Here is a 230,686-nt window from a genome sequence, read left to right on the forward strand (position 1 = left end):
TTGTCCATTTCCAAAGAAATATAGTCTCCATGGAAATTTCCTCCGTGATAAACGTGTTGGTCTTCAACGTTAATAATTGGATTGTCATTGGCTGAGTTGATCTCATCTTCAAGAACTTTCTCTGTAAATTCCAATGTATCCAACACAGGTCCTAAGATCTGCGGAACACATCGGATTGAGTAATATTCCTGAACTTTATCTTTAAAAACTTTATCCTGTTCTTCAAAATGAGTATAAAGATGTTCTTCTCTTTTTCTCACCAATTTGCTGTCCGATAAATGATTTCTCATTTTTTCAGCAATTTTTTGCTGACCCGCATGTCTTTTTGTTCCGTTTAGCGCCGCCGACAAGTGATCATCATAAGCAAGAACAATTTCATTAATAGCGCAGGAAAGTTTGATAGAAATATCAGTCAATTGATTTGCTTTGTAAGCATTTACAGCCCCAATTCCAGACATTACTGAAGTTCCGTTCATTAAGGCCAATCCCTCACGAATCTCCACATGAATAGGCTCTAACCCTTCAAGAGCAAAAACGTCTTTGGTTGATCTTCTGTCTCCTTTATAAAAAACTTCACCTTCACCAATCAGAACCAAAGCCAAATGAGCCAACTGCACTAAATCTCCACTCGCTCCGACTCCTCCATGCTCGAAAATAAGCGGCGTAATATTTCTATTAATAAGCTCTTTAAGTAAATTAACAACAGAAATATGCACTCCCGAATTCCCCAGTGATAATGTATTTAATCTTGCCAACATGGCAGCTTTCACCTCATCTTCCGGCAACGGATTTCCAATCCCTGAAGAATGGCTTCTGATCAGATTATATTGCAACTGATGCGTATCATCATCATTAATTTTGAATTGAGCCATCGGTCCGAAACCGGTATTCACTCCATATATTACTTTATTCTTAGAAAAATCTTTCAGAAACCGAAAACTTTCTTCAACTCTCTGCAAAACAGTATCATTAAGCTCTATGGCTTCTTTTTCGATAATAATCTTCTGAAAATCCCTCAGTTCTAAAAAGTTATTTATTTTCATCAATTAAAAGTAATAATATATAATTTTGTAATATCTAATTAATTGTCACTAATTTTGCGGCAAAGATAGAAGTAATTATCAAAATAAAAAATCAAAGATGAACAAAGAATTTGTTGACGTTCTCGTAATCGGAGCTGGACCTTCCGGATGCGTATCTTCTTCATACTTAAAGAAGAACAATGTCAGCGTGAAAGTTGTTGAAAAAACAAAATTTCCAAGACTGGTTGTAGGCGAAAGTTTAATTCCGAGAGTAATGGATCATTTTGATGAAGCCGGACTTTTCCTTGCTTTGGATAAAATGGGTTTTGAAAAAAAGCTTGGAGCAAGATTCTTAAGAGGAGACGAAGTTTGTATTTTTGATTTTAGTGATAAATTCGGTGAAGGTTGGGATTGGACATGGCAGGTTCCGAGAGCCGATTTTGATAACACATTGGCTCAGGAAGTTATCAACAAAGGAATTGATCTTGAATTTGAAGCAGAAGTTATTGATATTCAGTTTAACGGAACAGATTCTGTAACGACTGTAAAAAATAAAGATGGCGAGACAAAAGAAATCCACGCAAAATTCGTGATTGATTCCAGTGGCTACGGAAGAGTTCTCCCTAGATTGTTAGATTTGGAAAAACCTTCCAAATTATCTCCCCACTCCGCCATTTTTGCTCATGTAGAAGATCTTAACAGGGAAGAAGGGGTAGAAGGAACATTGATCTCTTTTGATATTATTGAAACTGAAGTCTGGCTTTGGGTCATTCCTTTTTCAAATGGAAATACCAGTTTAGGAATCGTAGGACCTACAGAATACATTGACAAACTCATAGAAAACGGAGACACGACAGAAGCCCTGAGAAAAGCGATTTCTCTTTCCGATTATTATGTAAAGCGTTTTGGAAATGTAGATTTTCTTTTTGAACCAAGACATCTGAAAGATTATTCCTGCTCGGTAAAAAGCTTATTCGGAGACGGATTTGCCTTAACAGGAAATGCTTCAGAATTTTTAGATCCTGTGTTCTCCTCAGGAATGGCTTTTGCAACTGAAGGAGGAATGACGGCAGCAAAATTAGCTTTAAGACAATTAAACGGTGAAAAAGTTGACTGGCAAACAGAATTTGCAGATTATATTTTATATGGCGTAGATGTTTTCACTACCTACGTGAAAGAATGGTACACCGGAAATCTTCAGGAATTATTTTTCCACCAACCCGAAAATCCGGAAGTAAAGAAAAAAATATGCGCTGTTTTAGCAGGTTATGTATGGAACAAAGACAATCCTTTTGTGAAAAAACATGATACTGTTATCAAAAATTTAGCAAATCTTATAAAGCTGGAAAAGCTTGAGCAGCAAAATCAACAATAAAAAAAGCGGTCTGAATTTCAGACCGCTTTTTTTATTTTAATGAAAGATTATTTAACATCTCTTTCAATTCTCTGAGCTAAAGTTTTTCCTGTTTTTGCGAATCCTTCCCCTACTCTTGTTTCATTATTAAAATTACTTCCCCACTGATCTCCAGGAGCATCTGTACTTTCTATATCACATAATACTTTTTTAGAATCCGTTTCGATGAAAGTAAGCTGGGTGGTTACTTTAGCCGGTTGTTTCATGATGCCTGCATCCCATCCCGGATAAATCCATTTTACTTTAACGACCAAAGTGTAAGGACTTTGGGTATTTTCCCTCAATTTTGTATTAATATTTTCTTTTGAAAGAACTTTATTAAACAGCATAATAAATTTCGGATTCCAAAGTTCTTCCTTGCTTCTCTCCCATTGCTTTTTCCACAGATCCCCTGCGCCTTCTGTTTTCTTATTAAGTTCTTCTACTCTTTTAGGAATATATTCTCCTTCAGTGTAGTTTTCTTTCATAAGTTTCATTTCTGAATAATCAAAAACGACATTTACGACATCAGTTCCTTTTAGGAATTTGGCATCTCCACTTTGGATTTTAAACTTTTGAGCAAAAACGGTTGTTGCAATCGCCACAAAGAACAATAAAAATACTTTTTTCATGATTTATTTAAAATTTGCGCAAATATAACATTCCCCTATCAATAAGGAGTAATTCAACAATAATATTTCCTCCTTAATTGAATAATTAATTTATCTCAAATCAACAAAAGTAATAGGCTTTCGGCTATTGGGATGGAAAACGGTTTTAGATAAAATATCAAAATTGATTACTTCAATTTTTGGACTCACTCTGAGTTTTGCTCGAAAATGATCCCGCACTTCATGTACAAAATTCTCATCATTATTTTCCGTACTCAGTTTGATAATAATCTCATCAAGCCCAATTTCATTAGTTTGAATAACAATCTGATAGCATAAAATTCCATTAAAATCATTCAGAATATCATTCATGGCAGGAGGATACAAAGTCGTCCCTTTATATTTGATCATCTGCTGTTTTCTTCCGATCACAGGGCCTAAACGCATTGTATTTCTTCCACACTGACAAGGTTCATAATGTGCTTTAACAATATCCCCTGTTTTAAATCTCAGCAAAGGAATCGCTTCAACTCCTAACGTGGTAATCGTTAATTCTCCACTCTCTCCTTCCTGAACAGGTTTTCCTTCATCATCAAGAATCTCGGTAATGATCAGTTCCGGGTGATGATGTCCTCCATGCTGAAACTCACACTCTGTAAAAGCGGTACTCATTTCCGTGGAAGCATACGTTGAGAATAATTTAACATCCCACTTTTCTTTAATTTTCTGTGAAAGAATATTATCTGTAAAATCTTGATTTTTGATACTTTCTCCAATACAAACCGCTCCATACACACTGGAGTTCTTATAATCTATCCCATGTTTTTCGGCGTAATCAATCATTTTCAACAGAAATGACGGAACCGTAATCAAATATTTCGGTTTATATCTGAAAATAGAATCCCATTGTAATTCAGGAATTCCGGGCCCCATTCTAACAACACTTGCTCCCATTTTTCTTAATCCTAAAAAATAAGCAAGTCCTGCCATAAATCTCTTGTCAATAGTGGTAATCATCTGTACAACATCTCCTTTCTGAATCCCTGCACAGGCAAAGGAAACGGCTTCATTATAGGCCAATCTTTCAAGATCATGATCTGACAAACCAAATGTTACAGGATCTCCCAATGTTCCGGAAGTTGTACTGTAATCAACAATTTTATCAGGAGTGATACAGAAAAAATCATCATTATTCTGCTGAATATCATTCTTAACCGTTGTTGGAATTTTTTGCAAATCTTCCAGGGTTTGAATATCTGCAATATTGATAGTATGCTCTTTGAAAAGTTTCTGATAAAAAGGAGAATGAGTTTCAAGATAAATGAGCAGCTCCTGAAGCTTTTTCTCCTGAAACATCTTAATTTCTTTACTCGTTGCTCTTTCGATGGGTGGATAAAATTCCAATTGTTTGCTTTTTTAAACAACAAATGTATTTAATTAAATTAAAAGAGTAAAGCATTAAAAAATGCAAAATTGAACCGACCAAAAACCTTCAAAAAATTCACAATTTAAAATTCACAATTCACTGAAAATTAATCTTTGTATTTATATTTCTGAAACAGAACTTTTTAATTGGAAATATCAAAATAAAACATATATTATAAACCGACAAATTTTAGTAAATTTGCCAACTTAATTAATCAACGATATTGAGATATTACAATGAGCCAATTTAAAGAATACAAAAACCTCAACCTTATTGACGTAGCAGAGAATGTAGCGGAATTCTGGAAACAGAATAAAACTTTCAATAAAAGTGTTGAGATTCGTGAGGGGCAACCTGAGTTTGTTTTTTATGAAGGTCCGCCTTCAGCAAACGGTATGCCTGGAATTCACCACGTAATGGCCAGAGCGTTGAAGGATATTTTCTGTCGTTATCAAACCCAGAACGGGAAACAGGTTTTCCGTAAAGCGGGTTGGGATACCCACGGACTTCCGGTAGAGCTTGGTGTGGAAAAGGAATTAGGAATCACTAAAGAAGATATTGGCAAAAAAATTTCTATTGAAGATTACAACAAAGCGTGTCGTGAAGCAGTAATGCGTTATACAGACGTTTGGAACAACCTTACTGAGAAAATCGGGTATTGGGTTGATCTTGATGATCCATACATCACATACAAATCAAAATATATGGAGACGGTTTGGTGGTTGTTGAAACAATTGTATGATAAAGGATTATTGTACAAAGGTTACACCATTCAGCCTTACTCTCCAAAAGCAGGAACCGGACTTTCTTCACACGAAGTCAATCAGCCGGGAGCTTACCGTGATGTTTCTGACACAACGGTGGTTGCTCAGTTCAAAACATTACCGGAAACACTACCTTCATTTTTACAAGGTTTTGGAGATGTACATTTCTTAGCATGGACGACAACTCCTTGGACGTTGCCTTCTAACACCGCTTTAACAGTAGGTCCGAAAATCGATTATGTTTTAGTTAAAACTTTCAATCAATATACTTTTGAGCCTATCAATATTGTTTTAGCTAAAACTTTAGTCGGAAAACAATTTGCTAAAAAATATGCTGAAGGAACAGATGAAGATTTTACGAACTACACTTCTGAAACAAAAGTTATCCCTTACCAAATTCTAGCAGAATTCAAAGGTGCTGATTTGGTTGGAATCAAATATGAACAGCTATTGCAATATGCTCTTCCTTATCAAAATCCTGAAAATGCATTCAGAGTAATTTCGGGAGACTTCGTGACGACAGAAGACGGAACAGGTATCGTTCATACAGCGCCTACTTTTGGTGCTGATGATGCGAAAGTGGCCAAAGAAGCTCAACCTGAAGTTCCGCCGATGTTGGTTCTGGATGAAAACGAAAACCCAATTCCATTAGTAGATTTACAGGGAAGATTTTTATCTGTCGTAAGCGATGATATCTATGGTTTTGCGAATGAATACGTAAAAGGAGAATATCTTAGCGAAGACGAAAAAAATACTGAATTAAACATTCAGAAAGAGAATTTAAAGTCAATCATTGCAGATTTGAAGACTTATCTTTCTGTGGATGAAAGAATTGCTTTAAAATTAAGAAAAGAAAATAAGGCTTTCAAAGTAGAAAAATACGTTCACTCCTATCCACACAGCTGGAGAACAGATGAGCCGTTATTATATTATCCGTTGGATTCCTGGTTTGTAAAAATGACTTCGCTTAGAAGCCGTTTGGTAGAACTGAATGAAACAATTAACTGGAAGCCAAAAGCAACAGGAGAAGGGCGTTTCGCGAACTGGTTGGAAAACGTAAACGACTGGAATCTTTCCCGTTCAAGATATTGGGGAATTCCTTTGCCAATCTGGAGAACAGACGATTTGAAGGAAGAAAAAATCATCGGTTCTGTTGAGGAATTATACAACGAGATCGAAAAATCTATTGCAGCAGGATTCATGAAAGAAAATCCGTTCAAAGGTTTTATCATCGGAAATATGTCTGAGCAAAATTATGCTTTGGTTGATTTACATAAAAACATCGTTGACCAAATCATCATTGTTTCAGATTCAGGAAGACCCATGAAGCGTGAAAGCGACCTGATCGACGTTTGGTTCGATTCAGGTTCGATGCCTTATGCACAGTTGCACTATCCTTTTGAAAATAAAGAATTGATCGACAATAACAAAGCATTCCCTGCAGATTTTATCGCGGAAGGAGTTGACCAGACTCGTGGCTGGTTCTATACGCTTCACGCGATCGGAACAGCGGTTTTCGATTCAGTTGTCTATAAAAGTGTAATGAGCAACGGACTTGTTTTGGATAAAAACGGTGTGAAAATGTCGAAATCCAAAGGAAATGGAATTGATCCTTTTGAAACATTAGCAGTCTATGGACCTGATGCTACGCGTTGGTACATGGTTTCAAATGCAAATCCTTGGGAAAACTTAAAATTCGATATCGAAGGAATTGATGAAACCAGAAGAAAATTCTTCGGTACATTATACAATACGTATTCGTTCTTTGCATTGTATGCGAATGTTGACGGGTTCAATTATTCTGAAAAAGATGTTGAAAACAGACCGGAAATCGACAGATGGATTTTATCTGAATTAAATTTATTAATTAAAGAAGTTAAAGCATTCTACGAAGATTATGAACCTACCAGAGTGGCAAGAGCAATCAACACGTTTGTGAATGACAATTTATCAAACTGGTACGTAAGATTATGCAGAAGACGCTTCTGGAAAGGGGATTATACAGATGATAAAATCTCAGCTTACCAGACTTTATATACTTGTTTGGAAACTGTTGCCAAATTATCTGCGCCAATTGCTCCGTTCTTTATGGATCAGTTGTATCAGGATTTAAATAAAGTAACAGGAAAAGAAAGTGCAGAATCCATTCACCTGACAGACTTCCCGGTTGCTGATGAAAGTTTAATCGATCAGGATCTGGTTGAAAAAACCCATTTGGCACAGAACATTACAAGTATGGTTTTCTCTCTGAGAAAGAAAGAAAACGTAAAAGTTCGTCAGCCTTTACAAAAAGTATTAATTCCTGTTTTAGACTCGAAAACCGAAGAGCAGATTTCTGCAGTTTCAGAGCTAATTAAGCAGGAAGTAAACGTAAAAGAAATTCAATTAATCAATGCTGAAGAAGCGGCACATTTAATTGTAAAGCAGATCAAACCCAATTTCAAGGCGCTTGGTCCTAAATTAGGAAAAGACATGAAATTGGTGGGAGGAGAAATTGCAAATCTTGATGCAGAACACATTTCAAAATTAGAAAAAGAAGGAAAATTAGACATTCAGGGATACGAAATCACGCTTGATGATGTGGAGATTTCAACAAAAGATATTCCGGGATGGACGGTAACTTCTGATGGAAAAACAACTGTGGCATTAGATTTGACGTTAACAGACGAGTTAAAATCTGAAGGGATCGCAAGGGAATTCATTAACAGAGTTCAGAACTTGAGAAAAGATAAAGACTTTGAGCTTACTGACAGAATTACTATTTCATTGGAAGAAAATTCACCATTCCTGGAGGATATTAAGAAAAATGAAGAATATATTTCTGCAGAAGTCTTGTCAAATAAAATAGAAATTGTATCTTCACTTTCAAATTTTAACGAAATCGAAATAGATGAAGTTAATTTTAAGGTAAATGTTGAAAAAAATTAACATATAGTTATTGTTTTTCAAATTCCATTTCATAATTTTATTAAAAAAGAGAAACGAATATGTCAGACGAAAGAGTAAGATACAGTGATGCTGATTTACAAGAATTTAAGGCGGTCATTAAAGAAAAAATAGAAAAAGCAGAAAACGATTTAAAACTAATTAGAGAAAGCTTCATCAACGACCAGAATAATGGGACTGATGATACTTCCCCCACTTTCAAAGCCTTTGAAGAAGGAGCTGAAACACTGAGCAAAGAACAGAATTCTATTTTAGCAGGAAGACAGGAAAAATTCGTGCGCGATCTTAAAAATGCTTTAATAAGAATTGAAAATAAGACGTATGGTATCTGCAGAGTAACGGGTAAATTAATTCCTAAAGAAAGACTTTTGGCTGTTCCTCATGCTACATTGAGCATTGAAGCGAAAAATATGCAGAAATAACCATATCGGTTTGTAAAATAAATTTGGGTTTATATCGTATTCATCGGATACTTTATAAACCTAATTTTTAATATGTCCTCATGAGCCAAGTATTAATTTTAGGAATCATCATCATTGCCATTCTTGCCTTTTTCAATAAGGAGTGGATTAAAAACAAATTCTTTCCTGATGAAAAACGGAATTATACCATTGATGACCAATTCAATTCCGATAAACGTGACAGGGAGAAAGAAATCGACAGGCTTTTGAGTAAAATGGGTAAAAATGGAATCAACGATTTATCTGAAAAAGACAGAAAACGGCTTGATGAATTATCCAAAAAATAAAATTTTAAATTAATACAAAGTGGAATCAATTATTGTACACACCAAAAATGCAATGGAACTGAGTGCGCTGAAAAGTGTCTTAAAAGAAATGAATATCAAATTCGAAAAATTCCATACCAAAAATACGCATCACAATAACAAGACGATCAAGAACATCGTTGAAAAGAAAAACGAAAAAATAGGAAAACCTTATAAACCAAAAGGATTGTAATGAAAAAGATATTATTGGTAACCTTTCTTATTTTATTGATTGATCAGGCTTCAAAAATCTATATTAAAACTCATTTCAATCTGGATGACAGCATTTCTGTTCTTCCGGGATTCAAATTCACGTTCGTTGAAAACCCTGGGATGGCTTACGGGCTTCATTTTGGTGGAGTAATCGGTAAGTACTTTCTGGTTATTGTAAGGATTTGTCTGATCGGAGGAATGATTTATCTATTTAAAAAATGGTTACAAAAAGGGGAATCAAATTATCTCCTAATCCCAATGGCAATGATCTTTGCAGGCGCCATCGGAAATTTAATTGACGGAATGTTTTATGGTCTGATTTTCGACAGCGGAACTGTATATGATCCAAGTATTGACCGATGGATTGGTTATGGAGGGATTTCAAAAATAACATCTTTTGGCCATGGCTATTCAACTTTTATGCGAGGATGCGTAGTGGATATGCTCCACTTCCCATTAGTAGACTGGAATGTTCCTGAAAGCTGGCCATTAATTGGCGGAAAGCATATTGAATTTTTTAAATATATTTTTAATGTAGCAGATTCAGCAATCACAGTAGGAGCAATTTTGTTATTAGTTTTCAGAAAAAAAGCATTCCCGAATGGTTTAGAGTTTTAGGACGATACACACAATGAAAAAAAGTATTAAAACAATATTTAAATTCTTCCTGCTTCTTTTCGTTGCAGGAATTATTTTTATCACCTGGGCGAATTACAGCATTAAGAAAGACAGTAGTACTTTCGTTTCCTACTCTATGGCAGATGTCCCTCAGACGAAAACAGCCCTTCTTTTAGGAACAGGAAAAAATTTAAGCAACGGAATGTCAAATGCCTATTTCTACAACAGAATTAAAGCCACTGTTGACCTATATAAAAGCGGGAAAATACAATATATCATTGTAAGTGGTGACAACAGCAGAAAAGACTACAACGAGCCGGAAGATATGCAAATGGAGCTCGTTAAAAACGGGATTCCACAAGATAAAATATTTCTGGATCATGCCGGTTTCAGAACCCTAGATTCTGTGGTGAGAGCTAAAGACATCTTTGGGCAAACTAAGTTAGTGATCATTTCCCAAAAGTTCCATAACGAAAGAGCCGTATTCTTAGCCAGACAAAACGGAATGGAAGCTTTCGGATATAACGCGGCAGATGTTAATAAATACGCAGGTTTAAAGACCAATGTAAGAGAATATTTCGCTAAAGCCAAAGCGTATTGGGATCTAATCTTTGGAGTTGAGCCTAAATTCGGAGGAAAAAAGATTTTGATTCCTTAATTTTTTGTTCTCGCAGATTTGTGAAATTTTTTTGACGCAAAGTTTTATTTCAAATTATAAACAGTTTTAAGTGAGCCAATTTAATCAACAAGTTGATTTTATGAAGCTATGTTTTCAGGCTTCACGAAGTAAATTGAATTGTCTTTGCTTTCTAAAAAATAATAAGCTGGGAAATAAAATCTTTGCGTTTAAATTAATCTTTAATAAAGGATAAAGTACAATCAAATGTGAAAGTCTGTGGAATCTGCTGAAGAAATCCTTAAATTTGCAGTTCATTAATTTTTAAAATAAATTTTAAACAATGTCAAGAATTCTTACCGGCATTCAAGCCACCGGAACACCGCACCTTGGTAATTTATTAGGTGCAATTATTCCTGCAATTGAACTCTCAAAACAGGAAGGAAACGAATCATTTTTATTTATCGCCAATCTGCATTCATTAACACAGATAAAAGACGCGAAAGAACTTAAACAAAACACCTACGAGATTGCTGCGGCTTGGCTTGCTTGTGGATTAGATACCGAAAAAACATTTTTTTACAGACAGAGTGATATCCCTGAAACCTGTGAACTTTCTTGGCATTTATCATGTTTTTTTCCTTATCAGAGATTAACTTTAGCACATTCATTCAAAGATAAAGCAGACCGATTACAGGATGTAAATGCAGGTTTATTTACCTATCCTATCCTAATGGCTGCAGATATTTTGCTATATGACGCGGAAATTGTACCTGTAGGAAAAGATCAGCTTCAACACTTAGAAATCGCCCGTGATGTTGCTTCAAGATTTAACAATCAAATGGGTGAAGTTTTTGTTTTGCCACAATCTGAACTTCAGGAAGACACCAAATATGTTCCGGGAACAGACGGACGTAAAATGTCTAAATCGATGGGAAATATCATCAATATTTTCTTACCTGAAAAAGAATTAAAAAAACAGGTAATGAGCATCGAATCGGATTCTAAGACCTTAGAAGAGCCTAAAGATCCTGAAACTGATAAAACATTTGCCATCTATCAACTGATTGCAACTCCTGAACAGACTGAAGAATTAAGAGCTAAATATTTAGCAGGAAACTTCGGTTATGGACACGCGAAAAAAGAGCTTCTGGATCTAATTCTTACTAGATTTGAAAAGGAAAGAGAACTTTTCTCTTATTATATGAACAACCTTGATGAGCTAGAAGCAAAGCTTCAAGAAGGAGCAGAAAAAACAAGAGTGATTGCAACGAATACAATTAAAAGAGTAAGAGAAAGTTTAGGACTTTAATCCTTACTATTTGATAAAAAAAGTTTCGGCGGCACCTTTGGTGCCGCCGAAACTTTTATAAATCCAAATCTTGAAACGTTTGGGGCTTATCAATTATGCTCGATTTCTTCGATTTTATGATCACTGTTTAATTTAAGAAGATCTTTTTTAGAATAAGCCACCGTATCTCCATAGAAGCGATCAATATAACCAATCTCTTTTAACTTAGTGGAAGGTTGCCCACTTTCATGAAAAATAACATCATCATCTCTCAAAAATAGAACTTCCATTTTGTTATAATACAAATCTCCGGTTTCGATAGTATAAATGTCACCAATTTTTACTTTCTCAATTTTCGAAATATTTTTAGAAGCTTTTCTTACGGATGACATCCACCCGAAAAACACCAAAATAACAGTGAGTATTGGTAGAAGATACATCCATATGGTTGGCTTTGTTTTGCTTTTGATGTATTGTACTCCTCGATACATTTCATTGGTTATTGAACTTGGTGGAAAAAATTTCTTACAAGCAGAGCAGGTAACATGTACCGTTTTAGAAGTTGGAAAAGCAGGTAATCCGAAAACCAAGAATTCCTGATAGCCCTCCATTAGAAGACTACCATTTTCATGGCAATTAGGGCATTTTATATTATTAATATGTTCTGCAACTCTTTTATTTTTTCCCGTTCCTATTATCATAGATTGAATCTTTTTTTATTTCTACAGTTTCTATATTGTTCTGTGGTTTATCGTAAAACGGAAGTAAAAGTGTTTCATCTGCAAACTTTCCTTTTGTATCTGAGCCGTTTGGTGTGGAAACAAGTACCATATTCCATCTGCCATCAACACCTATATAAAGATCCTTATCCTCATACCCATCGTGCAATTCAAGGCATTTTTTTACAAAGCTGATTATATAATGTCTTTCGGAAGATTTGATCCTCTTCATATCATCTATATGAAGGATGACTAATACTTTATTCCCGTTTTGTTTTGAGAAGTATCCTATCCCATTTTTATCAAGTTCATCCTGAAGAATATTATCCAGACATTCTTTAATATAAAAGGAAGTACTGTCGGTCTCCATTGAAGGATGTAAAGTTGTTTTATGAACATCTGCACTTAAATATTCTTTTCTTTTATCTGCCGGTTTCTCAGGTTCATCCTTTGATTTGAACCAGCCAATAATTAGCATGACAATGAAAAAGAAAATAGCCATTAAAATGAGAAAACACCCGCAGCCATGCCATATCGGTCTGGAATTCGGATTTACACCATACTGCGAATCGAAGCTTTGCTTCATTTCATCCGTAAACGTATGATAAGGGAAATTAGCATTACAATGACCACAGATTGCAATATTATTTTTTGAAGTTGGAAAAATTGGGATAAAAAAGAAATGAAAATACCTGGCAATAGTACCTGCATACATTGTATTTATTTGCTTACAATTTGGACAAGCGCAGTTTGTTAAAGGGTATTGATTTTTTAAAGTAGATTTTCCTGTACCGAATAAAAAGAACATTTGTATTTATTTTTCTCAAAAATAAATTTATTTCTTAATATTTTACAAATAATTTTTAATTTCCAATAAATATCTAATGGTTTTTAAATTTTCGCCCTTATTTTCATTAAAAACATCAAAGAAAATAACATCCATTCCGAAATTCTGGGCACCTACAACATCCGCAATCCAATCATCACCGATCAGAATACTATTTTCTTTAGTGGCATCAGAAAGACTTAAAGAATATTCGAAAATTTCAGGTCGGGGTTTTCTTACTCCAACGGTATCCGCGCTGGTAATTGTTTGAAAATAGGCATCAATTCCCGATAAAATACACTTTCTCTCCGTTACTTCTTTAAATCCATTGGAAATTATATGAAGCGTATAATTTTTAGCTTTAAGATAGTCTAAAATATATTGAGCTCCTTCTACCAGTTCATTATGATTTAAGATTTTATCCAAGAAATGTTCTTCAAAATACATCGCCAGCTTTTCATCATCTACCTTGAAATGATTAAAAGTATCATAAAAACGATGTTTTCTCAGGTATTCCTTATCGATAATTCCGTCGCGGATATCTTCCCAAAGTTTTTCATTGATTTCATGATAAACAGAATGGAATTCTTCAAAATCGATATTATATTTCAAATCAATTTCTTCTTTTGCGAAAAGATCTTTGATTGTAAGATAGGCGTTCTTGCGATGATCCCAAAGTGTATTATCAAGATCAAAAAAAATGTGCTGAATTTTCATACAGCACAAAATTAATAATTTTAATTTTTGGAAATCGGATAATTCTTAGCCTTTGTCTTAACAATTTCAAGACTTTTCGAATAGCTAAGCAAAAACTCAATCGTTTCTTTTTTTGGTTTCAAAGCTTTCACTTTTAAAGAATCATTTTTTTTCATAGGCGAAAAATGTTTTCTTTAAAACGTGAAATAATTAAATTTATTATCTCGTAAGACTAATATTATTTTCTTCCATTATTTTTCTGAGGTTAATCAAAGCATATCTTACTCTTCCCAGCGTTGTATTAATGCTCATATCGGTGTGATCTGCAATCTCTTTGAAGCTTAATCCGTCAAAAAATCTTAACTTGATCACTTCCTGCTGGTTTTGCGGAAGAAACTGAAGCATTTTTAAAAGATCTTCCTGAATCTGATTGGTTACCAATTGATCTTCAATGTTTTCCGAAGGCTCTCTTAATAAATCAAAAATGGAATATTCATCGGTTTCAAAAGTGGTTTCTGAAACCTTAATATTTTTGGATTTTGCCCTGAAATGATCAATAATAAGATTGTGGGCAATTCTTTTTGCCCAAAGAATGAATTTTCCTTCTTCGTTATAGCGTCCTTCTTTCAGCATAACAATAATTTTCATGAACGTATCCTGAAACACATCATTTGCCAAATCTTCATCATTAATTTTGTAAAAAATGAATGTAAAAAGCTCTCTCTGATGACGATGAATAAGCGTAGATAACGCAGTCTCGTCTCCTTTCTGATAAAGGGAAATAAGTAAACTATCCGATTTTGATTTCATAACTTCTTCTCAATAATAAAAAATTTGTAGACAAGCATATATCCAGATATTTAATCTGGCTTTAACTATAAATACAAAACAGTTTTTTAGAGTAAAGTCGAATCAATAGGCAGTACAATTTTTATATGTTGTAAATATAATAATTTTTTAATAACTATTAACCTATTATTAATTTTTTATCAAAAAAATTTAAAAATAATCACTTAAACATATCATGAATGAATACAGTTGGGATATTTAGTGTAAAATTAATATTCAGTCCTTCCATTTTTTTACCGTTTAATCCAGCATTTCCCATAGCAAAAGCATATCCGCCCGTAAGATCTAAAATTCCAAAAAGAGAAACTCCAATTTTTGGAGCCACGTATTTATTGGTTCCTTCTACTCCTGCCAGGAAATAATAAGAGTGATAGAAATCCACATTTTTTTCAAAATTTAACAAAACATCTGCCTGCAGTTTCGGCATTATTACAAACTTGGAATTGGTAGATCCCATCAATGCAGAGCCTCCCAACCGGTAAATCACATCATCATTTTTCAGAAACAGCAATCTCCCTCCTATTTCTCCAAAACTTTGATTTTGGTAAGCATATCCTACATTAATCATTTTATGCATGGTATATTGTGCTTTTGCAGATATTCCCAGAAAAAATACCGAAAGAATGGTAATCGCAGTTCTCACATTCATCATCTTAAAATCTTTTATCGTGTAAAATTAAAAAAAACTGCCTTACCCGAAGATAAAGCAGCCTGTATATTATTTAAAAACAAAATTAAATACCGAAAGAAGCTTTAATTTCGTCTACTTTGTCTAATTTCTCCCAGGTAAAGAATTCTAAATCTTTAAGAGTCAATTCATTTTTCTGCCCTTTATTGAAAGTTTTATCTGCTACATAGCTTTCTCTTCCCATGTGCCCATAAGATGCAGTATCCTGATAAATAGGATTTCTTAGTTTTAAGTTCTGTTCAATAGCATAAGGTCTCAAATCAAAGATTGTAGACACTTTTTTCGCGATATCACCATCATGAAGATCAACTTTTGCCGTTCCATAAGTATTGATATATAAACCACAAGGTTCAGCAACACCAATCGCATAAGAAACCTGTACCAAAACCTCATCTGCAACACCTGCAGCAACCAGGTTTTTAGCAATGTGTCTTGTCGCATAAGCCGCACTTCTGTCTACTTTGGACGGATCTTTTCCTGAGAAAGCCCCACCTCCGTGAGCTCCTTTCCCCCCATAAGTATCAACGATAATCTTTCTTCCTGTAAGACCTGTATCTCCATGAGGACCACCGATTACAAACTTACCTGTCGGATTGATATGATATTTGATCTGATCATTAAATAATACTTTAATTTCCTCAGGTTGCTGAGCAATCACTCTCGGAATCAAAATATTTTTGATGTCTTCACGAATTTTGTTCAACATTTCTTCTTCAGAACCAAAATCATCATGCTGAGTAGAAACTACGATAGAATCAATTCTGATTGGTTTATGATCATCAGAATATTCAATAGTAACCTGACTCTTTGCATCCGGACGAAGATATTTAATTTCAGCATCTTCTCTTCTTATCGCGGAAAGCTCTTTAAGAATAGTATGTGCTAAATCTAATGCTAAAGGCATATAGTTTGCCGTTTCATTCGTAGCATATCCAAACATCATTCCCTGGTCTCCTGCTCCCTGAGCATTTGCTTTAGCTTCAAAAGACTCATCTCCCACAGCTCTGTCAACTCCCTGGTTGATATCCGGAGACTGTTCGTGAATTGCAGAAATAACTCCACAAGAATCTCCATTGAACATATATTCTCCTTTTGTATATCCAATTCCGTTAATAACTTCTCTGGCAATAGTCTGAACATCAAGGTAAGCATCTGATTTTACTTCTCCTGCAAGCACCACCTGTCCTGTTGTAACAAGAGTTTCACAAGCTACTTTCGAGTTTTTATCGTATGCTAAGAAATGATCGATTAATGCATCGGAAATCTGATCGGCAATTTTATCCGGATGTCCTTCTGAAACGGATTCAGATGTAAATAAATAAGACATATTCTTCTATATTGTATTTAGATTAAAAAAATCGAAGAAAAATATATTGCCCGGAAAGCCTAAAAAAGAATACTGTTTTAGCATTTTTTTATAGAGGTTGCAATCAGGTCAAATTTCTCCTCGTGTATAAACGTTGGCAAATTTAAGCACTATTTTTTTAATACTCAAACCTTTTGTTTACTAATTATAATTTTCTTGAAATTAATGATTTATATCACCAGACTACTGTGGCTTTATACTTACAAATTCTTTAGGACTTTCGTTGTAATTAAGCTTTTTATCTAAAGATGTTTTGATAGAATGTGATAATTCATCAATAATTTTCTGCTTGAATGTCGGCTTATAATAAATAATACTTATCTCTCTGTAAGGAAAAGGTTTTTTGAACCTGAAAACATTCTTTTTCTGTTCTTCGGATAACTGACTCAAGGCCAATTCAGGTAAAATACTTATTCCTCCCACCTTATCTACCATATGAACCAAGGTCTGAATATTGGAAGCTAAGAAATCTAAATTCTTCGGCTTCAGTGTATTTTCCTTAAGATGACAGATATTTTCAAATTGATTTCTCAGGCAGTTTCCTTCCTCAAGAAGCCAAACCTTTTCAACATTCAGTTCTTCAGGAACCACATAAGAATTCTTCTTATTAGCTTCCGTATTGGAGCTATAAATCATCAATTCTTCATTGAAAAGAAAATCCTGATAAAACTCATCTGCAGAGTCATAAGGAGTTGAAATAATTCCCGCATCGAGCTCTCCCGCCTTCAAAGCTTTAATAATATTATCCGTGGTCATTTCCTTCACATTCATCTGGATTTTTGGATTCTCTTCCAAAAATGCGAAAATTTCCGTCGGCAAAATAAAAGAAGAAACAGTAGGAATGATCCCTAAGTTAATAGTCCCCCCTAAAATATTATTTAAAAGATTCGCTTTGTTCTTTAATTCATTGACAGACTCTATAATTACCTTCGCCTGATCAATGATCTGAAGCCCAACATCCGTAGTACGAATAGGATGGGTAGTTCTGTCAAACACCTTAACATCCAGTTCATCCTCAAATTTTTGTATCATTGCACTTAAGGTAGGCTGTGTAATGAAGCATGCCTGAGCTGCTTTACCAAAATGTTTATACTTATCTACAGCGATAAGATACTCCAATTGCTGAATGTTCATTGTGATTAATATTATCTATTACAAAGATATGATGTTTTTGCTATTAGCAATAAAAATTGAAGTAATTTTGATATTTACTACCTTTACATTTCTAAAATACAACAAAAAATTTCTCACCCTAAAGATAGATTTATGGATTCTAAAAAGATAACATTAAGCAACGGTTCCCCATATTTTGAACATCAGGATTCACAAACAGTAGGACCGAGAGGCCCCGTATTACTGCAGGATTTCATTCTTCAGGAAAACCTTGCTCACTTTGTAAGAGAGAGAATTCCCGAAAGAATCGTTCACGCCAAAGGAAGCGGTGCCTACGGAAAATTCACCGTTACTCATGATATTAGCCAGTATACCAAAGCAAAACTATTTTCTGCAGTTGGAAATTCATGCAGAATGTTTGCTCGATTTTCTACAGTAGGAGGTGAAAAAGGAAGCGCAGATACTGCAAGAGATCCAAGAGGTTTCGCCTTAAAGTTCTATACAGAAGATGGAAACTGGGATTTAGTAGGTAACAACACTCCGGTTTTCTTTATTAAAGATGCCAAGAAATTCCCGGATTTCATTCATACCCAGAAAAGAGTTCCTAAAACCAATTTAAAAAGCGCCACTATGATGTGGGATTTTTGGAGTTTAAATCCTGAATCTCTTCACCAGGTTCTTATTTTGATGTCCGACAGAGGAACACCTTACGGATACAGACATATGCATGGCTTCGGTTCCCACACCTTTTCAATGATCAATGATAAAAATGAAAGAGTTTGGGTAAAATTCCATTTAAAAACCAAACAGGGAATCAAAAATTTCTCAAATGATGATGCCTTAAATATGGCAGGTAAAAATCCTGACTTTGCCCAAGAAGATCTTTGTAATGCTATTGAAAACGGTGATTTTCCTAAATGGACAATGTATATACAGGTAATGACCGAAGAACAAGCAAGAGATTTCAGATGGAATCCATTTGATATCACTAAGGTATGGTTCCAAAAAGATTTTCCTTTAATTGAAGTTGGAGAAATGGAACTGAATGAAATTCCTGTCAATTACTTCGCTCACGTGGAGCAATCTACTTTTTCTCCAAGCAATTTAATTAACGGGATCAGCTTTTCTCCGGATAAAATGCTTCAGGGCAGACTTTTTTCCTATCCGGACGCTCACCGATACAGAGTGGGAGTAAATGCCCATCAACTGGAAGTAAACCGATGTCCTTTTGCTGTTAATAATTATCAACGTGACGGATTTATGGCAGATTCCAGCCACTATCAGGATAAACCGAATTATTTCCCAAATAGTTTTGATGACATTAAGCCTGATTCATCTTATAAAAGTTTTGAATATGAGCTTGACAGTGCTCATGTAGCAAGCTACAACAGAAATGAAAACGATGATGACCATTATACACAACCCGGATTATTATATTCAAAAGCAATGTCTGCACAAGACAGAGAAAATTTGGTTAACAACATAGTAACCAGCATGAAAGAAATAAACGGACCCAAGAAAGATGAAATCATCAACCGACAATTATGTCATTTTTTCAGAGCCAATATAGAACTGGGTATGAAAGTTGCTTCTCAATTAAGTGTAAACATTGATGCAAACATGATGAATCATTCCAAATAAACAATAAATAAGAGCTTTACATTAACAATTAATCAACATAAAAGGAAAAAAAGTTAATATTTTTTCCTTTTATGTGTAAAAAAATTATAATTTGCGGAAGATAATATTACAAGGCTAAAAATGAACTACGAAAACATATTATTACAAAGAGAAGAAAGAATATCAATCATCACTATAAATAGGCCTGAAAGCTTAAATGCCTTAAATGCAAAGACTATTCAGGAAATCAGTACAGCATTAGATCAATTAAATTCTGAAGCAACTTGCAGAGCAGTTATTATTACCGGAAGCGGAGAAAAATCATTTGTTGCAGGTGCTGATATTAAAGAGTTTAGTGATTTTGGACAGGAAAAAGCAGAAGAGCTGGCAAGAAACGGACAAAATTCATTGTTTAATAAAATTGAAAACTTATCTAAACCGGTAATTGCAGCTGTAAATGGTTTTGCTTTAGGTGGTGGTTTAGAACTCGCAATGGCTTGTCATATCAGATATGCTTCCGAAAATGCAAAATTAGGGCTTCCTGAGGTTACCTTAGGTTTAATTCCCGGATATGGAGGAACTCAGAGACTTCCCAAATTAGTAGGAAAAGGTTTGGCAAATGAGATTATTTTCTCTGCTAAAATGATTCCGGCACAAAGAGCTAAAGAAATAGGATTAGTGAATGAAGTTTTTCCTATTGAACAACTTTTAACAAAAACTAAAGAGCTGGCGAACACGATTGCTAACAATTCTCCAATGGCGATATCAAAAGCAATACAAGCTGTAAATTTATCTGATACAGACAAAGGTTTTGAAACCGAAATCAAGTCCTTCGGAGAGCTTTTTGAAATGGAAGACAAAAAAGAAGGGGTTTCTGCCTTTATTGAAAAAAGGAAACCTAGTTTTTAATAGTATTTAAAATTATTTCGAAAATATATAATGCTGCTGTATGAATAAGTTTGACAAAGCTTATCTAAAAATGGCTCAGGAATGGGCAAAGCTTTCTTACTGTAAGAGAAAACAGGTAGGAGCTCTGATTGTAAAAGACAGAATGATCATTTCTGACGGATACAATGGCACTCCTTCCGGGTTTGAGAATTGCTGTGAAAATGAGGAAGGCAAAACGCATTGGTATGTACTGCATGCCGAAGCTAATGCTATATTGAAACTTGCAGCCTCAACACAATCAGCCAAGGGAGCAACATTATATTTAACACTTTCACCATGCAAAGAATGCAGTAAACTGATTTTGCAGGCGGGAATTACGAAATTAGTATATGTTAATGAATATTCTGACGATGACGGAATATCATTTTTAAAAAATCATAATATAGAGATAGAGCAGATATCCGATGTTGAACTAAAAAAATAAAACACAAATGACTTGGCAGGAAAAAATTAAAGATTTTGAAATTTTTCTTCGGTTCGAGAGGAATTTTTCAGAAAATACCCTCGACGCCTATATACGGGACATCAAAAAATTAAAAGAATATAGTGAAGAAAGTCTTGACAATATTGGCCCGGATGTTATAAGCTATGAAGATATTCAGCAATACATATTCTTACTTTCAAAACAAAAATTTAGCGAAAGATCTCAGGCCAGATGGATTTCTTCCATAAAGGCTTTTTTCAAATATTTAGTAGAGGACGAAATAAGAGAAGACAATCCGGCAACATTACTTGAAGGCCCTAAATTGGGACTATACCTTCCGGATACATTAAGCCTTCCTGATATTAATAAAATCATTAACGCTATAGAAGTTTCAACCGATCTGGGTAAAAGAAACCAATGTATCATTGAGGTTCTTTATGGATGCGGACTTCGTGTTTCTGAGCTTATTGAATTAAAGATTTCTAATATCAACTTTACTGAAAAATTCATTAAAGTAACAGGAAAAGGAGATAAAACTAGACTTGTTCCTTTGGCAGACTACACTGCCGAGTTATTAAAAAACTACATTCAGGATGTCCGTTCCAAAAACAAGATCAATAAAAAGCATGAAGATTGCCTTTTCTTAAACAGCAGAGGAACCTCCATGTCAAGGGTAATTGTATTTTTGATCATCAAAGAATTAACGGATAAAGCAGGGGTTAACAAAAAGATTTCGCCTCATACATTCCGACATTCTTTTGCTACCCACCTCTTACAAAACGGAGCTGATTTGCGTTACATTCAGGAAATGCTTGGTCATTCAAGCATTACCACGACTGAAATTTATACCCATTTGAAAACGGAGGAACTTCGGGATGTCATATTAAATTATCACCCGAGAAACATCAACATTACGCAATGAAGCTATTGAAATACTGCCCTAGCTGCGGCAAAGAATCCTTACAGTGGAATAATGAAAAGAAATGGAGCTGCCCTGAATGTGGTTTTACATTATATAATAACGTAGCCGGAGCAGTAGCAGTTGTGATAAGATGTGGTGACGAAATCTATTTAACAAGACGAAACAGAGAACCTAAAAAGGGGAAATTAGATTTAGCAGGAGGATTTGTAGACCCAAAAGAAAGTGCAGAAGAAACGTGTAAAAGAGAACTTTTTGAGGAGCTCCAGATAAGTATTGATTCCTCAAATTTAAAATACCTTACAAGCCTTCCTAATATTTATCAATACAAAGAAATTGATTATAATACGATCGATCTTTTTTACGAATATCATGTTTCGGAAAAGTTTGAAGTAAATCTAGAACTCTCCGAAATTTCTGAAGCCCTCTGGGTACCTTTGAAGGAACTTGATCTTCAAGAAATCGCCTTCGATTCTCAGAAAATCTTTTTTGAAAAATATTCACAATCTATATAAAAGAATCGCAGAAATATCTGCGATTTTTTGTTTCTTAATAAGAATTAGTTTTAATCATTTCTTCAAAATATTTCACCAGTAGCGCTCTTTCTGCATCTGATAAATTAGCCTCTTTATGATAAACCATATATCCCGGTAAAGGCATGGCTTTGCTTTGAATGGTTTGAATAGATTTATCAAGCATACTTTTTTTCAAATCTTTGTTATAAGTCTCCCAGACCGAAAAATTAAGATGTTCCCGTCCTTCATTAATATGACTTTTAATTGACCATGAAATAGGTGCAAAATAAGCATATTTAGGATACACTGTTTCATTCGAATGACAGTCATAGCATGCTGACTTAATTAGAGTCCTGATTTTAGCTGGTGTTTTTTTAACATCCACAAAGTTGACTGAACTTTTAACAGCAACATTCGTTTTATCAATCGGTATAAACTGAATGAGAACAAACCCGACAAGCACCCAAAACAATATTTTCTTTACAGTTGCCATGATTATTTATTTTACAGGAGTTAAAATCCCTCTATCAGACTTAATAGGTTTAGTTGTAGTTGGTACCGTTGTGCTATTAGTTCCGTTAAGTTCCGTAGCTTTAGCCTCGGTCGGGGCTGTAGTTTTATTCGTAGAAGATTTAGGACTGTCCAATGTTCTTGTATCTTTTAAATCCCAGTCTTCATTGGAATCCCATAATGGTCTTACGATTGCCTGTTTATAATATACATAAGCATCTTCCGCAAAAATTTCTTTTTCCAAATCTGCTTCGTCCCAAAACTTATTTCCGTTATTATCAACAAGAATCCTTACGATATATTCGCCCGGCTTTAAAATATCAAACTTTACATAATCTCCTTTTGTATATTTCTGATACAATACTTTATCGGAAGAATCCAGCAACTGAATCCAATAATCAGCAGTAGGAGCATTGGTAAGCCTGAATGCCAAGCTTCCGTAGTTTTCAACTTTATCCGCTTCAAAATCAAGACGGTAAGGATCTCCTATCTTATCATAGAATGAAGAAATCGTTTTACTTGGGATCGTAAACTGATATTTTTTCCCAGCTTCAAAATTAGAAGTCACCAACACATGATAAGGATTAGTCTCAGAAATCCTGGCTTTAAATTCCTGGGTTACCGTACTATCTTTTTTCAATATCCATTTTTCAGGCTCAATTGAATTGATTATAAAATTTGAAACAATAGTAAGGTCTGATTTCGGTGGTAAAAGGGCATTTCCGTTAGAAATGGTCATTTTATTCTTCGGATTATACTTATAGAATAATGAAGTGGTTAAAGCACTGTCTTTTATCCCAGCATCATACTTAAATTTTAAATTCTCAGTTACATTCTGTCCAACATCACTTTTCACAGCATCAAACCATATTTTTACAGAATCTGATTTCGGAGTATGCGTAATTTTTATATCTTTAAGTTTCTCACTCAAAGGATTTACTTTCACATTTTCAGGATGCCCTTCAAAAGTCATGGTAACCCCTCCCGGCATTTCTTTCGTTTCAATATACTTAAGCGGTTTTTTAGAAGGATAAATTTTAAGATTCAGACCTGATATTGATTTTGAAAAATCGATAGCCTCTTTCTGAAAACCTATTTTTTCTTTACCCGGATCATATACTGAGTTTCCATTCTCATCCTCAAAAGCTACAATTTTATATTTACCCGGTGACAAATAATTAAGTTCATAATATCCGTCATCATCTACTTTAGTAATATAATAAGGTTTCTGTCTGTAATTCATGGTATCTTTTACCTGAAAAAGACCGACAACCATTTTGTTTTCCCCCGAGCTTTTTTTAGTGGAAAGAGCATCTTTTATTTCTCCACTGATATATAAATCATCTATTTTTTCTCCGGTAGAAAAGGCAAAATTGAAATATTTTAAAATATTTCCTTCGTTATTATCTGCTATTGCATTTCCGAAATTAAAATTATAGGTGGTATTTGCCTGTAAAGTATCCGTCCACTGAATCAAAAGAAATTTATTCGCAATATTGGAAGGAAGAATTTTCTTAATATTTCTAATAGGTGGCGAAATACTCAGGTTCTTATTAATGTCCTTTAAGGTAATATATTCGTCAAAATCGATTCTCAGCTCCTTAATATCTCTGGGAACGTTAATTCTTGTGGTATCAATATTGGAACTTAGAAACTTCGGTGCTAAAGAATCTTTTGGCCCTCCGATAGGAGAACCCAATCTTGCACATGAATGCAAAAGAAAAGCAGCAACGAATAATAAAAAAAATCTTTTCATGAATACGTTTGAACAAAAGTAAACATTATTCTCCAAAAACTTCATTTCCTCCGTTCAAAGAATCTTTATTATCGTTCATCACCGTATGTAATTTCGCTTTTTGCTGTGGAAAATTTTCAAATAAGCCAGATAAAGCCAATGCTGTATAAACTCTTCCCGAATATTTATTACCAATAGCAACAATCGTGACTTTAGATTTCAGCAAATGAGCAAAAACCGAATTAGAACCATGCCACCATCCGTTGTGATACGTCAGCTTTTCTCCGTTATCAAAAATCTTCATTCTAAAACCTAAGCCATAATTATTCATCCCGAATTTTTCATTGCTGTAGGGCTCGAAAACCATCTTCATTAATTCAGGCTTTAAGAAATCCTTTGAAAACATTGCTTTTGAAAAGTTGAAAAGATCTCTTGGTGTAGTGTATACATTCTTATCTCCATAGATAAGATCTAACCGATCTAAAGGATATAATTTATTCCCTCCAAAATAAAACGACTGAGAAGCTGTCGGAATATCCTTTTCCTGAAAAATATAGGTATTCTTCATTTTCAGTGGCGCAAAGACCATTTCTTTCATAGCCTGCGGAAAAGGTGTTTTTGTTACTTTTTCAATCACTAATGCCAGTAAAGCAAAATTGGTGTTGCAGTACATAAACCCGGTATCAGTATCTCTTGCCAAATCAGGTTTATATTTAATGATCATGTTCAATACATCCTGATTGGTTATAAATGGCTTGGATAATTCAGCAGGTTCCGGTTTTATTTTTGTGATAAAATATTCGTATTTCGGCAGTCCGCTTCTCTGATCCAGTAAAGTCTGAACCGTCACATTGGGATAAGGAAATCCTGGAAAAAAATCAGTCAGGTGATCAGACAGTTTTATTTTTCCGGCTTCTATTAATTTCATCATCGCCATTGCCGTCATGGTCTTTGAAACCGAAGCGACATGCAAAGGTGTATTTTTGTCAATAGGCATTTGATTCCCTTCCCTTCCGAAACCTCTGTAGTTTTCGTACAGTATTTCATCTCCTTTTGCAACCAAAATTCCACCGCTCAGATTTCCTTTTTCCCAAACCTTCTGATAGTACTGATCAATATACTGAGTGATGGTATTCTTATCTGAAAGAACTTTATCTTCATCAGTAAAAACATGGTCTAAATCTACCTTCCCATAATTAGGCAGATTGGAAGTATAAACAGGTTCAGACTGCTTTTCTTCTTTCTTTTGACAGGATATAACACCAAAAAACAGGGCGGAAATAAGTACAAAACTAAGCTTCTTCATGAATTTCTAAAATGAGTGGCAATTTAATAAAACCCTAAGAAAATATTAAATATCAGTGATATATTAAGACTTATTTAACATAAATCAAACTTCCTATAAAAACGAAGCTACGATTTTATCTACAATCACCTGCGCCAGTTTTTCTTTGCTCTGGTGTGTCCATCCGGCGATATGTGGTGTTACAATTGCTTTTTCAGAATTCAGCAAATACTGAAGGGTATCATTTTCAGATTCTATATTCTCAAAAGAAGATTTCTCATATTCCAGCACATCCAGACAGGCTCCTTTTACCTTCCCTGATTCAATTGCGTCAACTAAACTTTTAGTTTGCACATTTTTTCCTCTCGCAGTATTCACAAAATAAAATTCATTTTTCATTTCTGCAATAAATGTTGAATCTATTAGATAATGCGTTTCAGAAGTTAATGGGATATGTAAACTTAAAACCTCAGCTTTTTCTTTTAATTCATCCAAAGAAACCTGGGTTGCATATTTATCGGAAAGATTGGGAAGAATATCATGGAAAATAACTTTACATCCAAACCCGGAAAGTCTTTTTGCCGTTGCTTTTCCCATATTTCCATACCCGATTAAACCCACCGTTTTACCAAGAAGTTCATCTCCTCTGTTTTCTTCACGAAGCCAGATTCCATTTTTTACTTCCTGGGAAGCGATAAAAAGACGGTTCATTAAAATCAACAGCATTCCGACCACATGTTCTGCCACAGAATCCCTATTTCCTTCAGGAGAATTAATCAGCTGTATTCCTAATATTTCAGCAACAGGAATATCAATATTTTCCATTCCCGCTCCTACTCTTGCGATGAATTTCAGGTTTTTTGCCTTTTCTAAAAAGTTCTTATCCAAAGGAATTCTGCTTCTTATAATCACTCCGTCATAATTCTCAATTTTACTGCAAACCTCATCATAAGAAGACGTAAAATCTTCTTCCAGGGTACAGTTTTTAGCCAAAAGCTGTTCAGTAATAAGCGGATGATTTTTATCGAGGAGTAAAATTCTCATAGAAGACATAATTCTTTATATTTGTTGTTGCAAAGGTAAGTTTCAGAGATCGAGAAACCACTTTTGCAGGATAGAATTTTTCAATTTTCTCATCTTATGAAGTTACATAAGTTTATTTTCGGGCTTTCCATATTGTTATTGACTGGCTACAGTGTTTTTTTAGCTGTTAAGTTTCCCTCTATTAAGGAAATTATTCCCATTCACTATTCTTCCGGAGAGCCAGATGGTTTTGGAAGTAAAATGTTTTTGTGGCTGGAAGTCGGTCTTAATGCAATTCTATTATTTTTCATAGGATTAATTATCACATATCCGCAAAAGGCATTTGGAATGGAAAGCGATTTTTTGGAAACCTCCAGAAAAAAAGCAATAAAAAACCGACAAATATTTTTGTCGGTCCTATCTGTAATCATTACATTAATTTTATGTGGTCTTTCTTTAAAAGAGACTATTTAAGCTTCTTGGAATAGCTTCTTTAATTCTACGGATTCCGAAGGTTTCATTCTTCCTGAAAGAATCAATGACAATTCTTTTCTTCTTAATGCAGCCGCAAAACGATCCTTTTCAAGTTCAGTTTCAGGTTCCATTGCCGGAATTGGAATGGGTCTGTTGAATTCATCCACTGCCACGAAAGTATAAATCCCTGAATTGGTATGGATCTTTTTCTGATTAATCGGATCATCTAACCAAACATCTACATAGATTTCCATTGACGTGGAAAAAGCTCTTGAAACTTTAGATTCCATCACAACAATCCCTCCTTCAGGAATAGGATAATCAAAAGACACGTGATTTACAGACGCCGTTACCACTCTTCTTTCACAATGTCTGGTTGCAGAGATAGAAGCACACCGGTCCATTCTTGCCAGTAATTCTCCACCAAAAAGGTTTCTCAGCTGATTGGTATCATTGGGAAGTACAATATTCGTCATCACCGTCAAAGACTCCGACGCTTTTTTTATTTTTGCCATTTTGATTTAGGTTTTGAAGCTGTTTTAATTTTCCCAACAGCTGGTTTTATGATAGAATCTTTTCTTAAAGAGTCTTTTTTCAAACTATCTGAAATTTTCGTGGTTGCAGAATCTACTTTTACAGGAACTGTTTTCTCTATTCTCTTTGTTTTAGTCTGCACAGAAACACTGTCAAAAGACTTTTTCCCGAAAATAAGTTCTTGCTGGGAATATCCCAGATAAGCAATTCCTACTACGGGAACTACCACAAGAAATGTCCAAAGAATAGATTTATTGAATGTATAATCTTTTTTAGGTTCTACCGATTTTTCCTTTTTTTCAGAGTTTTTAATATCTGAAATTCTGATTTCTTCCAATCCGTAAAAATCAGGGCGGTCATTTTCAAGACGATTTCCGCTGAAACTAATCTGATCATCATGTAGGGAAAGCTTTCCTAAATTCTGGATTTCCAACACCTGATCTGCCTGAAGTTTCTTCTTCCAAAAATCGGTCTGAATCTTCAAATCACTCTTAGAAGCTCCCAATGACATTTGCTTTTGAGCAGCAATAAAAGCAGCTAATTCTTCAGACTGAATTTCGTAATCCAGATTGAAAGCGATCTGACTTGCAGGAGGCAGAATACTTCCGTTATCTGAATTGATAATTGCCTTTGAATTTTCTAAAGAAAACACACCAAAGCCCGGAACCACAACGCTTCCAAACTGTTTTAAGTACTCTAAAATGTATGCTGAAATATTCATTTGGTGGCAAATTTATAACTTTTCCCTGACTTCTTGAAGCATTTTTCATTATAAAAAAAGATTCTCAAAAAGCTTATTTTTCTGAATTTATTAATCAATTCTCATCATTATGCTTATTATATTTAGATTTCAATTGAAAAAAGACCATTTAAACACATCAAAAACAGGATCTCTTTGAATTTTATATTTTATATTTTTCATAATTTTTAAGCCTAAAATTGATTAAAAACAAAAAAGACTGCCGAAGCAGTCTCAAAAAATCTAACTTTTACTTTTTACTATATAATTACGTTAAATATAGCCAATTTATTAATGGATTTTCCAGCTTACACCAAACATAAAATTGGTTCCCGCCTGTGAAAAATAATAAGGATTACCATCCCAAACTGCTCCATTATTTACATATTTCTTATTGAAAATATTATTTACCAAAAGTTTCAAAGCAACTTCATTATGAGCAATGGTAAATTGATACTGAGCATTAAAATCAGTTAAAAGGTAATCTTTCAGTTGCAAATTCTTATCTTCGGAATTATCAAGATATTGTTTCCCCACATACTGATTCATCAAAGCAAACTGGAAATTTTTATTTGGACTGAATTTCAGCCCCAAGTTTGTGATAATATCCGGCGAAAAGGAAATTTGTGTATTTCCAAGATTTTTCACCTCCGTATCATTTTCTATCCTAAAATCTAAATTCCTGTTGTTACTGAAACTCACATTTCCCGTAATCTCCAATTGTTTTGAAAGTTTTGCCAATGCTCCTAATTCAATTCCGCTTCTGTAGCTTTTTCCTGAATTGGTTCTGATAAAAGCTCCTACGTTATTCAATTCGCCATTCAAGACCAATTGATTCACATAATACATATAGTAGAGGTTAGCCGTAAACGATACAATTCCGAACTGTCTTTCAAAACCAGCTTCAAAATCATGAAGTTTTTCTGCCTTCACATCATTGTTGGCCAACAAATCATCTCTGTTTGGTTCACGGTGTGCATGCGCGTAGGAAACAAAAACTTTCCCGTTTTCTATTTTATAATTAGCTCCGACTTTTGGATTAAAAAATAACCAGTTTTTATTAAGATTGGCTCCCTCATCATCTCCAGCAGTGATTATTTTGGTATCATAGTCTACATTTCTAAGCTGCAGATCTCCAAAAAATTCAAAGTCATTAACTCTTACCAGAGCTTTTGCAAAACCTGAAACTTCATTTTTCACAGAACGGCCTCTGTAATATTCGTGCTCATCAATCTGAGGAAGAAAAACTCCGGTTACGTTTCCATAATGTCTCCCATAATATTGATTGGCTACAGCTCCGAAGTTTACATCAACATTCCCCAACTTTCCGTATAGCGTAGAAACCATACCGTAAAAATCGTTATTCAGCCATTTTTTTCTAATGAAATCGGAGTATTGTTCACCATTTACATCAGGCAAGTTATATCTCGCAAAAGGATCGCCCTGTTTGTAATTTTCGTAATACCCCTTTCCTTTTGTATAGTGTAATGTCGTTTCTAAATTCCACTTCTCATTGAACTTCTGCTCCCAAAGCAACTGGTAATGGTTTTGCCTGTAATTATCGGTTTCATTATCATAAAACCCAATGATGTTTCCCCACCCTGAGTCATAAATAGCTCCGGACGGGTTAAATTTCGGATTCGTCTCCCAGGTTTCACGGTCAATTCCATTCCAAGCCTGATACGTTTTCTCCTTCCCACCAAAAGCCATTAAGCGGATTCTTGTTTTTCCTTCTTCATATAAAGCCGTAAAGTTGTAAGAATCCAGCTTAGAAAAAGCTCTGTCGATATAGCCATCAGAATTGATATGCGTATAACGCCCCATCACCGAAAGATGGTTTCCCCAGAATTTCCCGGAACCTATTTCTGCAGAATACTTATACGTATTGAATGAACCGTAACTGTCATCTGTTTTAAAATAAAACTTTTCTTCAGGATCTCTTGAAATCACATTAATACTTGCGCCAAACGCCGCAGACCCGTTATTCGATGTTCCTACTCCTCTCTGAATTAAAATCTGAGATGCAGAACTTGTTAAATCTGGAACATTTACAAAAAATGTACCCTGACTTTCGGAATCGTTGTACGGAACTCCATTCATCATTACGTTGATTGCCGTTCCCGAAACTCCACGAATTCTAAATCCTGTGTAACCGACACCGTTTCCAGCATCTGAGGTAGAAATGATAGAGGTTTGATTTTTGAGTAAAATAGGTAAATCCTGACCAAGATTTTTGCTGTCTAAATCTTTCTGAACATTAATAATCTCTTTGGCGACCGGAAGTCTCTTGGTAAAATTGACAGCTTCAATTTCCTTTATTTTCAAGGAATCGGAATTTTGTGCCTGTAAAAAAGCAAAAGAGCCTACGCTAAGCCCTAAAAAAAATAATCCTTTCATTCTATAAATTTTTAAAATTTAATGAATAAAAGGGGATTGATAAGATATTATACAGTTTCAGCCCTGAAGCTGAATTCCCTAAACAGCATTACCCGTTCTAGGTTCGTTGGGTATAATCTCAGCCTGCTACAGCACCCCTTTATTTCAACTGCAAAAGTATGGTTTTTTCTGCTTATGGATAGATTATTTCAATATTTTTTGTTTCTCACGTCTACATAGTAATACGTTTTACCATCTTTAGTAACATCAAACATCCCTCCAAGCTTCCAGCTGTAGTTCAGTTTAATATCTTCATATTCAAAAGGAATAATGATTTTATTATCTTTATTGATCACACCAAATTTATTATTAGCAACAGCCACGATCATAGGATTTTCCAGATCATTGCCTTCCAAAACATACAGCATTTCGTATTGAGGAGGAATCTGGAATTTAAAAGTAACTTTAGAGTTTTTGTAAAGATTATTATCTCCAAGTCCGAAAAGATATTTATCCTTATAAACTCCGTATTTTTGCTTTACATAAGTATTTTTACACTTTCCTAAATCCGAATCTTTATACCGGTACACTTTTTTTCCATAAGTATCAATCCTATAAGAAACCTGATCTTTCTCTACCGTCGCATACTCCTTACTCCCATATTTTCTAACACTTTCATTCGGAGAATTAAGCAGATTACAATCTTCTGCAAAAAACATAGCGATGTAAAATTCTGCAGGAATCACCATCTGTCCTTTCTGATTAACATAACCTACTTTACCATTTTCTCTTTTGGGAATGAGCAAGGGAATATCTCCGTATAACGATACCAAATCAGTACGATTAGAATTTGATCTAGCAAACTGTGTTGTTCCGGGAAATTTCGCTTCGCTTTGTGAAGTAACGCGACTGGATTGCGAAAGAACAGCACTAAACAGAAATACTGCAAAGAGTTGATAAATATTTTTCATGGTAAGTTTTTGTGATACTAAAATACGCATATTTTTAACATTTTAAAAAGATTACCAAACTCAAATACTTTGAAGATCAAAATATAATAGATTATTTAAAAAACATATTTATAAAGAATCTAAATAAATTAATTCTCATAAAATTTTAAAAATTCGTAATTTTGGGAACATTTTTAAGTGTTTGACAATATAAAAACATTATTAAGAATAATTTCTGACATAAGGTTATAAAAACAATATTCTTTGAGTATGTTTTTCATCAAATATTATACCCAAACTCCTTAAAAAATTAACACAGATTATATTCAGTTCATCTCTAAAATTGCTAAAATCAAGATCTGACTCTGTTATAATCTGCCTATAAGATTGAAAAGACTTGTATTATTATGAATATGTATCAGGATTACATCCAAGAAATTGCAGAAAGAAAAAACCAGGGGCTGCATCCAAAACCAATTGACAGTTCAGAATTATTAAGCGAAATCATCGCACAAATTAAAGATACAGCTAATGAATACAGGGCTGATTCTCTTAATTTTTTCATTTATAACACGCTACCGGGAACGACAAGTGCTGCAGGTGTAAAAGCTCAGTTTTTGAAAGAGATTATTCTTGGCGAATCTGTAGTAGAAGAAATTTCTCCCGCTTTCGCCTTCGAATTATTATCCCATATGAAAGGAGGTAAATCAATCGAAGTATTGTTGGATTTAGCTTTAGGTAATGATGCTGCTATCGCTCAGGAAGCTGCAAAAGTTCTTAAAACTCAGGTTTTCCTTTATGATGCGGATACCCACCGTTTGAAAGAAGCCTATGAAAGCGGTAATGAAATTGCAAAAGAAATTCTTGAAAGCTATGCACAAGCTGAGTTCTTTACTAAACTTCCTGAAGTTGCTGAGGAAATTAAAGTAGTAACTTTCATCGCGGGTGAAGGTGACATTTCTACGGATTTACTTTCTCCGGGTAATCAGGCTCACTCAAGATCAGACCGTGAACTGCACGGAAAATGTATGATTACTCCTCAAGCTCAGGAAGAAATCAAAGCTTTACAGGCAAAACATCCTGATGCAAGCGTAATGCTGATCGCTGAAAAAGGAACAATGGGGGTTGGTTCTTCCCGTATGTCCGGAGTAAACAACGTTGCTCTTTGGACAGGGAAACAGGCAAGTCCTTACGTGCCTTTCGTCAATATTGCTCCAATCGTAGGAGGAACAAATGGTATTTCTCCAATTTTCCTGACAACAGTTGATGTAACCGGAGGTATCGGAATCGATCTTCAGAACTGGGTTAAAAAATACGATGCTAACGGAGAATTAGTAAGAAACGAAAAAGGAGAACCAGTATTGGAAGAAGCTTATTCTGTAGCTACAGGAACTGTTCTTACCATTAATACAAAAACTAAAAAATTATATAACGGAGATAAAGAACTGAAAGACATTTCAAAATCATTTACTCCTCAAAAATTAGAATTTATCAAGGCAGGAGGCTCTTATGCCATCGTATTTGGTAAAAAAATCCAGACGTTTGCTGCAAAAACTTTAGGAATTATTCCTCCGACAGTTTTCGCTCCTTCTAAAGAGATTTCTATTGAAGGACAAGGACTTACTGCCGTTGAAAAAATCTTCAACAGAAATGCGGTAGGAGTTACACCAGGAAAAGTTCTTCACGCAGGTTCAGACGTTCGTGTGGAAGTAAATATCGTTGGTTCTCAGGACACGACAGGTTTGATGACTGCTCAGGAACTGGAATCAATGGCTGCAACGGTGATTTCTCCAATCGTAGACGGAGCTTACCAATCAGGATGCCACACCGCTTCAGTTTGGGATAAAAAAGCACAAACGAATATTCCTAAATTAATGAAATTCATGAACGATTTCGGAGTAATCACGGCTCGTGACCCGAAAGGTGAATATCATTCTATGACAGACGTTATTCACAAAGTTCTTAACGATATTACGGTTGACGAATGGGCAATCATCATCGGAGGTGACTCTCACACAAGAATGTCTAAAGGAGTTGCGTTCGGAGCCGACTCTGGAACAGTTGCTTTAGCTTTGGCAACTGGTGAAGCTTCAATGCCGATTCCTGAATCTGTGAAGGTGACTTTCAAAGGAGAAATGAAAGAGCATATGGATTTCCGTGATGTAGTTCACGCAACTCAGGCTCAGATGTTGAAACAATTTGATGGTGAAAACGTATTCCAGGGAAGAATTATCGAAGTTCATATCGGAACACTTCCGGCTGACCAGGCATTTACATTCACAGACTGGACTGCAGAGATGAAAGCTAAAGCTTCTATCTGTATTTCTGAAGACGATACTTTAATTCAATCTTTGGAAATTGCGAAAAGCAGAATCCAGATCATGATTGACAAAGGAATGGATAACCACAATCAGGTTCTTAAAGGATTAATTGAAAAAGCAGATAAGAGAATTGCAGAAATCAGAAGTGGTGAAAAACCAGCTTTAACTCCTGATGCCAATGCTAAATATTATGCAGAAGTAGTAGTTGATCTTGATGCCATCGTAGAACCGATGATTGCTGACCCGGATGTCAACAACGAAGATGTTTCTAAAAGATATACGCACGATACCATCAGAGACCTTACCTACTACGGAGGGGAGAAAAAAGTTGACCTTGGTTTTGTAGGTTCTTGTATGGTTCACAAAGGAGATTTAAAAATCGTTTCTCAGATGTTGAGAAATCTTGAAAAGCAAAATGGTAAAGTAGAATTCCAGGCTCCATTGGTGGTAGCAGCTCCTACGTATAACATTATTGATGAATTAAAAGCTGAAGGTGACTGGGAATTACTGGAAAAATATTCAGGTTTTGAATTCAACGATGCGGCCCCAAAAGGAGAAGCCCGTACTCAATATGAAAATATGATGTACCTAGAACGTCCAGGATGTAACCTTTGTATGGGTAACCAGGAAAAAGCTGAAAAAGGAGATACCGTTTTAGCAACTTCTACCCGTCTCTTCCAGGGAAGAGTAGTGGAAGATTCTGAACGTAAAAAAGGAGAATCTTTATTGGCTTCAACTCCGGTAGTTGTTTTATCAGCTGTTATGGGAAGAATTCCAAGCATTGATGAATACAAAACAGCCGTTGAAGGAATCGATTTGACGACTTTCGTACCTCCTATTAAGGAATTGGTTGCAGTTGGTCATTAATAGAAACACATAAATAGCCGAAAGACTATTTTTACAATTATTAAATGGGAGATTTCTTTTTGAAGTCTCCCATTTTGTTTAGAACCATTCTATTTAAGACAAATAAGAATTATTTTAACCTACATCAATGTCAAAAAAATCATTTTTTCCTTAACTTCATAGTCATAAAATATTTTAATCATTTATCTTATGTATCCTTTACACAGAGCGTAGGAATAGATTTTGATGTAATGCATTAGATAAATTTTCCGTTTACCTACACGGAGAAACCTATTAAAATTAAACTAAATTAAATTAGATATGACTTTTGATATTGATATGATCAAAAAAGTGTACGAGCGTTACCCTGAGAGAATTGCTGCTGCAAGACAGATTGTGGGAAAACCTCTTACCCTTTCAGAAAAAATCCTTTACACTCACCTTTGGGAAGGAAATGCAACACAAGAATATGAAAGAGGAAACTCTTATGTAGACTTCGCACCGGACAGGGTTGCTATGCAGGATGCCACTGCACAAATGGCACTTTTACAATTCATGCAGGCCGGAAAAACTAAAGTTGCTGTTCCTTCAACCGCTCACGCCGATCACCTGATTCAGGCGAAGGTAGGAGCTGATAAAGATCTACAGGAAGGAATCAACAAAAACTCAGAGGTTTTCAACTTCTTAAGTTCTGTTTGTGATAAATACGGAATCGGTTTCTGGAAACCAGGAGCTGGGATTATCCACCAGGTTGTTCTAGAAAATTATGCATTCCCAGGAGGTATGATGATCGGTACAGACTCTCACACAGTAAATGCAGGTGGTTTAGGAATGGTAGCTATTGGTGTTGGTGGAGCTGATGCCGTGGATGTAATGGCTGGAATGGCTTGGGAGCTTAAAATGCCAAAATTGATCGGTGTAAAATTAACCGGTAAAATGAACGGATGGACTTCTGCAAAAGACGTTATCCTAAAAGTAGCAGGAATTCTTACTGTAAAAGGAGGAACAGGATGCATCGTAGAATACTTCGGAGAGGGGGCTCAATCTCTTTCAGCAACGGGTAAAGGAACTATCTGTAACATGGGTGCTGAAATCGGGGCTACAACTTCTACTTTTGGGTATGATGATTCCATGAGAAGATATTTAGCGGCAACCGGAAGACAAGATGTAGTAGACGCGGCAGATAAAATCGCTGAACACTTAACAGGTGATGCAGAAGTATATGCAAATCCTGAACAATATTTTGATCAATTAATTGAAATCAACCTTTCTGAGCTGACTCCTCACCTTAACGGACCTTTCACCCCAGATTTGGCAACTCCAGTTTCTGAATTCAGAGCTAAAGCCGAAGCCAACGGATGGCCATTGGAAGTAGAATGGGCATTGATCGGTTCTTGTACCAACTCTTCTTATGAAGATTTATCAAGAGCAGCTTCTATTGTTGAAGATGCGGTAGCTAAAGGGGTGAAGCCAAAAGCTATCTTAGGGATCAATCCAGGTTCTGAGCAGGTAAAATTCACAGCAGAAAGAGACGGATTCCTGAATTCTTTCAGAAAATTTGAAAATGCAAGAATCTTTACCAACGCTTGTGGGCCTTGTATCGGACAATGGGACAGAGAAGGTGCTGAAAAAGGAGAGAAAAACTCTATTATTCACTCATTCAACAGAAACTTTGCGAAAAGAGCAGACGGTAATCCTAATACGCATGCTTTCGTAGCTTCACCGGAAATGGTAGCTGCTGTTGCGATTTCAGGAAGATTAGACTTCAACCCGATTACAGATACTTTAACCAACGAAGCTGGAGAGCAGATCAAATTAGATGAGCCTAAAGGTTTCGAATTACCGGAAAAAGGATTTGCTGTGGATGACAACGGTTATCAGGCTCCATCTGAAGACGGATCAAGCGTTGTGGTAAATGTAAGTCCAACTTCAGACAGATTGCAATTGCTAGAAGAATTCCCGGCTTGGGATGGCAAAAATATTACCGGAGCTAAAGTTTTGATCAAAGCTTTCGGAAAATGTACAACTGACCATATTTCTATGGCTGGACCTTGGTTGAAATACAGAGGTCACCTTGATAACATTTCAAACAACATGTTGATCGGAGCTGTCAATGCTTACAACATGGAAACCAATAAAGTTAAAAATGAATTAACCGGAGAGTACGGAGAAGTTCCTGCTGTACAGAGAGCTTACAAAGCTGCAGGAGTTCCAACAATCGTTGTTGGAGACCAAAACTATGGGGAAGGTTCTTCAAGAGAGCACGCTGCCATGGAACCAAGACACCTTGGTGTAAAAGCAGTATTGGTAAAATCATTTGCGAGAATCCATGAAACGAACCTTAAAAAACAGGGAATGTTGGGAATTACTTTCGCTAATGAAGCTGATTACGATAAAATCCTGGAAGATGACACGGTAAACTTCTTAGATCTTGATCAGTTCGCTCCTGGGAAACAACTGACTTTGGAATTTGTTCATAAAGACGGATCGAAAGACATCATCATGGCAAACCATACGTACAATGATCAGCAGATCGACTGGTTTAAAGCTGGATCAGCTTTGAATCTGATCAAACAACAAGAGAAAAATTAATTGTTAGATTTTAATTAATCATAGAAAAAAGCAACTTCATTTTGAAGTTGCTTTTTTATTTTATCTTGGTCAACAGATTCATTCTGAAACTTTCTCCTATCGGAATTTCCTGTTCAGAAATCAGAGTTACTTTTTTGCTTCCTAAATTTTTAATCTGATTTAAATTAATAATAAAAGATTTATGAATTCTCACAAAAGAATTTTCGGGGAGCTGCTGTTCCATCGACTTTAAAGTATCTAAGACAATATATTCCTGTTCCGAAGTTCTGATATTGACATAATCCTTGATGCTTTCCACATACAGTATATTCTCAAAACTGATTCTGTGCTGCTGCCCGGATGATTTTACAAAGAAATGGGCATCTTCCTTATTTTCATTGATCACAAAACGTTCCTGGGCTTTTAAAGCACTTTTATAAAACCGTTCAAAAGAAATCGGTTTTAAAAGATAGTCTACAATATTATGTTCATAACCTTCCAAAGCATATTCGGAATAGGCAGTGGTCAAAACATACTTCAGTTTATCACCTAAAATTTTCATGAAATTGATCCCTGTAAGTTCCGGCATCTGAATATCCAAAAAAACCAGATCAGATTCATTATTCTGAATAAATTCTAATGCTTCGATCGGATTTTCGGTGGAGAATACCAATTCAAGAAAAGGAACTTCCCGGATATAACTTTCCAACAGCGAAATCGCCAACGGTTCGTCATCTACCACAATACATCTAATTTTATTCATTTCGTAAATCAATCTTTAAATCTACAACAAATTCTGTTTCCGAATCTTTTATGCTCAGCTCATGTTTTTTAGGATAAAGAATTTCCAGCCTCTTTTTTACATTCTCAATTCCAATTCCTGAAACGGAATCTTTCATTCTTTCTTTTTTAGAATTTAAAAGATAAAAATGCAACATTTGATTGTCGTCTGAAACTTTCATATCAAAACCTCTATTCCTGAAATCGCCATGTTTAAAAGCATTTTCAACAAACGGAACCAAAATCATTGGTGAGATATTCAATTTAGGATGATTGATATTTTTTTCAAATACTAATAATTCAGGATTTTTAATTCTTAGTTTTTCCAAAGCCGTTAAACTATCAATATAGCCGATTTCTTTATCTAAACTAATGAAATCTTCTTCAAGATCTTTTGTACTGTATCTTAACAATTGGCTTAATTCTTCAAGTGCAGGCAAAGCCTTATCCGATTTTTGATACACCAGAGAATAGATATTATTTAAAGAATTAAAGATAAAATGCGGATTGATCTGTGTTTTTAAAGCCTGTAATTCTGCATTTTTTTTAGCTTCCATCAATTGTGTCTTTTCTTCTTCCGCAAGAATTGAATATTTGAAAAACCAAAAAGTAGTACTGATAAAAATAGTGGTGCTGCTGTAAAAAATATTATCAAAGAAATAAAAGGTAAAACTTATATTTTCTGCATAATTCCTGATCCCGAAAAATTGAGGTAAAAACCATTCTTCCACAAAATATCTTACGACAACAAAAGAGGCTACACTGAGGAAAAATGCAAAAAAAGATTTATAAATTTTATCTGCATCAAAAAATCTAGGAACTACAATACAATAATTGACATAAAAACAGATAATACTTGTAATAAAAAAAGTAATATTAAAAATCGTACTATTGGAATGAAAGACAAAATACGGAATGAGGACCGCTCCGGATACATAAATGGTCCAAAAGAAAATATGCAGATAAAGTAATTTATTAATTTTCATACAACAAAAATAGATTTTATAATAAGTTCAAAACTTATTTTTCGACAAACGATTCATTTTATCCGATAAAAATTGTTTTATCCTGATTCATTCTGTGTTGGTCGAAACAATATTTCAGATCACTCACAGAGCTTATAAATTTGTCAAAAAATCAATCTCATGAAAACATTATTATATACCGTTTTAGTTTGTTTATCAGCATTCATTTCAGCACAGAAAAAACCATCAGAATATTTCCCAAATCCCAAAACGAAAGTTCTAGTAGTGGGATCATTTCATTTTGACTATCCAAATCTTGATGCTCATAAAACAGAAAAAGGAAATCAGGTAGATGTTCTGTCACCCAAAACATCAAAAGAAGTAACGGAACTTATCAATTATATTAAAAAATTCAAGCCTACAAAAATTGCAATAGAAGCATGGCCAAACTGGAATGCGAATCAAAAATTAAAAGAATACAAAGAAGATAAACACACAAATCAAAGAGATGAACGCTACCAGCTTGCCATGCGAATTGCAAAAGAGCTTAATTTAAATGAACTGTACAGTATTGATGCGAGTTCTGTTTTGGATGATTTACAGGAAAAATTCGGAAAGACAGATTCATTATATTTTAAAAATCTGAGTGCAGATTACGATTTTTTGAGTAATGACGCCATTTCAAAACAATATAATGATTTCTTCAAAAATTCGGAACCTAAAAACTTCAAATCATTGTTGGAGCTTTTTAAATATATGAACAGTAAGGAATATCACAAGTATGAATATGGTGCTTATCTGACAGGAGATTTTAAGTTGAGAGAGCATGACGGCGCAGATATGCTGGCTTTGTACTGGTACAACAGAAACCTGAGAATGTTTAGAAATATTCAGAATATCCCGCATAACTCTGAAGACAGAATCTTGGTAATTGCCGGAAATGGTCATGCTTCTGTATTAAGACAATTATTTACCTCGTCACCTGAATTTGATTACACCGAATTTGATTCACTAAAATAATCTAAAATTACCATGAAAAACCTGATCACAACTATTACAATTTTCGCTTTTTCCATTTTGTTAAATGCACAGAAATTTGAATTTAAAGATAAATTCGACGATGCTGTTCCAGTCTTAAATGTAGCCACTTTTCATATGGGAGAAACTTCTGATGCAAACAGTACAGAATTTGATGAACATAATCTTAAAAATCAGAATGAGGTAAGGAAAATTGCTCAAATGCTGGCTAAATTTAAGCCTACCATTATCATCATAGAAGATCTTCCGAAGAACGACAGCATAAGAAACATTGATTATCTTAATTATATAAAAAATCCGGAGACAAAATTTAAAAACCCGGATGAAAGAGAGCTTTTGGCTTATGAAGTCGGAAGATTAAGCGGTGCAAAAAAGATTTATGGAATAGATTATAAAGAAAACTATAATTATGGAATTGGAAATTCGGTTTCGCAAAAAGTAGATAAAAAAACAACCGGAGATTACTGGAAATTAATTGATGAAAATGAGAAAATAAATCCAGAAACAGGAGTCCCTTTTCAACAATTATTTACACTGAATAATCAGCCCAAATATCTGGAAAGCTTAATCAATATTAATGCAGATATTCTTACGTATATTTCATCAAAAGGGAAATCTGAAGGAGCTGATGAAGCCGCAAAGTTTTATCATAGAAATCTGGTCATGTTTTCTAATTTAAATCAGATTCAGGTGGATAAAAACGACAGAATATTTATTTTGATGGGCGGAACCCATACTGCATTTTTTATGGATTTTCTTAAAAGAAGCCCAAAATATAAACTTGATGATATTTTTCATTATTTAAAATAGCTTCCTGAATTTTTTATTCTACAGTTTGTAACAAAAAATATTTTTCTACGTCTAACCTTATAGTAGAAAAACATTATGAAAAAAACAATTATTGCTTTATCTTTTTTGGGAGCCGTGTTCACATATGCCCAGGAAAAAACTAATAGCCAGGTAAAAGAAAAGCAAATTGAAGCGGTAACGATTACCAAAACTAAAAAAGCCGTTGAACAGAAAGCAGACCGTACGATTTTTGATTTCTCGGAGCAGCCTCAGCTTAATAACGGAAACGTTTTAGAAGGCATTAAAAAACTTCCGGGACTGGTTTCTACAGACATCGCCGGAATGATGTATCAGGGGAAAATCCTGGATGTCTATTTAAACGGAAGACCTTTAAATATTACCTCAAACGAACTGAATTCTTTTCTTGAAGGAATGCCTGCAAACTCAGTTGATAGAATTGAGGTAATCACACAACCCGGTGCGGAATTCCCAGCAACTTCCGGAGGAGCCATCATGAATATTATTACGAATAAAAATGCTAATAAATATTTAACAGCAACGTATTCAGGAAATTATTCTTTTACGAATTATGATAAATTCAGAAGCAGAACGAGCAATTCTATGAATTTGAATGCCCGAAATAAATTATTTGGATGGCAATTGAATTTTGGCCAGAATTACCGTGAAAGTATGCTGAATACGAATCAGGATAATTTATTGTTGAGCAATACAGACAGAGTCGGTCGTGGATATTTTGCAAAATCAGGCTTAACTTTTGATCTTGGACAGGACAGATTATTATTGAACTACGATATTTATCACAATAATAATGATAATTATACTTTGAGTAGTGGAGAAGGAATTGAAACCATTAAAATCCCTAATACAAATCCACAACAATATCAATATAGAGATTTCATATTTGATGCGTCTGATGCTGCTCATACTAATAATATAAGACAGGAAGCAGTGGCTACTTATCAAAAACGTTTTGCAGACAAAGCTCAAAAATTAGATTTTCAGTTTGGATATACAAAATCTGATAGTAAATTTGATCAGGATAATATTTCCAGAACAGGAAAATATACAGATAACAATCAAGCGATTTCAATTGTCGGAGGGAATGTTCTAAATAACAAATCTGACATGAGAATTGCTAATTTCAAAGTCGACTATTCTCAACCTATCAAAATTTTAGATGGCGGAAAAGTAAGTTTGGGAGGTTTGTATGAAAATCAGGATTTTGATACGGAAAGTAAGGGTTTAACCAATTTGGAATACAAAAGACAAACAACTTCAACCTATCTTGAATTTCAGGCTAAGCTTAAAAAGTTTGATTTCATCGTAGGAACACGGGCTGAAAATTATGATATTTCGGGTGTCACAAGAGTTCTTGACAGTACAAATGCGGTTGTTCAGAAAGATTTAATTCCTTTTAATAAATTTAAATTATTCCCGAATGCGAGTGTTCAGTACAATTTGATGAATCAGGTTTATATTGCCGCGAATTATAATAAGAAGATCAGTTTACCGAGTATTTCTGCTCTGAACCCGAATAACACAACATTCCAGGGCCCAAACACCCAGATTACAGGTAATCCGAATCTACAGCCTACAATTTTTGATAATTATGAATTGAAAATTTCAGCATTTGATTATGCTTTCATTGGATACAGTGTAAGTTCCGCGAAAAATCAGGTCGCACAGATTATAAGAAAAGATGGAAAAAATCTTTACAATGAGCAGGTGAATATTTCGGATATGAAAATTCATAATTTTAATGTAGGACTACCAATTCCTTTTATGATTTTCAGCAAGCCGTTGAGCGAGATTATGAAGTTTAATTTTAATCCTGATAAAATTAATTTCATGTATTTGTACGCAGGCTATCAAAAACATGATATTGATAATTTAAACAACAAAGGATTTTGGATTTTCAATGCGATGGCTCAGGTAATTTTACCGAAAGATATTAAGTTAACAGCGAATTGGAGTTACTTGACCCCAAAAGCAGGATATTTCTACTTTACTGCAGAAAAACCGTTCAATAATAATGTTGATATTACTTTAACAAAAAAATTTATGGATAATCGTCTGACGGTTTCTGTTTTTGCAAATGATATTTTCAACGGACAGGTGATGCAGGTACGCTCGAATCCTCCTGGAGGAGGTGAAAGTGTTATTTTGAGAAATAAATACGATACCAGAAACTTTGGATTGTCAATCAATTATAAAATTCCTACAAAAAATAAACTGGCAAAAGAAGATAGCAATATTTTAAATCAAACCAAAAAAGAAGAAAATGGTGGAGTGATGCAGCAGGGACAATAATCAAAACATAATAAACAACGAGTCAGCCAATATTTGCTGACTCGTTTCTTTTAAAACAATATAATTATTAAAAATTAACCGTCTGAAATCTCCATTCCAGCGTATCGATTAGTGTGAACTGATTTAATTGTAAAGGTAAATCTGTTATGAGTTTCAAGGTCAGATTAGCCATCATACTTCCTACAATTCCCGGTAATGCACCGAGAACTCCCAAGCTATCGCAATCTGGAAGATCTTCATTAAAAGGCGGCTCCGGAAAAATATCTCTTAAATTTTTGCTTCCGTTACAATTGAAAATCGCAACCTGTCCTGAAAAACCAAGAATACTTCCATAAATTAAGGGCTTATTAAGTTTCACACAGACATCATTAACTAAATATCTCGTTTTGAAATTATCAGAACCATCTACGATTATATCAAATTGGGAAATCATTTCTTCTGCATTCGATTCATCTATTTTCTGTTCAATAGAAATGAATTGTACCTGTTGATTAAGTTTTTTTACAAATTCTTCTGCGCTTTTAACTTTAGAAATGCCGACAGAGTTTTCATTATGAATGATCTGTCTGTTCAAATTATGAAGTTCGACCTCATCAAAATCCACAACGCCTAATGTTCCAACTCCGGCTGCTGCCAAATACTGAATGACGGGACTTCCCAAACCTCCGGCTCCAATCACCAGCACTTTAGCATTCATGATTTTTCGCTGCCCCTCCAAACCGATTTCTTCTATAAAAATCTGTCGGCTGTATCTTTCCAGCCTATCTTCATTTTTCATAAGTAATCTTTATAATACTCCCGAATAAACCGCGTCCCAATCTTTCATAATCGGGTCATAACCCGCTTTTTTAATAATATTTTTGATTTCCTCCATGCTTCTTTCGTCGCTGGTTTCAAACTGTTCCAAGGATTCTTTATCTACCGCATATCCTCCCGGATTGGTTTTAGAAGCCGCACTCATCGCTGTTGCTCCTAATGATATAATATGATCCCTGAATTTTTCATTTTCTCTTGTAGAAATGGAGATTTCCAAATCTTCATTCCAGATTCTGTAAGCGCAGATGAGTTGCAACAAATCTCTGTCTGACATGATAAAATTAGGCTCAATAATTCCTTCGGCCGGTCGAAGCCTTGGAAACGAAACCGAATATCTGCTCTTCCAGTATTGTTTTTGAAGATAGTCGATATGAAGCGCGTTGAAAAAACTATCCACTCTCCAGTCTTCCAGACCTAATAAAACGCCTAATCCCATTTTATGAATTCCGGCTTTGCCAATTCTGTCGGGAGTTTCCAGACGGAAATTGAAATTTGATTTTTTGCCTTTCGGATGGTATTCTTTATACACTTCCTGATGGTAGGTTTCCTGATAGACTAAAACGGCATTCACACCCGCATCATGCAACTGTTTATATTCTTGCTCCGATAAAGGCTGAACTTCAATTGAAATGTTGGCAAAATGAGGTTTTAATAATTTCACGGCATTCAAGAAATAGTCAATTCCAACTGTTTTATTTGCTTCTCCGCTTACCAACAAGACATGATTCACCCCCATTGATTTTAAAACTGTTGCTTCGATCATTAATTCTATATCAGTAAGTGTTTTTCTCTTAATGGAATTATCTAGGCTGAAGCCACAATAGGTACAGATATTCTGACATTCATTACTCAGATACAACGGAGCATAGAGCTGAATGGTTTTTCCGAATCGCTTTTGGGTAAGTTGCTGTGTTATTTTCGCCATCAATTCCAGCTTCTGAGCGGCGACAGGAGAAATTAGATTCAGAAAATCTTCGATTGTTTTACTACTTTTTTGAAGGCTTCTTTCCACATCGGCTAAAGTCACTTTTTCAAGTTTTGCTTTTACCTCATCCCATTGATAATGCTCAAAAAAATCTTTAAAACTTTTCATAAAAATTAATTTTAATCCAACAAAAAAGAAGTCAGAGGACTTGATGCTTCCGCATGTTGTGCAATTGCTCCCAAACCTGCTTCAAAAGCTCTTCTTCCGGCAATAACTCCTTCTTTAAAAGCTAATCCCATATTGACAGGATTTCCGACAACAGCTATTGCTGTATTTACCAACACTGCATCTGCTCCCATTTCCATTGCTTTCGCCGCATCAGAAGGAGCTCCGATTCCCGCATCTACCACAACAGGAACATTACTCTGACTGATGATAATTTCTAAAAAGTCTAAGGTTTTCAGCCCTTTATTGGTTCCAATTGGCGCTCCTAAAGGCATTACCACCGCGGTTCCAGCATCTTCAAGACGCTTACACAAAACCGGATCAGCATGAATATATGGCATTACGATAAATCCTAATTTCGCCAATTCTTCTGTAGCATATAAAGTTTCTATCGGATCGGGCAATAAATATTTCGGATCGGGATGAATTTCCAGTTTCACCCAGTTGGTTTCCAGAGCTTCTCTTGCCAGTTGTGCTGCCAAAACCGCTTCTTTAGCTGTTCTTGCTCCTGATGTATTAGGCAAAAGATGAGCTTTTGTTGGCTTTAACGCATTCAGTAAATCATCTTCCGAAGACTGAGAGTCGATCCGTTTTAAAGCCATGGTTACCATCTCACTTCCTGAAGCAATAATGGAATCGGTCATTTCAGAAAGGTTTCCAAATTTTCCGGTTCCTAAAAACAATCTTGATTCAAAAGTTCTGTCTGCTATAATTAAAGGTTGATTTTTCATTCCAATGCTGTTTTAAATTGATTAATAATAGAAGGTTGGCTGGTTATTTGTCCTGAAACTGCAACTCCGTAAATTCCGATTTTCTGCAATAATTCGATATCATTTAAAATCACTCCGCCAATCGCAAATATTTTCGGGATCACTAAAGATCTTTCTTTTAAGTTCTCAATAATCTTTTGATAACCTTCAAATCCTAAAATAGGACTTAGCTGTTCTTTAGTGGAAGTAAATCGTAAAGGTCCTAGACCGATGTAATCACACGGTTCATACATTCGCAGGAGAACATCCGAAATTGTATTGGCTGTACCTCCAATAATTTTATTTTCGCCTAAAATATTTCGGGCGGTTTCAATTGAGGTGTCTTTTAATCCTAAATGAACACCATCGGCATCAACATTTTTTGCAATCTGAACGTGGTCATTTATAATACAAACCGTCTGATTGTCTGAACATATTTTTTTTGAAATTTCACAAAGTTTAATGAATTCATTCTCTAGAGCATTTTTCCAGCGAACCTGGATCCATTTTATTCCATGGTCAAGAGCCTTTCTAATATTAAGCTCCTGATCTTCTATGGTGAACCCTTGAGAGATGTATTGTAATTTTTCCATTTTTTAATTTGAATGAAATCCTAATAAAGTCGGATTGCTTGTTAAAAATTTTTCAATGTATTGTTTTCCCTTTCTACAGGCCGTTTCTAAGCCTTCTCCTTTTGCTAAATAACTTGCAATTGCTGAAGAAAGCACGCAACCTGAACCATGTTTTGGGTAAAAAACAGAAGTTGTATCATTCGGTTCAATGGATATTTCTTTTTCTTTTTGAATTAAAATATCTGTTCCCAATTTATCTTTTCTGTGCCCTCCTTTAATTAAAACTGAACGTCGGTTTTCGAGATTTTCAAAAAGATGATTTTCCTCTAAAACTTTGTATTCATTATAATTGGGAGTAATTAAATCAATTCTGTTTAAAACATTTTTTAAATCTAAAATTGTGTTTAAATCAAAAAAAGAAAACTCAGAAGTGCTTTTCAAGACAGGATCCCAAACAATCTTTGCAGCAGCATTAACAGATTTGATCTTTTCTACAATCTGAGTTATACATTCGGCATCCTTAACCACTCCAATTTTCACAGCTTTAACATCATATTTTTTCATTAGGATATCAATGGTGGATAAAATTTTATCTAAAGGCTGCCATTCCAAACTTAAACACTGAGATTCCGTTTGAACTGTCATAGCTGTACAAACTCCAAATCCCTGCACTTGTATTTGTTCAAAGGTTTTTATATCTGCCAATAAACCGGCTCCGCCACTTGGATCGTAGCCGGCTATACTCATTACGAAAGGACGTTCTGTCTGCATTTTCTGAAAATCCGTATAGGTTCTTTATTTTCCCATATTACTCCTAATAAAGCAACGCCATTAGTATTCTCCCCGAAAACTTCATGAATATTGCTTTCATTAATTCCTCCCAAAGCAACCAGTTTCACTTTTGAATTCTTCCGTCTTTTAATATCATTTAAAATCGTTGAATTTTCTCCATATCCTTTTTTAGAAATACTCGGAAAAACAGGACTGACAAATGAATATTCCCATTCATTACCCAGTTCATTAAAAGTTTCCATATCATGAACAGATGTTGAAATGATTTTATCTTCAAAAGGCTGAGACAATCTATTTTGTCTGTCAATTTCTCTGAAATGAAATCTTGAAATCTTAAAATCTTTCGCTAAGTCATAATGACTGTGCAAAACCAGTTGAGCATGAAATTCAGGATTTATCTCTTCTATAAAACCCTTCATTTCTTCTTCATCGATAAAAGGCTTTCTGATATGAAGCAAATCCAATCCTTCCTGAAACAATTCATTGATAATTTCAGTTTCGTTCTGAACATGTTCTTCGGGGGTGATTACAACGATCATATATAAATTTCCTTCCCTTTTTCAATGAATTCCTGTGATTTATCAAGCATTCCTTTTTCTGCAGATTCACGGATTTCCTGAGTGATTTTCATGGAACAGAATTTAGGTCCGCACATTGAGCAGAAGTGTGCAATTTTTGCTCCGTCTGCAGGAAGTGTTTCATCATGATAAGATCTTGCCGTATCCGGATCCAGTGAAAGGTTGAACTGGTCTTCCCAGCGGAATTCAAATCTGGCTTTGCTCAAAGCATTATCTCTGTATTGTGCTCCCGGATGACCTTTCGCCAAATCTGCAGCATGAGCAGCAAGTTTATAGGTAATCACTCCAACTTTCACATCTTCTTTATTTGGGAGTCCTAAATGTTCTTTCGGCGTTACATAGCACAACATCGCACAGCCAAACCAGCCAATCATTGCCGCTCCAATTCCCGAAGTGATATGATCATAACCCGGTGCAATATCAGTAGTTAATGGACCTAAAGTGTAAAATGGTGCTTCATGACATTCTTCCAGCTGTTTGTCCATATTTTCTTTGATCATATGCATCGGAACGTGACCGGGACCTTCGATCATTACCTGAACGTTATGTTTCCATGCAATTTTTGTAAGCTCACCTAACGTTTCCAGTTCTGCAAACTGTGCCTCATCATTGGCATCAGCAATTGATCCCGGACGAAGACCGTCTCCTAAAGAGAAAGCAACATCATATTTTTTCATGATTTCACAGATTTCTTCGAAGTGGGTGTACAAAAAGTTTTCTTTATGATGATACAGGCACCATTTTGCCATGATAGATCCTCCCCTGGAAACAATTCCTGTCACACGTTTTGCCGTAAGATGAATATATCTCAGTAAAACCCCTGCATGAATCGTGAAATAAGAAACTCCCTGCTCGGCCTGTTCAATTAAAGTATCTTTAAAAATTTCCCAGGTTAAATCTTCCGCAACTCCTTTTACTTTTTCCAATGCCTGGTAAATAGGAACTGTACCAATCGGAACCGGGCTGTTTCTGATGATCCATTCTCTGGTTTCATGAATATTTTTTCCGGTTGATAAATCCATAATGGTATCTGCTCCCCATCGACAAGCCCAAACTGCTTTTTCAACTTCTTCCTCGATACTTGATGAAACGGCGCTGTTCCCGATATTGGCATTTATTTTAACTAAGAAATTTCTTCCAATAATCATCGGTTCACTTTCCGGGTGATTGATATTGTTTGGAATAATTGCTCTTCCAGCCGCAATTTCGTCTCTTACAAATTCAGGAGTAATTTTATTTTTGGGAGTTTTTGCTCCAAAACTATTTCCCGGATGCTGAAAGGCCATTTCTTTTGAAACAGAGTCCAGCTGTTCGATTCTTTGGTTTTCTCTGATGGCAATATATTCCATTTCGGGAGTGATTATTCCCTGCTTTGCGTAATATAATTGGGTAACTTCCTGACCTTCTTTCGCTACTTTCGGTTTATGGTTGTAAGAAAAACGCAATCCATCCAATTTTGAATCGGCAAGACGGGCTTTCCCATATTCTGACGTAATTCCATCCAGAATTTCTACATCATTTCTGTCCAAAATCCATTTTTCTCTTATTCTTGGGAGGCCTTTTTCAATATCAATTTCAGAATTTTCGTCTGTATAAGCTCCCGATGTATCGTAAACTGTAACGGATGGATTGTGTTCTAAAGTTCCGTTGGACAATTTTGTCGGGCTTAGTTCTATTTCACGCATTGCTACATTAATCGGGTGAATTTTCCCTTCAACATAGATTTTTTTTGAGTTCGGAAACGGCGAACGTGTAATGTTATGAGCCATATAATGATTGTTTTTATAAAGATTAACCGCCTTGAGTAGCAGTGATAATTAAAATTGAATCTTTGTTGCTGAGAAATGTTTCCGCCCAGAATGACTGCGGAATAATGCGATTGTTGAGTGCTACAGCGATCCCTTTTCGTTTTTGGGGTATCTCCATAGCAAGTAATGCTTCCAATGTTTCGGGAAGTACATCAAAAGTTCTGAGTGTGTGATTGATTGTGAGCTCCATTCCTAAATTTTTTAAATATACTTTAGGAATGCCCGCCATTGTACAATAGAATGTACAGCAAAGTCATCTCACTTTTCCCTACGCTAGTATGATCTAGAAATCAGGTTCAAAGGGTAAAATCTCAGCCTGTTTTGTCAACAGACACCCCTAAAGTTGAGACGAAGGTAGACATTTTTTTGAAATGTGCAAAATTTTGTTTTTTGAAAATAAAAAGAGCGATGTTATCCACCGCTCTTTAATTCAAATATATTTTTCTGTTTTCTTAATAATCCTTATAGAGTGTTCAATTCCATCTTTCATTGCCAACACTACTAATCCTTATTCTATTTCACAAGCTCTCCAAATGGCATCATTTTGTGGAACAGGACCAATAATTTCTATTTTTTCTTTAGTAACAGGATGGATAAATTCCAGTTTTCTGGCATGAAGATTAATTCCTCCGTCCGGATTTGAACGAGGTGAACCGTATTTTAAATCCCCTTTAATTGGCACTCCAATCTTGGACAACTGAGCACGGATCTGATGATGTCTTCCTGTCTCAAGGTCAATTTCAAGCAAAAGATAATTATCTAAAGTTTTAATAACGTTATACGTAAGAATCGCTTCTTTAGCTCCATCAGTAGCCTTTGGAAAAACAATAGCCTTATTATTTTTTTCGTTCTTTTTTAAATAGTGAATCAGTCTTTGAGATTGTGGAATCATTTCTTTTGCAACAACTGCCCAATAGGTCTTCTTTACTTCACGATTTTTGACCATTTGAGTCAGCCGGGATAAAGCTTTGGAAGTTTTAGCATAAATCACTAAACCAGAGGTAGGCCTATCAATACGATGCACTAAACCGAGGAAGACATTCCCCGGTTTGTTATCTCTTTTTTTTATAAAGTCTTTGATTAATTCTAATAATGATTGATCGCCGGTTTTATCACCCTGAACAAGCTGTCCTACTTTTTTGTTAATAATCAGAAGATGGTTGTCTTCATATACAATCTGCTCTTCCATACTTTACTGACGATAGTTGGATCTGTTGGAAAAGGAAATAATAACTCCTATCAAAAGGCCAATGGTTTTCATTCCTGTAAAATTTGAATCATAGGGTAAAAAAGCCCCGACAATACAAAGTCCGGCAGCAGCATACATAGGATAAACAAATTTCTTATTGATCAGTAATGGCACCTGTAAAATAAAACTTACACCAACAACAATATAGAATATTCTTTTGGAAAGGAGTGCATTTACTTCAGGAGAAAATAAATTAAACCATCCTACAGCCAGACAAACGACTGCTAAAATAGAAATGGCCCCTTGAATAGTTTGAAGATTTTGATTCATGAATTAATAACTTTCATTTTCATTAGGGAAATCCTGGCCTTTAACATCTTTCACATATTGAGCAACGGCTCCGGTGATTTCTGTATACAGATCCAGATATCTTCTTAAAAATTTAGGACTGAAACCTTTGTTCATTCCAACCATATCGTGATACACTAAAACCTGTCCGTCACAGTGAGGACCTGCTCCGATTCCGATGGTCGGGATAGAAATTGCTTCTGTAACTTTTTTAGCAAGGTCTGCCGGAATTTTTTCTAACACAACAGAGAAACATCCAAGCTCTTCCAAAAGCTGAGCGTCTGCAATCAACTTTTCAGCTTCTGCTTCCTCTTTAGCTCTTACTTTATAGGTTCCAAATTTATAGATAGACTGTGGTGTTAATCCCAAATGCCCCATCACAGGAATTCCTGCATTGATAATTTTCTTAATTGATTTTGAGATTTCCTTACCTCCTTCAATTTTCACAGCATGGGCTCCTCCTTCTTTCATCATCCTAACTGCAGATTCCAATGCTTTTTCAGGATTGCTCTGATAAGTTCCGAAAGGTAAATCTGCAACAACCAAAGCTCTGTCGGTTCCTCTTACTACACTTTGAGAGTGATAAATCATCTGGTCTAAAGTAATAGGCAGCGTTGTTTCAAAACCTGCCATCACATTCGCTGCAGAATCTCCTATCAAAACAGCATCTATTCCTCCTGCATCCACCATTTTCGCAGTAGTAAAATCGTACGCCGTCAGCATTGTTATTTTTTCCTTGTCGAATTTCATTTTACGCAAGGTTTCAGTGGTAACTTTTTTAATCTCAGAATGAACAGACATAATGTATCTATTTTTTAAAAGTTAAAAAGTCGGCCTTGAGCCGACTTAAAGTTTTGTATGATTTTTATAAAACTACGTGACCTAGTTTCATTAATTTGTCGTGGTTAAGAATCTTGATGTTTCGCCCGTCTACTTCGATAAGACTATCTTGTTTAAACTCGGAAATCAAGCGGATAGCACTTTCTGTTGCTGTTCCTATAATATTTGCAATTTCTTCTCTTGTTAAAGAAATTTTGATGAATCCTTCCGGATCTACGCCTAATTTTTGCTCAAGAAGCAATAAAATTTCAGCTAATCTTTCTCGTACTGTTTTTTGGGCCAAGAAAGTAATGGTATTGGAAGACTCTCCTAATTCGTAAGAAATTTTCTGAAGCATCACAAATGAAAGCTGAGGATCTACTTCTAGAAGGTGCATGAAAACATCTGAAGGAAGAAAAGTACATTCAACATCTGTCATAGCTTCGGCTTTTGCCTGAAAATTCTCACCACAAAGCAAAGCACGATACCCGATGATATCGCCTTCTTTTATAAATCTTAAAATCTGATCTTTTCCAAAAGCTCCTGACTTAGATAGTTTAGCAGCACCTTTTTCCAAAACATAAACTCCTTTTGGGATTTCTCCGTCTTCGAAAATGATGTCGTGCTTTTGAAAACTCATTTTTTTCTTTGCGCTAATGTATTTCTCAAAATCTGCATTAGAAAGTCTTTCTTTGAATGATTTATCATTAAAAACTCTGGCAAATCTTTCTTCAATAGCGAGCTGTTGTTCCTGCGGCATCTTAATATGACATTTATCACAAAAATAGAACTTTTTAACTCGATAAACAAAAAAAATTGTTATAATTTTGTGCTTCAATAATTTATGAAGGTGAGCGAGAACTGTTTTCATTGTGGTCAAGGGATAGAAAAGGAACAAATTCTGTTTGACGAAAAAGTCTTTTGTTGCAACGGCTGTAAATCTGTTTATGAAATTCTGAATATCAATAATTTAAGTAATTTCTATGAACTGAATAAGAGAGCCGGAATTCGTCCAAGTGATGAAAACTCAACCCAGTTTGATTATCTAGATACTCCTGAAATCTTTGACAAGATCACTGATTTCTCAGAAGGAGGAACGAGTCTGGTTACGTTCAAAATCCCTGTAATCCACTGTTCATCTTGCATTTGGCTGCTGGAAAGCCTTCATACTTTAAATAAAAATATCAAGTATTCACAAGTTAATTTCACAAGAAAGACCTTACAGATCTCTTTCAACCATAATGATTTAAAATTAAGCGAACTAGCTAATTTTTTAACGAATCTGGGATACAAACCAGTTATCAGTCTTGAAACTGCTGACAAAAACGTTGACCACCTTGACAAATCTCTTCTGGTAAAGTTTGCGATTGCTGCTTTTGCTTTCGGTAACGGAATGTTTTTGGCTTTTCCTGAATATGTAGGAGGGGAAGATTATTGGATGGATCATTACAAAGGTCTTTTTAGAACGCTGATGTGTCTCTTAGCAATCCCTGTTGTATTCTATTCAGCTTCTGATTATTACAAATCCGCATGGTACGGTTTAAAAAATAAAATCGTCAATATTGATGTTCCTATCGTTTTGGGAATTATTGTTCTTTTCGGAAGAAGTGTTTATGAGATCGTAACCGATTACGGTCCCGGATATTTTGACACCTTGTGCGGACTTTTATTCTTCATGCTTTTAGGGAAAATCTTCCAGAAAAGAACTTACAATGCTCTTTCCTACGACAGAGATTACAAATCGTTTTATCCGATCGCTGTAACCAAGGTTAATTTTGAAGGAAAACAAGACAATATTTTACTTTCAGAGATAAAAATCGGTGACAGAATTTTGGTTAGAAACCAGGAAATCATACCGGTTGATGCTATTCTCATCAATGGCGAAGGAAATATCGACAACAGCTTTATCACAGGAGAAAGTGCTACGATCAGCAAGCAACCCGGAGATAAAATTTTTGCCGGAGGAAAACAAATCGGTTCTTCTCTGGAATTAGAAGTCATAAAAGATGTAGACCAAAGTTACCTGACTCAGCTCTGGAATAAGGAAGCTTTCAAAAAACACGAAACAGGGCTTGACACACTGACGAACAATATCAGTAAATATTTCACATTCATCATTTTAGGCATTGCACTTATTTCAGGAATTTACTGGGCGACTGTGGATTTAGAAAAGATGTTCCAGGTCATTTCCGCCATTCTGATTATCGCCTGTCCATGTGCGCTTGCGTTATCTGCCCCTTTTACTTTTGGTCACATTATGAGGATTTTAGGCCGAAATAAATTTTATGTAAAAGACACTTTAACGATAGAAAAGATTGCCAAGCTGAACACTATCGTTTTTGATAAAACAGGAACCATTACGCACAGAAAAAAATCAAATATCAAATACGAAGGTTCTGAGATTAAAGATTTTGATTTACAAAACATTAAAACCTTATTAAAAAACTCCAACCACCCGCTCTCAAAGTCTCTCTATGAGTTCATTGAAATTAATGACGGCTATTTCCCTGTTGAAAATTTTATGGAAATTTCCGGGAAAGGATATGAGGCAAGCGTAAGAGAAAACCTTTACAAAATAGGTTCAGCCAGATATAACAATCAGGAATCTAAAAACCTAGAAACCGCTGTTTATATCAGCAAAAATAATGAATTCTTAGGTAAATTTATCTTTAAAAACGAATACCGACCAGGACTCAGCAATCTGTTTAAAAAACTTACCGATTATAAAATTTTCATTTTGAGTGGTGATAATTCTTCTGAAGAGAACCAGCTTAAAGAACTGATTCCCAATTACCAAGGAATGGCATTCAACCAAAACCCTGAAGACAAACTGAATTACATCAAAACCTTACAGGATAAAAACTTAAAGGTAGCGATGTTGGGAGATGGACTGAATGATGCCGGAGCTTTAAAACAAAGCAATGTAGGAATTGCCATTTCAGATGACACCAACAGCTTTACTCCATCTTCCGACGTAATCATGAATGGTGAAAAAGTGGTAACCTTGGACAAATACCTGAGCGTATGCAAAGGCTCGATCACCATTGTGAAAATGACATTTATAATCAGTTTTCTTTACAATGTCATTGGTTTAAGTTACGCAGTTACAGGACATATGCACCCGCTTTTCGCCGCATTGATTATGCCTGCAAGTTCTATCACCGTGGTCTCGTTCACCACACTTTCAACTTGGATTCTTGGAAGAAAATACTTCAAAAAACAGCCGTAAAAGAGGCTTATTTAGACTGATTTTAAATTAACCAAAACCTGTATTTCGTGATGAATGTCATTATTTTTCACTAAATTTGAACCCCGAAAATAGGTTAATTTTGTTGTCAAATGGATATTCTATATTTAATGATCCTATGCAGTGTTTCTTTAGCTGCGATTTTCTTGGTCGTATTTATAGTGTATGCCAAAAAAGGACAGTTTGAAGATGACGAATCTCCTGCTGTCAGAATTCTTTTTGATGATGAAGTCAAAGAGGAGGAAATTGGCAACGAAGAAACAGACAAAAAAGAAATAGGAAAATAATAAAATTGAAGAAAAAAGTGAATAGTTGATATGGAGACACAAAAGTTTAGTTATGACAATAGCATTGTCCGTGCATTCCTCTACGCTACCCTAGTTTTTGGGCTTATTGGATTCACGTTCGGGCTTACGGCAGCATTAATGCTTTTCTACCCTGAACTTCCCGAATTTTTATTCGGAACTGATGATACAACGATTAAAAGTTTGGCATCAGGAAATATTCAAGGGTTAATAAACACTCATGGTGCGTTCGGATTTGGTAGAATCAGAATGTTGCACACCAATACAGTAATCTGGGCATTCGTATGTAATATCGTTTATACAGGTATTTATTACTCGTTACAAAGATTATTAAAAACAAGAATGTACAGCGATACATTATCTTGGTTACATTTCTGGACTTGGCAGTTGATGATTGTTGCTACGTTCATTACTTTCTTTATGGGGATCAATACCTCTAAAGAGTATGCGGAACACGAATGGCCAATCGATATATTAATTGCGTTCTCTTGGATTATTTTCGGAGCAAACATGTTCTTAACTATTGCAAAAAGAAGAGTAAGACACTTGTATGTAGCGATTTGGTTCTACATCGGAACTTGGATTGCAGTAGCGATGCTTCACATCTTCAATAACCTAGAAGTTCCTTTATCTTTCGCAGGATGGAAATCATATTCAGCATATGCAGGGGTAAAAGATGCTATCGTACAATGGTGGTATGGTCACAATGCAGTAGCATTCGTATTAACAACTCCGGTTTTAGGTTTGATGTATTATTTCTTACCAAAAGCTGCAGATAGACCTGTTTTCTCTTATAAATTGTCTATTATTCACTTCTGGTCATTAATTTTCGTATATATCTGGGCTGGTCCTCACCACCTTCAGTATACTGCACTTCCTGCTTGGGCTCAGGCAGTGGGAACAGGTTTCTCAATTATGCTAATTGCCCCATCTTGGGGAGGAATGCTGAATGGTCTTCTTACCTTAAGAGGAGCTTGGGATAAAGTAAGAGAAAATCCTATCCTTAAGTTCTTTGTTGTAGCTGTTACTTGTTATGGTATGGCAACATTCGAAGGTCCGCTTTTGGCAACTAAAAATATTAATAAAATTGGTCACTTCACAGACTGGGTAATTGGTCACGTACATTTGGGAGCTCTTGGATGGAATGGTTTCATGGCATTCGGGGTTATCTACTACTTGGTACCAATCATGTGGAGAACAAAAATTTGGTCTGTAAAATTAGCTAACTGGCATTTCTGGTTAGGGACTTTAGGAATTATTTTCTATGCAGTACCAATGTATATTTCAGGATTTACACAAGGGTTAATGTGGAAACAATTCAACCCGGACGGAACTTTATTGTGGAAAAACTGGTTGGATACCGTAACTGCAATTATTCCTTATTTTAAAATGAGATTCATAGGAGGAGCATTCTATATTTCAGGAGCTATCCTAATGATTGTAAACGTTATTGCTACCGTTAGAAAAGGATCATTCCAGAAAGAAGTTCCTGCAGAAGCACCAGCTTTAGCAAACATCAGCAAAAACAGAAAAGAAGGGGAAGGAACTCACCTTTGGTTAGAAAGAACACCGGTATTATTAGGTATTTTATCTTTCATCACTATTTCAATCGGTAGTTCGGTAGAAATTATTCCTACGCTGTCTCTTAAGAAAAGTGTACCTACAATTTCAGCAGTGAAACCGTATTCTCCGCTAGAATTGGAAGGTAGAGATATATATATCAGAGAAGGTTGTAATGCTTGTCACTCTCAGATGGTAAGACCATTCAGAGATGAGATCGTAAGATTTAACGGTAAAAACGGACAGTACTCAAAAGCCGGAGAGTTTGTATATGACAGACCTTTCCTTTGGGGATCAAAAAGAACAGGACCGGATTTACATAGAGAAGGAGGTAAAAACCCAAGTTCTTGGCACTACAAGCACATGTACAACCCAAGATCTACCTCTGCAGGTTCTATCATGCCTCGTTACCCTTGGTTAATTGCTACAGATTTGGACAGATCTAAAATGGTAGCTAAAATGCAGCTTATGAAAGGAACATTTGATGTACCATATACTAAAGCGCAAATTGATTCTGCTAATTCATGGGCAGATAACCAAGCTAAGAAAATTGTAAAAGATATCTTCTCTGAAGCGAATGACCTGAAACAGGAATATGCGAAGAGACCTGATGTAAAACTGGAGAAAAAAGAGGTTGTAGCTCTTATTTCTTATCTGCAAAGATTAGGTACAGATATTAAGACAACTGAAATTAAAACAGCAAGTAATAACTAAAACGTTAAAAAGTCTATGATTCCTCAGAACTTTAAAGATATATTATCCAATACAGAAAATGCTGGCTTATACCAGACACTGGCTCTGATTTTCTTTATACTGTTCTTCGTAGCTTTGATAATATATGTTTTTAGCAGACCTAAAAAATATTACAAAGAAGAAGAAGAAGCTCCCCTGCAGGATGATGAAGATGATTTTAATTTAAAAAATTAAACTATTTATTATGAAACAAAGAACACCGGTTGTTGTAAACATTTTAATAATAATTGGACTTCTAATAGTTTTTTATTATTTGTTTGTACAGAGCTACTCGTTTTTAACTTCTCCTTATTTCTGGGGAACTGTAGTCATAAGTGCAATCTTGGCTTACATTCACAGTGCAATTGGAGATTTAATTGAAAATAATAAATTCAAAAAACTATCTGCAGAAGAAAAAGCAGCATACTTAGCAGAAAAGAAAATTCCTTTCTTGAGAAGAATGTATGATGCAGCTTTCAAAAAGCAATCTGATACAGAAGAAAAAGATATCCTTATCGACCACGGTTTCGATGGAATTATGGAGTTGGATAACCAATTACCAAAATGGTGGGTAGGTTTATTCTATTTTGGGACCGCTTTTTGTATTGTATATGTTGCAGCATTCTCTTTCACAGATTTCGCTCACCCGTTAAGCGAATATGAAAAAGAATATAAAGAGCAAATGGCAGCTATTGAAATTTATAATGCAAGCCAGCCTCCTGTAACAATTGAAACAGCTAAATATTCAGCGGATAATATTGCAGAAGGTAAAGAATTATTCAAAACCAACTGTGCATCTTGTCACAAAGAAGACGGTAGCGGTGGTATCGGTCCGAACCTTACAGATAAATTCTGGATCAACCAGCCAGAGAAAACATTATTCAAAAACGTTTTCCATATGGACTGGAACGGTTCTCCTAATAACCCAACGATGAGAGCTTTCGGGAAAAACGGAGAAGTTTCTGGTGCTGAGATTGAGAAAATTGCAGCGTATGTATATCACATTAATCAGGAAATGCCTCCAGTGACTCCTGCTCAGGGCGGAGCTGCTCCTCAAGGAACAGAAGCACACTGGGAAAAAGAATAATTTTAAAAAAATTAAATTATATGAAAAAAACATAATTGGTTATTAGAATAAAATAGTAACAAATTATGTTTTTTCTTTTTTTAAACATATTACAAAATGTCAGAAATAGAAGAAATAGAAGCAAGAGGAGGACAAGGACAGGTGCTCGATCCCGAAACTTATAGAGACTCTATTGGCACTATGGAACAATCGGGAAAAAGAAAATGGGTATTCCCGAGAAAGCCTAAAGGAAAATATACCAACTATAGAAATATCGTAAGCTATATTTTGCTTATTATCTATTTTACGGTCCCATTTATCAAGATTAACGGAAACCCTTTAATCTTATTTAATGTCATTGACAGAGAGTTTTTCATTTTTGGACAGCCTTTCTATCCTCAGGACTTCTTTATTCTTACTTTAGGAGCTATTGCTTCCCTTATTTTCATTATTGTATTTACGATTGCATTCGGAAGAATTTTCTGCGGGTGGATATGCCCTCAGACAATTTTTATGGAATCTATATTTCGTAAAATAGATTATCTGATTGAAGGTGACCGAAATAAGCAGATGAAGCTGGACCGACAGGAGTGGAATGCAGAAAAAATCTGGAAAAGAAGTTTAAAGTGGACGGTATTTATTATTATCTCTTTAATTATTACCCACTTTATGTTCATGTACATTGTAGGGTACAAACAAGTATTTAATATTGTATCACAGGGTCCGTTTGCCAATCCTACCAACTTTATGGTAATGATTCTGTTTACGGCTGCATTTTACTTTGTTTTTGCATGGTTCAGAGAACAGGTTTGTACGTTGGTTTGTCCATACGGAAGACTTCAGGGAGTACTGATTGATAAAGATACCATTAATGTATTTTACGATTTCAAGCGTGGAGAAAACAGGTCTAAATGGAGAAAAGGTGAAGACAGAAAAGCAACAGGAAAAGGAGATTGTATAGACTGTCATCAATGTGTTGTAGTTTGTCCTACAGGAATTGACATCAGAGACGGACAACAGCTGGAGTGTGTAAATTGTACTGCTTGTATTGATGCCTGTGATGAAGTGATGGAAAAAGTAGGCTTGCCAAAAGGACTGATCAGATACGCTTCCGAAAACGAAATCGAAAATCAAACTCCATTCAAGTTTACCGGAAGAATGAAAGGTTTTGCCATTTTACTTTTAGTACTTGTCGGTTTCTTAGGATACCTGTTATCAAGCCGTGGAGAAATGGAAGCTAAATTCATTAAACCGGCAGGAAGTACATTCTTTGTAACAGATGGAAAAATTACCAACACTTATAATTATACCTTCTTAAACAAAACAAATGATAAAAAGGTGGTAACGATAAAAGTAATTGAGCCACAACACGGAGAAATTATTTACAGCGCTTCCAGCAAGATTATAGTGGAAAGAGATAAGATCACAAAAGGGACCATCAATATCAGCTTCCCGGAAAATGAAATGAAATTATCTAAACAAAATATTACAATAGGCGTTTATGATATGAAAGGTAAACTTGTTGATTCTTACCAAACATATTTTGAAGGACCTTTTAAATTACAATTTTAATTATTAGTATGAAAAACTTTAGTTGGGGACACGGTATTGTAATTGCATTAGCTGCATTCATCATTTTTATTTTATCGATGATGTTTCTTTTTACAAACGGGCAGAAGAATTCTGAAATGGTAACCGATAATTATTATGAAGAAGAGCTAAAATACCAAGATGTAATTGATGCTAAAAAAAGAGCCGATGATTTACAGGAAAAACCTGTATACAAACAAGATAAATCTGGAATTACAATTTCTTTTCCTAAAGATTACGACAATTCCAATACTACGGTAAAATTTGTTTTAAACAGAACCGACGATCAGAATTTAGATATACACAGAGCTGTACAACTTGATGCCAATAAATCTTTTACAATTCCTAATCAGGTTTTAAAAGTAGGGAATTATACGTTGAGATTGACCTGGACCAAAGACAAGACAGACTACAGAATGGATTATGATGTTATATGGAAATAGCACTTATTGTATCGGCAATCGGCTTAGGCTTCGCATCCGGCTTTCACTGTATCGGAATGTGCGGCCCTATTGCTTTGTCGATGGGATTAACTAAAAAACAGGCCACCAATTATTACCTTCAAAATCTGACGTACCAATTCGGCAGAATATGTACTTACTCTCTTTTGGGTGCCATCTTAGGAATTATCGGTGAAGGATTTGAAATGGCCGGTTTCCAAAAATACTTGACCATTTTAGTGGGAGTTCTGTTGATTATCATGGCTTTATTTTCATTTGGAGGAAAAGATTTTGCTTCAAAGATTCCTTTTTTTTCTAAATTTTTGTTTTCTGTAAAATCCAATTTAGGAAAGCTTCTTCAGAAGGCAGATTACCGTTCCAGATTTACTACAGGTATTCTGAATGGTTTTTTACCTTGCGGAATGGTTTACATGGCATTAACAGCAAGTCTGGCAAGCGGAGGAATATGGCAGGGTGCCTTATATATGTCTCTATTTGGATTGGGAACACTTCCCTTTATGTTTGCAGTTGTTTTGGTAGGAAATCTCATGAATCAGGCATTGAGAATAAAAGTTTTAAAAGTGATTCCTGTAGTAATGATTGTTTTAGGAGGATTATTTATTCTTCGTGGGTTAGAACTCGGAATACCCTATATCTCACCACCAGCGGCAGCTATGACCGTTTCCAAGGATAATCAGGGAGACTGTCATTTACCCGGCGATCACAGTACACATCATCATAACAACACCAATTGTCATTAATTTATAAATCAACACCTATGAAAAAAATTTTATTTTTACTTGTAATCAGCCTTTTTGCCTTACAATCGTGTACCATAAACTCGGAAATTGTATATCATAAAGATGCAGCATCTACTACATTGATGGATATTGATATGAAAGATGCAATGGCTATGTTGAAATCTATGATGCCGGATTCTGTAAAAAATGATAAAAAAGAACTTGCGGAACTGGAAAAACTTCCAAGAACATGGACAAGTCTTTATGAAATGGAAAAAAAAGAAGGGAAATTAAAAACAACGAATCCGGATTCCATCAGAATCATGAAAAAGGTATTCATGAAGTCTAATTTTGATAAAGATGAGCTTGCCGGTTTCTCCATGAAAATGGATCACTTTACAAAAGCAGATTACAATACGATAGGCGATATGTCTAAAAAGGACAAACTTCCTATTGATCAGATGACCTTAAATATGTGGGATGGGAAAACACTTACCATAGATACTGAAAATTTAAATATCAACGGCTTTAAAGATATTCTTTCAGGAAAAGGACTTCCCGGAGAAGATGATACTACAGCTGAATCAACCTCTTCTATGATGAAAATGATGCTTAAAAAAATGAGCACCACTATAAAATTTGAAAATAAAATAAAGTCTATCTCAGGAAAGCACGACTGGATCTCCAAAGTAGATGATCATACCATAAGAGTGGATTACAACCTGGACGAAATGTTTGGAGATTCCAAAAAACAGCTTAAAAACTCAGATCAGAAAATCGTTGTCGTTACAGAATAGAAAAAACAAAACCCACCAGAAAAATCCGGTGGGTTTTTATATAAAATATAGTCTGATTAGTTAATCAAATCGAATCTTGCATATTCAGCAATTTTCTTAGGAAGTTTAATTCCTTCTGCAGTTTGGTTATTCTCAAGCAAAGCAGCCATTATTCTTGGTAAAGCCATTGCAGAACCATTTAATGTATGTACCAACTGAGATTTACCATCCGCTTTATAACGGCATTTCAATCTATTTGCTTGGAAAGTTTCAAAATTGGAAACAGAGCTTACTTCCAGCCACATTTCCTGAGCAGCACTCCATACTTCAAAATCATATGTCATTGCAGAAGCAAAACCAGTATCTCCACCACAAAGTCTCAATACTCTGTAAGGAAGTTCAAGATCTGTTAAAATCTCTTTGATATGTTCCACCATTTCTTCCAGAACAGCATAAGAATTCTCCGGTTTTTCAATTCTTACGATTTCCACCTTTTCAAACTGATGAAGACGGTTTAACCCTCTTACATGAGCTCCGTAGCTTCCTGCTTCTCTTCTGTAACACTGAGAGAATGCCGTATTTTTGATCGGAAGATCTTTTTCCTCCAATAAAACATCACGGTATAAATTCGTTACAGGAACTTCCGCCGTAGGAATCAAATATAAATCATCCGCTCCAACGTGATACATCTGACCTTCCTTATCCGGCAACTGTCCTGTTCCGTATCCTGAAGCTTCATTCACAACGTGAGGAGGATTTACTTCCATATATCCTTTTTCAATATTCTTATCTAAAAAATATTGAACCAAGGCTCTCTGTAATCTCGCTCCTTTTCCTAAATACACAGGAAAACCTGCTCCGGCAATTTTTACCCCTAATTCAAAATCGATAAGGTTATATTTTTTAGCCAGTTCCCAGTGAGGAATTGCTCCTTCTCCCAATCCTTCCACATCATGAGACTGATAAATAATTTCATTATCCTCCGCAGAAGCACCACTTTTCACCAATTCATTCGGGATATTAGGAATCTGGTATAAAATATCCAGTAAAGCTTTTTCTTTTACATCCAATTGAGATTTCAATTCCGACGTCGACTCTTTATATTGTGCTGTTTTAGATTTTGCGGATTCAGCTTCTTCTTTTTTCCCTTCTTTCATCAACATTCCGATTTCTTTGGAGATTTTGTTGATTTCGGAAAGCTGGGAATCTAGTTCAAACTGAATTTTTTTTCTTTCTTCGTCAGTAGCAATAGCCTCGTCTACCAACTCAAGATTCTTGAATTGTCTTTTCTTAAGACCTTCTAAAACGCGTTCTTTATTGTCGCGCAAAAAATTGACTTGTAACATAAAAGTTTAATGTTTAAAAGTTTTAGGTTTAAGGTTGAGTTACTTAAAACTTTGAACCCCGAACTTTGAACTGTTCGTGCAAATTTAAGATTATTTTATGATTGTAACCACATTCGGTTGATTTGGGGTTTTCGAGAATTTCAAAACTTTATTGTAATAAACTTTTGAAACCTCAAAAACGGAAGGATTCATTCTGTAGTAAATTTCCAGTGTGTCAATATCTACAGGTGCATTTTGCGTATCCGATATTTTTTTGATCAGAGAAATCTGAATTTCCGAACGGTAAATTTTATTGTCAGGATCACTGTCATCATAAAGCTGTCTCTTTGCACCTGCTGTATATTCTGCATAATACGTAGAATCGGCAAGCATTTTACGATTGAAACTTACATTGGCAATATCAGTAGCTGCCAGTTCATCATTCCATGAAACTCCTGTATAAGAACCTACTTTTGTAGGATTTAATAAGTCTTTACCTGAAGAATCTTTTATATACAGATCAAAAATCTGATCAATATTCTGTAAAGATTCATCATCACTTCTACAGCTTAGAAGTGTTAGTAAAGTAATTAGTATCCCCCAAAAAGATTTCTTCATACTACAAAGGTAAAATATTAATTTTTAGTCTCCTTACAGATTATCAAAATATTTCTGGTACCACAGTTCAAATGTAACGAGCTGCCAGATTTTTACACAATCATAAATATCATTCTGATTTTTCCACCATTCATCAATAACATCAGCATTGAAAAAGTTTCTTTTTTTAAGACTTTCTAAATTTTCAATAATAAAATCTCTTACCCTGCTTTCATTTTTGATAAAATCATGTAAAGGAAATGAAAAACCTCTTTTAGGCATATTTAAGATCTCTTCAGGAAGATACTTTTTTGCAACTTTCCGCAATAATGGTTTATTCTGAATTCCATTATACCTCAGATTTTCAGGAAGAGAAGACACAAAATCAATAAGTTCATTACTGAGATAGGGATAACGAAACTCTACTCCGTATTTCATGGCACTTAAATCATCTCTGAAAACATGATGTGAGGAAAGCGAATACTTCATGTCATATTCAAAATATCCCGTATAATCTTTGGTTTCTTTTAAATAATATTGATTAAGATTAGAATTAATATTTTTAAAAACAGCAGAATTAAACACCGATTTTGCTTCGGAAGGTTTCATTCCTACCTGACTTTGTCTGAAAAAATCAAACATCGTATCTTGGGAAAAATAATTTTTAAGTTTTTTTGAAAACTGATCCTGAGTAATAATAAAATTCCTTACAAAATTGAAATTCCTTAGAAAAAGCCATTTATTCAGCTTCAATGAATGAGAATACCCTGCGAAAAGCTCATCGGCTCCATTGCCACTTAAAACAACCTTAAACCCTAATTTTTTAGCATATTCAGCTGCATTTGTTAACACCTCTAAACTGCTGTAAGGTTCTTCAAAATGCTGAATATTTTCCTTCAACTCTGCTAAAACTTCTTCAACACTTACATTTTTTATATGATGTGGAATTTTAAGAGAATTCGCAACCAAAGAAGCATTTTTTACTTCTTCTTCCGAAAATTTATAAGAAATGGTAAAAGCATTAATATCTTTTTTAAAAGGTTTTGATTTGGAAGTAATTAAAGTAGAATCAATTCCTCCACTCATCATACTTGCAACCGGAACATCAGCATTGAGTTGCTCGGAAATACTTTCAGCAAGCAAAAAATCTATTTTTTCTACAGCTTCCTGTTCTGAAATCGTAGGAACTAATTCTAAGGATAATTCCCAGAATTTTTCTTTAATAATTTCCTGATCCTTAAGATCAATACTTATAAAAGAACCAGGTTTCAGTGAAAAAATATCTTTGAAACAGGTTTCAGGAGCCAACGTTGTCTGGAAAAGAAAGTTGGCGTAGACACCATTCCAATTGATTTCAGGCTTTATAAACTCGTTTTTCAAAATTGCTTTTATTTCTGAAGCCCAAACCAAACCGTTTTTGTTTTTAGAGTAAAATAATGGCTTCAGTCCTACCCGATCTCTTCCCAGCATAATTTTTTGCTGCTCCAGATCCACAATACAGATGGCAAACATTCCATCGAGCTTTACAAACATGGAAGTTCCCCATTCTATATAAGACTTGAGAACAACTTCCGTATCAGATTGGCTTTGAAAATGATACCCTAAAGATTTAAGCTCTGTTCTTAGTTTTTTGAAATTATAAATTTCTCCGTTGAAGGTAATGACTACTTTTTCATTCTCTGAAAGCATTGGTTGATGCCCTTTTTCAGAAAGATCCAGAATAGAAAGTCTCCTGAAACCTAAAGCTATTTTTGATTTTTCTTCCTGCAAAATCGGAAATCCTTCTTTGATCTTTTCCGTAGAATCATTTCCCGAGAAATTTCTGCCATCAGAACCATCAGAAATCCAGAATCCTTCATCATCGGGACCGCGATGTCTGATCGACTGATTCATCTCAGTAATATTTTTAGAGGAAATATTTTTATGAAATGAATAATAACCGCAAATTCCGCACATACTTCTGATTTTGTTGGGTAAAAATAAGCAAAACAGCTGATTTTCTAAAAGGTAAAAACAGATTTACTTTTTCATTAATCTTTCTTTGGCTAAACGGACATCTTCTTTGGTAATAAGGTAATCCCGAATGTTGAAATCTGTTGAACGGTAAAATTTCAAGAACAGAAGCAACGCAGAGACAGAATAAGATAAAGTGGTCACTATACAAGCTCCTAAAATACCATATTTGGGAATCAGAAAGAAAGAAAAAGCAACAGTAATCACCAAACCGACAATTGATTTTACATTCAGAATTTTCAGTTCTTTTATTCCTGAAAAATAATATCCTATCATATCACTTACGGCAATAGCCAGAATTCCAGGAGATAAAAGGAGCATGATCTCTTTTGTTCCTCTGAAAGCTTTTCCAAAAATCATTTCATAAACCCACCCGGGAATAATAATAATCCCTAATAAAAAGATCAGCATCAATATCAATGAAAGCTTCAGCGAAGATTTGGTTTTAAGAATAGATTCTTCCCGGCTTTTGCTGTTAACCACCTCCGAGTACAGAATCACCGCAATACTTCTTGTAATCGTCCAGATTGCTTCTGAAAAAGTAATTCCTATTGAAAAAATACCTACGCTTGCAATTCCGTCAAAATATTCAAGAAAGTAAAAAGAAAGCCTGTAATTCAAAAACTGAATAAAAGCGCTAAGCTGGGTTTTCCAACCATATTCGAACATGCTTGCGAATACTTTTTTAGATAAGGAAATTTCTGAGATTTTACATTTTCTGATCACTTGGAAAAAACTTGTCAAAAATAAAAGTGCAAGACAGCAGATCTGCGCTCCAAAATAGGCAGAAACATTTTTCAGGTTTAGAATATAAATAAAAATCCCAATAAAAAGAATATGAACAAGCTGCTGTAGAACAGTATAGGCATTAAATAGTCTAATATTCTGTTTTCCAATAAACAGATTAACATTTACAGATAAAAGCGCCGAAAAAACTGAAATCCCGATTAAATACAGCAAATATTTAGACTCAACATCTGCAAAACTGAATATGACAGGAATCAGAATTCCCATACCCACTGACCAGATATAGGAATATACTAAAATCTGCTCGGTTTTAAATTTTGAAGCAAAATAAGAAGTACTGCTTCCTGCAAAAATACTGCTGAAAAAACTTACAATCGCTGCATTGGCAATTACTATAGAAATCGTTCCTTTTCCTTCACTTCCCCACATATTGGTAGAAAAGATCACCAATCCGAAACTGAGAATCAGAATGAGAAAGCGCGAAATAAAAGTTTTGACAACAGTGAGCTGCATGACAGTTATTTAATAGATCTTTTTACAAAATCAATGAAAGAATTCCGAATCACTTTCCAATTATATTTTTCTTCAAATGCTCTTCGGGCATTCATTGCATGAATATAATAATGTTCCGGATTCCGGATGTAATTTACAATTAAATCAGAAATAAGTTCTGTATTTCGCGGATCCACAAGTTGTCCGAATCCTGAAATATCCATATGTTCACGGATTCCCTTTAAATTTGAATATATAACAGGTTTTCCGGCTGCAATGTAGTAGAACAACTTTATCGGTAAAGAGTGATTGTTTTCAAAGTTGAGTTCACGAAGATCAAAACAGAGGTCTGCAGCGGCAAAGGTTTCTGTAAAATGCTCAAATGAGGTCGGTTTTCTGATCTCAATATGTTCAAAATTGTATTTGGCGAGCAAGTTTTTAAAATAATTCTCATCACTTTCTTTTCTTGCGGCTCCTACAATGAGTAGTTTTATGATCGTTTCCGGTACTTTTTTTCTTAAAATATCCACAGATCTAAAAAAATTCCCAATTCCTTTGTCTTCTGATAATGCTCCGGTATAGCAAAGTGTTATTTGATTTGGCGTAAGTTTTTTTATATTCGATACAACATACTTTTTATCCGGATAATAAGGAAGCTGCATGTTTTTCTTAAATGGAAAAAAGTAAGCCATAGGAAATTTCTTAGTCTTTTCACCAAAAATAAAATGAGTGCTTAAAAAACCAGCATATAACTGAACCAGGAAAAACTTAACAGCATGAAATATTTTTGCAGGATATGGATAGGCTTCCAACATTGACATGGCGGGATACCATTCGGTTATATCATAAATAACACTTACTTTTCTCTCTTGCTCATATTTTCTTGCAGCGAATATGGCAATTGGTTCTGAGCAGATAATACAATCCGGCTTAAATGAATGACAAATCTTTTTAAAAATCTCAATTTTTTCCTGTACTGATTTCTCCAAAACAGAATATGATTCTATCTCAACTCCGTCAACAACTCCCTGCATATCTGAAGAAAGGCTGCTTATTTTAATTTCAAATCCTTCTTCAGCAAGCGTTTTTGCCTGATGGAAAAAAATTCTGTCATCGTTAAAATGATGAGCAGTCGTTAAAAAAAGGATTTTTTGCATTCGGAGAGCATATTACTAAGAAAATTTCCTCAGAAGTTTCAAACAAAAGAAACCTCGGAGGAAATCCAAATATTAAAAAAAATTATTTTATTGAAGCAGCCCAGCTTTTTTCAAGTGGCAATAAAAAGTGGCTTAAAAAATCAAGATAGGTATTTTTAGAAAAATCAAACACCTGAATATCTTGGGAGATTTCGCCGTTTCTCAGTTTTGATTTAAAATCCATCAGTTTCAACGTTTTCACTTCTCCATTTTCAACAAAGCTTGCTTTCATTCTGTCGAAAAGGCCTAATTGATATTCTTCATCAATTTCTCGCATAATCTTGCCTAAAGCATCTATACTGCATCCGGAAGCCATTTCTTTTTCTTCATCTACACAAATGATGATAAACTGGTTTTTCTCAATTTTAAAAGAGGAAGAAAGCGGTTTTCCATGTGCTGCCCAAGTTGCTAAAAAATCATATAGCTTTTCTGTAATCGTTTTAGCTTCTTTGGTTGTAAATGGTCTTGATGCGGGATATATGATAACTCTGTAGTCGCTGGTTTCTACAATATTAGATTCTTCAATTTTCATTTCCAATAATTTAAAGAGTAAAATTACGTAATTTTCCTGAGTTGAAAACCATTGTATTTTTTACTTAAAGCATAGCAAAGCATTAAAAAAAGCATAAGAACATATCCAATGAAAAATCGGCTTTCTGCCGAAGCCGGAAAAAAAATGAATTTTAGATAAATATTGGAAAAAATAAATACTGAAAACAGTCTTATCCAAAGATCTTTTGAGATATAATAAATAAGTCCTATAATAAGGAAAGCAGCTAAAGAGATTTTTTTAAAGTTAATCAATTTAAAAAATAGAAAATGAATATAATAGCTGAATGTAAAATTGGCTGGTTGAGCTGAGATTAAAGGTCTTCTCTCTATAAATGTATCATAAAACACGTCTTTCCATCCTGGAAAATTATAATATTTTATAACAAATACATATAATCCCGAAAACAAAATACCCTGTAAAGCAAGATTAAAACTTATTTTTTGGTTTTCTGTTAAATATATAAAAATAAAAACGGTGGCTAAATAAGTAAGTCCAAAAACGATATAATCCGGACGAATAAGGATAAGACATAAAACAACAAAAAACATTTGCCTGGTTTTCCATTTTCTAAATAAGCCTATCATAAATAAGAGCAGAAAAAGAAGGGAAAACATATCCGGAACAGGTGTATTAGATAAAGCCCGCAAAGGAGGAAGCATTAATATCCCTATGGTAAGCAAAGTAACTACAACATTTTTTTCAGGGAAAAATGTTTTGAGCAGAAAAAAAAGTAACAATCCTGATAAAAAATAAGATACAATACTTATCAGTAAAACAGAATGTGGGGGAGAAAATCCAAGCTTATAAAAAAATAAAACGGCTAAGTTATAGCCTATCTTTATCTGATAATAGGGTAATTGTTCTCCAAAGGCTTTAGCGTCTTCTTTAAAGAACTGTACAGCCTTATTGGGTTCAACAAGGCCTGAAATATCTTTATACTGAAGAAACGTGGCTTCTTTTTTTATAGAAGTGTAAGTATTTTGATGTACTTTTTCAAGGGAATCAGGGTATTCTCTTAGAAAAAGACAACCCAAATAACCAGGCATATCCCAATCATATACCTTGGTTTTATAGCTCCAAATACTTAAAAGAGAAATAAGAACTAAAGTAATCAGGAAAGAAATTTTCCATTTAAAATCCCAATCTTTCTTTCCTAAAAACTTCACTTAAATGGTATTAATTAAAGATCCTCTGCTTCAGCAAGGAGCTCTACAATATCTTTTACAGCAACTTCAGCATTTTTATTAAAGTGCTTTACTCCATCTGTCATCATCGTATTGCAAAACGGACAACCTGTAGCAATTACTTTAGGTTCGAATGACAACGCTTCTTCCGTTCTTTCGATATTGATGTCTTTATTCCCTTTTTCAGGTTCTTTAAACATCTGTGCTCCACCAGCTCCACAACATAAACCATTGGTTTTGCAACGCTTCATTTCAACAAGCTCTGCATCCAATTTCTCCAAAAGCATTCTTGGTGCTTCATATTCGTTATTTGCCCTTCCTAAATAACAAGGATCGTGGAAAGTGATCTTCTTTCCTTTGAAAGCTCCTCCTTCAATCTTCAAACGACCTTCTTCCATTAAGGTTTTAAGGAACTGTGTGTGATGTACCACTTCATAATTCCCTCCTAAACTTGGATATTCATTTTTCAATGTATTGAAACAATGTGGACATGCCGTTACGATTTTTTTCACCTCGTAAGCGTTTAGCACCTCAATATTCGTCAATGCCATCATCTGGAAAACGAACTCATTTCCGGCGCGTTTTGCAGGATCACCGGTACAGCTTTCCTCTTGTCCTAAAACAGCAAACTCTACTCCTATTTTATTAAGGATTTTACAGAATGCTTTTGTTATTTTTTTGGCTCTATCATCAAAACTTCCGGCACAACCTACCCAGAAAAGAACTTCCGGAGATTTGCCTTCCATTGCGTATTCAGCCATTGTTTTTATAGTGAAATCCATAATAGTTTTCAAATTTATCAATATAACAGTGCAACAGTTTACGAATGAATGTCACATCGTTACATTTTTACATTGTTCAATTAATTAATCATTTGCCCAGTTCAGACGATCTGCCTGATTGTATTGCCAAGGAGCGGCATTGTTTTCCACATTAGTCATCATCAGATTCAGCTCCTGTGGTGCTGCAGACTGCTCCATCACTAGAAATCTTCTCATCTCAAAAATAATGGAAAGTGGGTCCAATAAAACCGGACAAGCTTCAGTACATGCATTACATGTCGTGCACGCCCAAAGTTCTTCTTTTGTAATATAATCGTTCAGCAATTTTTTCCCGTCATCTACAAAACTTCCGTTCTTATCAATATTTCTTCCGACTTCTTCAAGACGGTCTCTAGTTTTCATTAAAATCAATCTCGGAGAAAGTTTTTTTCCTGTAATATTAGCAGGACAAACGGAAGTACAACGACCACATTCTGTACAAGAATAGGCATTTAAAAGTTGAACCTGATTTAAATCAAAGATATCTTCTGCTCCGAATTTTGAAGGAACTTCTGCTTCTCCTTCAGTCGGAGCTGCGTATGGATCTGCATTGGGATCCATCATTAGTTTAATTTCTTTGGTAACAGATTCCAGATTGTTGAATTTTCCTTTTTTCTCCAAATTCGCATACCAAGTACTTGGAAAAGCCAAAATAATATGTAAATGCTTAGAATAATAAAGGTAATTCATGAAGAATAAGATTCCGACAAAGTGAAACCACCAAGCTGCTTTTTCTGTAAAGAATAAAAAGCCGTCACCAAAATTATTGAATACAGGTCCTAAAACGGTAGAACTGATTGGAAAGTTTCCATGTTCAGGAAGTAATCCTCTTTGCTGAAGAACCCAATCCGCTGCATTCATTTTGAAGAAAGCCATCATTAGAGCAAACTCAATAATCAAAATCCAGTTGGCATCATGTTTTGGCCAACCAAAAAGCTCTTTCATGTTCAATCTTTTCACACCGTAAAAATTCCTACGAATGAAAAAGACAACCACTCCGATTACCACTAAAAGTGCTAAAACTTCTAACGTAGCGGTGAAGAAATTATAAAAACCATGTCCAAATATAGAGGATAGAAATCGGTGTGTTCCGAATATTCCGTCAACAATAATTTCAACAAGTTCAATATTAATAATAATAAAACCCACATACACAAAAAGGTGTAAAATACCTGCAACAGGTCGTTTTACCATTTTACTCTGCCCCATCGCCACACGAGCCATGGTTTCCCAGCGTTCTCCTTTCCTGTCGTTTCTGTTGATCTCTTTTCCTAATCTGATGTTTCTATATATCTTTTGCAGACTTTTTGCAAACAGCCCAAAACCTGCAACTAATAAAATCAGAAAAATAATATTATCGATATATTGCATGGCTTACGTTTTAGTTTTTATTATTCTTCCCGAAAACTGAGAAATTGATATATCTTTTCGGATTTGCTTTCATATCTTCAATCAGGGAATTCAGATTGGTAGAAGCTGAATTCAGATTGTTATACAACTGCTCGTCTTTCATCAGTTTACCTAAACTTCCCTGTCCTTTATCTATTCCTCCAATTACCTGGTTCAGTTGTCCAACTGTAGCATCAAGATTTGCAATCGTAGCGTTCAGTTTTTTAGTATCAATACTTTCTGCAAGGTTTCCATATTTATCCAAAGTCGTTTTACCGCTTTGCATTGTAATACTTGCGTCATCTAACACTTTCTGAAGCTTAGGATCATTGTGTCCTACCAGATTATTTACACTTCCTGCTGTTGTCTGTAATGCAGCTACCGTTTTATTAAGATTCGACAATAAAGCTTTGATTTCAGCTCTATTTTGGTCGTCAACAATTTTATTGGCATTTGACATTAAAGAATCAACTCGATGCAAAACGGTCTGCAGCTGGTCTTTTACTGGTCCCACCTGAGAAGAAAGACTTCCCATCATTCCCAACTTGAAAGCACCTTGCAATGTGTCTCCGTCTTTAGCAGTAACTCCACCATATACCAGATTCACTCGCATTTCTTTTCCGGACATTAGGCCGGGTTCAAAAATTTCAAGGGTAGAGTTTTTTGAAAATTCGAAATTATTATCGACAGTAATTTTAACAACAAAGTTAATTTGTCCCGTTTTCGTTGTTTGGGGAATGATTTTCACCACCTGTCCCACTTTCAAACCATTAATGGATACAGGCGAAGATTGAGCTAAACCTTCCACATTATCATATTTTGCGTAAAATATATTATCGGTAGTAAAAAGGCTTCTGCCCTTCATGAATTGAAATAATACGACAAAGCCTACGATAGCTAAAAGCGCAATAACACCTGCTTTTAATTCTTTACTGAACTTCACTTGCTAATTTTTTCTAATGAGCAAATATACTACATTTTAAATTAATCTTTTCTTTTATTGTTCTGCTTTAAATACAAAAAAAGACGACAAAAATTGCCGTCTTTATATTTTATTTTAAAAGCTACTTATTGCTGAGCTCCTACTTTATTCCAGATTTCAATTCTGTAATCTTCGATATCAGCATTGTCTTGTAAACTCTTCATCCAACCCTGACCAAACATTCCTGCATTTCTTTGAGTTACAGATTCTGTAAACTGCTTAAGATCTCCCGGTTGTTTGTTTACGGTTTCATTCTTCTTAACCAAAACATATACTCCAGTCCCCCCTTCAATTGGATTAGAGACTTTTCCTTTTGCAACTCCAAAAGCAGCTCCTGCTACTTTAGGTTCCATAGCTCCTGCTACTGAAGGGCTCAAAAGGTTTACCTGAGCAGATTGTTTTGTTGTTCCGAATTGTTTAGCAATCTGATCTAAATTACCTGCTTTACCGATTTTCTCAGCAATTTGTTTTGCAGCCAGTTTATTTTTAACAACCACTTCTATCTGATCTCTTACTGATTCAGGATCTGCAGTTCCTTTTTCCTGTTTTCCGTTTAAGTAAACAACAATTTTATCTCCTGTTCCGTCTACTGTAAAGAATTCAGTATCTCCTTTTTCTCTTTTCTTATCAAAAGCCCAAGCTAAGATATCTCCATCTTTCTCAGTACCCAATCCCTGAATCTGACCATCAAATCTTTTAGCTTGCTTAGGATTAGAGAATTTATAGTTTCCTTTCTTAGCAATATTCACAAAATCATTGAATGATTTACCTTGTACCTGCTGAATAAATCTTCTTGCATTTTTATCTGTCTCCGCTTCTGTAGCATCAGATGGTTTGATAGCTTTTACCAAGTTAGCAACCTTATACCCCATTGCTCCGGTCTTTTTATCCTCAATATTGATGATATGGTAACCAAACTGAGTTTCAACAACTCCGGTTGCTCCTTTAGGATTGTTTGCCAAATAAGTCAAAAATTCAGGAACAAAAGGTGTTTCTGGTGTAGTCCAACCTAAGCTTCCCCCTTGCGCAGCTGAGTTCGGGTCATTCGATAATTTAAGGAACTCTGTAAATTTAGCAGGGTTTGCTTTTACAATTGCTCCGATAGAGTCAGCCAATTTTTTAGCTTCTTCCTTAGATCTTTTCACATCCTGACCTGCAGGGCTTCCTTTGAAAGCAATAAGAATATGTCTTGACAATGTAGAGTCAGAAGTCTTCTTACCTAAAAGCTTAGATACTACATAAGCTCCCTGTTCTTTGTAAGGACCAAAAGTCTGTCCAACAGCCGCAGTCGCAATCTGTCCCTGAATAGCAGGAGGCAACTGATTCGGGCTTACATATTTATTATTAAACTGAGTATCAGAATTAGCCATTACGAACATAGAATCATTCTTTGTGTTCTGAAAGTTTTCAGTTCCTCCGCTTGCATCAGTACCTCCAGCAAATAATTTTGTAATTTCTTTCTGAGTTGCCGCATCATCCTCAGCACTTGGCTGTGAAGGGAAGAATACCACTCCTATATTTCTGCTAGGTTCAGCTTTGAACATCACAGGGTGCTGTTTGATATAATTAGCTAGATCTTCAGTCGTTACGTTAATTTTAGTCTTTTGAAGATAAGCAGCGTAATCAACCTTTACAAAATCAATATCTGCAAGCTGATCTCTCTGTCTCATTAATTCTTCAGCTTCTTTTTTACCTGTTGTAACTCCTGCAGAGACGTTAGCGAACACTTGTCTCGCCATCAATCTATATTCAATTGATTTTCTTGTCTTCAACCATTGATTATAGCCTTCAGGACTCATGCCTTTCATGTCCTCTATCTGTTTTTTAAGCTCCTGAGTCTTAAAATTCCCTTTCTCATCAAAGAATTGTTTGTTTTGAGCAAACATTTGATCATACTGAAGCTGATTCCAGAAATAATCTTCTGTCATCTCAAATCCTAACTTTTCAAATTGCTGCTTAATCAGTTTGGACTGAACCAACAATTGCCAAGCCTGCTCTTCAAGACCGTTTTTCGGCTGACCTTGCTGCTCTGCTTGCTGCTGTAATACAAAAAGCTGGTCGTTAAACTCTTCACGGGTAATTTTTTCACCATTTACTTTTCCTAAAACATCAGGGTTTTTACCAAACACCTTATCTATACTGTCCGGGTTTACCAAAAACGCTAAAAGCGCCAATGCAATTACTCCCATCAAAAGCCAAGGTCTACTCCTAATCTGTCCTAAAATTGCCATTTTATATATTATAGTTTTTTATCAGTTTGCGAAAATACACATTTTTAAGAAATTACAGAAATCTAAGTTCTTTTTTTAATTTTTAAAATGAAAATTTTATAAAAAAGGAAATTTTGACCGCATTTTTTCGTAAAAAACAAATGGCATAAGTATTGCGCATTCTAAAGCAACATCCTATATTATGTATTTTCAAAGCATAGTATAGAATATTCCTTTAACGATTTAACATGGAAATGACAATTTGTCATTCAACATAATTATGACAGAATTTGAAGATATGAGTTTAGAAGAAATGATCAGTGATGGGTTTGATATTGTGGCTGAAGAGATCAATCTTTCTGATCTTTCGGAAACAGAAAAAAATTCAGAACAGAAAATATTTCCGATACTTCCGGTAAGAAACATGGTGATGTTTCCTAATGTGGTAATTCCTATTACTGCAGGAAGAAAAACGTCTATACAGCTGCTTGAAGAAGCACAGAAAAATGGAGATTTTATCGGAATTGTTAGCCAGAAAAATTCAGAGCTTGAGTCTCCGACTGAAAAAGACCTTTATCATACCGGTACATTAGCAAAGATCATTAAAATCATTAAACTTCCTGAAGGCAATATCACAGCCATTACTAAAGGATTCCACAGGTTTAAGATCAAAAAGATGATTGAAGTTCAACCTTATTTTAAAGCTGAGATTTCAAAATTAAAAGACTCTAAGCCTAAAAATAAGGAAGAATATGAAGCGTTGCTTGAGAACGTTAAAGATTTAGCTTTAAAGATCATTGAACTAGATCCTAATATTCCGAATGCAGCCAATTTCGCTATAAAAAACATCAACAATAACGATGATTTATTAAATTTCATCTGCACTAATGCCAACTTTCCTTCTGTTGAAAAGCAAAAACTGCTTGAAGAGAAAAATCTGATGGAAAGAGCAAACAAATGCTATGAAATGATGCATGAAGATTTCAGAAAGCTAGAATTGAGAAATCAGATTCATCAGAAAACATCAAAAGATCTTGACAAACAACAGAGAGAATATTTTCTGAACCAACAGATCAGAACCATCCAGGAAGAACTTGGAGGCGGTCCGGAAAGTGACGTTGAAGATCTTATTGCCAAAGCAAGAAAGAAAACATGGAGCCCGGAAGTTGAAGAACATTTCCAAAAGGAAATCGGCAGATTACAACGCCAGAATCCGAATTCTCCTGACTATAATGTTCAGAGAAATTATCTGGATTTCTTCACAGATCTTCCGTGGGAAACTTATACAAAAGATGTTTTTGATATTGCCAAAGCTGAGAAAATTTTAGATAAAGCCCATTTTGGATTAGAGGATATTAAAAAGAGAATTCTGGAACACATGGCCGTTTTAAAACTGAAAAACAACATGAAATCCCCTATTCTTTTATTGGTTGGCCCTCCTGGAGTTGGTAAGACTTCGTTAGGAAAATCTATTGCAGATGCGCTGGGAAGAAAATATGTAAGACTTTCTTTGGGTGGACTTCATGACGAAAGTGAAATCCGTGGACACAGAAAGACCTATATTGGAGCTATGGCAGGAAGAATCCTTCAGTCTATCAAAAAATCAGGAACTTCCAATCCTGTAATTGTTCTGGATGAAATGGATAAAATAGGACAAGGTTTACATGGTGATCCAAGCTCTGCACTTCTAGAAGTTCTTGATCCTGAACAAAATAAATCTTTCTATGATAATTTCTTAGAAATGGGTTATGACCTGTCTAAAGTAATGTTCATCGCAACAGCAAATTCATTATCTACCATTCAGACTCCATTATTGGACAGAACTGAAATTATTCAGATTGCAGGATATACTTTAGAGGAAAAAATCGAGATTGCAAAAAGACATTTAATTAAAAAACAGCAGGACGAAAATGGTTTGGATTCAAAATCATTCAAACTTGGAAATGCTGAATTAAAACATATCATTGAAGCTCACACTTCCGAAAGCGGTGTAAGAAGTTTAGAAAAAAGAATTGCTTCTATTGCCCGATGGGTAGCTTTGCAGACGGCATTAGAGAAAAAATATGACAGTAAAATTTCTGTTGAAAAAGTAGACGAAATTCTGGGTGTCCCAAGACCTAAAAGCTTATCGGAAATCACAGGAGTTCCGGGAGTTGTAACGGGTCTTGCCTGGACGAGCGTTGGTGGAGACATTCTCTTTATTGAAAGTATTTTAAGCAATGGTAAAGGTGCTTTGACTATGACAGGAAATCTAGGAACTGTAATGAAAGAGTCTGCTACAATTGCCTTAGAATATATTAAAGCAAAACATGATGAATTAGGAATTTCTCAGGAGGATATTGAAAAACACAATATTCACGTTCACGTTCCGGAAGGAGCCACTCCAAAAGACGGACCTTCTGCAGGTATTGCGATGCTTACTTCAATGGTTTCATCATTTAAAAATAAAAAAGTAAAACCTCATCTTGCTATGACCGGTGAGATTACTTTAAGAGGAAAAGTACTTCCTGTAGGTGGAATTAAAGAAAAACTTCTTGCCGCTACAAGAGCAGGAATTAAAGATGTTATTCTTTGTGAGGCCAACAGAAAAGACGTTGAAGAAATTAAAAAAGACTATTTAAAGAACCTTAAGGTACATTATGTCAACCGAATGGAAGACGTAATTGATATTGCAATCGAAAAGTAATTGTAACATATTAACATTCTCAATAAAAAGAAAACACGTTTCAGAAATCTGGAACGTGTTTTGATTTACACAAACCGCTCATTATTCAAAGTGTTTTCTTAACTTTATGCAGCAGATTTTGAAATTATGAACTTTCTAAGACTTCCATTTCTTGTTAAATTTACCCTTGTAGTCATTTCTCTCATTGGGCTCGGTTACATTTTGGCGTTGGGACAAAGCATTTTAGCTCCGTTTTTTTTAGCATTTTTAATGGCCATGCTTTTTTTGCCATTTGCCACTTTTCTGGAAAGAAAGCTAAAGTTTCCAAGATCAGTATCCACAATGACATCAGTACTGATTATGCTTATTTTCTTAAGCGGAATGATCTATTTTTTCGGTTCCCAATTATCTACTTTCAGCAAAGACATTCCTCATCTTAAAGATCAGTTTCTTACTGTATTTAACAATCTGCAACATTGGGTTTCAAGAACTTTCAATATAAAGATCAATGATCAGCTTGATTATCTTGATCAGGGATTGAACAAACTTCTTTCTTCTTCAGGATTAATTTTAGGATTTACTTTCGGAGTATTTTCAACAGGGCTGGCTTTTATTTTATTCTTCCTGTTATTTTTCATTTTCATCCTGAATTACAGAAGAATTTTAAACAATTTCATTGTGACTGTTTTTAATGAAAAACACAAAGCAAGTGTAGAAGAAGTTGTAAGCCAGGTAAGAATCATGACCAAAAAATATATTATCGGGCTTTGTCTGCAGGTATTTATTGTCTCGGCTCTTACTTCAATTGTTCTTACGATTGTGGGAGTAAAATATGCAGTTCTCCTTGCTGTTCTTACTGGACTGCTGAATGTAATTCCTTATCTGGGAATCTGCATTTCATTGGTAGTTTCCTGCTTCATAGCTTTTGCAACAGGAACACCTTCCACCTGCATTTATGTTATCATTGGTTATATTGCGATTCATATTATTGATGGAAATATTATTCTGCCTTTTGTTGTAGGTTCAAAAGTAAAAATCAATGCTCTTTTTTCATTTTTAGGAATTATTATCGGAGAACATCTTTGGGGAATTGCAGGAATGTTTTTGTGTATTCCGGCCATTGCAATCATTAAAATCATCTTTGAAAGAGTTAATGGTCTGCAGCCTTGGGGAAAATTACTTGGCGAAGAAGAAAAGCCAGACAAAAAGAAAAAAAGCTACAAAATATCAAAGAATATCACGCTTAAGGAAATGGACTGATGATTAACAATGAATAATCTTTAAATTATATAAAAAATCGCCTTCAAATTGAAGACGATTTTTATTTTCTATAATGCACAAAGTGGCTGTAATCCATTTGGACATGTTTCTGTACAAAGAATGTATGTTCCGCTATCTGTACAGTATCCATAAGACGGACCTCCTGGTCCTCCAGGATCACCACCCAAGCAAGGATCTCCTGGCGGGATTTTACATGGACAACCTATTGGTCCAATATCACATTTTCCGGGACCACCGCCTCCAAGAACCTCTTTTAAATCTGACCGATTTAATTTTTTAAGATTTTTCATAAAAAATATTTGTTTAATTTGTTCAGACAAATATATAAAATAGGGCAATACAAACCATTAAATATTTCACCAACAAAAGAGTATTCATTCAACATACTTCATTTTTAGTCAACGGATTACATTTTTATTTAACTTTAATAAAAAATAAACTCATGAAAATTATAAAATTTATCCTAGCCCTTCTTTTCGGGTTAATGTTCATTAATGCCGGATTAGACAAATTCTTTCACTATAATCCAATGCCAAAGCTTACTGATGAGCAAATGAAAATCTATGCCGCTTTCGGAGAAATAGGCTGGCTGATGCCATTGGTTGGAGCTGTAGAAGTAATTGGAGGTTTATTATTTATTTTTCCTAAGACCAGAGCATTGGGTTCTATTATTATTTTACCCGTAATGGTGGGAATTTTATTACATAATGTTTGCAAGGATCAGTCTCAGATGGGAATTATCATAGCAGTAGTTCTATTCCTTATCAACATCTGGATGATTATTGACAATAAAGAAAAATATAAAGCTTTGGTAAGCTGAAAAAATGAATAACAATGGTCAATAGTGAATTTGTCTCGCAAGTCAGGTTAAAATTGACAAGCAAGGCGAATTGACTATTGACCATTGAATTTAATATTATATAAATGCGCTAAACCCTGTAATTGATCTTCCGACAATCAGGGAATTAATTTCTTTTGTTCCTTCATAGGAATAGATTGCTTCCGCATCGGCAACAAATCTTGCCACATCATACTCCAACAGAATTCCGTTACCGCCCATTACTTCTCGCGCTCTGGAAACAATGTCCCTTGTTCTTAATGTACAGAACACTTTAGCCAAAGAAGCGTGCTCATCTTTTAAAATTCCTTCATCCTGCATTTCGGAAAGTCTAAAGACCATGGTCTGCATTGCTGTAAGATTTGATAGCATTTCCACAAGATGCCCCTGGATCATCTGAAAGGAAGCGATCGGTTTTCCAAACTGTTCTCTTTTTCTGGTATAGGCTAAGGCACTTTCATAAGCTCCTCTTGCACAGCCTGTCGCCATCCAAGCAACTCCTGCTCTAGTCATTCTCAATACTTTTCCGGTATCTTTGAACGAATTGGCATTTTGCAAGCGGTTTTCTTCTGTAACCAAACAGTCTTTCAGCGTAATCAATCCGTTCTGAACAATCCTCAATGCCATTTTCCCTTTAATTTTCTCAACAGAATAGCCCGGATTATCTCTTTCAACAATAAAACCTTTTACCTCTCCATCATCTAAATCTCTTGCCCAAATGATAATAATATCTGCAAATGTTGCATTTCCGATCCATTTTTTCTGCCCATTGAGAATCCAGCCTTCGGGAGTTTTCTTGCACGTTACAGTCAATCCGCCCGCTGCACCGGAACCGACTTCAGGCTCTGTTAATCCAAATGCTCCGATTTTTTCGAACTTCTGCATTTGAGGAAGCCATTTCTGTTTTTGCTCTTCAGAACCACAGATATAAATGGATCCCATTGCCAAACCGGATTGTACTCCAAAGAAAGTCGCAATAGAAGCATCAATTCTTGCCATTTCCATTGCAATCACCCCTTCCATTAAAAAGGGCATTCCAGGACAGCCGTATCCTTCATAGGTGACTCCGCAAATATTCAGTTTTTGAAATTTTGGAATTAATTCATGTGGAAATTCGTCTCTAAGCCAATAATGATTCACCAAAGGTTTAACTTCTTTTTCCATAAAGTCTCTTACCTTAAGCTGAACTTCACGTTGTTCAGGACTTAGTGTATGATAGATATCGTAGAAATCTCCGTCTATAGGAGGAAGCTCTTTCTTTTTTTTATTCGGATCAAGCATTTTCATTAAACCCGTGAGCTGTTTATCGTCGAGTTTTGAGAAATTTTGCATCAGCTTAGGAAGATTCACTTTTTGAGAAATGGCGCTTAACTGCTCAAAGTCTATAGATCTGAATAACTCTATGGCGTTTCTGATTTTAGAAAAGGTATTTGACATAGTAATGATTGTGTGTTTGATTTGTAAAAGTTAAGCAAAAATTACTCCGAAAACAAACAACCATCATCAAACCTATTTTACAAAACACTGAATTTTAACATTTTAAAACCTCTTCTTTCTTTACAAAATATTTGCATTTCATTTTCAAACGTTACAAGCGATTCAGCTGGAACTTTGAGATAAGCAAAACATTAAAAATAAAAGCTATGAAAACTACTTACATCAGATTATCTATTGCTACAGCACTTTTATTAGGAATTTATTCATGTAAAAAACAGGAAACAATAGAAAACTACGGAGAAGCTTCCGGTATTAATGATTCAACTGCAGTTGCTACTTCAGACAGTATTTCTTCGGTAGCTACTATGAAGGTACAAGATAAACAGTTTATTAAAACCGCAGATGTAAACATGGAAGTAAAAGACGTCTATGATGCCACAATTTCAATTGAAAAATCTGTTCAGGAGCTGGGAGGATTCGTAACTCACAGTAATTTAAAAAGCAATGTAATTTCGGAAAGCACCTACAATATGTCTAACGAAGAAGCTATGCTGATCAAAAAATACCAGTCGGAGAACAGGATGCAGGTGAGAGTTCCTACTGCCAAACTGGGAGAGCTTTTAACTCTGATTAATGATAAAAAACTATTTCTGAATTCAAGATCCATCAATGCAGAAGATGTGACTTCCAACATAAAGTACGCTGAACTTGAAGGAAAGAGAATTAAAAAGACCAGTGAAAATATCTCACAATTGAAAACCAACAAGGATAAAGTAAAGCTGGATGATGAAAACATGTCTGAAAACAACCAGCAACAATATGCCAATATGGATGTAACTGACAATTTAAAATACAGCACCATTGACATTTACATTAAAGAGCCTAAAGTAAGGATTGCTGAAATAGCAATCACGAATACCCAAAGTATTGATGACAAATATAAATTCAGTTTCATCTATAGTGTTAAATCAGCTTTCGTGGAAGGATATTACTTAATTCAAAGAATTATTGTCGGGCTAATTGTGATCTGGCCCATATTACTAATCGGAATTGTAGCTCTATTTCTTTATAGAAAAAGAAGATCGACAAAAAAAACTCAACAGAATATTTAGAAAAGCTTTCCTAATCTTTTATGATTATCTCCATATTTTAATTTTACTGACCTTCGGATTTCCGGAGGTTTTTTATTTTTTTAAAAAAAACTGTAACGATTGCAGCCACACCTTTACCTACTCTTTAAAAGAACAAAAAATCAATAAAAAATAACAGTATGAAAAATTTAGTACAACTGGGAGTCGCTGCGTTAATGACCATTACATCTATTACGATTAATGCACAAAGTAAAGAGAGTGAAAACAGTATTCTTTGGGAAGTTACAGGAAACGGCCTTTCAAAACCTTCTTATATTGCCGGAACATTTCACATTATGTGCAGTAAAGATTTTGAGATGAAACCTAAAGTTTTAAAAGCCCTTGAAAAATCAGAAAGCTTTGTCATGGAAATTAATTATACAGATCCTAAAGAAATGACCGCTTTGCAGAAAATGTTCAAATCAGATAAAAAATTGTCTGACCAGTTAAACCCTGGTGAAGCCAATGAACTTGACAAAATACTTGCTAATTACGGGACCAACCTTAAAAACATGGATAATTCTTCTTCCCAGGCATTGTATGCACTTATTTCTATGAAAGCAGTTCCATGCCCGTCAACTGAAATAAAATCTTATGAGCTGGAATTAATGCAGGCTGCTCTTAAAAATAAAAAGAATATCAGCGGACTGGAAAAAGTGGAAGATCAGCTCACTTCAATCAATAAAGCTTATGAGCTGAAAGATGTAATCCAGCAACTAAAAATGGGGAAAGAATATGAAACTCTTCTCCAGGGAATGATCAGTGCATTCAAAAAAGAAGATTTGCAGACCGTAAATAATCTTTTTAAAAATGATAAATTTATGAACAGCAAACAGGAAAAAGCTATGCTTACCGACAGAAATAAAAATTGGGCAGAGAAAATGCCAGAAATGATGAAAAAAGAAAGCTCACTTTTTGCAGTGGGAGGTGCTCATCTTATGGGCGATAACGGAATCATTAAATTACTGAGAGCAAAAGGATACACCGTAAAGCCAATAAGCAGCTTATAATTTAACCATGAATACATTATTGTGAGCAATTCAACTGAAGCCACTTTTTTACGACTGATTAGTCAGCATAAAGGCATTTTGTATAAAGCCTCCCGTATTTATGCAGATTCCATAGAAGACCGGGAAGATCTTCAGCAGGAAATTATGATCCAGCTGTGGAAATCTTACCAGACGTTCAAAGGAAACAGCGAGTTTTCCACCTGGATGTACCGTGTAGCGATCAATACATCCATCACATTCTTAAAAAAAGAAAAACAAAGAGCTAACCATCATACAGATACACCGCATCATTTTGAATTTCAGAATGAAGAATACAATCCTTCTAAAGATAAACAGCTTGAAGTTTTTTATAAAGCCGTTCAGGAACTGAAACCTCTGGAAAAAGCAATTATTTTCTATTATATGGAAGGTCATTCTCACAAAGAAATCGGAAACAATATGGGACTTAGCGAAGGAAATGCCCGTGTAAAACTCAATAGAACAAAAGAAAAAATACAAAACATCATAAAAAAATCAGGTTATGAATTTTGATCAACTAAAATCAGAATGGGATAAAGAAAATACCAATATCAATATTCCCAGTACAATAGATCAGCTCAAAGAGAGCAAACATCCGATTGAAAAGATTCAAAAAAATATGAAAAAAGAATTTATTATGCAGGTCATTGCCATTATTTTAATTGCTTTTTTTCCTCAGCAATTTAAGTTCCCGGCTTCACAATATATCATTTATTATACATCATATGTGATGTTTGTCGTGATCTCTTCCTATTATCTTTTCGGATTTTATAAATTTTACAAGCAAGCCGAACTTTATACAGGAAATACAAAAAACAGCTTATGGAAAATTTACCATGAATTAAAACTCAATATGGAACGTTACCAGTCTTTCGGGTTCCTTCTCCTGCCGCATTTTTTAATTACTATCGGTTTAGGAATTTATAACAGGCTTCTGAAAAACGGAGAAACATTTTCCGACCTTACCAATGCTCATGTCTTTTCATTGATCTTGATTGTATTACTCTCCACTTTAGCCGTCGTCACCGGCATTATCTTATGGACTAAATATTTATATGGGCGCGATGCTAAAAAGCTGGAACACATTTTAAATGATATGGAGGAAGAATAATATTATTTCACCCTAAATTAGCTTCAAATTAAACATTTGAGGCTTTTTTATTAAAAAACTATTATTTATTTTCCCCAAACTTATTTGAGGTTTTATTTTTCCGTAAATTTGCAAATCAATAATTTTGCATGAGGATTTGGCACTCAATAATCCTGGATCCAAAGCATTAAAACTTTAATTTCTAAATATATGCTATCAAAAATAAATCCTTTACATACTGAAAGCTGGAAAAATCTGGATGAACATTTCGGAGACAATGACTTTGATTTAAGAACTCTTTTTCAGGAAAACCCTAATCGTTTTCAAGAATTTTCGTTGCAAAGAGATAATTTTCTTTTCGATTATTCAAAAAACCTGATCGATTCAAAAACAAAAGAACTTTTATTGAATCTTGCTGAAGAATCCCAGTTGAAAGATGCCATTTCTAAAATGTTTTCCGGCGATAAAATCAACGAAACAGAAGGAAGAGCCGTTCTTCATACTGCTTTGAGAGATTTTTCAGATAAGGAGATCTTGGTAGACGGAGAAAATATCAAACCTCAGATTAAAAGAGTGTTGGAGCATATGAAATCTTTTTCCGAAAGCATTATTTCAGGATCTCATAAAGGTTTCAGCGGAAAAGAAATTACCGATGTCGTGAATATCGGAATCGGAGGTTCAGATTTAGGACCTGTAATGGTAGTTTCTGCTTTAAAACATTTTAAAACAAGATTAAAAGTTCACTTTGTTTCTAATGTAGACGGAAATCATATCGCAGAAGTTGTAAAAAACTTAAATCCTGAAACCACTTTATTTATCATTGCTTCTAAAACATTTACGACTCAGGAGACAATGACGAATGCCAACTCAGCAAAAGACTGGTTCTTACAATCTGGAAAACAGGAAGATGTAGCCAAACATTTTGTAGCTTTATCTACTAACGTTCAATCGGTTAAAGACTTCGGAATTGCAGAAGAAAACATCTTTGAATTCTGGGATTGGGTTGGTGGAAGATACTCTCTTTGGAGTGCAATCGGATTAAGCATTGTTCTTTCTGTAGGTTATGAAAACTTCGAACAACTATTAAAAGGGGCTTTTGATACGGATCAGCATTTCCAGACCGCAGAATTCTCTGAAAATGTACCTGTTTTAATGGGACTTCTAGGAATCTGGTACCGAAATTTTTATGCGGCAACAACCTATGCTATACTTCCCTACTCTCAATATTTAGACAGATTTGCAGCTTATCTTCAACAGGGAGATATGGAAAGTAACGGAAAATGTGTAGACAGAAACGGTGAGTTTGTTGAATATGAAACAGGACCAATTATTTGGGGAGAACCGGGAACAAACGGACAACACGCTTTCTATCAGTTGATTCACCAGGGAACTGAATTGATTCCTGCTGATTTTATCGCTTATGCAAAAAGCCCGAACAAAGTTTCTGATCATCAGGATAAATTATTAGCTAACTTTTTCGCTCAGACTGAGGCACTTGCCTTCGGAAAAACCGAAGAAGAAGTGGAAGAAGAATTAAGAAATTCAGGAAAATCTGATGAAGAAATTGATTTCTTGGTAAACTACAAGGTCTTCCAAGGAAATACGCCAACTAACTCTATAATATTCAAAGAATTAACTCCTTTTTCTTTAGGTCAGTTAATTGCTTTATATGAGCATAAAATTTTCGTTCAGGGGGTGATCTGGAATATTTTCAGTTTCGACCAGTTTGGGGTGGAGCTTGGAAAGGTTTTAGCCAACAAAATTCTTCCGGAACTTGAAAATAATGAGAACATTAGCTCTCATGACAGCTCGACCAACGGGTTGATCAATTATTATAAAGGAAATAAGTAAAAGAAAGTAAATATCTAATAAAAGTAAAAAATGGCAGAAATTCTTGACGGATTAAAAGTATCCAAAGAAATAAAACAGGAAATCAAGGCTGAAGTTGAAAAAATTGTTGCCGGAAAAAGAAGAGCCCCACACTTGGTTGCTATTCTTGTGGGAAACAACGGAGCAAGTAAAGCTTACGTTAATGCTAAAGTGAAAGACTGTGAAGAAGTAGGTTTTCAATCTAGCTTAATTAAATTTCCAAGTACAGTTTCTGAATCTGAATTATTGGAAAAAATTGACGAGTTGAACAAATCTAAAGCAGTTGACGGATTTATCGTTCAGTTGCCTTTACCGGATCAGATTGATCAGGAAAAGATCATCAACGCCATTGATCCAAGAAAAGATGTAGATGGTTTCCACCCTGAAAACTTCGGGAAAATGGCATTGGAAATGGATACATTCTTGCCTGCAACTCCATTCGGAATTTTAACTTTACTGGAAAGATATAATATTGAAACAAAAGGTAAGGACTGTGTGATCATCGGAAGAAGTAAAATCGTTGGAAGACCAATGAGCATCCTGATGGGAAGAAAAGATTTCCCTGGAAACTCAACCGTTACACTTACACACTCTTACACTAAAGATATCGAAGAATATACTAAAAAAGCAGACATCGTAATTACAGCTTTAGGTGATCCTCATTTCTTAAAAGGAGATATGATCAAAGACGGTGCAGTAATTGTTGACGTAGGAATTACAAGAGTAGACGACGACTCTCCAAAAGGATATCATTTGGCAGGTGATGTAGATTTTGACAGCTGTGCTGCAAAAGCAAGCTGGATTACACCTGTTCCGGGAGGAGTTGGACCTATGACGAGAGCGATGTTGATGAAAAACACCATCATTGCTTATAAAACTTCGGTCTATAACGACTAATTTTAAAATGAATAAAGAAGAAGATATTTTATTAAAAGAAGGTAAAATGCTCCCTGTAATGGAGCATTTTTACACTCTTCAGGGAGAAGGAGCGCATACCGGAAAAGCAGCCTATTTCATCAGATTGGGAGGTTGTGATGTCGGGTGCCACTGGTGTGATGTAAAGGAAAGCTGGGATCCAACTTTACATCCATTAATGAATGCAGAAGAAATTGCAGAAACTGCAGCAAAACATTGCAAGACTATTGTTTTAACAGGTGGTGAACCATTAATGTGGAATCTTGATATTTTAACATCCAAATTAAAAGAATTAGGATGCACGATTCATATTGAAACTTCAGGAGCATATCCTATGAGCGGACATATCGACTGGATTACCCTTTCACCAAAGAAAACAGGACTTCCAAAAGAAGAAATCTACGCAAAAGCTCATGAGCTTAAAGTAATTGTTTTCAATAATAATGATTTTAAATTTGCTCAGGAACAGGCTGCAAAAGTATCGGAAAACTGCACCTTATATCTTCAGAGTGAATGGAGCAAGCGCGATGAAATGTATCCTAAAATTACAGACTTCATTCTGGAAAACCCTGAATGGAGAGCTTCAGTTCAGACCCATAAATACCTGAATATCCCGTAAAATTGACTATCTTAGGCCTTCAGTTATTCTGTAACCATGCAGAGAATAAGATACTCTAGATATTTAAAAACGATAATTATTTTGCTTGACCTTCTGGTTATTGCAAGTGTATTTATATTCTTTTTTGCCGAAAGAAATGCAGATCTGATGCAAGATAACGAAGTCTGGTCATTTCCATTGCTTCTACTTGTTTCTTTCTGGGTTTTACTAAGCGGAAGAACACAAATCTATAATATCCGGAGAAATATTACTTACACAACCTTCATAGAGCGTATTATTACCCATTTCATTTTATTCGTCGTTGGATTAGTACTCATAAGAAAGGTAAGTAATAATCAGTTTTTTGGTTCGGAACTCTCGTGGCTTTCCCTCTATCTTTTCTTTTTTATACTCCTGACAAGATCTGTTATTTACTTTGTTATTAAATATTTACGTTCTTTAGGGATTAACAACAGAAATATAATGTTTCTCAATGAAAACAGTTCTACTAAAGTTCTTAAAAATATTTTAAAAGAAAGAAAAGACTTCGGCTACAAAATTTTTGAATTTCAAAATGAAGCGATTAATATTGAAGAACTTCAGCTCTTCTGGAAAAAGAATGGTATTCACACTCTCTTTTTACCTTTAGAGACAACTTTTGATAAAAATACAGAGGACAAGATCTTTAAACTGGCAGAAACGAACAAGGTACACATTTCACTTATTCCCAATATATTACAGAACGACTGGTTTTTGTATGACTTGGGATATATCGAAAACCAGCCTGTTTTGCACCAGTCTTCTTATCCGCTGGACAATTATTTCAACTTTTCGTTAAAGAGAATATTTGATATCCTTTTTTCAGTTGTTATTTTGGTAGGAATATGCTCCTGGCTTTTCCCCATTATCGCCATTTTAATTAAGACAACTTCAAAAGGACCCGTGTTTTTTACACAGAGGAGATATGGATTTCACGAAGAGGTTTTCACCTGCTTAAAATTCCGGACAATGGTTGTCAATGATGATTCCGCAACAAAAGTTACTGCAGAAAATGATTCCCGGATTACAAGATTCGGAAAATTTCTAAGAAAAACAAGCCTTGATGAAATGCCACAGTTTTTAAATGTCCTGAAAGGTCAAATGTCTGTTGTGGGACCTCGCCCTCATATGTTGGCTGTGGATGATTATTATAAACCCAAAATCGGAAGATATAGTTTAAGAAGCATGGTCAATCCGGGGATTACAGGTTTAGCACAGGTAAACGGTTTAAGAGGAGATTCCGGAGACAGAGAAGTGGAAATGAAAAAAAGAGCTTTGGCAGACGCATATTACGTTAGAAACTGGAGCTTTGTTTTGGATTTGGTCATCATATTAAAAACGATAATATTGATAATAGCCGGGGATAAAAATGCAAAATAAGGTAGATTTAGATTTAATTTTAACATTAATCTAAGGCTAATCCTGAGCTATAATCTTCATCTAATTAAATAAAAAAAGTCTAATTTAGCAGAATGTTAAAAAAGTTTTTTACAGCAGTAGGAGAATACATTATCCTTCTAGGTAAATCTATCCAGAAACCTCAGAAAATGAAGGTTTTTTGGAAGCTGTTTATGAGAGAGATCAATGATTTGGGAGTCAACTCATTCGGGTTGGTTATCTTTACCTCTATATTCGTCGGAGCGGTAGTTGCTATTCAGATGTTCAACAACTTTGATGCTTCTTCGTTCCCAATTCCCCCTTCATTTGTAGGATATGCAACGAAAGCCGTTTTGGTTCTTGAATTTTCACCTACTATTATCAGTCTTATTCTGGCAGGAAAAGTAGGCTCATATATTGCTTCAAGTATAGGAACAATGAGAGTTTCCGAGCAGATAGATGCTTTGGATATTATGGGAGTAAATTCTCCGAATTTTCTTATTTTCCCTAAAATAATCGCTTGCGTTATTTTCAATCCATTACTAATTGCCATCAGTATTGTTTTTGGTATTGGAGGCGGATATATTGCCGGAATTCTTACCGGAAACTGGACCACCAATGATTATATTGTAGGTATTCAGATGTATATGCCTAATCTTTTCGTGTATTATGCATTTGTAAAGACAATTGTTTTTGCATTCATCATTGCAACAGTGCCTTCTTATTTCGGATATAATGTAAAAGGAGGTTCACTGGAAGTAGGTAGAGCAAGTACACAGGCTGTAGTTTGGACCATGGTATTCATTATCCTTTCCGAATTATTATTAACCCAATTAATATTAAGCTGATGATTGAGGTAAAAAATTTAAAGAAAAGTTTTGATGATGTTGAAGTACTTAAAGGAATTTCGACCTCTTTTGATAAAGGAAAAGTAAACTTAATTATTGGGCAGAGTGGATCAGGAAAAACAGTTTTCCTTAAAAGCTTATTAAATGTATATCAACCCACTTCCGGAGAAATTCTTTTCGACGGAAGAGATATCAATGTCATGACCCGTGAAGAGAAACAGCAACTCCGCTCCGAAATCGGAACCGTATTTCAGGGAAGTGCATTGTTTGACTCTTTAACCGTGGAAGAAAATATTATGTTTCCGCTGGATATGTTTACGAATTTAACATTCCGTGAAAAAAAGAAAAGAGTTTTTGAAGTAATAGGAAGAGTACATCTTGATAAAGCCAATAAAAAATTTCCATCCGAAATTTCCGGGGGAATGCAAAAAAGGGTGGCTATTGCAAGAGCCATTGTAAACAATCCTAAATATCTTTTCTGTGATGAGCCCAACTCCGGACTGGATCCGTACACATCTAATGTAATCGATGATCTTCTGCTGGAAATCACAAAAGAATATAACACGACGACCATTATCAATACGCACGATATGAACTCGGTGATGACAATTGGCGAGAAAATTGTATATCTGAGATTAGGAATAAAAGAATGGGAAGGAAATAAGGACATCCTGATTACTGCAGGCAATAAAAATCTGATTGATTTCGTTTATTCATCAGAGCTGTTTAAGGAATTAAGAGAATACTTATTAGAGAATAATAAAACTATTGATAATACAATCACAAAAATAGACGATAATGAAACGAATATTTAGTATCGCATTAATAGGGTTTTCTATGCTTGCTTCGGCACAGATCTCTCTCGCGGGTAAAGCTAACTTAATTTTTCCGACAGGATCTCCTTCTTGGAAAAATATTAAAGGAACGGTAAATGAAGCTATAGATGGTGAAGGAAAAAATAATGTAGGTTTCAACGTAGGTCTTTCATTGAAAGCAAGCCTTCCTGCTTCATTTTTCTTAATGCCTGAATTATACTATACGAATTTTAAAAACGAGTTTACGACAGCCAATACTACTTTTGATATCAAAAGCAGCCGTATAGACCTTCCTGTTCTTGTAGGACACAAAGTGTTGGGTGATATGTTGGGAGTTTTCGTAGGACCTGTTGCAAGTTATAACTTAAGCAAAGAAGATACTTTCAATGATTTTAAAGAAAATGCAAGGGATAATTTCACGGTAGGTTACCAATTCGGAGCTCAACTGGAAATTAAAAAACTGATTTTAAATGCTAAATATGAAGGAGCTTTCAGCAAAGACGAAAGAAAATTCATCAGCAATGTATCGGGAGAAGAAATAAGATATGACAACCGCCCTAACCTATTTATGGTAGGGGTTGGATATAAATTCTAATTCATCGAAAATAACAACTATAAAGAAATCCTCAGGTCATCAGATCTGAGGATTTTGATTTTGAGAACGGATTTCAGCTTCTCTTTTGGCAAGTTCGGCCGCCTGTTTTTCCAACTCTTCTTTATCTTTTTGCAATTGCTTAAATTCTTTCCTTTTTTGTTCTGCTTTTACAGCACTTCCTTTACTTAAATAACCTAATATTCCTCCAATAATTAATCCAATTCCAATACCTCCCAAAATTCCCATGATGTGAGACATTTGTAAATCATTTACAGTAAAATTAGGTGATGTTAAATAAAATAAAAGTACGGATAATGCTAACAGTATAATTCCGGTAATAGATAGGCTTTTCATAGTATTTGTGATATTATAAATGGTTAAACAACTAAAAAAGTCTTACCAAATTTAATAAAATTCAATAAGACTTTATCAAGATTAAAATTCCATATTAGTTATATTTTTCCACCTGCAGCTTTGTAATACTCTAAAGCTTTTGGTAAGTCCTTATTGATATCCGAAATTCTCGTCTCAGGATTCGGGTGAGTAGAAAGGAATTCAGGTTGTCTAGCTCCTGTAGAAGCCGCCTCCATTCTATTCCAGAAAGGAATCGCCTCTCTTGGGTCATAACCCGCCATTCCCATCAAATACAATCCCATTTTATCTGCTTCAGATTCCTGGTTTCTACCATATTTCAATAAAGCAACTTGCGAACCAATAGGATAAGCTTTTTCAAAAATACTTGCCCATTGAGCATTTGAAATCGTTCCTCCCAAAATTTGTCCACCGTATTGCGCTACCATTGCCTGAGAAATTCTCTCATTTCCATGACCGGCCAATGCGTGCGAAACTTCGTGTCCCATTACTACAGCAAGACCATTATCGTTTTTGGTAATGGGTAAAATTCCTGTATACACCGCTACTTTTCCTCCAGGCATACACCAGGCATTAAGTTCACTGCTCTGTAAAAGATTAAACTCCCAGTTATAGTTTGCTAAATCTGCGCTTCTCCCAATACTGGCATAATATCTTTCTGCAGCCGATTTAATTCTTGTTCCTACATTCACCACTCTTTTCGCATCGGCAGTTCCTGTAATTACTTTAGATTTGCCCAATGTCGTCTTATATTCCTGTGCAGACATAGTCATAATTTCAGAATTATCTGCTATCTGCAATGAAGATCGTCCCGTAATTGGGTTTGTAGTACAGGCTACAGCCAACATAGCAACGGCTCCTATTCCTAATAATTGTTTAATTTTCATAGTTTCGAGTGTTAAATAATTCAACCTTTACAATTTCTATTCCAAAAAGTTTTTAGAAGGAATATATTTGCATACATTTTGCTATTTAAATTTAATAATTATTTTGTTATCATGAAAAAGTATATTTCATTTCTTTATATTTTAGGGTTCTTGTTTATCTTCCAAAGCTGCTCTTCTCAGACAGGAATGGATTCTCAAACCGTAACAGCACTTGTTAATTCTCAAGATTTTTCATTTCATGCTGAGCGAGCAAACCCTACCAATTATGATGTCATCAATGTAATGAACTCAATGCCCAATTCTACTTCAACAAGAATACTGGATCTTACAGGGGGATATTACTCTCTTGATCTAAAAGGAGATAAATTAGAAGCGGTTTTGCCTTATTTCGGAAGATCCTTTAATCCATCTTATGGAAATAATGATAAAAATGGTTACAGATTTACCTCAAAAGATTTTACAGTAAACAAATCTCAGAATAAAAAAGGCACCTGGATTATTAGAATTAAACCGAAAGATGTAAGCAATGTAGATGAAATCGTCATGGAAGTGTATAAGAGTGGAAAAGCCTTCACCTCAATCAGAGGGAATGACAGACAACCGATTTCCTATGACGGATATATTTCGAAAAATGAAGAACCTAAAGGAAAAGAAAAGCCTTAATCCTTTTTATTAAGAAATTTCTCAACAAATAATTTTGCTTCAGTACTTGGATTGGAAACCATTGCTGAAGCATTTTTTTTATGCTCAAAATAAGCCTCTTCTACAGAATTCTCTTTCTTCATCATTGCTAAAATATATTCCTGAACCCAATATTCAAACCGCTTTTCAGCCTGAAGAATTCTTACCTCTTCAAATCTGTGAGATTTCTTTTTAAGATCAATAAATTCATTAATCTTTTCAAAAACTTCTCCCAATCCTTCATTATTGAGTGCAGATCCTAAAAGAACCGGAACTTTCCAGTTTTTTTCTTTTGGAGGAATAAAATCTAACGCTCTTTTTAATTCCAATTTGGTATTTTTTGCTTTCTGAAGATTGTCCTGATCCACTTTATTGATGAAAACCACATCCACCATTTCCATAATTCCTCTCTTGATCCCCTGAAGCTCGTCTCCTCCTCCTATTATTTTCAGGAATAAAAAAACATCGGTAATATCTGCAACCAACACTTCAGATTGCCCAACTCCCACCGTTTCTATCAAAATATAATCATAACCTGCAGCTTCGCAAATCATCATCGTTTCAAAGGTTGTATTGGCAACCCCTCCCAAAAATCCGGAACTCGGAGAAGGGCGAATGAAAGCGTTTTCTTCTTTTGCCAGTTCTTCCATTCGGGTTTTATCCCCTAAAATACTTCCTTTATTGATTGCTGAGCTCGGATCGATAGCGAGAACGGCTACTTTTTTACCATTTGAAATCGCTAATCTTCCAAAATTTTCTATAAAAGTTGATTTTCCGGCACCGGGAACCCCTGTAATTCCTATCCGGGTAGAATTTCCGGTAAAAGGCATGATCTTTTTCAACAATTCTTCTGCCTGAAGCCTGTGTTCAGATTTTTTGCTTTCAACCAAGGTAATAGCTTTTGCAATCAGGCGTTTATTTCCCAATCGTATTCCTTCAACCAGCTCTTCTGTAGAAAATTTCATCGATTCAAAAATAAGGATTAAACAGTGATGGATCAATAGTTAATTTTCTTCACCTTTTAAATTTGATAACGCCTGCATCCAATTCGACAGACAAAGCAATTACAGAAGAATATTGACCAAGTCATTATTCCAGCAGATCGTAATTTTTACTTCTTCTAAATTAACAAGCACTTCATTAATCAAAAGTGAAATTAATTACATTTGTTAGTATTCAAAGATAATAAATATGAAAAACATCATTGCTATAGCTTCATTTGCTGCTATTTTATTAGTTTCCTGTACCTCAAAAGCACCTGTAGCTACTGCAGCTCCGGCGGTTTCCACCTCTACTCCGGAACAGATCGCGCAAGGCAAAACCATCTTCGAAAATTCTTGCGGAAGATGTCACAAATTACCGGATCCAGCCTCTCATAATTCTATACAATGGGTTGGAATTATGAATTCGATGGCTCCGAAAGCGAGACTTACGGATGAACAGCATCAGTGGGTTTACGATTATATCGTATCTGTGAAAAAATAATAATTCACATCAAACAAGATATTATTATGAAAAAATTGATTTTAGGTATGATTCTTTGCTCTGCAACGATGGTAATATCGTGCGGACCGAAAAGTGTAGCTGTAACGGGACCCAAATACACTTCATCTGAACAATTGGCTCAGGGAAAAACCATCTTCGAAAACTCGTGCAACAGGTGTCACAAATTACCAGACCCTGCAAAACATGACGATCAGGGATGGATAAAAACCTTAAGCAGAATGGCTCCGAAAGCTAAGCTAAGTGACAATCAGCATCAAATGGTTTATGATTATCTAATATCTGTAAATAAAAAATAGGCTTCTTTTGAAGTCTATTTTTGTTTTAGATTTATTCCTAAACCTGGTTTCGCGGATAAAATTATTTTTCCGTTTTCAACAAAGCTTCCAGCTGCATAGTCATTGGAAACAAGATTGGCTCCATCCAGATCAACATAATCCACCAGTCCCGTCAGGACACAACCTGCAGAAATTCCGACTGTGGATTCTGTCATACAGCCGATCATGATTTTATAATGTAATGCACGGGCTTTTCTGATCATTTCCAAAGCAGGAGTTAAACCTCCACATTTCATTAATTTGATATTGACGCTTTTATAATATGGAATTAATTCTTCAAGAGCATCTATGTTTTGGCAGTCTTCATCCGCCATCCAGTTTGCAAAACCTTGTTTCTTTAAAATTTTGTATTGATCAATAGGTTTGGGCTGTTCCAGATAAGAGAATTTTTTAACCTCAGCATTTTCCTGAAGCCAGATACAGTCTTCATCGGTAAAGCTTGCGTTGGCATCTAAAGCAATATTTTGAGGTAATTGTAAAAGCTTTTCGACATGATCTTTATTTAACCCTTTACATTTTACTTTGAATTTATTCCACTTACTCCTGTTTATTTTTTCAATTTGGTGCTCGATTTCTCCAACAGAAATAGTGATAGAACTTTCCACTAAATTTTCAGACGGAAGATTATTTAATTCAATGAAACTTTTATTTTCCAATTTTCCGAAAAGATCCCAATAGGCACAATCCAGCGCAGACAATAAAAATGGATGGATGTTTAAATTCAATAAAAATTTAAAAAAGTTTTTTGGATGAATAATCTTCTGAGTCTCTATCTGAGGTTGAATTTCTTTTAATTTTAAAACAAAATGTTGAAGATTGATTTGATAATAATCGATTGCAACACATTCGCCGTACCCTTTACAGTTTTGGTAAATAAGCTCTATCAATAAAGCTTCTCTTTTATTGTAATTCCCATAAGCAATAGAGAATGTTTCTTTTAGCTGAAGTTGTTTTATATTGAATTTTATTTGCATTTTCTCTAGCTTATCCAGGTGTCAAAAGATCTTATAAATTTCCATTTTCCATTTATTTTCTTATAAACTGAAGTTTTTCCTGCTCCATATAAAGCTCCGCAGCTCATCGAATATTTAACGATACAAATATTTTTATCTTTGTTAAAAAATGGTACCGAAAAGGTTTTAATACATTTATCCTTATATTTCTTATTAAACGCTGTCCAGAAATTACCTGACCGTTCCGAATTCTTTCTGATTTTTTCAAGATCTTCGTCCATAATATATTCAAGCTTCGATTTCATTTTGTTCCTATCAAGTTTGAAATTTGATAATAACATTACCGAATTTCGATAATATGCAGAATCTTTTACAGCAAAAACAGAATCATAATCGAGATTTATCCCAAATGCTGGTATCGGAGGTTCATCAGAATTATTGTTAATTTGATTTAAAAAAACATCCTGCAATTTAATATTGTAAACATAATCATGTCCGAAATGATAATCCAAAAGGTCGATACTATCTTGCTTTAGGTCATCTGTAATTAACTGATTTAAAACTTCATATTTCAAATCCAGTGTTTCATCTTTTAGACTGACTTTTATGTTGGATTCGTTCTTTTTACACGAAATAATTAGGAATAAGAAAAGGAATATATGCTGTTTCATCTATTAAATTTACAAAAAAAGGAGACTTATTTCGTCTCCTTCTTCTTTTTAATTTTGCTTTTCTTGGACATCTTTGATTTTATAAATTTCTTACGATCCTTTACAATATTCAAGCTATATTCGGAAAAACAATATTTTTCAGCTTCATCCAAAAATTTCAAAGCATTGGCAAAGCTTCCTCTTTTCTCCGAGAGTAAAGATCTATACATCCATAATGTTGACTTATCAATCCCTTTGATTTTTAATGAATAGGCAATCAGCTTTTCGGCTTCCTGAAAATCTTCATTGTCTAAAAGACATTTAATATAGTATTGAGGAACATTTAAGTTCGTGATATCACATTGCATTGCTTCTTCAAAATAAAGCTTTGCTTTTTCATAATCACACAACATTTCACTGTAAATTCGTCCCATTAAACATAAACTATCGGCATCTTCCGGATCATAGGACAGTGCATAATTCAAAGCTTCCAGACAATCTGGAAGACTGTACGGATAATTGTCCAAGGCATCAAAGTAATATTTATTTTTAGTTAAGGTCATTTCTGTAGTTTTTTAATTCGTTTTTCAGTTGATTTCTCTGTTTTTTGAAAGTTTTTTCCTGATAATTCTTTTTAAAGTCCGTTCCGGAAAACGTACGGGTTGGGTTTCCTCTCTGAATGTTCAGATGATTATTCCACGTTTCCTGCATTCTTTTCTGAAGCTGAATAATATTCTGTTCCAAGACCTTTTCCTTTAATCTCGCAATCGAAAGTTTTTTATTTTCCAATTGAGAGCGTGAATCCTGCACGAAAACACTTTGCCCTGTCGGAATATGCGTCGCACGAACGGCTGTATTCACTTTATTCACGTTTTGTCCGCCACTTCCCTGACTTCTCGTTGTCTGAAACTGAATATCTTTTTCATGAAAATGGATTTCTTCCAACCCTTCCAATTCAAAAATTCCGATATACCAGTTGCTTCTTTTATGCAGTTTCCGGAAGGTGCTTTTCCCTGTCCAGCAAATGCTACCTAACCATATTTTTAAAAAATCATTTAAATCTTTTGCTTTTAAAAGTATGGTCGCTGATTTCAAGGTCAGGTTTTCATCACCATTTTCCCGGTGAATGATTTCGTAATCTATATTATTTTTTTTTGCTTCCTCAAGGAACACCTTCAGAATCTTTGCAACTACCCATTGGCATTCTAAAGGCCCTCTTCCTGAGGTTATCTGTATTAATTTTTCCATTGTTTTTAATTTGTTTTGTCATTCTGACGAAGGAAGAATCTCTTTTTCATCTTTGAGATTCTTCACTTCGCTTTGCTACGTTCAGAATGACAGTGCAGCACTTCTACTTTTATCGATCCATTCTCACAATTCTCGGCTGGAAGGTTCCCAGGATATCTACCAATTCACTTTGTGCATTCATTACCTCATTGATATCTTTATACGCCATCGGCGCTTCTTCTGTATTACCTCCGATTAAAGTGACATTTTTAAGCTTCAGTTCTTTCTTGATGTCATTTTGGGTGAAAAGACTTCTGCATTCTCCTCTGGAATGCGCTCTTCCTGCACCATGAGACGCGGAATTCAATGAGTCAGGATTTCCTTTCCCTCGAACGATAAAACCTTTTGCCGTCATGGAACCGGGAATCATTCCCAATTCATTTTCGCTGGCCGGAGTTGCTCCTTTTCTGTGAACAATCACTTCTTTTCCGTTATGAATTTCTTTCCATGCGAAATTGTGATGGTTTTCAATTCTGGCTTTTACTCTGCCTCCGACTGCCTTAACCAATCTTCTGTGAATATCATCATGACAGGCAGATGCATAATCCCCTGCTAAATTCATCGCTGTCCAATATTCCAATCCTAGATGCGTATTGAGATCCAGCCAGGCAAATTGCTGTGCTTCTTTTGGCAACGGACATTGCTCTACAGCCACTCTTGAATAATACTGAGCGATTTCAGCTCCCAACCCACGAGATCCGCTGTGCGAAAGAATTCCGAGATATTTCCCTTTTGGAAGTCCGATTTGTTCGTCTTCTCCCGTGATTTCCACTTCTCCGAATTCCACAAAGTGATTTCCACCTCCAGAGCTTCCCATTTGCTTGATCGCCTTTCCTTTTAATCTTTTTAAAATCGGAATCATATCAAAAGTATCTCTGTCGAAGATTTCATGATCAATATGAGATTTATGCGTTTCATACATTCCGAATTTTGTATGTTCTGCAAGAGTTTTTTCATACTTATCTCTCGCCCCGTCAAGATATGAAACAGGAGTATCCAAAATGCTGAGGCTCATTCTGCAGCCAATATCCATTCCGACTCCGTAAGGAATCACTGCATTTTCCACGGCAAGAACTCCACCGATTGGAAGTCCGTAACCGCTGTGCGCATCGGGCATCAAAGCTCCCTGTGCTGAAATTGGAAGTTTCAAAGCAGTATACAACTGATTTTTTGCTTCATCTGAAATATTGTTTCCGAAAATCTGAAAAGAAGCTCTGTTTGTATTGAGCATTCTTTTTTCTGTTTTCTTAGATGACAGCAAAGCTTCTGCAATTTGTCCGAAGGTCAAATCTTTTTCGAATTGTTCCGGATTTTGCAGAATTTCCTTTAAAAGAGATTTTACGTGATGAATATTTTTTGTCGCAAAATTTCTTTTCATGACTTCCAAAGCGATGTTAACACTCTGATTATTTGGATAGCCTATTTTTAATATATCTTTTCCTTTAAGTTTTAAATTTCCCATTGTTTTTATTTTAAATTGAGTATGAAATACCTGGTTTTCACTCTACATTTCACACAAATCCTTTATCAACTAAATATTTAGTCGATTTATATTTGTCATTCTGACGAAGGAAGAATCTTTTGTAATTCATTGAGATTTTTCAATTCGCTTCGCTACTTCAGAACGACAGAATCCATTTCTTTAGCCCAGATTGCAGCGACATCCTTTTTTGTTGCGGCCGAAGCGAAGCAAGGCCGTAACGAAAAAGATATAGCGGAAAACTGGAAATTGCTCCTTAAAAAATAATAAGACAACAATTCGACTTAGTCAAAAAGGTTTCTAAATTCTATAAAAAGATTTCGGGGAAACTGATTTAAGTTTGAAATATTGCGCAATAAAAAACCCGAAATCTTACGACTTCGGGTTTTGATATTTCAATATACTGTTATTCTATGAGTGTACCAAACCACGAAGCCTCGCCTTTGCAAAAGGCAATCCTACTGTTGAAAGCTGACTGAATTTGAACATTGCTTCGTTGTTTTTAAATGGTTAAACTTGATTTTCAGACGCAAAGATATATTATTTTTTGAATAATCCGTTTTTTATTTGCAATTTTTTGTGAAATTCATACATAAGTCTGAATAGAACACTATCCAGACTTACGTATTTTTTAATCTTTTGATCCCAGATCGTCCATTGGGTCATCCATTCCTTTGATAATGTTGGAATGATAGACTCTTTCCGATCCGAGAAAATAAATATTGTGTTTTGCTTTGGCAATAATCCCGTTATATTCTTCCTCACTCATACCATCCGGAATATCTTTTTCATCTTCCGATTGCTTCCGATACACCTGCAAAGCTCCATTTCTATTTAAAATAGATTTTGCAGCAGTTGCCTGCTCAAGATCATCGGTGTAAACAACTACATTATTTTTTCCGATGCTATGTTTACGGTATGCCTCAAGCATTTCTGCATCATGAGCAAAAACATAGTCGAAGAAGCCTTTCGTTTGTTCATCTTCCTGATAATGATCAAGTCCTACTTCTACGTTTGATTTTGAAACAATAATGTTGGCCTCATCGAAGCCGTTTTCTTTTAAATCTTTCTTAATTTTCTCTGTATCTACCGTTACAGGAAATACTGAAACTACTGTATAAGCCATAATATTTTGTTTTGTGGTTATGGCTTACAGTACAAACGCCATGCAATTTATGCTTTAAAAAAGTTAATTAATTTAAAAATCTTTCCAAAATATCTACTGCACATTTAGGAAGATTCGTTCCCGGGCCAAAAATAAAATCAGCTCCGTTTGCATACAGGAATTCATAGTCCTGCTGCGGAATAACACCGCCTACAACAATGGTAATATCATCTGCTCCCAACTTTCTCAATTCTTCTACGACTTGCGGAACCAATGTTTTGTGACCTGCTGCCAATGATGAAACACCTAAAATATGAATATCATTTTCAACCGCCTGTTTTGCCACTTCTTCCGGCGTCTGAAATAACGGTGCAACATCCACGTCAAATCCCATATCTGCAAATGCTGTTGCTACTACCTTCGCTCCTCTGTCGTGACCGTCCTGTCCCATTTTTGCCACCATTAATCTTGGACGTCGACCTTCCTCTTCTTCAAATTTCTGAGTAAGATTCAAGGCTTTTTCAAAATATTCGTTTTTCCCTGCGTTCATGGCATAAACTCCTGAAATTGTTCTGATGTTTGCTTTATATCTTCCGAAGCTTTCCTCCATAGCATCACTCATTTCACCAAGGGTTACTCTTCTGCGCGCCGCTTCAATACACAATGCCAAAAGATTCCCTTTACCCGTTTTTGCAGACTCTCTGATTTCATTTAAAATCTGTTCAACGGCTTCGGAGTTTCTGCTTTGTTTTATAGAATTTAATCTTTCGATCTGTTTTCTGCGGACTTCCGTATTATCAATATCCAGGATCTCGATTTCTTCCTGTTTCAAATCTGATCTGAATGAGTTGACTCCAATAATAAATTCTTCGCCACTATCAATTTTTGCCTGCTTTCTTGCTGCTGCCTCTTCAATTCTCATTTTTGGAATACCTGCTTCGATTGCTTTGGTCATTCCGCCTTCCTGCTCCACCTCATCAATATATTTCATGGCTTCTTCGATCATTTGCTGAGTCAAGGATTCCACCAGGTTACTTCCGCCCATCGGATCCACCACATCGCAGATTCCACTTTCCTGTTGAAGGATAATTTGAGTATTTCTAGCAATTTTTGCAGAATAATCTGTAGGAAGAGCAATAGCTTCATCCAAAGCGTTTGTGTGAAGCGATTGAGTTCCTCCCAATGCCGAAGATAATGCTTCAATTGCTGTTCTGGTAATATTGTTGAAAGGTTCCTGCTCTGTTAGAGACCAACCTGAAGTCTGAGAGTGTGTTCTTAATGCTAAAGATTTTGGATTCTGAGGATTGAACTGTTTCAATAATTCAGCCCAGATATATCTTGCCGCACGCATTTTTGCGATTTCCATGAAGTGATTCATTCCGATGGCCCAGAAAAATGATAGTCTTGGCGCAAAATCATCCACATTCATTCCTGCTTTTATTCCTGTTCTTACATATTCCAACCCATCCGCAAGAGTATAAGCCATTTCCAATACTGGTGTCGCTCCGGCTTCCTGCATATGATAACCTGAAATTGAAATTGAGTTGAATTTCGGGATATTCTGAGAAGTATATTCAAAAATATCTGCAATAATCTTCATGGAAGGTGCAGGCGGATAAATGTACGTATTTCTCACCATAAACTCCTTCAGAATATCATTCTGAATAGTTCCTGAAAGTAATTCCTGAGAAACGCCCTGCTCTTCTGCCGCAACAATGTAGAACGATAAAATCGGTAAAACCGCACCATTCATCGTCATGGAAACTGAAATCTGATCTAATGGAATTTCATTAAATAAAATCTTCATATCCTCCACAGAATCGATTGCCACTCCGGCTTTTCCAACATCTCCTACTACTCTTGCATGATCTGAATCATAACCTCTGTGAGTTGCCAAATCGAAAGCTACGGAAAGACCTTTTTGTCCTGCCGCTAAATTTCTTCTGTAGAAAGCATTAGATTCTTCTGCAGTTGAAAACCCTGCATACTGACGAATCGTCCACGGTTTCTGAACATACATGGTAGAATAAGGACCTCTCAAATAAGGGGCAATTCCCGGAGAAGTTTCTGTTAATTCTTTATTTTTAACGTCTTCTGCTTTATAGGAAGATTTTAACTGCAATCCATCTTTTTCGAATGGATAGATTTCCGACTTTTTTTCGGTTATATTAAATTGAGGAGTTTTATTTTGAACTTCTCTTCTCATACTTTCAGATTTATTACCGGCTAAAATTACGGATTTTTGAGATAATAATTTTGTGTTAATTTTTGAAGTAAAAAGGCGATTTTGCAGTACTGCAAAATCGCCTTTATTTTTAATAAAACCATTAAAATTATCTCTTTTTAAACTTTTTTAAGTAAAATACATTGTTAAATTCTTAATTAAAGAAATCCATTTTAACGGATATAATTTCATCTATTTTCCTAATTTCTTAATTCCCATTTCATACAATGCGAAAGAAATCAAATCTGCATTTTCGCCAATTACCTGCTCTGTAGAACGTCCTGCTCCATGTCCTGCATTTTTTTCAATTCTTAATAAAATAGGATTTTTACAAGCCTGTTTTTCCTGCAATTCTGCCCCAAATTTGAAAGAATGTGCCGGAACTACTCTGTCGTCATGATCACTTGTAATAATCATTGTTGAAGGATAGCAAATTCCCGATTTTACATTATGAACTGGCGAATAAGATTTTAAGTATTCAAACATTTCCTTGCTGTCCTCTGCTGTTCCGTAATCGTAAGACCATCCTGCTCCAGCTGTGAATTTATTGTATCTCAACATATCCAAAACTCCAACTCCCGGAAAAGCTACTCTTGCCAGATCGGGACGCATAGTCATGGTTGCTCCGACTAACAAACCTCCGTTTGATCTTCCGGAAAGTGCCATAAATTCTTTTGAAGTATACCCTTTAGCCTGTAAATATTCTCCTGCAGCGATGAAGTCTTCAAAAACATTTTTCTTTTGCTGCTTCGTTCCTGCATCATGCCATTTTTTCCCGTATTCTCCACCACCGCGAATATTCGGTACGGCATAAATTCCACCGTTTTCCATCCAGATGGCATTAACCACAGAGAAAGCAGGTTGCAAACTGATATTGAAACCTCCGTAAGAGTAAAGAATGGTCGGGTTTTTGCCATTAAGCTTTGTCCCTTTTTTATAGTTAATCATCATCGGGATTTTCGTTCCGTCTTTTGAGGTGTAGAATACCTGTTCGGACACGTAATCATCCGGATTGAATTTTACTTTCGGCTTCTGATAGACTTCAGAGCTTCCTGTATCTGCATTGAATTTATAAGTGGTTCCCGGTGTGATGTAGTTGCTGAATGAAAAGTATAGCTCTTTTTCTTCTTTTTTCCCCCCGAAACCTCCAACATTTCCTTTTCCAGGTAGAGCAATTTCCCTGATCAGTTTTCCTGTTTTATCAAACTGTTTTACCTGATCAATCGCATCAATCATATAGGTAGCAAAGAAATATCCACCTCCTGTAGAGATTCCCAATACGTTTTCTGTCTGCGGAATAACGTCTTTCCAGGTTTCCGGCGAAGGGTTTTTGATGGTTGTTTTCACCAGTCGCATATTTGGAGCGTCTTTATCCGTGAAAATATACAGATCATCACCGTACGTATCTACAATGCTTACGTTAATATCAAAGCCTTTATTGATCTGCACAAAATCTCCTCCTTTTTTTAGGTCTTTGATATACAGTTCGTTTCCGTTGGTTGCATTGGCTGCAGAAATAATTAAATATCTCTGATCTTCTGAAACTCCTGCTCCCAAATATCTTCTTGGAGTCTTATCGCCTCCGAAAATTAATTGATCTGCGGATTGCTTTGTTCCTAATTTATGAAAATAGACTTTATGCTTATCTGTCATTCCTGAGAGCACTGTTCCTTCTTTTGGCTTGTCATAGCTTGAATAGTAAAAGCCTTCGTCTCCCTGCCAGGAAATTCCACTGAATTTTACATCCACCAATGTTTCATCAATCTGTTTTTTGGTTATTGCATCGATGATAATGATTTTGTTCCAATCGCTTCCTCCTTCTGAAATGGAATAAGCTGCCAAGTTTCCTTTTTTATTGAAAGACAGCTGAGCCAGAGAAGTTGTTCCTTTTTCTGAGAATTTATTTGGGTCTAAAAAAACTTCTGTCGATTTGGTTTTATTATGGGTTCTGTACAAAACCGACTGCGCCTGAAGACCATCATTTTTATAATAATAAGTGTAATCTCCTTCTTTGAAAGGTGCCGAAATTTTTTCATAATTCCAGATATCTCTCAACTGATCTTTAATCTGATCTCTGAAAGGGATCTTTGAAAGATAATCCTGACTGTGCGCTACTTCTTCATCCACCCATTTTTTTGTTGCTTCAGAATCGTTTTCCAAATCTCTGAATGGATCTGCTACCGCTGTTCCGAAATATGTATCTGTTTGATTTCCTTTTAATGCTTTTGGATAAATCATTTTTTGAGAATAAAAAGTTGCTGAGAATAAAACTCCAGCCGTTAGTAAAATAGGTTTAAAATTCATTGTGAAAGGTTTTTTCAAAAATACGGAATGTGTTTTAAATAAAAAAAGCCTCTGATAACTCAGAAGCTTTTAAACATTCTATTTTAAGTTTAATCATTTAAATATTTTCTAAAATCTATATCCAACTGAAGCTGAAACCTGAGTAATGAATTTAAATTCAGATTCAGTAGTGGGTTGCAAACTTTTTCCTGCCCCCACATTAATTACTCCTTCAAAAAAAAATCCTGATTGTAAAATTGCTTTTTCACCAATTCCAAACCCAGCTCCAATCATCGAATTTCTTTTTCCATTATCTAGTAAATTATTCTCGGAATCTCTTGGAATATAAGAACCATACATCGCAAAACCTTCCAGAAAAAGATCTGAAGCATAAGCATAAGCATCTTGATGAAGATATCTTCTGTAATAAGGCATGGCATAATAGCTTTCTGTTTTCTTCATAAAAACTCTTGCTCCAATTCCAGAGTTTGAATTAAGTATTCTTTCGTAACCGATTCCGATCCTGTTAAAAAACAGCCCAAATCCATCAATTTTAAATTCGTTGGATTGATATTCATTTTGTGAGAAACATAAAAAAGAGCTTAATAAGAACCCCAAGAGAATCATTTTTTTCATTAAAATGGTTTTAGTTTTTTTCAAAAATAAATAAAAAAGACCTCTGAGCAAACAGAAGTCTTTATATTTAGTAAAAGAAAAAATTTAGTAATTCTCCTCTTCTCCTTTCATTTTTTCAGCATTTTCAGCCATGATTACCGCGTCGATCATTTCAGAAATATCTCCATTCATATACGCATCAAGATTATACATGGATTTGTTGATTCTGTGATCCGTAACTCTTCCCTGCGGATAGTTGTACGTTTTAATCTTTGCCGAACGGTCACCTGTAGAAACCATTGATTTACGCTGTGCAGCAATATCTCCCTGTACTTTTTGCAATTCGATGTCGTATAATTTGGTACGAAGCATTTCCATTGCCAATTCACGGTTTGCTAACTGAGAACGAGCCTGCTGACAAACCACCACCAATCCTGAAGGTTTGTGAGTCAACTGTACTTTTGTTTCTACCTTGTTTACGTTCTGACCTCCTGCTCCTCCGGAACGCGAAGTCTGCATTTCAATATCTGCAGGATTCAGTTCAAAATCTACTTCTTCAGCTTCTGGTAAAACTGCTACTGTAATAGCCGAAGTATGAACTCTTCCCTGAGATTCTGTTTCCGGAACACGCTGTACACGGTGAACTCCCGATTCGAATTTCATAATTCCGTATACACCTTCTCCTTCCACTTTCATGATCAGTTCTTTGTAGCCTTTTGCCGCTTCATTAGAGTCGGTTACTTCATGTCTCCATCCTTTTGTTTTAAAGTACATGGTATACATTCTGTACACATCTTCTACGAAAATGGCAGCTTCATCGCCCCCGGTTCCGGCACGAAGTTCCACAATGACGTTTTTGTCATCCGCAGGATCTTTAGGAATCAGCAGTACTTTAAGCTCTTCTTCAATTCCAGGAATTTTGTCCTGAGCTTCCAGTTTTTCCATTTTTGCAAGATCTACCAAATCTCTGTCTGAACCATCTGCAATGATTTCTTCAGATTCTTCAATGGTATCTAAAGCCGCTTTATATTGATCGTAAACTTTTACAATTTTTCCCAAATCACTATATTCTTTGTTTAAAGAAGAATATCTTTTCTGGTCTGAAATAACATCAGGCTGAATAATAAGGTCCGCAACCTCATTGTATCTTTGTTTTATAGCTTCCAGTTTTGGAATTAAACTTTTAGACATAGTGAAAATTTAGTTGGCAAAGATACGGAATTGATAACGAACAAAAAAAGCCCATTTTCATGAGCTTTAAATTTATATATTTTTATCTGATAATCATTTTCTGAATAGCAACTCCTGTTTCCGATTTCAACTGAACAAGATATGTTCCGGCTGGATAATTTATTGTAAACTCGTAAGTTCCGTTTTCATTATTAAGTTTAAAGGAATCCATCTTTTTTCCGGACAGGTCATAAATTGTAATCTTACCATTTTTCGCTTTACTATAAATGAATTTAGCAATCCCTTTTTTCACCGGATTATCAGCAACCTGAAGAGACAATCTGCTTTCAGAGTTCACTTCTGAAACTGATAAGGTTCCATCCGTACTTCCAAGAATTCTGAATTCTCCCGGCTGTAATGTAATCGGGGCAGTTGTTGAAGCTACGTTCAGGACGGTATTATCCATCAGGTTTTTCCATTGTCCGGTATATGGAAAATAGGGAACTACATTTTTTGACGTAATTCCGTAATTAGCAAGAACCACAATATTTTTCAGATCTGTTCCCGTTAATGTTGTATCATACACATAAATTCTCGTAATCAGTCCGTCAGGATCGTTCGTCAGATTGTTTGATTCTACTGTATAGGTTTTTGATTTGAAAACGGGATTGGCATTTCTGATATTGATAATCTGCGCCCAAGTGTTATATACCGCTTTTCTATTGGCATCTGTATCATAACCCAGAGTAAAAGCAACCGGTTTTTCATCGGTACGGCAATTGGTATTGATAGTTCCGTCGGTACATCTGTTGATACTGAAACCATATCCCAATTCTCCGAACTGCCATATCATTTTAGGTCCCGGAATCGTAAAGAATGTTGCCCCAAAAGTCTTCATTCTATCCAATGCGGTATTAAGATTTTTCACATCATACGTTCCGTTTGCAGCGCCATAAGCAAGGTTCTTAAACATCAGCCTTTCTTCATCATGACTTTCGCCGTACCCTACTGCTCTCATATTAGTAAAACCATGAAGTTCATGATCCATCCGATCAAAATTACTGTTCGATACATATCCCATTGTGTTTTGATTATAAGGATCTGTCTGCTTATTCCAAAGCATTACGCCTTTTCCTTCAGCAACCCTGTAGTTTGCCCATTGCTGCTCTTCTACATCCGTTCCCAAATGCTCAAAAATCATATATGAATTCGGATCAATATTCCATTGTTTATCGGCATAATATTTTAGAATGTCGACTCTGTCCTGTTGATAAGCATTGGTACAGGTTTCATCATTTTCCGAACAATTTTGAGTAAAGCCTTTAGTAAGATCCCAGCGGAACCCATCGATATGATATTCTGTCAGCCATTGTTGCAGACATCTTTCAACGTAATATTTAGTCGAAAGACTTGAATGATTGAAATCATTAAATACATTATATGAATGTTTCGGAATGGTATTGAAGTATGGATTGTTTGCGGCTACATCTCCATAACCGTCTCCATCAGGATCTACATTCCAAAGTCTGACCAAAGGAGAGCGCCCTGTTGCATGATTAAAAGCAATATCTAAAATCACTGCAATTCCGTTCTGGTGACACAAATCTATAAATTCTTTAAATTTTTCAGGCGTTCCGTAAGCTTTATCTAAGGCGTAATGAAAGGATGTATTGTAACCCCAGGAAAGGTTTCCTTCAAATTCCATAACCGGAAGAAGTTCGATGGCATTGATTTTTAAATCTTTTAAATAATTGATCTTATTGATCAGTGACTGCCAGTTTTTTTCCTGGGTAAAGTCTCTTAGTAACAATTCATACACCACTAAATTTTCTTTGCTTGGTCTTGTAAAGTTGGTGATCTGCCAATTGTAAGGAGTTTGTCCTGTTTTAAACATTGAAACTTCAAAACCCTGTCCTGCAGGAAAAGCCGGAAGATTCGGATAAGTAGTTGATAAAATTGATGGATCATCATACGAAGACAGAATCTGCGGAGAGTAAGGATCCGCCACTTTTTTCAGATCATTGGTTCTGTATTGAAAAGTATATAACTGCTGTGGAGTAAGTCCATTTAGCTCATACCAGTAAAGATCGGGATTCGTGGTATCTCTTTTCATCAGATAGGCATCATTTACGCTCCAATTATTAAAGCTTCCGATCAGATGAACAAAGTTTTTGTAGGGTGCATACAAGGCAAAGCCTACTCGTGTAGGATCAGCCGGATCGTAATTAATTCCCTGTCTGATCCAGCTTGGAATGGGTTGAGAAATTACATTTCTTGGAACCTGCAAAATGAACTTGGCATTTTTAGAACCGGAACCCTGATTAGCAATTAATTCCATATCTGCATCTTGTGTCACTGTATAGTTGTAAGCGTATGAAGTAGATGGCGTAGAAGTGGAATGTACAACGACTCCATTTGCTTTTAGCTGAAAGGTTGCATTAACATTTGTATTGGCTGTGATATTGATTGAATTTCCTACCGGAACGGAAGTTAAGCTATTCACAGAAGGATTGGTAAGCGTTAAGTTTAAAACTCCAACATTTACCAAAACATCGGGAGAGGTTTGATGCGCTCCGGTTTTATCTTTTAGTAGAAACCCTAATCTTCCAATTCCCGTTCTGTTGTAGAATGCTGTCGGAGTAAAGCTTAAAGAATAAGTATCCGTTCCTGCATTATAATTTAATTTATTTAAATCATTCGAATTATTCCAACTTCCATTGGTAGGACAATCCTGACTGTTTTGGTAATTAGTGTCTAAAGACCATGACCAAATATAGATCGCATTATTAGTAACTCCCCAAGCGGTTTCATCAATCTGGTTGCCGGGAATCGTTAAAGTAATCGCATCTGTTTCGTTAAACGGATTCGGGTTAATCGTATAACTTATTTGCCCAAAAACAAAAGCTACAAAAAGCATCATGATTCCGGAATATAATTTTCTCATATGATCTAGTTTTTCATATTAATAAATACTAAAGTAATTCATTTTCCAGAATTATTGTTTTTTTAATATAAAATTTTAGATTTTATGCGATTTAAAAACTATGCATTGATGAGTTTCCTTTACTTGTAAACCAATGGAGCACATGATTTAGCCGAATTATAAAAAAACAAAAGGCTTTTGTAAGCCTTTTGTCTATCAATCTAATATGAACGGAATTAGTTTTTAATCACCTTTTTAGAAATTGTCTGTCCGTTTTTTAGTTTTACCTCTACAATATACACCCCGTTTGGAAAGCCCTGCAGATTGACTTGATTATTAGAGAACTGAACATTTATTCTTTGCCCTACCATATTGGTAACATTGACAGCATCAATGAATGAATCAACTTTAATATTCAAAATATCTTTTGTAGGATTCGGATAAATACCAAGACTTACACGTTTGATATCTGATGTTCCCAGCGCAGAAGTTTCTTTTATACATCTTAGTGACTGACCTTGTCCTCTGGGGCCTCCTGAAGCCGCATTCGCAATCGTTGTCCCAACATAAAGATACTTTCCTCCCGAACCCGACACATCAGAACTCCAGTAATATCCTCTTTGTCCTGCATAAGTAAAAGAACCATCAATAGGGCTTCTGTTACCAGCAGCAGGAAGTTTAAGCTTACTGTTAAATGCAGCAACAGGATTTGAAATACCTTCTGCATTCACAGCTGTAGTCCAATCTGCCTGAGTTGGCAATCTCCAACCTTGTCCAATGGCTTTACAAGGATCTATTCCGATTTCTGAAGTAATGCCAGTAATATTTTCGCCTGACCATTTATCCGTTAATGCATTGGCACTCCACCAATAATTACTCGTTCCTGAACCGATAATAAATGAAGTAATCCCTGACAAACCAGAAGGATTATTGACCGAAGGCATAGACGCGGTCGAAGAATTTCGCCCTTGGTGACCGTCATCCCATCTTCCCCATTGGAAAAGGTCTCCATACGAATCTGTATCTGTCATTGAAGCAGCTACCTGAGTACTCCCTAAATTCTGTTGAAGCCAAATTTTTCCATCCTGCCCTCTTACCGTTGTATAAGAAACAGGCTGTCCTTTATAAGTAAAACTTACACAACCTGTATCTCCAGGATTCGATCCCGGATCAGTATTGTTACAAGCCGGAGTAAGAGAAATTCTCTTTACTCTCACACCACTTTGCGAATAAGTAAGCACTAACGAATTACTAACCGTATCATATTGCAAATCATTATATGTTGCTGTAGCGTCAGATACGAAATCGCCTCCAAAAGTCATCCAAGTATTCGTAGTAGCATTATATTCATACACTGTATTTTTTCCTCCGTTAATGATCCAGCCGCTTGCCACAACATATATTTTTCCTGTTGGTGTTACTGCAACGGCTACATTATAAAGATCATTTGAAATTCCAAAATTTGCATCCCCTACCTGTTCCCAATCAGTACCATTGAATTTTTTCACATTAAGCTTTCTGTTATTTGAAGCATTGGAGGAATAGACTACATATAATTTGTTATCTGCTCCTATAGCAATATCCGAAGTCGCATTTACCCCTTCTGTAAAGGTAGTTCCAACTGAAGCACCTCCAACTAAAGTCCAAACATCTGATGAAGAAGCCGTTAAAGAATTTTCAAATACTTTTACTCCTGATGAATTCTGACAGACATATACTTTTCCGTTAGTTCCGATCACCATTTCAGCATTATAGGGAACTCCACCCGCAATTCCTGTTGGACCAACCTGTTCCCAGGTCCCGCTTACATAACGTTTTACTGTACCAGAATCTACAGAACCATACACAAAAAGATCTCCGTTTGGGGCTACTGCGGATGCCTGATAATTTGTGGTGGCACTAAATGCGTTTGGAAGCTGGCTCCATGAAGTTCCGTCAAATTTCCGAACTTCCATTCCTGAATTTGGATAGGCCCATTGATTGGTGTAATATAATCTTCCTGAAGTGTCTACAGATAACGAACTGAATGTTGCACTTCCTGTCGTAACCCCTGCAGAACCTCCAACATAAGACCAGGATGTTCCATTAAATTTTTGAACAGAGCCTTTTCCCAACGCTACATCATAATAGGAAACATAATAATTCCCCTGTGCATCAATTACCAAATTGTTGTAGCTTGATGTACCGGAAGAAAGATTTCCAGGTATTCCTACATCCTGCCATTGCTGGGCAGACATAGCTCCCGTTGCAATGATTAATGTTCCTAATCCAAACCTAATTCTGGTCGCCACAAAATATAAATTTTTAAACATTTGAATATTTATTTTTATTTATTCTAAATTAATTATATTAAATTTGCGCAAAATTACTTGTATCGGATTAAGTATTGTTATCATCTCCAAACTATTGCTAATCATACAATCTATAAAAAGAAAAGAGTGATTTTTTAATAATAAATTGAAAAACCGCCATATGAAGAATACTATCAAGGAGGGGCAAATTTATCATTCAGACGCAATCTCTATCCTCTTACACACTAATTCAAATGAGGAAAAATACCTTAAATCGAATTTAGTGGAAGGAAAGTCCAGTTTTAATCTTCTTTTTTTACTGAGTCCCAATATTAATTTGGAAGCGGAAGACTGCGGAACTCAATTTTCATTCAAAGAAAATCAATACATTCTCCACTATTCTTCAAAAGAGAGTAAAGCTAAGCTATGGACACAAAACCAGGAGTCTTTAAAGTATTTGCAGATTCAAATCACATATCAGTATATTTTTAATCTTTTCAATCCTCAAAAAAGCAAAGAGAGCGCAGATATACTTGAACAAATGACAAAAAATAATTTCATTTTCCTGCACAAACAGACGCCTCCTTTGATGACGGTAGAAATGCATATTATTCTGAAAGAGATTATCGAATATTCAAAGAAGGGAATGTTACAAAAACTATTCGTAGAGGCAAAAATTATTAAGCTTTTGATTTTAATTTTTGAACAGTTTACCGAAAAAGACAATGCTGAAAACACTTCGAAACTCCATATCCGCATCAAAAAATACATTGACGAAAATTACCATAAAAGCCTGAAGATAATCGAGCTAAGCAAAGAACTTGGAATTAATGAAAATAAAATCAGGAAAGAGTTTAAAGAGCATTATCATTCAACCATTGTAGATTATGTTTGCGAGCTTAGAATGCTGAAGGCCAAGAAACTTATCATTGATAAAAACATTATGATCAAAGAAATAGCAATAGACTGCGGATATGAGTATGTACAGAATTTCTCCAGAGCGTTTAAAAAGAAGTTTGGGATATCTCCGGAAAAACTCAGAAATGGATAAAACAGAAAAACCACTAATAAATTAGTGGTTTTAATATATGTTGTTTTGCTTTGATATTGCTCTTTCAGAATTCAGGTGAAAAAGCAATGACATACAAATTAATGATGTCCGTGACTATCGTGAATAAAAGGACCGTGACCTTTAGGCGAGTTGTAAATAACTTCTACTCCTTCTTGTTCGTAAACCATTTTACTTCTAATTTCTTCCGGATCAAAAGGAGCTACTTTACCAAAGTATTCTTTCAAACCTTCAGTCAACCACATTGGAATCACCAATCCGAAAAACATAAAAATACACCAGAATCCTACTAAGAACATTGTAAAAAAGTAGATCGTCCAAAGGAACTGATAAAACGGCCAAAATGCTGATAACATCATTTTACTTAATATTTTAGGCAAAAATAGAACTTTTTTCTTTTTTATACAAAAGATACAGGTCCTATTTTCTTATTTATTTTAATTTTAAACTAATTAGTGTGCCAGATCTGCAAAGAAGTCATTTCCTTTATCATCGGTAATGATGAATGCAGGGAAATCTTTTACCTCAATTTTTCTTACCGCTTCCATTCCTAATTCAGGGAAGTCTACTACCTCAACTGAAAGAATATTGTCTTTTGCTAAAATTGCAGCCGGACCTCCGATTGACCCTAAATAAAAACCTCCATACTTTCCACAGGCATTTGTCACATCTTTGCTTCTGTTTCCTTTTGCCAGCATGATCATACTTCCACCATGGCTCTGGAATTCATCCACATATACATCCATTCTTCCTGCCGTTGTAGGTCCGAAACTTCCTGAGGCCATTCCTTCCGGAGTTTTTGCAGGTCCTGCATAATAAATCGGGTGATTTTTAAAATATTCAGGCATTGGTTTACCACTGTCAAGAATTTCTTTGATTTTTGCGTGGGCGATATCTCTCGCCACAATTAAAGTTCCGTTTAATTTTAATCTTGTTTTGATCGGATATTTTGAAAGCTCCGCTAAAATTTCAGGCATTGGCTTATTCAAATCAATCTCAACTGCTTCTTCCAGATGCGGAGGAGTGTCTGGCAAAAATCTCTTTGGGTCCTGCTCCAATTGCTCTAAGAAAATCCCTTCTTTTGTAATTTTTCCTTTAATATTTCTGTCAGCCGAACAAGAAACTCCCATTCCTACAGGACAAGACGCCGCGTGACGAGGAAGTCTGATTACTCTCACATCATGCGTTAAATATTTACCTCCGAATTGTGCTCCAATCGCACTTTCCTGGCAGATTTTCTGAACTTTTGCTTCCCATTCCAAATCTCTGAAAGCCTGTCCTGCTTCATTTCCTTCTGTCGGAAGATGGTCATAATATTTTGCAGAAGCTTTTTTCACCGCTGCTAAATTTGCTTCAGCAGAAGTTCCACCGATAACCAAAGCTAAGTGGTAAGGCGGGCAAGCCGCTGTTCCTAAATCAGAAATTCTTTCTTTAACAAATTCTTCAAGAGATTTCTCGTTCAGCAAAGATTTTGTCTTTTGATAAAGGAATGTCTTGTTGGCTGAACCACCTCCTTTTGTTAAGAATAAAAATTCGTAGTAATCTCCTTTTTTAGCATAAATATCAATCTGTGCAGGAAGGTTTGAACCTGAATTTTTCTCGTCAAACATCGTTAAAGGAACAACCTGAGAATATCTTAAATTTCTTTTTTGATAGGTATTATAAATTCCTTTGCTTAAATATTCACCATCATCAACTCCCGTATACACATTTTCACCTTTTTTACCCATCACAATCGCCGTTCCTGTATCCTGACAAGAAGGTAAAGCCCCCTCTACCGCAACCGCAGCATTCTGTAATAAATTATAAGCAACAAATCTATCATTATCTGTAGCTTCAGGATCATCAATAATTCTTCTCAAACTTTCCAAATGCGAAGAACGAAGCATAAAAGAAACGTCTGCCATAGCTTCTTCAGCTAGTAGTTCAAGACCTTTCGGATCTACCGTTAAAATTTCTCTGTCTCCTAATTTTTCAACTTTTACATAGTCTGAAGTAAGTTTCTTGTACACCGTATTATCTTTCTGAATCGGATACGGATCCTGATATCTAAATTCCATTTCAATTTTTTATTGACACAAAAATACAGCTTACCTAAAAAAGCATGAGCAAAATCAGAGACTTAGATTGATATTTATAATGATTATAAATTGCAGGGTTTTCCATTATTGAGTAACTTTATACAATGTTATTCCACCCTTAAATCACAAAATTTAATCTAAATAAAATTTCAATCACATGAATTACAGAATAGAAAAAGACACCATGGGCGAAGTGCAGGTTCCGGCTGATAAGTTTTGGGGTGCACAAACCGAACGATCAAGAAATAATTTCAAAATAGGACCTGAAGGTTCTATGCCGCACGAAATTATTGAAGCTTTTGCTTACTTAAAAAAAGCGGCAGCATACGCCAACACCGATCTGGGTGTTCTTTCCGCTGAGAAAAGAGATATGATCACGAAAGTTTGCGAAGAAATTTTAGAAGGAAAGCTTAATGATCAGTTTCCTTTGGTAATCTGGCAAACAGGATCAGGAACGCAGTCTAACATGAATGTGAATGAAATCGTTTCTAACAGAGCTCATGTAAACAATGGCGGAACTTTAGGTGAGAAATCAGAAATTCATCCGAATGACGACGTAAATAAATCCCAGTCTTCCAATGATACGTATCCAACAGCAATGCATATTGCAGCGTACAAAAAAGTAGTTGAAACAACAATCCCAGCCGTTGAAAAATTAAGAGATACTTTAGCCCAAAAATCAGAGGCTTTTAAAGATGTTGTTAAAATCGGAAGAACCCATTTGATGGATGCAACGCCTTTAACTCTAGGACAGGAATTTTCAGGATATGTTGCTCAATTAAATTTCGGAATCAAAGCTTTAAAAAATACCTTACCTCATCTTTCCGAGCTTGCTTTGGGGGGAACTGCCGTAGGAACAGGTTTGAATACTCCAAAAGGCTATGACGTAAAAGTTGCCGAATATATTTCAAAATTCACCAATCATCCTTTTGTAACGGCTGAAAATAAATTTGAAGCTCTGGCTGCTCATGATGCAATTGTAGAGTCTCATGGAGCTTTAAAACAATTGGCGGTTTCTTTATATAAAATTGCTCAGGACATCAGATTACTGGCTTCCGGACCACGTTCCGGAATCGGGGAAATTCACATTCCTGAAAATGAACCGGGCTCTTCAATCATGCCGGGAAAAGTAAATCCTACTCAAAATGAAGCTATGACGATGGTTTGTGCGCAGGTTTTAGGAAATGATACTACTATTTCTTTTGCAGGAACTCAAGGAAATTACGAGCTGAATGTTTTCAAACCGGTAATGGCTTTTAATTTCTTACAATCTGCTCAGTTAATTGCTGATGCATGTATTTCATTTAATGATCACTGTGCCGTCGGAATCGAACCGAATCATGAGAGAATCAAAGAACTTGTAGATAAATCCCTGATGTTGGTAACAGCTTTGAATACTCATATCGGATATGAAAATGCTGCAAAAATTGCAAAAACAGCTCATAAAAACGGTACAACCCTAAAAGAAGAAGCTATCAATCTAGGACTTTTAACGGCTGAACAATTCGATGAATGGGTAAAACCTGAAGATATGGTAGGTAGTTTAAAGTAAGATCTCATCATAAACAAAAGCACTCTGCAGAAAATTGCAGAGTGCTTTTGTTTGTTAATATGAATGTTATTATTTACTATTCAATTCTCATACCAAAGATTAATAATTTATTTTTATTTTGTATTCAAGCCATCGAATATTAATCTACATACAGCAGAAAATATTTTCGACTTTTACCACCAAAGTGCTACTCCGAAAACTAGTGCTTTATCGTTTTCAAAGTTTCCGTTTTTAAAGAAGTTCCCGAAATCTTTTTTCACGAAAATACTAAAGTCATCATAAGAAACTGTAAACTGACCTCCGTAAATGAAAGGACTCACCTGATAATTTCCTCTGTCTCTGTCGCTGATTCCTTCTCCTTTTATAATATTATTGGTTGACATTTTTACTCCACCGTAAACATTGGCTCCCACTTTAAATCCTTTTTGATAATCTCTGTATTGAATATCCATTCCTGCATTTTTCAGCTTGGAAAAATTGTACTGAATTCCCAGCGGAACCATAATATATCCTGTTCTCAGCTTGCTTTTACTTAATCCTTTCTCATAATTGGCCAGATAAACATTAGAGTTAGCATCTTTGGCAACGAACATATTATTGTCAATACTTAATGTTCTCCATGAGAAGCCAATTCCGGAAATCAATCCCCATGGACTTGTTCTACTGAACTGATAATTAAATTTTAACCCGAATTCAAGATTTCCGGCATATCCTAAGTTTTTATCCAGCGCATTGTCTGCTTCACTGTTGGTAAGATTCATGATTCCATAAGAAATATATCCAGCAAAGTTTTTTGTAGGTCTGAATTTTTTCAACAGTTTTTCTTTTAATTCTTCATTGGAAGTTACGTCAGAATTCAGTAGTGAATATCTTACCTGCTTCTGGATCACCGTATCCAAATCAAAACCTAATTCTTCAATTCTCTGATCTATTCTTTCCGAGAAACGATCTGCCAATACAGATTTTTGTTTATCAAATTCTGTTTTATCAAGATTTTTTGCCTGGAGAGTCAGTAATTCTGCTTCCATCATTTTCTTTTCTTCCTTAATAATTGCATCGATCTTTCTGGCATATTCATCTACTTTTTCTTTTACAATAGGGCTTACTTCTGTATCTTCTTTAGGCTGAAGATTTATCAACGGTTTTCTTTGCGCATATATTGATGTGGAAACAAGACATACGAATCCCATCATGATCATTTTTTTAATCATATTATTAATTTTTAATTGTTAAACTTTAGTATTATTTACGGTTCAGATCAACGGTTGCCACATTGCTTTCCTTTGTTTTTTCGATGACATCTTTATGCTCTACCGAAAAAAGTAAGGTAGCAGGATCTACGTATTTTTTCCTTTTCACAGAAGTTTTCTTAGCATCTTCTGCTTGAGCCACAATCTTATCCGCCGGAGCAGAAACCTTAGAAATTTCAGGAGCTATCACCGGTGTTTCATCTTTTGAAGCTGCTTTTTGTGTTTGCTCAGCTAAAACTTTAGGAACGGACTGGACTTTATCAACGATTTTATTGACAGGTTCATTAGTTTCCTTAATTATTTTTTTCTCTGCATATACAGGTTCAGAAACTGTAATTTCATCTATCTTTTCAGTTGTTCTTTCCTGGGTAGAACTCTCTTTTACTTTAGTGATTGTAGTATCCTTGATATTATTTTTTTCTGAAGGATTTGAAAAGAGTACAAAGCCCAAACCAAAAACAAGTATAATACATGCCGCTGCCAACAGCCAGTTCATACGGAATTTAGATTGTGGATTTTCTTTCTGCAACTCTATCTCAGACCAAAGATCTCTTGAAGGAGCAATTTCTCTTTCGGTGATCTGTTTTTTTATTTGGTGTTCCAAATTATCTCTGAATGTGTTCATTTTTCATTGTTTTTTGTTGTTGAAGATAAAGTACTCTCAGCTTCTCTTTTGCCCGAAACAATTGGGTCTTGCTCACTGCAGTGGAAATTTTCAGTGTATCGGCAATCTCCTGATGCGAATAGTCTTCCAATACATACAAGTTGAAAACCATTCTGTACGCATCCGGAAGCTGATCTAAAAGATCCTGCGCATTGAAATCAAAAATAACTTCTTCTTCGGAAGCATCCATCATCAATGACGGATTGATATCATCAATATAAAAAACGGTTTTGTGACTTTTTATAAAGTTAAGACACTCATTGACAACAATTCGTCTTGCCCATCCTTCCAGATTTCCTTCTCCACGAAAGCTTTCAATGTGCTTGAAAATTTTACAAAAGGCTTTAATGACACAATCTTCCGCCTGATACAAATCGCTGATGTAGCTTTTCCCTACGCTCAGAAACTTTTTGACGTTCTGCTCATAAAAAACTTTTTGAGCAGCCGGGTCCTGTTTTTTAAGGCGGCTGAGCAAATCTTCTTTTTTATTTCCAAATAAAAGCTTCATGAATTATCTGTTTCTATCTTAAAGACAACAAAGTTTTAAAAAGGTTACACAAAAATTTTTTTTTTGAAAATTTATTCTTTCTGTCATTCTGAACGAAATGAAATGCAGTGAAGAATCTGTTTAAATGATGAGATTCTTACTCCGTCAGAATGACAAAACACAATGATTTTATATTAAAAAAGACAGAAAAATTCTGTCTCTTATTTTATCCTGAAAATTCATCCAACATATCTCTGGTCGGAACAAAGAAAAGTGTTCCAGTAACCGCTGTACTGAAGTCTAAAATCCTGTCGTAGTTCCCCGGAGGATTACCAATAAACATATTCGTCAGCATTTTTTTAGTTGTTGAGAATGTATTGGCGTAAGAAATAAAATAGGTTCCAAACTCACCTGTTGAAGGGCTTCCGAATGGCATATTATCTCTAACAATTTTAAGCTCTTCTCCGTTTTCCCCTTCAATATTAGCCAATGCAATGTGAGAGTTTGCAGGCTTCACATCATCCGACATTTCAATATCATTCTCTTTTGATCTTCCTATTACCTTCTCCTGCTCTTCTGTAGAAAGGCTTCTCCACGCATTCATATTGTGAAGATATTTCTGGGTGAAAAGATAGCTTCCGCCTTTATACTGTGGATCTTCATCTCCAATTTTAGCAAAAAAATCACGGTCTTCGTTGTGTGGATTTTCAGTTCCGTCTACAAAACCAAGAATCGATCGAGCATCCCAATATTTAAATCCATGAATTTCCAAAATGCTTTCCGCAACAGGGGACAGTAATTTCGAAATTTCAATTGCCATATCGAAAATAATACTTTTATCATCCGCTCTCAGATGAAAATGCAAATCTCCCGGTGTAGAAACTGCGGTATGCTTTTCTCCTTTTATCTCCTCAAAACTGACCAGTTCTTTAGGTAGCGGAGTCGGAAGACCAAGGATATTCCATGCACGATATCCAATTCCGAATACACAGCTCGATCTGCTGTCCGGAAACCTGTTGAAAACAGAATTATTAAGGTTGAGTACCAACGCACACAATTGTTGAAAAACTTCTTTCAGTTTGGGATCATCAACCAATTTCCAAACCATAAAAATTGTATTGCTGTTTGGATAATCGGTCACGTTTTGGGATTCAGCACCTGCCATTTTTAATATTTAATTTGAATTACATAATTTCTTCAGCCGGCTTAGAGACCTGATCTGCAAAATACTGTTCCAGATCCTTCAGCGTTTCAGGATTCGTCTGGATGTCTTTTACCAGTTGTCCTTTGTTCACCACCACAATTCGGTTACAGACTTCTGTTGTATGTGAAAGATCATGGCTGGAAATAAGAAAGGTTACTCCATCCTGCTTGGATAATTCTTTAATTAAATTCTTAAGTTTAATCTGTGTAGAAGGATCGAGATTGGCAAAAGGTTCATCTAAAATAATAATTTCAGGGTTTCCGATAATCGCGCCCACAATTCCTACCTTTTTCTGGTTTCCTTTTGAAAGATCGCGAACGTATTTCCCAGAGTTTAGGATTTCACCGTTAAAAAGATCATGAAACTGTTTTAAAAACTCATCCACAGAGGCTTTATTCTGTCCTCTCAATTCTCCGATGAAATAAAAATATTCTTCTGGTGTAAGATAGCCTATCAAAAAAGAATCGTCTACGAAGGCTGAAACTTTATTTTTCCAATCTTCAGATTCATTTACTTTTATACCATCTATGCTTACAAAACCTGTTGTTGCCTGAATTAAATCCAGCATTAAGCTGAAGAGTGTCGTTTTTCCTGCTCCGTTGTTTCCCACCAAACCGAAAGTTTCGCCGTTGGGAATTTCAAGGTTTTCTATATTTAAAACGGTTGCTTTACCGTAAGTTTTTGATAAATTATTAATAGTGATCATATTAATCTTTGTTTTTGAATGCTTCTAATGTACTGTATTTTTCTACTTTATAATGTTTCACGATGATGTCGAAGATTTTTTCTCGTAATACAAATCCAATCAATCCCATGATGGCCACACTGATAACTCCTGCCGTAATTCCGAAGAAACGCTGCATAATACCAAACACCACCATCGGTAAGAACATTTTCGGAATTAACAAAAGTAAAGCCTTGACGTTAAAACTATTTTTCTGACCGAATCTTTTTTCTTTAGAATTCAGATCAATCTGAGTTTTATTAAATGCCCCGGACCAAAGGGTAAACTGAGAATTCACCCCGATATTATAAATCCCAGCTGCGAAAAACGTAACATACATTTCCCAGCCGAAATAAGCATAGCAAACCGCCAGTACCATACAAGCTGCCGTTACAATATTCATCAGCCACCATTTTGCCTTTAAATATTCTTTATAAGGAACATTCAGTGTCATCATTAAAGGATAATATGAACTGTCGAAAGCCGGAACTCTCTGCCCGAATAAAAACTGGAAACCTCCCGTTACAAACAAACCCATAAACATCGTCATCGCCGGAGTTTTATAGATAGGTGAAGAAAACATCAGCATTCCATAAAAAAGGAACAGCACGCTTCCCAGCAAAATTCCTTTAGCCACCTTGTTTCGCTTCAGCATTTTAATATCATTATTGATGAATGTACCGATAGCTCCATATTTATTCAGGAAAGCAATGTTTTCTGTTTTTCCGATATCTTTTTTTACCTCCAGTCCTTCATCCAGATAAAAAACCTTATGAATATGGTTAAAACAAATCTTCCATAAACCGACAAATAAAATGATTGAAATGACTACGAAATAAGGCTTTTCATAAAAGCTAAAGAAAAACTTTTCGGAATATTCCAGTACCGGAACAATATTGTAGTACGTAAGTCCTCCCACTGCTGCGAAAATACACCCCACAACAATTGCTACCGTTTCTTTTTCATTGAAAAGGATATTGATAAAGTTATTCAGATAAAATAACAGAGAAACTCCGAGAAACCAGGTAAAAACTCCGATCACATCATACCCGTTGAATATCGCAATCCCCGAAAAGGTAATAAAAAAAAGAGAATTCAGCCAACTGAAGGCAGACAGAAAAGTCTTGCTCAACATATAGTTAACCAAAGTCTTTTTAAGAATATTTAAGGTAAGAAAAGGTTTGATGTTCTGCGTCGGCATTTCCTGCCACATATATTTAGCAATGAGATCAACTGCCCAAGCTGCAATTAAAAATTTAGACACCACCTTTATTGGGTTTCCATGCAAGTCTTCCTGAATATAGAAGAATGCTAAAAATGCTCCCACAACGAGACACCCCATAAAATACAGAATCCCTAAAAGACGGAAAATCTTCATCGCCAGATTGATCCCTAAGGAAGAACCCCTGAAAAAGCTTTTGAACTCTAATCTTAAGAATTTAAAAAACATAGTTATCTTTTTTTACATTAGTAAATATAAGGGTAAAAATGTTACAGATTTTGATGAGATTAGCAGATATAAGGTTATTTTATTAAGTTAACTTTTGGTTATATAGGAAATCTGTATAAAATGAAATTTGTATAAAATGTCATTCTGACAAAGGAAGAATCCTTGCAAAATGAAAAGATTCTTCACTCCACTTGGTTTCGTTCAGAATGACAGACCTTATTTATATTTAAGAAAGAAATCAATAATATCATTCTACTTGAATACAATAAAAAAGGCTTCCGAATTTTCGGAAGCCCTTTTTTATTTTTAATTGAATAAGTTATCCTATCAATTCTTTCGCCTGAGCCATAGCAGCTTCTGTAATTTTACTTCCGGAAAGCAATTGGGCAATTTCATTGAGTTTTTCTTCGTCACTTAAAGGCACAATAGTAGATTGTGTTTTCCCGGAAACATCCTGTTTTACCACTTTATAGTTGTTGTTCCCTTTTGCTGCAACCTGTGCTAAGTGGGAAATAACGATAAGCTGCATATCCGAAGACATTTCACGCATCAGATTTCCGATTTCTTCGGCTACTTTTCCTGAAACTCCGGTATCAATTTCGTCTAAAATAAGCGTTGGAAGCTCATCACTTTCTGCAATAATTTTCTTTACCGCCAACATAACACGTGATCTTTCACCTCCTGAAATAGCTGTCTGAATGGGCTTTAAAGGAAAACCTGAGTTTGCCTGGAATAATAACTGAATATTTTCTTTTCCGAATTGATTAAAATCTGAAGAATCCTGCAACTGGATATCTACTTTTGCTTTTTCCAAGCCTAGTTTTTTAAGCAGTTCTTCTGCTTTTTTAATGAAGACAGGAATACTTTTCTTTCTGTTATTTGAAATCTTTTGTGACAGATTTTGAAGCGTTTTTTCTTTTTTAGTAATATTTTCTTCTATCGCTGCAATATTCGTTTCCAGTTCAGAGGCTCCTTGCTGATCTCCCGATAACTGATCTCTTATTTCTTTCAATTCATCAATTCCTGAAACGCTATGTTTTAGAAATAATGAATTTATTTTATTGTTAAGCTCAGAAAGCAAAACCAAATTTTCAGGATTTATTTCAATTTTTTCGGCCTCATTCTCCAGTTCAGAAATAATATCCTTTATTTCCACAAAAGATGTTTCAAGCCTTTCATCCAGATCAGAAAAACTATGGGAAACTTCTGAAATTTTAGAAAGTTTATTTTTCGCTTCATTAAAGAATGAAAGAATTCCGACTTCTTCCTGATGAAATCTGGATAAAACCTGTGCAAGATTTTCGGAGATCATTTCAGCATTTTCCTGAATGGAAAGTTGATTTTGCAGCTCTTCGTAGTCTACATCATCCAGCTGAAGTTCTTCAAGTTCGTTCAGTAAAAATTCTTTATAATCACTTTCTTTATTGGTTTCAGCAAGCTGTGTCTGAAGCTTTTTAAGCTGAACTTTTAAACTCTGGAAATCCGAAAATTCAAGCTGATATTCTTCCACGATTTTTTTATTTTCAGAAAGTCCGTCAATAATTTTAAACTGGTATTCTGCCGTAAAAAGATTGGAAGTTTCAAACTGGGAATGAATATCAATAAGCTGGGAAGAAAGCTCTTTCAGGACATCCAACGTTACCGGAACGTCATTGATGAAAGCTCTAGACTTTCCAGATGGCAGAATTTCTCTTCTTATGATAGTCTGCTGATCGTAATCAAGATCATTTTCTATAAAAAATTTCTTAAAACGGTTGTTCAGTGCAAACTCTGTTTCTACAATACTTTTTTCTTCGGTATTAGAAATGGATTTTACATCTGCTCTTTCTCCCAGAATAAGGCGAAGTGCACCCAGAATAATTGATTTTCCAGCTCCTGTTTCTCCGGTAATGACCTGTAGTCCTTTATGCAAAGACACATCAAGTACATCAATAAGGGCAAAATTTTTAATATAAATTCTCGAAAGCATAAATCAGTAGCAGATTACGATTGGTACTGCAAATATAAAATTTCCAAGTCAGAAATTAAGAATCAGGTTTATTACTTCCATTTATTCCATTTGGAATCGATATACTTCGGCGCAAAAACAATCATAAGCTGTTTTAAATCACCCAACATGACTCCTCCGTTGTTATTGGAATTGAAAATATTGAAAATTTCATCATTTTTAGCTTCAATAAAAATGTTGAAAGCATAGTTCTGCTGGAAATTGTTTTCATATGCTTTTAACTGCATTAAGGCGTCAAAAATAGCCTTTTTAGAAGGATTCTGGTCCTGATTGTAAAGCCCGTCCAATCCGATTCTATGATAGGTATAAAAAGTATTTCTTAATTGATTGGTATTAGAATTCAGTAATGTACTGATCAGATTCCCTCTTGTTCTGGGACCTTCTGTTCCTAACTGAGACCAGCCTTCGTAATTTCTGTTCTGAGAGTTCTGAGCAATCTGCTGTGCTTTTGTAAACCACTGAGTTCCTCCCATTGCCTGAAAGCTATCCGCATCATATCCCAAAATCAGATACACATAAAAGCTGATGACATCAATCAGATTTTTTCCGGAAAATTGGCGCTCATTAAAAATAAGGTTTTCATTTTCCACATATTCGAACCCGAATTTTGTATCCTGAACATTAAGCAATGGAGATTCATAGTTGGTATTGAATACGGGACGAACTGCCTGTACAACGATACTTCCTTTATAATTATTTCCGTCTTTCTCGCTGATAATGATCGCAAAATTTGATTTAATTTTTTCAAAGTTTTGTAATTTTTTCCCTGTCCAGCTCGTATTGTTGATAAAATCTCTAAGACTTTTTTCCAGTGTTTTATACACCTGCTGATTACTTCCTCCCATCTGCTGAGCATTAATCTGAACCGTAGAAAGCAGTTCCTGTGAAAAGCTAAAGTTAAATAGGAAAAATATAAAAAATATGCTTAAAATTCTTTTCATTGTTTATTTAAAAATTGAGAACGGAAATTTATAAAAATTATTTTAATAGCTGATTTTCAATAAAGTTGAAAATATCTTTAGCCACTTCGTCTTTAGATTTCAGATCAAACTCTGTTTTCTCCGTTTTTGTAAAGATTTTTATTTTATTGGTATCGTTTTTAAATCCTGCTCCTTTGTCCCTCAAAGAATTCAGGATAATCATATCCAGATTTTTCTTTTCTAATTTTCCTTTGGCATTTTCTTCTTCATTCTGAGTTTCCAAAGCAAATCCCACCAAAAACTGATGATTCTTTTTCTCTCCCATTGTTTTCAGAATATCCGGATTTTTAATGAGCTCTATGGTTAAATTATCATCATTTTTTTTAATCTTCTCTTTCGCCACTTCTTTCGGTGCATAGTCTGCTACTGCAGCACTTGCAATCGCAATATCAACTTTTTCATAGAACTGAAACACCTGTTCAAGCATTTCCCTTGCGGAGGTTACTCTATGGATTTCGATAGTATGAATATTTGTTTTTTCAGAACTCGGTCCGGAAATCAGAATCACTTTTGCTCCTCTTTTTGCCGCTTCTTCAGCCAGAGAAAATCCCATTTTTCCCGAAGAATGATTCCCAATAAAACGAACAGGATCTATTGCTTCATAGGTTGGTCCCGCTGTAATAAGAACTGTTTTACCTTCTAAGGATTTATTTTGATCCGAATCAAAAAATTCTTCAATTTTTTTTACGATAGTTTCCGGTTCTGCCATTCTTCCCTGTCCTATCAAACCACTCGCCAATTCACCGCTTTCAGCCGGAATAATATAATGTCCGTAGCTTTCTGCCAATTCAAGATTTTTCTTTGTAGAGGGATGCTGATACATATCTAAATCCATTGCAGGAGCAATAAATACAGGACATTTTGCAGACATATAGGTCGCGATCAGTAAATTATCACAGGTTCCGTGAACCATTTTTGACAGTGTATTGGATGTGCAGGGAGCAACAATTATTACATCTGCCCACAAAGCGAGCTCTACATGGCTATTCCAGGTTCCGTTATCTCCATAAAAATCTGTGTAAACAGGTTTCTTTGATAAGGTAGAGAGGCTCAATTTTGTAACAAAATTTTCTGCATCGGGAGTCATGATAACCTGAACTTCCGCTCCTTTTTTCACAAAATCTCTTATTAAAAAATGAATTTTGTAAGCTGCAATTCCTCCAGAAACGGCGATTAGTATCTTTTTGCCGGAAACACTCATTGAGTTTTATTTTTTTGAATCACTAATTTACTTATTTTTCCCATAACAGCCATTATATAAAATAGCAAAGGTCATAAAGAAACTGTTTTCTTTATGACCTTTGTATATTTAAAATACCAGATGATTATTTTCTATCTTCTGTTTTTCTGAAGTATACATCATCATTTAACCATTCTTCAATTGCAATAGAAGTTGGCTTTGGAAGTTTTTCATAGTGTTTAGAGATTTCAATCTGCTCTCTGTTTTCAAAAACTTCTTCCAATGTAGAGTTGTGAACAGCAAATTCATCCAGTTTGTTGTGCAATTCTGTACGAATTTCTGCATTGATCTGCTCTGCTCTTTTTCCCATGATAACAATAGCTTCATAGATTGAACCTACTTTATCTTCAATCTTGTCTTTATCGTAAGTAATTGTATTTACTTCTGCTTTTGTATCTTTTACGCTCATTTTGAGAAATTTATTTTATTTTTAAGATGGCAAATTTACAAATTATCTTTGAATTTTGAAAGTCGCTGCAGGCGGAGGTGTTTGAAGTGCCGCACTATCCCTTTGAATCTGCATTGCTTTTTTCTCAGCAGAAACCTGATCTTTCAGCTGCTGCTCTGTCTTTGCCTTGTCTGCAAGCTTAGCCGCTTCCTTCTTTTGTCTCTCGGTAAGAGTAGCAATTCTTGCTTCAGTATTTTTCTTTACAACAGCAAAATCTTTCTTATCTCTTTCCAGTTTTTGTCTAAGATCTAAAGCCGTTTTTGCATATTCTGTATTTGGCATTTCTTTTTCTACCTGTCTTGTAAAAGAAAGTGCACTTTCAATACGCTCCTCTTTCAAATCATATACAGACCTAGCAGCTAATTCATATCGGGACTTCATGATAAAGTCATAAATCTTCGGACGAAGTTTTGTCCCTGGGAAGTCTTCCAAAACATTTTCCAACGCAACATTGGCAGCTTTGTAATCTCCCATTTTGAAATATTGTCTTGCGTTTTCGTATGCCTTAAATTCTAATTTATACGAAAGCTCTTCAATAAGTGTGTTGATATTTTTCGATCTTTCAGAGTTAGGATAATTATTTAAGAAATCCTGAAGCTCATTAATAGCCAGTTCTGTACTGGACTGATCCAGATTATAGTCCATAGACCCTTCATAGTAGCACAAAGCAGACATATATGCCGCCTCTTCTGCTCTAGGATCTTTAGGGAAACTTACTGCAAAATTTTTAAACTGATGCCCTGCAAGTTTATAGCTCTTATCATAATAGTTTGCATAAGCCGTATTGAAACCTACGTTAGGAAAGTCATCCGTACCTGCTACCAGATTGGTAAGTCTATCATAAAGAGCCAACGCATTTTTCCACTTCTTCTTTGCAAAATTTTCGTTTGCCGCCTTTAAAATGTAGTTTTTATCAGCACTTCTCATAGCTCTTTCCTGCTGGCTCACACATGATACAACAACAGATAGTGCAAAAAGACCTAAAATATATTTTTTCATATAAAAAATTCAACAGTTTTCGGATTTTACAGCCGATTTACTAATTTGCAAAAATATAACTTTTTTACCAAAAGATTTTTTTTTATGATTATTTAACGTAATTTTAGTCTGCAGCGTATCCTAAAATGGCAAAAACACTTAATAAGAGATTCATTCTGATTTTTTTCTCTGCTTCTTTTACATAGGTCTCGTCATCTTTGTGAGGTACATACAGTTCATAGAAATTTCTGTTTCTGATCACAAATAATGTAGAACCGATAATAGTGGTTAAAATATCTTCAGGTTTAGGAGTAAAAGTAAATACCCCGGAAGCAACTCCTTTCTTAATGACCTCATCTATTTTTCTTACAAAAAGCTGGTAGAAATCCAGCAGTTCATCTTTTAAATTATCGGTATGCCTAAGTTCCTGAGTTACGAAACCGTGAAAATAATTATATTTAAAAAGCTGGGTTACGATAAATTTAATCATCTCTTTCATCTGCATCTCCGGTTTTCCGTCTTTAATCGTATCTGCAAATTCCGAAAAATTCTCTCTGGTTTTTAAAACCCTGTACTGATAGAGATAAGACATCATTTTTTCCTTAGAACCAAAGTAGTACGAAATCATCGCTACATTGATATTCGCTTTGGAAGAAATATCCCTTACAGAAGTTCCTTCATACCCTTTTTTGGCAATAAGCTCTTCTGCTATATCTAAAATATGAATCTGCTTTTCGGTAAACTTTTTTCTCATGAGGATTGAGTTTGAGTAAAGTTAGGAAATTTTTAACATATTTATAAACGTTTGTTTAGGATTGTTGGCTACAGCTTTAAAAATTGTATTTTTGATCATGAATTGTTTTGATTTTCATCATCATAAGAAAAGTTTACCTTTGGGGATTTATAATATGGACCCCTCCGATCAGATTCCAGATTCTTTATATTCTGTCGGAATTCATCCTAAAGATATTCAACATGACAAGATCACAGAGCAGTTTCATTGGTTAAAAGACAATATTACAGAATACTGTTTTGCCATCGGGGAATGTGGTTTAGATTCATTGGTACCTATTGATCAGAAAATTCAGCAAGATGTTTTTTTGAAACAGATAGAGCTTTCCAACGAAGTAAAAAAACCTCTTATTATTCATTGTGTCCGGAAATTTTACGAAGTGATTTCTTTCAGGAAAAAAGCGAACCAGGCGATGGTCATTCATGGATTCAACAAAAAAGAAAGTATTGCCCATGATCTTCTTAAAAATAATTTTTATCTGAGTTTTGGAAAAGCTGTTTTGTATAATTTATCTTTGCAGAATACTTTGAAAATTACCCCTTTAAACAGAATCTTTCTGGAAACCGATAACGAAGATTTTGAAATAGCGACATTGTATGAGAAAGTTTCGGTTATAAAAGGGATTTCTTTAGAAGAATTGAATGAACAGATTGTAGAAAATTTAGAGAATATAAAACATGGATAAATACTGGTTGGAAAGAACAGAGCTTCTGATTAAAGAAAAAGGATTGGAAAAGCTTAGTAAAGCAAACGTTTTAGTGGTCGGATTGGGAGGTGTAGGTTCTTTTGCCGCAGAATTTCTTGCCAGAGCCGGAGTCGGAAACATGACGATTGTGGATGGAGACACTGTAGATATCACGAATATCAACCGACAGCTTCCTGCGCTTCACTCAACCGTTGGAAAGCATAAGGTAGAAGTTGTTGCAGAAAGACTTTTAGATATCAATCCTAATCTTCATCTCATAAAAATCAACGAATTTCTGAATCCTGAAAGAATGGATCAGGTTCTTGATGAAGGAAATTTCAACTATGTTCTTGACTGTATCGACAGTGTGACTCCCAAGCTTAAATTATTGATCGCCGCGAGAAGAAGAAAGATAAAGGTAGTAAGTTCCATGGGAGCAGGCGGAAAATCCGATCCAAGTAAAGTCATGGTGAGAGACATCAGCAAAAGCCATAATTGTCATTTAGCCAGACAGATAAGAAAAAGACTGAAAAAAGAGAAAATAAATAAGGGAATCCGTTGTGTGTTTTCTAATGAGATTCAAAATGAAGAGAGCTTAAAAATGACTGACGGAACCAATTACAAAAGATCTTTTTACGGAACAATCAGCTATATCCCTGCTATTTTTGGCTTATATGCTGCTGCGGAAGTAATCAGTCATTTGGTAAAGAAAGATTAAAAATTATTAAGATGCTTCAACTTCGCTCAGCATGACATTTCTAATACTACATATTTTTAGTATTACTACTCTAAGTGAAGTCGAAGCATTTTAATTTAAAATTCCACTATATTTACAGTCCGTAAATGACAAACTTCAAATATTCCAAAGCCGAAAAACTCAAAAAAGAGACTGAAATTGCTTTACTTTTCGAAAAAGGTAAATGGAAGACATGTGGAAACCTGAGAATCATTGTTCTAAAGGAAAAACCGACAATTCCTATTGAACAGGCAAAATTTGGAGTTTCAGTTTCTAAAAGATATTTCAAAAAAGCGGTTCACAGAAACCGTATAAAAAGACTTTTAAGAGAGGCTTATCGTCTGAATAAAGGGATATTTAAAGAAGCTTTCGGGGAGAAAACTTTTTCCATGCTGTTTTGGGTTTCTTCTGAAATCCCTGCAAAATTTCAGGAAGTAGAGGAACAGTTTATAAAACTTTGTGCGTCTCAAAAAAGGCAATAAATAGTTATCTATTTTTTGTATCTTTAAAAGGAACTATTAATCTGAGAAATAAAATGTTAGATAGTATTCCTTACTTTCCATATATCCTTAGTACATTTATTGGTATTGGTTTGGCTGCGGCAACAGGATTCCGGGTTTTTCTTCCTCTTTTCGCGGTAAGTTTAGCTTCTTATTTTCACTGGATTCCTATGAGCGAAAGTTTTGAATGGTTTGCCGGTCTTCCAACACTCATTACAACAGGTGTGGCAACCGTTTTTGAAATTCTGGCTTACTACATCCCTTTTTTAGACCATCTTCTGGATACGATTTCTATTCCTATGGCTACGATAGCCGGCTCTATTTTATTTGCAAGTCAGTTTGCTGATTTAGGGACATTTCCTCAATGGGCTTTAGCTTTGATTGCGGGTGGAGGAACAGCAGCAACCATTAGTACCGGATTTGCCGGAATTCGGGCTGCTTCTACGGCAACAACCGGGGGATTGGGAAATCCTGTCGTAGGAACCACTGAAACTGCAGGAGCAGGGCTAATGTCTGTTTTAGCAATGGCAGCACCTATTTTTGCAGGCATACTTGCCCTAATTTTTATTTTTATTGCTGTTTCCATAGGAAGAAAAGCCTGGAAAAAACTGAGAAAAAACCAAAATGCTGCTTCAGACTGAAATTTTTTTAACGATATTAAAAAGAATCGGCTGAAAATTAATTTTCAGCCGATTCTTTTATTTTATTTTCTTCACATAATCTCCAAAAACAATCCCAAGAGGACCAAAGACTGGAAATAAAATAAGTGCGAGGTAAGGTAAAATACCCGCCTTATTTTTAAATAGAGTCGAAATCGCTACCGTGTACAATACAATAACTGCAACAGCAAAAAATAGTATTTGATACGGTGTAATCACAAGTAAATTCATACAATAAGTTTAATTTTTACTACGGAAATCCTTAATTTCCTGAATTTTATTTTTAAAATATTCTTCTTTTTCCGGGTTCTTTTTAATCAATATTTCAAATGCTTTTATGGCTTTTGTATAAAGCTTCTGCTCGAAATACAATGTTGCCAGTGTTTCGGTCATTAAATGAGAAATATCGTCATTCTTTTCCTTTACCACATAGCTGCTTTCATCTCTTAACTGACTGATTTTCGGATTATTCTCAATAAAACTCTCAATGGCTTTGGCTTTTATCTCCGTTTTTTCTTTTTCAACCTCTTCGGTTCTATCAATCTTTAACCAACTTTGCCAGGTATTAATAAATCCGGGAACATTACTGTCCAGAAGATTTTTCTTTGGAGCTTCAGGTAAAGCTTCTTCTGTCTTCGCTTCCTGAACTTCCTCTTTTTCTTCTTTACTGTCAAGTTCTTTATCCGGCTGAGCAATCGTCCAGTTTGAGCTAAAGAAAGACACATTCATTACAGGAACATCCTCTTTATTTTCCTCCGCCACTTGCGAAGTTTCCTCTTCTGTTGTAAGCTCTTCTACAGGCTCTTCTTTGTGCTCAGGAATATCGCTAACGATTTGGGAAGCTTCTTCTTTAGGTAAAATCTCTTCCTGTTGCAGTATTTCTTCTTGAGGAGTCTCTATTTTCGGACTTGTAACTTCCACAGGTTTGCTAAGTAAAGAATCCGGAAGGTTTGATTCAAAAGACATCGGTTTCCATGAAGATTTTACTTCTACCTGCGGTTCTTCCAATGGCTTTTCTTCAATATTTTCTTTTTCCGGTTCTGCATCAACAACTTCAGGTTTAACCTCTGCAATTATATTTTCCTCTTTAACTTCCTCTTTAGTTTGAGGAACTGCTGCTATGACTTCAAAACTTTGAGTCTCCGCAAAGCTGATTTCGTGACCACCGTTTTCAGGCTCCTCTTCTTTTATTTTTTCAGAAGCTGCCTTTTCTTTCATTTTTTTCTCAACTTCTTCTATCAGACGGCGCATTTCATCCTCATGTTTATGGAGATTGGGTTGAGAAACTTCTGTAATGATCTCTTCAGAATTGTTTGCCTGAATTTTCACTTCCGGCAAGAAAGATTCCATCCCATGGAAACTCAGTTCTTCTTTATCCTGAATATTTTCTTTTTCTGTAGAGATTCTATCCTCATCGATAATCTTTTCAGGCGTAAAATCTGAAACTTCGATCGCTTTATCTTCTTCTTTTACTTCCGCCTCTTCAACAACTCCTTCCAATTCTTCATTAGATTCGATCGGAGCATCTGGCTGTAAAGTTTCTATTTCATGGAAGCTTACTTCCTGTTCTTCCAGAATTTCTTCTTTTACTGGCTCAGATCCAATTTTTTCTTCTTCAATAACTGTTTCCGGTGCAGATTCTTTAATTTCTTCAAAAACTTCATGATTTGACGTATTCAAAGACTCCGGAGACAGAGTAATCGTATGTATATTTTCTTCCGTAAGGAAATTTTCTTCTCCTTCGAATAAAATCCGGTTCTTTTCTCCGTTTACATAAACGTAAGTAGCCTCTTGTCCAGCTGATTGAAAATCACATGAAACTCTATTATCAGTTAGTCCATTTTCATTTTCTCTTCTTAAAGGAAAACTGCTGTTTTGATAAAAATTCTGTTTAGGAGCTTCTTTCTGATCTGCTTCTGCTTTATTTTCCTGAACAATTTTCTCTTGAATCTTCGGTTTAGGCTTCTGTTGTATTTTACCATTGATAAGCTGGTAAAGAATCTTTTTATCTGTGGTATATGCAGCCGTAGTGGAAAGTTCTTTCTGATAGTTCTCTTTTTCGTACAGATGCACTCCATACAAATGCAATGCTCTGATATTCTGAACATAAGGAAAAGCATCAATCTCCCCTCTCAAAAGATGTACATCTTCCGGCTGAATGTTTTTCGGATTTTTTAATAGCTCTAAAACTCTAGGATTCATCTTACCAGTTTGCTACAATATCGTTAAATATTTTATTAATAATTCTTTCGTTGACAATTTTTACCTGAGAGGCTTCTATATCACTTTGAGATAAATTACTGTTGAAGGTAGCTTCATCTGAATATGTTCTGTCAAAACTCAATTCAGGATGCAATTTGTTTTCGTAATGAACTTTTACAGTGATGGTCAATTTATTCTGTGAATCCTGAATAACTCCTGCGCTAGTTGTAGAAGTGGTTGAGCTAATCGTAGTGGGATTAATTGCATAATCCGTAATTTCTCCTTCTACTAAAATATCAGGGCTTTGCTTAGTTCCTTTTAACGTTGTTCTTTGTAAAAACCTGTTTTGAATTTCTGTAGAAAACTGTTGTGATAACGCAGGGTTTACTAGCGCCGCATTGTTTGGAAATTCATTAATCTGAATGGTTTTCTCATCTTTAAGAGACGAACCCGAAAAAGTGTAACAGGAATTCAGCACCGTTAAACAAAGAGCCAGAAGTCCAATCATTTTGGGCCGATTTATTTTGATATTTTTTATTTTAAAATTCATTTTTAGATCCAATTTCTGTAATTTCATCATGCTCAATTTGTTGAATAGCATCTTCATAGGCAAAATAATTAGCAGCATACATAAATGGAATGGTAATAAAAATACCAATACCACAAGCTAGGATGCCAATCTGAGATAAAATACCTACAACAATTGCAAAGAGTAAAATTGACCACAAATTACCTTTAGTCATTGCTGTTGAAATATTCCAAACTGTTTTTATATCCGTAATTCCTTTAAAGCTAATTAATGGAATAATGTAAAACCCTCTCAACAAGAAATAATATAATGCTATAATCATTAAAAACATATAAGGAAACATAAAAATCATTACTCCTGCACTTGGCTCACCATTTTCATTCGACATCAATCCTCCCAGAACAGCCAAAATCATTATTGGAATATACATAACAATGACTCCTGCAATAATAATTAGCTGCAAAACAAAATAGGGCATAAAGTCTTTGAAATCAAATATTTCCCCAGAACTTGTTGGTTGATTCCTATTTAGCTTTTGAAGATATTTATACAAATTCCCTGCTGCCAAAAGTCCGCAGAAAGGAATAATTGACATAATAAAGCACATTAAAAATCCCACAAAAACATTTCCAAAGTCTTTCTTTAAAAGATCAATTCCTTTGTTAATGTATTCTCCGAACTTAAAATTGATTGGTTTAGGCACTAAGTTTATATTCATTTCTTGTGTTTGATGTTAATCTTCTAAATTATATTGTTTTATTTTTCTATATAAAGTTCTTTGCGAAATTCCCAGTTCGTCTGCCGCTTTGTTTCTTCGCCCGTTATGCTTCTCCAATGCTTTAACAATCAAATCTTTTTCATTATTTTGAAGTGATAAAGATTCGGGTTTATTCTCTTCAATCTCTATATCTTCAAAATCTTCAAAGTGATCATCAGGACTCGAGATAATGGTTGGATTTTGAATGTGCTGGTTATTATTATTCTGGTTTTCAAAATACAATAAAGAATTCGGCGCTACACTCTGCTGATTCTCAGGAGTATAAATTCTGTTGATCAAGTTTTTTTCATGATTGCTTAAATCTGCAGCTCCCCGGTTCTTTATTAATTCCGAAGTTAAGGATTTTAAATCATTTATATCATTTCGCATATCAAAGAGAATTTTATACATAATCTCTCTTTCACTGCTGAAGTCACTTTGTTTCTGAGTATTCGGCTGATTGACAACCATTGGCAAATGCGCATCCATAGGAATATATTCCGCCAATTTCTCTACCGTAATATGTCTGTCTCTTTCCACTACCGTCATTTGCTCCACCAGATTTCTCAACTGTCGGATATTACCCGGAAATGTATAATTTTCAATATAATGAACAGCGCTGGGTTCAAGTTCCAACTCTGGCATTCTGTATTTCTCTGCAAAATCTATTGCAAACTTTCTGAACAGCAAATGAATATCTCCTTTTCTTTCTCTCAAAGCAGGCATATCAATCTGTACAGTATTCAGACGGTAATATAAGTCTTCACGGAATCTTCCGTCCTGAATGGCCTTCATCATATTGACGTTGGTTGCAGCAACAATTCTTACATTCGTTTTCTGAACCTGTGAAGAACCCACTTTCATGAATTCACCGCTTTCTAAGACTCTCAGCAAACGAACCTGGGTCTGCAATGGCAACTCTCCTACCTCATCAAGAAAAATTGTTCCTCCGTCTGCTACTTCAAAATATCCTTTTCTTGTTGCTGTTGCTCCTGTAAAAGCTCCTTTCTCATGCCCGAATAATTCGGAATCAATCGTTCCTTCAGGAATTGCTCCACAGTTGACGACAATATAAGGCTGATGTTTTCTTTTTGATTCTGAATGAATGATTTTAGGAATAAATTCTTTTCCCACCCCACTTTCTCCAATCACAAGGACTGAAATATCTGTAGGAGCAACCTGAATAGCTTTTTCCAAAGCACGATTTAAAGCCGGGAAGTTTCCGATGATCCCGAAACGGTTTTTTATATTTTGTAACTCGTTACTCATAAGTAAATTTTAGATTGTTGATTTAAATTTGATCTACAGTCTGTAGATATAGAATTGGTTTAAAATGGATTAAATTTTAACCTATCAAATTCAAATCATCTTTGTTTCTAATCTTTGTAACTTTAGCTTTAAAATATAGAGTTTCAGCAAAGAGATTTTCTTTGCTGTTTTTCTCGAAGTTTTTCAGAAGCTTATCGTGTTTTTCCTTTTCAGAAAAATTGGTTTCTGCTTTATTTTTATAAAATTGGCTCTGCTGACTTTTAATGAAAAATCTCCCAAAAGCATCAGCAATATTCTGCTTATAATGAATCGCAAAATTCTGCCCAGGTTTTTCTTTGATGCAAAACTTCTGTGAAGCTTCACATTCATGGTTTAAAAATTGGCTGTAAATTTCATAAAACCCACACTCATCTGCTTCCGCAGAACCATTGCTGATCTGTGCTGAAATATTACTACAAATTATCACCAATAAAACACTGAGGCAATATTTCTGAAATTTTTCCATTGTCTGAGTTCTAAAAGTTAATAATGATAATAATTTGTTTACTATAATTTCCGGGAAAGATTATTTCACAGTTTCCCCCAAAAGTGTGCCCTGTGTATTGTCAAATACAAAAACATCCACAATGTCACCAATTTTCTGACCTTCCAGCATATCGAATACACAAACCGCATTCTGGGAATTCCTTCCTTTCCACTGGCTTTTATTCTTTTTAGAAATCCCTTCAATTAAAATTTGATGCGTTTTTCCTACGTAAGACTTCATTCTTTTTCTTGACAATTCTCCCTGTAAAGCAATGACTTCAGCCAAACGTCTTTGTTTAACGTCAGCAGGAATATTATCCTCCATTTTCTTATGAGCCGGAGTTCCAGGTCTCTCTGAGTAAGCGAACATATAACCGTAATCATATTCTACTTCTTTCATAAGGCTCAAAGTATCCTGATGATCTTCTTCAGTTTCGTTACAGAAGCCAACGATCATATCCTGGGAAAATGCCACTTCCGGAACAATTTCTTTAGCGTTTTTAATTAACTCCAAATATTCTTCACGGGTATGTTGTCTATTCATGGCTTCCAGCATATTGTTACTTCCGCTCTGAACCGGTAAATGAACATATTTACAGATATTGTCATGCTTCGCCATCATTTTGAAAACATCAAGACTCATATCCTGAGGATTTGACGTTGAGAATCTGATTCTCATTTCAGGAACAGCTTTAGCGACTAAATCAAGCAATTGTGCAAAGTTCACCGCCGTTGCCTTCTGCATCTCTGATGCTTTGGCAAAATCTTTTTTAGGCCCGCCTCCATACCAAAGATAAGAGTCCACGTTTTGACCTAGTAATGTAATTTCTTTGTAACCGTTGTTCCAAAGATCTTTACATTCATCCAAAATAGAATGGGGATCACGGCTTCTCTCTCTTCCTCTTGTAAACGGAACCACACAGAATGTACACATATTATCACAACCTCTCGTAATGGTAACGAAAGCTGTAACTCCATTCCCTCCTAAACGAACCGGATTGATATCCGCGTATGTCTCTTCTTTTGAAAGAATCACATTGATGGCATCTCTACCATCTTCTGTTTCTTTCAATAAATTGGGTAAATCCCTGTATGCATCAGGACCCACCACAAGGTCAACCAATTGCTCTTCTTCTAAGAATTTGGTTTTCAGTCTTTCGGCCATGCATCCAAGAACACCTACCGTCATATTCGGCTTTTCTTTCTTAAGATTTTTGAATTGAGAGAGACGCATCCTCACCGTTTGCTCCGCTTTTTCACGGATTGAGCATGTATTTAAAAGAATAAGATCCGCTTCTTCTACTTTCAGAGTGGTGTTATACCCTTGTTCGTTAAGAATGGATGCAACAATTTCGGAATCAGAGAAATTCATCTGACAACCATAACTCTCCAAGAATAATTTCTTAGAGTTCCCATCTCGTTCAGCAATGGCAAAAGCCTCTCCTTGTTTTGTTTCGTCTATATATTTTTCTTGCACAACTGTCTGTTTAAGGTTCAATATTTAAAGTTCAAGGTTTTCCGACTTGATTTTTTAAACGCTGAACTTTTGAATTAATTTGCAAAGATACAAAATATTGTGACAGAATGTCAGCGCATTATTTTAAAATTAAAAAGACCAAGAAATTCATTTAAAGCCCTAAAAAACAATAGGATTGCCCATAAATGAAAAGTAGTATTTTAATCACCGTGATCAAAGTGATCTGTACTAAAGTTGATTTTTATTATTTTTTTAGAAATTACCGGCTGACCATGCTGTATTGCGGGCTTCCATTTCTTTTTTACTTTCTTAATAGCAAATTCCATGTCTTCAATAAACATTTCACTATTTTTCACTTTGGGTAAAACATCAAGATTACCAATTTTACCATCCGGATTTACATCAAAAACGAAAACAAATTTTCCATTTACAGCATATTTTTGCAAATCGATGTAAGAATGAATCATTTTCAAGAATTCATCAACAAAAGCCGAATCTCCACCCGGAAATTCAGCATTTTGTGAGGTTGTTATATTTTCTTTCTGAGTTTGAGTTTCTTGAGCATATCCTTTAAAGCCGATAAAGAATAAAAATAAGGTTATAATAGTTTTTTTCATAGAATTACATATCCGCAGACATCGATGAGAAAGTCATCTTAAGTTTCATTTCAGATTTTATAGGCTGTCCGTTGCAGGTAGCCGGAGTCCAGTTTTTTTTAATCCTTCTTACTACATATTGCATATCATCAAAGAAAACTTCACTGTTCAATACTTTCGGATCTCCGGAAATATCGATCACTTTCCCTTTAGCATCAATGGTTAAAGTAAAGGTAAACTCTCCAGACAGCGTATAGAATTCAGAATTGAGATAGGTATACATATATTTTTTAAGCACTTCTTTGTAAGCTGTAGCTCCACCTTCATAACTGGCCGCTTTAAAATCATTACAGTTCTTTGCCGCAATCTGCAAAAAAGGTTCTTTAATATCTATTTTTAAAAGATTCTTGTTGTTTTCTACAATAAAAGAATCATCTCTATCTTCGAGATCTGTTTGTGCAAAGCTAAAGTTTGCTACAAAAAGCCCTATAAATAATGCTATTGCTTTCATAAGTATCTTTTTTAGATTATTAATTAGAACTACCAAAATTACACCAAAAAAAGGAATTTCACTACAAAACGAAATTCCTTTTAATATTTGATTAAAGACTTGTTTGAGCTTTACTTCCAGTTTCTTTTAACATTAATGCAACAAGTATTGCCAGGACAATTCCTGAAATCCAAAATAGCACAGAATGCTGAAAATGTAAATCACCGGAAGAAAGTTCCAGGCTTTTTCCAAACCATCTGCTGAAAACAGGACTCAATAAGGTTGTAACCCCGAAAGTAATAAAGTTAATTGCTCCCGTTGCACTTCCTTTTACAAAATCCGGATTGGTTTCTTTAATGACAGAATAAGGGATCATTGCCGCTCCAGAACCAAGCCCGAAAATAAACATGCTTATTTTTGCAGGATATAAATCCGGAAGATAAATTAATTGCAACAAACTTATAATCATTAGGACAGCCCCTCCAATCAATACAGGCTTTCTTCGCCCTATCTTATCAGTAATAAAACCTAAAAGCGGACAGCCAAAAACCCATCCGAAAGCAACCATAGCACTGGTAATTGCCGCATCATGAAATACGAAACCTTTGTCTTTTTGGAAAAAAGCAACCGCCCAAGTCATCGCAAAAATAGTCGTCGGAGCAAATAATAACCCTGAAATAATTCCACATAACCAGGATTGAGGATTTTTGAAAACAATTTTATACGGCTCCAGATAACCAACAGGCTTCAATTCATTTTCCGAAGATTCTTCCGATTTGCCTTCTTTGGGAATTACGAAAAACAGACAGAATGCAGTAATGATCGTAATAATACCGGACCAAAGCCAGAAAGTATCAATATTCACTCCTTCTTCTACCCACGGACCCACCACAAACTGTCCAGCTGTTCCTCCCAACATTCCGATGCATTGAGTAACTCCAATGGCAGTAGCCAAAGATTTTGACGAAAATCCTTTACTCGCAAGATAAACACAACCAGGAAAGGCAAAAGCACAACCTGCACCCTGCAACAATCTTCCGGAAACACCGGCAACCTGACTGGAAATCAAGAACAATAAACAACCCATTCCAAGAATTAAAGCTCCTATAAAAAGAGATCTTTTTCCCCCGAATTTATCTAAAGCAATTCCGGCAATTAAACTACACGTGGAATAGGTATAATAATACGTTCCCACCATACTGATAAGCTTAAGCTCAGTGGTATTGAAGTTACTGACCAATTCAGGGATCATTACTGCCGGAGCCGATCTGATCACGTAATCCAGAAAGTAAAAGACAAGCCCGAAAAGCCAGGCTATGACATAATATTTCTTTAAAGATGCACTCATTACAGCAATCCTTTAATATGTTTATAATTTGTTTTGACGGTATCCAATGCTTCCTCCATCTTTCCTCCCAACATTAGCTGCGCCATGGATTTGGTCATTCCCAATACCTGTTCGAATTCAATTTTAGGAGGTAAAGCCAGCGCATTAGGATTGGTGAAAATATTAAGCAAATAAGGACCGTTGTACTCCAGACATTCTTTGATAGCCGCTTCAACTTCTTCCGGTTTATGAACATTTTTCCCCGGATATCCCATTGCCTGAGCAATCATTCCAAAATCAGGGTTGATCATATCCGTCTCGTTATCCGGCATTCCTCCTACTTCCATTTCCAGTTTTACCATTCCCAGTGCCCTGTTGTTGAACACGATCAGTTTTACAGGTAATTTATATTGAAAAATAGTTGCCATATCTCCTAACAACATAGATAAGCCACCGTCACCGCACATTGCAATAACCTGTTTTCCGGGATGGGCTAAAGAAGCCCCGATTGCCATTGGCATAGCATTCGCCATAGAACCGTGATTGAATGAGCCCAACATTTGCCTTTCTCCTGTTCCGGTAATATATCTTGCTCCCCAAACACAGCACATTCCTGTATCTACAGTGAAAATAGCATCTCTTTTAGCCAATTGATCCAAAGTATGGGCTACAAACTCCGGCTGAATCGCATTTTCTTTTCCGGAGTCTTTTACATAGGTCAATTGGGTTTCTTTTACTTTTTCATAAAATTCCAATTGTTGATTTAAGAAATGAACATCCGTTTTTTCTTTTAATAATGGTAATAAAGCTTTAATGGTCTCTTTTATATCACCTGCCAATCCCAATTCCAGTTTTGCCCTTCTTCCCAATCTTTCCGGACTTTCATCAATCTGAACGATTTTATTTTTAACAGGCATAAATTTTTGATACGGAAAATCTGTCCCTAAGAGAATGAGCAAATCTGCTTCGTGCATAGCGTGATAAGCAGAAGGCAGTCCCAAAAGGCCAGTTAACCCGACTTCATTAGGATTATTAGGTTGAATAGCCATTTTCCCACGGAAAGAATAGCCGACAGGAGCCTTCAAGTATTTTGATAATTCAACTACTTCTGCATTGGCATTTTCAGCCCCAATTCCACAATAGATGGTCACTTTTTCGCTTTCATTAATTAGACCAGCCAATTGATTCAGTTCTTCATCAGACGGTCGGATAATCGGATTGGTTTTAAAAACTTTATTGGATGTTGTTGCTTCTTCCGCATTCAATTCAGAAACATCTCCCGGCAGACCAATTACAGCCACTCCTTTTTTGGAAATCGCATGCTGAATTGCAGTCTGAACAGTTCTCTGAACCTGCTCCGGCCTTGTAATCATCTGATTATAATGGCTGCAGTCATCGAATAATTTTATGGTATTTGTTTCCTGAAAATAATCCATTCCCATTTCATCACTTGGAATACTGGAAGCAATAACCAGCATCGGAACATGAGAACGGTGAGCTTCATACACTCCATTGATCAAATGAACGTGTCCCGGTCCGCAACTTCCGGCACAAACCGCAAAACCATCGAGTTCAGCTTCTGCAGCAGCTGCGTATGCTCCGGCTTCTTCATGCCGCACATGAATCCATTCGATGCTGCTTTTCTTTACGGCAATATTTAAATGATTAAGACTGTCGCCTGTTACTGCATAAATTCTTTTCACATTGGCATTTTCGAGCATTTCAACAATTTGCTCTGCGATGTTTTTAGCCATAATAATATGTTTTGGTGTTATATTTATTTAAAGAAAACGGCTGTGAATATGGATCGGAAACGCTTTATTATTTAGCCTCTATCAAATTTAGGGAATAATAAATATTTTAAAGATTCTTTAATATTAAAATTCGCTTATAAATAATAAAAAAAAGACCCTGCACAAAGCAAAGTCTTTTTTTTATTTTTAAAATAACTTATCTGTTATTGGCTGTAAGATTTATTCTTTCATCAAAAGATCTATAATCTCTTGAAAAACTTAATCCGACAGAAATATTTTCTTTTTGTCCTGATGCAAATTTATTTTTCATTCTTAAAAAATCTCTTTTCACTTCTTTTGCAAAAGTTAAGTCAGAAACTTCCGGAGAAATTTTAACATCTGAAATCGCCCCATTTTTATCAACCGAAAAATCAAGCTTAAAATCTCCCAAAACCTGATAGTCATTTGCTGTATATTGTAGATTCCCGGCCAAATTTTGCTTAAACTCATCTAACCCGTTGGGATAAACTTTTTCAATCTGATTCTTATCAGCTTTGATCACTATTCTTGTTTGTTGGGAAAAGGCAAAGGCGAAACTTACAATTGCCAGCACCGAAAGTATTTTTTTCATAAAGCGTACTATTTTGTTTTATAAAGATACTTCCTTTCACTGAAGAATTATAATACTTCAATCTGATTTCTCAACAAATCTTCAAATTCATCTCTTTTTCTGATCAAATGGGCTTTCCCATCTAAGAAAAGAACTTCAGCAGGCTTTAATCTTGAATTGAAGTTTGAACTCATCTCGAAACCATAAGCTCCCGCATTCTGGAAAACCAGAATATCACCTTCTCTTACTTCATTCAGCTTTCTGTCCCAGGCAAAAGTATCTGTTTCGCAAATGTTTCCAACTACCGTATAGATTCTTTCCGCTCCCTTTGGATTAGACAGGTTTTCAATAACGTGGTAAGAATCATAGAACATTGGGCGGATCAGGTGATTGAAACCAGAATTTACTCCAACAAAAACCGTAGCGGTGGTTTGTTTAATTACATTCGCTTTTACTAATAAATATCCGCTTTTTCCAACCAGGAATTTCCCAGGTTCAAACCATAATTCGAATTTTTTACCCGTTGATTTTGAAAATTCAGAGATTACTTTTTCCACTTTTTTACCCAATGTTTTCACATCGGTTTCTTCTTCAGTATCCTGATAAGGAATTTTAAATCCGCTTCCCATATCGAGATATTTCAGATTCGGAAAATGTTCAGAAAGCTCAAGCATGATATCTAAAGCCTGCAGGAAAACATCCGGATCTTTAATTTCACTTCCCGTATGCATATGAAGACCTTCTACGTTCAGGTTGGTAGATTTCATCACTCTTTCGATGTGACGAACCTGATGAATAGAAATACCGAATTTACTGTCGATATGTCCTGTAGAAATTTTATAGTTTCCCCCTGCAAAAATATGGGGATTGATTCTTACTAAAATCGGATAGGTATTTCCGTATTTGTTCCCAAACTGCTCAAGAATAGAGATATTATCAATATTGATATGCACTCCGAAAGTCATCGCCTCTTCAATCTCCGCCAAATCTACACAGTTAGGTGTAAATAATATTTTTTCTTTCGTAAACCCTGCCTTTAAACCGAGTTTCACTTCATTAATTGATACGCAATCCAAAGAAGCCCCTAAGTTCTTCACATATTTAAGAATATTAATGTTGGTCAATGCCTTCGCTGCGTAGAAGAACTTTGTGTGTTTTAAAAAAGAAGATGTAAGTTTTTCATATTGATTTTTAATAGATTCAGCATCGTAAACATACACCGGGGTGCCAAACTCATTGGCAATCTTTAATAATTCTTTTGGATTCATAATTTCATTTTAACATAAAAAAAGGCAGATTCTTCGAAAAGAGTCTGCCGCAATGATTATTTTTTATGCAAGACAACTCCTTAAATATTCCAAACCTTAGAGAACTTTACAGTTCCCTTCTTTCCAGTTTTAGTTTGTTTAAAATTTTGCATTGCTTTTACTTACTTTTTTGCAAAAATACTATTTATTTTGATAAAATTGACCCGAATTCTTATAAAATGCAAATCTCTACTTATTCAAAAGGAGGGAAATAACACCGATTATAACCAAGATCAATAAAAATGCTGAAATAGATAATGGATTGGCAAAATTTATCGTCCAGCCATATCCAAACCTTTTCGGAGGAAAAATTCTCTTATCTTCTTTATTGTAATAAAAAAGACCGAACTTCCAGTGAGAAGATTCTTTATCTTCATTATTCACAACTTTCTAATTTTAAATTATTTCGGCAAAGGTAATGTTTCGAAATCACCCCGAAGCAAAGCCAATTGCAGCTCATTGATAAGATCAGCTGTTGGTAACAATAAATCGATCTTAAGCTTCGAGATTTTACTCATGGTCTGAATCTGCGTAAACAATTCATAGAAGCCATAGGAAACAGGTTTTCCGTTTTCTATGATAAGGAATAATTTTTCTCCTAGTTTTCTCCCGCTTCCCAACCACAGCTCACTTCTTTTTTTGAAATCAATTTTCTTCTTAAGATTTTCAGCAATACTATACTCATCAATTGCATTAATGAACTGCATTGCTTTTGAACCCTGTGTGAAAGACCTGAATTTCAAAATCGGTTTTTCAACTTTGTTTAGTTTATTCTTTTCAACCACATACTTATCATTTCTGCAGTACAATCCGAACGGAAGCGGATCTCTTTTCTTGACTCCTTTAGAGTTCAAAAGCAGCTTAGCAATAATATCCGTCCCGGTAAGCTCATAATTAATCTGCTCCACTTCATTTTGAATGGACTCCCATTTTTTTGACTTGGAGTTAAAGACCTTCTTCGAAAATTTATTGATATCCTGCACATGATCTGAAAAAATAATTTTACCCCCTTCATTCTGAAAGTAAACAAAGCCTTTTTCGTTAGGAAGATCCTGAGTCAGTTCCTTTATTTTATTGATGTAAGTTTTAGCATTTGTCTCGTCGTGCTGTTTCTGAATAATTTCATTTTCAGTATCTTTTGAAACTAAAAGCTTAAATAATTCCAGCGTTGCTCTTGCATCTCCTTCTGCTCTGTGATGATTCGTCAAAGGAATGCCAAGAGATTTTACAAGTTTTCCGAGAGAATAGCTGACTTCGTCCGGTATCAGTTTTTTCGCCAATGGAATGGTATCCAGCGTATTGATTTTAAAATCATATCCCAGTCTCTGAAAAGACTGACGCAGCATTCTGTAATCAAAATCGATATTATGACCTACCAATGTTGTATTTTTAGTAATTTCAACAATTCTCCGGGCTATTTCATGAAATTTCGGAGCTGTTTTAACCATTTTCGGAGTAATACTGGTCAATTTCTGTACAAAAGGAGTAATATCACTTTCCGGATTTACCAATGAAATAAACTGGTCTACAATCTTCTGGCCATCATACCTGTAAACAGCAATATCTATAATGCATTCTTTTCTGTAACCTGCACCATTACTCTCTATGTCAATAATTGAATACATTTAAATTTTATACAACTTCTTTTTTAAGATTAATTTTAATAATACCCGTCATCAAAAGGCCAAATCCTATTGATAATAAGCTAACTACATAACCCATGCCATACATCCAAAAAGACTCCGGGTTATTGTGCTGAATTCCTTTCACATTGGAAACAAAAACAGCGAAGAATATATAAAAGCCTATCAACGAAACAGATCCGCCAAAAAATTTATACATCCATTGCCTATTAATAAACAAAGGTAATCCTGCTAAAATAACAAAAATTACATCAATAAACCTAAAACCCACATGAATACTGTCCATAATTAAATTAAAGACAGCCAATCCTACAAAGAAAAATGCTGTTAACTTCTGCATATATATTTGTTTTTAAAGGTGATAACAATGTATTTGCAATACTACTATCTTCTTCTTCCCCCAAGTCCTAACATTCCCAAGATCGCTTTTGCTCCTTCTCTCAGCAAAGTATTCGTAAAAGTTCTTCCCTGCCTGCTATTCAGAACCTGTTCAAACATTCCCGGTTCTTCTTTTACCGGTTTCGTTTTCTGGGTCGGAGCTGCATTTTGCGCCGCCTGTTCCATTCTGGTCACCAACATTTCATACGCAGATTCACTGTTGATCGCATTTTGATATTTCGCAACTAATGCCGAATTATTGGTCAGCTCAGAAATTTCTGCATCATTCAGAACATCCATTCTTGATTCAGGAGAAATTAAATAGGTATGAACCAAAGGTGTAGGAATTCCTTTTTCATCCAGAGCCGTCACAAAAGCTTCTCCAATTCCTAAATTTTGGATCAGTGTTGCAGCATCATAGAATTCCGTCGTCGGATAATTTTCTACTGCCTTTGAAATCTCCTTTTTATCTTTGGCCGTAAAGCCTCTCAGTGCATGTTGGATTTTTAATCCTAACTGTGAAAGAACCGCTTCCGGAACATCTCCCGGAATCTGGGTAATAAAGTAAATCCCGACTCCTTTTGAACGAATCAGTTTTACCATAGTTTCTATCTGCGATACTAATGCTTTTGAGGATTCATCAAAAATAAGATGGGCTTCATCTATAAAAAGAACCAATTTTGGTCTCCCGCTATCTCCTTCTTCTGGAAAGGTCATATAAATTTCCGCAAATAACGAAAGCATGAAAGTTGAAAACAGTTGTGGTTTACTCTGAATATCAACAACCCTCAAAATATTAACAACACCTTTTCCGTCTCTGGTTTGTAATAAATCATGAACATCGAAACTTAACTCTCCAAAGAAACTTGAAGCTCCCTGCTGTTCCAAAGCAACAATGGACCTTAAAATTGCGCCTAAAGAAGCCGGAGCAATCGAGCCATAATTAGCAGCCAATTCGGCTTTACCCTGCGCATTATCTGTTACATACTGCAGTACTTTTTTCAAATCATCAAGGTCAATCAAAGGCAATCCTTTGTCATCACAATATTTGAAGACTATTGCCATGATACTCTGCTGCGTATCATTCAGTTGAAGGATTTTACTTAATAAAACGGGACCAAATTCGGTCACCGTAGCTCTTAACTTCACTCCCCTTTCTCCGGAAATCGTCATCAGCTCAACCGGAAAAGCTTGTGGATTGTAAGGAAGCTGAGTTTTTGCATACCTCTCCTGAATTGCAGGATTTTCCGTTCCTGCTTCTGCAATTCCTGAAAAGTCTCCTTTAATATCCAATACTAAAGAAGGAATTCCCTGATGAGAAAGCTGCTCTGCAAAAACCTGCAGAGTTTTGGTTTTTCCTGTCCCTGTTGCTCCTGCAATAAGACCGTGTCGGTTAATTGTTTTCAGAGGAATGGTAACATTTACTTCGGGAATCACTTCTCCGTCCAACATTCCTTTTCCTAATATGATGTGTTCCCCTTTCGGAGTATATCTTGCATTTTGTTCTTCAATAAATTGTGCCTTGTCTGCCATTTGATCTTTTTTATCTTATAAATATAAAATTTTTTAGAAAATATCCATTCACCAAAGAAATAATATTAACTGAGTTCTATTATTAATTTTTATAGATATTTTTGTACAATATCATTAACACCAAAATTTAGTCATGAAGAAAAGTTTATTGTTGATTTTTTATTTCATTTTCACAAGTATTTTTTCTCAAAACAGAAAACAGCCTGTCGATTTAAAAATAAAAGGAGATTATACTCATCTTGCAACAAAGACTGTTTTCCCTGAGCTTTGGTTAGGGTTTCAAAGAGAAGCTATTTTTTCTTATGACATGAAAAACCTTCATATTGCAGTTAGTTATGTTCAGCAAACCTCTAAAAAAAGCAAAACTGTTCTTACGATTTATCTTTACCCTAAGGAATACATAGACAATCAAATTCTAAGGGATGAATTTGATTCTTACAGTTACACGCTTAACCGGAATTCGAATACCAATGTTGAAACAAAACCATCCTTTGCTAATCTTTCCAATGATAGTCTGAAAGTAAGCAATATCTATTCAGTGTTTAATAATGCCATGGGACAACCAGATTTTTTCAAAGGTGTAAAATATGTCAACAAAAGTTCTCTCCTTTCAATTTATGAATGTGGAGGATGGACTTTTAAAATAAGAGCATCAAGTGATGAAATGGGTCACAATCAATTAGAAGAATTAAAAAATAAAGTTGAAAATTATTTTGGTGTCTTGAATGTTGCTTCGATTAAAACTTTACCTCTTAACGATGCTCCTGACATCATCCTATCTGCTTCTGTAAAGAGAGATTCGATGATGATGTATGCAACTTCTGAAGCTGCAAAATCAAAAATTTCATGGTTATCACAACATTTGGAGAAAAAAGAACTCTTAACCGGTTTTCATGATATGAAAATTGATTCTGAAATATATTCAATTGAAAAAATGATTTCTTATTATAAAGCCCATGAAAAAGACTGGCCAATTAATCGTGATACGAAAAAATACTTTGATGAAATGATAAAAATTGCAGAAAACGGAAGGCTAAAAGATCATATTTACGAAAAATTTCATGGTCTGATTGATTATCCCGAAGGTGAATCAAGAAAAGAAGATTATGTTCAATTTAAAATTGATAAAAATATTTCTGAAGATACAAACGAAATTTTCTACAAAATTTTCTTTAAGTTAGAATAAGTGACACTTTATAGATTTATTCTATCGATACAGATTCTTTATTTTAGCTTGTTTTTAAAAAAATAAAGCCGATTTTTGTACTTAAATAAACATTAAAGCTTTACAATCAAGAAATGAAAGTTGAACAAATATATACAGGATGCCTGGCTCAGGGTGCATATTATATTGTATCTGAAAATGAAGCAGCAATTATTGACCCGCTGAGAGAGATAAAGCCTTATCTTGACCGCTTGGAAAAAGACGGTGTAACTTTAAAATATATTTTTGAAACTCACTTCCACGCAGATTTTGTCTCGGGACATTTGGATTTAAGCAAAAACACCGGGGCTTCTATTGTATATGGACCTACTGCACAACCTCATTTTGAAACCATTATAGCCGAGGATAATCAAATTTTTGAAATCGGAAAAATTAAAATAAAAGCACTTCACACTCCTGGTCACACGATGGAAAGTACAACTTACCTTCTAATTGACGAAAACGGGGTGGAAACAGCAATTTTTACTGGAGACACTTTATTTTTAGGAGATGTGGGAAGACCGGATCTTGCTCAAAAAGCGGGAAGTGTTACCCAAGAGGATCTTGCAGGAATTTTATATGATAGTCTGCAGACGAAAATCATGCCTTTGGATGACAGCATTACGGTTTACCCGGCTCATGGTGCCGGTTCTGCCTGCGGAAAAAATATGCAGAAAGAGACTGTTGATATTTTAGGAAATCAAAAAAGGACCAATTACGCTCTTAATCAACCGGATAAAGAATCTTTCATCAGAGAAGTTTTAGATGGATTAACTGCTCCGCCAAAATATTTCGGAATGAATGTCGCCATGAATAAAGGAGGCTATGAAAGCTTCGAAACAGTTATGGACAAAGGCTTAACACCTGTTTTCGTGGAAGATTTTGAATCTTTTGCAGAAGAAACAGGCGCTTTGATATTAGACACAAGAAATGCAGCAGATTTCCACAAAGGCTTTATTCCAAACTCCATCAATATTGGCTTGAAAGGCGATTTTGCTCCTTGGGTGGGAACTTTAATCGTTGATGTAAAGCACCCCATATTATTAGTTTGTGAAGAAGGAACAGAAGAGGAAGCTATTACCAGATTAAGCAGAGTTGGATTTGATCATGTTGTAGGATATTTAAAAGGAGGATTTGAAGCATGGAAAAATGCAGGAAAGGAAACTGACGAAGTAAAAAGAATCTCTCCTTCCGAATTTGCAGAGGCATTCAATGCAGATTCTAAAGTAATCGATGTAAGAAAACTGACAGAATATTCTGCTGAACATATTGACAATGCCTACAACAAACCATTAGACACAATCAGCGACTGGATTACGTCCATTGATGATTCTGAGCATTTCTTCCTCCACTGTGCAGGAGGCTACAGAAGTATGATCGCCGCAAGCATCCTTAATTCACATGGAATCAGAAATTTCACGGAAATAGAAGGAGGCTTTAACGGCATTAAAAAAACAGAAAAATTTCCGACAACAGATTTTATTTGTCAGTCGAAAACGTTATAAAAAAACAACTATGTCACAAAAATTTCAGGAAATCATAGATTCTGAAAGACCTGTATTAATTGATTTTTCGCAACATGGTGCCAACCGTGTAAAGTACAGTCTTCAGTTTTAAATACAGTAAAAGAGAATGTAGGGGAAAATGCAAGAATTATCAAGGTAGATGTGGATCAGTATCCTGCTCTTGCAGCCCAGTACGGAGTTCGTGGCGTTCCGACTTTAGCGATCTTTAAAAAAGGAGAGATGCTATGGAAGGAAAGCGGCGTTCATGATGTTAATACCTTAACGCAACTTTTAAAACAATATGCATAAAACTGTGAAAAATCACAGTTTTTTTTATTTTTAGTTCCCATAGATTTCACCGAAGACCTAGAGCAGCTCTGTTTCAATCAGTGAAATCTATGGGAAATTTTTTACAAATTATTTTTAAGGGCAGCTTTTTTCATACTCCTTTATGATTCCGATATAAATTTCCGCCTGTCTGCTTTGTATTTTATTAGCAACCACATAAAACAATTTTCTAAATTGCTCTCTATCTTTCCTTAATTCCTTTTCTGTGCTTTTATATATCTCCTGATACTCTTTCTGCAAAGTTTTATCAAGCTGCTTATCTTGCATCATTTCTTTATCAAATGTATCTAGATATTGATTAAAGGAAGAACAATCTTTGCCTATCACCCTAAACGCATCGACAATATTCGCAATAGACGATCCCATTTTAGAATTAAACTGGCTTTTCGTTTTTACAGCTAAAACAGCAAATGAATCATCACTTTTCTTAATATAGAAATTGGAGTGGGTATAATAACAGGCATACAAACCTATACATTCAAACACATTTGAACCATAAAGCTTTATTTTACCATCATACAACAAAAATTCAAAAGTATCTGCCGTATCGTCAGAAAGATTCCCTTTCTTATCTAACGTTTTTACTTTAATCTTTTCCTGAATATTTACAATATCCTCACCGTTATAATAAATGACTTTTTTGACATCTTTAGAGCTAATTTCATGTTTTTTTTGATCTTCTAAAGTCCTATACTGAAAACCGGAAATCCTGTTATTCAAAATAATTTGTCCGAGATTAATAGTTTTAGTTACTGTACCAAAAAGATGTGCTTTAAAAGAAGTTCCGTCTTCCAATTGAAATTCTACAAGATCATTTTGTTCATTAGCGTCTTTTTCCTGCGCACTCATCACTAAACTCAAAATGCAAAAAAGTGTAAAAAGTATTTTTCTCATCATATAATTTATATTTTTATCCCCTAAAAATATAAAAAATCACAATTAGTACGAGAAAAATATAAAATCATCAGAAAAAGCATTTAAAATCCATCAATCTTTTTCACTTTAATCTAACATTTTAAAAGAATCACGATCATTTAAAAACTGAAAATAATTTCTAAAATCCTTTAATTCTTCTATATTTAAATGAGCAGAAACAATATTTCCTTGTTTTTGAGAAATTTCTTTGCCGTCTGCAAAAAAACAGTGTGAACTTTCCTGATACAGCAAATTATTCCCGTCTGTTCCGATTCGGTTTAATCCAAAGACAAAAGATAAATTTTCAATTGCTCTCGCTTTCAATAAATGCTCCCAGGCTCCTACTCTTTTTTCAGGCCAGTTGGCAACATATAAAATGGCATCATAATCATCATTATTTCTTGCAAAAACAGGAAAACGAAGATCATAACAAACCTGCAACAGAATCCTGAAACCTTTGTAGTCAACAATTACCCGTTCTTTTCCCGGAGTATATACTTTATCTTCTCCAGAAAAAGAAAATAAATGCCTTTTATCATAGAAATCAACCTGAGAATTCGTCTGCACAAAATACATCCTGTTGTAAAATTTCCCGTTGTCTTCCACAGGAGCACTTCCACAAAAAGCAGCATTTTTTTCTTTAGACATTTTCTTTAAAAACTCTAAAGATTCCTGATTTCTGTCTGAAACTTCGGATGCATCCATACAAAATCCCGTCGAAAACATTTCCGGAAGTAGAAATAAATCTGCTTCCTGATTTTGTAATTCTTTTTCTATTTGTTGAAAGTTTCCTGTTTTATCTTTCCAGATGATATCTAAATTCAGTCCTGTGATCTTCATAAACTTTGTTAAAAAACTTCAATAAAAATACGATTTTTCAATGATTTCGGTTCTATTTTTGATACGGATTGTTTTTAATAATACTATAAAATTGTAAAATTTATGAAGAAATTGGTTTTTATGTTCGCGCTGATCTTTGCAGGAGCAACAGCCAACGCACAGGCATGGACAGGAAAGGGAGATCAGAAAATCAACGCAGGTTTGAGTGCTTGGGGATATGGAACGGGGATTACCGGAACTTACGATTACGGTTTAAATAATTTAATCTCGATAGGAGCCGGGCTTAACGGTTATTTTGATAATTATAAAGATAATAATAACGACAATAATGTATTTATCTTCGGAAGACTGAATTTTCATTTGAAAGACGCTTTACAATTACCTGAAAAACTGGATATCTATCCTGGTGTGGATGTAGGTGTTTTAGGAAAAGACTTCGGAATTGGAGCTCACATTGGTGCAAGATACTTTTTCACTGAAAGAATCGGAGTCTTTGCAGAAATCGGAAACAATGGCAGTCTGGGAGTTTCCATTAATTTATAAGAAATCATCACATTATATGACAAAGCTTCTCGTTTCGGGGAGCTTTTTTATTTGGCATAGTTTTGATAATTGTTACCTTTGCAAATTAAACTTAAAAAGCATTAATGGAAATAGCAATCAAACTGTTTCAATTTATATTGAGCATTTCTATCTTGGTAATCCTTCACGAACTTGGGCATTTTTTACCCGCAAAATGGTTTAAAACCAAAGTTGAAAAATTCTATCTTTTCTTCGATCCGTGGTTCTCTATTGCTAAGAAAAAAATTGGTGAAACCGAATATGGTATCGGATGGCTTCCTTTCGGAGGATATGTAAAAATCGCCGGAATGGTAGATGAAAGCATGGATACCGAGCAATTGAAGCAACCTGCACAGCCTTGGGAATTCAGAGCAAAACCGGCTTGGCAAAGATTAATTATCATGTTGGGCGGGGTTACGGTAAACTTTTTCCTGGCTTGGCTTATTTATGGATGTCTATCCTTCTTCAACGGAGAAACGACTTTTGACACTACGAAGGTTGAGACCCCGATGCATTATACCAATGTTGCAAAAGCAATGGGCTTCAAGGATGGTGATAAGATCCTGAAAGTTGACGGAAAAACTCAGAATAATTTAGATAAACTATCACTGGATATTTTGTTAAGTGATCAGGTTACTGTTTTAAGAGATGGAAAAGAAACCACTTTTAATACTAATGACGATGGAAAAGCTCTTGCCTTTAAAGATGAGAACCCTAAAGGATTTCTTACACCAAGATATGCCGCTGTCATTGACACGATTATCAATCCTAAAACGGCTGAAGCAGGATTAAAAGTTGGCGACCAGGTAGTTTCTGCAAACGGGCAGAAGATCAACTATTATGATGAATTTCAGGCAGCAGTTGGAAAAAGCGCTGGAAAGCCAATTAATATTGAAGTCCTAAGAAACGGGGCAGTACAGCCATTAAGCATTCCTGTTTCAAAAGAAGGAACAATCGGCATTGCCTCTTACAAGCAACTGGAAAAATATGCCAATACTCAACACTTCACATTTGGTCAATCAATCGGAAGAGGATTTACAAGAAGTATTGAAAGTTTGACTTATCAGGTGAAACAGTTCAAATTGATCTTCAACAAAAAAGTACAGGGATATAAAAAAGTAGGAGGACCTCTTGCTATCATTAAAAACATGCCTATTGACCAATCGAAAGACGGAAGTATCTCGATCAACTGGACTGCATTCTGGAGTTTTACGGCAATGTTTTCAGTTTGGTTAGCATTTTTGAACCTAATTCCTATCCCGGGATTGGATGGTGGACACGTTATTTTCACATTATACGAAATGATTGTTGGAAAACCTGTTCCTCAAAAAGTATTGGAAAATGCACAAATGGTAGGCGTTATCTTCCTGTTAGGCTTAATGTTACTGATTTTCGGAAGCGATATCTTCAAAGCGATAACCGGAAACTTATAATATTTTTAAAATTTTTTGATAAAAATATTTGTAGGGTATAAATATTCGTCCTATATTTGCACCACTTAAAACAAAGGACATTCCTCCTTAGCTCAGTTGGTTAGAGCATCTGACTGTTAATCAGAGGGTCGCTGGTTCGAGCCCAGCAGGAGGAGCTAAAAAGACTTACAGAAATGTAGGTCTTTTTTTATTCCCTTTTCTAATTTTCAATACAAATTTACATGATCTTAATTTACTGAAAAATAATTGAATAGCTCCTAAAACCCCATGAGCAAAGGAATTTTTTGAATATTTTTAAAATAAAAATTTGTATAATATTAATATTCCTATTATATTTGCACCACTAAAACAAAGGAACATTCCTCCTTAGCTCAGTTGGTTAGAGCATCTGACTGTTAATCAGAGGGTCGCTGGTTCGAGCCCAGCAGGAGGAGCAAAAAAAAGACTTACATTTCTGTAAGTCTTTTTTATTCACACTGTATTCAAAGAATTCAATTTCAGTTTGATTATTTTATGTCCGGAATTATGTATTCTTCCTAATCCGTTTTTATACTCCTGAATATTTTATATTGAGTATCTACGACCGACTGATTAAATCCGTGTGCCGCTTTAGGCAGTAAGAAATATTCTTTCTTAGGGGCTTTTAGGGCATCAAAATACTTTTTAGACATTTCTTTAGGAGTCAGAATATCTTCCTCACCTTGAATAAGGTAAACAGGAATTTTAAAATCTAAATTATCTTTCATCATGTCGACAGGAGCTCCCATCGATTGTACACCTAATTTCTGATCACCAACAAAATTGACAAACGAGTAATCATCACTGTCTTCTCTGTTTTTACTGTCCTTTTCATTGTCATACTCCGGAGCCAGAACAAACCAATTTCCCGGCGCAGGAGTAGAGTTTGCTTTTTCATATTTTTTGATTACTCTATAAAGCATTCCTGTATTTTTTGCAATGGAATAGGGAGGCTTGCCTATAGTGTTCAATATTTGCAAGGCATCATTATCTTTTCTTTCCTCCGCTATTTTGTAAAGTTTTGAATATCTTTCTATACTAAAATTAGGATTCACAATTTGAGAATGCCCTACATATGCATAAAAAAGTTCAGGTGCTTTGGTGGCTATTTTTACTCCAAGAGCAGATCCCCAAGATGTGCCGGAAAGAATAATTTTTTTCTTTCCAAGGTGTTGTAAAAGATATTGGGAAAGCACAATGCCATCACTAGTCATTTGCTCCAGGGTGAGCGGATTGTTTTTTAAATATTCCGGTGTCAACTCTTCAGGAGGATTATTGTGTCCGTATGTTCTTCCAGAACCGCGCTGGTCCCACTGAACAATGATAAAATCTTTTTCGAGATCTTTATACAAAACATCAATATAGGGAGTAATGGGACTTCCCGGCCCTCCGTGCAGAAACAAAATAACAGGCTTGGAAAGATTTCCGTTAATGGTTACCCATTGCTCAATACCATTGATAGGAACATATTGCTCTTCATGAATCTGACGGGTAGCAATTGTGTTATTTAGCTTATCTGTTGTTTGTGCAGAGGTCCAGAATGAAAGCAGCAATGAAAACAGGAAAATAGATAATTTAATGTTCATAAGTAATCACGGATATTAAGGTTTCATTTAAACGATTCAAATGTATGGATTTAATTAAAGAAAATGTCAGAATTGTTTTAATTTAAGCATCGATAAAGACTTGACTATTAATCAAATATATTGCTTCAGAGCCAGAAAGAGGAATAAATAGCTTAGAGAAATGCAGGTCTTTTATTTTTAAACTTTGTATTTTTCTTTCTCCAAAGAAACCCTCTTCCTACCACAATATTAGTAACGTTATTTTCGTTAACTTTGCAGTTTTACAAATTCAACCTCGAAACCATTTAAATACTTTGCAAAGCAGCACGGTTTTTGATTATGCTAAATGCTTGAGAAACAAATGATGTTAACTGATAATTTTAAATACCATTTTTCCTATTTTTTCATTATTCTTTTCGGCTTGATACAGGCTCAAAACACTGCCAACGGAAGAATTATTGATGAAAAAACCAATGCTCCTGTTACAGGAGTAGCTATATTCATAAACGACAGTAACACACCTTATACCACTACATCTTCTGCAAATTTCAGCATACAATCTGACACCATCATCTATAAGCTGAAATTTCAGAAAAAGAATTACGCTGTAGAAAGCATAAACATTAGTCCTGAAAGTTTTCAGGATTTGGTCATCAAGATGTCTGCAGAAAAAGTAAGCAATATTGAAGCGGTTGTGATCCACAATGAACGTCCAAAATTCAAAAATAAAAAAGAAAACCCCGCTTATGCCATTATGCAGAAAGTATGGGAAAGAAAACGAAACAACGGTCTAGACAAATTTGACACTTATACTTACAAAGAGTATGAAAAAATTCAGTTTGATGCCAATAATCTGGACAGCGCATTCATGAAGAGAAAAATCTTCAATAAGCTTGAATTCATTTTCGATTACAAAGATTCTACCGCAAGCGGAAAAATAGGACTTCCTGTTTTCCTGAATGAAGCCATCTATGAAAACTATGGGGAGAACAAACCTTCGAAAAGAACCAAAAGACTTTTAGTTGCCCAAAAAACTTCCGGATTTCAAGACAATCAAATTATTACTTTAACTGCGAAGAACCTGTATCGGGATATTAACATTTATGATAATAACTTAAATTATTTTGACATCGGATTTCCAAGTCCGGCAGGAGAAACAGGTTTTAGTACTTATGATTACAATTTAGTGGACACCATTTCCATTCGCGGAGAAAAAGCTTTTAAAATCCGTTATCAGCCTAAAAGAACTGAAGTTTTAGCATTTCAGGGATATCTTTATATTGACACGGATACTTATGCCGTTTTAGGGGCTATTCTGAAATCCACACAGAAAATCAACGTTAATTTCATTAATGGAATTTCAACAGAATTAGAATACGACAATCCGGATGAAAACACATTCTTACCCCGAAAATTCGTCACGGAAATCGAAATGACCCCTTTTTCCAAAAAGAAAACCTCAAAGAGTATCATTGCCAAAAGATCTGTTGATTATTCGGAATATCAATTCAACAAGCCTCTCGAAGACAAAGTATTCAAGAGAAAAGAAGAGGAATATGATGATAAATTTGTTGATAAAGATGATGCGTATTGGCTAAAAGCAAGACCTGATTCGTTATCCAAAAGCGAGCAAGGGATTTACGATATGCTTGACAAGCTTCAGCAGACTCCGAAATTTAACCGAATCGTAAAGCTGTATGAAACTTTAGGTTCAGGATATTATAATATCACTAAAGGAATAGATTTAGGCCCTATTTTCTCTATTTACGGAAAGAATGATATAGAAGGAGACAGAATCCGATTGGGAGCAAGAACCTATTTCACAAGAAATGACCCTTGGAGAATCCAGTTTTATACTGCTTATGGCTTCAAAGACCAACAAGTAAAATATGGTGCTGAAGCAAGATTCATGTTTAACAGAGTGAGCAGATTCACTATTGGAGCAGGAACAAGAAGAGACATTTTACAATTGGGAGTTCAACTGACCAATGACGACGGAATCATGGCAAGAACCTTTGCTTCTTCTACTCTTTTTGCGAGAGGAGAAAACGCATCATTAAGCTCCGTAAATCAGACAAATGTATTCACCTCTATCGAGCCTTGGAAAAACTTCCAAATTAGATTGGACGGAACGATGCAAAGTATTAAATCCGCCAATCCTGCAGGATTCGATTTAATGTATTATAAAGACGGAAATCTAAGACAAACAACCAATGACTCACACATCACGCTAAGCTTAATCGCAAGACCCGGAGCGAAATTCTCCCAGACAGGAATCGACAGATATGAACACGGAACATTAGCTCCAACAATTGTGTTAAAATACACAAGAGGTATTGAAGGACTATTCGGTTCAGATTTTAATTATAATAAATTACAGTTTTTGTTCTACAAACCCGTCTTAATAGGAAGCTGGGGTAAATTATTACTGAATTTTGAAGCTGGTAAAAACTTCGATACCGTTCCTTTAGCTTTACAGAATGTAATTCCTGGAAACCAATCTTACAGTTTAGCGCAGAATACTTTTGGCCAGCTGAATTATTATGAATTTGTTGCAGACACCTACACAACGCTTCATCTAGAGCATCATTTTAACGGAAAGATCCTTTCTTATATTCCTCTGATCAAGAAATTGAAATTAAGAGAAATTGCATTCCTGAGAGCAGCTTACGGAACTTTAAGTGATGCATCCAAAGCGATCAATGTTTCAGGATTTAAATATTCAGCTCCAAGCGAACATATTTATTATGAATACGGAGTAGGAATTGAGAATATCGGTTTTGGAAACCTTAGAATTTTCAGAGTAGATTTTAACTGGAGAGGAAATTATCTTGACAGACCTAATATTTCTACATTTGGGGTTAAAGCAGGCTTCCAGGTAGGATTTTAACAAAATACACCAATCATCCTTAATCCAAGAATAATTTTCAAAAAAAAGTAAAAAATTCATTTTTTCTATCATCATTTGTTTCAATTCAATGAAAATTCATAAATTAGAACAAATAAAATATTGATTATGAACAAATTACTTTACTCCTTAATTTTTACCGCTGCGCTTACCAGTGCACAAGTGACCAGCTATCCCTGGACAGAAACCTTTGAAGATTCTTCTCCGACGTCCTCCCAATGGACCTGTCAGTATATTGCAGGAACCAACACTTCTGTACCGAGTGGTCTTTTTTGGGCAATACAAACCACAACAAGCGTCGGATACTATGGAGCAACAGGAGCATATCAAGGCTCTAAAATGGCCGTATTTGATACCAGATCACACACAAGAGATGCTATAGCAAGATTTATCAGCCCGGTAATGAACCTATCTTCAGTCGCTAATCCCACTTTAGATTTCTACTACAGAAATATGCTTTGGGGAACCGACCAGAACATCTTAAATATTTACTATCGGACTTCAGCTACCGGATCCTGGACGCAAATAACTTCGTTTAACTCCAACATTTCTTCCTGGACGAATTCCGGATCTGTTGCCCTCCCCAACCCTTCATCCACATACCAGATTGCTTTAGAAGGTGTTGCAAAATACGGCTACAGTCTGGATGTTGATAATTTAAAAGTAAGTGCAGGCAACCTGGCAGTTTCTGAAGTAAACAAAATGCCTTTAGAATTAAAAATTTCACCTAATCCCACAAGCGATATCTTAAACATCAACTCCAAAGAAGAAATTACAGGTATAAAAATCTATGACACATCCGGAAAGCTTGTGAAAACAGAGAGTAATTACTCTAAGAACCAGATTTCAGTCCATCAATTAAAATCCGGAATCTACTTCATAACCGTACAGTATTCCGATGGAACCATTAGCACTTCCAAGTTTATAAAAAAATAAACATATTTTATAAATAAAAAAATCCTCAACAAATTGTTGAGGATTTTATTTTTATGAAACGCTTAAATTATGCGTTTGCTTCTACAGATACAAAAGATCTGTTGTTTGCTTTCTTAGTGAAAACTACTTTACCGTCTACTAAAGCGAACAAAGTATGGTCTTTACCGATCCCTACGTTTGCACCTGGGTGGTGTTGAGTACCTCTTTGTCTAACAATAATATTTCCAGCAATAGCTTCCTGACCTCCGAAAATCTTTACACCTAATCTTTTAGAGTGAGATTCTCTACCGTTTTTGGAACTACCAACTCCTTTCTTATGTGCCATTTTATTTTAAGGTTTTGTGTGGTTTAACAATTATTCTGCGCTAACCTCCTCAGTCTTAGGAGCTTTTTTAGCTTTCGTTTCTTTCTTAGCTCCGTCAAATCCTGTAATACCAGTGATTTTGATCTGAGTTAATGACTGTCTGTGACCATTTTTCACTTTGTAACCTTTTCTTCTTTTCTTTTTGAAAACGATTACTTTATCAGCTTTTACATGATCAAGGATCTCTGCTTCTACAGTGATTCCGCTTACAGCTGGGGCGCCTACTGTGATTGCTCCGTTTACAGTAAGAAGTACTTTATCGAAAGATACTTTACCTCCTTTGTCTCCTGCTAAACGGTTCACAAACAACTTTTGGTCTTGCTCAACTTTGTATTGAAGCCCTGCTATTTCTACAATTGCAAACATTGTTTATAAATTTTTAGTTATTTCGAGGTGCAAATATAAGAAATATTTTCTAATTCGCTCAAATTCAATCCAATCTTTTTTTGAATAATTTTTTAACTATGTTTTGAATAATTTTTCACAATAAAGTGATAATATTTTCCGTTTAAATTAATAACTTCGTTTACACCAAAATATTTATATATATGAAAAAAAACTTCCATTTCCCAATAGTATTGGGAGCAATTGCTGCACTCTCATTATCAGCATGTAACGACGACACTCTGGAAACTCCTGTTCAACAGGAACAGCAAGCAGAAAACTTAAAGATCGACCAACCGAACGAACTGGAAAAAGTCTGTTATTATGTAGACCAATACTGGAGTTCGTCTGCAGTTCTCACAACAACATTGCCCAATTCCGCAGACACTAATTTTATGAATTCTCAGATGACCACAATTGCTGGCATGTGGGGAAGAACCGCTCCGACATTGAGATTTGTAAATGACCCTTCCAATCCGAATTCAACATACAATGCAATTTCCTATTCCACAGGAAAGATTTATTACGGCTATGCCATTTATGCGGATGCAAAAAACAAAGGCGGAAATATTGTTAACGCAATGATTCTGGCCCACGAATATGGTCATCAATTGCAGTACATATTCGGATTGCCTTCAGTAAGTGAGTCTACTGCAAGACCAAATGAACTGGAAGCCGATGGCTTTGCCGGATATTATCTAAGAAGACCCAACGGCTACAATCAAACCAGTTTTGCACAAATTGCAGCGGCTTACGAATTTGCACAAAGCATCGGAGATTATCAAACCACAAGTGCAGGACATCACGGAACGCCACCACAAAGAAGATCTGCGGTTCGTTTGGGATTCTTGCTGGGCCAGTATGATCTTACCGCTTCGGCTTTTGATTATAACTTCTTTTATTATTATCAGGGCGTTTTGAACGGAACGTATAAAATGGCAAAAAATTCCCAATATCCGGAGCTTGATAATTATATGAAGCAATATCTGGAAGAGTTGAAACAAATTCAGAATGGAGAAATTTCTGCAGAAGAATTTAAAAATTTAAAATAAATATCCTTTTGAAATATCTCTTTCTTAAGAGGCAGGCATTATTCCTGTCTCTTTTTCTTTGTCAAAAAAATTCGTAAAGTTTATTTACTTTTGAACTCAGATTAAATCATCATGAACAGAGACCTTTATATAGATTTCGCAAAAGGATTGGCGACACTTTCCATTATCTTTATTCATACCGCATTTTGGTCCGGCCAGTTTTATATAGCTCCGGAAGTGAGAGTTTTCTCATTGGTTTTTGATGTCGCCTTATTTTATGCTTTAAGCGGAATTACCTCAGGTTCAAACATAGAAAAAACATTTTACAGACTTTTAAAATTACAGATCACTTATATGATCTTTGTAACGCTACTTTTCTTTTTAGATTATCTTTTTAAAGTTTTCGGACTTGCTTTTTTCTCTCTCGAATGGTTGCAAAACTTCTACTCCACTTTCGGGTCAAAATATGCTGCAATAGATATTTCGGCACAACCACAATGGCAGAATCTAGGAAACTGGTACCTTCACCAATACACCAATGCAGATACATTTCCTGTCGTGATGGGAAGTTTCTGGTATCTTAAAGTCTATTTTATATTAAGTGTTTTTGGTGTATTAATTTTAAAATTTTTCCCGAAACACATCAATTGGTTCATCGGACTATGCATTGCACTAACATTAATTTTCAATGTTTTCCCCGACTATTATCCTTCAGGACAGGTAGGATATGTTGCATTTTATATGACTGTCTTTCTGGTGGCTCATCAAATGAAAGGTAAAAAAATCCCGACTAAATTAATTCCGGTATTGTATGGTTTGGTTGCGTTAGCTTTAATTTGGCTGTTTTCTTATTACGGAAAAGACGTTTTCTATAAAATCAATAAAAATAAGTTCCCTCCTACAATTATCTATATTATCTGGACTTTATTTTCTCTTACCACACTATTTGTTTTTTACAACAGACTTAAAATTTCTAAAGAAAGCTTCGTCACCTACATCGGTAAAAATGCAATCTTCTTTTATTTTGCCCAGGGAATAAGTTCATCTTTAGTTTATTTCTTAGTCGTTCCGTTAAAAGAAAATATGCCGTGGTGGATTTTAATGGTTCTTATTTATATGGTGAATGCCATTTTAGCATTCATTATTGCGGCCGGATTAAAGAAATTTGATAGTTTCGGATGGAAAATTCTGGAATTTCTTAGAAAGAAAACTGCCATTCCATCTTCCTAACAGTCAATTTGAAATAAAATAATATTCTTATTGCAAATTATTTTAATTTTACAAAAATTTTTTAAGTCATGTTTAAGCTGAAACTTCCTACCGATCCAAGGTGGGCAAATATTGCAGAAGGAAACCTTCAGGAAATTTTAACCGACCATGCGTGGTGTGAGCAAAAAGCTGCCACCAATGCTATCGGGCTTATTACCATGCTTCCGGAATATCCGGAAATTGTGACTGAACTTTTGGCCATTGCTCAGGAAGAATTAGAGCATTTCAATCAGGTTCATGAGATCATCAAAAAACGTGGCTATACTTTCGGACGTACCAGAAAAGATGACTATGTCAATGAGCTTGTCAATTTCATTCAGAAAGGCGGTAACAGAGATGATCTGATTGTTGATAAAATGCTTTTCGCCGCGATGATTGAAGCAAGAAGCTGTGAAAGATTTAAAGTGTTAACAGAAAACATCAAAGACGAAGAACTGAAAACGTTCTACAGAGATTTAATGATTTCAGAAGCTAATCATTATACCACATTTATCGGATTTGCAAGGCAGCTTGGAGATCCTGAAAAAGTAAATCAACGCTGGGAGGAATGGCTGGAATATGAAGCCAAAATCATCCAGTCATACGGAAACAAAGAAAGCATCCACGGATAAAAAATAAATTTTGAAAAAACCGACTTTTGAAAATCTTATGAGCTATTTCCTGAAGAATTTTTTTCAGGGATTGCTTATTATCGGACCTATCGGTCTTACGGTTTTTGTTATCTGGTATATTGTCACTTCCATAGATAATATCATTCCTTCGATTTCTAAAGAAGCCCCGGGAATCGTTTTTATTTCCTTATTGCTGAGTACTGCATTGCTCGGCTACTTGGGAAACAAATTTGTGGTAGGAAGATTTTTTGTAGATGCGATAGACCGGCTTTTGGAAAAAACACCTGGGATAAAACATATTTACTCGCCGACCAAAGACGTGATGTCTTCGTTTGTAGGGGACACCAAAAAATTCAACGATCCTGTTTGGGTAAAAACCAACGAAAATCCTGAAATATGGAGAATCGGTTTTTTAACACAGAAAGAAATGGCAGATGTAGACAAACACAACTATGTTGCCGTTTATCTCCCTCATTCCTATGCAATTTCCGGCTGGGTGATTGTAACTGAAGAAAAAAATATAAAACCTGTAGTAGGTATGACTGCAGCTTCTGCCATGAAATTTGCAGTAAGCGGTGGTGTTGCGGGATTCCATTCTGACGATAATGTTTTTAAGGCTCCGGAATAACCTTCTTAAAATAATATAACCCGTAACTATTACGCGGTTTCTTTTGATATTACATTCAATAAAGGAAACATTTCTAGCATCGACTAAAAGAAATAAGCTGTGGGATTTAAATATTGATTACAGTTTATATAATTTTATCGATTCATACCATTACAGATTTTACAAATAAAACTAACAATACGATTTAAATTAAAAGGATGAGCAAAGTTGCAATCATAGGAGCCGGAGTTTCCGGATTGAGTATGGCCAATTATTTAGAGAAGAATAATATTGACTATCATATCTATGAAAGAAGAACCCCAAATGATCTGAAAGGACACGGATTTATTCTTCCAAAAGAAGGAATAGAGCACCTCTCAAGTATAATTAATATTGACGATCTTTATAAAAAAGGAAGTTTCCTTAAAAAATACCTTCATTACAGCCAAGACGGAGAAATCATTTCAGAAAAAGAACTTGATGATGTATTTGTGGTTTCCAGAAGTGCATTGATCGAAATCCTGGCTAAAGGCATTCCCTCAGAAAAGATTTCTTACAATACAACAGTTGCCTTAAATGGATTTTCAAATGGAAAAGCAGACATCACCCTTGACGAAAATATTCCATTAGAAACGGATATTGTAGTCGCTTCCGACGGATCAAGAAGCAGAATCAGAAGAACCATTTTCGAGCACGAAACAATGAAAGCCGTTCTTGAAAATGAAGTCGTAAACATTATTGAAAACGAAGAATTAGCCAGCCAGATTGAAAGTAACTTCCTGAAATTCCACCATGAAAACGGAGGACTTACTTTCGGTGTCCTAAAGCTTTCGCCTTCAAAAATCCTTTGGTATTGCCAGTTTGATATCAGTAAATTCTTTATTAATGAAGATTATACTCCGGATTGTATTAAACAGTTCATGCAGGATCATTTCGGAGACTGGAATCCTTTAATTTCATCTATTATTGAAGGCTCAAGCTATGAAAATGCCCACATCTGGAGAGTCTATGAATTGGAAGAACTGAATCCTTTCTATCATGAAAACGTAGTCTTCATTGGGGATTCCGCACATCCGCTTATTCCTTTCACAAGCCAGGGAGTAACTTCTGCACTGAAAGATTCTTACACATTGACTCAGCTTCTACTGAAAGGAGAAAATCTTAAGGAAACATTCCAAAAGTATGAAGAAGAAAGAAGACCGGAAATTGATATTCATATCAAAAACGGAAGAGCCCTGCTGAATCAATTCCTTTTGCCTTTAAGCGAACAACCTAAAAATACATTACCCATTTCATATAAATAATATGTTTACAAATAACGATATTAATTTCGAAGCCCTGAAAAGAAAAGCCTACAACGGAAGATGGGCAACATTGGAAGACGGAATCATTCCTCTTACTGCAGCAGATCCGGATTTCAGAATGTCAAAGGAAATCGAAAACGGGATTATTGAATACATTAAAGACGGATATCTTAGCTATGGCCCTTTTTCAGGAATTCCTGAGTTTAAAAAAAGCGTTGCAGAACATTTTAATACCGGAAAAAACGGAAGCTTTACTCCTGAAAATGTTTTAGCGGTAAACAGTGCGGCAATGGGAATGTTCATGGTAGCCAAATATGTTCTAAATCCGGGAGATGAAGCCATTATTTTCGATCCGGTTGATTTCCTGTTCAAAAAAACGGTCGACGCCGTTGGCGGAAATATTAAACTATGTGCGGTTGATTCTAAAACAGGCGACATTGATTTTGAAATGCTGGTTTCTCTAATTGGTCCGAAAACCAAACTTATCAGCATTTGTAATCCACATAATCCTGTGGGAAGAGTGTATTCCAAGGAGGTTTTAAAGAAAATTTCTGAAATTGCTGCAGCTCATGATCTTTGGGTAATGAGTGACGAAATCTGGAGTGACATTGTTTATGATAAAAAAGAGTTCAATACATACTCTTCGGTTTCTGAAGAGGCCAAAAAGAAAAGCTTTACGGTTTTTGGATTTTCAAAATCTTTCGGAATTGCAGGGTTAAGAATTGGAGCTATATTATGTAATGACCAGGATCTTCTGGATGATTTTACAGAAAAATCAAACTTCAACTCAACCATCGAAGGAGTTTCTACCTTATCACAAATTGCAGCCAGTGTAGCCATCGATAAAGCAAAGCCTTGGTTCAATGATTTTCTGACACACTTACAGCACAACAGAGATCTCGCACACAACATGTTAAGCAATTCGGGAATTTTAACGCCTAATTTCCCAGAGGCAACCTTCGTGATTTTCCCTAAGATTGAAAACGGAATGTCAAGTGAGGCTTTTGCGCAGCATGTTTTACAGCAAGGAAGGGTAGCTATTGTTCCCGGTTCCGAAAGATGGTTTGGAAAAGGAGCTGAAGGACACGTTAGAATCTGTTTTTCAACTTCTCAGGAAATCCTGACGGAAGGGTTGAATAGACTGATTAATAGTTTTTAAATATATTCTCCCACAGATCTCACAAATTGCACAGATTTAAGCCTTTGCAATTTGTGAGATCTGTGGGAGTTTTTATTATTATTTTTTCGAAATTTTATATAATTTCCCGCTGTCGGTTACTGCATATAGATTTCCATCCATTCCATTCAACACATCACGGAATCTTTCTTTCTGATCTAAAAGCAATCGCTCTTCACCGACCACTTTATTATTTTTCATCACGATTCTGTTGATATGTTCCCCACTTAGACAGCCGATGAATAAATTATTTTTCCACTCATCAATATTCCCCGTATAAAAAGCAACTCCACTGGGTGAAACTACAGGATCCCAATAATAAACAGGCTGTTCCGTTCCTGCTTTCTGGGTCGTTCCTCCGTTTATTTTTTCACCGGAGTATTCAATTCCATAGGTAACATCACCCCATCCATAATTTTTCCCAGACTGAATTAAATTAATTTCGTCACCACCTCTAGGTCCCATTTCCACATCCCAAAGATTTCCGTTGGCATCTATCGCTAAACCCTGCGGATTTCTAATCCCATACGCATAGATTTCAGGTTTATAGCCAGCTTTACCAATGAACGGATTTCCAGGCGCAGGTTTACCGTCTTTCGTTATTTTTAAGATTTTCCCCAAATAATTATCCGTTTTTTGAGCATACACTCTCGTTTGTTTATCTGAGCGTTCTCCTGTACTTACAAACAGGTTTTCATCTTTATCAAAAACCAGTCTACTTCCGTAATGTTTGTCGCCATCGTATGAAGGTTCCGCTCGGAAAATCACCTGGACTCCTGAAATAGTTTTGAAATCCTGAGATAAAATACCTTTCGCAACAGAAGTCAAATTTCCTTTTCCAAAAGGTTCCGAAAAACTAAAGTAAATAGTATTATTTGATTTGAAATCCGGATCAAGAGCAACATCCAGCATTCCACCCTGCCCTTTTAAATCTACCTTTGGAAAACCTTCAATTTTTGAAATTTGTTTTCCGTCCGCAGAAACTACATTCATATAGCCTGTTTTTTCGGTAATCAAAAATCTACCATCCGGTAAATTGATAATCCCCCACGGTCTACCTAAACCTTTAGTTAAAACCTCCACCTGATATGGAGTATTAGTTTTTACAGCTTTTATTCTTGTCTGTCCTTTAAAAGCAGGTTTATAAGAGGTATTGGGTTCAAGGGTTTCAGCGCTTTCGTCAGAATGTGTCTGCTGAGCGGTCGTCTTTTTACATGAGGAGAAAAAAATGACAACACAAAGGATTCCTGAAAGACAATTGTAGATTTTCATAATTGATATTTAAGAGGTTACAATAATGAGTGGAAAAATAATGCCATAAAAATTTGCCTAATTAATTTTTAATTCTACATTTGTAGAAACAAATATCAAAACGTAGAAACATGAAAGAAATAAAACTTACAGGTTCTGAAAAAATACTCATGGAAATCTTATGGGAAAAAGAAAAGGTTTTTATGAAAGACATTTTAGAATCCTATCCTGAACCCAAACCAGCTCCTACAACAGTTGCTACGCTACTGAAAAGAATGCAGAATAAAGATTTGGTAGGCTTTACTTTGTATGGTAACTCCCGTGAATATTATCCGAAGGTTGCAAAAGGAGAATACTTCAAAGAGGAAATGACATCTATGATTGACCGTTTTTTTAACAGCTCCGTTGCACAGTTTGCTTCGTTCTTTACATCCAATTCAAAACTGACACAGAAAGAGCTTAAAGAGCTTCGAGATATAATAGACCAACAGATAAAAGAGTAAAAAATGGAAACTACTATTTTAAAAATCATTATTTGTTCAGGAATTCTGCTGGGTTTTTACTATCTGTTTCTGGCTAAAGAAAGAACTTTTGTTTTCAATCGTTTTTTCCTGATTTTTGCCCTTGTATTTTCTTATGCAGTTCCTTTTATAATCATACCAACACAGCAAAAGGCACCTGAAGAAAAAATACTTTTTGGAGACGAAAAAATTCTGCAAACAGTTTCATATTCACAAATTCCTGTTTCAGAACAAACATTTGATTATGCATCCTTAATTCTCCCGGTTTACCTTTTAATATCAGGAATTTTACTTTGCAAGCTTCTGTTTTCAATTTATAAAATCAAAAGCCTTAAAGGAAGTAAAGTTATCTATAGAAACAGGGCAATTAAAGTCCTTGAAAACAATATACCTCCCTTTAGTTTTATGAATACTATTTATATTTCTAAAGACTATTTTAAAGACGGTAACATTGAAAACAACATTTTTCTTCACGAAGAAATTCATGTAAAGCAAAAACATACTGCAGATGTTTTATTTACAGAGATTCTTAAAATTTTACTATGGTTCAATCCATTTGTTTATTTCTATAAAAAGGCAATGGTTACCAACCACGAATTTATTGCGGATGAACAGGTAATTTACAACAATAAAAACATCAGAAATTATCAGGAGCTTATCCTAAAAGAAATTCTTAAACAACAGGATTTGAACCTGATTCACCAATTTAATTTTAACAACACCAAAAAACGATTTATTATGATGACAAGTAAAAATTCAAAATTTGCAAAAGCAAAAAAGTATCTCACAATTCCAGCATTTACTGCTTTGACATTAATTTTTGCAGAAAAGGCTTATGCTAATAATATGCCCGAAACAGAAAACAAGAATTCAAATTCATTGCAAAGTGCTTACAATACGACAAAATCTTACCATGCTCAGAAAGATCCAGATTTTAAAGTACAGCAAGAAGGACTTCCCAATGACTTGAAGACAGATACTACTCCTAAAAAGACAAAAGTAACTGCAAAACTCCAGGAAATTAAAAACACAAATGGTGATAATACTGTAACAGATTTAGCCATCGCGCCTCCTACAGCTCCTATTGAAAATTTCGTGCAGGCAGAATTTCCGGGAGGCAATCATGAACTGAGAAAGCAATTTGGCAATGCCTTTAACTCCTCAGTTTTCGGAAAAGATGAAAGGGGTAATATGAAAGCGGATATCTATGTCTCGATAGATGAAAATGGCAAAACCACAAATATAAAAGCAGACGGAAACACATCAACTCTCAACAATGAGGCTGTTCGCACGATGAAAGAAGTTGTCAGCAATAAAACATGGAAGCCTGCGACAGAGAATGGGAATCCTATTCCATCAACTTTTAGGTTACCCATTTCATTTAACATACAATAAATACAAATGACGATTAAAAACCGTTCTGAAGTTTCAGAACGGTTTTATTTTGTAATTTTGTTAGATGCAATTCAAACTTCAGTCAGAATATCAGCCAACCGGAGATCAGCCCAAAGCGATCGAAAAACTTACCCATGGAATAGAAATCGGTGAGAAATATCAAACATTGCTAGGAGTAACCGGATCCGGGAAAACGTTTACCATTGCCAATGTTGTGAACAATGTTCAAAGGCCAACCTTGGTTTTGGCGCATAATAAAACTTTGGCGGCTCAGCTTTTTATGGAGTTCAAAGAATTTTTCCCTGAAAATGCTGTCGAATATTTTGTAAGTTATTACGATTATTATCAGCCTGAAGCCTATATTGCCAGCTCCGGAACTTATATTGAAAAAGATTTAAGTATTAATGAAGAAGTAGAAAAACTTCGTCTCTCTGCAACCGCGAGTTTACTTTCCGGAAGAAGAGACGTTTTGATTGTTGCTTCAGTTTCCTGTATTTATGGTATCGGAAACCCGAATGAATTTCATAAATCACTCATTTCTCTTGAATTGGGGGAGAAAACAACCAGAACCGCTTTACTCCACTCATTGGTTAGTGCATTATATGCGAGAACCTTAAATGAATTTCAAAGAGGAACATTTCGCGTAAAAGGAGATGTGATTGATGTTTTCCCTGCTTATGCAGACAACGCTATCAGAATTCAGTTTTTTGGGGATGAGATTGAAAAGATTCAGAGCTTTGATCCTGTTTCAGGGAATGTAACATCCAATTTTGAACAGATCCAAATTTATCCTGCCAATTTATTCGTGACTTCTAAGGAAACATTGAACGGAGCAATTCGCGATATTCAAGACGATCTGGTAAAGCAGGTTGATTTCTTTAATTCTGTTGAAAAACCTCTGGAAGCCAAAAGATTACAGGAAAGAACCGAACTTGATTTAGAAATGATTAAAGAGCTAGGTTATTGCTCAGGAATTGAAAATTATTCAAGATATCTGGATGGAAGAGAGCCAGGAACAAGACCTTTCTGCCTGATTGATTATTTCCCGAAGGATTTCTTAATGGTGATTGACGAGAGCCATGTTACCGTTCCACAGGTTCACGCGATGTACGGAGGCGACCGAAGCAGAAAAGAATCTTTGGTGGAATATGGTTTCAGACTTCCGGCTGCAATGGATAACCGACCATTAAAATTCCAGGAGTTTGAAGGTATGCAAAATCAGGTTATCTATGTTTCTGCAACACCTGCTGATTATGAGCTTGAAAAAACGGGAGGAGAATATATTGAGCAGATTATCCGACCAACCGGACTTTTAGACCCTATTATCGAAGTAAGACCTTCCTTAAACCAAATTGATGATTTAATGGAGGAAATCCAGAAAAGAGCAGATGCTGATGAAAGAGTTTTAGTGACTACTTTAACGAAGAAAATGGCAGAAGAGCTCACTAAATATTTTACAAAATTCGGAATAAGAACAAGATATATTCATTCTGATGTAGAAACTCTGGAACGTATCCAGATCATGCAAGATTTACGTCTTGGAGTTTTTGATGTTCTGATTGGTGTCAACTTATTGAGAGAAGGGTTGGATTTACCTGAAGTTTCTTTGGTTGCTATTCTGGATGCGGATAAAGAAGGAATGCTGCGAAGCAGAAGATCAATGATTCAAACAGTTGGTCGTGCCGCAAGAAATATTAATGGTAAAGCCATTATGTATGCCGATAAAATCACAAAATCAATGCAGGCAACGCTCGATGAGACGGAATATCGTCGTGCAAAACAAATACAATATAACGAAGAACACGGAAAAGTTCCTGAGGCCCTTAATAAAAAAATCTCTGACAATTTAGTAGGCCGAAGCAAAGATTTCCCTGATGAAAAATATACACAAAAGGAAATTCTGCAAAAAGTTGCAGAAACGAAGGCCTCTTATACTTCTGAAGACGTAGAAAAAATCATTACTCAGAAGCAGAAAGAAATGGAAACCGCAGCAAAAAACCTTGATTTTATAAAAGCTGCTAAACTGAGAGATGAAATTGCCGCTTTGAGAGATTAGAAAAACTTAATTTAAAGATTTCGGCGGCATCTTCGATGCCGCCGAAACTTATTTTTTAAAACTTAAATGTTTTTGGCTTTACCTTATCATAGTTTACAGTTCCTCCTCGAAGAGGAATTAAAAGATCCATCAAACCGTTGAGTTTAATTTCATAAATCGTTGAGAGCTGCATACCTAGTTTTCCTTTTGGCATTCCTTTACGATAAAACCATTCGAGATAACTTATCGGCAAATCTGCTAAAATTGTCCCTTCGTATTTCCCGAAAGGCATTTTAACAACACAAATTTCTTTTAATATTTCAGGGTTTATTCCTTCCACTTTTATACTATTATATCAATTTTATTATCTGTTTCTTCCTCATCACCCGGAAGTTTAAGTTCCGGCGTACTTTCTTCAGAAAATTCATCTCTGTATACCTGGATTAAAAGAAGCGTTAAAGAGATCAGAATCGGTCCAAAAATAAGGCCCATAAAGCCAAATAGGTTCATTCCCATGATAATGCCGAAAACGGTATTTAAAGGATGAATATCTTCTAGTTTTTTTAACAACGTAAATCGCAATAGATTATCAGTCAATCCTACAATGACAAGACAATAAATAGCTAATCCGATTCCTTGTCCCGTATTTCCTTCTGCAATCATAAAAATACAGATCGGAACATATACAATTGCTGCACCTACAATCGGGATCATGGACGCCGCTGCAGTGAGAGCAAAAAGCAGAACAGGACTTGGCGCACCAAAAATAAAGTATCCTACCAAACCTACTAATCCTTGTCCCATTGCAACAACCGGAATTCCGATAGCATTTGCGATAATCAGTTTTCGCATCTTCTCTCCAATCAACGATACATTTGCTCTTTTAAGAGGAGCCGAAGAAGATATTATTCTTTCAAAAAACCTGGGTCTTTCCAGCATAAAGTAAAGAATAAAATACATCGACATAATCACTGTAAGCGTATTGAAAGTACCGCTCAACGCTTTGGTTGAGAACTGTCCTACATTACTTTTCAGTTTATCCATGTTTTCTTTGCTTAAAATATCAAATCCTACTTTTGAATAAATATAGGAGTGTATTTTTTCCAGAAACACATTAAACTTATCCATATAAGCCTGTGCATTTCCCAATTTTTCGATCAAAAGATCGCCAATAAAATAAATAGGCAGAATGAGGATTATTAAACTAGCAAGCATTAACACCAAAGAAGCAAGCCAGGGTTTCCATTTTTTCTCCTCCTGAAGGTAGAAATTATACTTTCGGCAAACGACATAAATGGTAATCGCGCCCAATACAGAAGGAATAAAAAGAGCAAGATTAAAGCAAATTAATCCCGCTAAAATTAGAATGATTGCAAGTAAGGCAACCTGCTTTATGGCAATACTGCTTATCTGTTTATCTTTATTCATTATTATTTATTATACGTTATCTGCCTTGGTTTTCCCAAATAAGCACAGTAAGCGGAATACATTACAGTCGTCATGAATGCACCCGTTAAAAGCACTCCAATACAACATGCCAAAAGACCACAAAAGCTTAATATGAGTCCTAAAAGTGAAACTACAAAGAACGTTCCGTAATTGTCTTTTGCAATATTATATGCTTTTCCCATTGCATCTAATGCCGAAGCATTTTCAAAAAGTAGAATAGGATATCCCAACAAGAAGAAAGGGAAAACCAAAAAGAACGGAATTCCGCACATAGCCAATGCAATTCTTAGTACAACATGGGTAATTAAACTATAAATAAGAATATTCACAAAGTTTTGCCTGTAGCCTATAAAAAGGTCTGAAAATTCTATGGTCGCTTTATTGTTATACTTATTGGTCATATAAATCAATCCCACATATATCGGAGACAACAGGGCCCCTAAAACTCCGGAAAAAGAATAATACAGGGAAAATCCAGGTGAATAATGATACCTGTAATTGGAAAAATCTCCGTTGGAGTCTCTGATATTCTCTCCAAAACTCCAAAGATTAAATCCTACAATAGATTCCAGAATTGAGTCTGCAATCACATAGATGATCATACTTACAATTGCATATAGAAAAATACCTTTATACATTTCGAAAGCATGAGAAATAATAGATCCGGTATCACGATTAGGTACAGAGCCTTGCTGGTCAAATTCGTTAAATTCAGACATGGTTAATATTTTATGGTTTATCAAATTTAATTTTTTTTGATAAAACAAAGGCTAAGTATCTGAAAATTTAACTTTTATCCGAAAAAACAGCTTTATAAAGGGAATAGATCATGGCATTCCAAAACGGAAAAGTAAATAATCCTCCGATAAAAAATACGGCAAAACCAACATATTTGAATAGAAAAGCAACAATAACACATACAAAAATTTCTATGAAATACATTTTCAAAGCTTTCCAATTCAAAGCTATACTTTCAAAAATAGTCTTGTTTTGAAAAAACATTAATGGTGCTGCAAACAATGTAATCATCACCCAAATTACAGTTAAAATAATTGTTGGCGCTGTAAACCTGAAGACGCAATACCAAAAGATATAAAATGAAACATATTTAAAAAAATTAAGCCCACTATATCCTACAAACAAATCTCCCAATTCCGGCTTTTCGTTAAGATCTATTTTTCTGTAAATTTGGTAAAATCCAATATTTAAAGGGTATAAAAAAATCGAAGTCCCCATCATCCACAAATAAAAACTTTGGTAGTTTTCTGTTGCAATCACTTTATTAAACTCTTCCATATATATCTTCATTCCTTGCTGCATATACTTCGAAACTTCATTCATTTGACTTATAATTTCATATTTTGTATTACATATAAAAAATACCGTCATAAAGATTCCAAAGTACATAATGGAAAACATCAGCTGAAAAACCAATGTCTTATTCCAATAGAAAAAAACCTGCTTCAAAATAAAATCAATTCCCGGTTTCTGTGGATATTTGTTCTGCATCAAAAAATTTTTGTGCAAAAGTAAACATCAATAATTACTTTTGTCGAATGTTTTCAATGAATCATCAAAAATTTATGGAAATGGACGAACTTTCCCTCCAGAAAGTTCCTTATTTCTTCATCATCGATTTTCTTGGCGAAAATGTAGAAATCTTTAAAGAAGATGATATTAAAAAATCAGGATTACTTATTGATTTTCAAAACTTTTCAAACACAGAAAGTCCTTCAGAGCTTAATAAAAAAGTGGAATGGAAATCTTTTCCGGAAACTCAGGAAAACTTTGAAAAGGGATTTAATGAAGTTCAGAAAAATATTCGTTTCGGAAACTCGTATCTCGTTAATTATACCCGAAAAACCAAAATTGAAACGAATTTAACACTTAAAGAAATTTTTTATCATTCCACTGCAAAATACAAGGTTTTTTATAAAGATTTTTTTGTATTTTTTTCTCCTGAAACTTTTGTAAAGATTATTGATGGAAAAATTCTGACCTATCCTATGAAAGGAACGATTGATGCTTCTTTGGATAATGCGGCAGAAATCCTGAAAAATGATAAAAAAGAAAAAGCAGAACATTACACTGTAGTGGATTTGCTTAGAAATGATCTGAGCATGGTTGCAGACGATGTGAAAGTGGATAAATTCCAATATATTGATTTTATAAAAACACAACAAAAAGATTTATTTGCCATGAGCTCTGAAATTTCAGGATCTATAAAGCCTGAATTTAATGGAAAGATAGGCAGCATTATGAAAACACTCCTTCCTGCCGGTTCTATTTTAGGTGCTCCCAAACCCAAAACTTTAGAAATTATTCTTAATGCGGAAGGATATGAAAGAGGATATTACACTGGAGTTTGCGGATGGTTTGATGGAAAAAACCTTGACAGCTGTGTAATGATACGTTTTATTGAAAAAGAAGGTGAAAATCTTTATTTCAAAAGCGGAGGCGGAATAACGCATATGAGTAAATTAGAAGACGAATATCAGGAAATGAAAAACAAAATATATGTCCCAATTCATTGAGAGCATTAAAGTAGAAGATCAGAAAATTTTTCTTCTGGAATTTCATCAAAAACGGATCAATCAGACCTTTTCACATTTTGGAAAAGAAGGCTCTATTGATCTGAAAAAAATATATGATCATCTTGAACATGATGAAGATGGCCTTTTTAAGCTTAGATTGGTGTATGATCTCGATAAAAAGATACGTACACAGATGATTCCTTATGCTATTCCTGAAATTGCAGATTTTCAGCTGGTGGAAAATAACAGCTATGATTATTCCTTTAAGTTTGAAGACCGAAAGGAGTTGGAAAAGATGAAAATGAAAGCTAAAGCTGAAGAGATCATCATCGTAAAAAATAACCATATTACGGACACTTCTTTCTCTAACATTCTGTTTTTAAAAGGAAAAGACTGGTTTACTCCTTCTACATATCTTCTGAACGGTGTACAAAGACAGAATTTACTAAAACATAAAAAGATAAAAGAGACCGAAATTACTTTGCAAAACATCAAACAGTTTTCACATTTCCAGCTGATTAATGCCCTGAATGACTTTGATGATATGTTTGTGTATCCTATCGACAGAATTATCAATCTTCCCGACAATGAAGAATACTTAGATATTTAAAATAAAAAAGCTTCCAAAATTTAATTTTGGAAGCTTTTTATATTTAGATAGTCTTATCCTTATTTCATAAAATCAAAATAAGCTTTTAGAATGTCTGCACTGTTTTTTCCGGACGTATTGACTTCCAGAATTTTTGGTTGTGTATCCGCTTTGAAGAAATTCTCCATTACTCTGTCAAGCGTAAGTTCATCTTCAACTTTAATATAAGAAAAACCAAAATGTTTGGCTAAATACTCTGCATTCTTATGATGTTTGGTAGCAATAAATTCATCTAATGTATTGGGATTTGCATTTCCAGGTCCGGGAATAATTTTAAAGATATTTCCTTCTCCATTATTAAAAATAATCACCCTTACAAATGGAGGAATATATTGATTCCAAAGACCATTGATATCATAGAAGAAACTCAGATCTCCGGTAATCAGCAAAGTAGGATTGGCATTTTTTATCGCAAATCCCATTGCTGTAGAGGTAGATCCATCAATTCCGCTGGTCCCTCTGTTGCAATAAATTTTACTCTTCCCGAAATCAAACAGCTGTGCGTATCTTATGGCCGAACTGTTGCTGAAATGAATATTGTAATTCTCGGGAATTGTTTGAGAAGCTTTATTAAAGAAATAGAAGTCCGAGAAATCAATCTTATTCAGGAAAGACTCATGTTTAGCATCTTTCTTATCTCTTAAAACATCCCAAAGGTTATAATACGGCCTGGGTTCAAGACTCACAAACTTTAAAAGCTTGGCAAAGAAAACTTCGGGTTTTACTTCAATTTTCTCTGTTAAAGAAAAATAAGTATCTGGCTGCCACACCTCATCCAAATGCCAATGTTGTTTTGGATGTGCTTTTCTTAAAAATTGTTTTACTTTTTTGGATACAACATTCTGACCTACTGTAATCAATAAGTCCGGAGCGTATGTTTTATAATCTTCCTCAGTAAAATTAAAAATATAACGGTCAATATGTTTAAAGAATTTTTCGTGATGCAGATTAGAATTCGCCTCACTCAATACCACTACAGAATGATTTTTAACCAATTGTGTAAGCTGGTTTTCTAGTTCCGGGCTGTAATCTTTTGTTCCAACCAAAAGCATAATCCTTTGGGAAGTATTCCATTCTGCAATCAAATTGGAGGGAATCTCATACTCTTTATGCTTAATTGTCTTTTCCACCGTTGGAAAAGCAGGAAGTTCAGAAACCAGCTCATATAATGGTTCTTCCAAAGGAATATTAATGTGAACCGGTCCTTGTTTTTCAAAACAAAGCTCAATAGCTTTTTTAATCGTTTCAAAATTAAGATCTTCTGCATTTTCTTTACCGTCTTCCAAAAGCTGGAAATCTCCGTATGAATGCTGATGAAAAATATTGTTCTGTCTGATGGTTTGTCCATCAAAAAGATCTACAAAATCCGTCGGTCGGTCTGCTGTTAAAATCAATAATGGGATATTCTGATAAAAAGCTTCTGTAATGGCAGGATAATAATTGGCTGCAGCAGAACCGCTTGTACAGGTAATCGCAACCGGTTTTTTCTCACTCTTTGCCATTCCCATTCCTACAAAAGCTGCACTTCTTTCATCTACAATACTGTAACAATGGAAATTATCCATTTCTGAAAAATGAATCGCCAAAGGAGCATTTCTGGACCCCGGCGAGATAACAATATCTGAAATTCCGTACTGTTGAAGAAGGTGTGCGAGTATCTGTATACTCCTCTTAGAAGAATATTTTTTCATACTACAAATTTAACTTATAAATACTGATTTTAAAATCATTTAATTTAAAAAAAATGTAATTTAGCAGTTCGTAAATTTCTAAAAATGGATAAAATACCTAGTGTAGACCTGCGTGATTTCCTTTCGGGTGAACCGGAACGCAAACAGAAATTTGTAAATGAAATCGGAAAAGCTTATGAAGAAATCGGATTTGTTGCCTTAAAAGGGCACTTCTTAGATGATAAGCTTGTAAGTGAATTGTATGGAGAGGTTAAAAACTTTTTTGAACTTCCAACGGAAACGAAACAGAAGTATGAAATTCCGGGAATTGGTGGACAAAGAGGTTATGTAGGATTCGGAAAAGAAACCGCTAAAGGTTTCAAAAAAGGAGACTTGAAAGAATTTTGGCATTTCGGACAGTATGTGTCTGATGATTCAAAATATAAAAGTGAGTACCCTGACAATGTAATCGTTGAAGAACTTCCAAAATTCAACGAAGTAGGTAAGGAAGCTTACCAAATGCTTGAAAAAACAGGACAGTATGTTCTGAGAGCACTTGCTCTGTATCTTGGTTTGGATGAATTTTATTTTGATAATAAAATTGCAGAAGGAAATTCAATTTTAAGACCTATTCATTACCCTCCAATCACAGAAGAACCGAATGATGCAGTAAGAGCTGCCGCACACGGAGATATCAACTTGATTACTCTTTTGATGGGTTCTCAGGGGAAAGGTCTTCAGGTTCAAAATCACAATGGAGAATGGATTGATGCGATTGCAGAACCGGACGAATTGATGATCAACGTTGGAGATATGCTTTCCAGACATACCAACAATAAACTGAAGTCAACTATTCACAGAGTGGTAAACCCACCAAGAGAATTATGGAGAACTTCAAGATATTCAATCCCATTCTTTATGCACCCGGTAAGCGAAATGTCTTTAAATGCTCTTGAAAACTGTGTGGACGAAAACAACCCTAAATTGTATGAAGACACAACTGCAGGAGAATTTTTACACGAAAGATTAATCGAGTTAGGATTAATAAAGAAATAAAAACAAACAAAAAGGGCTTATTAAAAAGCCCTTTTATTTTTATACTTATCTAACTTTGATATCCTAATAACTTCCTAAGCTGATAAAAAATTCTTTCAATTAGTCGTAGATCTTTCGTTACGATTTCAGCATTACCTCTCAATTCTTTATCAAATTTCAAGGTTTTATTATATGAAGTTTTTAGGCCCTTGGAAAGAACAACATCAACATAATAACTTCCCTGAGCGTCCGGAATAAGTGAAATATTCTGAACCTTACCCTCAATAATACCGAATTCCTGATAAGGATAATTGTCCAGTTTTATTAAGACCTTTTCTCCGGTTATAATTTTTCCGGAATTTATTGTTGGCACAGACATTCTTCCGACTAAAGCTTCTTTTTCATCAGGTAAAATGGATACAATAGGATCTCCAACTTTTACAAACTGATTCGCACCAAAAAACTGCTGAAAACTTGCCACACCATTCGTTGAAGAGACAATAAGATAGGTTTGCTCCCATTGCTTTAAGGATTTCCTAAGCTGCTCAAACAATTGTAAAGTCTGAGATGAATAACTTATTTTATCTTTTTCCGTATTAATAGCCGTTCCGCTTTTCGTTTTATTCAGATTAGAAATACTTTCTTCCATTTGAGAGATGGAAATATTGATATTCTCTAAATTTTGCTGTGCCTGAAGATATTTTATTTTTTCATTTTCCAATTCCACAGCCGCAATAACTCCCTGATTAAAAAGCTTTTGGGACCTTTCATAATTTTTCTTCGTAAGGGTATATTTCAACGCTTCAAGCTCTTTCTGTTGTTTTAAAGTAGAGATTCTGCTTCTAGATTCTGTAATACTTTGATTAGCCGCTAAATTTTCAGGAGCATAGGGCTGAAGTCTGGTAAATAAATTCTCATCCTGAAGAGCTTTTGCAAAATTATTGTACTCTCCCTGAAGTTCTCCTAATTTAAAATAAGAGCTTTCATGCACCGGAAAAGATGATAAATGATTTGAAGCAATGGTATCTACAATTTTTTTAAGCTTTAGGATATCCTCATAATTTGCCGCAGATTGTAAAACCATAAGAACATCACCGGATTTAACTTTCTGATGATCTTTAATAAATATTTTTTCAATTTTTGAACTGCTTCTTGCTTCAATTTTCTCCGGAGGATTTTTAGAAGTCACTACAATTGGAGCCGGAACAAATTCCGGATATTTAATGATGTAGCTCATCATCAATATCATTACCAATATGATGAGAAAAATAGTGTTTCCCCATCGGATCATCCAGTGAGGAGGTTCTGTAAGAATATCCTGAACACTTTCTGAGCGCAGTTCTATATTGTCTAAAACGTCTTTTTCTGGCATCTTTATCATAAATTAAATCCCCATAAATGGGGACTTAACAGTGTTTATAATTAAAAAAACTTTATAATAGATTAAAGTGATCCAACACATCTTTGTTCATTGTACATGTTTTCCCAGATACAAGATGATGTATTCGGACACCAAACTAAGTTACAAGGACAAGCATAACCTCCATCTTCAGGGATCTGATCTCCAGGAATAATTTGTGCGAAACATCCATCTCCAATTCCTCCTCCTTTAATTGATTTAAGATCATTTCTCGTGATTTTTTTTAAATTTTTCATAATAATTTTAGTTAATTTGTTTCCTACTCTATTAGCTTTTCGGACTCCGCTCTCACTTATATTTTTTTAATTCGTTTCTTTTAGTCTAAAGAAAGAATCAGGTAATTTACATAAAGTAAGATTCATATTTGAATTCGTTTTGATAAATATCCCTATTATAATTACTAAACTTTTATTATAACATTATAGACCGTAGAGTCTTTTACATTGGCATGCTATGTGAGAAGCATTTTCTGGAGAAGCACAGAAATCTTCAGGAAGTGCTTCTACAAATTGAGTCATAAGTTGAAGACAAACAACTCGGGTAGGATTATCTCCACCATTTACATTTTTTAAATCACTTCTCTTTAATTTTTTAAAACTTTTCATAGTAATTTTAGTTAATTTGTTTCCTACTCTATTTAGCTTTTTGGACTCCGCTTTTAATATGTTTAAATATAAAAATATTTCTTTATTGTTTGATTTATTTTTAAATTTAATTTCCTAATTCAAGTTGATTTTTTACAAGTCTGTAATATTCTCCTTTCAAAGTCACCAGTTCTGCATGACTTCCTTCTTCTACTACTTTTCCTTTATCTAAAACAATAATCTTATCAGCGTGCTTCACTGTAGATAATCTGTGAGCAATAACAATTGCGGTTTTCCCTTTGAAAAATTGTTCAAGGTTTTCCATAATTACCTTTTCATTATTGGCATCCAATGCACTTGTAGCTTCATCAAAGAAAATATATTCCGGAGATTTATATACTGCTCTGGCAATAAATAATCTCTGCCTTTGTCCTCCGCTAACTCCCACTCCCTCATTACCGATCTTGGTATTATAACTTAAAGGCAAGCTTTCAATAAATTCTTTAATATTGGCAATTTCCACTGATTTTCTCAGTTTTGCTTTGTCTACATAATCTTCTCCTACAGCAATATTATTGGAAATCGTATCATTAAATACATATCCTTCCTGCATTACCACACCACACTGGTCTCTCCAAAATCTCGGAGAAATATTTTCCATTTTGGTACTACCAATTTTTATCTCCCCCTCATTGGGCTCATAAAATTTCATTAATAATTTCAAAAGCGTAGTTTTTCCACTTCCACTGGCTCCAACAATAGCTGTAGTTTTTTGATAGGGAATTGACAGATTTAAGTTTTCAAAAACATATTGATCTGAACCAATATATCTGAACGACATATTCGAAATTTCAATATCCTGTTGAGGAATTTCCGTTACATATTGCTCATCTTTATTTTCTTCATCTTCCTTATCATGAATCTCTCCCAATCTTTCCAGTGAGATTTTAGCATCCTGCGTTTGTCTTATAAAGTCAATTAATTGCATCAAGGGACTATTAAGCTGCCCAATAATATACTGTACCGAAAGCATCATTCCTAAAGTTAGGTTTCCTGTCAGTACAAGTTTAGCAGACAAAAAGCTGATCAGAATATCTTTCATCTGATTGATGAAATTTCCGCCGACTGATTGCCATTGTTCTAATGATAAAGATTTGATTCTAAGTTTAAAAAGTTTTACCTGCAAAAATTCCCAGTCCCAGCGTTTCTGCTTTTCAGCATTGTGCATTTTTATCTCCTGCATTCCGTTGATAAGCTCTATGACTTTACTTTGTTCCTGAGAAACCTGAGAAAATCTTTTATAATCAAGTTCTTTTCTTTTTTTAAGAAAAAACGTTATCCACCCTATATAAAGCGCAGCCCCTATAAAATATACAACAAACAATCTGTAATCATAAAATAACAGGACGATACTGAAAATGATAAGATTGACCAATGAAAAGAGCGTGTTCAGTGAAGAACTGGTCAAAAGCTGCTCAATCCTGTGATGGTCATTGATTCTCTGCATAATATCTCCCGTCATTCTGGTATCAAAGAAACTAATAGGAAGTTTCATCAGTTTGATAAAGAAATCTGAAATGATAGAAATATTGATTCTGGTCGAAAGATGAAGTAAAATCCAGCTCCTGATCACTTCAATACCCATTCTTCCAAGGAAAAGCATAATCTGAGCTAATAGAATAATGTAGATAAAACTCAGATCCTGATTCTGGATTCCAACATCCACAATGCTCTGCGTAAGGAACGGAAGAATAAGAGAGAGTAAACTCCCCGCCAATAAACCCATTGCCAACTGTATAACAAGTGATTTATATTTTAGCAGATATTTGGAAAGAAAAGAAAAACTGGCTTTGCTTTCCTTATCATCAAATTCGGTTTGGAAGAATGCAGGTGTCGTTTCAAGAATAAGAGCTATTCCTTCTTCAGTTTTTTCATTGGCATTTTCTCCGATCCATCTTGTAATAAATTCTTCCTTTGTGTAAGAAATAAGACCATAACTGGGATCAGATATATATACCTGATTATTTTTGTCTATTTTATAAACGACAACAAAATGGTTTTTATTCCAGTGAACAATACAGGGAAACGGAACCTCTACGGCCAGTGTTTCAAAATCTACCTGAACACCCAGAGACCGGAATCCCATATCTTCAGCAGCATCACTCAATCCTAATAAGCTACTGCCATCACGTGTTGTTTCAGATAAATTACGAATTTGTTGCAAAGAAATATTCTTGCCATAATGTTTGCTAATAATCCTGAGACAGGTTGGACCACAATCCTTCGAATCGGGTTGAAGGTAAAAAGGAAATTTTTTCAAAATTTAATTCAAAATTTATGATAAGAAAGAGGCAATTTATTCAGCCTCTTTCTTTTAATGAATGTTAGATTTTTCTGTAGAAAATTTAAGAAAAAGCTTATACATACTGTGGACAAACAACAGCCGGACAGTAAATCTTAGGACATCTTGGTCTGCCGTCTGTTGGACAGCAACTGGTTGAACAACCAATAATGATTGGTCCTGCTCCCAAAATGTCTTTCATTTCGTTTCTTGCTAATTTTTTTAAATTTTTCATAAAACTTGAATTTGGTAATTTCCTACTCTTTTAAGCTTTTCGGACTCCGCTATTAATTTTCCTAAATTAGTGAATTTTAAACAACAGAGGTAATATCATTATAAATTTCCTCATCCTCCATCAACTCACCAATAAAATAATGAATATCTTCCCTATCATATTTATCTGGGAACTGATAACCATTAATTAAAATAATAGGCGTAAAATTAATTCCAGCATTCTTATTTTCTACAGACATATTGATAACCGGACTAAGATTTTCATGACTGGATTCAATCCCCACTTTTTGTCTTACTTTGTTTTCATCTCTGGTTTCAAACCAATATTCAACCAGGTTTACAAATTCCTGTTCTGTCTTATTTTTATAGACATACATAAAATCAGAAATCAATTTAGTGAATTTTTCATTTTTTTCATCCGGAGAATAATTAAACCTCATCTGAACAGAAATATCATTCGGGTATTGATGCAGTAAGTTTTCAACAATTTCGTGGGCTCCCTTACAAAATCCACAATAAGGATTGGAAACAATAGAAAGATGAAGTTTCGCCTCTTTATTTCCGACAAAAAAAGTATGAGTATCTGTAAATTCAATCTTTTCTTTATCTAAAAGTTCTCTTTTAAAAAGATCATAATTTCTTTTAAATCTTAGATTTTTAGCATTTGATTTTTTTAGCTCTTCTTTTTGAGTCAATAAATTACTGAAAAATGCAATGGTAAAAAACAAGGAAGCAAATACAATAACACTAACAAAAACAATTGCCAAAGAAGCTCCCCAGCTAAAATATACTTCACTTATAGCAATTTGGGACAGTAAAATGAAGATAATCAGAAAACAAACTCTACAAAAAGACTTCTCTACGAAAAGCTGAATATACAAAGAGTATAAAATCACCAAAACAGAAGTTAAAGCTGTAATTCGCAACACAAATTGCGCATCCGGGAAAATAAGCCCCATAAAAGTAATTCCCAGGAAATACACCAAACTGAAATCTGACAGCTTTAAACCTAAAACGTTCGTTTTATCAGAAGAAAAAATCTTTGAGCATGCACTTTGAACAGTATTTTTTGCTCCTACTCCACAAATATTATTCACAATCACAGATTCCTGTCCGAATTTTTGATTAAAAAGTTCTAAGGATATATAAACTCCTGCTAAAGACAAGATATTAAAAACACTTTCATACCAGCTAAACTGAAGCAAAGAGTACAAAATGATTAATCCGAATATCGAATAAATAACGGGTTTAAAGTTGAAAGATGAATGTGCTTTGGCAGCCTCTGTTTTTTCAAAAAGAAGTACAAATTCACTTGAGTTTTTATAAAGCTCTTCTTTCGTTATATTTTTTACCTTATCAGAATACACCGTAAACTGATCTCCCTTTTTTTTCACCAAAGAGAAAGAATTGTCAACCACAGCGATATATTCTTCGGGAAGTTCATCCCAATATTCCTTATCCAGTTCGTACGCATCATTCCTTAATCCTAAAAAATTTAAAGTATCACTGAAAGCCAAAGCCGAAGGGTAATTGGGATGCGAGCTGAATTGGAAATAAAACTCCTGCTTATCAAGCTTGAAATAGTCTATTAGTTTTTCAAAATTCATAAATAGTTCTGTAATTTATCATGGTAAAGGTTACTTCTGTTCAATCTCTTTTCAAGAAGTAAATCGGATAAATATACTGCTTTCATTCAAAATATTTCCAAAATAAAGGAATTATTCTATGTTAATTTTAAGAAATTTGAGTAAATAATTGATTTTGAATAAATTTAGAACAATCTCAACTGCTGTTCCTTAGTTCCCGTAAAGTGTTCAGTAGACAATTTTGGAAATTCTTTCCCTTCAAAAAATTTTCTACGTCCTATTTTAAAAGTATTATGGATCATCTCAGCAATATTTCCGTCTCCTTTTTGCCTGTCAAAATATCTTTTTTCTCCCAGTTTACCGCCTCTCATTGAGCGAATAAGATTTAAAACTTTCTGTGCACGATCCGGAAAACAGGTTTCAATCCAGCGAACGAAAACAGGTTCTACGGTATCATTTAACCTTACCAAAGTATATCCAAAGCTGTTAGCTCCTGCTTCCGAAATAGCTTTTAAAATATTCAAAGGCTCATCGCTATTTAACCCGGGAATAATCGGAGCTACCATTACATTCACAGGAATATGATTTTCAGAAAGAATCTCTACTGCTTTCAGTTTATTTTTTGAAGAGCTTGTTCTCGGCTCCATTTTTCTTCGTAGATCCTCATTTATGGTGGGAATGCTTATGGAAACCGAAACCAGGTTTTGTTCAGCCAAGGGTTTTAAAATATCCAGATCTCTTAGAACCAAAGCGTTTTTTGTCAGAATATTTACAGGATGTCTGTAATCCAGACATACCTGCAGCATTTTTCGTGTAATCTCAAATTGCCGTTCTGCTGGCTGATAACAATCTGTATTTCCGGAAAGTAAAATAGGTGCTGCTTTATACCCTTTTTTACGGAAAAATTTTTCCAGAAGCTCAGGAGCATTTTTTTTGACCATGATCTTTCTTTCAAAATCAATTCCGGCACTATAGCCCCAATATTCATGAGTCGGTCTTGCAAAACAATAGGAACAGCCATGCTCACAACCCTGATAAGGATTCATAGAATATTCCATCGGTAAATCTTCACTTTTCACCTGATTTACAATTGTTTTTGGAAACACTTCGGTAAAAGAAGTTTTTACCGCTTCGAAATCTTCTTCATCAGGCTCAAAAGTATATCTGTCGAAATGATTGATAACATTTCGCTGTGCACCCTGACCTTTTATACTATTTTCGTTCTGCATTTCAAATGTAAAATTAGAATGGAATTTTCTTAAAATAATGAGTTTTAACATTAAAGTTTTCCACAAAAAAACCGACCCTTTCAAAAGGACCGGTTTTAAACATAATTTAAATATATTCTTTTACTACTTCTACTTCAGTGCATAAAATTCTACTCCATGATAATCGTCATCATGATTTTTCCCATCAAAATGTCTGTGATAATCCGAGTAAATATCATTATATTTTTTATCCTTTTTAGTCAATATTTTTTTAATTCCTATAAAACCCAATACTGCCAAAAAACCAACTCCTCCTGCCAGTAATACTCCAACTTCTTTTTTCATATTCGTCTATTTAATTTCTATTATCAATTACAAAAAGTATACCTATTGTATTTTTTTTAATTATAATTTTTGTTAACATTGGCTTTATCATAAATATCTTCTCTATAGTTATCTACCAATAGAAATGGTTTAATTCTTGTAGTGATTATAAAAAAACATTATGGAAAACGCAGACAATATAGACAGAATGGTCACCCTGAGTCAGGTAATGGAAAAACTCAGACAAAGAGGAATTGATAAAGAACTAAGAATGAATGATCGTGGTGAGATGAGGCTCGAAAATTCAGACAAAAAATATGAATCTTCAGAATTGATCATCCTAAAAACGTATCGTTTCGAAGGAGACAGCAATCCGGATGACAATGCCGTATTGTATGTAGTAAAAGACAGCCTGGGAAATCAAGGGATGATTATTGATTCTTACGGCGCGGACAGCAATTATCCAGGTGAAGAATTCGATAATTTTTTAAGAAATATCCCTGTCGAAGAAATTGATGATTACAATTTTTAAACATATATAAAACTCCTGAAACTATTCCGTTTCAGGAGTTTCTTTTTTCTTAAAGACATTCTTTAAAAAACCTTTTTTCTTTTTAGGCTGAGTATCATCTTGCTGTTTTTGGTCTTTTGTATTTTTAACTTCCTGTTTTAATTCATTTACAGAACTCTTCATATCTTTAACCGCAGAAACAGCTTTTTTCACTTTTGTTTCAGTTTTACCAACATTTTTCCCAATCAGAGTTTTTTTCAACCCATCTTCAATTCCTCTCCAGAAAAGATTAAAGAATGATTTTGTAGGATCTCTTTCTACATTTTCCACAACTACTTCTTCAGGAAATTTACCTGAATCGGTCTTTATAAATAAATTGGCAACTGCCGTCAGAACACCTTTTTTCTCACGGTTTTTCTTATCCAGAATGGCAATTTTCAGATCTTTATGCTTTAAATTAAAAGTGCCATGTATTCCTTTAGGATTTCCTTTAAAATTAAAAACCATTTCATTAATAGTTCCCGAGGTCGCCGTTACATGCAGATAAGGTCTGATGAAAGGATTTATCCCCTGAACAGGAAGATTGGTAGTTCTACCGGAAATCGCAAAAATATCATTTGAATTGGCAACATCAAAATTCCAGTTAACCGCTAAAGGCGACAGATTCATAAATGAACAGTTGATTTTAATATCTACTCTCGTCGGCTTTCCTTTTGTTTTAGCTGAATTCAGATTTTTAACATTCATATTGAAATTTCCGAAAGTCAGTTTTCCGGGACCAGCACTTTCCGAAGTATCTTCTTCATAAACTAAAACAGAATTCTTTACATCTAAATTATTTATCTGTAATGGAAACTTTATACTTCTAAGCATTTTAGAGTATAGCGCTTTTTCCTTGGGATCGTCTTTTGGTATTTTACTTCGGAAAATATTGGCATCTGCAGACTGAATATTCACATTGGAAGCATTGATGAACTTATTCTGTGAAAATAAGTTCCAGTTTCCCGCCACTGTAATCTGTTTTGCCTTTATGTCATATAAATCTCTTTCAACCGGGATCATTTTAATAAATTGTGCTCTGGAAACAAGAGGTTTCATAGCGAACTGATCTATTTTTACTTTATCATTCCCCAATTCAATATTCGCAATAGTCATGTTATAAAATTGAGTTCTATATGCGAAATTTTTAGTTGAAAACATATAATTCTTCACATCAAATCCCAATCCTGTTCCGTCCGATTTCTGTTTGATTTCCAAATGGTTTAAAGAAGCATTCAAATCGTTAAGCTTCAAAGGTTGATTTCCCTTTTCATACACAATATTTGAATGTTTTACTGTCACCTTATTGACGATAAGAGGAAACTGAATTCCTTTTATTTCTACCTTTTTAGGAGTTGTTTTTTCTTTTTCCTGTGCTTTGAAAATTCCATTGACGCGATCAACCAAGATCTCATTGATTTCAAGATTGAGTTTTTTATCAATTGTTTCCCATTTATTTATTGTAAAAGCAAGTTGATTTAATTTTAGATCTGTGCCCGTTTTAGAAGAGGTGATTGCAATATTTCTGAACTCTCCCTTCTTAGGATTCAATCCAAAACTTTCACAAATAATATTTTCTCCATTAAGATAAGCAACATCCTTTCCCGTAGTGCTAAAATCTTTATACCGTAAAGGAATTATTTCTTCCGAAGTGTTTTTACTGAACTCCACTTCATTGATATTCAGATTTAATTCTTTAGCCGAAAAAAGCTTATTTCCATCCGGTTTTATAATCTGAACGGCAGCATTGTCCATTTTGATCCCATTAAGATTGACTTCGAAATTGACAGGTTTTTTATTATTTTTTTTAACCGCCTGAGTGGTATAAACAGTCAGATCAGGATGATGAAAAAATGCCTGGGAAAGCGAAACTCTATTCTTTGTTAAAACAACATCTTTAAAATCCATTCTCGGAATTCTGAACTGAAAAAGCTGCTTTTTCTGAGGATACTTTTGCTTAAACTGATCAAAGGTTATAAGCGGATCCAGCGTGAAGTTATCTATTGACATTTGGCCTTTCGAAGTTGTGATTTTATCAATTTTCAATGCATAAATATCATCCGGCTGAAAGAAAAAATTCATTCCTTTAATACTGTAGCTGTCAAAAACTACCGGTAGTTTGTTTTCAACCGATTCTTCCGTCATCTGTAAATTCTCAACATATAAATCCAGATCTTCTATCTTCAGAAAGGGCTGCTTTGTATATTTGAAAATAGTAATTGCTCCTTTGTTAATTCTGATATTCTCAAACATTACCGGTTTTTTCTTTTTTCCGGTTTTTTCATCAACAGGTTTGGCAAGAATAATATTCAGATTAGGTTTGCCCAGTAAGAGATCCGTAGAGCTTATCCGCTTGTTAAAAAGGGCATCAAAAATTCCGAAACGACTTATTTTTAAGGTATCAATAGTCCCCTGAAGTCCTATCACTTCAGTATTTTGAGGATTTTTGTTATTAACTGTAATGCCGGTTACAAAAATATTTCCGGTCGTAAGATCTACATCTAATATTTTATAGGAAACTTTGTAATCCGTATTTTTTTTAATGTAATCGGGAAGCTTGTTTTTAAGCCAAAAATTAAACCCGAAATTGGCCAGCAAAACAATCCCAAGTAGTATTGCAGTTGCGATCAGAAACTTTTTTACCCAGGATTTTTTCATATTGTGATTTGGTTTATTTTAAATTAATTTCAATTCCTCACATGCAGTTCTATTACATACCCTTCATGCCCCCTTATATTGATAAAATTCACCCCATCAAAAGCAAGATACTGTCCTTTGATTCCGGTCAGTTTTCCCGTAAATTCAGGTTTTTTATCTAAAGTAAATGAGCTTACCTTCTCAGGTTTTTCAAAAGGATAGTCAAATTTCCACATATTCTCTCCCTCACTGTAAAATTTCTGAAAATCTTCAGGGAAATATTCTTTTATTTTTTGCTGGAAATCCGCCAGATCAACATCATCCTCAAAATCATCCTGCAGCATTTTTCGCCAGTTAGTTTTATCCGGAAGATGCTCTTTCAATGCCACTTCTATCATACCGGCTTCATAGCGGTTTTCTGTCCTTGCAATGGGCAATGCAAAAGTCGCGCCCTGATCAATCCATCGGGTAGGAATTTGTGTATTTCGGGTTACTCCCACCTTTACATCACCCGTATATGCTAAATATACAGTATGTGGCTGAAGCTGTATTTCTCTTTCAATTTCCAGATCACGTTCAGCAATTCCCAAATGCGCCGTGGAAAGCTCCGGACGAATGATCGTATCACTTGCGTAAGGACTTTCAAAAAAGCAGCTTTTACAAAAACCCATTCTGTAAATAGGCTTATTCTCACCACAATTAACACATTGGAAACCTACATGCTTTATCATTAGCTCTTTACCAAATAATTCATTCATATGAATTAAATCCCCGGAAAGATTGAGATAGTATTGAATCGGCTCATCATTGAAGCTCGTCATTTTTAAAATTTGCCCTTGAAACTGCATAATATTGAATAGTATTACTTTTTTAAGTAAATTTAATGAATTAAAATTTGAAAACTTAATTTTATAGTTTTTGTAAAAGTAAAAAACGCAGATGAATTATCTTGTTACAGGAGGAAGTGGCTTTATCGGTTCTCATTTGATTGAAAAATTATTGAAAAATGGACATTCTGTCATAAACATTGACAACTTCGATGATTTTTATGATTATAAAATAAAAATCAGGAATACTTTAGAATCTATTGGTAATAATTCCGATTTTGAGTTTTCAGAGAAAAAGAACGACTTAGCAAAACTTTCCTCTATAGTAGAATCCTCTAATTACAAGTTATACACCGATGATATCCGGAATAAAGATGCCTTAAAAACCATATTTGAAAATCACACCGTTGATCTTGTTATTCACTTAGCTGCTTTAGCAGGCGTTCGTCCATCAATAGAAAGACCGTTAGAATATGAAGAAGTAAATATAAAAGGAACGATGAATCTTTGGGAGCTCTGTAAAGAATTCCATATTAAAAAATTCATTAATGCATCTTCATCAAGTGTTTATGGAAATAATGAAAAAGTGCCCTTCAATGAAACCGACAATGTGGACCAACCCATTTCTCCTTATGCAGCCACTAAAAGATGTGTAGAAGTTCTTGGACACGTCTATTATAATCTATACAACATAGATAGTATTCATCTTCGCTTTTTCACAGTTTACGGACCTAGACAACGACCAGATCTTGCGATTTATAAATTTACAAAACTTATTACTGAAGAAAAGGAAATTCCTTTTTACGGAGATGGGAATACTTCCAGAGATTACACCTATATCGATGATATTATTGACGGAATTCTTAAGTCCATCGTTTATTTAGAAAACAATTCGGGTTTATATGAGATCATCAATCTTGGAGAAAGCGAGGTTGTCAGTTTAAATGAAATGCTTTCTTCCCTAGAAGATACTTTGAAAAAATCTGCCATTAAAAAAAATCTGCCAATGCAGCCCGGAGATGTCCTTAAAACCAATGCTGATATTACAAAAGCCAAGACATTAATTGGCTATAAACCTGACACCAACTTCCAAAATGGCATAAAAAAATTTGTGGAATGGTTTTTGAGAAATGACATTCAAACAAACCCTTAATAATGATTGTAAAACACTTGTTAAAGGGTGAATGAACAAAAATTAATAAAAAGAGTTGAAAATCAAGTATAAAAAAGCATATAATATAAGCTATTTTTATACTTTTGCAAAAAAATTAGAAAATTATGTACTGGACATTAGAATTAGCTTCTTACTTAAGTGACGCACCTTGGCCGATGACAAAGGCAGAGCTTATCGACTACGCAATCAGAACTGGTGCACCGATGGAAGTAGTAGAAAATCTTCAGGCAATCGAAGATGAAGGGGAAATTTATGACGCAATCGATGAGATCTGGAGTGATTATCCTACGGACGAGGATTATCTTTGGAACGAAGACGAATATTAATTAAAGCATCAAGCTTTAGGCAATAGCTTAGAGCTTTTTTGCACTTTTTAAATATCAATTTTACACGATAAGTGTTATTAAAAACGCTTAAAGTATATCGCTTTAGGCATAAAGTAAAAATTTTATGAGTTTTTTAAACAAAGTTCTTAAGGGGTTTTTGGGAGACAAGAAAGCGCAGGACCTAAAAGAAGTAAAAAAAGTTGTAACAAAAATCAAAGCTGTTGAACCAGGAATTCAGCAATTGTCTGATGATGGTTTAAGAGAGAAAACTGCTGAGTTTAAAGAAAATATTAAATCTGCAACCAGCAAAATCACAGCTCAAATAGAACAGATTCAAGAGCAGATAAAAAATTCAACCAACGTTGATGAAAAAGAAGCTCTTTTTTCAAAGATTGAGACTCTAAAAAAAGAATCATACGAAATTGAAGAGAAAGTTCTGGGACAAATTCTTCCCGAAGTATTTGCTTTGGTAAAAGAAACAGCAAGAAGATGGGCACAGAACGGAGAAATCCGTGTAACGGCTTCTGACTGGGACAGACAGTTAGCTGCTGCCGGAAAAGATTTCGTAGAAATTCAGGGAGATCAAGCGGTTTGGAAAAACTCATGGGATGCTGCCGGAACACCTGTAAACTGGGATATGGTACATTACGATGTTCAGTTTATTGGAGGGGTTATTCTTCACAGCGGTAAAATTGCCGAAATGGCAACCGGTGAAGGTAAAACTTTGGTAGGTACGCTTCCAATTTTCTTAAATGCACTTCCGGGAAGAGGAGTTCACGTTGTAACAGTAAACGACTATCTTGCAAAAAGAGACTCGGCTTGGATGGGACCATTGTATCAGTTCCACGGAATGTCGATCGACTGTATTGATAACCACCAACCGAACTCAGACGGAAGAAGAAAAGCATACAACTCAGACATCACTTACGGAACCAATAACGAATTTGGTTTCGATTATCTGAGAGACAATATGGTAACTTCACCTTCAGAACTGGTACAAAGAGAATTAAACTTTGCTATCGTGGATGAGGTTGACTCTGTATTGGTAGATGATGCAAGAACACCATTAATTATTTCAGGTCCGGTTCCGCAAGGAGACAGACAGGAATTTGATGTTCTGAAACCTTCTATCGACAGAATCGTTGAAGTTCAGAAAAAAACAGTTTCCACGATCTTTAATGAGGCGAAAAAATTAATCGCTGCCGGAAACACAAAAGAAGGAGGATTCAAATTGCTTCAGGCATACAGAGGTCTTCCTAAAAACAGACAATTAATCAAATTCTTATCAGAAAGCGGAAACCGTGCATTGCTTCAGAAAGTTGAAGCTCAATATATGCAGGACAACAACCGTGATATGCCAATCGTAGATAAGGATCTTTACTTCGTTATCGAAGAAAAGAACAATCAGGTTGACTTAACAGACAAAGGTGTTGAATACATGTCTCAAGGAAACTCTGATCCAAACTTCTTCGTTCTTCCTGATATCGGAACTGAAATCGCTGAACTTGAGGCCAAAAACTTATCTAAAGAAGAAGAATTTGAGGCTAAAGAAAGATTGTTCTCTGATTTTGCTGAAAAATCTGAAAGAGTTCACACGATGAGCCAGTTGCTTAAAGCCTATACATTATTCGAAAAAGATGATGAGTATGTAGTGATTGACGGTGAAGTAAAAATCGTTGACGAGCAAACAGGTCGTATCATGGAAGGAAGACGTTATTCTGACGGTCTTCACCAGGCAATCGAAGCTAAGGAAAATGTAAAAATTGAAGCGGCAACACAGACTTTTGCAACTGTTACCCTTCAGAATTATTTCCGTATGTACAACAAACTTGCGGGGATGACTGGTACTGCAGAAACAGAAGCAGGTGAGCTTTGGGAAATTTATAAATTAGACGTTGTGGTAATTCCTACCAACCGTCCGATTTTGAGACATGATAAACAAGATTTAGTTTACAAAACTAACAGAGAAAAATACAACGCTGTAATTGAAGAAGTTGAAAGATTAACGGCTGCAGGAAGACCCGTATTGGTAGGTACAACTTCAGTTGAAATTTCTCAATTATTATCAAAAGCGCTTCAATTAAGAAAAATTCCACATCAGGTTTTAAACGCGAAACTTCACAAAAAAGAAGCGGAAATCGTTGCAGGAGCAGGACAACCGGGAGTTGTGACTATCGCAACCAACATGGCGGGTCGTGGAACGGATATTAAGCTTTCGAAAGAGGTAAAAGAATCTGGAGGTTTAGCTATTATCGGAACAGAAAGACACGATTCAAGACGTGTTGACAGACAGTTAAGAGGTAGAGCGGGACGTCAAGGAGACCCAGGTAGTTCTCAGTTCTACGTATCTTTAGAAGATAATTTGATGCGTCTATTCGGTTCTGAAAGAATCGCTAAAATGATGGACAGAATGGGTCATAAAGAAGGTGAAGTTATTCAGCATTCTATGATCTCTAAATCTATCGAAAGAGCTCAGAAAAAAGTAGAAGAAAATAACTTCGGAACAAGAAAAAGACTTCTTGAATATGATGACGTAATGAACAAACAACGTGACGTGATCTACAAGAGAAGAAAGAATGCCTTATTCGGAGATCACCTGAAGTATGACATTACAAACATGATTTTCGATGTTGCCAATTCTATCGTTGCGAAAGGAAAAGCTACAGGAAACTTTAAGGATTTCGAGTATGAAATCATCAAGACTTTCACTATGGAATCTCCTGTTTCCGAGAATGATTTCAAGAGTAAAAATATTCAGGAGTTAACGAATATTCTATTCAAGGCAGCTCAGGATGATTATCAAATGAAACTGAACTTGCTGAAAGAAAAGTCATTCCCTATCATTGAGAATGTGTATCAGAATCAAGGTTCAATGTTTAAAATGATTCAGGTCCCTTTTACAGACGGTCATAAAACAATGACGATCGTTGCAGATCTTAAAGAAGCTTATGAAACGAAGTGCGAAAGTTTAGTCAATGATTTCGAAAAGAATATCACGTTATCAATTATCGACGAAAACTGGAAACTTCACCTTCGTGAAATGGATGACTTAAGAAGATCATCTCAGGGAGCTGTTTACGAACAGAAAGATCCGTTGGTAATCTACAAACAGGAATCTTTCCACTTATTCAGTGAAATGATCGACAAATTGAATAAAGAAATTATTTCATTCTTATACAAAGGAGAAATTCCTGCCTAAGAAAAATAATTAATTCATATACAAACCCCGCTTCAATACATATTGTTGTGGGGTTTTATTATTTAGTGTATAATAATTTTATGATAAATATCAATTTTATTATTTATTTAGAATAATTAAAAACAATATATTTGCATAAAATTTTGTTTCATGAAAAATGTACTGATCTGTGCTTCATTGTTGGGTTCTATGCTAACGTTTGCTCAGGAGAAAAAAGATTCTACAACTACAAAAAATATAGAGGAAGTTATCATCAACAAAATGGTGAAAAAACTCGATACTGAATCTTCCAACAAAATGCCAGTAAAGTTCATAGAAAATCCACAAGTCTATTCTTCTATTGATAAAGGGATCTTGGAAAATGAAAATATTTTTACTGTAGATGATGCTTACAGGAATGTAACCGGTTTGCAGAAAATGTGGAATCCTACCGGAAGAGCCGGAGATGGTGGTTCATTCTTCGTTTTGAGGGGTTTTCCTTCACAAGCTTCTACAAGAAATGGCGTGGTTGCACCCGTTACTTCCACAATTGATGCAATCAATGTTGAAACGTTGGAATTTCTAAAAGGTCCGGTCGGAACACTCTACGGAAGTACGGTTGCTTCGTACGGTGGCCTTATTAATAGAGTTACCAAAAAACCACAGCAAAATTTCTTTGGCGCAGTCTCTGCTTCTGCAGGAAGTTACAATACTTACAGAACAACTGCCGATATTAATGCACCAATTACAAAAGACTTGTTTTTCCGTATAAATACTGCATATACAAATGAAGGAAATTTCACAAAAACCGATGCAAAAAATCAATATACAACATTCGCCCCAAGTTTAACTTGGAATGTTTCCGACAAACTTCAGTTGAATGTAGATTATGAATTGTTTGACAACCGAGTAACGGCAAATCCTTATTTCTTCTATCTTTCTCCCAACTCTTTGAACCAAATCAACAATATGAAAGATTTAGAAAAAGCGGCGGGTTTGAATTATAAAGAATCTTACACCGGAAACGATTTGTACATGACAGCCAGAAACTCTAATATTTTCGGAAATGCAAAGTGGAAAATCAATGATAATATAACTTCAAACACTTATATAAATAATTCAGATTCTTATTCCGACGGTTACAATCCATATTTTTCGATTTCTTACACAGGAGGACAATATATGATTGCCAGAGCAGACCAGTCTACAAACGACAGTAAAAAATCTTGGTTCCAAATTCAACAAAACTTCAATTTCAATTATGATTTTTCAAACGGAATGAAAAACAAAACGGTTGTTGGTTTTGATTATATGAGAACTACAGAAAGATTGAAATACAAATATTTGAATAAAAATGTAGATTCTTATTTGACCAATGGTGCTTCTGACTATATTGCAGTTTCAGGTGCAGATTATTCCGGAATGAATGCCACTGCTTTGTCTGCACTTTATGCAAATTCTGCAAATTTTTCAACTTGGGATTATTTGAGAGATTTGAATACCTATTCAGGATATATTTCCAATTTATTTACTCCGATTGCAAATTTGCACATTATGGCAGGACTTCGTTATGAAAACAATGATTATTTGGGTGGAATGTCTGGACCAAATGCGGAGAAAGCATTCAACCAATCTGCATTTTCGCCAAAAGCAGGAATTGTTTACGAAATCGTGAAAGATAAATTCTCGGTTTTCGGAAACTACCAGAACTCTTTCAAATCTAACGGATATTATACTTTTGATACAGCAGGAAACACAACTTTATCAGATCCTGAAAGAGGAAATCAGTTTGAAGGAGGTTTCAAAGCAAGCTTATTTAAAAACAGATTCAATGCAACGGTTTCTTACTATAACATCAAAGTGAAAAACCAATTGCTTTATACCGGAGAATATGCTCCAAACTTTGTTTCAGTTCAAAAACAGGCCGCTTCTACACTCAGCAAAGGATTCGAGTTGGAAGTTAATGCATATCTTGTAAAAGGGTTTTCTTTCGTCGGAGGTTTGGCTTATAATGATACTGTTGATGAAGCTAATAATACAAGACCAACAACAGCAGGTTCTTTCTGGAATGCAAACTTCAACTTGGCTTATCAATTTGTTGATGGAAAAGTAAAAGGACTAGGATTCGGATTCGGTGGAAATTATGCTAGCGACAATAATGTAACCGGAGATTTTATTTTACCAAAATATTTCGTTTTGAATGCCAATGCGTTTTACGATGCAAAGAAATTCAGAATCGGAGTTAAAGTTGACAACTTCACAAATGAACATTATTGGACAGGGTATTCCACAGCAAATCCTCAAAAATTGGCAAACTTCTTAGGAACAATTGCTTATAAATTCTAAAATATAAACTAAAAGCTAATCTCAAAGGTTAGCTTTTTACTATGAAGAAAAAACATCATCATAAGAAGAAACCTTCAAGGATAAAAAAATGGTCTGCCAAACTACATTTGTGGTTTGGTTTATCTGTTGGTATGATTGTCTTTATTGTTTCCTTAACGGGTACTATGTATGTTTTCAAAGATGAAATACAGAACATCCTCAGAAAAGATGCAATCTGGGTTAATCCGGAAACAATTTCTCAGTCTCCAATGTCTATTTCAGTCCTTAAAGAAAAAGTTTCTTTGGAAGTCAAAGAAAAGTTTCCTATCAGTTCGGTTGAAATTCCTTTGGATAAAAACAAATCTTACGAGTTTCTATATTATGAAAAGAATAAAAAAGGATGGAATTATTTTCAGGAAGTTAAAATTAATAAGCTTGTCTACGTTAATCAGTATACAGGGCAGATTTTGGGAATTTATGACGAAAAGTATGACCTCTTCCCTATTTTAAAAGCCATTCACTGGAGTTTACTCTTAAAAACAGACTGGGGAAAATATGTAGTCGGAATTCCGGTAGTATTATTTATCATTATGCTGTTTACAGGAATTATCCTTTGGTGGCCAAAAAATAAAAAAACAAGAAAAAGCCGCCTTTCATTTGACTGGAAAAATGTAAAAACCTGGAAACGTAAAAACTATGACCTTCACAGCATTCTAGGCTTTTACGTATCTTTCGTTGCTTTGTTGATGAGCCTTACCGGAATCTATTTCTCGTATCCATGGGTGAAAAATGTGTTCAATTTTACGCTTTCCGGTTCTTTGGAGCTTCCGAAAGATAAAGACATTAAATCGCCTGACTCTCTTTTAATAAGAACCAATTCAATTTATGATATTACGACCCAGGAGACTAAAAAACGATATCAGGAATCATCAAGCTTCAGAATTCCGTTAAACGGAAAAAATAAAAAAGGAAAAGAACTAAAAAATATTCCTGTCACAGTCTATCAGAAAGATGGAAGATTCAGTGAAAGAAGTCTGATTGTTTTTGATAAATATTCAGGAAAAATCTTATCAGATAAACCTCATCAAAGTCTTACTAATGCAGAGAAATATGCCAATGCCAATTATGACATTCATACAGGTTCCTATTTTGGACTGTTTGGAAAAATAATTTGGTTTTTAGCCGGACTTTTATGTACATCGTTACCTGTAACCGGCTTTCTGATCTGGTGGGGAAAATATAAAAAACAAGGAAACAAAAGGAAAATATGAAGAAAAAGCATCACCATAAAAAAAATCCGAGCTTAGTAAAAAAATGGACAGGCAGATTGCATTTGTGGCTGGGTCTTGGGATTGGATTTCTAATCTTCATTATCTCCATTACCGGAGCATTATATGTTTTTAAGGATGAAATCGAAAACTTCACCCGTAAAGATGTCATCTACCACAACGAGCAGAATATTGAGCACAAACAGGTTCTTCCGATTCGTGTTTTGGAACGTGAAGTGGTAAATCAGGTGAAAGAAAAATATCCTGTTCATTGGGTAAATATCCCGATCGACAAAAAGATGTCTTATCTTTTTTATTGGTATGAACACAACCCGAAAGGCTGGAATTATTTTGATGAATTTCCTATCTATAAAGTGGCTTATGTTAATCCTTACAACGGAGAGGTTTTAAGAACGTACGACGAGAAAAACGGATTCTTCCAGATCGTAAAAATGATCCACTGGAGCTATCTTTTGAAGCAGGAATGGGGAACCTATCTGGTGGGAATTCCTGTGCTGATTTTTATTTTCATGCTGATTTCCGGGATTATTCTTTGGTGGCCTAAAAATAAAGCCGCAAGAAAACAACGTTTTTCTTTCAAATGGCAAAATGTAAAAAGCTGGAAAAGAAAAAATTACGACCTTCACAATGTATTGGGATTTTATGCCTCCATTTTTGCATTAATCTTTTCGCTAACAGGATTGTTCTATGCTTTCTTTGTTGTTCAGGCTGCATTTTATTTCATCTTTTCAGGAGGAAAAACCACTTATCCTGACTTTTCATCCATTAAAACGAAAGCTCCGATCGAGCTGAGAACAGAAGGAACTTTAGACAAGATCAGTAATACCGTCAAAACAAAATACCCTGATTCTTATGGTTTCTCTATTGATCTTGGACACGAGCATATGGACGATCACGAACATCCGAATTTTGAAGTTTATGTAAAACACTTATCATACTCTTACCACAAAAGCAGCAGCTTAATTTTTGATGAAAACTCTGGAGAATTGCTTCATACTCACGATATGAAAGACAAAAATTTCGGGGAAAAAGCCGTTGGAGCCAACTATGATATCCACGTCGGATCCATTTTGGGACTTCCTACAAAGATCATCGCTTTTATTGTAAGTTTGATATGTGCCTCATTACCAGTTACTGGCTTCATGATATGGTGGGGAAGAAGAAAAAAGAAAACACTTAAAACCGTTTAAATATTTTTTTAAATAAATATCTGCTTAATCGTCTAATAACTAAGATCTTTTTTATAATTTTAGCCTTTTAGAATTTTAAGCATAGAAATGTCATTAGTAGATTTGTCAAAACACGTTGCGCTAGGTATTGATATTGGCGGAACAAACACAAAATTTGGGGTGGTGAACCACCGAGGTGAAGTTCTTGAAAAAGGAAATATCCGAACGGATGCCTACGCTACTGTAGAAGAATATATTGACGCTTTATACGAGGCTGTTCATCCTATGATCGAAAGCCACGGAGAAGAGAAAAATTTTGATGGGATAGGAGTCGGTGCTCCCAATGCCAACTACTATACAGGAACTATAGAACAGGCTCCCAATTTACCTTGGAAAGGAATTATTCCCTTTGCCGAATTAATGAAAGCTAAGTTCGGATTGCCATGCACAATAACCAATGATGCCAATGCTGCTGCCATCGGGGAAATGCTTTTCGGAGCTGCCAGAGGAATGAAGGATTTTATCATGATTACTTTAGGAACTGGTGTAGGAAGCGGAATCATTGCAGGAGGTAAACTAATCTACGGACACGATGGTTTTGCCGGAGAATTAGGCCATACTATCGTAAAACCAGGCGGAAGAAAACACTGGAGTACAGGCTCTGAAGGAAGTCTTGAAGCATACGCTTCTGCAACAGGTATCGCGATTACAGCCAAGAAAATGAGAGCGGAGTTCCCTGAATCTATGCTCAGCCAATATCCTGAAGAATCCATTAATTCTAAAACAGTACACGAATGTGCTTTGAAAGGAGATCCAATCTCAATTGAAGTTTTCAGATATACAGGACAAAAATTAGGAGAAGCATTGGCAAACTTTGTGATGTTCTCGTCTCCGGAAGCCATTCTTTTATTCGGAGGCGTAATCAAAGCAGGAGATTTTATCTTAAAGCCTACAAAACTTCATATGGAAAGAAACCTTCTTCCTATTTTCAGAAATAAAGTAAAATTAGTTTTCAGTGAACTGGACGAAGCAGATGCAGCAATCTTAGGAGCAAGTGCTTTAGTTTGGGAAAAATAATGATAACAATTTAAATCATATGAGCATCCTTTTAAGGGTGCTTTTTTTGTTTTCATTAAAGATGCTTCGCAGGCTCAGCATGACAGTCTAATTACTCATCGCTTTATAAGAAATAAATTCATTTGCGGTGTCATGCTGAGCTTGTCGAAGCATCTCTATAAATTAACTTGAAATTTTTCCTGTGTGGCAAATAATGCTGATGAATTTTAAAACAATTTGTTTCGTCTATCATCACAATTCGTGTTACAAGACATAATTAAGCTTACTTTGGAAAAGTTTTTCATATTTTTGATCTGCTTTTCTCAAGAAATCAAATTATAAAAAGAGAAATATTTTAAATAAAACAACCTACCTAAAATGGACAAAAATAATTTAGAGCAAATCACTTTTGGCGGCGGATGTTTCTGGTGCGTAGAAAGCTGTTTTAATATGCTGAAGGGTGTAGAGTCTGCCATTTCCGGATATTCCGGAGGGCACAAAGACAATCCGACTTATCAGGAAGTCTGTACCGGAGAAACCGGACATGCAGAAGTGGTGCAGATTACTTATGACCCGTCAATTATTTCTTATGAGCAATTAATGGATGTATTCTTTTTTCTTCATGATCCTACCCAATTAAACAGACAGGGAAATGATATCGGAACGCAGTACCGTTCTGTAATTTATTATAAAGATGAGGCAGAAAAAGCAAAAGCCGAAGAAGCCATCAAAGTATCCATAGCTTCCGGAAGATGGACAGGAACTTATGTAACAGAATTAACGAAATTCGACAAATTCTGGCCTGCCGAACAATACCATCAAGGCTATTATAATGAAAACCCAACTCAGCCGTATTGCAGCGCTGTTGTCGGTCCAAAGATTCAAAAATTTAAAAAGCATTTCGGTGAATTGGGAATGCTGAACGCAGAATAAAAGGTAAATGAATTTTATATTTAACCACAAAGGATTTAGTTTCTTTGTGGTTTTTTTATAAACCTATTCTACTTCTAATGAATCTGACTGTTGTCCTGCATAGTTACTAAGTATCCGCTCCGAGACGTCTTTTAAAGCTTTATCATTAACAGGATGCTTTCCATAGCTTGTAAAAAATTCAACATTATTATTGCTCTTATCATACCAGACCTTTCCTATTGAGTTTGCAACTGTAAGAGTGTCGGGCCGGGTAATTTTCTTAAAATACTTAAATCTAAATTTATCCATTGGAATAACATCAATCTGCGGTCCCAAAGAACTGCTGTCAGTTGCCATATATCTGTCTCCATCCCAATACATAAAAGATTTATCAATTGTAATAGGATTCCAGTTTGACATCAACCCTCTTGCACCAGAATTTTTGTTATTAGAAAAAAATACTCCACCTGTAACCATAAGCAAAACAAAGGTCATTTCTAAAATTCCTAATCCATTTTTCTTGAAGACATCAGGGATATTAAAAATTGGCTTATTGGTAATATTTATAACAATCTTAGATAAAGTTTGGCTAACTGTATATTCTATTGTTTTCCAATCCAAACAAAAACTTCTGAAATCATCATATCCTAAATATGTACTCAAATCATCTAGAATTGCAGGTTTTATATTATAATCTTTCTCATTTTCAACAATAGTTTTATAATATGTTTCAAAAGATTTATAACTCAAAACTATATTATAATCATCATTTAATGCTGTTTCAAGATGAGTTACAATTCCATAAAATGATTTTTGAGGGGTATCATTTGAGGCTTTCTGGAAAACCTCCTCTAACAATTTTCTTTTCTGAGGTAAAAATTTTGACATATTCAAAGGTTATTAGTTCGAAAATTATGAAGTTTTATACCTAATACATTACGGATTTCCGTAAATCTCACTGAAAAAACTTTCCAAAAACTTTCCAAAAACTTTCTAACCCTTGCCTTTTCTTTCGCCGTTACTTTGCCATAGAAATCAGTGAGAAACAAATCATTATAAAAAAAATCAATAACAAATTTACAAAACTGATTTCAAAAATTGCCAGATAAGACGGAAGAAAACTCCGGGTTGGGAAGCAGATGTTTCTCTTCCGTTTTAGCTGGTTCACTTCCCAAAAAATTTAAGAAGCGCTTCGAAATTTTAATCGTGTACAGCTCGGGATAAATATTCCGAGAGGAAGAAAAACAATTTCAAAACCTCAAAATTTTTAAGGAAATGATCAAGTTTATTTTAATGCTATTAGGTTTAGCATTCGGACACAATAATGCCAATACATCAACATGCAACGACAATAATTCAACAATAGTAACTGTACAAGGTGATACTAATTCTGGGACAGGAATTGATCCAGGAGATGGAATTGATCCAGATGGAGAACCTGTAGGTGGAAATTCAGGACAACTCCCTCCTCCTCCATCAATTAAACCTTAATTTAAATCATAGGACAGATTGTATAAATCTGTCCTTTTTCTTACTTTGCGTTTAAAACTACTTGCTATGAAATGGACATTATTAATCCTATCATGTTTAATCCTATTTTCTTGTAATAAGGGAAATAATGTTACCCCCAATAAATTTTATCAAAAAGCCAAAATATGCAGAGATGCTAATGTATCTGATTCTGCCTTCTATTACTATAATTTGGCTAAAAATGATTATATAAAAATAAACGACTCATTAGGTGTAGCAAAATCATTGGTAAATATGGCAATGATCCAGACTAACAGCCAAGATTTTTATGGAGGAATCGAATCATCACTAGAGGCTAATAAATTTTTAAAAAAAGAAAAAGACAGTACTACAAGGAGTACCTTAGCCACAAATTATAACAACATAGCTTTGTCATTTCATTTTCTTAAAGATTTTGAAAAATCTATTAAATTCTACTTTAAGGCATTAAAATATATTGATATTGAAAATGATAAGCTTCTTTGTTACAATAATATTGGTGATGATTTAATCACTCAAGGAAATTTTAAATTGGCTCAAAAATATTTAGAAAAAGCTATCCTTACTAAAAATAGTATTAATTATTCCAGGTCTTTAAATAATCTGGCAAAAGCTCGATATCTTGATGATAAAAATTATAATCCACTTCCTGAACTATATCATTCTTTAAAAATCAGAGAGAAAAACAATGATGAACTTGGAAAAAATTCAAGCTTCGAAACTTTATCCGAATATTTTTTAAAAAGAGATAAAATGCTCTCATTATTTTATGCAAAAAAAATGCTCGAAACGGCAAATAATAATAAAAGTCATACAGATCAGGTTATAGCTTTAAGAAAGATCATAGAATTGGATCCTAAAAACTATCTGGAAAACTTCCAAAAGTATATCTTGATAAGTTCAAATCTTCAAATAGCAAGAAATAAAGCTAAAAACCAATTTGCAATAGTAAGATATGATGTAGAAAAAATACAAAGGGAAAAGGCAGAAAAGGAAATGGAAGGATTACAGAAAAACTTTGGTATTGGAATTTTATTAATGATTCTAATCGGAGGTTTATTCTGGTATAGAAAAAGAAAAAAACGCCTCGAACAGGAAAAAGAGCTTGAAGTCAAAAACACCCAACTCAGACTGTCGAAAAAAGTTCATGATGTGGTTGCAAACGGTATTTATCAGGTAATGACAAAGATTGAAAATCAGGAACATTTTGATAAAAGTGAAGCCCTTGACGAATTGGAATTTGTGTACGAAAAATCCAGGGATATTTCTTATGAGAAAGCAGATACTCAAACTGAAGAAAAAGATTTTAGTGAAAAAATTTCCGAAACAGTCAGCTCATTTAAAAATGATCAAGTAAATACTTACCTTGCCGGAAATGATAAAGATATCTGGAAAAACCTGAGCTCTAAAAACCGGGAAGAAGTGTACCAAATCATCCGCGAGCTGCTTGTCAATATGAAAAAACACAGCAAGGCAAGTATCGTTTCCTTCAGATTTGAAAGAGAAAATGACCTTATCAGAATCTTCTATACAGACAATGGAATCGGAATTTCAGGAGATGTAATTTATAAAAACGGATTATCTTCTACGGTTTCCCGTATAGAAACCATCAAAGGAGAAATTATTTTTGACACTCAAACAGAAAAGGGCTTGAAAATTAATATTTCATTTCCTGCTTCTTAAAAAACTTAAAACAGAATGTTCAAAAAAATTTTAATTGCCGAAGACCACGAAATGGGCAGTCTATCTGTCCAAAAAACACTGGAAGATCTTAATATTCCTAAAGTTGATTATGTATATTATTGTGACGATGCCCTGGCAAAAGTTCAAAAAGGATTACGGGAAAACAACCCTTATGACTTATTGATCACCGATCTTTCTTTTGAAGAAGATCATTATATACAAAACATTAAAGACGGACAGGAATTAATTCAAAAAGTAAGAGAAATTCAACCTTCTCTGAAAGTGATTGTTTTTTCCAGTCAGCATAAATCAGGGATTATCGATTCTCTTTTTAAAGATTATCAGATCAACGGATACGTCCGGAAAGCCAGAAATGATTCTAAAGAATTAAAAAAGTCCATCGCCTCTGTCTTCATTAATGAAGATTTTCTTTCAACAGATCTCAAGCAGGAGGTAAAAAAATTCAACAGCTATGAATTCTCAGCTTATGATATTACGGTCGTTACTCTACTTTCCAAAGGAATTTTACAGAAAAATATTCCCGATCATCTTCTGGAAAAAGGAATTAAATATAGCTTAAGCAGTGTTGAAAAGAAATTAAATAGCTTAAAAGAAGATCTTCAGGTGACCAGCAACGAACAGTTGGTGGCTTTTTGTAAAGATATCGGGATTATTTAATCTTAATTTTTCTGAATACCATTAATAAAACCTTTCAAAAAATTGAAAGGTTTTTTCGTTTTACGGATTCCCGTAAGGAGGCACAAATTAATGCTCATATTTTTGGAGTGTTAAATAAAAAACAATCATGGGAAAATTTATTATTACTCAGAGAGTAAACAAAGAGTATCAGTTTAATCTGAAAGCCGCAAATGGCGAAATTATTTTAACCAGCGAAGGTTATGTCCAAAAAGCATCTTGCCATAAAGGAATAGAATCAGTGAGAATTAATTCTCAGGATGATTCCAGGTATGAGAGAAGAACTGCCATAAACGGAAAAGAATATTTCGTATTAAAAGCAAGAAACGGAGAGATCATTGGAAAAAGTCAATTATACAGCACAAAATCGGGAATGGAAAACGGAATTGCATCCGTAAAGACCAACGCTCCAAGTGCTGAAATTGTTGATGAAACTCTAAAAAACTAAAGTATGGATCTTAAAATTAAACTTGAACAGCTTCATCAAAAAGTCATTGGCTTAAAAGAACAAATCGGAACCGAAGAAGCAACAAAAAATGCTTTTGTAATGCCTTTCATTCAGATTTTAGGATATGACATCTTCAATCCTACGGAAGTTGTTCCCGAACATGTTTGTGATATCGGAACAAAAAAAGGGGAAAAAGTCGATTATGTAATTAAAAATAATGATGAGCCGATTTTCATTATCGAATGTAAACATTGGAAAGAAAATGCAGACGCCCATAATTCTCAGCTTCACAGATATTATCATGTTTCAAAAACACGATTCGGAGTTTTGACGAACGGAATCGTTTACAATTTTTATGCGGACCTTGAGAAGCCCAATATTATGGATGAAAAGCCTTTTCTTACCATAAATCTTGAAGACCTGAAAGACAGTTCAATAAAAATCCTGGAAAGCTTTACTAAAACCGGTTATAATCTGGAAGATATTTTAGGTTCTGCAGAAGCTTTAAAATACATCAAAGCAATTCGGAAAGAATTTGAAAAGGAGATAGAAAACCCTTCAGATCAACTGATCAAACTCTTAGTAAGCCGCTTTTTCGATAAACCAATCAATGCCAACAGACTCATTGCATTTAAAGAGTATACTAAAAAGGCATTAACTACATCCATCAACGAATCAATCAGTTTTAGACTAAAATCTGCTCTGAGTATCAATGAGCAAATCGAAAAACATGATGATAAAAATATACAGCCCGTTGATGAAAACATTGAAACTCCGAAATTCATTACGACGGAAGAAGAATCTGAAGGATTTCAAATCGTGAAAGCAATCCTGAGAGAAAAAATCCCTTCGGAAAGAATCGCACCAAGAGATACCCAATCTTACTTTGGAATTCTGCTGGACGACAACAACAGAAAGCCGATCTGCAGACTGCATTTTAATACTAATAATAAATACCTGGAGCTCTTCCATAACGGAAAAGATGCCGGAGAAAAAATGCAATTAAATGAGCTCGACGAAATATATAATTATCGAAATGAGCTTCATCAAACATTAGAAAATTATAATTAAAAACATGAAAAGACTAATACCATTTATCATACTTACCTTCACTTTATTTCTTTTAAACTCTTGTTTTAAAGCCAATGACAACGTAGGTCACGATGGAAGATGCACTGGTTCTGCATATTGCACTGCCTGTTCTAATTGTTCAGGATGCGGGCATTGCAGCGGCGGCGGAACTTGCGGGGTCTGTGGTGGCGGTTCCGGAAGCAACTCGTCTTCCGGAAGTTCTACCAAAAAAAGCAAATCTAAAAAACACAGATCTTCAGATTCTTATAAAAAATCAAGAGCAAAATCTAATAAACCTCCAAAAGTATTTATTGATGAGGTAAACATTAACGTTAATTCCAATAGATATATTGCAGCCACTTCAATGACAAATATTTACGAAAAGCCTTCTTTTAAATCTAAAGTCATAGAAAAAGTTGCGAAAAGCACCAAACTGATTCAGTTATCGAAAAAAGATTCATGGTACAAAATACAGGTAAAAAAGAGCGGAAAAGTAGGATATATTTTTAATAAGGATGTAAAATAATGATCCGATTTCTAAGAATAGTAATTTTCTTCCTTCCAATAATATCAGGAGGTCTTATCTACATCATTTTTAGAACAGAGAAACTTATTATGTTCCGTTGGTTCGAATATTTCAGTCTTTCTGATGGAATTAATCTCATTAAGAAATTAAAAAACATTTATTCTTTTCCAAGCTGGTTTATTTATAATCTTCCGGATGGACTTTGGATATTCTCTTATACAGCTATTTCATTGGAAATATGGAAACATTCAATTACTAAACAAAATATTTTCTGGATTTTCAGTATTCCGCTTATTGCTGTTTTATCAGAAATTTTTCAGCTTTTTAAAATCATTCCGGGAACTTTTGATTTCATAGATATCATATTTTATTTATCCGGAATATTTCTCGCCTATTTTATATCTACAATAATAATTTTTAACACTAAAAAACATGAAAAACTTTAAACACATAATTTCTGCAGGTCTATTTTTATTTTTTTTATTCATTGCTTTTGGAAGCATGAATGATAAGAAAAATAAAGTTTCATCTTATAAAAGTCTAGAATCATTTGAAACTTCCGATGTTCATCCTCAGGAGATGGAAACACAAAATACAGATCCGAAAAAAGAAGCTATCCTCATTAAGCTAAAAGAAAAAGCAAAAAAAGACTGGCCAAATGATTATTCTACACAGGAATATTGGATTGATGAACAACTTGAGGCTTATGATTATATGGAAACAATAGAAAACAACTCCATAAAACAGCAAGCTCAAAAAGATTGGCCTTTAGATTTCAGTACACAGAAATACTGGTATGAAGAACAAATTGAAGCCAAAAAGAGAATAGAATGAGTCCTTCAAAAATTTTTCTAACCTTCTGTGCGATCTGTTGTTTCGCAGGTATTTTCAGACTTCCTATAGAATATTATACTTTTCTCAGAATCCTTATTTCCATTGGAGCTTTGTTGGTTTTATACAATACTTTAAGCTTTAAACAGCATTATTTCAATATAATTTTTCTGGTCATCCTTATTCTTTTCAATCCGATTTTCCCGATTTATTTATATCGAAAGAGCTTATGGATTCCGATTGATACGATAACGGGAATTTTATTTCTGTTGATCAATTTCATAGAAAAAACTGAACAGAAAAAAGAAGAAGAAATTACCGAAGAAGCTTCAGAACATTTACCTCCCATACACCAAAGAACTGTTTCAAGAGACAGAATCATTAATCCTAAAAAAACAAAAGAAGAAAAAATATAATGGAAAGTAATCAAATAACCGAAAATCTCAAAGCTCATTTTTTAAGATTATATCAAATGGCTGTTTGTGATGATGATTTCAGTGCCCTAGAATTGAAAATGCTGTACAAATGTGCCGAAGAAAGAGGTATTTCATCTAAAAATCTGGACGAAATTCTTCTTAATCCAATCAATTTAAAATCATTAGTTCCGAAAACCATTGAAGAAAAAGTAGATTATTTATACGATCTCACAGTAATGATCTGGGCAGACGGAATTGTTTCACCTAACGAATATTCTGCAATGGAAAAATACGTTTTGATGTTCGGTTTTTTGGAAGAAAATGTAACAGCAATTGTAGATTACCTCATTGAAGCCGTAACAATAGGAAAGAATAAAAGCGAAATTTTATACGAATTAAAAAACTAACTCACTATGGATACCCAAAGCATAAAAAATTTATTCAGGCTAAAATCTGTTCCCATAGAAACCAAACAGGAACAGCTTCCAAAAACTGAAGTCGACCCAACTGACGAATCTCCTGAAGAAAGCAGGAAAAGAACCTATCACGAATCCGGTTACAGAGACAGTTCACGAACCAGCGGAAACCACTCTACCCTTTCAATTTGCCTCGATGCAGTGTATTCTAAATTTCAGAATGAAGAAAAAGAAATGGTGGAAAAGCAACATCAGCTCAAGGAATCTTATGTTAATGAACAGAAAAACCGGGAAACTGAAATTAAAGCATTAACAGTTTCACAAGGCACCAAAGAAGAACTTTTGAAGACAAAAAACACAGAAGTCGAAAATCATCAACATACGATTGAAACGTTAAAAGCTGAAATCCTTGATTTACCAAGAAATCCGGAAAAGTATAATGTAAAAGCAACTAAAGGAGCTTCAGCAAAATTCTGGATTGGATTGATTCTTCTGATTCCTATAACTTTATATTTAGCAACATTTTATATTTCAACTTCTTATTCGGCATTTTTTAAAAGTTTTGATGCAAAAAGTACCGTCATTCAAAGTGTTTTGGATGCAAATGCATGGATGAAAGCATGGTATGATGGCTTTATAGAAGTAGCCTTTGTTACTTTAATTCCGTTTGTATTTCTGGGATTAGGATTCTTGATTCATATGTTTGGTGAAAATAAAATCAGAGCCAATTATATCAAATTGGGTTTATTATTTATCGTGACATTTGTTTTCGACTCTATTTTAGCCTATGAAATTGAATCAAAATTATATGAATTAAACAAAACTTTTGATTCGCCACCCTTTGATCTTAAAATAGCCTTTACCAAAATTCAGTTTTGGGGAATCATTTTCGCCGGATTTATTGTTTACATTATTTGGGGGCTTGTTTTTGATTTTGTCATGAAAGAACATCGGGAAAAAGACAAAATTAAAAGTGAACAGGAAATCAGGCAGAAAAAAGTAATTTCTCTTTCAGAAAAGATCAATATTTTAAAAAAAGAAATTGAAGAAATTATCGCCAATATTGCCAACATAAAAGAGCTCATCATCAAAACAAACGGCAGAATCGAAGAGCTTCAGAATATCATTGACGGAGTGATCATTCCGACCAAAGATTACAAATTATACGCATCAGAATATGTTCAGGGCTGGATCACCTTTATCGGAGAAAAAATTGCGGTTTCAAGAACGGAAAAACAAACGATGATCGATGATTGTATAGCAACGTACAATACCAATCTGGAAGCCGTTGGAGCCAATTCTGACAATCAAAATTTAGTTTATTTATCATCTTTATAAATCACAGATTATGAAAAAAATATTCTATTTATTAATGATTATTTCTTTGATTTCCTGCGGTAAAAAAACTCCACCACCACCTTGTACAAACTGCCCCCCAGAAGTCGATTTAAACAATATTAATATCAGTATTTTAATTGATTTATCCGATAGAATTGATCCTCAAAAGAATCCGAATCCAACAATGCAATATTTCCAAAGAGATACGGAATACATAAAAGCCATTGAAAAAGGATTTTTAAATCATATCAAATCAAAGAAAATTATCACTTATGACGATCAGATGCAGGTTTTCTTTAATCCTGAACCTTCCGATCCGAAGATGAATGAATTTACGAAAGAACTGAAAGTTTCTTTCGACAAGAATACACAAAGAAATTATTTTGATTTAGTTGAAAAAAAATATTCTGAATTACCTTTAAACATTTATCAGTCAGCTATAAAGGACGGAAAATATGTCGGCTCGGATATATGGGAATTTTTCAGAAATAAGGTTAAAGATTATTGCATAAAAAGTGACAAGAGAAATATACTTTTCATTTTGACTGACGGATATATGTATCATGATGATTCTAAATTCTCACAAGAAAACAAAACATCCTATTTAACTTCAAAATTGATAAAATCCAACAACCTTACCACCACAGATTTTAAAAATATCATTGAGAAAAACAAATTGGGGTTTGTAAAAGCCAATGACAATCTGAACAATCTCGAAGTGATCGTTTTAGGAATCAACCCGGAAAAAGGAAACCCATTTGAAGAGGCCGTCATCAAAGAATATTGGGAAAACTGGTTCAAAGAAATGAAAATCAAAAGCTATCAGATCAAATCTGCAGATCTTCCTTCTAATCTGGAGCCTATCATCTTAAAGGCAATTTCAGGAAAATAAAAACACTCCATATATATTTAACTATCAAAAAAAGCGGGGAAAATAATTTCCCCGCTTTTTTATTTTCTCAACATTTCCGTGTGCGGAATGTCGTCTTCCAAATATTTTTTCCCGGTATCTTCAAACCCGAAATCACCATAGAACTTCAATAAATAATCCTGTGCCGAAATTCTGATTTCAGAAGTATGAAAACGGTTCTCTATCGTTTCAACAGCATATTGTATCAATAGCTTTCCCAGACTTTTTCCTCTTGCTTTTTCCGTTGTTAAAACCCTTCCGATAGAAGCCTCTTCATATTTTATTCCTCTGTCGAAAATTCTGCAGTTGGCCAAAACTTCTCCGTCTTCTTCCGCCCAGATATGAACCGCCTTCTGATCATAATTGTCCAGATCGAGATAAGGACAATTCTGTTCAATGACAAAAACATCGATTCTCGCTTTTAAGACAGCATATAACTCTGGAACAGTAAATTTGTCGAATGTTTTTATTTTCCAGATTATGTTACTCATCAAAACTCACATTATTATTAATCAGAAACTCATTAGTCTTCTGGATAAAGTTTAAGATTTCTTCACCCCCTACTTTCTTTTCTGCAGAAGTCACATACAACTCGGGAAGATCTTCCCAGGTTTTATGAAGTTCTGCTTTATAATCTTCTACATTTTTAATAGCGATATTTGGCTTTAATTTATCCACTTTTGTAAATACAATCGAAAATGGCACTCCACTTTCTCCGCACCATTGGATAAAATCCAGATCAATTGCCTGAGGTTTATGCCTTGAATCCACCAGCACGAAAAGATTTACCAAATTCCTTCTGTTTAAAATATAATTGGTAATCAGCTTTTCGAAATCCTTTCTGAGGGACTTTGAAACTTTTGCATATCCATAGCCCGGTAAATCGGTTAAATACCAACTGTCATTAACGATAAAATGATTAATAAGCTGCGTTTTTCCCGGAGTCTGTGAAGTTTTAGCCAAATCTTTATGATTCATCATTGCATTGATCAACGAAGATTTTCCAACATTGGATCTTCCGATAAATGCATATTCGGGAATTGTAGGTTCCGGACAATCCTGCCATTTTCCACTACTTTTTACAAACGTTGCTGTTTTAATAACCATTTCTATAGAATATTTTAGAAAAACAAACCATTAAGAAAAGCTCTTAATGGTCATTTTATATTTTAATTTTAAACTTTATCTTTTACCCAATTATACAGAATTTCATTGAATTCATCTGGTTTTTCCATCATGGCTGCATGACCACATTTATCGATCCAGAACAGATCCGAATTCGGAATAAATTTGTGCATATCCTCCGCAACTTCAGGAGGAGTCACATTATCCTGTTTTCCCCAGATCAGACATGTCGGTGTCAGAATCTTAGGCAAATCATTCAGCATATTGTGTTTGATCGCGCTTCTTGCCAACATTACAGTTTTAATTCCTTTCATTCTGTCATTTACAACACCAAAAACTTCGTCTACCAAATCTTCAGTCGCAACAGCAGGATCATAAAAAACCTCTTCTGTTTTCTTTCTGATATAAGAACGGTCATTCTTTCTTGGAAAACTGTCGCCGAAAGTTCTTTCGTACAAACCGGAGCTTCCTGTAAGAACAAGATTTTTAACCAGATCAGGTCTTGCCAGCGTTAAAATTAACCCGACATGACCTCCCATTGAGTTTCCAACAATAGTAACAGGTCCCTGAATATGGCTATCAATAAACTTTATTATATATTTTGCTAAAGTTGTAAGATTGGTATTGAGTACCGGCAAATCGTAGATCGGTAATTGAGGAACATAAACTTTGAATCCCCTGCTTGAAAAAAAATCCACCATTTTATCGAAATTACTCAAACCACCCATCAAACCGTGCAGCAACACCAATGGATGTCCTTCCCCCGCTTCTACAAAGGTATATTTCTTTTCTTTTTTTGTACTAAATATCATATAATGCCTGTAATAAAGCTTTGCAAAAATACAAATTAAACCTCAAAAAAATTTTGAATACTCTAATTTAAAATAAAAATAACATAATAATCCTCTTTTTAGCTATTTTTTTGAAAATCCCTTTATTATGGCATAAATAACAACAAATACAACCTTCTTCATATCAAACAATTACACCATCAAAGCTAAATCTTTAATAAAACTTATTAACATTAAGGGAAAAAGTGGGAAAAAGTGGGAAATTTTAGAAATTATTATATAAATTTGCTCCAAATGAAAAGTTTCATTGGGACATATGAGTGTAAAATTGACGACAAAGGCCGCCTAAAAGTTCCTTCATCTTTAATCAAACAGATGGAAAACTTCGACGACAAGGCGTTTGTAGTCAAAAGATCTGTGTTCCAACCTTGCCTGGAAGTTTACCCCATGAACGCATGGGATAAATTGATGGGCAAAATTAATAAATTGAACAGATTCATTAAAAAGAATGCTGATTTCATTAGAATGTTTACGGCAGGAGTAAAAACAGTGGAACTCGATAACGCAGGAAGATTACAGATTTCCAAAGATCTGACTCATTTTGCAAATCTTCAGAAAGATATTGTAATTACAAGCGCAGGAGAATTGTTTGAAATTTGGGATAAAGAGGCCTACGAAAAGGTGATCTCTACCAATGAAACCGATTTCGCCAGTCTTGCCGAAGATGTGATGGGCTCTTTCGATGAAGAATAATACGCTGATCATTAACAGCGAAAAAAAACACAACTTAAGTATGTATCATAACCCCGTTTTGTTGAAGCAAAGTGTAGATGATTTGGTAACGAATCCAGACGGAATATATGTAGACTGTACTTTTGGAGGAGGCGGTCACTCCAGAGAAATATTGAGCAGACTTTCAGACAAAGGAAAACTGTTCAGTTTTGATCAGGATTTAGACGCTCTTAAAAATACAATTGACGATCCGAGATTTACATTAATCAATCAGAATTTCAGATTCCTGGAAAACTCTTTATTAATGTATGGAATTTCCCAGATCGACGGAGTTCTCGCTGACTTAGGAGTTTCTTCCCATCAGTTTGATGAAGCAGAAAGAGGTTTCTCAACAAGAAGCAATGCTCCTTTGGATATGAGGATGAATATTATGCAGGGACTTGATGCTAAAAGAGTCATCAATGATTATGATGAAGAACAGCTTGCTGACATTTTTTATTACTATGGTGAACTGAGAGAAGCCAGAAAATTGGCCAGAGATATTGTTCATCACAGAAAAACAAAAAGTATTGAAACAACCGAAGACCTGAAAAAACTGTTCAGCTATCTTCCGCCGCATAAAGTGAATAAATTTTATGCTCAATTGTTTCAGGCGATAAGAATTGAAGTGAATCAAGAGCTTGAAGTATTGAAAGAAATGCTTGTTCAGGCATATAACGTTTTAAAACCGGGAGGAAGATTGGTGGTAATTTCCTATCATTCCCTGGAAGATAGGCTGGTAAAAAGATTTTTGAAAAACGGAATGTTTGAAGGAGAACCCGAAAGAGACATTTACGGAAATTATAAAAAAGCATTCGAACTGGTAAAAAGTAAGGCAATCATTCCCGATGACAAGGAAATCGAAGAAAACTCAAGAGCCAGAAGTGCTAAAATGAGAACAGGAATTAAAGTGTAGTTTTTGGTTGACAGTTGATAGTTTTTATTCTAACAACAAACAATCAGTAACCAACAACCAAAATGGCAAAAAGAACGACAAATCGCCCTCAGAAAAAATTAACTTTTATAGACATTATAAAAGGAAACTTTCTGAATCGTGATGAGATCAAAATACATTACAAGTATTTTCTCCTGTTGTTTATATTGATGATGGCCATGATTTACAGTAACCATCTCGTCAATAAAAAGATAAAGATTGTTAATACCTTAAAAGAAGAAACTGAAGAATACAAATCACGAAACGCTTACGCACAAAGTAAGCTGATCAAAGTAAAAATGGAATCGGAGTTGGGGAAAGAAGTCGCACGGGATTCTTTGATGACCCTGGAAAACCATCCTCACAAACTGCTAATAAAACTGGACAGTACAGATGCAAAAGCAAAATGAATACGACAACAAACGTAAAAAAACGTTAAGATGGGGCTACCTCTTCGCAGTGGTGGCTTTGTGCGTGTTTGTAATGTTTTTGACAAGAATAATTATCTTACAAAACACTAATGTTCAGGAAATTAAAGATGATTACATTAATAAAAATTATCGGGAAGCCACTCTGAAAGCTGCCCGAGGAAATCTATTCGCTTCCGACGGCTCTATCCTTGCCACAACGGTCATGCGTTACGACATTTATCTGGATTTTAAAACGATGAAAGATACCGTTTACACCAACAATATTGGCGCTCTAACGGATTCTTTAAGCAAAATGTTCGGAAAATCAAGAGTTGAATTCAGAAAGAAATTTGACGAGCAAAGAAAAAATAAAAACCAGTATTATACACTGGTGAAAGGCCTTGACTTTGACCAATACGACAGAATCCGAAAATTCCCGATTTTCAAAAAAGGGAAAAACAAAGGAGGCTTCATCGTAGACAGAAATTACAAAAGAGAACTCGCAACCTCAGAAATCGGAGCCGGAACTATCGGAATGGACGACGGGGAACACAAAGCCGGTCTTGAAGGTGCTTTTTCAAAATACCTGAGAGGAACAGACGGAAGAAGACTGGAACAGAGAATCAATTCATCCCAATGGAAACCGATTGATTTCTGGAAAGTTCAGGAACCTATTGATGGTGAAGATGTTTACACAACATTAGATCTCAGAATTCAGGACATTGCACATTCTGCACTCGAAAAACAATTGATCAATTTCGAAGCGAAACACGGAACCGTGATTGTAATGGAAGTGGAAACCGGAAAAGTTCGTGCCATGGTCAATCTAAGAAGAGACGATAATGGAGAATATGTTGATTCTTATAATTATGCTATAAAAGACAACATAGAACCTGGTTCTACTTTTAAAACCATTTCGTTACTAGCTGCAATGGACGACGGTTTCATTGATGAAAATACAACAGTAGATGTAGGAAACGGAGTCTGGGTATATGCAAAACAGAGAATTTCAGACGGTCACGGAGGCGGAACTTATGACATCAGTGATGTTTTGGCAAAATCAAGTAACGTAGGTTCTGCAAAACTGATTACAAAATACTACGCTGACAATCCACAAATATTCCTGGATCATTTGAAACGCTGGAAATTATTCGACAAAATGGATATCGAACTTCCGGGAATCACAAAACCAAGATTTGTAACTCCGGAAAGCAAAAGATGGAATCCGGCTGCTTTAGCTTCTTTAGCTTACGGATATGCTTCAAACATAAACCTTTTACAATTAGCAACTTTCTATAACGGAGTTGCTAATGGTGGTAAAATGCTAAAACCACTATTCATCGATAAGATCATGAAAGACGGAAAGGTGATGTACAACTCAAAACCTGAAGTAATGGTGAATAAAATGGCCTCTGAAAAAGCCATTAAAATGATGACTCACGCTTTGACAAAAGCTGTAGAGAAAGGAACAGGAAAAAGTATTTTCACGCCAAACTTGAAAATGGCAGGAAAAACAGGAACAGCTAGATTTGAATACTGGCTGCCTGGTCCAATGAAATACCGTGCATCTTTTGCAGGTTTTTATCCTGCTGATAATCCGAAGTATACATGTTATGTAATGATCAGCGAACCGAATACGGCAAAAGGATTTTACGGAGGAACAGTTTCTGCACCTGTATTTAAGGAAATTGCAGGGAAAACTTTCCTGAAAACACCACAAAACATTGAAAAAGAAATGCTTGTGAGCAATAAGGTCGACCTTAACAAAATGGTGGAACCTAATGTAAAAGTAGCTGTTAATAATAAACAAATGCCCAATGTCGTAGGATTGATCGGTAAAAATATCATCCCGCAACTGGAGAATTTAGGATATCGTGTCGATTACAAGGGCGTTGGCAGAATAACCCAGCAGTTTCCGTTGGAAGGCACAACAATAAGTAAAAACCAGAGAATTTATTTATCTCTGCAGAATTAAAATATAAAGCATCAAAGAAATGCAGTTAATTGAATTATTAAAAAGAATCCCAGTCTTAGAAATTCACGGCGACAATACCCGTGACATTACTGAATTGGTTTTCGACAGCAGAAAGGTTACGGAAGACTCGTTGTATATTGCAATGAGAGGAACGGTTGTGGATGGGCATTCATTTATTGCATCTTCTGTTGAAAAAGGAGCAAAAGCAATTGTTTGTGAAGAGTTCCCTGAAAATTTGAATGAAAATGTTACCTACGTAAAGGTAAAAGACTCATCTAAAGCTTTAGGACAATTAGCCTCCAACTTCTACGGGAACCCTTCTGAAAAATTAAAATTAATCGGAGTTACGGGAACTAATGGAAAAACTTCTGTTTCTACTTTACTTTTTGATGTTTTCAAAAATTTAGGATACGATTCTGCTTTGCTTTCTACCGTTGAGATCAGGATTGGAGAAAAAATAATTCCGGCGACACACACGACTCCGGATGTGATTACCATCAATAAAATTCTGGCTCAGGCTGTTGAAGAAGGCTGCGAATTTGCTTTCATGGAAGTAAGTTCTCACGGAATTGCTCAAAACAGAATTGAAGGACTTCATTTTAAAGTAGCAGGGTTCACCAATCTTACACACGATCATTTAGATTACCATAAAACATTTGATGAATATCTAAAGACCAAGAAAAGATTTTTTGACCAATTGGAAAATACTGCCGTTGCCATCACCAATGTAGATGATAAAAACGGAAATGTCATGCTTCAGAATACAAAAGCTATCAAAAGAACATATGCTTTGAAAACCATGGCAGATTTTCATGGGAAGCTTTTAGAAGTTGATTTCAATGGAATGTTATTGAATTTCAACGGAAAAGAGTTCTGGACAACTCTCACCGGAAAATTTAATGTCTACAATTTATTATTGGTTTTCGGAATTGCTTCTGAGCTTGGTTTTGAGCAGGATGAAATTTTGCAGGCAATCAGTCAGTTGAAAAGAGTTTCAGGAAGATTTGAAACTTTTAAATCTGATGGTGGAATTTTCTTTATTGTAGATTATGCACATACTCCGGATGCTTTAGAAAACATTTTGGACAGCATTAATGATATCAGAACCAAAAACGAAAGATTAATTACAGTTTTCGGTTGCGGAGGTGACAGAGATCACTCCAAAAGACCTGAAATGGGAAATATTGCCACCAAAAAATCAACACTGGCAATTATCACTTCAGACAACCCGAGAACGGAAGATCCGGCAGCAATTATAAAAGAGATTGAAGTAGGTGTTGAACCTCAGAATTTCAGCAAATACACTTCAATTCCTGATAGAAAAGAAGCCATAAAAATGGCGATCAAGTTTGCAGAACCTAAAGATATTGTTCTCGTAGCCGGAAAAGGCCACGAAACGTATCAGGAGATTAATGGTGTAAAACATCATTTTGATGACAAAGAGACAATCAATGAGCTTTGGAAATTAATGAGTAAGTAAAAATTTGATTTAAAACAAACTTATTACATCTTAAACCAGAAGAAAATGTTATACTATCTATACGAATATTTAACCAACCACGGAATTCATGTTCCCGGATTAGGAATGTTGAAGTACATTTCTTTCCGGGCAGGAATGGCTGTTTTATTTTCTTTGATCATTGCTCTTGTCTATGGAAAAAGAATCATCAACTATTTGAGATCAAAACAAATGGGCGAGTTGGTTCGTGATCTCGGATTGGATGGTCAGAAGCAAAAAGAGGGAACGCCTACAATGGGCGGACTTATCATTATCATTGCTACCATTATTCCGGTATTATTATTTACCAGAATTACAAATATTTATATTGTGCTTCTCTTAGTTTCTATGATCTGGATGGGTGCGATTGGTTTTCTGGATGATTATTTAAAGAAAATAAAGAAAAACAAAGACGGGCTAAGTGGCAAATTTAAGATTGTAGGACAGGTTGGATTAGGCTTAATTATCGGAATTACAATGTATTTCCATCCCGATATTACAGTTAAAAGAAAATATGCAGATGCGAAAGTAGTAAACAGAAACAATGTAGAGCAAAACTTTATGCCTACTGAAAAAATCACAGTTTCTACGGTTCCTTTTGCTAAAAATAACGAATTCGATTACAGTGGAATATTGTTCTGGATGAATGATAAAGACGCTCACGAATGGGCATGGATTGTTTTCATTCCTATTGTAATATTCATCGTAACAGCGGTTTCCAACGGAGCCAATATTACCGATGGAATTGATGGTCTTGCAGCAGGAACCAGTGCCGTGATTCTTTTAGTTTTAGCGCTTTTTGCTTACCTATCAGGAAACATCATTTTTGCAGATTACCTCAACATCATGTTCCTTCCGAATATGGGAGAAACCACCATTTTTGCCGTGGCAATGGTGGGTGCAGTAATTGGTTTTTTCTGGTACAATACGTATCCCGCTCAGGTTTTCATGGGGGATACCGGAAGTTTGATGTTAGGAGGCGTTATTGCCGTTTTAGCTATTATTTTAAGAAAAGAGTTATTGATTCCGGTATTATGCGGAATCTTCCTGATCGAAAACCTGTCTGTAATGCTTCAGGTAGTCGTTTTCAAATACAGAAAGAAAAAATTCGGGCTGGAATATGCCCAAAACAATAGATTATTTAGAATGTCACCATTACACCATCATTATCAGAAAGGCGGTTTCCATGAAAGTAAAATCGTCAACAGAATGATCATCATTGGGGTAATTTTGGCAATTGTATGCCTTATCACATTAAAAATGAGATAAGAATTAATTTAAAATTGAAACATTTAAGTATTAAAAATTTTTGAATCATTTAAATCTTTCAGTCATTAAATCAAAATAGTATGAAAATAGTTGTTTTAGGAGGAGGAGAAAGCGGTTGTGGAGCTGCTTATTTGGCTAAAAAACAAGGTTTGGAAGTTTTTCTTTCAGACAAAGGAGCCATTAAGGATAACTATAAGCAGTTTCTTACGGAGAATGACATTGAGTTTGAAGAAGAAAACCATGATGAAAAAAGAATATTAAATGCAGACTGGATTGTAAAAAGTCCGGGAATTCCGAAAAAGGCAGAAATTATTCACAAAATTCATGAAAGAGGAATAAGACTTTCTTCTGAAATTGAATTTGCTTCGGAGTTTACAGATGCAAAAATTATCGCGATCACAGGAAGCAACGGAAAAACAACGACCACCTCTTTAATCTATTATATTTTAAAAAATGACGGATTGAATGTTGGTTTAGGAGGAAATATCGGATACAGCTTTGCCAAGCAGGTTGCAGATGAAAATCATGAATATTATGTATTGGAAGTAAGCTCTTTCCAGTTAGATGATATTCAGAATTTCAGACCTTATATTTCTTTATTATTGAACTTGTCACAGGATCATTTGGATCAGTACAACTACAATTATGAAGAATATGCTTTGGCAAAATTCAGAATTACTGAAAATCAGGAAAATGACAACTTTTTCATCTATAACAAAGATGATGAAATGAGCAAAAATCTTCTTGAAAAGCTGGAAATAAAAGCGAAAATGATCCCTTTTTCCACAAAAGAGAAATTGTCTGAAGGAGGATTTGTTGACGGAGAAAATATTGAAGTGGATTTTCAGGATAAATTCTCCATGAAAATTGAGGAACTATCATTGCTGGGAAATCATAACGTAGCCAACAGTTTGGCCGCTTCAATTGCAGGTAAAATACTGAAGATCAATAATGAAAGTATCAGAAATTCATTAATGACCTTTCAGGCAGTTGAACATAGACTGGAATTCGTCACTGAACTTGAAGGCGTTAAATACATCAATGACAGTAAAGCGACGAATGTTAATGCAACGTATTACGCTTTAGAAAGTATGAAAAACCCTACAGTTTGGATTGTTGGAGGTTTAGACAAAGGAAACGACTATACCGAAATTGAGGACTTAGTCAAAAGAAAAGTAAAAGCAATTGTCTGCTTAGGAATTGATAACCAGAAAATTATAAATTTCTTTAAAGACAAAAAAGAATTTATATATGACACCTCTAGTATGGAAGAAGCAGTGAAGATTTCAAAATCTCTTGCTAAAACAGGAGATACGGTTTTATTATCTCCATGCTGCGCAAGTTTTGATTTATTCAAAAGCTATGAAGACAGAGGCCGTCAGTTTAAAGAACAGGTATTAAAAGCCAATGGCAATTAGCCAAAAGCCAAGAGCATAACATATGAACGAACAAGATACAGACAACAGATTTGAATTTCTAAAGGGCGATAAAGTACTTTGGATGGTCATTCTTGTGATCTCCATTTTTTCTATTTTCCCTGTATATTCTGCAAGTTCAAATCTGGAATATATCGTCAATAACGGGACTACCACAGGTCACGTTATCAAACATATGTTCTTTGTGGTCTTAGGGTTGGGAATTATGAGAGTCGTTGGAATGGTAAAATATGAATATATCGGAAAGCTCAGCAGCATTTTGCTGGGATTAATGATTGTTCTGCTGATTGTCACTATGTTTACCGGCCAAACCATTGACGGAGCAAGTGCTTCAAGATGGCTGAAAATTCCGGGAACACCGATTTCCTTCCAGCCGTCGTCGTTTGCTTTTTTGATGCTGATTATTTATCTGTGTAGATATTTAACAAAAAAAATAACCCGTGAAAGGCTTCCTATTGAAAATATCATGTATATCTTCGGCCCTATCCTATTGGTTTTTGTACTGGTAGCAAAAGATAACGGCTCCACTGCATTAATGATTTTAATGGTTTCTGTCATTGTACTAATTATAGGTCAGCTACATTGGAAATACATTGCCGGATTCATTTCGGCATCATTCATTGCGATTGTTCTGTTTTTATTGGTTGCTTTAAATACCAATCTTATTGGAGGAAACCGTGTTCATACATGGATGAGCCGTATCGAAACCTTTACTTCGAGTAAAGCTAAAACTGCGGATGTTGATGATGAAAGCTTAAAAGCCAAGAACTATCAGGTAATGATGGCAAAAGCAGCTATTGTTCACGGTGGAGTTACAGGAATGGGACCGGGAAAAAGTGCTTTAAAACAAATGCTTCCCCAATCTGCTTCCGATTTTATTTTTGCCGTCATTGTAGAAGAATATGGGGTAATTGGTGCCGCATTTCTGATCAGTATGTATTTAATCATGATGATTCGTATCGTGATGATAGCCAGTAAGATGCCCGCTTTTTTCGGCTCTCTGCTCGTACTCAGTCTCGGTGTGATGATTTTTATACAACTCTCTGTAAATATTGCTGTTGCGGTAAATCTGATCCCAGTAACAGGGCAACCTCTTCCATTAATAAGTTATGGAGGAACCTCAATGTTGGTAACGTATTTGCAGTTGGGAATTATTTTAAATATCAGCTCTAGAATCCAGATATACGATGAAGAAGGAATGGGGAAAAAACAAAGTATAGTCGAGATCAATGATATTGCTTAAAACAAAATAAAATGGAAATAAGTTTAATAAGATATATTGATAACAAAAACACAGAAGACGTATTGGTGTTTGATACCGATGTGGAAATCATTAATTTTTTGGAATCATATAATCTAGAATCTACCGAAATTATTGAACTTAATGATTCTGTTTATAATATTAAAGAGATTTCAGTAAAGCTGATTGAAAATAAAATTGAGATTTGGGTATATGTTGATTTTATTGATTTAATTGAAAATTTGCCCACAGCATAATTAGTAATATGAACAAAAAACTAAAAGTATTATTATCCGGCGGAGGAACAGGAGGTCACATTTTTCCTGCCATCGCTATTGCAGACGAGATCAAAAAAAGATTTCCTGATGCTGAGTTTTTGTTCATAGGAGCCAACGGAAAAATGGAAATGGAAAAAGTTCCGCAGGCTGGCTATACAATTGAAGGAATTGACATCGCAGGAATTGACAGAGGAAATATGCTATCAAACTTAGGTTTGCCTTTTAAGATTTTAAAAAGCTTATCTAAATCAAAGAAGATCATTAAAAACTTTGCTCCGGATTTTGCGGTGGGAACAGGTGGTTTCGCAAGTGGTCCTGCTTTATATGAAGCAAGCAAACTTGGAATTCCGATTTTTATTCAGGAGCAGAATGCACATGCAGGCGTAACGAATAAGATTTTAAGTAAAAAAGCAAAAGCCGTATTTACAGCCTATCCGAAAGTGGAAGGTTTTCCTGCTGAAAAAATAAAGTTTCTGGGAAATCCGATTCGTGAAAACATTGTTTCAGGAATGCAGGAAACTTCCCAGGCAAAAGAAAAAATGGACTTGTCTCAGGATAAACTGACGATTTTATCTGTCGGTGGATCTTTAGGGTCAAGAACATTAAACAACGGTTGGAAAGATAATTTAGAAAACCTGAAAGAAAAAGGATATCAATTGATCTGGCAAACCGGAAAACTGGATTATAAAGAACTGTATAATGAATCCTGGATCTCGGATCTCGGATCTCAAATTCAGTTAAAAGAGTTCATCAAAGACATGGAAACAGCCTATTCTGCAGCAGATGTGATTGTTTCCAGATCAGGAGCCATTGCTATTTCAGAGTTGGCGGTAGCTCAGAAACCGGTTTTACTGGTTCCTTTCCCTTTTGCAGCGGAAGACCATCAAACCATAAATGCCATGAATCTGGTTGAAAAAAATGCAGCCCGAATGGTAAAAGACTCTGAAATGCAGGAAAAATTCTGGAATACCCTTTCAGAAATCTGCGAAAATGAGAATATAAGAAAAGAAATGTCTGAAAATCTGAAATATTTTGCCAAGCCCAATGCCGCAAAAGAGATTGTAGACGAGATTTTTAAAGTGATACAATAAATAAAGCGTTTGTCATTCTGAACATAAACCAAAAGTTTACGAACGTAGTTCAGAAATGGAATGAAGAATCTATGCAATTGAGATTCTTCGTCCCTCAGAATGACAAAATGAAAATTTTAATTAAATAATGAAAGTTTTAGAAACATATCAAAATTTTTACTTCGTTGGAATCGGAGGTATCGGTATGAGTGCTTTGGCGCGTTACTTCCATGCTTCGGGCAAAAAAGTTTTGGGCTACGATAAAACCAACACCAAATTGACGACGGCTTTGATGAGCGAGGGAATTGATATTGTTTTTGAAGATGTCATTGATGAAAAAATAGCTTCCCTTAAGAAAGAAGATACATTGGTAATCTATACTCCTGCAATTAAGGTTCTGGGAATTTTAGAATATTTTAATGAAAATCAGTTTGAAGTATTAAAACGTGCAAAAGTTTTAGGTTTAATTACACAAAACACAGATTGTATCGCCGTTGCCGGAACTCATGGGAAAACAACAACTTCTACCCTGGTTTCACATCTTTGTAAAGAAGCAGATTTACCTTTCTCTTGTTTCTTGGGAGGAATCTCTGAGAATTTTAAATCGAATTTCCTATACAACGGTTCACAATATTCTGTGGTGGAAGCAGACGAATACGACAGAAGCTTTTTGAATCTTTCTCCGGATTGGGCAGTGATCACTTCCACAGATGCAGACCATTTGGATATTTATGGAGATAAAAGCCATATTGAAGAAGGTTTTAGACAGTTTGCAGCTTTAGTTCCGAATGATAAGCAGCTTTTTGTAAGAAAAGGCATTGGGATCGGAAGACCTTCTCTGACGTATGCTGTAAACGAGGTTGCTGATTATTACTCGGATAATCTAAGAATGGAGAATGACAAAATTTATTTTGATTTCCATACTCCTAAAGAAACTGTTAAAGATTTCATCTGGGAAATTCCGGGGATTCACAATGTTGAGAATGCAACCGTTGCATTGGCAATTTTAAACAATTTAGGCGTTGATTTCGAAACATTAAAAAAAGCGATTGCCAATTTTAAAGGAATTAAAAGAAGATATACCAAACACAGATACGAAAACGGTAAAATTTACATCGACGATTATGCCCATCATCCAACAGAAATTAATGCCGTGATGAGCTCAATCCGGACTTTTTATCCGGAAAAGAAATTATTGGTGGCTTTCCAGCCTCATCTTTTCAGCAGAACAAGAGATTTTGCAGACGGATTTGCTGAAAGTTTAAGCCACGCCGATGAATTGATTTTGCTTGATATTTATCCGGCAAGAGAACTTCAGGAAAACTTTGAAGGTATTACTTCAAGCTGGTTATTGGATAAAGTAACATTAGATAAAAAGGAAGTATCTACTCTGAGTGATGCTTTCAATAAAATAAAAGAAAAAGATTTTGATATCCTTCTTACAGTAGGTGCAGGAAATATTGATACACTGTACGATCCTATTTGTGAGTGGTTAAGTAAAAATTAAAAACTCAAAATCCGTAACTCATTTATGAAAAATAAATACAGAATATTAAAAATTGCCATCACAGTAATCATTCTAGGATTTCTGCTGAGTTTCTCTTTAAAGAAATTCAGCGGTCAGAAGATTACGGACAATAAAATTTCTGTAAAAATGGATAATGGAAAAACTCCGGTGTATTTTGTTGACGAAAAAGACATCCGTGAGATTGTAAAAAAAGAAAACCCTTCGGGAAAAGTGGGCGATCTGAATATTCCTGCCCTGGAAAAGAAAATCAATAATCTTCCGGCTGTTGACAGTGCCAATGTCTATTTGAACCTGAATGGAAAATTAAATTTAGACATTAAACAAAGAGTACCTATTTTCAGATTGAATAAAGAAGGAAGAGACTTTTATGTAGATGAAAAAGGCACCGAGTTTCCGATTTCAAAAACCTATTCACATCCTTGTATGCTGGTAACCGGGGATGTCCAGAAAGATGAATACCGTCAGCTGGCTGAATTGGTTGAAAAAATTGATAAAGATGACTTCAGTAAAAAATACTTTATAGGAATTTCAAAAGATTATAAAGGAAATTATAACCTTCTGACCAGTGAGGGAAATTATAAAGTTGAAATTGGAGACTTAGATAATATTGAATTAAAAGTTAAAGGTTTCAAAGCTTTCGTAGAAAAATATTTGATCTATCAGGATCCTCAGAAATACAACAAGATTTCTGTAAAATATCAGAATCAGATCGTCACGACTTTGAATCCGTACTTTAAAGAAAATGACAGTATTCTGAACGTAGGAAACAAAGAACTGGCAAAAGCCTCAGCCACGCCACCCGCAGTCAGGAAAACCGTGGAAGTTCTTCCCAAAGCGGTGACAGTAAAGAAGCCAAGTCCTACTTCTTCAAAACCCAAAGTTGTAACCAAGCCCAAGGAGACGAAGAAAACAGAGAAAAAAGCAACGGCTGCAAAGCCTAAAGCAAAAGTTAAAATAGAATAAAAAATCAAATCGATATCAACAAATGGAAAATCAAGAGTATTCAGTAGGTCTGGACATTGGGACAACAAAGATTGTCGCCATTGTCGGAAGGAGGAATGCACACGGGAAAATAGAAGTTCTCGGTGTAGGGAAGGCAAAGAGTCTTGGTGTTCACAAAGGTATTGTGAATAATATTTCGCAAACCATTAATTCAATCAAAGCTGCTGTTTCTGAAGCACAGTCCAGCGCAGGAGTTCCTATCCGTAAAGTAACGGTGGGAATTGCTGGAAAACACATTCGTTCTCTGCAGCACTCAGATTATATTATGCGTGAACATCCGGATAAGTTCATTACAGATGATGACATTGAAGCATTGAAAGATCAGGTGAAAAAACTGGTAATGCTTCCTGGTGAAGAAATTATCCATGTACTTCCTCAGGAATACAAAGTCGATTCCGAAGGTGAAATTCAGGAACCTGTCGGAATGCACGGAAAACGTTTAGAGGCCAATTTCCACGTTGTAGTCGGGCAAATGGGAAGCATCCGAAATATCGCAAGATGCGTTCGTGAGGCCGGATTAGAAATGGAAGCCCTTACTTTGGAACCTTTGGCATCCTCAGAAGCTGTTCTTACAAAAGAAGAAAAAGAAGCAGGTGTAGCCATCGTGGATATCGGTGGAGGAACAACGGATATTGCTATTTTTAAAGACAATATCATCCGTCATACCTGCGTCATTCCTTACGGAGGAGGAATTATTACGGAAGACATTAAAGAAGGCTGTTCAATTATTGAAAAGCACGCCGAGCAATTAAAGGTTAAGTTCGGTTCTGCAGTTCCTGAGTTGGAAAAAGACAGTACGTATGTTACCATTCCTGGACTTCACGGAAGACCGGATAAAGAAATTTCATTAAAAACTCTGGCACAGATTATCAATGCAAGAGTGGAAGAAATATTGGAAATGGTAAATACGGAACTAAAAGCTTACGGTGCTTTCGAACAGAAGAAAAAACTGATTGCTGGAATTGTTCTGACCGGTGGTGGTTCAAACTTGAAACATCTTCGTCAGCTGGCTAACTATACAACAGGTTTCGACAGCAGAATAGGTTTTGCAAACGAATATATTGCGAACGATAAAAATCAATATCTTAAAGGACCTGAATTTGCGACTTCTATTGGATTACTGATGGAAAGTTTAAAAATCAGAGATAAAAAGATTACCAGTATTGAAGAAGAAGCTGTTTTAGAGCAACCTCAGCCAAAAGCTGAAGCTGTAACGACTCAAACGGAAACAGCGCAACAACAGCCTGTTCAGCCCATTGAAACCGTGCAGCATCAAGAAGTTG

General features: G+C 35.1%; 219 protein-coding genes, 2 tRNA genes, 1 pseudogene and 1 riboswitch (2 of these 223 only partly in view). Of the genes and pseudogenes, 106 read left to right on the forward strand and 116 right to left on the reverse strand.

All coding sequences use genetic code 11. The annotated features are described in order from the left end of the window. Positions 1–1,043, reverse strand: the 5' portion of a protein-coding gene (locus tag P0Y62_11885; protein ID WEK68550.1) for an aromatic amino acid ammonia-lyase. Its footprint begins 478 nt before the window's first position; only the first 1,043 of its 1,521 coding nucleotides appear in the window; the start codon lies at positions 1,041–1,043; its stop codon lies off the left edge, out of view. 97 nt (positions 1,044–1,140) lie between these two features. On the opposite strand from P0Y62_11885, the gene P0Y62_11890 reads away from it, so the two are divergent. Next, on the forward strand, positions 1,141–2,397 hold the full coding sequence (locus tag P0Y62_11890; protein ID WEK68551.1) for an NAD(P)/FAD-dependent oxidoreductase: 1,257 nt from the start codon (positions 1,141–1,143) through the stop codon (positions 2,395–2,397). Between the two features lie 47 nt (positions 2,398–2,444). On the opposite strand, the gene P0Y62_11895 is transcribed toward P0Y62_11890, so the two are convergent. Together P0Y62_11895 and P0Y62_11900 are read right to left on the reverse strand one after the other, a co-directional pair. Next, positions 2,445–3,047, reverse strand: a complete 603-nt coding sequence (locus P0Y62_11895) for a hypothetical protein (GenBank protein ID WEK68552.1) — start codon at positions 3,045–3,047, stop codon at positions 2,445–2,447. 90 nt (positions 3,048–3,137) lie between these two features. Further along, on the reverse strand, positions 3,138–4,382 hold the full coding sequence (locus P0Y62_11900; GenBank protein WEK71803.1) for an AMP-binding protein: 1,245 nt from the start codon (positions 4,380–4,382) through the stop codon (positions 3,138–3,140). Positions 4,383–4,688: 306 nt separating this feature from the next. Between P0Y62_11900 and ileS the strand changes: the two genes are divergently transcribed. The 7 genes from ileS to trpS all read left to right on the forward strand — a co-directional run bounded on the left by ileS (position 4,689) and on the right by trpS (position 11,687). Further along, entirely contained in the window at positions 4,689–8,144 is a 3,456-nt protein-coding gene (gene ileS / locus P0Y62_11905; protein ID WEK68553.1) for an isoleucine--tRNA ligase, read from the forward strand. Positions 8,145–8,203: 59 nt separating this feature from the next. Beyond that, on the forward strand, positions 8,204–8,584 hold the full coding sequence (locus P0Y62_11910; protein WEK68554.1) for a TraR/DksA C4-type zinc finger protein: 381 nt from the start codon (positions 8,204–8,206) through the stop codon (positions 8,582–8,584). 80 nt (positions 8,585–8,664) lie between these two features. Continuing rightward, positions 8,665–8,910 (forward strand): rhomboid family protein, encoded by a 246-nt coding sequence (locus tag P0Y62_11915; protein ID WEK68555.1) that lies wholly within the window; start codon positions 8,665–8,667, stop codon positions 8,908–8,910. 19 nt (positions 8,911–8,929) lie between these two features. Then, positions 8,930–9,121, forward strand: coding sequence for a hypothetical protein (locus P0Y62_11920; GenBank protein ID WEK68556.1), 192 nt, complete (start codon positions 8,930–8,932; stop codon positions 9,119–9,121). Continuing rightward, positions 9,121–9,759 carry a lipoprotein signal peptidase gene (locus P0Y62_11925; protein ID WEK68557.1) on the forward strand — a complete coding sequence of 213 codons (639 nt, stop codon included), beginning with the start codon at positions 9,121–9,123 and terminating at the stop codon, positions 9,757–9,759. Before P0Y62_11920 ends, P0Y62_11925 begins: the two co-directional genes overlap by 1 nt. A 13-nt stretch (positions 9,760–9,772) precedes the next feature. Continuing rightward, the gene (locus P0Y62_11930) at positions 9,773–10,417 is read left to right on the forward strand and encodes an ElyC/SanA/YdcF family protein (protein WEK68558.1); all 645 of its coding nucleotides are present in this window, start codon (positions 9,773–9,775) and stop codon (positions 10,415–10,417) included. Positions 10,418–10,718: 301 nt separating this feature from the next. Beyond that, positions 10,719–11,687, forward strand: coding sequence for a tryptophan--tRNA ligase (gene trpS / locus P0Y62_11935; GenBank protein WEK68559.1), 969 nt, complete (start codon positions 10,719–10,721; stop codon positions 11,685–11,687). Positions 11,688–11,776: 89 nt separating this feature from the next. On the opposite strand, the gene P0Y62_11940 is transcribed toward trpS, so the two are convergent. The 7 genes from P0Y62_11940 to P0Y62_11970 all read right to left on the reverse strand — a co-directional run bounded on the left by P0Y62_11940 (position 11,777) and on the right by P0Y62_11970 (position 17,944). Further along, on the reverse strand, positions 11,777–12,367 hold the full coding sequence (locus P0Y62_11940) for a hypothetical protein (GenBank protein ID WEK68560.1): 591 nt from the start codon (positions 12,365–12,367) through the stop codon (positions 11,777–11,779). Then, positions 12,342–13,193 carry a zinc-ribbon domain-containing protein gene (locus tag P0Y62_11945; protein ID WEK68561.1) on the reverse strand — a complete coding sequence of 284 codons (852 nt, stop codon included), beginning with the start codon at positions 13,191–13,193 and terminating at the stop codon, positions 12,342–12,344. The genes P0Y62_11940 and P0Y62_11945 overlap by 26 nt, the downstream gene beginning before the upstream one ends. Before the next feature lie 42 nt (positions 13,194–13,235). After that, the gene (locus P0Y62_11950) at positions 13,236–13,928 is read right to left on the reverse strand and encodes a YjjG family noncanonical pyrimidine nucleotidase (protein WEK68562.1); all 693 of its coding nucleotides are present in this window, start codon (positions 13,926–13,928) and stop codon (positions 13,236–13,238) included. A 198-nt stretch (positions 13,929–14,126) separates the two neighbouring features. Further along, a complete protein-coding gene (locus tag P0Y62_11955) occupies positions 14,127–14,717 on the reverse strand; it encodes a sigma-70 family RNA polymerase sigma factor (protein WEK68563.1) in 591 nt (196 codons plus the stop codon). A gap of 199 nt (positions 14,718–14,916) precedes the next feature. Continuing rightward, positions 14,917–15,408, reverse strand: a complete 492-nt coding sequence (locus P0Y62_11960; protein WEK68564.1) for a hypothetical protein — start codon at positions 15,406–15,408, stop codon at positions 14,917–14,919. An 82-nt stretch (positions 15,409–15,490) separates the two neighbouring features. Continuing rightward, positions 15,491–16,771, reverse strand: a complete 1,281-nt coding sequence (gene metK, locus P0Y62_11965) for a methionine adenosyltransferase (GenBank protein WEK68565.1) — start codon at positions 16,769–16,771, stop codon at positions 15,491–15,493. Between the two features lie 222 nt (positions 16,772–16,993). Next, the gene (locus P0Y62_11970) at positions 16,994–17,944 is read right to left on the reverse strand and encodes a LysR substrate-binding domain-containing protein (GenBank protein WEK68566.1); all 951 of its coding nucleotides are present in this window, start codon (positions 17,942–17,944) and stop codon (positions 16,994–16,996) included. 132 nt (positions 17,945–18,076) lie between these two features. Between P0Y62_11970 and P0Y62_11975 the strand changes: the two genes are divergently transcribed. From P0Y62_11975 to P0Y62_11995, 5 genes are all read left to right on the forward strand, one after another. After that, a complete protein-coding gene (locus P0Y62_11975) occupies positions 18,077–19,564 on the forward strand; it encodes a catalase (GenBank protein WEK68567.1) in 1,488 nt (495 codons plus the stop codon). Positions 19,565–19,684: 120 nt separating this feature from the next. After that, on the forward strand, positions 19,685–20,452 hold the full coding sequence (locus P0Y62_11980) for an enoyl-CoA hydratase-related protein (protein WEK68568.1): 768 nt from the start codon (positions 19,685–19,687) through the stop codon (positions 20,450–20,452). Positions 20,453–20,492: 40 nt separating this feature from the next. Next, complete coding sequence (locus P0Y62_11985) at positions 20,493–20,915, forward strand: dCMP deaminase family protein (protein WEK68569.1); 423 nt, start codon at positions 20,493–20,495, stop codon at positions 20,913–20,915. A gap of 7 nt (positions 20,916–20,922) precedes the next feature. Further along, entirely contained in the window at positions 20,923–21,837 is a 915-nt protein-coding gene (xerD, locus tag P0Y62_11990) for a site-specific tyrosine recombinase XerD (GenBank protein WEK68570.1), read from the forward strand. Then, entirely contained in the window at positions 21,834–22,349 is a 516-nt protein-coding gene (locus P0Y62_11995; GenBank protein WEK68571.1) for an NUDIX domain-containing protein, read from the forward strand. The genes xerD and P0Y62_11995 overlap by 4 nt, the downstream gene beginning before the upstream one ends. A 34-nt stretch (positions 22,350–22,383) precedes the next feature. On the opposite strand, the gene P0Y62_12000 is transcribed toward P0Y62_11995, so the two are convergent. The 4 genes from P0Y62_12000 to P0Y62_12015 form a co-directional block, all read right to left on the reverse strand. Then, positions 22,384–22,842 (reverse strand): heme-binding domain-containing protein, encoded by a 459-nt coding sequence (locus tag P0Y62_12000; GenBank protein WEK68572.1) that lies wholly within the window; start codon positions 22,840–22,842, stop codon positions 22,384–22,386. A gap of 6 nt (positions 22,843–22,848) precedes the next feature. Beyond that, positions 22,849–24,615: an Ig-like domain-containing protein gene (locus tag P0Y62_12005; GenBank protein WEK68573.1), complete on the reverse strand. Its 1,767-nt coding sequence runs from the start codon at positions 24,613–24,615 to the stop codon at positions 22,849–22,851. 25 nt (positions 24,616–24,640) lie between these two features. Further along, positions 24,641–25,900, reverse strand: coding sequence for a serine hydrolase (locus P0Y62_12010; protein ID WEK68574.1), 1,260 nt, complete (start codon positions 25,898–25,900; stop codon positions 24,641–24,643). A 93-nt stretch (positions 25,901–25,993) separates the two neighbouring features. Beyond that, positions 25,994–26,923: a 2-hydroxyacid dehydrogenase gene (locus P0Y62_12015; GenBank protein WEK68575.1), complete on the reverse strand. Its 930-nt coding sequence runs from the start codon at positions 26,921–26,923 to the stop codon at positions 25,994–25,996. A 96-nt stretch (positions 26,924–27,019) separates the two neighbouring features. Between P0Y62_12015 and P0Y62_12020 the strand changes: the two genes are divergently transcribed. After that, the gene (locus P0Y62_12020; GenBank protein WEK68576.1) at positions 27,020–27,376 is read left to right on the forward strand and encodes a DUF1648 domain-containing protein; all 357 of its coding nucleotides are present in this window, start codon (positions 27,020–27,022) and stop codon (positions 27,374–27,376) included. Here the strand turns inward: P0Y62_12020 and P0Y62_12025 are convergent. From P0Y62_12025 to P0Y62_12040, 4 genes are all read right to left on the reverse strand, one after another. Further along, positions 27,373–27,891, reverse strand: coding sequence for an acyl-CoA thioesterase (locus P0Y62_12025; protein WEK68577.1), 519 nt, complete (start codon positions 27,889–27,891; stop codon positions 27,373–27,375). The genes P0Y62_12020 and P0Y62_12025 overlap by 4 nt on opposite strands. Further along, positions 27,879–28,631, reverse strand: a complete 753-nt coding sequence (locus tag P0Y62_12030) for a hypothetical protein (GenBank protein WEK68578.1) — start codon at positions 28,629–28,631, stop codon at positions 27,879–27,881. The genes P0Y62_12025 and P0Y62_12030 overlap by 13 nt, the downstream gene beginning before the upstream one ends. Before the next feature lie 309 nt (positions 28,632–28,940). Continuing rightward, positions 28,941–31,046 carry a TonB-dependent receptor gene (locus P0Y62_12035; protein WEK68579.1) on the reverse strand — a complete coding sequence of 702 codons (2,106 nt, stop codon included), beginning with the start codon at positions 31,044–31,046 and terminating at the stop codon, positions 28,941–28,943. 188 nt (positions 31,047–31,234) lie between these two features. Then, on the reverse strand, positions 31,235–32,026 hold the full coding sequence (locus P0Y62_12040) for a WG repeat-containing protein (GenBank protein WEK68580.1): 792 nt from the start codon (positions 32,024–32,026) through the stop codon (positions 31,235–31,237). Between the two features lie 356 nt (positions 32,027–32,382). Here P0Y62_12040 and P0Y62_12045 point away from each other — a divergent pair, with 356 nt between their 5' ends. Together P0Y62_12045 and P0Y62_12050 are read left to right on the forward strand one after the other, a co-directional pair. After that, a complete protein-coding gene (locus tag P0Y62_12045; protein WEK68581.1) occupies positions 32,383–35,163 on the forward strand; it encodes a bifunctional aconitate hydratase 2/2-methylisocitrate dehydratase in 2,781 nt (926 codons plus the stop codon). A gap of 300 nt (positions 35,164–35,463) precedes the next feature. Beyond that, complete coding sequence (locus P0Y62_12050) at positions 35,464–37,734, forward strand: aconitate hydratase (protein ID WEK68582.1); 2,271 nt, start codon at positions 35,464–35,466, stop codon at positions 37,732–37,734. Between the two features lie 55 nt (positions 37,735–37,789). Here P0Y62_12050 and P0Y62_12055 read toward each other — a convergent pair whose 3' ends face one another. Further along, entirely contained in the window at positions 37,790–38,476 is a 687-nt protein-coding gene (locus P0Y62_12055) for a LytTR family DNA-binding domain-containing protein (GenBank protein WEK68583.1), read from the reverse strand. Next, the gene (locus P0Y62_12060) at positions 38,469–39,479 is read right to left on the reverse strand and encodes a histidine kinase (GenBank protein ID WEK68584.1); all 1,011 of its coding nucleotides are present in this window, start codon (positions 39,477–39,479) and stop codon (positions 38,469–38,471) included. Before P0Y62_12060 ends, P0Y62_12055 begins: the two co-directional genes overlap by 8 nt. Before the next feature lie 159 nt (positions 39,480–39,638). Here P0Y62_12060 and P0Y62_12065 point away from each other — a divergent pair, with 159 nt between their 5' ends. The 3 genes from P0Y62_12065 to P0Y62_12075 all read left to right on the forward strand — a co-directional run bounded on the left by P0Y62_12065 (position 39,639) and on the right by P0Y62_12075 (position 43,616). Then, positions 39,639–40,478, forward strand: coding sequence for a DUF5694 domain-containing protein (locus P0Y62_12065; GenBank protein ID WEK68585.1), 840 nt, complete (start codon positions 39,639–39,641; stop codon positions 40,476–40,478). 12 nt (positions 40,479–40,490) lie between these two features. Next, on the forward strand, positions 40,491–41,306 hold the full coding sequence (locus P0Y62_12070; protein ID WEK68586.1) for a DUF5694 domain-containing protein: 816 nt from the start codon (positions 40,491–40,493) through the stop codon (positions 41,304–41,306). A gap of 75 nt (positions 41,307–41,381) precedes the next feature. Then, positions 41,382–43,616 carry an outer membrane beta-barrel protein gene (locus P0Y62_12075; GenBank protein ID WEK68587.1) on the forward strand — a complete coding sequence of 745 codons (2,235 nt, stop codon included), beginning with the start codon at positions 41,382–41,384 and terminating at the stop codon, positions 43,614–43,616. A gap of 67 nt (positions 43,617–43,683) precedes the next feature. Here the strand turns inward: P0Y62_12075 and P0Y62_12080 are convergent, their stop codons facing one another. From P0Y62_12080 to P0Y62_12135, 12 genes are all read right to left on the reverse strand, one after another. Further along, entirely contained in the window at positions 43,684–44,394 is a 711-nt protein-coding gene (locus P0Y62_12080) for a HesA/MoeB/ThiF family protein (protein WEK68588.1), read from the reverse strand. Between the two features lie 9 nt (positions 44,395–44,403). Next, the gene (gene thiH / locus P0Y62_12085; GenBank protein ID WEK68589.1) at positions 44,404–45,525 is read right to left on the reverse strand and encodes a 2-iminoacetate synthase ThiH; all 1,122 of its coding nucleotides are present in this window, start codon (positions 45,523–45,525) and stop codon (positions 44,404–44,406) included. 11 nt (positions 45,526–45,536) lie between these two features. Then, positions 45,537–46,313, reverse strand: coding sequence for a thiazole synthase (locus P0Y62_12090; protein ID WEK68590.1), 777 nt, complete (start codon positions 46,311–46,313; stop codon positions 45,537–45,539). Then, a complete protein-coding gene (locus P0Y62_12095; protein WEK68591.1) occupies positions 46,310–46,924 on the reverse strand; it encodes a thiamine phosphate synthase in 615 nt (204 codons plus the stop codon). The genes P0Y62_12090 and P0Y62_12095 overlap by 4 nt, the downstream gene beginning before the upstream one ends. A gap of 3 nt (positions 46,925–46,927) precedes the next feature. After that, positions 46,928–47,674 carry a hydroxymethylpyrimidine/phosphomethylpyrimidine kinase gene (locus tag P0Y62_12100; GenBank protein ID WEK68592.1) on the reverse strand — a complete coding sequence of 249 codons (747 nt, stop codon included), beginning with the start codon at positions 47,672–47,674 and terminating at the stop codon, positions 46,928–46,930. After that, positions 47,650–48,234: a thiamine phosphate synthase gene (locus tag P0Y62_12105; protein WEK68593.1), complete on the reverse strand. Its 585-nt coding sequence runs from the start codon at positions 48,232–48,234 to the stop codon at positions 47,650–47,652. The genes P0Y62_12100 and P0Y62_12105 overlap by 25 nt, the downstream gene beginning before the upstream one ends. After that, positions 48,231–50,042 carry a phosphomethylpyrimidine synthase ThiC gene (gene thiC, locus P0Y62_12110; protein WEK68594.1) on the reverse strand — a complete coding sequence of 604 codons (1,812 nt, stop codon included), beginning with the start codon at positions 50,040–50,042 and terminating at the stop codon, positions 48,231–48,233. The genes P0Y62_12105 and thiC overlap by 4 nt, the downstream gene beginning before the upstream one ends. Positions 50,043–50,064: 22 nt before the next feature. Continuing rightward, a complete protein-coding gene (gene thiS, locus P0Y62_12115) occupies positions 50,065–50,271 on the reverse strand; it encodes a sulfur carrier protein ThiS (GenBank protein ID WEK68595.1) in 207 nt (68 codons plus the stop codon). 58 nt (positions 50,272–50,329) lie between these two features. Next, positions 50,330–50,430, reverse strand: a riboswitch (TPP riboswitch). 159 nt (positions 50,431–50,589) lie between these two features. Beyond that, positions 50,590–51,270, reverse strand: coding sequence for an RNA pseudouridine synthase (locus P0Y62_12120; GenBank protein ID WEK68596.1), 681 nt, complete (start codon positions 51,268–51,270; stop codon positions 50,590–50,592). 3 nt (positions 51,271–51,273) lie between these two features. Further along, a complete protein-coding gene (locus P0Y62_12125; protein ID WEK68597.1) occupies positions 51,274–51,600 on the reverse strand; it encodes a hypothetical protein in 327 nt (108 codons plus the stop codon). 3 nt (positions 51,601–51,603) lie between these two features. After that, a complete protein-coding gene (gene panB, locus P0Y62_12130; GenBank protein ID WEK68598.1) occupies positions 51,604–52,419 on the reverse strand; it encodes a 3-methyl-2-oxobutanoate hydroxymethyltransferase in 816 nt (271 codons plus the stop codon). A 64-nt stretch (positions 52,420–52,483) separates the two neighbouring features. After that, positions 52,484–53,197, reverse strand: coding sequence for a Crp/Fnr family transcriptional regulator (locus tag P0Y62_12135; protein ID WEK68599.1), 714 nt, complete (start codon positions 53,195–53,197; stop codon positions 52,484–52,486). A gap of 90 nt (positions 53,198–53,287) precedes the next feature. Here P0Y62_12135 and P0Y62_12140 point away from each other — a divergent pair, with 90 nt between their 5' ends. The 9 genes from P0Y62_12140 (at position 53,288) to P0Y62_12180 (ending at position 62,914) form a co-directional block, all read left to right on the forward strand. Further along, positions 53,288–55,666, forward strand: a complete 2,379-nt coding sequence (locus P0Y62_12140; GenBank protein ID WEK71804.1) for a heavy metal translocating P-type ATPase metal-binding domain-containing protein — start codon at positions 53,288–53,290, stop codon at positions 55,664–55,666. A 110-nt stretch (positions 55,667–55,776) separates the two neighbouring features. After that, complete coding sequence (gene ccoS, locus P0Y62_12145; protein ID WEK68600.1) at positions 55,777–55,971, forward strand: cbb3-type cytochrome oxidase assembly protein CcoS; 195 nt, start codon at positions 55,777–55,779, stop codon at positions 55,969–55,971. Positions 55,972–56,001: 30 nt separating this feature from the next. Beyond that, entirely contained in the window at positions 56,002–58,263 is a 2,262-nt protein-coding gene (gene ccoN, locus P0Y62_12150) for a cytochrome-c oxidase, cbb3-type subunit I (protein WEK68601.1), read from the forward strand. Between the two features lie 15 nt (positions 58,264–58,278). After that, positions 58,279–58,476, forward strand: coding sequence for a cbb3-type cytochrome c oxidase subunit 3 (locus P0Y62_12155; protein WEK68602.1), 198 nt, complete (start codon positions 58,279–58,281; stop codon positions 58,474–58,476). Positions 58,477–58,486: 10 nt separating this feature from the next. Then, the gene (locus tag P0Y62_12160; protein WEK68603.1) at positions 58,487–59,368 is read left to right on the forward strand and encodes a cbb3-type cytochrome c oxidase N-terminal domain-containing protein; all 882 of its coding nucleotides are present in this window, start codon (positions 58,487–58,489) and stop codon (positions 59,366–59,368) included. Positions 59,369–59,464: 96 nt separating this feature from the next. Beyond that, positions 59,465–60,919, forward strand: a complete 1,455-nt coding sequence (gene ccoG, locus P0Y62_12165) for a cytochrome c oxidase accessory protein CcoG (protein ID WEK68604.1) — start codon at positions 59,465–59,467, stop codon at positions 60,917–60,919. 8 nt (positions 60,920–60,927) lie between these two features. Continuing rightward, positions 60,928–61,380 carry a FixH family protein gene (locus P0Y62_12170; protein WEK68605.1) on the forward strand — a complete coding sequence of 151 codons (453 nt, stop codon included), beginning with the start codon at positions 60,928–60,930 and terminating at the stop codon, positions 61,378–61,380. Continuing rightward, the gene (locus P0Y62_12175; protein ID WEK68606.1) at positions 61,371–62,138 is read left to right on the forward strand and encodes a sulfite exporter TauE/SafE family protein; all 768 of its coding nucleotides are present in this window, start codon (positions 61,371–61,373) and stop codon (positions 62,136–62,138) included. The genes P0Y62_12170 and P0Y62_12175 overlap by 10 nt, the downstream gene beginning before the upstream one ends. A gap of 17 nt (positions 62,139–62,155) precedes the next feature. Beyond that, complete coding sequence (locus tag P0Y62_12180; GenBank protein WEK68607.1) at positions 62,156–62,914, forward strand: hypothetical protein; 759 nt, start codon at positions 62,156–62,158, stop codon at positions 62,912–62,914. Positions 62,915–62,970: 56 nt separating this feature from the next. On the opposite strand, the gene serS is transcribed toward P0Y62_12180, so the two are convergent. The 11 genes from serS to P0Y62_12235 form a co-directional block, all read right to left on the reverse strand. Continuing rightward, positions 62,971–64,239, reverse strand: a complete 1,269-nt coding sequence (gene serS / locus P0Y62_12185; protein WEK68608.1) for a serine--tRNA ligase — start codon at positions 64,237–64,239, stop codon at positions 62,971–62,973. Positions 64,240–64,329: 90 nt separating this feature from the next. After that, positions 64,330–64,836, reverse strand: coding sequence for a hypothetical protein (locus tag P0Y62_12190; protein ID WEK68609.1), 507 nt, complete (start codon positions 64,834–64,836; stop codon positions 64,330–64,332). A gap of 33 nt (positions 64,837–64,869) precedes the next feature. Further along, entirely contained in the window at positions 64,870–66,771 is a 1,902-nt protein-coding gene (gene asnB / locus P0Y62_12195) for an asparagine synthase (glutamine-hydrolyzing) (protein WEK68610.1), read from the reverse strand. A 63-nt stretch (positions 66,772–66,834) separates the two neighbouring features. Next, positions 66,835–68,088 carry a polysaccharide biosynthesis C-terminal domain-containing protein gene (locus P0Y62_12200; protein WEK68611.1) on the reverse strand — a complete coding sequence of 418 codons (1,254 nt, stop codon included), beginning with the start codon at positions 68,086–68,088 and terminating at the stop codon, positions 66,835–66,837. A 5-nt stretch (positions 68,089–68,093) separates the two neighbouring features. Continuing rightward, complete coding sequence (locus P0Y62_12205) at positions 68,094–69,224, reverse strand: glycosyltransferase (protein WEK68612.1); 1,131 nt, start codon at positions 69,222–69,224, stop codon at positions 68,094–68,096. A gap of 82 nt (positions 69,225–69,306) precedes the next feature. Next, complete coding sequence (locus tag P0Y62_12210) at positions 69,307–69,795, reverse strand: hypothetical protein (protein WEK68613.1); 489 nt, start codon at positions 69,793–69,795, stop codon at positions 69,307–69,309. 23 nt (positions 69,796–69,818) lie between these two features. After that, the gene (locus P0Y62_12215; protein WEK68614.1) at positions 69,819–70,982 is read right to left on the reverse strand and encodes a hypothetical protein; all 1,164 of its coding nucleotides are present in this window, start codon (positions 70,980–70,982) and stop codon (positions 69,819–69,821) included. Between the two features lie 14 nt (positions 70,983–70,996). Beyond that, on the reverse strand, positions 70,997–71,782 hold the full coding sequence (locus tag P0Y62_12220) for a (Fe-S)-binding protein (GenBank protein WEK68615.1): 786 nt from the start codon (positions 71,780–71,782) through the stop codon (positions 70,997–70,999). Between the two features lie 84 nt (positions 71,783–71,866). Further along, positions 71,867–73,192, reverse strand: coding sequence for a 4Fe-4S dicluster domain-containing protein (locus P0Y62_12225; GenBank protein ID WEK68616.1), 1,326 nt, complete (start codon positions 73,190–73,192; stop codon positions 71,867–71,869). Positions 73,193–73,202: 10 nt separating this feature from the next. Further along, on the reverse strand, positions 73,203–74,153 hold the full coding sequence (locus P0Y62_12230; protein WEK68617.1) for an MlaD family protein: 951 nt from the start codon (positions 74,151–74,153) through the stop codon (positions 73,203–73,205). A gap of 125 nt (positions 74,154–74,278) precedes the next feature. After that, on the reverse strand, positions 74,279–76,423 hold the full coding sequence (locus P0Y62_12235) for a SurA N-terminal domain-containing protein (protein WEK68618.1): 2,145 nt from the start codon (positions 76,421–76,423) through the stop codon (positions 74,279–74,281). Between the two features lie 259 nt (positions 76,424–76,682). Between P0Y62_12235 and lon the strand changes: the two genes are divergently transcribed. Next, positions 76,683–79,088, forward strand: a complete 2,406-nt coding sequence (gene lon / locus P0Y62_12240) for an endopeptidase La (GenBank protein WEK68619.1) — start codon at positions 76,683–76,685, stop codon at positions 79,086–79,088. A 126-nt stretch (positions 79,089–79,214) separates the two neighbouring features. After that, positions 79,215–80,327, forward strand: coding sequence for an AI-2E family transporter (locus P0Y62_12245; GenBank protein ID WEK68620.1), 1,113 nt, complete (start codon positions 79,215–79,217; stop codon positions 80,325–80,327). 68 nt (positions 80,328–80,395) lie between these two features. Here the strand turns inward: P0Y62_12245 and P0Y62_12250 are convergent, their stop codons facing one another. Next, a complete protein-coding gene (locus P0Y62_12250) occupies positions 80,396–80,638 on the reverse strand; it encodes a hypothetical protein (GenBank protein WEK68621.1) in 243 nt (80 codons plus the stop codon). A 152-nt stretch (positions 80,639–80,790) separates the two neighbouring features. Here P0Y62_12250 and P0Y62_12255 point away from each other — a divergent pair, with 152 nt between their 5' ends. Further along, on the forward strand, positions 80,791–81,168 hold the full coding sequence (locus P0Y62_12255; GenBank protein WEK68622.1) for a DoxX family protein: 378 nt from the start codon (positions 80,791–80,793) through the stop codon (positions 81,166–81,168). A gap of 96 nt (positions 81,169–81,264) precedes the next feature. Here the strand turns inward: P0Y62_12255 and P0Y62_12260 are convergent, their stop codons facing one another. Next, complete coding sequence (locus P0Y62_12260; GenBank protein WEK68623.1) at positions 81,265–82,623, reverse strand: acyl-CoA dehydrogenase family protein; 1,359 nt, start codon at positions 82,621–82,623, stop codon at positions 81,265–81,267. A gap of 206 nt (positions 82,624–82,829) precedes the next feature. On the opposite strand from P0Y62_12260, the gene P0Y62_12265 reads away from it, so the two are divergent. The 11 genes from P0Y62_12265 to P0Y62_12315 all read left to right on the forward strand — a co-directional run bounded on the left by P0Y62_12265 (position 82,830) and on the right by P0Y62_12315 (position 92,927). Beyond that, positions 82,830–83,735, forward strand: a complete 906-nt coding sequence (locus P0Y62_12265; GenBank protein WEK68624.1) for a DUF4349 domain-containing protein — start codon at positions 82,830–82,832, stop codon at positions 83,733–83,735. 158 nt (positions 83,736–83,893) lie between these two features. Next, entirely contained in the window at positions 83,894–84,763 is an 870-nt protein-coding gene (locus tag P0Y62_12270; protein WEK68625.1) for a TraB/GumN family protein, read from the forward strand. A gap of 21 nt (positions 84,764–84,784) precedes the next feature. Continuing rightward, positions 84,785–85,294 carry an RNA polymerase sigma factor gene (locus tag P0Y62_12275; protein ID WEK68626.1) on the forward strand — a complete coding sequence of 170 codons (510 nt, stop codon included), beginning with the start codon at positions 84,785–84,787 and terminating at the stop codon, positions 85,292–85,294. Then, the gene (locus tag P0Y62_12280) at positions 85,284–85,892 is read left to right on the forward strand and encodes a hypothetical protein (protein ID WEK68627.1); all 609 of its coding nucleotides are present in this window, start codon (positions 85,284–85,286) and stop codon (positions 85,890–85,892) included. The genes P0Y62_12275 and P0Y62_12280 overlap by 11 nt, the downstream gene beginning before the upstream one ends. A 189-nt stretch (positions 85,893–86,081) precedes the next feature. Continuing rightward, positions 86,082–87,722, forward strand: a complete 1,641-nt coding sequence (gene pgi / locus P0Y62_12285; protein ID WEK68628.1) for a glucose-6-phosphate isomerase — start codon at positions 86,082–86,084, stop codon at positions 87,720–87,722. Between the two features lie 30 nt (positions 87,723–87,752). Further along, the gene (locus P0Y62_12290) at positions 87,753–88,637 is read left to right on the forward strand and encodes a bifunctional 5,10-methylenetetrahydrofolate dehydrogenase/5,10-methenyltetrahydrofolate cyclohydrolase (protein ID WEK68629.1); all 885 of its coding nucleotides are present in this window, start codon (positions 87,753–87,755) and stop codon (positions 88,635–88,637) included. 7 nt (positions 88,638–88,644) lie between these two features. After that, complete coding sequence (locus P0Y62_12295) at positions 88,645–89,274, forward strand: 7-carboxy-7-deazaguanine synthase QueE (GenBank protein WEK68630.1); 630 nt, start codon at positions 88,645–88,647, stop codon at positions 89,272–89,274. Between the two features lie 36 nt (positions 89,275–89,310). Then, positions 89,311–90,672 carry an exopolysaccharide biosynthesis polyprenyl glycosylphosphotransferase gene (locus P0Y62_12300; GenBank protein WEK68631.1) on the forward strand — a complete coding sequence of 454 codons (1,362 nt, stop codon included), beginning with the start codon at positions 89,311–89,313 and terminating at the stop codon, positions 90,670–90,672. A 92-nt stretch (positions 90,673–90,764) separates the two neighbouring features. Further along, positions 90,765–91,517 carry an ABC transporter permease gene (locus tag P0Y62_12305; GenBank protein ID WEK68632.1) on the forward strand — a complete coding sequence of 251 codons (753 nt, stop codon included), beginning with the start codon at positions 90,765–90,767 and terminating at the stop codon, positions 91,515–91,517. Beyond that, positions 91,517–92,332: an ATP-binding cassette domain-containing protein gene (locus P0Y62_12310; GenBank protein ID WEK68633.1), complete on the forward strand. Its 816-nt coding sequence runs from the start codon at positions 91,517–91,519 to the stop codon at positions 92,330–92,332. The genes P0Y62_12305 and P0Y62_12310 overlap by 1 nt, the downstream gene beginning before the upstream one ends. Next, positions 92,316–92,927, forward strand: coding sequence for an outer membrane beta-barrel protein (locus tag P0Y62_12315; protein WEK68634.1), 612 nt, complete (start codon positions 92,316–92,318; stop codon positions 92,925–92,927). The genes P0Y62_12310 and P0Y62_12315 overlap by 17 nt, the downstream gene beginning before the upstream one ends. Positions 92,928–92,966: 39 nt before the next feature. Here the strand turns inward: P0Y62_12315 and P0Y62_12320 are convergent, their stop codons facing one another. Further along, positions 92,967–93,281, reverse strand: a complete 315-nt coding sequence (locus P0Y62_12320) for a hypothetical protein (GenBank protein WEK68635.1) — start codon at positions 93,279–93,281, stop codon at positions 92,967–92,969. 98 nt (positions 93,282–93,379) lie between these two features. Further along, the gene (locus P0Y62_12325) at positions 93,380–94,186 is read right to left on the reverse strand and encodes a M48 family metallopeptidase (protein ID WEK68636.1); all 807 of its coding nucleotides are present in this window, start codon (positions 94,184–94,186) and stop codon (positions 93,380–93,382) included. A gap of 111 nt (positions 94,187–94,297) precedes the next feature. Here P0Y62_12325 and P0Y62_12330 point away from each other — a divergent pair, with 111 nt between their 5' ends. Then, positions 94,298–94,849 (forward strand): DUF4251 domain-containing protein, encoded by a 552-nt coding sequence (locus tag P0Y62_12330; GenBank protein WEK68637.1) that lies wholly within the window; start codon positions 94,298–94,300, stop codon positions 94,847–94,849. On the opposite strand, the gene meaB is transcribed toward P0Y62_12330, so the two are convergent. Further along, a complete protein-coding gene (gene meaB, locus P0Y62_12335; protein WEK68638.1) occupies positions 94,846–95,832 on the reverse strand; it encodes a methylmalonyl Co-A mutase-associated GTPase MeaB in 987 nt (328 codons plus the stop codon). The genes P0Y62_12330 and meaB overlap by 4 nt on opposite strands. A 226-nt stretch (positions 95,833–96,058) precedes the next feature. Here meaB and P0Y62_12340 point away from each other — a divergent pair, with 226 nt between their 5' ends. Beyond that, entirely contained in the window at positions 96,059–96,352 is a 294-nt protein-coding gene (locus tag P0Y62_12340; protein ID WEK68639.1) for a cytochrome c, read from the forward strand. A 26-nt stretch (positions 96,353–96,378) separates the two neighbouring features. Further along, positions 96,379–96,669: a cytochrome C gene (locus P0Y62_12345; protein WEK68640.1), complete on the forward strand. Its 291-nt coding sequence runs from the start codon at positions 96,379–96,381 to the stop codon at positions 96,667–96,669. A gap of 14 nt (positions 96,670–96,683) precedes the next feature. Here P0Y62_12345 and P0Y62_12350 read toward each other — a convergent pair whose 3' ends face one another. From P0Y62_12350 to P0Y62_12405, 12 genes are all read right to left on the reverse strand, one after another. Further along, entirely contained in the window at positions 96,684–97,682 is a 999-nt protein-coding gene (locus P0Y62_12350) for an enolase C-terminal domain-like protein (GenBank protein ID WEK68641.1), read from the reverse strand. Positions 97,683–97,687: 5 nt separating this feature from the next. Then, positions 97,688–98,332 (reverse strand): hypothetical protein, encoded by a 645-nt coding sequence (locus P0Y62_12355; GenBank protein WEK68642.1) that lies wholly within the window; start codon positions 98,330–98,332, stop codon positions 97,688–97,690. A gap of 26 nt (positions 98,333–98,358) precedes the next feature. Next, the gene (locus tag P0Y62_12360) at positions 98,359–98,874 is read right to left on the reverse strand and encodes a hypothetical protein (GenBank protein ID WEK68643.1); all 516 of its coding nucleotides are present in this window, start codon (positions 98,872–98,874) and stop codon (positions 98,359–98,361) included. Beyond that, complete coding sequence (gene prfH / locus P0Y62_12365) at positions 98,861–99,559, reverse strand: peptide chain release factor H (GenBank protein ID WEK68644.1); 699 nt, start codon at positions 99,557–99,559, stop codon at positions 98,861–98,863. The genes P0Y62_12360 and prfH overlap by 14 nt, the downstream gene beginning before the upstream one ends. Positions 99,560–99,668: 109 nt before the next feature. Then, entirely contained in the window at positions 99,669–101,060 is a 1,392-nt protein-coding gene (locus P0Y62_12370) for an RtcB family protein (GenBank protein WEK68645.1), read from the reverse strand. A gap of 649 nt (positions 101,061–101,709) precedes the next feature. Continuing rightward, positions 101,710–102,204 (reverse strand): hypothetical protein, encoded by a 495-nt coding sequence (locus P0Y62_12375; protein WEK68646.1) that lies wholly within the window; start codon positions 102,202–102,204, stop codon positions 101,710–101,712. 67 nt (positions 102,205–102,271) lie between these two features. Then, positions 102,272–104,389 (reverse strand): methylmalonyl-CoA mutase, encoded by a 2,118-nt coding sequence (scpA, locus tag P0Y62_12380; protein WEK68647.1) that lies wholly within the window; start codon positions 104,387–104,389, stop codon positions 102,272–102,274. Positions 104,390–104,599: 210 nt separating this feature from the next. Beyond that, complete coding sequence (locus P0Y62_12385; GenBank protein WEK71805.1) at positions 104,600–106,645, reverse strand: prolyl oligopeptidase family serine peptidase; 2,046 nt, start codon at positions 106,643–106,645, stop codon at positions 104,600–104,602. A 174-nt stretch (positions 106,646–106,819) separates the two neighbouring features. After that, positions 106,820–107,326: a hypothetical protein gene (locus P0Y62_12390; protein ID WEK68648.1), complete on the reverse strand. Its 507-nt coding sequence runs from the start codon at positions 107,324–107,326 to the stop codon at positions 106,820–106,822. An 84-nt stretch (positions 107,327–107,410) separates the two neighbouring features. Further along, positions 107,411–108,496 carry a peptide chain release factor 1 gene (gene prfA, locus P0Y62_12395; protein WEK68649.1) on the reverse strand — a complete coding sequence of 362 codons (1,086 nt, stop codon included), beginning with the start codon at positions 108,494–108,496 and terminating at the stop codon, positions 107,411–107,413. 82 nt (positions 108,497–108,578) lie between these two features. After that, complete coding sequence (locus tag P0Y62_12400; protein WEK68650.1) at positions 108,579–111,419, reverse strand: alpha-amylase family glycosyl hydrolase; 2,841 nt, start codon at positions 111,417–111,419, stop codon at positions 108,579–108,581. A 215-nt stretch (positions 111,420–111,634) separates the two neighbouring features. After that, positions 111,635–113,710 (reverse strand): T9SS type A sorting domain-containing protein, encoded by a 2,076-nt coding sequence (locus tag P0Y62_12405; protein ID WEK68651.1) that lies wholly within the window; start codon positions 113,708–113,710, stop codon positions 111,635–111,637. 160 nt (positions 113,711–113,870) lie between these two features. Between P0Y62_12405 and P0Y62_12410 the strand changes: the two genes are divergently transcribed. Next, positions 113,871–114,740 (forward strand): AraC family transcriptional regulator, encoded by an 870-nt coding sequence (locus tag P0Y62_12410; protein ID WEK68652.1) that lies wholly within the window; start codon positions 113,871–113,873, stop codon positions 114,738–114,740. Positions 114,741–114,838: 98 nt separating this feature from the next. On the opposite strand, the gene P0Y62_12415 is transcribed toward P0Y62_12410, so the two are convergent. Together P0Y62_12415 and P0Y62_12420 are read right to left on the reverse strand one after the other, a co-directional pair. Then, complete coding sequence (locus P0Y62_12415) at positions 114,839–115,117, reverse strand: hypothetical protein (GenBank protein ID WEK68653.1); 279 nt, start codon at positions 115,115–115,117, stop codon at positions 114,839–114,841. 93 nt (positions 115,118–115,210) lie between these two features. Beyond that, on the reverse strand, positions 115,211–116,818 hold the full coding sequence (locus P0Y62_12420) for a fumarate hydratase (GenBank protein WEK68654.1): 1,608 nt from the start codon (positions 116,816–116,818) through the stop codon (positions 115,211–115,213). A 178-nt stretch (positions 116,819–116,996) separates the two neighbouring features. On the opposite strand from P0Y62_12420, the gene fumC reads away from it, so the two are divergent. Further along, positions 116,997–118,391, forward strand: a complete 1,395-nt coding sequence (fumC, locus tag P0Y62_12425) for a class II fumarate hydratase (GenBank protein ID WEK68655.1) — start codon at positions 116,997–116,999, stop codon at positions 118,389–118,391. A gap of 173 nt (positions 118,392–118,564) precedes the next feature. Here fumC and P0Y62_12430 read toward each other — a convergent pair whose 3' ends face one another. The 12 genes from P0Y62_12430 to P0Y62_12485 all read right to left on the reverse strand — a co-directional run bounded on the left by P0Y62_12430 (position 118,565) and on the right by P0Y62_12485 (position 130,578). Further along, positions 118,565–119,602 carry an outer membrane beta-barrel protein gene (locus P0Y62_12430; protein ID WEK68656.1) on the reverse strand — a complete coding sequence of 346 codons (1,038 nt, stop codon included), beginning with the start codon at positions 119,600–119,602 and terminating at the stop codon, positions 118,565–118,567. Positions 119,603–119,633: 31 nt separating this feature from the next. Next, positions 119,634–120,266, reverse strand: a complete 633-nt coding sequence (locus P0Y62_12435) for a hypothetical protein (GenBank protein ID WEK68657.1) — start codon at positions 120,264–120,266, stop codon at positions 119,634–119,636. Next, on the reverse strand, positions 120,247–120,813 hold the full coding sequence (locus tag P0Y62_12440; protein ID WEK68658.1) for an RNA polymerase sigma factor: 567 nt from the start codon (positions 120,811–120,813) through the stop codon (positions 120,247–120,249). The genes P0Y62_12435 and P0Y62_12440 overlap by 20 nt, the downstream gene beginning before the upstream one ends. 205 nt (positions 120,814–121,018) lie before the next feature. Then, positions 121,019–121,957: a Dyp-type peroxidase gene (locus tag P0Y62_12445; protein ID WEK68659.1), complete on the reverse strand. Its 939-nt coding sequence runs from the start codon at positions 121,955–121,957 to the stop codon at positions 121,019–121,021. A gap of 19 nt (positions 121,958–121,976) precedes the next feature. Then, on the reverse strand, positions 121,977–122,702 hold the full coding sequence (locus P0Y62_12450) for an ABC transporter ATP-binding protein (GenBank protein WEK68660.1): 726 nt from the start codon (positions 122,700–122,702) through the stop codon (positions 121,977–121,979). A gap of 1 nt (position 122,703) precedes the next feature. After that, positions 122,704–124,170 carry a DUF5687 family protein gene (locus P0Y62_12455; protein WEK68661.1) on the reverse strand — a complete coding sequence of 489 codons (1,467 nt, stop codon included), beginning with the start codon at positions 124,168–124,170 and terminating at the stop codon, positions 122,704–122,706. Positions 124,171–124,489: 319 nt separating this feature from the next. Next, complete coding sequence (locus P0Y62_12460; protein WEK68662.1) at positions 124,490–126,139, reverse strand: DNA repair protein RecN; 1,650 nt, start codon at positions 126,137–126,139, stop codon at positions 124,490–124,492. Positions 126,140–126,210: 71 nt separating this feature from the next. Further along, on the reverse strand, positions 126,211–127,119 hold the full coding sequence (locus tag P0Y62_12465) for a DUF4835 family protein (GenBank protein WEK68663.1): 909 nt from the start codon (positions 127,117–127,119) through the stop codon (positions 126,211–126,213). Between the two features lie 37 nt (positions 127,120–127,156). Continuing rightward, the gene (coaBC, locus tag P0Y62_12470) at positions 127,157–128,359 is read right to left on the reverse strand and encodes a bifunctional phosphopantothenoylcysteine decarboxylase/phosphopantothenate--cysteine ligase CoaBC (protein ID WEK68664.1); all 1,203 of its coding nucleotides are present in this window, start codon (positions 128,357–128,359) and stop codon (positions 127,157–127,159) included. A gap of 124 nt (positions 128,360–128,483) precedes the next feature. Beyond that, positions 128,484–128,807 carry a DNA-directed RNA polymerase subunit omega gene (locus P0Y62_12475; protein WEK68665.1) on the reverse strand — a complete coding sequence of 108 codons (324 nt, stop codon included), beginning with the start codon at positions 128,805–128,807 and terminating at the stop codon, positions 128,484–128,486. Between the two features lie 42 nt (positions 128,808–128,849). Beyond that, positions 128,850–129,845 (reverse strand): outer membrane protein assembly factor BamD, encoded by a 996-nt coding sequence (gene bamD, locus P0Y62_12480; protein ID WEK68666.1) that lies wholly within the window; start codon positions 129,843–129,845, stop codon positions 128,850–128,852. 103 nt (positions 129,846–129,948) lie between these two features. After that, entirely contained in the window at positions 129,949–130,578 is a 630-nt protein-coding gene (locus P0Y62_12485; GenBank protein ID WEK68667.1) for a TetR family transcriptional regulator, read from the reverse strand. A 97-nt stretch (positions 130,579–130,675) separates the two neighbouring features. On the opposite strand from P0Y62_12485, the gene P0Y62_12490 reads away from it, so the two are divergent. The 4 genes from P0Y62_12490 to P0Y62_12505 all read left to right on the forward strand — a co-directional run bounded on the left by P0Y62_12490 (position 130,676) and on the right by P0Y62_12505 (position 133,179). Next, on the forward strand, positions 130,676–131,302 hold the full coding sequence (locus P0Y62_12490; protein ID WEK68668.1) for a TatD family hydrolase: 627 nt from the start codon (positions 130,676–130,678) through the stop codon (positions 131,300–131,302). Further along, a complete protein-coding gene (locus tag P0Y62_12495) occupies positions 131,295–132,020 on the forward strand; it encodes a tRNA threonylcarbamoyladenosine dehydratase (protein WEK68669.1) in 726 nt (241 codons plus the stop codon). The genes P0Y62_12490 and P0Y62_12495 overlap by 8 nt, the downstream gene beginning before the upstream one ends. 125 nt (positions 132,021–132,145) lie before the next feature. Continuing rightward, the gene (gene rnpA / locus P0Y62_12500; protein WEK68670.1) at positions 132,146–132,520 is read left to right on the forward strand and encodes a ribonuclease P protein component; all 375 of its coding nucleotides are present in this window, start codon (positions 132,146–132,148) and stop codon (positions 132,518–132,520) included. 53 nt (positions 132,521–132,573) lie between these two features. Continuing rightward, entirely contained in the window at positions 132,574–133,179 is a 606-nt protein-coding gene (locus P0Y62_12505; GenBank protein WEK68671.1) for a DUF4126 domain-containing protein, read from the forward strand. 57 nt (positions 133,180–133,236) lie between these two features. Here the strand turns inward: P0Y62_12505 and P0Y62_12510 are convergent, their stop codons facing one another. The 17 genes from P0Y62_12510 to P0Y62_12590 all read right to left on the reverse strand — a co-directional run bounded on the left by P0Y62_12510 (position 133,237) and on the right by P0Y62_12590 (position 149,573). Further along, the gene (locus tag P0Y62_12510) at positions 133,237–133,428 is read right to left on the reverse strand and encodes a hypothetical protein (GenBank protein WEK68672.1); all 192 of its coding nucleotides are present in this window, start codon (positions 133,426–133,428) and stop codon (positions 133,237–133,239) included. A gap of 9 nt (positions 133,429–133,437) precedes the next feature. Further along, positions 133,438–135,399, reverse strand: a complete 1,962-nt coding sequence (locus P0Y62_12515; protein WEK68673.1) for a hypothetical protein — start codon at positions 135,397–135,399, stop codon at positions 133,438–133,440. A gap of 1 nt (position 135,400) precedes the next feature. Continuing rightward, on the reverse strand, positions 135,401–135,907 hold the full coding sequence (gene lptE, locus P0Y62_12520; protein ID WEK68674.1) for an LPS assembly lipoprotein LptE: 507 nt from the start codon (positions 135,905–135,907) through the stop codon (positions 135,401–135,403). 31 nt (positions 135,908–135,938) lie between these two features. Beyond that, on the reverse strand, positions 135,939–136,646 hold the full coding sequence (locus P0Y62_12525) for a hypothetical protein (GenBank protein WEK68675.1): 708 nt from the start codon (positions 136,644–136,646) through the stop codon (positions 135,939–135,941). Positions 136,647–136,661: 15 nt separating this feature from the next. Next, positions 136,662–137,954, reverse strand: coding sequence for a sigma-54 dependent transcriptional regulator (locus P0Y62_12530; protein WEK68676.1), 1,293 nt, complete (start codon positions 137,952–137,954; stop codon positions 136,662–136,664). 76 nt (positions 137,955–138,030) lie between these two features. Then, a complete protein-coding gene (locus P0Y62_12535; protein WEK68677.1) occupies positions 138,031–138,459 on the reverse strand; it encodes a hypothetical protein in 429 nt (142 codons plus the stop codon). A gap of 60 nt (positions 138,460–138,519) precedes the next feature. Then, positions 138,520–139,956 (reverse strand): tRNA (N6-isopentenyl adenosine(37)-C2)-methylthiotransferase MiaB, encoded by a 1,437-nt coding sequence (gene miaB / locus P0Y62_12540; protein WEK68678.1) that lies wholly within the window; start codon positions 139,954–139,956, stop codon positions 138,520–138,522. Positions 139,957–140,156: 200 nt separating this feature from the next. Next, positions 140,157–140,573, reverse strand: coding sequence for an energy transducer TonB (locus P0Y62_12545; GenBank protein WEK68679.1), 417 nt, complete (start codon positions 140,571–140,573; stop codon positions 140,157–140,159). Positions 140,574–140,577: 4 nt separating this feature from the next. Next, entirely contained in the window at positions 140,578–141,063 is a 486-nt protein-coding gene (locus tag P0Y62_12550; GenBank protein ID WEK68680.1) for a hypothetical protein, read from the reverse strand. A gap of 91 nt (positions 141,064–141,154) precedes the next feature. Continuing rightward, positions 141,155–142,390, reverse strand: coding sequence for an MFS transporter (locus P0Y62_12555; GenBank protein ID WEK68681.1), 1,236 nt, complete (start codon positions 142,388–142,390; stop codon positions 141,155–141,157). After that, on the reverse strand, positions 142,390–144,123 hold the full coding sequence (locus P0Y62_12560) for a thiamine pyrophosphate-binding protein (GenBank protein WEK68682.1): 1,734 nt from the start codon (positions 144,121–144,123) through the stop codon (positions 142,390–142,392). Before P0Y62_12560 ends, P0Y62_12555 begins: the two co-directional genes overlap by 1 nt. Positions 144,124–144,319: 196 nt before the next feature. Beyond that, on the reverse strand, positions 144,320–144,733 hold the full coding sequence (locus P0Y62_12565; GenBank protein WEK68683.1) for a hypothetical protein: 414 nt from the start codon (positions 144,731–144,733) through the stop codon (positions 144,320–144,322). Positions 144,734–144,780: 47 nt separating this feature from the next. Beyond that, a complete protein-coding gene (lysA, locus tag P0Y62_12570) occupies positions 144,781–145,980 on the reverse strand; it encodes a diaminopimelate decarboxylase (GenBank protein WEK68684.1) in 1,200 nt (399 codons plus the stop codon). Between the two features lie 228 nt (positions 145,981–146,208). Then, a complete protein-coding gene (locus P0Y62_12575; GenBank protein ID WEK68685.1) occupies positions 146,209–146,403 on the reverse strand; it encodes a DUF5808 domain-containing protein in 195 nt (64 codons plus the stop codon). A 17-nt stretch (positions 146,404–146,420) separates the two neighbouring features. After that, positions 146,421–147,644, reverse strand: a complete 1,224-nt coding sequence (locus tag P0Y62_12580) for a 3'-5' exonuclease (GenBank protein WEK68686.1) — start codon at positions 147,642–147,644, stop codon at positions 146,421–146,423. Positions 147,645–147,651: 7 nt separating this feature from the next. Further along, a complete protein-coding gene (locus P0Y62_12585; protein WEK68687.1) occupies positions 147,652–148,002 on the reverse strand; it encodes a hypothetical protein in 351 nt (116 codons plus the stop codon). Between the two features lie 44 nt (positions 148,003–148,046). Next, on the reverse strand, positions 148,047–149,573 hold the full coding sequence (locus P0Y62_12590) for a DUF853 family protein (GenBank protein WEK68688.1): 1,527 nt from the start codon (positions 149,571–149,573) through the stop codon (positions 148,047–148,049). Positions 149,574–149,706: 133 nt separating this feature from the next. Between P0Y62_12590 and P0Y62_12595 the strand changes: the two genes are divergently transcribed. The 3 genes and pseudogenes from P0Y62_12595 (at position 149,707) to P0Y62_12605 (ending at position 152,591) form a co-directional block, all read left to right on the forward strand. Continuing rightward, a complete protein-coding gene (locus tag P0Y62_12595; GenBank protein ID WEK68689.1) occupies positions 149,707–150,759 on the forward strand; it encodes a hypothetical protein in 1,053 nt (350 codons plus the stop codon). Positions 150,760–150,872: 113 nt separating this feature from the next. Then, positions 150,873–152,282: an MBL fold metallo-hydrolase gene (locus tag P0Y62_12600; protein WEK68690.1), complete on the forward strand. Its 1,410-nt coding sequence runs from the start codon at positions 150,873–150,875 to the stop codon at positions 152,280–152,282. 10 nt (positions 152,283–152,292) lie between these two features. Next, positions 152,293–152,591, forward strand: a pseudogene (locus P0Y62_12605) (thioredoxin family protein). A gap of 114 nt (positions 152,592–152,705) precedes the next feature. Here P0Y62_12605 and P0Y62_12610 read toward each other — a convergent pair. Both P0Y62_12610 and P0Y62_12615 read right to left on the reverse strand, forming a co-directional pair. Continuing rightward, positions 152,706–153,527, reverse strand: a complete 822-nt coding sequence (locus P0Y62_12610) for a hypothetical protein (GenBank protein WEK68691.1) — start codon at positions 153,525–153,527, stop codon at positions 152,706–152,708. 105 nt (positions 153,528–153,632) lie between these two features. Further along, positions 153,633–154,385 carry a nitrilase family protein gene (locus P0Y62_12615; protein WEK68692.1) on the reverse strand — a complete coding sequence of 251 codons (753 nt, stop codon included), beginning with the start codon at positions 154,383–154,385 and terminating at the stop codon, positions 153,633–153,635. Between the two features lie 102 nt (positions 154,386–154,487). Here P0Y62_12615 and P0Y62_12620 point away from each other — a divergent pair, with 102 nt between their 5' ends. The 4 genes from P0Y62_12620 (at position 154,488) to P0Y62_12635 (ending at position 156,813) form a co-directional block, all read left to right on the forward strand. Then, a complete protein-coding gene (locus P0Y62_12620; protein WEK68693.1) occupies positions 154,488–154,928 on the forward strand; it encodes a hypothetical protein in 441 nt (146 codons plus the stop codon). Positions 154,929–155,032: 104 nt separating this feature from the next. Then, complete coding sequence (gene rseP / locus P0Y62_12625) at positions 155,033–156,379, forward strand: RIP metalloprotease RseP (protein ID WEK68694.1); 1,347 nt, start codon at positions 155,033–155,035, stop codon at positions 156,377–156,379. An 81-nt stretch (positions 156,380–156,460) separates the two neighbouring features. Beyond that, positions 156,461–156,534 (forward strand) — tRNA-Asn (locus tag P0Y62_12630). A gap of 205 nt (positions 156,535–156,739) precedes the next feature. Beyond that, positions 156,740–156,813: transfer RNA gene (locus P0Y62_12635), tRNA-Asn, on the forward strand. Between the two features lie 102 nt (positions 156,814–156,915). On the opposite strand, the gene P0Y62_12640 is transcribed toward P0Y62_12635, so the two are convergent. Then, a complete protein-coding gene (locus P0Y62_12640; protein WEK68695.1) occupies positions 156,916–157,983 on the reverse strand; it encodes an alpha/beta hydrolase in 1,068 nt (355 codons plus the stop codon). A gap of 340 nt (positions 157,984–158,323) precedes the next feature. Between P0Y62_12640 and P0Y62_12645 the strand changes: the two genes are divergently transcribed. After that, entirely contained in the window at positions 158,324–160,852 is a 2,529-nt protein-coding gene (locus tag P0Y62_12645) for a DUF5686 family protein (protein WEK68696.1), read from the forward strand. Positions 160,853–160,978: 126 nt separating this feature from the next. Next, positions 160,979–161,806 (forward strand): T9SS type A sorting domain-containing protein, encoded by an 828-nt coding sequence (locus tag P0Y62_12650; GenBank protein ID WEK68697.1) that lies wholly within the window; start codon positions 160,979–160,981, stop codon positions 161,804–161,806. A 67-nt stretch (positions 161,807–161,873) separates the two neighbouring features. On the opposite strand, the gene rpmA is transcribed toward P0Y62_12650, so the two are convergent. Continuing rightward, the gene (gene rpmA, locus P0Y62_12655; GenBank protein WEK68698.1) at positions 161,874–162,131 is read right to left on the reverse strand and encodes a 50S ribosomal protein L27; all 258 of its coding nucleotides are present in this window, start codon (positions 162,129–162,131) and stop codon (positions 161,874–161,876) included. A 30-nt stretch (positions 162,132–162,161) separates the two neighbouring features. Continuing rightward, the gene (gene rplU, locus P0Y62_12660; GenBank protein WEK68699.1) at positions 162,162–162,536 is read right to left on the reverse strand and encodes a 50S ribosomal protein L21; all 375 of its coding nucleotides are present in this window, start codon (positions 162,534–162,536) and stop codon (positions 162,162–162,164) included. A 182-nt stretch (positions 162,537–162,718) separates the two neighbouring features. Here rplU and P0Y62_12665 point away from each other — a divergent pair, with 182 nt between their 5' ends. The 6 genes from P0Y62_12665 to P0Y62_12690 all read left to right on the forward strand — a co-directional run bounded on the left by P0Y62_12665 (position 162,719) and on the right by P0Y62_12690 (position 168,535). Further along, positions 162,719–163,606 carry a metalloprotease gene (locus P0Y62_12665; GenBank protein WEK68700.1) on the forward strand — a complete coding sequence of 296 codons (888 nt, stop codon included), beginning with the start codon at positions 162,719–162,721 and terminating at the stop codon, positions 163,604–163,606. Between the two features lie 111 nt (positions 163,607–163,717). After that, positions 163,718–164,815: an acyltransferase family protein gene (locus P0Y62_12670; GenBank protein ID WEK68701.1), complete on the forward strand. Its 1,098-nt coding sequence runs from the start codon at positions 163,718–163,720 to the stop codon at positions 164,813–164,815. A gap of 68 nt (positions 164,816–164,883) precedes the next feature. After that, positions 164,884–165,465, forward strand: a complete 582-nt coding sequence (locus P0Y62_12675) for a tRNA-(ms[2]io[6]A)-hydroxylase (GenBank protein ID WEK68702.1) — start codon at positions 164,884–164,886, stop codon at positions 165,463–165,465. A gap of 10 nt (positions 165,466–165,475) precedes the next feature. Continuing rightward, entirely contained in the window at positions 165,476–166,093 is a 618-nt protein-coding gene (locus P0Y62_12680; GenBank protein ID WEK68703.1) for a DUF502 domain-containing protein, read from the forward strand. Positions 166,094–166,290: 197 nt separating this feature from the next. Next, positions 166,291–167,376: an NAD(P)/FAD-dependent oxidoreductase gene (locus P0Y62_12685; protein ID WEK68704.1), complete on the forward strand. Its 1,086-nt coding sequence runs from the start codon at positions 166,291–166,293 to the stop codon at positions 167,374–167,376. 1 nt (position 167,377) lies between these two features. Further along, positions 167,378–168,535, forward strand: coding sequence for a pyridoxal phosphate-dependent aminotransferase (locus P0Y62_12690; protein WEK68705.1), 1,158 nt, complete (start codon positions 167,378–167,380; stop codon positions 168,533–168,535). Positions 168,536–168,613: 78 nt separating this feature from the next. Here P0Y62_12690 and P0Y62_12695 read toward each other — a convergent pair whose 3' ends face one another. Then, positions 168,614–169,825, reverse strand: coding sequence for a PQQ-dependent sugar dehydrogenase (locus P0Y62_12695; GenBank protein ID WEK68706.1), 1,212 nt, complete (start codon positions 169,823–169,825; stop codon positions 168,614–168,616). 110 nt (positions 169,826–169,935) lie between these two features. Between P0Y62_12695 and P0Y62_12700 the strand changes: the two genes are divergently transcribed. The 3 genes from P0Y62_12700 (at position 169,936) to uvrB (ending at position 173,776) form a co-directional block, all read left to right on the forward strand. Next, on the forward strand, positions 169,936–170,307 hold the full coding sequence (locus P0Y62_12700; protein WEK68707.1) for a BlaI/MecI/CopY family transcriptional regulator: 372 nt from the start codon (positions 169,936–169,938) through the stop codon (positions 170,305–170,307). Between the two features lie 3 nt (positions 170,308–170,310). Beyond that, positions 170,311–171,720, forward strand: a complete 1,410-nt coding sequence (locus P0Y62_12705) for a M56 family metallopeptidase (protein ID WEK68708.1) — start codon at positions 170,311–170,313, stop codon at positions 171,718–171,720. Positions 171,721–171,784: 64 nt separating this feature from the next. Next, complete coding sequence (gene uvrB / locus P0Y62_12710; protein WEK68709.1) at positions 171,785–173,776, forward strand: excinuclease ABC subunit UvrB; 1,992 nt, start codon at positions 171,785–171,787, stop codon at positions 173,774–173,776. 55 nt (positions 173,777–173,831) lie between these two features. On the opposite strand, the gene P0Y62_12715 is transcribed toward uvrB, so the two are convergent. From P0Y62_12715 to P0Y62_12730, 4 genes are all read right to left on the reverse strand, one after another. Beyond that, positions 173,832–174,086 carry a DUF3820 family protein gene (locus tag P0Y62_12715; protein WEK71806.1) on the reverse strand — a complete coding sequence of 85 codons (255 nt, stop codon included), beginning with the start codon at positions 174,084–174,086 and terminating at the stop codon, positions 173,832–173,834. Positions 174,087–174,097: 11 nt separating this feature from the next. Then, positions 174,098–175,183 carry an AI-2E family transporter gene (locus P0Y62_12720; protein ID WEK68710.1) on the reverse strand — a complete coding sequence of 362 codons (1,086 nt, stop codon included), beginning with the start codon at positions 175,181–175,183 and terminating at the stop codon, positions 174,098–174,100. 2 nt (positions 175,184–175,185) lie between these two features. Continuing rightward, on the reverse strand, positions 175,186–175,923 hold the full coding sequence (locus tag P0Y62_12725) for a beta-carotene 15,15'-monooxygenase (protein WEK68711.1): 738 nt from the start codon (positions 175,921–175,923) through the stop codon (positions 175,186–175,188). A gap of 67 nt (positions 175,924–175,990) precedes the next feature. Then, entirely contained in the window at positions 175,991–176,713 is a 723-nt protein-coding gene (locus P0Y62_12730; protein WEK68712.1) for a hypothetical protein, read from the reverse strand. Positions 176,714–176,760: 47 nt separating this feature from the next. On the opposite strand from P0Y62_12730, the gene P0Y62_12735 reads away from it, so the two are divergent. Further along, positions 176,761–177,738 (forward strand): aminodeoxychorismate synthase component I, encoded by a 978-nt coding sequence (locus tag P0Y62_12735; protein WEK68713.1) that lies wholly within the window; start codon positions 176,761–176,763, stop codon positions 177,736–177,738. After that, positions 177,722–178,348 (forward strand): aminotransferase class IV, encoded by a 627-nt coding sequence (locus tag P0Y62_12740; GenBank protein WEK68714.1) that lies wholly within the window; start codon positions 177,722–177,724, stop codon positions 178,346–178,348. The genes P0Y62_12735 and P0Y62_12740 overlap by 17 nt, the downstream gene beginning before the upstream one ends. A gap of 59 nt (positions 178,349–178,407) precedes the next feature. On the opposite strand, the gene menD is transcribed toward P0Y62_12740, so the two are convergent. Next, a complete protein-coding gene (menD, locus tag P0Y62_12745; GenBank protein WEK68715.1) occupies positions 178,408–180,078 on the reverse strand; it encodes a 2-succinyl-5-enolpyruvyl-6-hydroxy-3-cyclohexene-1-carboxylic-acid synthase in 1,671 nt (556 codons plus the stop codon). An 84-nt stretch (positions 180,079–180,162) separates the two neighbouring features. Between menD and P0Y62_12750 the strand changes: the two genes are divergently transcribed. After that, a complete protein-coding gene (locus P0Y62_12750; GenBank protein WEK68716.1) occupies positions 180,163–181,113 on the forward strand; it encodes a 2-oxoglutarate and iron-dependent oxygenase domain-containing protein in 951 nt (316 codons plus the stop codon). 49 nt (positions 181,114–181,162) lie between these two features. Here P0Y62_12750 and P0Y62_12755 read toward each other — a convergent pair whose 3' ends face one another. The 8 genes from P0Y62_12755 to P0Y62_12790 all read right to left on the reverse strand — a co-directional run bounded on the left by P0Y62_12755 (position 181,163) and on the right by P0Y62_12790 (position 188,810). Further along, positions 181,163–182,464 carry an HlyD family efflux transporter periplasmic adaptor subunit gene (locus P0Y62_12755; GenBank protein WEK68717.1) on the reverse strand — a complete coding sequence of 434 codons (1,302 nt, stop codon included), beginning with the start codon at positions 182,462–182,464 and terminating at the stop codon, positions 181,163–181,165. Positions 182,465–182,535: 71 nt separating this feature from the next. After that, positions 182,536–182,748 carry a hypothetical protein gene (locus tag P0Y62_12760; GenBank protein ID WEK68718.1) on the reverse strand — a complete coding sequence of 71 codons (213 nt, stop codon included), beginning with the start codon at positions 182,746–182,748 and terminating at the stop codon, positions 182,536–182,538. A gap of 183 nt (positions 182,749–182,931) precedes the next feature. Continuing rightward, positions 182,932–183,117, reverse strand: a complete 186-nt coding sequence (locus P0Y62_12765) for a hypothetical protein (protein WEK68719.1) — start codon at positions 183,115–183,117, stop codon at positions 182,932–182,934. A 106-nt stretch (positions 183,118–183,223) separates the two neighbouring features. Continuing rightward, positions 183,224–185,416 (reverse strand): peptidase domain-containing ABC transporter, encoded by a 2,193-nt coding sequence (locus P0Y62_12770; protein WEK68720.1) that lies wholly within the window; start codon positions 185,414–185,416, stop codon positions 183,224–183,226. Between the two features lie 97 nt (positions 185,417–185,513). Beyond that, complete coding sequence (locus P0Y62_12775) at positions 185,514–185,672, reverse strand: hypothetical protein (protein ID WEK68721.1); 159 nt, start codon at positions 185,670–185,672, stop codon at positions 185,514–185,516. Positions 185,673–185,748: 76 nt separating this feature from the next. Next, positions 185,749–187,278 carry a vitamin K epoxide reductase family protein gene (locus P0Y62_12780; GenBank protein ID WEK68722.1) on the reverse strand — a complete coding sequence of 510 codons (1,530 nt, stop codon included), beginning with the start codon at positions 187,276–187,278 and terminating at the stop codon, positions 185,749–185,751. A 164-nt stretch (positions 187,279–187,442) separates the two neighbouring features. Next, positions 187,443–188,486, reverse strand: a complete 1,044-nt coding sequence (locus tag P0Y62_12785; protein WEK71807.1) for a PA0069 family radical SAM protein — start codon at positions 188,484–188,486, stop codon at positions 187,443–187,445. 129 nt (positions 188,487–188,615) lie between these two features. Next, positions 188,616–188,810 (reverse strand): hypothetical protein, encoded by a 195-nt coding sequence (locus tag P0Y62_12790; GenBank protein ID WEK68723.1) that lies wholly within the window; start codon positions 188,808–188,810, stop codon positions 188,616–188,618. A gap of 160 nt (positions 188,811–188,970) precedes the next feature. On the opposite strand from P0Y62_12790, the gene P0Y62_12795 reads away from it, so the two are divergent. Continuing rightward, positions 188,971–189,321 (forward strand): hypothetical protein, encoded by a 351-nt coding sequence (locus tag P0Y62_12795; protein ID WEK68724.1) that lies wholly within the window; start codon positions 188,971–188,973, stop codon positions 189,319–189,321. Positions 189,322–189,342: 21 nt separating this feature from the next. Here the strand turns inward: P0Y62_12795 and P0Y62_12800 are convergent, their stop codons facing one another. Beyond that, positions 189,343–191,997 (reverse strand): hypothetical protein, encoded by a 2,655-nt coding sequence (locus P0Y62_12800; protein WEK68725.1) that lies wholly within the window; start codon positions 191,995–191,997, stop codon positions 189,343–189,345. A gap of 29 nt (positions 191,998–192,026) precedes the next feature. After that, the gene (locus P0Y62_12805; protein ID WEK68726.1) at positions 192,027–192,824 is read right to left on the reverse strand and encodes a DUF2797 domain-containing protein; all 798 of its coding nucleotides are present in this window, start codon (positions 192,822–192,824) and stop codon (positions 192,027–192,029) included. Positions 192,825–192,915: 91 nt separating this feature from the next. Between P0Y62_12805 and P0Y62_12810 the strand changes: the two genes are divergently transcribed. From P0Y62_12810 to msrA, 8 genes are all read left to right on the forward strand, one after another. Next, positions 192,916–193,956 carry a GDP-mannose 4,6-dehydratase gene (locus tag P0Y62_12810; GenBank protein WEK68727.1) on the forward strand — a complete coding sequence of 347 codons (1,041 nt, stop codon included), beginning with the start codon at positions 192,916–192,918 and terminating at the stop codon, positions 193,954–193,956. 125 nt (positions 193,957–194,081) lie between these two features. Beyond that, complete coding sequence (locus P0Y62_12815) at positions 194,082–194,303, forward strand: DUF2795 domain-containing protein (GenBank protein WEK68728.1); 222 nt, start codon at positions 194,082–194,084, stop codon at positions 194,301–194,303. 124 nt (positions 194,304–194,427) lie between these two features. Next, positions 194,428–197,502, forward strand: coding sequence for a preprotein translocase subunit SecA (gene secA, locus P0Y62_12820; GenBank protein ID WEK68729.1), 3,075 nt, complete (start codon positions 194,428–194,430; stop codon positions 197,500–197,502). Between the two features lie 150 nt (positions 197,503–197,652). Further along, positions 197,653–199,827, forward strand: coding sequence for a TonB-dependent receptor (locus P0Y62_12825; GenBank protein ID WEK68730.1), 2,175 nt, complete (start codon positions 197,653–197,655; stop codon positions 199,825–199,827). A 41-nt stretch (positions 199,828–199,868) separates the two neighbouring features. Further along, positions 199,869–201,077 (forward strand): PepSY-associated TM helix domain-containing protein, encoded by a 1,209-nt coding sequence (locus tag P0Y62_12830; GenBank protein ID WEK68731.1) that lies wholly within the window; start codon positions 199,869–199,871, stop codon positions 201,075–201,077. Next, complete coding sequence (locus P0Y62_12835) at positions 201,074–202,285, forward strand: PepSY-associated TM helix domain-containing protein (GenBank protein ID WEK68732.1); 1,212 nt, start codon at positions 201,074–201,076, stop codon at positions 202,283–202,285. Before P0Y62_12830 ends, P0Y62_12835 begins: the two co-directional genes overlap by 4 nt. Positions 202,286–202,372: 87 nt before the next feature. Next, positions 202,373–203,341 carry an ROK family protein gene (locus tag P0Y62_12840; protein WEK68733.1) on the forward strand — a complete coding sequence of 323 codons (969 nt, stop codon included), beginning with the start codon at positions 202,373–202,375 and terminating at the stop codon, positions 203,339–203,341. A gap of 357 nt (positions 203,342–203,698) precedes the next feature. Further along, positions 203,699–204,253, forward strand: coding sequence for a peptide-methionine (S)-S-oxide reductase MsrA (gene msrA / locus P0Y62_12845; protein ID WEK68734.1), 555 nt, complete (start codon positions 203,699–203,701; stop codon positions 204,251–204,253). A gap of 63 nt (positions 204,254–204,316) precedes the next feature. On the opposite strand, the gene P0Y62_12850 is transcribed toward msrA, so the two are convergent. Then, positions 204,317–205,120 (reverse strand): hypothetical protein, encoded by an 804-nt coding sequence (locus P0Y62_12850; protein WEK68735.1) that lies wholly within the window; start codon positions 205,118–205,120, stop codon positions 204,317–204,319. A gap of 387 nt (positions 205,121–205,507) precedes the next feature. Here P0Y62_12850 and P0Y62_12855 point away from each other — a divergent pair, with 387 nt between their 5' ends. The 12 genes from P0Y62_12855 (at position 205,508) to P0Y62_12910 (ending at position 214,058) form a co-directional block, all read left to right on the forward strand. Continuing rightward, the gene (locus P0Y62_12855) at positions 205,508–205,723 is read left to right on the forward strand and encodes a hypothetical protein (protein WEK68736.1); all 216 of its coding nucleotides are present in this window, start codon (positions 205,508–205,510) and stop codon (positions 205,721–205,723) included. A 66-nt stretch (positions 205,724–205,789) separates the two neighbouring features. Further along, positions 205,790–207,424: a hypothetical protein gene (locus P0Y62_12860; GenBank protein ID WEK68737.1), complete on the forward strand. Its 1,635-nt coding sequence runs from the start codon at positions 205,790–205,792 to the stop codon at positions 207,422–207,424. Positions 207,425–207,439: 15 nt separating this feature from the next. Beyond that, complete coding sequence (locus P0Y62_12865) at positions 207,440–208,102, forward strand: response regulator (GenBank protein WEK68738.1); 663 nt, start codon at positions 207,440–207,442, stop codon at positions 208,100–208,102. Positions 208,103–208,229: 127 nt separating this feature from the next. Further along, complete coding sequence (locus P0Y62_12870; protein WEK68739.1) at positions 208,230–208,568, forward strand: YegP family protein; 339 nt, start codon at positions 208,230–208,232, stop codon at positions 208,566–208,568. Between the two features lie 3 nt (positions 208,569–208,571). Further along, entirely contained in the window at positions 208,572–209,639 is a 1,068-nt protein-coding gene (locus tag P0Y62_12875; GenBank protein ID WEK68740.1) for a type I restriction endonuclease, read from the forward strand. A gap of 4 nt (positions 209,640–209,643) precedes the next feature. Continuing rightward, positions 209,644–210,165, forward strand: coding sequence for an SH3 domain-containing protein (locus P0Y62_12880; protein ID WEK68741.1), 522 nt, complete (start codon positions 209,644–209,646; stop codon positions 210,163–210,165). Next, on the forward strand, positions 210,165–210,611 hold the full coding sequence (locus P0Y62_12885) for a hypothetical protein (GenBank protein ID WEK68742.1): 447 nt from the start codon (positions 210,165–210,167) through the stop codon (positions 210,609–210,611). Before P0Y62_12880 ends, P0Y62_12885 begins: the two co-directional genes overlap by 1 nt. After that, complete coding sequence (locus P0Y62_12890) at positions 210,598–210,999, forward strand: hypothetical protein (protein ID WEK68743.1); 402 nt, start codon at positions 210,598–210,600, stop codon at positions 210,997–210,999. The genes P0Y62_12885 and P0Y62_12890 overlap by 14 nt, the downstream gene beginning before the upstream one ends. Next, positions 210,996–211,412, forward strand: a complete 417-nt coding sequence (locus tag P0Y62_12895; GenBank protein ID WEK68744.1) for a hypothetical protein — start codon at positions 210,996–210,998, stop codon at positions 211,410–211,412. Before P0Y62_12890 ends, P0Y62_12895 begins: the two co-directional genes overlap by 4 nt. Continuing rightward, a complete protein-coding gene (locus P0Y62_12900; GenBank protein WEK68745.1) occupies positions 211,412–211,819 on the forward strand; it encodes a hypothetical protein in 408 nt (135 codons plus the stop codon). Before P0Y62_12895 ends, P0Y62_12900 begins: the two co-directional genes overlap by 1 nt. 6 nt (positions 211,820–211,825) lie before the next feature. Then, positions 211,826–213,166, forward strand: coding sequence for a beta-carotene 15,15'-monooxygenase (locus P0Y62_12905; GenBank protein ID WEK68746.1), 1,341 nt, complete (start codon positions 211,826–211,828; stop codon positions 213,164–213,166). 10 nt (positions 213,167–213,176) lie between these two features. Beyond that, the gene (locus tag P0Y62_12910; GenBank protein ID WEK68747.1) at positions 213,177–214,058 is read left to right on the forward strand and encodes a hypothetical protein; all 882 of its coding nucleotides are present in this window, start codon (positions 213,177–213,179) and stop codon (positions 214,056–214,058) included. Positions 214,059–214,117: 59 nt separating this feature from the next. On the opposite strand, the gene P0Y62_12915 is transcribed toward P0Y62_12910, so the two are convergent. From P0Y62_12915 to P0Y62_12925, 3 genes are all read right to left on the reverse strand, one after another. Next, complete coding sequence (locus P0Y62_12915) at positions 214,118–214,567, reverse strand: GNAT family N-acetyltransferase (protein WEK68748.1); 450 nt, start codon at positions 214,565–214,567, stop codon at positions 214,118–214,120. Then, on the reverse strand, positions 214,560–215,183 hold the full coding sequence (gene yihA, locus P0Y62_12920; protein ID WEK68749.1) for a ribosome biogenesis GTP-binding protein YihA/YsxC: 624 nt from the start codon (positions 215,181–215,183) through the stop codon (positions 214,560–214,562). The genes P0Y62_12915 and yihA overlap by 8 nt, the downstream gene beginning before the upstream one ends. A 68-nt stretch (positions 215,184–215,251) precedes the next feature. After that, the gene (locus P0Y62_12925) at positions 215,252–216,013 is read right to left on the reverse strand and encodes an alpha/beta hydrolase (protein ID WEK68750.1); all 762 of its coding nucleotides are present in this window, start codon (positions 216,011–216,013) and stop codon (positions 215,252–215,254) included. Positions 216,014–216,286: 273 nt separating this feature from the next. Between P0Y62_12925 and mraZ the strand changes: the two genes are divergently transcribed. The 13 genes from mraZ to ftsA all read left to right on the forward strand — a co-directional run. Further along, positions 216,287–216,745, forward strand: a complete 459-nt coding sequence (mraZ, locus tag P0Y62_12930; protein ID WEK68751.1) for a division/cell wall cluster transcriptional repressor MraZ — start codon at positions 216,287–216,289, stop codon at positions 216,743–216,745. A 40-nt stretch (positions 216,746–216,785) separates the two neighbouring features. Next, positions 216,786–217,679 carry a 16S rRNA (cytosine(1402)-N(4))-methyltransferase RsmH gene (gene rsmH / locus P0Y62_12935; GenBank protein ID WEK68752.1) on the forward strand — a complete coding sequence of 298 codons (894 nt, stop codon included), beginning with the start codon at positions 216,786–216,788 and terminating at the stop codon, positions 217,677–217,679. 62 nt (positions 217,680–217,741) lie between these two features. Beyond that, positions 217,742–218,107, forward strand: a complete 366-nt coding sequence (locus tag P0Y62_12940) for an FtsL-like putative cell division protein (protein WEK68753.1) — start codon at positions 217,742–217,744, stop codon at positions 218,105–218,107. Next, on the forward strand, positions 218,091–220,082 hold the full coding sequence (locus P0Y62_12945; GenBank protein ID WEK68754.1) for a penicillin-binding transpeptidase domain-containing protein: 1,992 nt from the start codon (positions 218,091–218,093) through the stop codon (positions 220,080–220,082). Before P0Y62_12940 ends, P0Y62_12945 begins: the two co-directional genes overlap by 17 nt. A 19-nt stretch (positions 220,083–220,101) precedes the next feature. Further along, positions 220,102–221,562 (forward strand): UDP-N-acetylmuramoyl-L-alanyl-D-glutamate--2,6-diaminopimelate ligase, encoded by a 1,461-nt coding sequence (locus tag P0Y62_12950; GenBank protein WEK68755.1) that lies wholly within the window; start codon positions 220,102–220,104, stop codon positions 221,560–221,562. A 45-nt stretch (positions 221,563–221,607) separates the two neighbouring features. Next, positions 221,608–222,849, forward strand: a complete 1,242-nt coding sequence (mraY, locus tag P0Y62_12955; protein WEK68756.1) for a phospho-N-acetylmuramoyl-pentapeptide-transferase — start codon at positions 221,608–221,610, stop codon at positions 222,847–222,849. A gap of 80 nt (positions 222,850–222,929) precedes the next feature. Further along, positions 222,930–224,267 (forward strand): UDP-N-acetylmuramoyl-L-alanine--D-glutamate ligase, encoded by a 1,338-nt coding sequence (gene murD / locus P0Y62_12960; GenBank protein WEK68757.1) that lies wholly within the window; start codon positions 222,930–222,932, stop codon positions 224,265–224,267. Between the two features lie 22 nt (positions 224,268–224,289). Beyond that, positions 224,290–225,528, forward strand: a complete 1,239-nt coding sequence (locus P0Y62_12965) for an FtsW/RodA/SpoVE family cell cycle protein (GenBank protein WEK68758.1) — start codon at positions 224,290–224,292, stop codon at positions 225,526–225,528. An 11-nt stretch (positions 225,529–225,539) separates the two neighbouring features. Continuing rightward, positions 225,540–225,782 (forward strand): hypothetical protein, encoded by a 243-nt coding sequence (locus P0Y62_12970; GenBank protein WEK68759.1) that lies wholly within the window; start codon positions 225,540–225,542, stop codon positions 225,780–225,782. Between the two features lie 8 nt (positions 225,783–225,790). Beyond that, entirely contained in the window at positions 225,791–226,894 is a 1,104-nt protein-coding gene (murG, locus tag P0Y62_12975) for an undecaprenyldiphospho-muramoylpentapeptide beta-N-acetylglucosaminyltransferase (protein WEK68760.1), read from the forward strand. 127 nt (positions 226,895–227,021) lie between these two features. Next, on the forward strand, positions 227,022–228,380 hold the full coding sequence (gene murC / locus P0Y62_12980) for a UDP-N-acetylmuramate--L-alanine ligase (GenBank protein ID WEK68761.1): 1,359 nt from the start codon (positions 227,022–227,024) through the stop codon (positions 228,378–228,380). A gap of 24 nt (positions 228,381–228,404) precedes the next feature. Continuing rightward, a complete protein-coding gene (locus P0Y62_12985) occupies positions 228,405–229,364 on the forward strand; it encodes a cell division protein FtsQ (GenBank protein WEK68762.1) in 960 nt (319 codons plus the stop codon). A 22-nt stretch (positions 229,365–229,386) separates the two neighbouring features. Further along, positions 229,387–230,686, forward strand: partial view of a cell division protein FtsA gene (gene ftsA / locus P0Y62_12990; GenBank protein WEK68763.1) — the 5' portion only. It continues 95 nt past the right edge of the window; 1,300 of the gene's 1,395 nt are visible here — the first part of the coding sequence; the start codon lies at positions 229,387–229,389; its stop codon lies beyond the right edge, outside the window.

This window comes from Candidatus Chryseobacterium colombiense (assembly GCA_029203185.1).
Classification (GTDB): Bacteria; Bacteroidota; Bacteroidia; order Flavobacteriales; family Weeksellaceae; genus Chryseobacterium; species Chryseobacterium colombiense.

Bases quoted from the DNA above. Each gene is read 5' to 3' on its own strand.
- P0Y62_12885 (WEK68742.1), top strand. From the start codon at position 210,165: ATGATCCGATTTCTAAGAATAGTAATTTTCTTCCTTCCAATAATATCA.
- P0Y62_12120 (WEK68596.1), bottom strand. From the start codon at position 51,270: ATGGAAGAGCAGATTGTATATGAAGACAACCATCTTCTGATTATTAAC.
- P0Y62_12910 (WEK68747.1), top strand. From the start codon at position 213,177: ATGAAAAAAATATTCTATTTATTAATGATTATTTCTTTGATTTCCTGC.
- P0Y62_12105 (WEK68593.1), bottom strand. From the start codon at position 48,234: ATGATCGTTGTAATCACCCCCGAAGAACATGTTCAGAACGAAACTGAA.
- P0Y62_12095 (WEK68591.1), bottom strand. From the start codon at position 46,924: ATGGAAAAATTACAATACATCTCTCAAGGGTTCACCATAGAAGATCAG.
- P0Y62_12600 (WEK68690.1), top strand. From the start codon at position 150,873: ATGAAAGTTGAACAAATATATACAGGATGCCTGGCTCAGGGTGCATAT.
- P0Y62_12535 (WEK68677.1), bottom strand. From the start codon at position 138,459: ATGGAAAAATTTCAGAAATATTGCCTCAGTGTTTTATTGGTGATAATT.
- P0Y62_12490 (WEK68668.1), top strand. From the start codon at position 130,676: ATGAATTGTTTTGATTTTCATCATCATAAGAAAAGTTTACCTTTGGGG.
- P0Y62_12755 (WEK68717.1), bottom strand. From the start codon at position 182,464: ATGCCAGAAAAAGACGTTTTAGACAATATAGAACTGCGCTCAGAAAGT.
- P0Y62_12865 (WEK68738.1), top strand. From the start codon at position 207,440: ATGTTCAAAAAAATTTTAATTGCCGAAGACCACGAAATGGGCAGTCTA.
- P0Y62_11895 (WEK68552.1), bottom strand. From the start codon at position 3,047: ATGAAAAAAGTATTTTTATTGTTCTTTGTGGCGATTGCAACAACCGTT.
- P0Y62_12565 (WEK68683.1), bottom strand. From the start codon at position 144,733: ATGAAAAAAATACTTTCGGTGCTGGCAATTGTAAGTTTCGCCTTTGCC.
- P0Y62_12450 (WEK68660.1), bottom strand. From the start codon at position 122,702: ATGATCACTATTAATAATTTATCAAAAACTTACGGTAAAGCAACCGTT.
- P0Y62_12525 (WEK68675.1), bottom strand. From the start codon at position 136,646: ATGAATATAAACTTAGTGCCTAAACCAATCAATTTTAAGTTCGGAGAA.
- P0Y62_11945 (WEK68561.1), bottom strand. From the start codon at position 13,193: ATGTTCTTTTTATTCGGTACAGGAAAATCTACTTTAAAAAATCAATAC.
- P0Y62_12815 (WEK68728.1), top strand. From the start codon at position 194,082: ATGTACTGGACATTAGAATTAGCTTCTTACTTAAGTGACGCACCTTGG.
- P0Y62_12850 (WEK68735.1), bottom strand. From the start codon at position 205,120: ATGTCAAAATTTTTACCTCAGAAAAGAAAATTGTTAGAGGAGGTTTTC.
- P0Y62_11970 (WEK68566.1), bottom strand. From the start codon at position 17,944: ATGAACATTCAGCAATTGGAGTATCTTATCGCTGTAGATAAGTATAAA.
- ccoS (WEK68600.1), top strand. From the start codon at position 55,777: ATGGATATTCTATATTTAATGATCCTATGCAGTGTTTCTTTAGCTGCG.
- P0Y62_11975 (WEK68567.1), top strand. From the start codon at position 18,077: ATGGATTCTAAAAAGATAACATTAAGCAACGGTTCCCCATATTTTGAA.
- P0Y62_12090 (WEK68590.1), bottom strand. From the start codon at position 46,313: ATGAAAAATCAACCTTTAATTATAGCAGACAGAACTTTTGAATCAAGA.
- P0Y62_12330 (WEK68637.1), top strand. From the start codon at position 94,298: ATGAAAAAGTATATTTCATTTCTTTATATTTTAGGGTTCTTGTTTATC.
- P0Y62_12005 (WEK68573.1), bottom strand. From the start codon at position 24,615: ATGAAAAGATTTTTTTTATTATTCGTTGCTGCTTTTCTTTTGCATTCA.
- P0Y62_12985 (WEK68762.1), top strand. From the start codon at position 228,405: ATGAAAAATAAATACAGAATATTAAAAATTGCCATCACAGTAATCATT.
- P0Y62_12180 (WEK68607.1), top strand. From the start codon at position 62,156: ATGAAAAAAATTTTATTTTTACTTGTAATCAGCCTTTTTGCCTTACAA.
- secA (WEK68729.1), top strand. From the start codon at position 194,428: ATGAGTTTTTTAAACAAAGTTCTTAAGGGGTTTTTGGGAGACAAGAAA.
- P0Y62_12255 (WEK68622.1), top strand. From the start codon at position 80,791: ATGAAAATTATAAAATTTATCCTAGCCCTTCTTTTCGGGTTAATGTTC.
- P0Y62_12870 (WEK68739.1), top strand. From the start codon at position 208,230: ATGGGAAAATTTATTATTACTCAGAGAGTAAACAAAGAGTATCAGTTT.
- P0Y62_12550 (WEK68680.1), bottom strand. From the start codon at position 141,063: ATGAAAGCAATAGCATTATTTATAGGGCTTTTTGTAGCAAACTTTAGC.
- bamD (WEK68666.1), bottom strand. From the start codon at position 129,845: ATGAAAAAATATATTTTAGGTCTTTTTGCACTATCTGTTGTTGTATCA.
- P0Y62_12465 (WEK68663.1), bottom strand. From the start codon at position 127,119: ATGAAAAGAATTTTAAGCATATTTTTTATATTTTTCCTATTTAACTTT.
- P0Y62_12860 (WEK68737.1), top strand. From the start codon at position 205,790: ATGAAATGGACATTATTAATCCTATCATGTTTAATCCTATTTTCTTGT.
- P0Y62_11890 (WEK68551.1), top strand. From the start codon at position 1,141: ATGAACAAAGAATTTGTTGACGTTCTCGTAATCGGAGCTGGACCTTCC.
- P0Y62_12915 (WEK68748.1), bottom strand. From the start codon at position 214,567: ATGAGTAACATAATCTGGAAAATAAAAACATTCGACAAATTTACTGTT.
- P0Y62_12595 (WEK68689.1), top strand. From the start codon at position 149,707: ATGAAGAAAAGTTTATTGTTGATTTTTTATTTCATTTTCACAAGTATT.
- P0Y62_12690 (WEK68705.1), top strand. From the start codon at position 167,378: ATGTTTACAAATAACGATATTAATTTCGAAGCCCTGAAAAGAAAAGCC.
- P0Y62_11955 (WEK68563.1), bottom strand. From the start codon at position 14,717: ATGAAATCAAAATCGGATAGTTTACTTATTTCCCTTTATCAGAAAGGA.
- ccoN (WEK68601.1), top strand. From the start codon at position 56,002: ATGGAGACACAAAAGTTTAGTTATGACAATAGCATTGTCCGTGCATTC.
- panB (WEK68598.1), bottom strand. From the start codon at position 52,419: ATGTCTGTTCATTCTGAGATTAAAAAAGTTACCACTGAAACCTTGCGT.
- P0Y62_12700 (WEK68707.1), top strand. From the start codon at position 169,936: ATGAAAGAAATAAAACTTACAGGTTCTGAAAAAATACTCATGGAAATC.
- P0Y62_12035 (WEK68579.1), bottom strand. From the start codon at position 31,046: ATGAAAGGATTATTTTTTTTAGGGCTTAGCGTAGGCTCTTTTGCTTTT.
- P0Y62_12530 (WEK68676.1), bottom strand. From the start codon at position 137,954: ATGAGTAACGAGTTACAAAATATAAAAAACCGTTTCGGGATCATCGGA.
- P0Y62_12225 (WEK68616.1), bottom strand. From the start codon at position 73,192: ATGCAATATATCGATAATATTATTTTTCTGATTTTATTAGTTGCAGGT.
- P0Y62_12360 (WEK68643.1), bottom strand. From the start codon at position 98,874: ATGACCTTAACTAAAAATAAATATTACTTTGATGCCTTGGACAATTAT.
- P0Y62_12320 (WEK68635.1), bottom strand. From the start codon at position 93,281: ATGAAAAGCCTATCTATTACCGGAATTATACTGTTAGCATTATCCGTA.
- P0Y62_12020 (WEK68576.1), top strand. From the start codon at position 27,020: ATGAAGTTACATAAGTTTATTTTCGGGCTTTCCATATTGTTATTGACT.
- P0Y62_12650 (WEK68697.1), top strand. From the start codon at position 160,979: ATGAACAAATTACTTTACTCCTTAATTTTTACCGCTGCGCTTACCAGT.
- rplU (WEK68699.1), bottom strand. From the start codon at position 162,536: ATGTTTGCAATTGTAGAAATAGCAGGGCTTCAATACAAAGTTGAGCAA.
- P0Y62_12460 (WEK68662.1), bottom strand. From the start codon at position 126,139: ATGCTTTCGAGAATTTATATTAAAAATTTTGCCCTTATTGATGTACTT.
- rpmA (WEK68698.1), bottom strand. From the start codon at position 162,131: ATGGCACATAAGAAAGGAGTTGGTAGTTCCAAAAACGGTAGAGAATCT.
- P0Y62_12695 (WEK68706.1), bottom strand. From the start codon at position 169,825: ATGAAAATCTACAATTGTCTTTCAGGAATCCTTTGTGTTGTCATTTTT.
- P0Y62_12740 (WEK68714.1), top strand. From the start codon at position 177,722: ATGTCCCAATTCATTGAGAGCATTAAAGTAGAAGATCAGAAAATTTTT.
- metK (WEK68565.1), bottom strand. From the start codon at position 16,771: ATGTCTTATTTATTTACATCTGAATCCGTTTCAGAAGGACATCCGGAT.
- P0Y62_12200 (WEK68611.1), bottom strand. From the start codon at position 68,088: ATGCAGCTCACTGTTGTCAAAACTTTTATTTCGCGCTTTCTCATTCTG.
- P0Y62_12430 (WEK68656.1), bottom strand. From the start codon at position 119,602: ATGATTAAAAAAATGATCATGATGGGATTCGTATGTCTTGTTTCCACA.
- menD (WEK68715.1), bottom strand. From the start codon at position 180,078: ATGAAAAAATATTCTTCTAAGAGGAGTATACAGATACTCGCACACCTT.
- P0Y62_12925 (WEK68750.1), bottom strand. From the start codon at position 216,013: ATGATATTTAGTACAAAAAAAGAAAAGAAATATACCTTTGTAGAAGCG.
- P0Y62_12725 (WEK68711.1), bottom strand. From the start codon at position 175,923: ATGTCTGAATTTAACGAATTTGACCAGCAAGGCTCTGTACCTAATCGT.
- P0Y62_12135 (WEK68599.1), bottom strand. From the start codon at position 53,197: ATGCCGCAGGAACAACAGCTCGCTATTGAAGAAAGATTTGCCAGAGTT.
- P0Y62_12210 (WEK68613.1), bottom strand. From the start codon at position 69,795: ATGAAAATTGAAGAATCTAATATTGTAGAAACCAGCGACTACAGAGTT.
- P0Y62_12765 (WEK68719.1), bottom strand. From the start codon at position 183,117: ATGAAAAGTTTTAAAAAATTAAAGAGAAGTGATTTAAAAAATGTAAAT.
- P0Y62_12580 (WEK68686.1), bottom strand. From the start codon at position 147,644: ATGTATTCAATTATTGACATAGAGAGTAATGGTGCAGGTTACAGAAAA.
- P0Y62_11910 (WEK68554.1), top strand. From the start codon at position 8,204: ATGTCAGACGAAAGAGTAAGATACAGTGATGCTGATTTACAAGAATTT.
- yihA (WEK68749.1), bottom strand. From the start codon at position 215,183: ATGGTTATTAAAACAGCAACGTTTGTAAAAAGTAGTGGAAAATGGCAG.
- P0Y62_11940 (WEK68560.1), bottom strand. From the start codon at position 12,367: ATGATAATAGGAACGGGAAAAAATAAAAGAGTTGCAGAACATATTAAT.
- P0Y62_12615 (WEK68692.1), bottom strand. From the start codon at position 154,385: ATGAAGATCACAGGACTGAATTTAGATATCATCTGGAAAGATAAAACA.
- P0Y62_12305 (WEK68632.1), top strand. From the start codon at position 90,765: ATGTTAAAAAAGTTTTTTACAGCAGTAGGAGAATACATTATCCTTCTA.
- P0Y62_12205 (WEK68612.1), bottom strand. From the start codon at position 69,224: ATGCAAAAAATCCTTTTTTTAACGACTGCTCATCATTTTAACGATGAC.
- xerD (WEK68570.1), top strand. From the start codon at position 20,923: ATGACTTGGCAGGAAAAAATTAAAGATTTTGAAATTTTTCTTCGGTTC.
- P0Y62_12060 (WEK68584.1), bottom strand. From the start codon at position 39,479: ATGAAAATTAATAAATTACTTTATCTGCATATTTTCTTTTGGACCATT.
- P0Y62_12945 (WEK68754.1), top strand. From the start codon at position 218,091: ATGCAAAAGCAAAATGAATACGACAACAAACGTAAAAAAACGTTAAGA.
- P0Y62_12415 (WEK68653.1), bottom strand. From the start codon at position 115,117: ATGATGTTATCAGCATTTTGGCCGTTTTATCAGTTCCTTTGGACGATC.
- P0Y62_12585 (WEK68687.1), bottom strand. From the start codon at position 148,002: ATGCAGAAGTTAACAGCATTTTTCTTTGTAGGATTGGCTGTCTTTAAT.
- P0Y62_12220 (WEK68615.1), bottom strand. From the start codon at position 71,782: ATGGATTTCACTATAAAAACAATGGCTGAATACGCAATGGAAGGCAAA.
- P0Y62_12735 (WEK68713.1), top strand. From the start codon at position 176,761: ATGTTTTCAATGAATCATCAAAAATTTATGGAAATGGACGAACTTTCC.
- P0Y62_12235 (WEK68618.1), bottom strand. From the start codon at position 76,423: ATGGCAATTTTAGGACAGATTAGGAGTAGACCTTGGCTTTTGATGGGA.
- meaB (WEK68638.1), bottom strand. From the start codon at position 95,832: ATGAAATTTTCTACAGAAGAGCTGGTTGAAGGAATACGATTGGGAAAT.
- P0Y62_12350 (WEK68641.1), bottom strand. From the start codon at position 97,682: ATGCAAATAAAATTCAATATAAAACAACTTCAGCTAAAAGAAACATTC.
- P0Y62_12475 (WEK68665.1), bottom strand. From the start codon at position 128,807: ATGAGCGTAAAAGATACAAAAGCAGAAGTAAATACAATTACTTACGAT.
- thiS (WEK68595.1), bottom strand. From the start codon at position 50,271: ATGGAGCTCACAATCAATCACACACTCAGAACTTTTGATGTACTTCCC.
- asnB (WEK68610.1), bottom strand. From the start codon at position 66,771: ATGTGCGGAATTTGCGGTTATTATTCATTTCATAAAAATATTTCCTCT.
- lptE (WEK68674.1), bottom strand. From the start codon at position 135,907: ATGATTGGACTTCTGGCTCTTTGTTTAACGGTGCTGAATTCCTGTTAC.
- P0Y62_12455 (WEK68661.1), bottom strand. From the start codon at position 124,170: ATGTTTTTTAAATTCTTAAGATTAGAGTTCAAAAGCTTTTTCAGGGGT.
- P0Y62_12440 (WEK68658.1), bottom strand. From the start codon at position 120,813: ATGAAGCTTTTATTTGGAAATAAAAAAGAAGATTTGCTCAGCCGCCTT.
- prfA (WEK68649.1), bottom strand. From the start codon at position 108,496: ATGTCTAAAAGTTTAATTCCAAAACTGGAAGCTATAAAACAAAGATAC.
- P0Y62_12720 (WEK68710.1), bottom strand. From the start codon at position 175,183: ATGAATAAAGATAAACAGATAAGCAGTATTGCCATAAAGCAGGTTGCC.
- P0Y62_12750 (WEK68716.1), top strand. From the start codon at position 180,163: ATGGATAAAATACCTAGTGTAGACCTGCGTGATTTCCTTTCGGGTGAA.
- P0Y62_12315 (WEK68634.1), top strand. From the start codon at position 92,316: ATGAAACGAATATTTAGTATCGCATTAATAGGGTTTTCTATGCTTGCT.
- P0Y62_12125 (WEK68597.1), bottom strand. From the start codon at position 51,600: ATGAATCAAAATCTTCAAACTATTCAAGGGGCCATTTCTATTTTAGCA.
- ccoG (WEK68604.1), top strand. From the start codon at position 59,465: ATGTCAGAAATAGAAGAAATAGAAGCAAGAGGAGGACAAGGACAGGTG.
- P0Y62_12970 (WEK68759.1), top strand. From the start codon at position 225,540: ATGGAAATAAGTTTAATAAGATATATTGATAACAAAAACACAGAAGAC.
- P0Y62_12510 (WEK68672.1), bottom strand. From the start codon at position 133,428: ATGAATTTACTTGTGATTACACCGTATCAAATACTATTTTTTGCTGTT.
- P0Y62_12390 (WEK68648.1), bottom strand. From the start codon at position 107,326: ATGAAAAAAATGATTCTCTTGGGGTTCTTATTAAGCTCTTTTTTATGT.
- P0Y62_12000 (WEK68572.1), bottom strand. From the start codon at position 22,842: ATGGCAACTGTAAAGAAAATATTGTTTTGGGTGCTTGTCGGGTTTGTT.
- murG (WEK68760.1), top strand. From the start codon at position 225,791: ATGAACAAAAAACTAAAAGTATTATTATCCGGCGGAGGAACAGGAGGT.
- P0Y62_12640 (WEK68695.1), bottom strand. From the start codon at position 157,983: ATGAACATTAAATTATCTATTTTCCTGTTTTCATTGCTGCTTTCATTC.
- serS (WEK68608.1), bottom strand. From the start codon at position 64,239: ATGTTACAAGTCAATTTTTTGCGCGACAATAAAGAACGCGTTTTAGAA.
- P0Y62_12040 (WEK68580.1), bottom strand. From the start codon at position 32,026: ATGCGTATTTTAGTATCACAAAAACTTACCATGAAAAATATTTATCAA.
- P0Y62_12670 (WEK68701.1), top strand. From the start codon at position 163,718: ATGAACAGAGACCTTTATATAGATTTCGCAAAAGGATTGGCGACACTT.
- rsmH (WEK68752.1), top strand. From the start codon at position 216,786: ATGTATCATAACCCCGTTTTGTTGAAGCAAAGTGTAGATGATTTGGTA.
- P0Y62_12760 (WEK68718.1), bottom strand. From the start codon at position 182,748: ATGAAAAATTTAAAAAAAATCACGAGAAATGATCTTAAATCAATTAAA.
- P0Y62_12875 (WEK68740.1), top strand. From the start codon at position 208,572: ATGGATCTTAAAATTAAACTTGAACAGCTTCATCAAAAAGTCATTGGC.
- P0Y62_12685 (WEK68704.1), top strand. From the start codon at position 166,291: ATGAGCAAAGTTGCAATCATAGGAGCCGGAGTTTCCGGATTGAGTATG.
- P0Y62_12355 (WEK68642.1), bottom strand. From the start codon at position 98,332: ATGAAACAGCATATATTCCTTTTCTTATTCCTAATTATTTCGTGTAAA.
- P0Y62_11900 (WEK71803.1), bottom strand. From the start codon at position 4,382: ATGTTTCAGGAGAAAAAGCTTCAGGAGCTGCTCATTTATCTTGAAACT.
- mraZ (WEK68751.1), top strand. From the start codon at position 216,287: ATGAAAAGTTTCATTGGGACATATGAGTGTAAAATTGACGACAAAGGC.
- P0Y62_12155 (WEK68602.1), top strand. From the start codon at position 58,279: ATGATTCCTCAGAACTTTAAAGATATATTATCCAATACAGAAAATGCT.
- P0Y62_12730 (WEK68712.1), bottom strand. From the start codon at position 176,713: ATGCAGAACAAATATCCACAGAAACCGGGAATTGATTTTATTTTGAAG.
- P0Y62_12270 (WEK68625.1), top strand. From the start codon at position 83,894: ATGAAAAATTTAGTACAACTGGGAGTCGCTGCGTTAATGACCATTACA.
- P0Y62_12030 (WEK68578.1), bottom strand. From the start codon at position 28,631: ATGAATATTTCAGCATACATTTTAGAGTACTTAAAACAGTTTGGAAGC.
- P0Y62_12045 (WEK68581.1), top strand. From the start codon at position 32,383: ATGAATATGTATCAGGATTACATCCAAGAAATTGCAGAAAGAAAAAAC.
- P0Y62_12665 (WEK68700.1), top strand. From the start codon at position 162,719: ATGAAAAAAAACTTCCATTTCCCAATAGTATTGGGAGCAATTGCTGCA.
- P0Y62_12645 (WEK68696.1), top strand. From the start codon at position 158,324: ATGATGTTAACTGATAATTTTAAATACCATTTTTCCTATTTTTTCATT.
- P0Y62_12555 (WEK68681.1), bottom strand. From the start codon at position 142,390: ATGAGTGCATCTTTAAAGAAATATTATGTCATAGCCTGGCTTTTCGGG.
- P0Y62_12260 (WEK68623.1), bottom strand. From the start codon at position 82,623: ATGTCAAATACCTTTTCTAAAATCAGAAACGCCATAGAGTTATTCAGA.
- P0Y62_12265 (WEK68624.1), top strand. From the start codon at position 82,830: ATGAAAACTACTTACATCAGATTATCTATTGCTACAGCACTTTTATTA.
- fumC (WEK68655.1), top strand. From the start codon at position 116,997: ATGAATTACAGAATAGAAAAAGACACCATGGGCGAAGTGCAGGTTCCG.
- mraY (WEK68756.1), top strand. From the start codon at position 221,608: ATGTTATACTATCTATACGAATATTTAACCAACCACGGAATTCATGTT.
- murC (WEK68761.1), top strand. From the start codon at position 227,022: ATGAAAGTTTTAGAAACATATCAAAATTTTTACTTCGTTGGAATCGGA.
- P0Y62_12245 (WEK68620.1), top strand. From the start codon at position 79,215: ATGAACTTTCTAAGACTTCCATTTCTTGTTAAATTTACCCTTGTAGTC.
- P0Y62_12370 (WEK68645.1), bottom strand. From the start codon at position 101,060: ATGGGAAATTTAAAACTTAAAGGAAAAGATATATTAAAAATAGGCTAT.
- P0Y62_11980 (WEK68568.1), top strand. From the start codon at position 19,685: ATGAACTACGAAAACATATTATTACAAAGAGAAGAAAGAATATCAATC.
- P0Y62_11925 (WEK68557.1), top strand. From the start codon at position 9,121: ATGAAAAAGATATTATTGGTAACCTTTCTTATTTTATTGATTGATCAG.
- P0Y62_12375 (WEK68646.1), bottom strand. From the start codon at position 102,204: ATGGCTTATACAGTAGTTTCAGTATTTCCTGTAACGGTAGATACAGAG.
- trpS (WEK68559.1), top strand. From the start codon at position 10,719: ATGTCAAGAATTCTTACCGGCATTCAAGCCACCGGAACACCGCACCTT.
- P0Y62_12325 (WEK68636.1), bottom strand. From the start codon at position 94,186: ATGAAAATTAAACAATTATTAGGAATAGGAGCCGTTGCTATGTTGGCT.
- P0Y62_12705 (WEK68708.1), top strand. From the start codon at position 170,311: ATGGAAACTACTATTTTAAAAATCATTATTTGTTCAGGAATTCTGCTG.
- P0Y62_12280 (WEK68627.1), top strand. From the start codon at position 85,284: ATGAATTTTGATCAACTAAAATCAGAATGGGATAAAGAAAATACCAAT.
- P0Y62_12435 (WEK68657.1), bottom strand. From the start codon at position 120,266: ATGAACACATTCAGAGATAATTTGGAACACCAAATAAAAAAACAGATC.
- P0Y62_12015 (WEK68575.1), bottom strand. From the start codon at position 26,923: ATGAGAATTTTACTCCTCGATAAAAATCATCCGCTTATTACTGAACAG.
- P0Y62_12840 (WEK68733.1), top strand. From the start codon at position 202,373: ATGTCATTAGTAGATTTGTCAAAACACGTTGCGCTAGGTATTGATATT.
- P0Y62_12385 (WEK71805.1), bottom strand. From the start codon at position 106,645: ATGATTTATCCAAAAGCATTAAAAGGAAATCAAACAGATACATATTTC.
- prfH (WEK68644.1), bottom strand. From the start codon at position 99,559: ATGGAAAAATTAATACAGATAACCTCAGGAAGAGGGCCTTTAGAATGC.
- P0Y62_12495 (WEK68669.1), top strand. From the start codon at position 131,295: ATGGATAAATACTGGTTGGAAAGAACAGAGCTTCTGATTAAAGAAAAA.
- P0Y62_12835 (WEK68732.1), top strand. From the start codon at position 201,074: ATGAAGAAAAAGCATCACCATAAAAAAAATCCGAGCTTAGTAAAAAAA.
- murD (WEK68757.1), top strand. From the start codon at position 222,930: ATGAAAATAGTTGTTTTAGGAGGAGGAGAAAGCGGTTGTGGAGCTGCT.
- P0Y62_12100 (WEK68592.1), bottom strand. From the start codon at position 47,674: ATGCAGACAGAACGTCCTTTCGTAATGAGTATAGCCGGCTACGATCCA.
- P0Y62_12175 (WEK68606.1), top strand. From the start codon at position 61,371: ATGGAAATAGCACTTATTGTATCGGCAATCGGCTTAGGCTTCGCATCC.
- P0Y62_12830 (WEK68731.1), top strand. From the start codon at position 199,869: ATGAAGAAAAAACATCATCATAAGAAGAAACCTTCAAGGATAAAAAAA.
- P0Y62_12025 (WEK68577.1), bottom strand. From the start codon at position 27,891: ATGGCAAAAATAAAAAAAGCGTCGGAGTCTTTGACGGTGATGACGAAT.
- P0Y62_12795 (WEK68724.1), top strand. From the start codon at position 188,971: ATGGAAAACGCAGACAATATAGACAGAATGGTCACCCTGAGTCAGGTA.
- P0Y62_12675 (WEK68702.1), top strand. From the start codon at position 164,884: ATGTTTAAGCTGAAACTTCCTACCGATCCAAGGTGGGCAAATATTGCA.
- P0Y62_12445 (WEK68659.1), bottom strand. From the start codon at position 121,957: ATGGCAGGTGCTGAATCCCAAAACGTGACCGATTATCCAAACAGCAAT.
- ileS (WEK68553.1), top strand. From the start codon at position 4,689: ATGAGCCAATTTAAAGAATACAAAAACCTCAACCTTATTGACGTAGCA.
- thiH (WEK68589.1), bottom strand. From the start codon at position 45,525: ATGAAAAGTTTTAAAGATTTTTTTGAGCATTATCAATGGGATGAGGTA.
- P0Y62_12515 (WEK68673.1), bottom strand. From the start codon at position 135,399: ATGAATCCTAGAGTTTTAGAGCTATTAAAAAATCCGAAAAACATTCAG.
- P0Y62_12785 (WEK71807.1), bottom strand. From the start codon at position 188,486: ATGCAGAACGAAAATAGTATAAAAGGTCAGGGTGCACAGCGAAATGTT.
- P0Y62_12545 (WEK68679.1), bottom strand. From the start codon at position 140,573: ATGAAAAAAACTATTATAACCTTATTTTTATTCTTTATCGGCTTTAAA.
- P0Y62_12805 (WEK68726.1), bottom strand. From the start codon at position 192,824: ATGCAGTTTCAAGGGCAAATTTTAAAAATGACGAGCTTCAATGATGAG.
- P0Y62_12800 (WEK68725.1), bottom strand. From the start codon at position 191,997: ATGAAAAAATCCTGGGTAAAAAAGTTTCTGATCGCAACTGCAATACTA.
- P0Y62_12065 (WEK68585.1), top strand. From the start codon at position 39,639: ATGAAAACATTATTATATACCGTTTTAGTTTGTTTATCAGCATTCATT.
- P0Y62_12610 (WEK68691.1), bottom strand. From the start codon at position 153,527: ATGATGAGAAAAATACTTTTTACACTTTTTTGCATTTTGAGTTTAGTG.
- P0Y62_12590 (WEK68688.1), bottom strand. From the start codon at position 149,573: ATGGCAGACAAGGCACAATTTATTGAAGAACAAAATGCAAGATATACT.
- P0Y62_12560 (WEK68682.1), bottom strand. From the start codon at position 144,123: ATGGCTAAAAACATCGCAGAGCAAATTGTTGAAATGCTCGAAAATGCC.
- P0Y62_11930 (WEK68558.1), top strand. From the start codon at position 9,773: ATGAAAAAAAGTATTAAAACAATATTTAAATTCTTCCTGCTTCTTTTC.
- P0Y62_12410 (WEK68652.1), top strand. From the start codon at position 113,871: ATGAAGAATACTATCAAGGAGGGGCAAATTTATCATTCAGACGCAATC.
- P0Y62_12950 (WEK68755.1), top strand. From the start codon at position 220,102: ATGCAGTTAATTGAATTATTAAAAAGAATCCCAGTCTTAGAAATTCAC.
- lysA (WEK68684.1), bottom strand. From the start codon at position 145,980: ATGAATCCAAAAGAATTATTAAAGATTGCCAATGAGTTTGGCACCCCG.
- P0Y62_12190 (WEK68609.1), bottom strand. From the start codon at position 64,836: ATGAAGAAATCTTTTTGGGGGATACTAATTACTTTACTAACACTTCTA.
- P0Y62_12895 (WEK68744.1), top strand. From the start codon at position 210,996: ATGAGTCCTTCAAAAATTTTTCTAACCTTCTGTGCGATCTGTTGTTTC.
- P0Y62_12905 (WEK68746.1), top strand. From the start codon at position 211,826: ATGGATACCCAAAGCATAAAAAATTTATTCAGGCTAAAATCTGTTCCC.
- P0Y62_11915 (WEK68555.1), top strand. From the start codon at position 8,665: ATGAGCCAAGTATTAATTTTAGGAATCATCATCATTGCCATTCTTGCC.
- P0Y62_12290 (WEK68629.1), top strand. From the start codon at position 87,753: ATGGCAGAAATTCTTGACGGATTAAAAGTATCCAAAGAAATAAAACAG.
- P0Y62_11985 (WEK68569.1), top strand. From the start codon at position 20,493: ATGAATAAGTTTGACAAAGCTTATCTAAAAATGGCTCAGGAATGGGCA.
- P0Y62_12055 (WEK68583.1), bottom strand. From the start codon at position 38,476: ATGAATAAAATTAGATGTATTGTGGTAGATGACGAACCGTTGGCGATT.
- P0Y62_12340 (WEK68639.1), top strand. From the start codon at position 96,059: ATGAAAAACATCATTGCTATAGCTTCATTTGCTGCTATTTTATTAGTT.
- P0Y62_12880 (WEK68741.1), top strand. From the start codon at position 209,644: ATGAAAAGACTAATACCATTTATCATACTTACCTTCACTTTATTTCTT.
- P0Y62_11995 (WEK68571.1), top strand. From the start codon at position 21,834: ATGAAGCTATTGAAATACTGCCCTAGCTGCGGCAAAGAATCCTTACAG.
- P0Y62_12825 (WEK68730.1), top strand. From the start codon at position 197,653: ATGAAAAATGTACTGATCTGTGCTTCATTGTTGGGTTCTATGCTAACG.
- pgi (WEK68628.1), top strand. From the start codon at position 86,082: ATGCTATCAAAAATAAATCCTTTACATACTGAAAGCTGGAAAAATCTG.
- P0Y62_12775 (WEK68721.1), bottom strand. From the start codon at position 185,672: ATGAAAAATTTAAAAAAATTAGCAAGAAACGAAATGAAAGACATTTTG.
- P0Y62_12250 (WEK68621.1), bottom strand. From the start codon at position 80,638: ATGAAAAATCTTAAAAAATTAAATCGGTCAGATTTAAAAGAGGTTCTT.
- P0Y62_12420 (WEK68654.1), bottom strand. From the start codon at position 116,818: ATGGAATTTAGATATCAGGATCCGTATCCGATTCAGAAAGATAATACG.
- P0Y62_12050 (WEK68582.1), top strand. From the start codon at position 35,464: ATGACTTTTGATATTGATATGATCAAAAAAGTGTACGAGCGTTACCCT.
- P0Y62_12405 (WEK68651.1), bottom strand. From the start codon at position 113,710: ATGTTTAAAAATTTATATTTTGTGGCGACCAGAATTAGGTTTGGATTA.
- P0Y62_12790 (WEK68723.1), bottom strand. From the start codon at position 188,810: ATGAAAAAAGAAGTTGGAGTATTACTGGCAGGAGGAGTTGGTTTTTTG.
- P0Y62_12855 (WEK68736.1), top strand. From the start codon at position 205,508: ATGATCAAGTTTATTTTAATGCTATTAGGTTTAGCATTCGGACACAAT.
- P0Y62_12890 (WEK68743.1), top strand. From the start codon at position 210,598: ATGAAAAACTTTAAACACATAATTTCTGCAGGTCTATTTTTATTTTTT.
- rseP (WEK68694.1), top strand. From the start codon at position 155,033: ATGGAAATAGCAATCAAACTGTTTCAATTTATATTGAGCATTTCTATC.
- P0Y62_12940 (WEK68753.1), top strand. From the start codon at position 217,742: ATGGCAAAAAGAACGACAAATCGCCCTCAGAAAAAATTAACTTTTATA.
- P0Y62_12075 (WEK68587.1), top strand. From the start codon at position 41,382: ATGAAAAAAACAATTATTGCTTTATCTTTTTTGGGAGCCGTGTTCACA.
- P0Y62_12505 (WEK68671.1), top strand. From the start codon at position 132,574: ATGTTAGATAGTATTCCTTACTTTCCATATATCCTTAGTACATTTATT.
- coaBC (WEK68664.1), bottom strand. From the start codon at position 128,359: ATGAGTGTTTCCGGCAAAAAGATACTAATCGCCGTTTCTGGAGGAATT.
- P0Y62_12070 (WEK68586.1), top strand. From the start codon at position 40,491: ATGAAAAACCTGATCACAACTATTACAATTTTCGCTTTTTCCATTTTG.
- P0Y62_12310 (WEK68633.1), top strand. From the start codon at position 91,517: ATGATTGAGGTAAAAAATTTAAAGAAAAGTTTTGATGATGTTGAAGTA.
- P0Y62_12965 (WEK68758.1), top strand. From the start codon at position 224,290: ATGAACGAACAAGATACAGACAACAGATTTGAATTTCTAAAGGGCGAT.
- P0Y62_12900 (WEK68745.1), top strand. From the start codon at position 211,412: ATGGAAAGTAATCAAATAACCGAAAATCTCAAAGCTCATTTTTTAAGA.
- P0Y62_12300 (WEK68631.1), top strand. From the start codon at position 89,311: ATGCAGAGAATAAGATACTCTAGATATTTAAAAACGATAATTATTTTG.
- P0Y62_12170 (WEK68605.1), top strand. From the start codon at position 60,928: ATGAAAAACTTTAGTTGGGGACACGGTATTGTAATTGCATTAGCTGCA.
- lon (WEK68619.1), top strand. From the start codon at position 76,683: ATGACAGAATTTGAAGATATGAGTTTAGAAGAAATGATCAGTGATGGG.
- P0Y62_12345 (WEK68640.1), top strand. From the start codon at position 96,379: ATGAAAAAATTGATTTTAGGTATGATTCTTTGCTCTGCAACGATGGTA.
- P0Y62_11960 (WEK68564.1), bottom strand. From the start codon at position 15,408: ATGATGAATGTGAGAACTGCGATTACCATTCTTTCGGTATTTTTTCTG.
- P0Y62_12810 (WEK68727.1), top strand. From the start codon at position 192,916: ATGAATTATCTTGTTACAGGAGGAAGTGGCTTTATCGGTTCTCATTTG.
- msrA (WEK68734.1), top strand. From the start codon at position 203,699: ATGGACAAAAATAATTTAGAGCAAATCACTTTTGGCGGCGGATGTTTC.
- scpA (WEK68647.1), bottom strand. From the start codon at position 104,389: ATGAGAAGAGAAGTTCAAAATAAAACTCCTCAATTTAATATAACCGAA.
- P0Y62_12295 (WEK68630.1), top strand. From the start codon at position 88,645: ATGAATAAAGAAGAAGATATTTTATTAAAAGAAGGTAAAATGCTCCCT.
- P0Y62_12080 (WEK68588.1), bottom strand. From the start codon at position 44,394: ATGAAAAATGAAGATAGGCTGGAAAGATACAGCCGACAGATTTTTATA.
- P0Y62_12400 (WEK68650.1), bottom strand. From the start codon at position 111,419: ATGAGAAAATTATATTCCGGAATCATGATGCTTTTTGTAGCTTTTGTT.
- P0Y62_12010 (WEK68574.1), bottom strand. From the start codon at position 25,900: ATGAAGAAGCTTAGTTTTGTACTTATTTCCGCCCTGTTTTTTGGTGTT.
- P0Y62_11950 (WEK68562.1), bottom strand. From the start codon at position 13,928: ATGAAAATTCAGCACATTTTTTTTGATCTTGATAATACACTTTGGGAT.
- P0Y62_12485 (WEK68667.1), bottom strand. From the start codon at position 130,578: ATGAGAAAAAAGTTTACCGAAAAGCAGATTCATATTTTAGATATAGCA.
- rnpA (WEK68670.1), top strand. From the start codon at position 132,146: ATGACAAACTTCAAATATTCCAAAGCCGAAAAACTCAAAAAAGAGACT.
- P0Y62_12160 (WEK68603.1), top strand. From the start codon at position 58,487: ATGAAACAAAGAACACCGGTTGTTGTAAACATTTTAATAATAATTGGA.
- P0Y62_12780 (WEK68722.1), bottom strand. From the start codon at position 187,278: ATGAATTTTGAAAAACTAATAGACTATTTCAAGCTTGATAAGCAGGAG.
- P0Y62_12620 (WEK68693.1), top strand. From the start codon at position 154,488: ATGAAGAAATTGGTTTTTATGTTCGCGCTGATCTTTGCAGGAGCAACA.
- uvrB (WEK68709.1), top strand. From the start codon at position 171,785: ATGCAATTCAAACTTCAGTCAGAATATCAGCCAACCGGAGATCAGCCC.
- thiC (WEK68594.1), bottom strand. From the start codon at position 50,042: ATGGCTCATAACATTACACGTTCGCCGTTTCCGAACTCAAAAAAAATC.